Origin of the sequence: Streptomyces sp. NBC_00083 (assembly GCF_026343295.1) — a bacterium.
Lineage (GTDB): Bacteria > Actinomycetota > Actinomycetes > Streptomycetales > Streptomycetaceae > Streptomyces.
Window position 1 is genome coordinate 857538 of the sequence record NZ_JAPELY010000001.1, and the last position, 230686, is coordinate 1088223.

Below are 230686 nucleotides of genomic sequence, written 5' to 3' on the forward strand. Positions count from 1 at the left end.
GATCCGCAGGGGCCGCACACCTGGCCCCTGCGGGGTGCGCCGTTCAGCCCCGGCGCACGGTGATCGTCGTCCAGGCGCCCACGTGCACCCGGTCGCCGTCCTGGAGCGGCACCGGCACATAGGGCTGGATCGGCTCGCTCGCGCCGTTGACCGTGGTGCCGTTGGTCGAGTTCTGGTCGACCACCGCCCACGTGCCGTCCGGCTGCTGCACGAGCACCGCGTGCTGGTGCGAGACGCCCGGGTCCTCCGGCGGCACCGACAGATCGATGTCGGGCGCCTCACCGGTGGAGTGCCGGCGACGGCCGATGGTGATCTGGTTGCCGGACAGCGGACGCTGCTGCTCGGGCGAGTACGCGGGCAGATTGAGCCCGGACGCCTCGGGGCCGCTGCGCTGCATCATCGCCAGGAAGTACTCCCGGTCCGGGCCGATCGTGATCGACCAGCCGGCCGGTGCGGGCGGCGGCACGGCCTGCGGCCAGTCGTCCCCTGCCCGCTCGGGAGCACCTCGCTCGGGAGCACCCTGCGGGGCCCCCTGGGGCGCGGCCTGCGGCCAGTCGTCGCCCGCCCGCTCGGCACCCCGTTCGGGGGCACTCTGCGGCGCGGCCTGCGGAGCCGCCTGCTGTGCGGCGTGCGGCCAGTCGTCGGCGCCCCGTTCGGGCGCGGCGGGCGGCGTGGCCCGGGGCCAGTCGTCGGCGCCGCGCTCGGGCGTGGGCTGCGGCCAGTCGTCGCCGCGGTCGGAGCCGGGCTGCTGACGCGATCCCGGCACGGCCGACGACGGGGGAGGCAGCATCCAGTCGTCGTCGCCCTGCGGCTGCTGCGCCTGCGGCGGCGCGGGCGGCCCCTGCTGCTGGAAGGACGGCGGCGGCGGAGGCCCGCCCTGCGGACCGCCGAAGGGCTGCTGCTGGGGCCCGCCCTGCGGGCCGCCGAACGGCTGCGGCGGCGCGGGCGGTCCCTGCTGGAACGCGTTGGGCGGCAGCTGCTGCCCGGGGTGCTGCGGGGGCTCGGCGGCCAGCGGCTCGGCCGGCCGGTTCACCTGCGAGGGCCGCGAGCGCTGGTACTCGTACGGGTCGCGCGGCGCGGGCGGCGGACCCTGCTGGAAGGCGGGCGGCAGGTTCAGACCCGGGCCGGGGCCGGGCGCCGCACCGGGGCCGGGACCATGGCCGGGGCCGGCGGAGGGGCCGGGCGCGGGCACGGGGTGCTGCGGGGCGAGCGGGGTGTACGAGGTCGCCGTGTTGGTGAGGAAGTTCCAGCGGCACTCCTCGCAGAAGGGCGCACCGGCCTCGCGCGGCGTGCGGCACTGCGGGCAGAGCTCGGCCTGCGCGGTGGCGTTCGGGTCGCCGGGACCCGGGTAGCCGTACGCGGGCGGCGGCGGGGGAGGCGGCGGCACGGCGCCCATGCGATGGCCGCAGATCTCGCACCAGTCGTCGGAACCCGACTGATGTCCGTTCGGGCAGGTCGGCATGGAGTCGCTTCCCCCTCTCCTCGTCCGGCCCGGTGGGCCGCTGCATCACGGTGGTTCTCGGTACCGGCCACGCCGTTGACTCGCACGTGACCGACTACTTCGTGTTCACTTCTGATTACGTCGTGCTACTTCTTGACGCGAACGGTCTTGGTGGAGCGCGTTTCGAGGGTCATCTCGTCCGCTTCCGCGACCTTCGCCTTCAGTCGCACAGTACCGTTCGCTTCGTCGACGACGTCCACCACCTTCGCGAGCAGTTTGGCGGTATCGGAGTTCCCCGACGCCGCGGCCAGCTGCACCGCGCGGCCGAGCTTCGCCGTCGCGCCGTCCACATCGCCCGACTTGCGCGCATCCAGCCCCTGCTGGATGACTTGGGCCAGTTCGGCCTGACCTGTGTAGTGGGCGACCTGGGGGTTGATCGACGTGGAGGCCGCCATGTCGTCGGTCCACACCGCACGCACCAGACCCTGCGACAGGACCTGCGGCGCACCGCCCTCGCGGTCGGGCACGATGAGCGAGACGCGGGCGGCGAGCATCTCCTGGCCCACATTGGCCTGCGGCACCTGCACGCACACGTGGTAGTCGCGGGACTCGTCGCCCCAGGAGCCCGTCGGATAGTCCCCGGCGCGCGGTCCCGCCTCGGTGCGCCGGCCCGTCAACTCGGCGACGGTGGGCGCCACTTGCTTGACGAACTTGATCTCCACGCCGACCGGGGTCCACAGCCGCAGCGCCACGTCCGCGACCTCCTTGCCCATCGCGTTCTCCATCATCTGCGTGAAGTCCGCGGCCAGATGGGACGGATCGGCCACGATGTCCGCGGTGCCGAGCAGCGCGGAGGAGATCGAGGTGACCTCCTTGACCTCCCAGTCGGTCCCCACGCCGCGGGCGTCGCACGTGAACCGCCCTGCGCACGCCGTGAGGGCCGAGCGCAGGTCCTCCGGCGACTCGTGCTCGTTGCGCCCGTCGGTCAGCAGGATGCCGTGCCGGATCGGCACGTCCGCGGCCCCGAGCAGCCGGTCGGCCAGGCGCAGCCAGGTGCCGATCGCGGTGCCGCCGCCCGCGCTCAGCTTGCGCAGCGCCTCCTTGGCCTGCGTACGGGTCTGGCGGTCGGCGGTGGCGAGCCGGCCGTTGCCCGGGTAGACCTCGCGGGCGATGTGCGTGCCGGCGACCACCGCGAAGGCCACGCCGTCGCGCAGGGTGTCGATGGCGGCGGCCGTCGCGTCACGGGCGTTGCGCATCTTGGTCGGCGGATAGTCCATGGAGCCCGAACAGTCCACCATGATCACCACGGCGGCGGAGGGCGCCTGCCCGGGTATGTGCGAGGGCGCCGCGGTGGCCGTCGTGAAGGGAGCCCCGCCCAGGGTGCCGCCGCCCGTGGAGGCCACCGTGACGATCGCGTTGACCTCCCGGCCGCCCTCCGGAAGGAACTCGTTCTGGTACACCTCGACGGAGAACTGCGGCACGTTGGACTTCGAGAAGTTGGCCATCGACAAGGCTCCTTGAGGCTCCATGGACCTGAAGTGAAAAGGTGGGGACGAGGGGCGGGGGCGACGGCGGCGCCGAAGCGGCGCGCCGCGGGCGGGGCCTACGGGTAGGCGGATCCTGCCCCCTGCTGCGCCACCGCGAACGGCAGCACGGCCACTGTTACGTTGTCGTGCCCCCCGCCGTCCAGGGCGTGCCCGACCAGCACCTGCGCGCTCTGCAACGGCCGCTGCGCCGCGTCCGCGGGGATGACGCGGGCCATCTCCTGCGCGCCCTCCGCGTAGTTCCACAGGCCGTCCGTGCAGACCACCACCACGCCGGAGCGGTCCGGCTTGAACGACGCGGTGTGCGGGTCGAGTTCGTACGCGTCCGCGCCCAGCCACCCCGTGATGGCGTGGGCCCGCTCGTCGGCGTAGGCGTCGGCCTCGCTCATCAGGCGGGCCGCCACCATCTGCGCGGCCCACGAGTCGTCCTCGGTGAGCCGGGCCGGGGCGGCCGTACGGTCGTCGGGCACCCAGTACGCGCGGCTGTCGCCGACCCAGCCGACCACGAGGAGCCCGGACGCCGAGACGGCGCCCACCAGCGTGCAGGCCGGCGCGTTCTGGTGCCGGTGCGCCTCCTGCGGCGGCACCTGAGCGGGCTCCGCGGCAAGGGAGTTGACCGCTTCGGCGGCGGCCAGGATCGCGTCGTGCATCGCCTGCTGCGGGTGGGTGCCCTGCGGCAGGGCCACGAGCAGCGACTCGTTGGCGGCGGCGGCCGCGGCGGCGGACGCCTCGTCGGGGCGGGTCGCCGACGACACCCCGTCGCAGACGATCGCCACGACCGCGGGCGAGCCGTCGGGCAGCGCGGTCGAGGACAGCGCGAAGGAATCCTCGTTGCGGTGGTGGCGCAGCCCGCGGTCGCTCACCGCGCAGACCCCGCCGAGCTCCTGCTCCATGTGGTCGCGTTCGCGCGGCTGGGCGTGCCCGCAGTTCTCGCAGTACCCGTCGCCGTCGACCCGGCCGGCCCGGCAGGCCACACACACCGCGGCGCCGGGCGCGGGCGGTCGCGCCACATGGGTGTCGGGATCGGGCTCGGCGGCCCGCGGGTCGGGCGCGGCCAGCGCGTACTCCGCCGGCTCCGCGACCGCGTCCGGCGCGGGCGGCGGCGCCGCGGCCGGCTCGTCCGTCCGTACGGGGTACGGGAGTTGGGGATCCTGCGCCGCGGCGGCCGGGGAGGCCATCTCGATCGTCGGATGGTCGAGCGGCGGCTCGGGCACGGCCGACAGGTCGTACCCGCAGGCCCCGCAGAACAGGTCGCCCGTCTCCAGCGGCTCTTCGCAGCCGGGGCAGGCGGCGAGCTGATGCGTCTGCGACATCGTCACACCCAGGTCCGGGGGCGGAATCGGTTGGCCCGTTCCACCAGGTCGATCCTTTCCTCGCCGCGCTGTGCCAGCCGGGCGAGCATCCGGTACGAACGTTCCAGACCGAAGCGCAGGCCCCGCTCATCGACGTCGTTGCCGAGCAGAACGGTTTTTCCTCGCTGCCCGGCGCCGGTGCTCCCCGACAGTACCCAGTCCAGGGCGGTGCCCAGGACCTCGGTCGCCAGCTGTTCACGTCGCACCGCGTCGAGACCGAACGCGTCGAGCGCCTCGACCTGGGCCGAGGCCGCCACCAGGTCGTCGAGCAGCGGGTCGTGCGGGGACCGGCTGCGCAGCCGCGCCCGGACCGCCGCGACCCGCGCCGCCGTGTAGTGGATGGAGGCCTCGGGCACGGACTCCAGGCTCCGTACGGCGCCGGTGCGGTCGCCCGCGGCCAGCTGCACCCGGGCCAGCCCGAACGCGGCACTGACGTAACTCGGGTCGGTCGTCCACACCAGCCGGTAGTACTCCGCGGCGTTGTCGAGCTGGCCGAGCACCTCGGCGCACACGCCGAGCGCCAGCTTGGGGGCGGGCTCGCCCGGGAACGCGTCGTAGATCGCGTCGAAGGACAGCGCCGCGTTCTCGTTGTCGCCGGCGGCGAGCGAGGCGAGCCCCCGGTACCAGACCACCCGCCAGTCGTCCGGGTAGTCGGCCTCCAGGGAGTCGAGCGCCTTGCCGGCGGAGACCCGCTCGTCCATGTCGAGCCGGGCCCGCAGCTCGCGCAGCCTGCGCTCGATGGAGTGGGCCGGGGCCGAGCGCAGCGCCGTGATCAGCTCGGCGGGAGCGGCGGCCATCAGACCGGCGAGGAAACCCGCGTTGGGGTCGCCCGGGTCCACGTGCGGCACCGGCAGCGCGAGGGTGGTGCCCCGCGGGTCGAGCGCCTTGAGCAGCGGGGCGGCGTACGGGCCGCCACCCGTGGCGCCCTCGGCGCGCGGCGCCGGGACGGCGCCCGCGGGCACCGGCTGCGGCAGGCCCGGGGTGTTCGGCGCGAGCGCCGGCACCGGCGGGGCGCCCGCCGGGACGGCGGCGAGGGCCGCGGCCGGAACCGCCGCCTGCGCGAGCGCCTTGCGGGCGCGCCTGCCCACCGGCGCCACCCGCGCTCCGAGGCGCGAGACGTCACCGTCGGTCTCGGCGAACAACGTGGCGTCCGTGACCCGCAGTTCGGCCCCGAACAATGTCGAGAGGGCGGGCCTCGGCCGCCCCGTCTGGAGCGCCACGACCTCGCGCAGCACACCCGTCAGCTGCTCCGCCATCTCCTGCGCGGAGGCGAACCGGCGCGCCGGATCGGGGTCGGTGGCGCGCACCAGGAACCGGTAGAACGACTCGTACGCACGGAAGACGTCGATGGTGTCCGGGTCCGGAAGGCTGTCCGCGTAGACGTTGGTGTAGCCCTGGAAGTCGAAGGTCAGCACCGCCAGGGTGCGCGCCACCGTGTACAGGTCGGAGGCGACCGAGGGGCCGGCCTCGGCGACCTCGGGCGCCTGGTAGCCGACCGTGCCGTAGATCGCCGACTCGTCGTCGTCCATGCGGCGCACCGCGCCCATGTCGATCAGCTTCAGCTGGTCCTCGGTCTGGATCGCGTTGTCGACCTTGAAGTCGCAGTACAGCAGGTTGCGGCTGTGCAGATGGCCGAGCGCCTCCAGGGCCTCGATGCCGAACGCGCAGGCCTGCTCCACGGGGAGCGGGTCGCGCCTGCCGTCCACCGTGCGCCGCTCGTTGGCGATCTCCTTCAGGGACTTGCCGCCGACGTACTCCATCACGATGTAGCCGTCGAGCGACCCGGTGCGCTGGTCGAGGTGCTCCACGAAGTTGTAGATCCGCACGATGTTGGAGTGCTCGATCTCCGCGAGGAAGCGCCGCTCGGAGATGGCCGCCGCCATCGCGTCCTGGTCGCCGGTGTCGAGCAGGCCCTTGAGGACGACCCAGCGGTCGGAGACCGCGCGGTCCACGGCGAGGTAGACCCAGCCGAGCCCGCCGTGCGCCAGACAGCCCACGACCTCGTACTGGCCGTGCACGATGTCACCGGTGTGCAGCTTCGGCACGAAGGAGTACGGGTGGCCGCACTTGGTGCAGAAGCCCTCGGTGCGCCCGGCCCGCTCCCCGCGCGAACGGCCCACCTGCGCCCCGCAGTCCGAACGCGAACAGAACCGCTTCCGCTCGGGGACCTCCGGGTGCTCCATCACCGCGGAGCGCGGGTCCGGACGCGGCACCCCGGGCACCGACACCAGGCCCGCGCCGAGCCGGCTGCGCGCCGACGAACTCGCCGCGGCGCCCGAACTGCGCACCGACACCGAACGCGCGGTGGTGGTGCCGGTCAGCGACGACAGGCGCCCCGAGACCGAGCGCCGGGAGGTCGAGGACCGGGCCGACGAGCGGGCGGAGGCGCGCGAGGAGGACCGCGACGACTGGGAGGCCGAGCGGTGGCCGCCGCCGGTGATCCCGGTCGGCGGTGACGACACCATGCCCGTGGGCGACACGACGGGCGCGAGCCCGCAGGTGTCGCAGTACAGCTCGCCGCCGCCCATGTCCTCGTACGTACCGGCGCAACCGGGGCGCTGGCACTGGGTGTTCTCGCTCACGAATCCCCCCTCACGTCTTCGGGCCCGGACTGTCTCGGGACCAGTACCTCCGCCGCCGCCCGCTGGTAGCGCAGCACCGCCTCCTCGGCGACGCGCAGGTCGCAGGGCGCGGACCACAGCATGCGGCGGGCCGCGTCGTACCGCTCGATCAGGAGCGGGTCCTCGGCCATGCCGTGCCGGGCGACCTTCGCCTTGTACGCGTCGAGCCGCCCGCGCAGCTCGGCGCGGACCGCGAGCGGCGCGGTGACCGCCGTCAACGACTCGCGGGCGCGCAGCAGTTCGTCCTCGGCCTCGCGTTCGAGGGACTCCAGGAGCGGCGAGAGCCGGTGCCACTGCGCGTGTCTGCGGTACTCCGCGGCGGCGGCCAGCTGTTCCTGGAGCACGATGGAAGGGCCGCTCACCGCGGGCACCTCGCTCGCGGCGATCTTCGCGAGCACCTCGCCGCGCGCCGAGCGGGCCTCGGCCAGGGTGCGGTCGGCCCGCGACAGCACGTCCCGCAGGCGCGCGAGGCGCTGCTCGGCATCCTGACGCACCGTCAGAACGGCGTCGATCTCACGGCGTACGTCTTCGAGGGCGCGCGCCGCCCGGTCGTAGCGCCCGGTGTCGGGGCGCCCGCCGCCCGGCGCCGAGCTGCCCTGCGTGGGCACCCAGAACGCGAGCGGGTCGGAGATCACCTGGGTGCGCAGCTCGGCCAGCTCCGCCGTGATCTCCTCCAGGTCGTCGCCCGAGGGGTGCTCCCCGGGGCGCACGCCCACCGAGTGGGCGAGGCTCCGGGTGCGGTGCAGCTCGGCGGCGAGCAGGTCTATCCGGGCCGGCAGCGCCGACCACACCGCGTCGGCGGCCACGACCACGTCGAGCGAGCGCGCGTACAGCTCGTTCATCCGGTGCACGAGGTCGGCGAGCGAGAAGCGCTCGGTGAGCCGGGCCGGACCGCCGGCCAGGGTCGGCGCGCCGTGCAGGGCGGCCCCGGACAGCGTCACGGACGCGCCGCGCAGCCGGTCGGTCAGCTCCACCAGGTCGTCCCGGTTGGGCCAGCGCCGCCGGGCGCGCAGCTCACGCGCGGACTCCAGGGCCGCCGAGTAGGCGTCGAAGTACGACCACAGCAGGGAGATCGACTGCTCGGTGGCGGCCCAGCGCTCCTTGGTGACACCGGTGAGCCCGGCCCCTTCGAGGAGCCGGCGCCCGGCATGGTCCTGGAGGGCGAGCAGCGAGGTCTCGACGGCCTCGTGCTCGGCGTCGAGGCGTGCCAGCGCACGGTCCGCCTCGTCCCGGTCCATGACCGGCCCCGGGGGTCCCCCGGTGGAGCTGGGGGAGGATCCCGCGCCCATCGATCACCTCTCCGCTCTGTGGTACGAAGCCGCCGTCAACGCGCTCAACCCGCCCGGTACTTGGGTGCCGGGGGGCTCTTTATGCCGGGCAGGTCGGCGGCCAGCCACTGCCGGTACGCCCTCATCCAGGGGCTGTTGTCCCCGCCGCTGCGGTAGTCCACGAGGACCTGGTTGATCCGCCGCACCAGGTCGGTGTTGCCGAGCTTGACGGCGACACCGTAGTACTCGGTGGTGAACGGGCTGCCCTTCAGCTGGACCGCCGGGTCCTGGGCGGCCTGGCCCGCGGCGAGCGCGTTGTCGGTGACGACCGCGTCCACCAGGTTCTGCTGGAGGCGCACCAGGCAGTCCAGCTGGTTGGGGACCGTGAAGTCCTGGTAGTCCGCGCCGTGCGGATCGGTCTTGAGCGCGTCGAACGCGGTGGAGCCCGCCGCCACGCAGACCCGCTTGCCCTTCAGCGAGTCGTCGAAGCCGGTGATGGCGGAGGACTTGGGGGCGAGCACCTGCTGGCCCGCCTCGAAGTAGGCGGTCGAGAAGGAGGCCTGCTTGATGCGGCCGCAGTTGACGGTCATGGTCCGCACGACCACGTCGACCGTCCCGTTCTGCAGGGCGGGGATGCGCTGGCTGGTCGGGATGGCGCGGTAGATCACGGCGTTCTCGTCGCCCAGGATGTTCTTCGCGATCGCCTTCACCAGGTCGATGTCGAAGCCTTCGAGGGTGCGCGTCGCCGGATTGCGGTAGCCCCAGCGGAAGCTGTTCTGGTCGACTCCCGCGATCAGTTTGCCGCGCCGCTTGATGGCGTCGATGGTCGGCCCGTCCGCCGACGACGGGGACAGGCTCGCCTCGGGGTCCGTGCAGTCGTCGGCCTTGGCCTGCACGCCGTGCGCGGTGCCGGGGCCCGCGACGCCCACCGCGGCGGCGCTCTCACCGCCGTGCCGGGTCAGCGGGATCAGGGTGCCCGCCGCGACCGCGAGCGCGAGGGCCATCCCGGCCACCCCGCCCCAGCCGCGCAGCCGCCCGGCCCGGCGCCGCTCGGTGCGCCGGGCGCGGCCCGGCGTGTCGGTGCCCGGGGCGGCCGGGTGGACCGGATCCGCCGAACCGTTCGCGCCGCTCATCGCGACCCCTCTCGCCCATCCGCCGCTGCTCGCACGGCCGTTGCCGCTGTCCATGGCGCTCACCTGTACTCCGCGAGCCGGCGGCTGACGCCGACGCCCGCACCGGCCGCCGCGAGCACCGCGAGGACCGCCGCGCCCACCGGGAGGCCCGTCAGGGCGCCCCGGCCGTCGGACGCGGCGCTCGTGAACTGGCGCTGCTCATGGGCGATGGCCGCGTCGAGCTGCTCGTCCACCTTGTCGAAGCACTCGCCCGTGGAGCCCTTCGCGGCGAGGACCTGGGTCAGCGCGCCGTCGTAGTCACCGCTGTCGTCCGTCTTGCGGGCCGCCGTGTGGCGCTGCTGCCAGGCGTCCATGTCGGCCTTGGCCTGCGTCACCGGGGTCCTGCCCGCGGCGTCGTCGGCGAGGTTCCTCGCGGTGCCCAGCTTGTCGTTGAGCGTCGTCATGTCCTGGGCGAACTGCGCCTCGTACTGGTCCTTGCCGTCCGATGTGAGCACCGCGCCCCGGGCGACCAGGGTGAGGTTCTCGTTGGCGCGGGCCTGGAGCGAGCTGATCCGGGCGTCGTTGAGGACCTTCAGGGACTCCTGGCCGTGGGCGCGCGAGGCCGACAGGTCGGACGAGGCCACCGCGTGGCCCACCACCAGCCACAGCATCACCACCGTGGAGGCGGCCGTCGCGGCGAGGAGACCGTGGTTGAACACCCGGTTGGTGCGCAGGTAGTTGCGGCGCTGCACCCACACCAGGCCGCCGAGCGCCACCAGGCCGAGCACGGTCGCCGCGTACGGCCAGGTGTCCGCCTGGTCGTAGTCGTCGTAGAGCCGCCCCGTCTCCGCCTCGTACAGCTTCTGCGCGGCGGGCAGCAGGCTGGCGCTCATCTTCTGGTTGGCGAAGCGCAGATAGGCGCCGCCGACGGGGAAGCCCTGCCGGTTGTTGGCCCGCGCCTGCTCGATCAGACCGTTGTAGAGCGGGAGCTGCTCGTTGAGCGTGGCTATCTGCTGGGCCGACTCCGCCGAACCCGTCGTGTTGGCGGCGGCCTTCACCAGCAGCCGGGACGCCGTCGTGATGTCCGTGTCGTACCGCTTGCGCACGTCGAGCGGCTCCTGGCCGCCGGCGAGGAACCCGCTCGCCGCCGCCGTGTCGGCGTCGGCGAGCGAACGGTAGATGGACGCGGCGTCGGCGCTCAGCGGCTGGCTGCGGTTGACGACGTCGTCGGCGGCGGCGGCGCGGTCCGAGACCTCCCAGGCGGTGACGGCGCCGAACGCCACCACGAGCACCGCCACGACCGTACCGATGATCCACAGACGGCCGGGCTCGGTGGTCGCCGCGGCGCGCAGCCGCTCGCGGGCCCCTGCCCAGCCCCGGTGCGCGCCCGGTCGCGGCTGCGCCGCGGACCCGGCCGCGGACTCCCGCGTCTCCGGTTCGCGCACGTTCGGCGACATCGCCACCTGACCTCCCCCTCGGTCGCTGCCTAGGCAGTATGGCCGCAGGGACCGACAACCATCCAGGGTTGTCTGGATCTTGTTACCTGCCGCTTCACGCCCGCGCCCCCGCGCCCCCTGCCTCACGTTCCCCTCATGTATACGCGGAGGCGGTCCGTTCGGTTCCCCGGGGGCCCGGTCCGGCTACACGTACTGGGCGCGCAGCCGCGCGTACGCCGCATCGGGCGCCGCCACCCGGTCGAGGCCGAGCAGCCCCGCGCCGAGCACGGGCGACGCCGTGACCACCAGCGGCACCGCCTTCGGCGCCCTGGCCGCGAGCAGTTCGCGTACGGCGTCGTCCAGTTGGGGATGGCGGGCCGCGAGCACACTCCCGCCGAGCAGCACCGGCGTCGGCGTTCCCAGCAGCCCGAGCCGGCCGAGGGCGACCGCCGCGAGCGCCACGATCTCCTCGGCCTGGCGCCGCACGAGGGCGCCCGCGACCGCGTCCCCGGCCGCCGCGACCTCGAAGAGCACCGGGCTCAGCTCGTGCCGGCGCACCACCGGGATCTTCTCCAGGTGCAGCGCCTCGATCAGCTCGTACATCGAGGAGAGCCCGAAGTGGGCGGGGAGCGCGCCCGCGAGCGCGGTCGCCTCGCCCCGGCCGTCCTCGGCGCGCGCCGCGAAGAACAGGGCCTCCTCGGCCAGGCCCCCGCCGCCGCCCCAGTCGCCGGAGATCTTCCCGATGGCGGGGAAGCGGGCGGTCCGCCCGTCCGGGGTCATGCCCACGCAGTTGATGCCCGCGCCGCACACCACGGCGACGCCGCACGGCTCGGCGCCGCTGGGGAGCCCGGCGCGCAGGATCGCGAAGGTGTCGTTGTGGACCCGGACCGAATCCCCCCAGCCGCGGGCTTCTAGCGCCGCCGTCAACTCCCGCTCCTCGACGGGCAGATCGGCGTTGGCCAGGCACGCCGAGACGTGTGCGACCCGCAGCGGCCCGGGGCTGCGGGAGGCGAGGTGGGCCTCCTCGACCGTGGTGGCCAGCATGTGCATGGCCACCTCGACCCCCACCGACGGCGGCCGGAAGCCGCCGCCCCGCGCGGTGCCGAGCACCGTGCCGTCCGCGCCGATCAGCGCCACATCGGTCTTGCTGTTGCCGGCGTCGATCGCCAGCACACTCATGCCCACGAAAGGTGCTCCCGGTTGTGCGCGATCAGCCGGTCGGTGAGCCCGTCGGCGTGGTCGTACTGCCCGACCAGCGGGTGGGCGAGCAGCGCCCGGAACACCCGGTCGCGCCCGCCGCGCAGGGCGGCTTCCAGCGCGAGGTCCTCGTACGCGGTGACGTGGGCGATCAACCCGGCGTACAGCGGGTCGAGTTCGGGCACCGCGAGCGGCACCGCGCCGCCGTGGCCGACGCGGGCCGGCACCTCGATGACGGCGTCGTCGGCGAGGAAGGGCAGCGTGCCGTTGTTGTACGTGTTGACGACCTGCACGGGGCTTCCCCCGTTGCCGAGCAGGGAGGCGGCGAGGTCGACCGCGGCCTCCGAGTAGAAGGCGCCGCCGCGCTTGGCGAGCAGTTCGGGCTTCTCGTCCAGCGCCGGATCGCCGTACATGGCCAGCAACTCGCGCTCCATCCCCGCGACTTCGGCCGCCCGCGACGGCTTGGTGCCGAGCTCGCGCACCACCTCGTCGTGGGCGTAGAAGTAGCGCAGGTAGTACGAGGGCACCACGCCGAGCCGGTCGAGGACCTGGCGGGGCAGGCGCAGGTCGTCGGCGATGGCGTCGCCGTGCTCGGCGAGCAGCTTCGGCAGCACGTTGTCGCCGTCCGGCCCGCCCAGGCGCACCCCCAGCTCCCAGGTGAGGTGGTTGAGGCCGACGTGGTCGAGGTGGACCTCGCCGGGCGTGACCTGGAGCAGCGCCGCGAACTTGCGCTGGAGCCCGATGGCCACGTTGCACAGGCCGACCGCCTTGTGCCCGGCCTGGAGCAGGGCCCGGGTCACGATGCCCACCGGGTTGGTGAAGTCGATGATCCAGGCGTCCGGGTTGGTGCGGCGCACGCGCTCGGCGATGTCCAGCACCACCGGCACCGTGCGCAGCGCCTTGGCGAGGCCGCCCGCGCCGGTCGTCTCCTGGCCCACGCAGCCGCATTCGAGGGGCCACGTCTCGTCCTGCTGCCGGGCGGCCTGCCCGCCGACGCGCAGCTGGAGCAGGACCGCGTCCGCGCCCTCGACGCCCGCGTCCAGGTCGGAGGTGGTGACGATGGTGCCCGGGTGGTCCTGCTTGGCGAAGATGCGCCGGGCGAGCCCGCCCACAAGCTCCAGGCGGTCGGCGGCCGGGTCGATCAGGACGAGCTCACTGACGGGCAGCGTGTCCCGCAACCGGGCGAAGCCGTCGATGAGTTCGGGGGTGTAGGTGGAGCCGCCCCCCACTACTGCGAGCTTCATTGATTAGCCCTTCACTCCGGTCAGTGTGACGCCCTCGACGAAAGCCTTCTGCGCGAAGAAGAAGACGAGGATCACGGGGGCCATGACCAGAACGGTCGCGGCCATGGTCAGGTTCCAGTCGGTATGGTGCGCGCCCTTGAAGGACTCCAGGCCGTAGCTCAGCGTCCACGACGCCGGCGTGTCGGACGCGTAGATCTGCGGCCCGAAGTAGTCGTTCCAGGCGTAGAAGAACTGGAAGAGCGCGACGGCGGCGATGCCGGGGCGGGCCATCGGGAGCACCACCCTGATCAGGGTGCGCAGCTCACCGCAGCCGTCGACCTTCGCCGCGTCCAGGTACTCGTTCGGGATGGTCAGCAGGAACTGGCGCAGCAGGAAGATGCTGAACGCGTCGCCGAACGCCAGCGGGACGATCAGCGGCCACAGCGTGCCCGACAGGTCGAGCTGCTTCGCCCAGAACAGGTACATCGGGATGATGACGACCTGCGGCGGCAGCATCATCATCGAGATGACCAGCATCAGCGAGAGATTGCGGCCGCGGAAGCGGAACTTGGCGAGCGCGTACGCCACCGGCAGGGACGACACCACGCTGAGCACGGTGCCGAGGCCGGCGTAGAGCAGGGTGTTCCGCCACCACGTCAAGAACCCCGGAGTGTCGAACACCTTGCGGTAGTTGGACCACGCCCAGTGGTGCGGGATCAGGTCGCGGGTGAGGGTCTGGTGGTCGTCCATGAGCGAGGTGAGCAGCAGGAAGACGAAGGGCAGCACGAAGAACAGCGCGGCGGCCACGCCGAGCGCGTGCACGGCGATCCACTGGAGCAGGGCCTTGCGGCGGGCCACCTTGGCCGCCGGGGTCGCCAACGGCGCGTCGAGGGCGTACGTCACGTCACTCACCTGCCTGGATCAGGCCGCCGCGGCGCTTCATGAGGAGCGCGGTGAAGGCCATGGAGAGGGCGAACAGGACGAGGGCGACGACACACGCGGAGCCGTAGTCGAAGCGCTGGAAGCCCAGGTTGTAGACGAGCTGGGGCAGGGTCAGCGTCGACTTGTCGGGGTAGCCGGGCTCGAACTGCTGGCCCGAGTTGCCGATGTGGCCGGAGGCGACCTTGCCCGCCACCAGCGGCTGGGTGTAGCTCTGCATCGCCTGGATGACGCCGGTGACGACGGCGAACATCACGATCGGCGAGATGTTCGGCAGGGTCACGAAGCGGAACCGCTGCCAGGGCGAGGCGCCGTCCAGCTCGGCGGCCTCGTACTGCTCCTTCGGCACGTCGAGCAGCGCCGCCATGAAGATGACCATGAGGTCGCCGACGCCCCACACCGCGAGCAGGGTGAGCGCGGGCTTGGACCAGGACGGGTCGGTGAACCAGTTGGGCGCCGGGATGCCGAGGTCGCCCAGGAGCGAGTTGACCGGCCCGGTCCCGGGGTTGAGCAGGAACACGAAGCCGAGGGTGGCCGCGACCGGCGGGGCGAGGTAGGGCAGGTAGAACAGGGTGCGGAAGATGCCCACACCCGTCTTGATCTTGGTGATCAGCATGCCGACGCCGAGCCCGAACACCACCCGGCAGGCGACCATGACGACCACCAGCCACAGGGTGTTGCGCAGTGCCGGCCAGAACAGCGGGTAGTCGTTGAAGACGTACGACCAGTTCTTCAGGCCGTCGAAGGTGGCCGCGCCGAAACCGTCGTAGTGCGTGAAGGAGAAGTAGACCGTGGAGAGCAGCGGGTAGGCGAAGAAGACGCCGAACCCGATCAGCCAGGGCGACAGGAACGCCAGGGTGCGCAGCGCCGAGCGGCGGTGCTTGGCACGCAGTGTGTACGGGGTGCTCATGACCGGGCTACTTCGCCTGCGCGATCGCGGCGTCGATCTCCCGGGCGGTCGTGGCGAGCCCCGCCTTGATGTCGCCCTGCTTGCCGCTCTCGACGTCGTAGCCGAGGTTCTGGAGCGACACGAGGTACTGGCCGCCGTTGACGGAGGCCGGGGTCGTGGTGGAGTTCGGGTTCTGCGCGATGTCGAGGAAGGTCTTGAAGCGCGGGTCGGCCTGGAGCTTCGGCGACTTGAGCGCCTCCAGGGTGGAGGGCACGTTGTGGATGGCGTTGGCGAAGTTCACCACCGCGTCGGTGTCGGTGGTCAGGAACTTGACCAGCTCCCACGCGGCGTTCTGCTTCTTCGACGTCGAGGCGATGCCCGCGATGGTGCCGGTCAGATAGCCCTTGCCGTGCGTGGCCCGCTGGTCGTCGGGCACCGGCAGCGGCGCCACCCCGATGTCGAACTTCGGCTTGGCGGCGAGCGCCATGCCGAGCCGCCACTCACCGTCCATCGCCATCGCGACCTGCCCGGTGTTGAACGGGTTGGTGTTGCCGTACTCCTCGCCGAAGGACGAGCGGTACTTTTCCAGCTTGCCGAAGCCGCCCAGGTCGTCGACGAGCTGCTTCTGGAAGGCGAGGCCCTTCTCGAACGCCGGGTCCTTGGCGATGTTCGACGTGCCGCTGGTGTCGAAGTACGTCGGCGACCACTGCGCGAGGTAGTGCTCGGTCGTCGTCTCGTAGGCGTGGTAGTTCGGCATGAAGCCGAGCTGCTCGTACGAGTCGCCCTTCGGCTTGGTCAGCAGCTTGGCGTCCGCCTCGAACTCCGACCAGGTGGTCGGCGGACCGTCGATCCCGGCCGCCTTGAAGGCGTCCTTGTTGTAGTACAGCGCGTAGGCGTCGCCGAGCAGCGGAAGCGCGCAGCGCCTGCCCTCGAACTGGGTGTACTCGTTCATGGTCTTCGGGAACGTCTTCGCCGGGTCGATGCCGTCCTTCTTCAGGAACGGCGCGAGGTCGGCGAGGGCGTTGGACGAGCAGAACTTGCCGACGTTGTTGGTGGTGAAGGACGACACCACGTCGGGGGCGGTGGAGCCGCCCGCGCGCAACGCCTGGTTGATCTTGTCGTCGTTGATGTCGCCGACGACCTTGACGTGGATGTTGGGGTGCGCCTTCTGGAAGGCGTCCACGTCGGCCTGGATGGCCGCGACCTCGTTGGGGGCGCTCCACCCGTGCCAGAAGGTGATCGTCGTGTCCTTGGACGCGTCGTCCTTCGCGCTCGTGTTGCTCTGGCCCGTACAGGCGGTGGCGAACAGGGCTATGGAGGCGGTCGCGGCCAGTGCGACGGCGGACGTCCGGCGGGTGGTGGGCATGGCGGTGTCTCCCGGGGAGGGGTGGGGGTGGCGGGGGTGGGGCGGGGACGGCGGTGCGGGGCGGTGCGGTTCAGCGTGCGGTGTCGAAGACCTCGTCACGCGTGGCGGCGAGAGCGGACTCCAACGCGCCGCGCAGTACCGGCAGTTGGGAGATCTCTCCAATGACGAGCCGGGGGCGGGAGGCCGAGAGCTCGCCCAGTTCGCGCCGGACGAGCTCGCGCAGCGGCTCGCCCCCGGCGGTGATCAGGGCGCCGGACAGTACGACGAGCTCCGGGTCGAGGACGGCGACCATGGAGGCGAGGCCGGTCGCGAGCCCGGTGGCGAAGGCGCCGAGGAGCTCGTGCTCGGGCCCCCGGCCGGCCGCGGCGCCGCGCGCGATCAGGGCGGCGGCGACCTCGACGGTGGTCCCGGACGGCAGGTCGGTGACACCGAGTTCACGGGCGAGCCGGGGCAGCGCCTGGCCGCCGGCCAGCTCCTGGAAGCCGCCGGAGTTGGCCTTGGTGACATGGCGCACGAGCGGCGCGCCCGGCACCGGCAGGAAGCCGACCTCGCCGGCGCCGCCGGTGAAGCCGCGGTGCAGCCGCCCGCCGATGACGAGGGCGGCGCCGAGGCCGCCCTCGTTCCAGAGCAGGACGAAGTCGTCGTGGCCGCGGGCCGCGCCCAGGCGCTGCTCGGCGATGGCGGCGAGGTTGACGTCGTTCTCGTACTCGACCGGCATCGGCAGCGCCGCGGCCAGCTCGTCGAGGAGGGCGGGGGAGTGCCAGCCCGGCAGGTGCGAGGCGTAGCGCAGCCGCCCGGTGCCGGGGTCGAAGGCGCCCGGGGTGCCGATGACGACCCGGTGCAGATCGCCCCGGACGAGCCCGGCGGCCTTGACGGCGCCGTCGATCGCGCCGGTGACCTGCCGCACCACGGACTCGGCGCGCCGCGCGGGGGTGGCCACCTCGAACTCCCCGACGACGCCGCCCGTCACATCGGCGACGGCGGCGCGGATCCGCTCGGGGGTCACATCGAGCCCGGCGACGTGGGCGGCGGTCGCGTTGACGGCGTACAGCTGGGCGTTGGGCCCGGGGCGCCCCTCGGTCGTCCCGGTGGCGACGACGAGCCCGGCCGCCTCCAGACGCGCGAGCAGCTGCGAGGCGGTGGGCTTGGAGAGCCCGGTGAGCTTGCCGATCCGGGTCCGCGAGAGGGGCCCGTGCTCCAGCAGCAGATCGAGCGCGGCACGGTCGTTCATCGCGCGGAGTACGCGCGGCGTTCCCGGGGTAGTACCGGCCACGACGAATCCACCTCCCCCTGCTCGACTCACTGTTAGGAAAGTTTCCTATCCGTTAAGAGGAACGTAGGGCGCGGCTCGACGGCCCGTCAATGGGGCGGGACGGGGAGGCAACCAAAGCGTTACCTCGCGGGGGCGGGGCGGGGGGCGCGGCGGTGCGGGACGCGAGAGGCCGCCGATGTCAGAGCAGCGCCGTGATGCCGTCCCGGTGCTCGGGCAGGCCGGCCGCGCGGAACCACGCGCTGTTCCCCGCGATGCCGTGCGTCGACGCGTCGGTGGCCACGAAGGCCCGCAGCAGGGCGTGTTGTGCCGGGGTGAGCGACCGGGCCGGGTCGTAGCCGCCGGGGAACGCCCGGAACAGGATCGGCCCGCGTTCGTGGTCGGCCATGGACGTGCCGCCGGACGTCACGATGGCGAGGGCCACGGGTGCGATCTCCTCGAACGATTCGGCCAGGAAGAGCGCGGCCCGCAGCACGGTGAACCGGAACCACCCGGCGATGCCGGGCAGCGGCTGACGGAACCAGCCGTCCGTCGCCCGCGGGGACCGCAGCGCGTCGAGGAGGACGGCGAGGGCGCGGGGCCGGTCGGTGGGGGCGGGGCCGAGCGCGGCGCAGACCCGCACGGCCGGATCGGGGTCGGCGAGCAGGTCGGAGGTGTCCGCGCGCCACACGCCGAGCGCCCGCGCCAGGCCGGCTCGCTCCCGCCGGGTCTGCGCGCCGTTCGACCGGGAGCGCAGCAGGGCCGCGACCCGTGGAATCCGGTCGGCGAGTTCCGGGGCGGAGAGGAGCGGCACCGCGGCGCCGAGCGCGGCCTCGCGGACGTGGGGGTCGGGGGAGGAGAGGAAGGGCTCAACGGCGTCGGCGAGAGCGGGGCGTATGCCCCGGCACGCGTGGAGCGCGGCGCGCTCGTCCGGGGTGCTCTCGCGCGCCGTCTCCTCGTGCCACGGTTCCCACTGCCAGTCGAGCCGGTCCCGCACCGGATCCTCCCCGTACGAGGCCGACTCGGCCACCAGCCCCAACCAGGCGAGCAGGTCGGCCCGCAGGGTGCGGGGCGGGCCTTCGTCCCACGGGAAGTACCCCTCGTGCTCGGCGAGACCGGCCGGATGGTCGAGGATCGCGGCGGCGAACAGCGCGGCGGGCGCGGTCACGGTGTACAGGGAGCCCTGGTGCAGCACGGCCGCGTCCAGCATCCCCAACGCCTCGGCACGCACTTGGGGTTGCTCGTCCACGAGCGCGCACAGGGTGGCGGGTATGTCCGTGCCGGGGCCGTAGGCGTGACGGAGGGAGCCCCAGTCCGTCGTGGCCAACAGCTCCTTCGCCGCCGCCGGCAGCCCGCTGAGGATCCGTGCCAGGCGGGCCCGCTGTTCATCCGTCATGCCGACACCCTGCCAGCCCCGACTGACATCGACGCCTCGGCGGCGCCCGGCCAGGGAGCTCGCGGAGCGGCGAGGCTTCGGTGCTCTGCCGGCCGGGAGGCCGCCCGTTACCCCTGGTGCCGGCCGGAGCGGATCCCGCAGACCGCGGTTACGGCACCCATGAGCGCACAGCCGCACGCAATGAAGACGACGGTCGCATCGGTGCTGGTGGCGAAGAGCGCGGTGCCCTTCTCTTCGCCACCCTCTCGGCGATGGGTGAACTCCCACCCACGGCGGAGACCGGAAACGGGTGACGTCGCCCGAGAGCGATCAGTGTGAGATCAAGACGTCGAGGAGGAAGAGGAGAATTCCGATACACCCCAGAGCGATCCCGATCCACACCAGCCGTGCGGACATATGCATCTTCCCGTCCCTCGTCGTGGAGTTGAGGGTTCTCGCTGGTTGGCGGGTCAATGCTGAGGATGTTCGGTCCTTACCCGCGCAAGATCGACCCGGAGCATCAAGAGATAGCGTGGTGCACGACATGGCACTTTGCGCGGTGTCACGCCCCGCACCCACGCGCCCCACGGGCGCCTCCTGCCGGCACGGTCGGGCCGCGGGGCGAAGTTGCTGAACCCGGCAGGCATGTGAAAGGTGATCGCGTGACTCCCAGGCACCCCCACGGCGAACCGGCCCGCAAGGCCGACGGCGCACTGCGGGCGCCCGCCCGGCAGTCCGCCGAGTCGGAGCGGCAGGGCCCGTCCGCCGGGCTGCTCGGGATGCAGGCAACGGCGGGCAACGCCGCGGTGGTTCAGATGCTGCGCCAGACCGGCCACGCCTTCGTGCAGGAGAAGCACCAGCACGGCGCCGGCTGCGGGCATCAGCAGGCCGAGCAGCCGCAGGTGCAGCGGTCCGCCGTCCACGACGTCCTGCGCACTCCCGGGCGGCCCCTGGACGACGCCACGCGCACCGACATGGAGAGCCGGCTCGGCGCCGACTTCTCCGATGTGCGCATCCACAACGACGGCGCCGCCAAGGCGTCCGCCGCCGAGGTCGGGGCGCACGCGTACACCTCCGGCAACCACGTCGTCGTGGGCGAGAGCGGCGGGGACAAGCACACCCTGGCCCACGAACTCACCCACGTCATCCAGCAGCGCCAGGGCCCGGTCGCCGGCACCGACAACGGCAGCGGGCTGAAGGTCTCCGACCCCTCCGACCGCTTCGAACGCGAGGCGGAGGCCAACGCCACGCGCGTCATGCGGTCGGCCGTGCGGACCACGGCCGGGGCCGACTCCGCGCACGGACAGGACTCCGCGCGGACGACGGCGGGCGAGAGCGCGCCCATGGTGCAGCGGTACGCGGAGGAGAAGGTCGGCTCGGTCACCTGGCGCATCTCGCAGACCGGCAAGTACGCGCTGCGCGGCGCGAAGGGCAGCGACCAGTACGAGCTGTACGTACGCAGCGACGTCCCCGCGCCCCGCTACTGCGAGGAGGCCACGGGGAGGCGGAAGGCGACCATCGGCGACGCCCAGTACGTTCCGTACGCGCCGCTGAAGTCCTTCCTGGAGGACTGCTCGCACTCCGCCGAGGAGGTCATGCACGCCCAGGCGCTGGAGATGGGCCAGGACGCCAGCGCGTTCAAGGGCGGCGGGATGTTCGGCGAGAGCGACAAGAAGAACATCGACCGGGCCCGCGAGTACGCCAAGAACCGGGCCGGCGGGGACCACGACGAGGCCCCGGAGGCGGGAGAGGCCTACTCCATCATCGAGACGCAGTGGTCGGGCAAGACCCCGAGCAACACCTCCCGCTGGCCCTACCACGTCGCCGGCGTCGTCGCGCAGGACGGCAGTGACCGCATCACCGTCGAGCAGACCGCCGGCTCCACGGACGCGGACCCGACCGTGGGTGTCGCCGGCATCTTCGACATCTACCAGAACGCCTCCGACATCGGTAAGGAGCTCCCGGAGAGCTTCCACGGCCGCCACGGCAAGTCCTTCTCCAAGGGCGCCATCACCGTGACGCTCGTGCCGATCAACGTGGGCGGGCTCAACGCGGACATGGACCGCACCTCGGGCAACGACGCGCGCGCCAACCGCTGACGGAGGTCAGGGAGTGCGGGTGCTCGCTTTGCGGGCCAGCAGGTGGACCTCCTTGAACGGGCGCCGGTCCGTGGGCAGGGGCTCGCGGATCATGCGGGCCACCTCCACGAGGCCCGCCGCGCTCAGTAGCGCGGAGAGGTGGTCGGGCCACCAGCGGTAGGCCGGCGCGACCGCGTGGTCGAAGACCTGGGTGGGTTCGGCCGCGCCGTCACTCGCCGAGAAGCCGAGCAGGAGGTGGCCGCCGGGGGCGAGTACGCGCGTGAACTCCGCGATGACCGCGGGGAGTTCGGGCGGCGGGGTGTGAATGATCGACCAGCGCGACAGCACGCCCGCCAGGGATCCGTCGGCGATGATGAGACCGGTCATCGAGCCCACCGCGAACTGAAGCTCCGGGTAGGCCTGGTGAGCCAGCGCGATCATCGCCGGGGACGCGTCGACGCCGAACACATCGTCCGTACGCATCCCCGACCCGGCCAGATACGCCGTGACGTGCCCGGGACCACACCCGAGGTCCGCGACCCGGCCGCCCCCGCCCACCCGCACCGCCTCGGCGAACACCCCCAGCATGGCCCGGTCCAGGGGGCTGTCCCGCAGCGAGTCACGGAACAGCCGGGCATAGGCATCGGCCGCACCGTCGTAGGCCTCGCGGGTGGCGGCCAGGGAGCCGGGCGGGGAATCCTCGGGAGAGGCGTCTCGGGGCATGCGCCCGACCGTACAAGAGGCACCGGACCGCCGGACTGCGCCCCGACGGCGGCCCCCTCGGCGCCCCTCGGGCGCCGGGCGTACGACAGGAGCGCTACCAGCGGCGCTACTTCGACAGGTTCGACGTGTTCGGGTTGGGGATCGGGGCTGTTGCCAGGGACTGGGGGGAGGTCGGGTTGTTCAGGGCGGACGGGGCGGCGACCGACGCCGAGGGGTCGGCCGCGGCCGGCTCCTCCGCCAGCGGGAGGCCGCCGACGATGCGGATGCCCGCCGCGTCCAGGGCGACCTTGATCCGCCAGCGCAGCTCCCGCTCCACGCTCAGCGACTTGCCCGGCATGGTCTTCGCGGAGACCCGGACCACCATCGAGTCCAGCAGCACCTCGTCGAGGCCGAGGATCTCCACCGGGCCCCACAGGCGCTCGTTCCACGGCTCTTCCTTCGCCATGGACTCCGTCGCCTCGTTGATCACCGTACGCAGCCGTTCCAGGTCCTCGCTCGCGCGGACCCGTACGTCCACCCCGGCCGTCGCCCAGCCTTGCGACAGGTTGCCGATGCGCTTGATCTCGCCGTTGCGCACGTACCAGATCTCGCCGTCCGCGCCGCGCAGCTTCGTCACGCGGAGCCCGACCTCGATCACCTCGCCGGAGGCGACCCCCGCGTCGATGGAGTCGCCGACGCCGTACTGGTCCTCCAGGATCATGAACACGCCGGACAGGAAGTCGGTCACCAGGTTGCGCGCGCCGAAGCCGATCGCCACGCCCGCCACACCGGCCGACGCCAGCAGCGGGGCCAGGTCGATGTTGAGGACACCGAGCACCATGAGCGCGGCCGTGCCCATGATCAGGAAGGACGCCACCGAGCGCAGGACCGAGCCGATGGCCTCCGAGCGCTGACGGCGCCGCTCCGCGTTGACGAGGAGCCCGCCGAGCGCGGTGCCCTCGACCGCCTGCGCGCTGCGGTTCATCCGCTCGATCAGCTTGGTCAGGGCCCGGCGCACCAGCACTCTCAGGACCGAGGCGATGACGATGATGAGGAGGATGCGGAATCCGACGTACAGCCAGGTCGACCAGTTCTGCTCCACCCAGCCCGCGGCCTCGGTGGCCGACTTCTGGGCGTCGTCGAGCGTCGCGGGCCTGGGCGACGGCGATCCGTCGGCCAGGACGGCGGACCAGTTCACGGCAGGAACCTCCAGCGTTGCGGTGCCGGCGAAGGGCGGCGGCAGACCCACCACACTAACGGGGCAAGAGCTGTGCTCCGTTGACGTGTTCGGGGGAGAGGGCCCTTCCACCTGGGAAAGAAGGGGATGTGGTCGAAAACACTTCGGGCCCGTTACCCGGACGTGGTGGCGCTTCGACCAGGCATGAGGAGAAACTGGAGAGCAGATCGTCCCGGCGCGAGCCACGCGTCGCCGGCGTAATAGGAGGCACCCGTGCCGCACGTCCTGGTCCTCAACGCGTCGTACGAGCCCCTCGGCGTCGTACCGCTCCGCCGCGCGCTCGTCCTCGTCCTGGAAAACAAGGCCGTCAGCCTTGAGGAGTCCGGCGCCTTCATGCACAGCGCGACCCGTGCCGTCGCTGCCCCCAGCGTCGTACGGCTCAAAAGGTTCGTGCGGGTCCCGTACCGGGGGCCCGTTCCGCTGACCCGGCGGGCCCTGTTCGCCCGGGACGGCGGCCGCTGCATGTACTGCGGTGGCGTCGCAACCAGCGTCGATCACGTCATCCCGCGCAGCCGCGGTGGCCAGCACGCCTGGGAGAACGTCGTCGCCGCCTGCCGGCGGTGCAACCACGTCAAGGCGGACCGCCACCTCTTGGAGCTCGGTTGGCGCCTGCGCCACCAGCCCGCCCCGCCCAGCGGCCTCGCTTGGCGGATCATCGGCACCGGCCACCGCGACCCGCGCTGGCTGCCCTACCTGCAGCCCTTCGGCGCGGACGACGCCCTGGCCCGGATCGACGGCATCTCCGCCTGAGACGCCGGCGAGACGCCGGTCGGCCGCCGGTGGGTGGTGGGCCGGGCGGGCCGGTGGTGCGTGCCGGCCCCGGCGCCGGGAGACGGGTGTGCTGCCGCTGCCGAGGTGCCGTCAGACGTGCCATGCCGCGCCGTGAGAGGGGGCGACGCCCACGCCCCCTCACCCCCGGACGGCGTACGCCTCCACCGACCACAGCGAACACGGCCCCGCCTCGCCGGCCTGGATCCGCAGGAAACGGACACCCCGGGCATCCACCCGGATCCGCTCGCGCCCGCCCCCGGCTCCCGCCCCGCCTCCGCTCCCGCCCGCGTCTACCGTCGCCGCCGTACGCCAGCTACGACCGTCGGACGACACCCGCACCGCAGGGTGCGCGGGTCGGGCGCCCTGCCACTGGAGGACCACGAGGCCGACCCGGGCCGGCCCGGCCAGTTCGGCCTGCCACCAGGGGCCGCCGTCCTCGGGCGGCGCGGACCAGCGGGTCGCCGGGCGGCCGTCGGAGGCGGCGCGGGCCGGGGAGCCGGGGCCCGCGTCGCCCGACGAGGTCGCCATCGCGCCGGCGATCAGGTCGGGGCCGCCGGTGCGAGGGCGGGCCCGGACGGTGAGGGTGACCTCCTGGTCGCCGAAGGACAGCGGCACCCGGTAGTCGCCCGACGGGGTGCCCGGGGCCACGTCCACCTCGACCGGCACGTCCCTGCGGGTGCCGCGCGCGACCGCCACCTCGCGCGGGAGCCGCACCGTGATCCCGCGCGGCGCCCGCGCCGAGAGCGCGCCCTGTACCGCCGCGGGCCCCATCGCCGCGACCGAGGCCGTGACCCGCAGCGGGGCCCCGCCCGTCTCGGCGTCCGCCGTGGCCGGCCCGACCGCCAGATGGGCCGGCGGCTCGTCCGCGAACCAGGGCACGAGGCGCCGCACCCCGCCCGCCTCGCCCGTCACCCGCACCGCGGCGGCCCGTGCGCCGTGCGCCGCGACCTGGGTCCAGCCGGCGGGGTCCAGCGCGCCCAGCGTGCGCCACTCCCCGCCCGGGGCGCGCGCCTGGACCTCGCCGGTGGTGCCGGGCCCGGCCAGCACGGTGAGCGCCTCGACCGGGCGGGCCGGGACGAGGGCGACGGTGAAGGCGTCCGCGGACGTGGTGACGTTCACCGCCGGGTGGTCCGCGCCCGTCCAGGCGTCGGCCTCCCGTGCCGCCCGGTCCAGGAACGCGTCCAGTACGCCCGCGCCCACGGTGACCGGCGCGTCCTTGAGCGCCGAGCGCAGCGGGTCGAGGGCGAGCGAGGCCCGCCAGGCCGCCGCGCCGTCCCCGGCCGACTGGGCCTGGAGCAGATCGACGGCGAGCTCACCGGCCCGCCCGTAACGCGCCAACTGGTCGAGCCACGGCGCCAGTTCGGCCGCGAGCGCGGTGCGGGCGAGGCGCTGCGGGGTCTCGCGGAGCACCGTGAACGCGGCCCTCAGCGCCCTGGCCGCATCCTCGCGGACCGGCGCCGCTTCGGGGGCCGTACGGGCGCTCCAGAAGGCGGCCGCAGGCGGACGCAGGTACGCCGACTCCGGGCCGCCCAGGACGGAGGAGGCGTCGTTGGCGGCCACCGCCGTGAGCGCCTCGCCCACCCGCGCGTCGCCGCCCGCCAAGTCGTCGACCGCCGCCCGCCAGGACTCCCGGGGCCGGTAGCCGCCCGGGTTCCAGGCGAAGTCGGCGGCCGTGAACAGCGGGATGCGGGAGGCCACGGGCTGCCGCATCGCGTTGGCGAGCAGGGCCGCCGAGCCCGACGCGACGGCCGGATCGCGTCCGGTGACGGGGCCGAGGAAGATCCGGCGCGGCGCGTAGTCGTTGACCGGATAGTTGTCCATCGTGACGAGCGCATGGCCCAACACGGCTTTTGCGCGCGCCAGTTGGGGACCCGTGATGGTGCGCGGCACGACACCCACCCCGGTCCAGGCGACCTGGACGTCCGGGGCGAGGGCGTCCGCGAGTGCGCCGCGGTAGGCGGTGTAGCCGTCCTCGAAGTACTCCGTCGGCAGCAGCGACAGCGGCTCGGCGCCCGGGTGCGCCGCGGCGAGGTGCGCGGCGACCGCGTTGGCGACCCGGGCGTGCGCCCGCGCGGCGGCCACCGGTCCCGAGCCGAACGTCTCCGCGTCCGCCGCGCAGTGCCACTCGCTGTAGGAGACGTCCTGGAACTGCACCTGGAACGCCCGCATCCCGAGCGCCCACATCGCGTCGAACTTGGCGTTCAGCTCCGCGATGTCGGCGTCCGACGACAGGCAGAGCTCCTGGCCGGGCGCCACCGCCCAGCCCGGCGTCACATGATCGCGGGCGGCCCGGTCGGCGAGCGCCCTGAACTCCGCGCGCTGCCCGGCCGGGTACGGCTCGCGCCAGCGGGCCTGGCGGTACGGGTCGTCGCCCGCCGCGTACAGATAGCGGTTCTGTTTGGTACGGGCCATGAAGTCGAGCTGATCCAGGCGCTGTCGGAGGCTCCAGGACTCGCCGTAGAAGCCCTCCGTGACGCCGCGCACCGGCGTCGCGGGCCAGTCGCGTCCGACGACCCCGGGGACGCGGGCGCGCCCCCGCTCGTCCTTGCCGATCAGCTGCCGCAGCGTCTGGACGGCGTGGAAGAGGCCGTCCGCCCCCGTCCCGTCGAGCGCCACCGTGTCCCGGCCGGCGATCCGGCCCACCCCGATGCGGTAGCCGCCGGCGGGCAGGCCGCCGGGGCCGGGCACCCCGAGCGCGCGCAGCGCGTCGCCGGCGCCGGGCCCGCCGAGCCGGACCACGGGTCCGGTCCCGGGCAGGCGCCGCTGCGGGGCGCGCACCCCGGCCGCCCTCAGGACGTCCTCGACGGCCCGCACGGCGTACGGGTCGGCGCCGGGGGCCGCGAGCAGCACCGCGGCACCGGCGAACTCCACCGGCACCCCGGTGGACCGCAGCGACCGCGGACGGGGCCACACCTCGACGGGGGCGACGGCGTCCGGGGTGGTGGAACCCGGGGCGGCGCGGACGGTGGCCGCCGCGCCGCACGCGCCGCACGACGCGGCGTCGACCATCCCACCGACCACGACGGACGCCAGCACGACTGCGATCGCCGCGACCACCGAAGCCGTCGCACCCGCCACGGCCCGGCCCCTCCGCGTCCGGTCCCTCCCCGCCCCGTTCCTGGCCCGCCCCTCCCTCCCCGCCGCGCTCAGACCTCTCCCGCGAGCCATCCGCACGACCCCCGACCCCCTCATCTGACTGTCCGTAAGCGATACTTGACACTGTGTGAGGAGCGAGCCCATCACCCGTCTGCCGCGCGTGTCAACGCGAGCGGTCGGTGTGCGGGGTCCACGGGTCTGATATGTCTGATCCGATGGACTCGGTACAAGCTTGTGTGCGACGGCACGTCTGGGGCGCCGCCTGCTGGGTAGGGCACTCTCTGTCCCTGCCGCCCACCCCTCTGGAGGCCCCCGTGGTCGCCCCTGCTCCCGAGCCGCCGCTGACCAGTGAGCCGCCCATGGCCGATGCCGAACCCCTGATCAGCGAGCCCCCCATGGCCGAGGTCACCCCGCTGACCAGCGAGCCCACCCCGGTGGCCGCCCTCGCCGCGGCCGCGGGATTCTGAGGCCGTGACCCTGGCCCGGCTGGCCGCCCGGCATGGCGTGGCCACGTCGTACTCCCCGTCGCCGGACGTCACCGTAGAGGTGCCGGACGCCACGGTGGTCGCCGTCCTCGCCGCGCTCGGCGTCGACGCCTCGACCCCGGCCGCCCTGAGCCGGGCCCTCGCCGACGCCGAGGCCGCCGAGGCGGACCGGCTGCTGCCCCCCACGCTGGTGCGGTGGGGCGGGGCGCCCGGCCCCGACCTGCCCGCCGATCTGACGGTCGTCGGCGTACCCATCGATCAACTCCCGCTCGGCGTGCACCAGTTGGACGTACGGCACCGGGACGGACGGACCGCGTCCGCGACGCTCGTCGTCGCGCCGGCCGGAGTGCCGCAGCCCCCGGAGCGCGTCCACGGCCTCCTCGTGCAGCTGTACTCACTGCTCTCCACCCGGTCGTGGGGCATGGGCGACCTCGGTGACCTCGCCGAGCTCGCCGCTTGGTCGGGTCGCGCCATCGGATCGGGATTCGTGCAGGTCAACCCGTTGCACGCGGCCGTGCACGGCACCCCCACCGACCCCTCCCCCTACCGCCCCTCCTCGCGCCGCTTCCCCGACCCGGTCCATCTGCGGGTCGAGGACGTCCCCGAGTACGCGTACGCCACCGACCGGGCCGCGCTCGACGCACTGGCCGGGCGTGCCGCCACCCTGCGCGAACAGGTCCTCGCCAAGGGCGAGTTGATCGACCGCGACGCCGTGTGGCAGCTGAAGCGCGAGGCCCTCACGCTGCTGTACCGGGTGCCCCTCGCACCCGGCCGGCGGGCCGCCTACTGCGACTTCCTCGCCGCACAGGGCCAGGCCCTCGAAGACCACGCCACGTGGTGCGCGCTGGCCGAGCGGTACGGTCCCGAGTGGCGCCGCTGGCCCGAGGGGCTGCGCGACCCGGCGTCCGCCGCGACCGCCCGCGCCCGGCGCGAACTCATCGACCGCGTCGACTTCCACTCCTGGCTCGCCTGGCTGACCGACACCCAGCTCGCCGCGGCCCAGCGCGCCGCCCGCGACGCGGGCATGCCGGTCGGCCTCGTCCACGACCTCGCCGTCGGAGTCCACCCCGACGGCGCCGACGCCTGGGCCCAGCAGGACGCCTTCGCGCCCGGCATGTCCGTCGGGGCGCCGCCCGACGCCTTCAACGCGCTGGGCCAGGACTGGGGGCTGCCGCCCTGGCGCCCCGATGTCCTCGCCGCCCGCGGCTACGCCCCCTACCGCGGCCTGCTCCAGGGCCTGCTGCGGCACGCGGGCGCCCTGCGCATCGACCATGTGATGGGCCTGTTCCGGCTGTGGTGGGTGCCCGAGGGCCACCCGCCCACCGACGGGACGTACGTCCACTACGACGCCGAGGCGATGCTCGCCGTCCTCGCCCTCGAGGCGCACCGCGCGGGTGCCGTCGTGGTGGGGGAGGACCTCGGCACGGTGGAACCCGGCGTGCGCGAGGCCCTCGCCGCGCGCGGGGTGCTCGGCACGTCCGTCCTCTGGTTCGAGCGCGACTGGGCGGGGGACGGCCGCCCGCTCGCCCCCGAATCCTGGCGGCCCGGCTGCATGGCCACCGCCACCACCCACGACCTGCCCTCCACCGCGGCCCGCCTCACCGGCGAGCACGTCCAGCTCCGCCACAGCCTGGGTCTGCTCACGGCCCCGCTGGCCCAGGAGCAGAGCGCCGCGCGCGCCGAGGTGGCGGACTGGCTCGGCCACCTCGAACGCCTCGGCCTGCTCCCCGACGCGCCCGGCGACGAAGAGGCCGAGGTCAGGGCGGTCTACCGGTTCCTGCTGCGTACCCCGGCGCGGATGGTCGGAGTGTGGCTGCCCGACGCGGTCGGCGACCGAAGACCGCAGAACCTGCCCGGCACGTGGGACCAGTACCCCAACTGGCGCCTCCCGGTGGCCGGCCCCGACGCCCGCCCCCTGACCCTGGAACAACTCACCGCCTCGCCGCGGCTGCACGCGCTGATGCGGATCTTCCCGCGCGAAGGCCCGGAGGCCACGGGCTGACCCGCCCCTCCGGGTGCCCCGCCCGGGTGCCGCCCGGCGCCCTCCCCGGCACCCCCTCCCAAGTGCGCCGGGCCCCGTACGGCACCCCCGGGCGCGCGGTGCTCCCGGGCGTTCGCTACGTTTGCACCGTGGACAAGAAGAACGCCCTGCGCGCCGGCGCCGTAGCAGCCGGTACGACGCTGATGATGCTGCTCATGTCGTCCCCCGCGCTTGCGCTCACGCGCGACGACGGTGACGACCCGGGTTCCGGCCTGAGCGTGATGGACACGATCGGTCTGTTCGTGCTCGCGCCCATCGCGCTGTTCGCGATCATCGCCGGCCTGGTGATGGTCCTGGACAAGTCCCGCAAGGCCCCGAACAAGGCGTAACCGCCAACCGCTTCACCTCTCCCACCCGCCCGCCCGTTCCCGCTCCCTATGAGGGCGGGGATGCCGGGCGGGCTTCGGGCTTTCCCCACCCGCTTCCCCCGCCCGTCGGCGCAGCCGCACGCAGGTGCTGAGCCCGGAGCCGGCCCCGGGGTGGCGCCGGGTGCGGCGGCCTCAGTGCGCCGCCAGCAACTTCCTCAGCAGCGACGAGAGTTGGGCCGCCTCGTCCTCGTCCAGGGCGGAGCCCAGCACCTCCCGCTGCGCCGCGAGCCCCGCCGTCACCGACTCGTCCACCAGTTTCAGGCCCCGCTCCGTGAGCGTCACCCGCAGGCCGCGCCGGTCCGTCGGGTCGGGGCTGCGCACCAGCAGGCCCGCCTTCTCCAGCTTGTCGAGGCGCCCCGTCATCCCGCCCGTCGTGAGCATCAGCGTCCCCGAGAGCTGGCGCGGCGAGAGCGTGTACGGCTCGCCCGAGCGCCGCAGGGTCGCGATGACGTCGAACTCGCCCCGCCCGATGCCGAAGCGCGCGTACTCCTTGTCCATCCGGTCGCCCATCGCCCGCGCGATCCGGTAGATCCGCCCGTACACCGCCATCGGCACCGTTTCCAGGTCCGGCCGGACCTCGGCCCACTGTGTGGTGATCGCGTCCACCGCGTCCGGAAGGGCGGATGCCGCTTCGGCGGACGGGGAGGCGGGGCTCGTGGTTGCAGTCATGGGACCAGTCATGGGACCAGTATCCGAGCACGATCAGTCGTACGCAAGAAAGTTGCTTGACGGAAAGTAGCTTACGAGTAAGCTACTTTCAGCTAAGCCACTTGTTCCGCCGGAGACGGAGTCCCCATGCGTACGTTCCGCAGTCGTACCCGCACCCCCCGCATAGCCGGGGAACGCCGGATGCTCGTCGCCATGGCGGTCGACGCGACCGGCTCCGGGATGTACGTGCCGTTCAGCCTGGTCTTCTTCCACCACGTCACCGGGCTCCCGTTCGCCACCGTCGGCCTCGTGCTCACCGTCGTCGGACTGCTCGGGCTCGGCGCGCTGCCGCTCGCCGGGTCGGCCGTCGACCGGTACGGCGCCCGGCGCGTCCAGCTCCTCCTGTACGGGGTGCGCGGCACGGGCTTCCTCCTCTACCCCTTCGCCCACTCCCTGCCGGCCTTCGCGGCCGTCGCGCTCGCCACCGCCTTCGGGGACCGAGCCTTCCCCGCCGTACAGCAGTCCCTGCTGGGCGAGGTCGCCCAGGGCGCGGACCGCGACCGCCTCCAGGCCTCCTCCCGCGCCCTGCGCAACGGCGGGCTCGGCGCCGGCTCCCTGCTCGCCTCGCTCGTCGTCGGGTTCGGCGGGAACGCCGGATTCACCGCCGCGGCCTGGCTCAACGCGGGCAGCTTCGCCCTCGCCGCGTTCCTGATGAGCGGCGTACGGCCGCAGCGCCGGGCCGCCGTCGCGCCCGGGGCGGAGGCGTCCGACGTCAGGGGCGCCGCGGCCCGCCGGCCCGCGGGCTACCGGCAGGTCTTCGCCGACCGGCCGTTCCTCGGGCTCACCGCCGTCAACTTCCTCAACGCGCTGGGCTACTCGGCCCTCTCGGTGCTCTTCCCGCTGTACATCACGACCTGGCTGCGCGGACCCCAGGCCCTCACCGGCACCGCGTTCACGCTCAACACCGTGATGTGCGCGGCGGGCGGGGTCGTGGTCGGCGCCCGGATCCGGTCCCGGGGAGCCCGGCGCACCCGTTCCGCCGCGCTCGGCTCGCTCCTGTTCGCCGCAGCGTTCGCCGCGCAGATCGTGCTCGGTACGTTCCGGCCGGGCTCGGGGATCGTCCTCGGCGGGGCGCTGCTGATCATCGTCGTGCTGTACACGCTGGGCGAACTCGTCCACAGCCCCGCGGCCGGCGCCCTGTCGGTGGCCGCCGCGCCGGAGGCCCTGCGCGGGCGGTACCTGGCGGCGTACCAGCTGTCCTGGTCGCTGGCGGCAGCGGTCGCACCGTCGCTGTTCACCGCGCTGATGGCCGTGGACGGGCGGATGCCGTGGGCGGTCCTGGTGCTCACCTCGCTGGTGGCGGCGGGGGTCGTGGTCCGGCTGGAGCGGGGGCTGCCGGGCGGCGCGGTCCGCGTGGCCCTCGCGTAACCGTTGCTGCCTCGCGGTGCGCATGGCCATCGGGTGACCTTCGCCGCCCCCGCACCCACCCCGCCCCACGCTCTCCGCGGACCCCGAGAGGAACCGACCCCATGAACCACAACCGCCTCACCACCGTCGCGCTCACCGCCCTCGCCCCCGTCTCCTGGGGCTCCACCTACGTCGTCACCACTCAATTCCTCCCCGCCGACCGCCCGTTGTTCACCGGCATGATGCGCGCCCTGCCCGCCGGGCTCGCTCTCCTGGCGCTCACCGGACGGCTGCCGCGCGGCGCCTGGTGGTGGAAGTCCGCGGTGCTCGGCGCGCTCAACATCGGCGCGTTCTTCCCCCTGCTCTTCCTCTCCGCCTACCGTCTCCCCGGCGGCATGGCCGCCGTGATCGGGTCCGTCGGGCCGCTCTGGGTGGCCGGGCTCGCCGCCCTGTTCCTGGGCGAGCGGCCCACCCGGCGGACCCTGCTCACCGGCATCGCCGCGGCCCTCGGGGTCAGCCTCGTCGTCCTGAAGGCGACCGGGGCGTTCGACGCGATCGGGGTGATCGCCGCGCTCGGCTCCTCCGCCTCGATGTCCGCGGGCACGGTGTTCACCAAGCGGTGGGGGCGGCCCGAGGGAGTGGGACCGCTGGCCCTGACCGGCTGGCAGCTCACCGCGGGCGGGCTGCTCATCGCGCCCGTCGCCTTCCTCGTCGAGGGCGCCCCGCCCGCGCTCGACGGGCGCAACCTCGCCGGATACCTCTACCTCGCCCTGGTGAACACGGCCGTCGCGTACTGGCTCTGGTTCCGCGGCATCGGCCGCATGACCGCGACCTCCGTCACCTTCCTCGGCCCGCTCTCCCCGCTCACCGCCGCCGTCATCGGCTGGGCCGCCCTCGGCCAGGCCCTCGGCCCCGTCCAGCTCGTCGGCATGGCGATCGCCTTCGGCGCCACCGTCGCCGGGCAGATCGGCACCGGCCCCGGAGGAACCGGCGCGAAGCGGTTGGGGGACGCGGTCACCTCCGCCGAACCGTTCAGTTCTCCTGAAGGTAATGCAGCGAAACTTTCGATGGACGTAACGGTTGGTGCGGTGCGACCGTAAGGGCACGCCGCGCCTCGCCAGGCCCGGCGAACCCCGGCGCGGCACGTCCCGCCGAACCCGAAACGGAGCCCTCGTGACCGTCCTGGACCACGTCCGCAGCACACCGCGCACCACCGCGGCCCGGAAGGTGGGCGGCGCCTCAGGGCTCGGGCTCGCGCTCGCGGCCGTCGCGACGGTCGTCTGGTCCGGGAGCTTCGTCGCGAGCCGCGCCCTGCACGCCTCGGTGCCGCCCGTACAGGACGCCTCCTGGCGCTGGCTGATCGCCATCGCCGCCGTCGCGCCGTTCGCCGTCCGCGAGACCTGGCGCCAACGCGCCCTGATCCGAAGCCACTTGGGCTATCTGACCGTCGCCTCGCTGCTCGGCATCACCGTGTACAACACCCTCGTCAATCAGGCCGGGACCTCCACCCCGGCCGGCAACATGGGCATGATCATGGCCGCCTCGCCGGTCCTGATGGCCGTCCACGAGCGCCTCACCGGCGGCCGGCTCGGCGCGCGGCGCACCGTCGGACTGCTGGTCGCCGTCGCCGGCGTCCTGCTCCTGGTCAGCAAGGGCTCACTCGATCTGAAGCTCGCGCCCGGCGATCTCTGGATGGTCGCGGCCGCCCTCAGCTTCGGCTCGTACAGCGTGCTGCTGCGGCGCCGTCCGGCCGAACTCGGCTCCCTCGCCTTCCTGTTCACCACGTTCGTGCTCGGCGCGCTCATGCTGGCCCCCGCCTACGGCGTCAGCCTCGCCGTGCAGGGCGGCTTCGCCGCGACGCCCGGCACCGTCGGCCCGCTCCTCTACGTCGGGGTGCTCTCGTCGGCCGTCGCCTTCTTCGCCTGGAACAAGGCGATCTCCTTGATCGGCGCCGCCCGCGCCGGCGTCGTCTACTACCTCCAGCCGGTCTGCGTGGCCCTGCTCTCCTACCCCCTGCTCGGCGAGTCCACGGGCCCCGCGCAGCTGGTGTCCATGGCGCTCATCCTCGGCGGCGTCGTCCTGGGAAGCCGCAGGTGAGCCCGGCCGGGGCGGCGCCGGTATGTTGCGTCCCATGAGCGAGTGGGACATCAAGAAACTCCACATCCTGCGGACCCTGCGCGAGCAGGGCACCGTGACCGCGACCGCCGAGGTGCTGCTCATGACGCCCTCGGCGGTCTCGCAGCAGCTGTCCAACCTCGCCAAGCAGCTCGGAGTGACCCTGCTCGAAGCGCACGGCCGCCGGGTCCGCCTCACCGACGCCGCCCACCTCGTGCTGCGTCACGCCGAGGCCGTCTTCGCCCAACTGGAACGCGCGGACGCCGAGTTGGCGGGCTACTTGCAGGGGGAGGCGGGCGAGGTGCGGGTCGGGGCGTTCTCCACCGCCGTGCCCGCCCTCGTCGTCCCGGCCGTGCAGCAGCTGCGCCGCAGCCATCCCGCGCTCGAAGTACGCGTACGGGAGGCCGAGGCGGCCGAGGCGTACGAGCTGCTCTCGGCCGGGTCGGTGGACCTCGCCCTCTCCCTGGCCGCCCACGCGCCGAGCGCCCGCGACCCGAAGTTCGCCCTGCTCCCGCTGCTCACCGACCCCCTGGACGTGGCGCTGCCCGCCGGGCACCCGCTCGCCGCCGAACCTGGGTTGCGCCTCGCCGACCTCGCCCACGAGGCATGGATCTTCGGCGGCAGCGGGCCCTGGTCGGAGATCACCACGGCGGCGTGCGAGGCCGCCGGGTTCGTACCGGAACAGGCGCACAGTGCGGCCGGCTGGACCGCGATCCTGGCCATGGTGGAGGCCGGCATGGGGGTGGCGCTCGTGCCCCGCATGGCGGCGGCCGACCGCCGGGCCGGCGTCGTCATGCGGGTTCTCAGTGCGGACCAGCCGCGCCGTCATGTCGTGGCGGCGGTACGGCGGGGCGCGGAGGAGGGCCCGGCCGTGGCCCGCGTCCTCGCGGCGCTGCGCGAGGTGGCCAACGTGAGGCCGGCCGGTTAGCGGGCCGGACGGACGGCCGGGCCGGCCGGTCAGGCGCTCGCGCCGGGCGGGGTCGCGCTCAGGCGGGCCATCTCGGCGTCCGTGAGGCGCAGGGCGCCCGCCGCGACGTTGTCGACGAGGTGGGCCGGGTCGCCTGTGCCGGGGATGGCCAGGACGTGCGGGCCCCGGTGCAGCGTCCAGGCCAGCCGGACCTGCGCCACGCTCACCCCGCGCTCGCGCGCGACCGCCGCGACCTCGTCGCCCGCCGCGTTCTCTGCGCTCTCTGCGCCCGCCGCGCCGCCCGTACCCGTACCCGCACCCGTACCCGCACCCGCACTCGTACCCGTATCTGCGCCCGCGCCCGCCTCGCGCCCGGCGCCCGCGATCGCGTAGAACGGCACGAACGCGATGCCCCGCTCACCGCAGAGCCGCAGCATCTCCTCCTGCTCCTCGGAAGCGCCGACGCCGTACGGGTTCTGCACACACACCACGGGTGCGATGGCGAGCGCCTCGTCCAGGTGGGCCGGGCGCACGTTGGACAGGCCCAGATGGCGGATGAGCCCCGCCTCGCGCAGCTCGGCCAGCGCGCCGAAGCGTTCGGCCACCGAGTCGGCGCCCGGGGAGATCCGCAGGTTCACCACGTCCAGGTGGTCGCGGCCGAGCTGGCGCAGGTTCTCCTCGACCTGCCCGCGCAGCGCCTCGGGCGTCCTGGCGTGCTCGCCCCACTCTCCCGAGGGGAGCCGGGCGGGACCGACCTTGGTGGTGATGACGAGGTCGTCGGCGTACGGGGCGAGCGCGCTGTTGATCAGCTCGTTCGCGGAGCGCAGCGGCGAGAAGTAGAACGCGGCCGTGTCCAGGTGGTTCACGCCGAGCTCAACCGCCTTGCGCAGTACGGCGATCGCCTCGTCGCGGTCCCTCGGTTCGGCGTCGGCGCGCAGGGCCGCGCCCCGCTGGGGGAGCCGCATCGTGCCGAAGCCGATCCGGTTCACGTCCAGGTCGCCGAGTTTCCAGCTGCCGGCTGCCGCCGCGGTGATCGTCTCTGCATTCATGCCGGGAGTATGGCAACGGGCGGGGCGACGACCGGGAGTTGGCCACAAGTGGCCAGCAGCCGGCGCGCACGGGACCAACCCTCCAGCTCCTCCTCCCCCCCAATCATTCAGCAACTCTAAAAGGACTGTGCGAAAACTTTCGATGGACGCGAGCGGTCGGGTGCCCGAGAGTCAGGGCATGACTTCCGCCACCGAGAACCTCGACCACGCATCCGCAGCGGACCCGCACGCCAACGACGCCGCGCCCTACGGCGGCGGCGACCCGTACGCCGACTACCGCTCGGGGGAGTTCCCCTTCACCGAGCTCGTCGACCTCGCGGACCGCAGGCTCGGCGCCGGAGTCATCGCGGCCAACGACGAGTTCTTCGCCGAGCGCGAGAACCTTCTCGTGCGCGAGCGGGCCGTCTTCGACCCGGAGCACTTCGGGCACAAGGGCAAGATCATGGACGGCTGGGAGACCCGCCGTCGCCGCGGGGCCGACGCCGACCACGTCTTCCCCGCGCCCGAGGACCACGACTGGGCCCTCGTACGCCTGGGCGCGCCCGGCGTGATCAAGGGCGTCGTCGTCGACACGGCGCACTTCCGCGGCAACTACCCGCAGCGGATATCCCTCCAGGCGACGGCGGTCGAGGGCTCGCCCAGCCCCGAACAGCTCCTCGCCGACGACGTGAAGTGGGACGAGATCGTCCCGCCGACGCCGGTCCGCGGCCACGCCGAGAACGGCTTCGAGATCACGACCGGCCGCCGCTACACCCACGTACGGCTCTGCCAGCACCCCGACGGCGGCGTCGCCCGCCTGCGCGTGCACGGCGAGGTCGTACCGGACCCGGAGTGGCTCGACACGCTCGGCACGATCGACCTCGTGGCGGTCGTCAACGGCGGCTCCTACGAGGACGCGTCCGACAAGTTCTACTCCTCGCCGACGCAGATCATCCTGCCCGGCACCTCGCGCAAGATGGACGACGGCTGGGAGAACCGGCGTCGCCGCGTCCGCGACACCAATGACTGGGTGCGCTTCCGGCTGGTCGCACAGGGGGCGATCAGGGCGGTCGAGATCGACACGGCGTACCTGAAGGGCAACTCGGCGGGCTGGATCGCGCTGAGCGGGCGCGACGGCGCGACGGGCGAGTGGTTCGAGATCATCCCGCGTACGCGTCTGCAGCCCGACACGCTGCACCGCTTCCGCCTGTCGGCCCAGGCGGTGGCGACCCACGTCCGCCTGGACGCGTTCCCCGACGGCGGGGTGGCGCGGATGCGCCTGCACGGCGCCCTCACGGCCGAGGGCGCGGCCGAACTGCGCCGCCGCCACACGGAGTTGACGGGCTGACCCCGTCCACTCCCTCTCTCCACCGCCCGGCGGAACGGTTGCGCATCGACGCCCGTCCGTCGGGCGGCTTTCATGGGGGCGGGACGCCGTCTCCGACCGCTGATTGAACGCGTTCAAAAGGCATGGCAGTATGACACTCGTCGTCGAGGCCGGCAGGCCACTGGTGGAACGGTGTTGGTTCGCCGTACCGCGAGGGGGGCTCGCACAGTGGAGCAAGGGGGAGGGGCCCAAGGGCCGCTCACTGCCGGCCTCGACGGCGATGGTGACGGTGGAGGGGGCACTGACACGTGTCGCCCGCGCGGTGATCGACGCAACCCGGGAGTCGCGGCGTCCGCCATGGGAATCCTAGGGGAGGGTGACCCGGGGGCACCTGTGCGCGTCGGCCGTCGCGTCGAGGAAGTTCTGGAACGTGGCGTTCTTGGCCTGCGTGTAGGCGGCAGCGGAGTGGCTGACGCTGTCGAGCAGAGCGCCTTCGTAGGTGCTGCTCCAGTGGGCGGCGAAGTAGGTGTCCCCGCCGCCACAGTGCAGGACGGCCTGGTCCGGTCCGGCAACGCCGTGGTGGTCAGGCAGGTTCCGCATGGTCCCGGTGCCGCTCGTCGCCGCCTGGACGATGCTCGTGTCCGATGTCGCGGCGAAGGAGACGGACGCCTTGGCCGGTCCCGCCATGTGCAGGTCGCACGCCCAGGTGCGCGGACTGCCGTGGTTCACCTGCTCCGTGTCGGGCTCGGCCCGGCCGACGAGGATGACACTCTTCGGCAATGCAAGGCCGGGCACACCGCACACGTTCCGGACATCGGTCGTGTGTGCCGCCGAAGGAGCGGCGAGAGCGGGGGCGGCCGCGAGCGCCGGGGTGGCGCAGCCGGCCTTCTCGGCGACCTGACGGGCGGCGCGGGTCAGCAGCCGGGCGAGCCCTGGCTGGTCGGCCGAGCCCTTCTCGACGGTGGCCGTCACGGCCGCCACCCCGCCGTCCCCGGCCCGTACGACCTGACTGCCCTGCAGGCCGCCGACCTTGCTCCAGCACGCCTTGGGTAGAACGACGTACCCACCGCCGGGCGAGACGGCGCCCGTCACCCCGGACGTGAAGTAGGAACGGGACCCAGGGTCCTTCCAGACACTGGTGGTGAAGGGGAACGCGCCCTGCTCGTCGGCCGTCCCCAGGGTCACCCGCTGCTCGTCGCCGCCGATGAAGCGACTGGTGCGCTGAAGGGTGCACGCGAACTCGGCATGCTGCGCGTCTCCTTGCACGCGCACCTGCGACAGTCGTCCCGCGGAGTCCAGAGCGGCCTGCGCATCCCCACGGTCCAGCCGCCCACCGCAGAACGATTCCGCACCGAGAAGGTCCGTGTTCCACCAGCAATACCCGGATGCGAACAGCGCGAGCACGACCAGAGAGGCCGCGGCTATGAGTGCGGGCTTCTTCTTCGGTACGGGGACGGTCATGGCGCGGCGCTCACACATTCCTTGAATCCAGGAAGCCAAAACGGCCGGGGCAGGGGAACGAAGTCCCTGCCCCGGTCGGGGTGTTACGCGGACTGGGCGTCGGCCGTGCGGGCGCGGAGGGCTCGGTCGATGCCTGCGCGGGATTCCGAGATCAGGCGGCGCAGGGACGCGTTCGGCTGGGCCGTGGTCAGCCAGGTGTCCGTGGCGTCCAGGGTCTCCTGGGAGACCAGGAGCGCCGGGTAGAGGCCCACCGCGATCTGCTGGGCGATCTCGTGCGAGCGGGACTCCCACACGCCCTTGACCGCCTCGAAGAACTTCGGCGAGAACGGGGCGAGGAGCTCGCGCTGGTCGGTCTGGACGAAGCCGGCGATGACCGCTTCCTGGACCGCGTTCGGGAGAGTGTCACCCTCCACGACCGCCGCCCACGCCTCGGCCTTGGCCTCCGGCGTCGGCCGCGCGGCCTTCGCCGTCGCCGCGTGGCGCTCGCCCGCCGCCGTCTTGTCGAGCTCCAGCTCCGCCGAGATCTCCGCCTCGTCGAAGACGCCGGTCGCGGCGAGCCGCTCCACGAACGCCCAGCGCAGCTCGGTGTCGACGGCCAGGCCCTCGATGACCTCCGCGCCCGTCAACAGGGCCTGCAGCAGGTCGAGTTGCTGCGGGGTGCGGGCCGTCGCCGCGAACGCGCGGGCCCACGCCAGCTGGTGGTCGCTGCCCGGCTCCGCGGTCCGCAGGTGCGCCAGCGTCGCCTCGGTCCACTGGGTCAGACCCGTGTCGCGCCACTCGGGCGCCGCGTACAGGTCGATGGCCAGCTTCACCTGGCGGTGCAGGGACTGCACCACGCCGATGTCGGACTCCTTGGCGATGCCCGAGAGGACCAGCGCCAGGTAGTCGCGCGTGGGCAGTTCGCCGTCGCGCGTCATGTCCCACGCCGACGCCCAGCACAGGGCGCGCGGCAGGGACTCCGTGAAGTCGCCCAGGTGCTCGGTGACGACGCGCAGGGACTCCTCGTCGAGGCGGACCTTCGCGTACGACAGGTCGTCGTCGTTGAGCAGCACGACCGCCGGACGGGCCTTGCCCACCAGGGCGTCCACGGCGGTGCGCGCGCCGTCGATGTCCAGCTCGATGCGGTCGGTGCGCACCAGCTTGCCGGCGCCGTCGAGGTCGTACAGGCCGATCGCGATGCGGTGCGGACGCAGCGTCGGCTCGCCCTTCGCGCCGGCGGGCAGCGCGGGGGCCTCCTGGCGTACGGCGAAGGACGTGACGACGCCGGAGTCGTCCACCTCGATCTCGGGACGCAGGACGTTGATGCCGGCCGTCTCCAGCCACGCCTTCGACCAGGTCTTCAGGTCGCGGCCGGAGGTCTTCTCCAGCGCGCCGAGCAGGTCGGACAGGCGCGTGTTGCCGAAGGCGTGGGCCTTGAAGTACGCCTGCACGCCCTGGAAGAACTCGTCCATGCCGACGTAGGCGACGAGCTGCTTGAGGACCGAGGCACCCTTGGCGTAGGTGATCCCGTCGAAGTTGACCAGGACGTCGTCCAGGTCATTGATCTCGGCCATGATCGGGTGCGTGGACGGCAGCTGGTCCTGGCGGTAGGCCCAGGTCTTCTCGGAGTTGGCGAACGTGGTCCACGCGCCCGGCCAGCGCGAGCCCGGCCCGTGGGCCTGGCAGGCGACCGAGGTGTAGGTGGCGAACGACTCGTTCAGCCACAGGTCGTTCCACCACTCCATCGTGACGAGGTCGCCGAACCACATGTGGGCCAGCTCGTGCAGGATGGTCTCGGCGCGGCGCTCGTACGCGGCGTCCGTCACCTTGGAGCGGAACACGTACTGGTCGCGGATGGTGACCGCGCCCGCGTTCTCCATCGCGCCCGCGTTGAACTCCGGCACGAAGAGCTGGTCGTACTTGGCGAACGGGTACGCGTAGTCGAACTTCTCCTGGAACCAGTCGAAGCCCTTGCGGGTGACGTCGAAGATGTCGTCCGCGTCGAGGAACTCGGCCAGCGAGGGACGGCAGTAGATGCCGAGCGGCACGGTCTGCCCGTGCGGGCCCTCGTAGGAGGAGTGCACCGCGTGGTACGGGCCCACGATCAGCGCGGTGATGTACGAGGAGATGCGCGGCGTCGGCTCGAAGACCCAGACGTCGTCCTTGGGCTCCGGGGTCGGCGAGTTGGAGATCACCGTCCAGCCGGCCGGGGCCTTCACGGTGAACTGGAAGGTCGCCTTCAGGTCGGGCTGCTCGAACGAGGCGAAGACGCGGCGGGCGTCCGGGACCTCGAACTGCGTGTACAGATAAGCCTGTTGGTCCACCGGGTCCACGAAGCGGTGCAGGCCCTCGCCGGTGTTGGTGTAGGCGCAGTCGGCCACCACCGTGAGTTCGTTGCGGCCCGCCGCGAGCCCGGTCAGGGCGATGCGCGAGTCGGCGAACACGGCTGCCGCGTCCAGGGCGGTGCCGTTCAGGACGACCTCGTGCACGGTCGGTGCGACGAGGTCGATGAAGGTGTCCGCCCCGGCCTCGGCGGCATCGAAGCGCACGGTGGTGGCGGAGCGGTACGTGCCGCCCTCCTGCGCGCCGCTCAGGTCGAGCTCGATCTCGTACGAGTCGACGGTGAGCAGGGCCGCGCGCCGCTGCGCCTCTTCACGGGTCAGATTCGTGCCAGGCACCCGGTCATCTCCTTCAGATACTTCAGTTCCATCAGATCGTGACGTTCCGGCCATCCTTGCATGCAGGATGCGGGCAGCGCGATGGCCATTTCCCGGGGGTGAAGGGGGTGCGGGGCCCTGGCGGGGCGACCGGCGCCCGGGGCGGGGTCCGGGCCCACCCGCGCAGTTCCCCGCGCCCCTGGGTGGGCTGCCCTTGGCAGGGTGCTTGGCATCGGCATCCCTCACCCTTGGCAGGGTGGCAGGCACCGGCATCCCTCACCCTTGGCAGGGTGCTTGGTCGCGGCCTCTTCAGCCCGTCCGGCGTTTGAGGACGAGCGCCTTTCGGGCGCGAACGGGGTCTGGGGCAGAGCCCCAGGCTCTTGGACCTCAGCCCGTCTCTCACCCCCGGAGGGTTTAGGGAAGGGGCGGGGTGGGGGCATCCTCCCGGCCCCCGGCCGTCGACTGCGGACCGTGCTGGGTCACCCGCGCAGTTCCCCGCGCCCCTGTAGGTGACCCGGAGTCGACCGGTCGCGCCCACCGCGGCGGAGCCGCGCCAAAGACACAGCCCTGCGCCCCTGTAGGGCCCCGGCGTCGACCGGTCGTGCCCACTGCGGCCGAGCCGCGCACATGGCGATGCCCCGCGCCCCTGTAGGGCACCCGGAGTCGAGGCCGCCCCCGCGCTCACTGCGGCGGAGCCGCGCAAAAGACACAGCCCCGCGCCCCTGTAGGGCACCCGGCGTCGCACCCACCCCCGGCGGGATCGGTGCCGGGTGGCGTTCGAGGCGCCGGGAGGGGCGCGGGGGACTGCGCTGAAGGGGAGGTCAGGCGGTCAGTTCGGCTGCTACCAGTTCCGCGATCTGGACGGCGTTCAGCGCAGCGCCCTTGCGGAGGTTGTCGTTGGAGAGGAAGAGCGCGAGACCGTTCTCCACGGTCTCGTCGACCCGGATGCGCCCCACGAACGACGCGTCCTTGCCCGCGGCCTGCAGCGGCGTCGGGATCTCGGAGAGCTCGACGCCGGGGGCGTCCTTGAGGAGCTCGTACGCGCGCTCCACGCTCAGCGGACGCGCGAAGCGCAGATTGACCTGGAGCGAGTGCCCCGAGAAGACCGGCACGCGGACACACGTGCCGGACACCTTCAGCTCCGGGATCTCCAGGATCTTGCGGGACTCGTTGCGGAGCTTCTGCTCCTCGTCCGTCTCGAAGGAGCCGTCGTCCACGATGCTGCCCGCGAGCGGCAGGACGTTGAAGGCGATGGGGCGCTTGTAGACGGCGGGCTCGGGGAACTCCACCGCGTCGCCGTCGAAGGTCAGCCGGTCGGCCTCGGCCGCTACCTTCTGCGCCTGGGTGTAGAGCTCGGCCACGCCCGCCAGGCCCGAGCCGGAGACGGCCTGGTAGGTGGTGGCGACCAGCGCGGTGAGGCCGGCCTCGGCGTGCAGCGGGCGGAGCACCGGCATCGCGGCCATGGTCGTGCAGTTCGGGTTGGCGATGATGCCCTTGGGGCGGTTCTTCACCGCGTGCGGGTTGACCTCGGAGACCACGAGGGGCACCTCGGGGTGACCGCGCCAGGCGGAGGAGTTGTCGATCACGACGGGGCCCTGGGAGGCAACCTTCTCGGCGAGGGCGCGCGAGGTGGCGCCGCCCGCGGAGAACAGCACGATGTCCAGGCCCGAGTAGTCGGCGGTGGACGCGTCCTCGACCGTCACACCGTCCAGGACCGTGCCCGCGGAGCGCGCGGAGGCGAAGAGCCGCAGCTCGTCGAGGGGGAACTTCCGCTCGACGAGGATCCTGCGCATGACTGAGCCGACCTGCCCGGTGGCTCCGACGATTCCGACCCTCACGGTGACTCCTTTGGTGCTCACGTGCAGCTCACGTGGGTTACGAACGACTCCGGCGCACCCATGATGCGTCGGCGCCCGGCGGACTTGTCCAATCCATTGTCCGGGGTGTGGGACACCTGCCCACTTGTGACAAGTCCATGGCATCCGTGTTGCATCCGCCCCGAAATGCCCCACGGGGCCGTTTTTGCTGGCTACGGTCCTGACAGGCCGGTCGATCACCGGCGACACCGCACCGCATTCCGGAGGATTTCCCGTGCCCGTATCCCGTCGCAGCCGGGCCATAGCCGCCCTCACGGCCGCCCCGGTGATCCTTTCCCTGGCGACCCCCGCCGTCGCCCACGGGACCCGTGACCCGCGCCTCGCGAGGAAGCTGGTCAAGGAGGCGTCGGGCCAGAGCGCCTACCGCCACCTGGAGGCGTTCCAGAAGATCGCCGACGCCCATGGCGGCAACCGCGCCGCCGGCACCCCCGGCTACGACGCGTCGGCCGCGTACGTGTACGGGCAGCTGAAGCGCGCCGGGTACGACGTCTCGTACCAGGACTTCACCTTCTACGAGTCGAGGACGCTGCGCGAGAAGGTGACCCTTGACGGCCCCGGCGGGCGCCAACTGCCCGCCCTGGCCTTCCTGTTCAGCAAGGCGACGCCCGCGGGCGGGCTCACCGCCGAGGTGCGGGCGGCCCGCGTCGACGACACCCCGGGCTGCTCGCTCGACGACTACGCGTCCGGCTCCTTCGCGGGGAAGATCGCGCTCGTCAAGCGCGGCAGCTGCACCTTCAAGGAGAAGGAGGCCGTCGCCGCGCAGGCGGGCGCGGCCGGTGTCGTCCTCTACAACCACTCCGGGACCGACCCCGTGCGCGGCACGGTCGAGGCGCCGGCCGGCGCGCACATCCCGGCCGCCGGGATCTCGCTGGCCGACGGCGAGGCGCTCGCCGCCCGGGTCGCCGAGGGGCCGGTGAAGATCACTCTGGACGTGGCCACCGAATCCGTCGCCAAGAAGACCCGCAACGTGATCGCCGAGACCCGCACCGGCAGCCCCGACGACGTGGTCGCGCTCGGCAGCCACCTCGACTCGGTGCCCGCCGGCCCCGGCATCAACGACAACGGCTCCGGCTCGGCGGGCCTGCTCGAAGTCGCGCTCAAGCTGGCCGACGAGACCAAGCAGACCAGGAAGCACCCCAAGAAGCTGCCCCACAAGGTGCGCTTCGCCTGGTGGTCGGGGGAGGAGCTCGGGCTGCTCGGCTCGGACCACTATGTGAAGAGCCTCACCGAGGAGCAGAAGAAGCAGATCAAGCTGTATCTGAACTTCGACATGATCGGCTCGCCCAACGCCGCGCAGCTCGTCTACGACGGCGACGACTCGGACAAGAAGGGCGCGGGCCCGGGGCCGGCCGGATCGGCCGGGATCGAGCACCTGATCAACACCTACCTCGACCGGCGCGGCGTCCCGCACGAGGGCTACGACTTCGACGGCCGCTCCGACTACGGCCCCTTCATCGAGGTCGGCATCCCCGCCGGCGGCACCTACACCGGCGCCGAGGAGATCAAGACGCCCGAGCAGGCCGAGAAGTGGGGCGGCCGGGCCGGGGAGGCCTTCGACCCCAACTACCACGCCAAGGGCGACACGTTGGAGAACATCGACAAGAAGTACTTCGACCTCAACATCGACGTCATCGCGTACGCGGTCGGCACGTACGCCTACGACCTGGGCTCGGTCGAGGACTGACCCGGGTACGGCGAAAGGCGGGGCGGGTGCTCGTGAAGAGCGCCCGCCCCGCCGTCGTTCAGGCCGTACCGGCGGCCGTTACTGCGTGACCTTCCCGATGATCACGCTGCCGGTGCCCGCCGCGGTGCCGCGCTCGTTGACCAGCTGCACGGTGCCGAAGAACTGGCGTCCCTCGGGAGCCGCGCCCGCCGCGACGACATCCGCCGTCACCTGCGCCGAAGCGCCGCTCGCGAGCTTGACGGTCTTGCTCTCGTCGACCTTCACGGTGCCGAGCGACGGAGCGAAGTACACGTCCTTGTAGGCGTACGTCGTCGACCCGGCCGGAACCGAGTAGCCGGCGACCTGGATCGTGTACGTGCCCGCGGCCGGCTTGGCCAGGCTGACCGCCTCGTCGGCGCTGCTCGTCGCCGCCTGCGCGACGACCTTGCCGCTCTGGTCGAGGACGTACAGGTCGAGGTCGGCGCTCGCGTCCGAGGTGCCGCCGATGGAGACGTCCAGGTGCTCGACGCCCGCGCCGATGGTGACCGTGCTGGTCTGCGTCTCACCGGTCTTGATGGTGGGGGTCGCGACCTTCGCGGAACCGAGCGAGCCGCCCTTCAGCTTGCCGTCCAGAGCGGCGAAGTTGTTGGTGACCTTCCACTGCACGGGGGCCGCGGTGCCGGCCTTCGCCTCGGGCACCGTCTGGGTGGCCGGGTCGAAGGTGACGCCGAGCGCCGAGACGTCCAGCTTGAAGGAGTTGTCCAGGTACGGCGACGTACGGCGCGCCTCGACCTCGATCTCCCAGACGCCGGCCTGCGGGTTGGCGTACGACCGCAGGTCGGGGCGGCAGGTGTTGGCCGGGTTGTCGTAGTTCGGGTAGCAGTTCGGCGTCGACGTCGTGTCCAGGGCCACACCGTAGGGGTGGATGGAGATGAAGCGGGTCTGGCTGCCCGAGCGCAGCGCGCCCATCCGGACCTCCAGGTTCTTCGCGCCCGCCGGGACGGTCACGAAGTACGACTTGGTCGAGTTGCGCTGCACCGTCGAGGAGGCCGAGAAGGTGTAGCCCGGTCCCGCGACCGGGGTCGCGACGACGACCGTGGCCATGATCTGCTGGTCGACGCCGACCGTCTTGGCGTCGTCGACCTGGAGGATCGCGCTGTGCACGCCGCCGGACTTCGGCTGCGCCTGCACCTTGACGGTGACGGGCTTGCCGAGCGGCAGGCCCACCTCCTTGGAGCCGAGCACCTTGAACGTGCCGTCGTCGTTCTTCAGCGACAGCTTGTGCTTGACGTCGGCGTCCGGTCCCGTGGTGCGGACGACCGTGACGTCGTACGTCTTCTTCTGGCCGGCCTTCAGGCCGCTCTCGCGGTCGTAGATGCCGGTGCCGACGTTCGGGGTCTTCAGGGCGAAGCCGAGCGCGCTGGAGACCGGTGCGGCGACGGTGAACTCGTGGGCCGGGGCGTGCTTCTTCGCGGTCTGCTTGATCGCGTCCCAGGCGCCCACGATGTTGATGAGGCCGGCGCCCTCGGCGTACGACTGGGTGCCCTTGATGTGCTTGGCCGTCGAGGTCAGCGCGGTGCGCAGGTCGGCCGGCGGCAGGTCGATGCCCTGCTGCTTGGCGGCCGAGATGAGCAGCGCGGATGCGCCGGTGGCCTGCGGGGAGGCCATCGAGGTGCCCTGGAGCATCGAGTAGCCGGCCGGCAGGCTGTAGCCCGCCTCCTTGACCGGGCTGCCGGGCAGCCAGGTCTCGGTGGAGTTGATGGCCGCGCCCGGGGCGGTCAGCGTCGGCGTGAAGCCGCCGTCCTCACGCGGGCCGCGCGAGGAGAACGGCATCATCTGGTACTCGGTGGAGACGCCGGAGCCGTAGTTGGCGGCCCAGGTGTCCTTGGAGATGCTCGCGCCCACCGAGATGACGTGGTCGGCGAGGCCGGGGTCGCCGATGGTGTTGACGCCTGGGCCGTCGTTGCCGGCCGAGATGACCAGCTGGACGCCGTAGGTGTCGATGAGGCGCTTGTAGAGCTCGGCGCGCGCGTTGTTGCCGTCGTTGAGCGCCGGCAGGCCGCCGATCGACATGTTGACGATGTCGACGTGGCGGTTGGTGACGAGGTCGATCATGCCCTCGGTCAGCGCGATGTTGGTGCAGCCGCCGTCCCAGTTGCAGGCGCGCGACGAGACGATCTTCGCGCCGGGCGCGGCACCGCTCATCTTGCCGCCGAACAGGCCGTTCGCGGCGGTGATGCCCGCGACGTGGGTGCCGTGCTCGGACTCGATGACGCCGATGTTGACGTAGTCCGAGGTGTGCCCGGCCGCGTCGTAGACGACGTTCTTGCGGATCTCGACGGTGAACGGGACCCGCTCGACGACGTCGGTCGCCGGGTTGTCGGTACCGAAGTAGCCGACCTGGTTGCCGTCCTTGTACGGCTTCATCGGAGCGTCGTCCGAGAAGTCGTTGTTGTTGTTCAGGTCGACGCGGACCGTGCCGGCGGCCGGGTCGTAGAGCACGCCCCAGCTGTCGGTGGTGTCGCCGTCGCGGTTCAGGTCGCCGGCCGCGTCGCCGCCCTTGGTGACCTTCTCGGCGAAGGTGGAGAAGTCGTACGAGCCGGCCGGGGCCTTGTACGTCTTGCCGCCCGCGGTGAACGTCGGGCCGGACACAGCGGTGTTGGCGCGCAGCCAGGTGCCGTCGTTGTCCTGCACCGGGTCGGTCGCGGTGACCCAGTCGACGATCTTGCGCTCGCCGGTGGTGGTCTTCTGGAGCGCGGGGTGACCGAGGTCGACACCCGAGTCCAGGACGCCGATGGTGACCCCGCGGCCGTCCGCCTGGGGGTGCTGCTTCACGAAGTCGACCGCACCCGTCTCGAAGTTCGGGTTGTACGGGTTCTTCGCGGGGGTGTTCTTGTCCGGCGCGGGGTAGCTGTTCGAGGTCCGCAGCTGCTTGGCGGCCTTCGTGGTGTCGCCCGACGGGGTCGGGTCGTCCAGCTGGATGTCCTGCTTGAGGTCGATGCCGTGCACCGAGGGCAGCTTGGCCGCGGCCTTCAGGGCGGCCTCGGCCTTCGCCATCGGCAGGGTCGCGCGGACGTAGCCGAGCTTGTCGTCCTGCTTGCCCACGGTCGCCCCCGCGACCGCGTGCAGCTGTCCGGCGACGGCGGAGGTGCCACCCGGGGCGGTCGCCACCATGACGGTGACGCTCTTCTCACCCTTGGCCTGCGCCTCGGCGAGACGCTGCTCGTCGGCCTTGCCGAGCTTGTCCTCGGCGGTCTTGGCCGGAGCGGTCTTCACCGGGGGCGCGGTCGGGCCGTCGCCGCCGGTGGTGGCGAAGGCCGGTGCGGCACCCGCCGTGACGAGCGCGGCCACCAGGCCGGCCGCCGCCGCTATTCGGGCCGTGCGTCTCGCCCCGGGTATGGGGCGCGGGGATTCAGTGGTCATCAGCATCCCTGTGAAGTGGGTAAGGACCCGGCTTGTGAAAAACGGTTCGTATTTCGGTGCCGGATGACCGCTGAGCATTGCCTATAGGACTGTTGTTTGTGGAGAGTTGACCGTTACGTGATGTGCACATGGCACATTTCCGCCAGGGTGCGCCCCCCGCCACGACGCCCCGGCGGACCCGTCGTGCCCAAGACCGCCGCCCGCGCGCACCGACCCGTAATCTCACCCAATGAACACGGAGTTGCGGGTGGCGGCCTACGCCATATGCGTACGGGAAACGGACGGGGTCCAGGAGCTCCTGCTCGCGCGTTGGGTGGCCCGGGACGGCACCAAGCGGTGGACGCTGCCGGGCGGCGGCATGGACCACGGCGAGGACCCCCTGGAGACCGTGGTGCGCGAGCTCGACGAGGAGACCGGCTACGCCGTCGAACCCGTCCGGCTGCTCGGCATCGACTCCATCAACCGGCGCTATCCGCGCAAGCTCGGCAGGTTCGCCGACTTCCAGGGGCTGCGCATCGTGTACGAGGGCCGGATCACCGGGGGCGAGCTGCGCCACGAGACCGACGGGTCCACCGACCTCGCGGCCTGGCACCCCCTGGAGCGCGTGACCGATCTGGAGCGGGTCGAACTCGTCGACGTGGGACTTGAGTTGTGGCGCACCCGGCCGGCCACGGGCAAGGCGCAGCGCAGCGCCGCGGACTGAGCGGCGCTTCCGGTCGCGGACGGCGGGCCGTTCCCCTCCGAAGGGCCCGCCGCCCACGGCCGGCGTCAGCGCGGGAGGACCACCACATAGGCGGCGGGCTCCCGCTCGGCGGAGGCCATCAGGGCGGTGCGCACCACGGCGGCCTGCTGTTCGAGGCTGTCGCGGAGCTTCTTCGGCGTGATGTGCACGACGGTGATCCCGAGCCGCTCCAGGGCCTCGCGCTTGCGGCTGCACTCCGACCACAGCGCGGCCTCCTCCTCGTGGCCCTGCCGCGGCGCCCGGGTGTCCAGCTCCACCGCCACGCCCTGCTCGGGCCAGTAGGCGTCGAGGCCGCCCAGGTGCGGGCCGCCGGGGAGGCGCAGGTCCACGTTCCACAGCGGGGCGGGCAGACCGAACCCGCTCACCATCGCGTACAGACGGTCCTCGGCGATGGAGCGGCCCTCGGCGAGCAGCGCGTCCACCGCGTCCACGACATGGGCCCGGGTCAGCAGCCGCGCCTGGGTCAACTCCCTCACCACCGCGGCCGGTTCGGTGTGCCCGCAGCGCACCGCCTCGGTGAGCAGCCGGCGTACGGCCTCGGCGTCGTCCAGGACCGCGACGGCGTCGGCGAGCGCGCGCGGCACCGGCGCCACCGGCACCCCCGCGATCATCTCCGCGCCGGGCATCACCTGCGCCCGCACCAGCTGGGCGCAGCCCGTCGAGCGCAGCCGCCGGGTGCGCGGCACCAGGATGTCGATCCGGTCGAGCGAGAGCAGCGGGGGAGCGGAGGAGAACCGGTGCAGCGCCAGCGCCGCGAGCCCGGTCACGACGGCCGCCGGCGGCTCGGTGTGCACCTGGCCCTGCGCCGGGACGGACTTGGCGCGGCCGGCGGCCGGCCACCCCGCGTACAACAGCGCCGCGTGCAGCCGCTCCTCGCTGGTGGCCGGGCCCGGGTGGAGCACGTACACGCCCGGCAGGAGCTGCTGCCAGGGGCCGCCGGGCCGGCACTGGGCGGTGGTGCGTGCGGCCGAAACGCCGTGGGCGCGCAGCTGGTTGGCGGAGAGCACGCGCCGCTGTACGTCGGTGAGGTGGCTCAGGGGGCGGGGGGAGAGCGGGGTGTTGTGGTTCATGCCGCAGGGTTTTCCGCAGCCGGACCGCCCGCTAACCGCTGTTACAAGCCCGTCGACAAACCCGGACAACCCCGTCCTAAAGTACGGGCGTTCGAGTGCCGATCAGGGGGCCCGGCGAACCGGGCCCCCGAACGGGTGGCGACGGGGGGCCGTCAGCCGGCGCTGGCCGCCGCGTCACAGGCCTGGCCGCGCAGGGTGCGCGCCAGGTCGTCGCGGGCTTCGAGGACGAGCCGGCGCAGGGCCGGAGCCGCGCCCTCGTGCGCGGCGAGCCACGCGTCGGTCGCCTTCAGCGTCGCCTCGTCGTCCTGGAGCCCCGGGAAGAGGCCCTTCACGACGTCCATCCCGATCTGGATCGAACGCTCGGCCCAGACCCGCTCGATCGCCTCGAAGTACTTCGCGGCGTACGGCGCGGTCAGCTCGCGCTGCGAGGGCTGGCCGAACCCCGAAATCGTCGCCTCCACCAGGGCGTTGGACAGCTGGTCCGACTCCACGACCTGCGCCCAGGCCTGCGCCTTGACCGCCGCCGAGGGGCGCGCCGCCAGGCATCGCACATGGTGGCGCTTGCCGGACGCGGTGTCGTCGCGCGCCAGTTCCGCGTCGATCGCGCTCTCGTCGGCGATGCCGTGCGCCGCCAGCGGTTCCAGCAGCGCCCAGCGCAGCTCCTGGTCGACGTCGAGACCGTCGATCTTCGCCGAACCCGCGAGCAGCCCCTGAAGGAGCTGGAAGTCGGAGCCGGACGAGGCGGTCGACGCGAAGAAGCGGGCCCAGGTGAGCTGGTGCTCGCTGCCCGGCTCCGCGAGGCGCAGCTCGCGCAGGGCGCCCGCGGAGAGCAGCGGCCCGCCCTCGGCGCGCCAGGCCGGCGCCGCGTAGTGCACGAGCGCCGACTGCGTCCAGGCGTGCAGCATCTGGAGCACGCCGATGTCCGACTCGCGGCCCGCGTGCGCGAGCACCAGCGCGATGAAGTCACGGGCCGGCATGAGCCCGTCCCGCGTCAGGTTCCACAGCGCCGACCAGCACAGGGCGCGTGCCAGCGGGTCGGTGATGTCACCGAGGCGGGCGCGGAGCGTGGTGAGCGAGCCCTCGTCGAAGCGGATCTTGCAGTAGGTCAGGTCGTCGTCGTTGACCAGGATCAGATCGGGCCGCTCGGCACCGGTCAGCTCGGCGATCACGGTGCGGGGGCCGTCGACGTCGACCTCGGCGCGGGCGTAACGCACCAGGGCGCCCGACTCGTTGCGGTACAGGCCGACCGCGACCCGGTGCGGACGCAGCTCGGGGTGCGAGGCCGCGGCCTCCTGAACCACGGCGAGCTCGGTGATCCGGTCGCCCGCGTCGTAGGTCGCGACCGGCGTCAGGGAGTTGACGCCCGCCGTCTGGAGCCAGGAACGCGACCAGGTGGCCAGGTCGCGCCCGGAGACCTCTTCGAGTACGGAGAGCAGATCGCCGAGGCGGGTGTTGCCGTAGGCGTGCCGCTTGAAGTAGCGCCGGGCGCCCTCCAGGAAGTCGTCCCGGCCGACGTACGCCACGAGCTGCTTGAGCACCGAGGCGCCCTTCGCGTACGTGATGCCGTCGAAGTTGAGCTTGGCGTCCTCCAGGTCACGGATGTCGGCCGTGATCGGGTGCGTGGAGGGCAGCTGGTCGGCGCGGTAGGCCCACGCCTTGCGGCCGTTGGCGAACGTCACCCAGCTGTTGGTGAAGCGCGTCGCCTCGGCCAGCGAGAACGAGCCCATGAAGTCGGCGAAGGACTCCTTCAGCCACAGGTCGTCCCACCACACCATGGTGACGAGGTCGCCGAACCACATGTGCGCCATCTCGTGCAGGATGACGTTGGCCCGGCGCTCGTAGGCGGCCCGGGTCACCTTGCCGCGGTAGATGTACTCCTCGCGGAACGTCACCAGGCCCGGGTTCTCCATCGCGCCCAGGTTGTACTCCGGCACGAACGCCTGGTCGTACTTCCCGAACGGGTACGGGAAGTCGAAGTTGTCGTGGAAGAAGTCCAGGCCCTGCTTGGTGACGAGGAAGACGTCGTCGGCGTCGAAGTGCTTGGCGAGGCCCTTGCGGCACATCGCGCCGAGCGGGATCTCCAGGGTGCGGCCGTCGTCGAGGCTCCGCGTGTAGGAGTCGGTGACGTAGTGGTACGGGCCCGCCACCACGCAGGTGATGTACGTGGAGATCGGCTCGGTCGCGGCGAAGCGCCACACCCCGTCGCCCTCCTGGCCGCCCGCGCCGTTGGACCACACCGTCCAGCCGTCGGGGGCCTGCGCCTCGAAGACGAAGGGGGCCTTGAGGTCGGGCTGTTCGAAGGTGGCGAACACCCGGCGCGAGTCGGCCGGCTCGTACTGCGTGTACAGGTAGACCTCGCCGTCCTCCGGGTCGACGAAGCGGTGCATGCCCTCGCCGGTCCGGCTGTAGGCGCACTGCGCGTCGACCACCAGGACGTTCTCGGCGGCCAGGTCGTCCAGGGCGATCCGCTTGCCGTCGAACACCGCGGCCACGTCCAGGGCGCGGCCGTTGAGCGTCACCGAGGTCACCGACGGGGCGATGAGGTCGGCGAAGGTCGAGGCGCCGGGGCGGGCCGAACGGAAGCGGACGGTCGTCAGCGACCGGAAGGTGCGGGGCCCGTCCGGGGCGTCCCCGACGGCGGACCGCAGGTCGAGAGAGACGTCGTAGCCCTCGACGGACAGCAGCTCGGCCCGCTCGCGGGCCTCGTCGCGGGACAGATTCTCACCGGGCACGGGCACTCCTTTGTGTCTCGTTCGAACAGCTTCGATCCTCCCATGCCCGGCAGGTGGCGGCCGAGCGGAAAGAAGATCGGCCACCTGCGCCTGGGGGCGGAATGCTTTCGGCGGGTGCCGGTGTTTGCCCGTAGAGAGGTCTGTTGGCCCGCCCCTGCCCGAAGTTGCCCGAGGAGAGACATGTCCGAGAACGCCAAGACGCCCGTCGACTTCTGGTTCGACCCGCTGTGCCCCTGGGCCTGGATGACCTCGCGCTGGATGCTGGAGGTCGAGAAGGTCCGCGACGTCGAGGTGCACTGGCACGTGATGAGCCTCGCCGTCCTCAACGAGGACCGCCTCGACGAGCTGCCCGAGGAGTACGCCGAGAACATGCGGCCCGGCGGCAAGGCGTGGGGCCCGGTGCGCGTCGTCATCGCGGCGCGCGAGCTGCACGGCGAGGAGGTCGTCGGCGAGCTCTACACCGCGCTCGGCACCCGCATCCACAACGAGGGCGCCGGTGTGACCCGCGAGGCCGTCGCCGCCGCGCTCAAGGACGTGGACCTGCCCGCGGACCTGATCGACTACATCGACCGGGACACCTACGACACCGAGCTGCGTGCCTCGCACAAGAAGGGCATCGAGATGGTCGGCCAGGACGTCGGCACCCCGGTCATCGCCGTGCCGGGCGCCGACGGCGAGCAGATCGCCTTCTTCGGCCCGGTCGTCACCCCCGCCCCCCAGGGTGAGGCCGCGGCCAAGCTGTGGGACGGCACGCTGCTGGTCGCCGCGACGCCCGGCTTCTACGAGATCAAGCGCAGCCGCACGGTGGGCCCGGACTTCAGCAACCTCTGACCCACGTCCACTGAGCATGCCGCCCAGACCGACCCCGCTGGAGCTCCGCCCCAGCCCCCGTCCGCGCCTTGAGGGCGCTCGTCCTCAAACGCCGGACGGGCTGGGGTTGCCGATGCTGGGCATGCTGCCAAGGCCGGCCCACCTGGGGGCGCGGGGAACTGCGCGAGACGCGGGCACGGTCCGCAGTCGAAGGCCGGGGTGTCCTGGGGCTCCGCCCCAGACTCCGTGTCGCGCCCGAGAGGCGCTTGTCCTCAATCGCCGGTCGGGCTGAGGCGGCCCGCATGGGCCGGGGTCGAGCAGCCGGACGGGCTGGGTGTGCCCACGCTGGGCGCTCTGCCAAGGCGGCCCGCCCAGGGGCGCGGGGACTGCGCGAGCGGCCCCCGCGAGTCATGTCCTCGCGGGGGCCGTTCGTTTCATCCGCCCGCACGTGAAGGGTGAGAAGACGATCACGAGCAGGACGCCGGGGCGCGCCGGGAGCGGCGCGGGGTGTTACGGGGCCAGGATCAGGTTGTTGCCGGCCTGCTTGGCGGCGACGTAACGCCGCGCCACGTCCTGCCAGTTGACGACCCGCCACATGGCCTCGATGAAGTCGACCTTCTGGTTCTTGTACTGAAGGTAGAACGCGTGCTCCCACGCGTCGAAGACCAGAACCGGCGTCGAGCCCTGGCCCACGTTGCCCTGGTGGTCGTAGATCTGCTCGACCACGAGGCGGCCGCTGATGGGCTCGTAGGCGAGGACGCCCCAGCCCGATCCCTGCGTCGTCGCCGCGGCCTTGGTCAGCTGGGCCTTGAACTTGGCGAAGGAGCCGAAGGACTCGGCGATGGCGTCGGCCAGCTCGCCGGTGCCGTCCTTCTCCAGCGGCTCGCCGCCGCCGTCGCCCGTCATGTTGTGCCAGTAGATCGAGTGCAGGATGTGGCCGGAGAGGTGGAACGCGAGGTTCTTCTCCAGGCCGTTGATCGAGCCCCAGGCGTCCTTGTCGCGCGCCTCCGCGAGCTGCTCGAGGGTGTCGTTCGCGCCCTTCACGTACGCCGCGTGGTGCTTGTCGTGGTGCAGCTCGATGATCTCCGGGCTGATGACGGGTTCGAGCGCCGCGTAGTCGTACGGAAGTTCAGGAAGCGTGTAAATGGCCATGTCCGAGCCCTCCGACTGCTCACTGCAAATGCTTATTGCAATTGATGTGCAAGTGCACGCTACCAGCAGCAATGCGCCCGCGCAGGTAAGGGTGACCTCATGTGGGCTCAGCAAAAAGTCCTGCGTCCCGGGGCGTAGGGCCCGGGAACGCAGGACAGTTGGGGCGGGGAGCGGCGCTCCGTCAGGCGTCGATCGGGGCCGCGGTCGAGGTGCGCTGGCGGATGTAGCCGACGATCGCGAGGACCAGGGTGAGCCCGCCCGTGTAGTAGAGCTGGACGCGGGTGCCGTCCTCGCGGGCCATCAGGACGAAGACGACGGCCATGGCGAGCAGCGCGACCCAGGTCAGCCACGGGTACAGCCACATCTTCACGACGAGCTTCTCCGGGGCCTCGCGCTCGGTGCGGCGGCGCAGCAGCAGCTGCGACGCGGCGATGAAGAACCAGACGACCAGGATGATCGCGCCGATGGTGTTCAGGAGCCACTGGAAGATGTCGTCGGGACGCCAGTAGCTGAGCAGCACGCACACGAAACCGAAGGCGGACGAGGTGAGGACCGCGACGCGGGGCACCCCGCCGGAGACCTTGCCGAGCACCTTGGGGCCCTGGCCGCGCGAGACGAGCGAGCCGGCCATGCGGGAGGCGCCGTAGATGTTGGCGTTCATCGCGGAGAGCAGGGCGACCAGGATCACGACGTTCATGATGTGGCTCGCGGCCGGGATGCCGAGGTAGTCGAGGGTCGCGACGTAGGGGCCCTTGGCGACGATGTCCTTGCCGGTCCACGGCAGCAGTGTCACCACGACCGCCATCGAGCCGACGTAGAAGATCGCGATCCGCCACATCGCGGTGCGCACGGCCTTCGCGACGCCCTGGACGGGGTGTTCGGACTCGGCCGCCGCGATGGTGACCGTCTCCAGGCCGCCGTACGCGAAGACGGAGGCGAGCAGTCCGACGATGAGGCCCTCGCTGCCGTTGGGCATGAAGCCGCCGTGGCCGGTGAGGTTGGTCAGGCCCGGGGCGCTCGTGTCCGGCAGGACGCCGGTGATCGCGAGGACGCCGATGGCCAGGAAGAGGACGATCGCGCCGATCTTCAGCGCGGCGAACCAGAACTCGAACTCGCCGAAGTTCTTCACGGCCGCCAGGTTGGTGCCGCAGAAGACCAGCATGAACACGGCGACCAGGGCCCACTCCGGCACGCCCGGCAGCCAGCCGTGCACGATGCCCGCGGCGCCGATGCCCTCCAGGCCGACGGCCACGCACAGCAGGAACCAGAAGGCCCAGCCCGCGGTGAACCCGGCCCACGGCCCCATCGCCCGCTCGGCGTGGACCGAGAAGGACCCGGACGCGGGGTTGGCGGCCGACATCTCGCCCAGCATGCGCATGACGAGCATGACCAGGGCGCCGGATATCGCGTAGGCGAGGATGATCGAGGGTCCGGCCGCGGCGATCGCGGTGCCGGAGCCGACGAACAGGCCCGCGCCGATGACGCCGCCGAGGGCGATCATCGACAGGTGGCGCTGCTTGAGACCGTGCGTGAGCGGAGAGTCGGCCTGCTGCCGGCTGTCGTCCTGCACGGGCGCGGTTGTCCGAGACATGGGCATGCCCTGTTCAGTAGCTGATCCACCGGGGCGGCGGCACGGGCCCACAGTCTTAGGGCGGCCCCGCTCAGAGGGAACACCCGCCCGCTATGCGGACACTCGACTCACACAGAGTGAAGGCTCCCGTGCGTTTTGTTTACGCGACCTTCACACGCGGCGCGTGCGCAACTCCCGTACCCCTGCCACCGCGAGGACCACCGCGGTCGCCCCCGCCGACCACAGCACCTGCGGCCGGGCCGAGGAGTCGAACAGCATCAGCACGAGCACCGCGCCCATCGCGGCGAGCGCCGCCCAGGTGAGATACGGGAACGCCCACATCTTCAGCGTCAGCGTCTCGGGCGCCTCGCGCTCGATGCGACGGCGCAGCCGCAGCTGCGACAGGGCGATCAGCGCCCATACGAACAGGAGCACCGCGCCCACCGCGTTGAGCATGTAGAGGAACACCGAGTCCGGCCACTTCAGGTTCAGCAGGACCGAGACGAACCCGAACGCCACCGAGGCGAGCACCGCCCGGCGCGGCACCCCGCCGCCCGCGGTCCTCAGCAGGCCCCGCGGCGCCTCGCCCCGCTCGGCGAGCGAGAAGATCATGCGCGAGGAGCCGTACAGATTGGCGTTGAGGGCGGAGAGCAGTGCCACGAACACGACGATGTTCATGATCTGCCCGGCCGACGGGATGCCGATCGAGTCGAGCACCGCGACATACGGGCTCTGGCCCGGCTTCATCGACGTCCACGGCAGCAGCGTGACGATGACCAGCATCGAGCCCACGTAGAAGAAGAGGATGCGCCACACCGCGCTGCGCACCGCGCGCCCGACCGCCCGCACCGGGTCGTCGGACTCGGCGGCGGCGATCGTGACGACTTCCAGGCCGCCGAACGCGAAGATCACCGCGAGCACCCCGGAGACCACCCCGCTCACCCCGGCCGGCAGGAAGCCGCCCTGCCCGGTCAGGTTGGACAGGCCCACCGCCGAGGTGTCGGGCAGCACCCCGAAGACCGCGAGCAGGCCCAGCACCAGGAACGCGAGGATCGCGAAGATCTTCAGGGCGGCGAACCAGAACTCGAACTCGCCGAAGTTCTTCACCGAGGCCAGGTTGGCGGCCGTGAACACCACCATGAAGATCAGCACCCAGGCCCACTGCGGCACCCCCGGCGCCCAGCCGTTGGCGATCTTCGCGGCGCCGGTCGCCTCCACGGCGAGCACCACGACCAGCAGGAACCAGTAGAGCCAGCCCACGCTGAACCCCGCCCACCGGCCGAGCGCCCGCTCCGCGTGGACCGAGAACGAGCCCGACGCCGGCATCGCCGCCGACATCTCGCCCAGCATCCGCATCACCAGCATCGCGATGGCGCCCGCGATCAGATACGACACGACGATGCCGGGCCCCGCCACCGCGATCCCGGCACCCGACCCCACGAAGAGCCCCGCACCGATCACCCCGCCGAGGCCGAGCATGGTCAGATGGCGCTGCTTCAGCCCGTGCGAGAGGGGTTCGGCGGGCAAGGGCTCGTGCATGGTGCTCGTATCGTTCGGTTTATGGGGAACCTACAGTCTCGCCCAGCCGCGCCCCCGGGCGCAAAAGGGGCAGCCGAGCACATCGGCGTAGTGACGGGGGTCACGCCGGCCGGCGCCTTAACCCCGGTCCTTTGTCCGGACCCCACCAAGGCTCCAACACCCGCTTTGTGGGCGGCTGCTGGTGATCCAGCGAGATTCCGTGGGCTAACGTCACGGTGTCCCCACCACGTTCCGCCCCACCACCTGCCGGAGTCCCGATGAGCACTGCGTCCGCCGCCCCCCGTACCGGATCGGTCCTCGCCGACCTGCTGCCCGCCTCCCGTACCCGGGACATCGCGCTCGTCGTCGGCGGCGCCGCGCTGACCGGGATCGCCGCGCAGATCGCCGTGCCGGTCCCCGGCTCGCCCGTCCCGGTCACCGGCCAGACCTTCGCGGCCCTGCTCGTCGGCGCGGGCCTCGGCGCCGGCCGCGGCTTCCTCTCGCTCGCCCTGTACGCCCTCGTCGGCATGGCCGGCATGCCGTGGTTCGCGAGCGGCACCTCCGGCGCGGGCGGCGCCTCGTTCGGCTACGTCCTCGGCATGCTGCTCGCCTCCACCGTCGTCGGCGCCCTCGCCCGCCGCGGCGCCGACCGCTCGGTCCTGCGCACCGCGGGCACGATGGTGCTCGGCTCGGCGATCATCTACGCGGTGGGCGTGCCCTACCTCGCCGCCTCGACCGGCATGTCCCTGACCGCCGCGGTAGCGGCCGGCCTCACGCCGTTCCTCATCGGCGACGCGTTGAAGGCCGCCCTCGCGATGGGTCTCCTCCCCGCCGCGTGGAAGCTGGTCGGCCGCAAGGGCTGACCCTCCGGCACCCGTACACGGCAGAAGGGCCCGGCATCCGCCGGGCCCTTCGTCGTCGCGCCCTCCGGGCACCTGCCGAGGCCGCGCGCCGCCGTGCCGGGGGATGATGTGGGTCCGGTCATCGTGGGCCGGATCCTGCAACGGAGGCGAATGTGCTGATCACTGTCGCGGACGTCGAAGCCGCGGCCGAGCGGATCGCCGGGCATGTCGTCCGGACCCCGACGGTGCCGAGTCCCGGGCTGTCCGCGCTCCTCGGCGCGCCCGTCACGGCGAAGCTGGAGCTCCTGCAGCGCACCGGCTCGTTCAAAGTGCGCGGCGCGGCGGCGAAACTGCTCGGGCTCGGCCGGGTCGAACGGGCCGCCGGGGTCGTGGCGGTGAGCGGTGGCAACCACGGCATCGCGGTGGCGGTCATGGCCGGCGCCCTGGACATCGAGGCGACCGTCGTCATGCCCCGGTCCGCACCGAGCCGCGCCGTGGACATCGCGGAGGCCGCCGGGGCGAGCGTCGTTCTCGCCGACACCATGGACGGCGCGTTCGCCCTCGTCGACGAGTTCACCACCAAGGGGCTCACCCTGGTCCACCCCTTCGACGACCCCGTCGTCATCGCCGCCCAGGGCACGGTCGGACTCGAATTCGCGCAGGACGCCGGGGAGCTCACGGACGTACTGGTCAGCATCGGCGGCGGGGGACTGATCTCCGGCGTCGCCACCGCACTGCACGCGCGCCGCCCCGGCGTACGGATCTGGGGTGTGGAGACCGAGGGGGCGCGAGCCATGTCGGAGGCCCTGGCCGCCGGAGGGCCGGTACCGGTCGAACTGTCCTCGGTGGTCTCGACGTTGAGTGCTCCCAGCGCCTCACCGCTCACATACGAGCATGTCGCGGCCCTGGTCACCGAGGTCCTCACGGTGACGGACGCCGAGGCCGTACAGGGCACCCTCGATCTGGCCGAGCACGCCAAGGTCTGGGCCGAGCCCGCCGCGGGCTGCCTGCTGCCCGCGGCACGCCGGGTGCGGGAGCGCGTCGGCCAGGACGCGCGGCTCGGCCTGGTGGTCTGCGGCGGCAACGCGGCACCTGCCGATGTGAACGCCTGGGCCGAGAGCTTCGGCCTGCGCTGACCGGGCCGGCCCGGATGGTACGGCTCGGCCCGGCGGGGGAATCCCCCGCCGGGCCGGCTGCTTTCGGCGGCTAGGCCGCCGAGACGTCGTCCCGCACCTCGGCGGGGGAGGCCGCGCGGCCCGCGAGGACCTTCTGCTTCACCACCGCGATGACGATGACGATCGCCGCGACGAGCAGGGAGAGGAGCACCTGCTCGCGGCCCGACTTGTCGAACAGCATGTAGACGAGGACGAAGGAGATCATCCCGATGGTCAGCCAGGTGAGGTAGGGGAAGCCCCACATCTTCACCGTCAGCTTCTCCGGCTGCTCGCGCAGGATGATCCCGCGCATCCGCAGCTGGGTGCAGCAGATGACCAGCCACACGAACAGGGCCACCGCGCCCGAGGAGTTGAGCAGGAACGCGAAGACGGTGTCCGGCCACTTGTAGTTGAAGAAGACCGCCACGAAGCCGAAGACGACCGAGGACAGGATCGCGATCTGCGGCACGCCCCGCTTGTTGGTGCGGGCGAAGGCCTTCGGCGCGTCGCCGCGCTCACCGAGCGAGAACGCCATGCGGGAAGCGGTGTACAGGCCGGAGTTGAGGCAGGACAGGACCGCCGTCAGGACGATCACGTTCATGATCTGGTCGGCGTGCGGGATGCCGATCGTCTTCAGGGCCGCCACGTAGGAGCCGTCCGCGACGATCGAGGGGTCGCTCCACTTCAGGAGCGTCAGCACCACGAAGATCGAACCGAGGTAGAAGACCGCGATCCGCCAGATCACGCTGTTGGTCGCCTTCGTCACCGCGCGGCGCGGGTCCTCCGACTCGCCGGCCGCCAGGGTGACGATCTCGGAGCCCATGAAGGAGAACACGACCATCAGGACGCCGGTGAGGATCGCGCCGTACCCCTTGGGGAAGAAGCCGCCCGAGTCCGTGAGGTGGGCGAAGCCCGCGCCGGGGTTGTCCGAGCCGGGCAGCACGCCGAAGACGGCGAGCAGACCGATGATCACGAAGGCGCCGATCGCGACGACCTTGATCCCGGCGAACCAGAACTCGAACTCGCCGTACGAGGAGACCGAGGCCAGATTGCTCGCGGTCAGGACCAGCATCACTATGAGCGCCCAGCCCCACTGCGGGACCCCCGGCACCCAGTCGTGCAGGATCTTCGCGCCGGCCGTGCCCTCGACCGCGAGCACCACGACCCAGAAGAACCAGTAGAGCCAGCCGATCGAGAATCCGGCCCAGCGGCCGAGCGCGCGGTCCGCGTACGCCGAGAACGAGCCCGACGAGGGGCGCGCGGCGGCCATCTCGCCCAGCATCCGCATCACGAACACCACCATCACGCCGACGAGGGCGTACGACAGCAGGATGGCCGGGCCGGCCGCGGCGATGCCGGAGCCGGAGCCCACGAACAGGCCGGCGCCGATCACGCCACCGATGGCGATCATGGACAGATGGCGGTTCTTGAGACCGGCCTTGAGGCCGCTGTCGGGCACCTGCGCATCACCGGGTTCACCGGGCACGCGGTCTTCCTTCGCAAGGGACGGCTGCGAGGTCATGAACGCTTCCTTACGTCTTCGGAGCACTCGGGTCACGAGCCCGGGTATTCAAACCTGGTCCGCTTCGGGACGGAAGGCCTGAATCCGGATCGTTAGACGGGACGGAAGTCCCGAGCCGCCGGGACCATGGACTCCACCCCGCTCAGCCCTGCCCAGCGTCGCGCATGCCACACTCGGTACATGCGCGTGTACCTCGGCTCCGACCATGCCGGCTTCGAACTCAAGAACCACCTCGTCGAGTGGCTCACCGCCCACGGGCACGAGCCCGTGGACTGCGGTCCGCACATCTACGACGCCCAGGACGACTACCCGCCGTTCTGTCTGCGGGCCGCCGAGAAGACGGCCGCGGACCCGGAGGCGCTCGGCATCGTGATCGGCGGCTCCGGCAACGGCGAGCAGATCGCCGCCAACAAGGTCAAGGGCGTCCGCGCGGCGCTGGCCTGGAGCGAGCAGACCGCGGCCCTCGGCCGTGAGCACAACAACGCCAACGTGATCTCCGTCGGCGGCCGGATGCACACCGAGGAAGAGGCGACCAAGTTCGTCGAGATCTTCCTGAACACCCCGTACTCGGGCGAGGAGCGCCACACCCGCCGCATCGAGATGCTCACCGCGTACGAGACCACCGGCAAGCTCCCCGAGATCCCGGCCCACCACCCCCAGCAGGGCTGATCAGGGCCCATGCCCGAGGGCCACACCATCCACCGCCTGGCCGCCGACCACGACCTCGGGTTCGGCGGCCGGCCGCTGCGCGCGTCCAGCCCCCAGGGCAAGTTCTCGGACGGCGCGGCCCTGGTCGACGGCCAGGTCCTGGAAGGCGCCGAGGCCCACGGCAAGCACCTCTTCCTCGGCTTCGGGCCCTCGGGCTGGATCCACATCCACCTCGGCCTCTTCGGCAAGTACGGCTTCGGTGACGCCCCGGCCCCGCCGCCCACCGACACGGTGCGGCTGCGGCTGGTGAACGAGACCGCGTACGCCGATCTGCGCGGGCCCACGACGTGCGCGCTGATCACCGACGGCGAGAAGCAGGCGATACACGACCGGCTCGGCCCCGACCCGCTGCGGGCCGACGACACCGGCGAGAAGGCCTGGCAGCGGATCTCCCGCAGCCGCACCACCATCGCCGCCCTGCTCATGGACCAGAAGATCGTCGCGGGCGTCGGCAACGTCTACCGCGCCGAGGTCCTCTTCCGGCACGGCATCGACCCCTACCGGCCCGGCAAGGACCTGACCCGCGCCGCGTGGGACGCCATCTGGGACGACCTGGTGGAGCTGATGCGCGAGGGCGTCCGCCTCAACCGCATCGACACCGTCCGCCCCGAGCACACCCCCGAGGCGATGGGCCGCCCGCCGCGCGTGGACGACCACGGCGGCGAGGTGTACGTCTACCGACGGGCGCACCTGCCCTGCCACATCTGCGGCGACGAGATCCGCACCGCGGACCTCGCCGCCCGCAACCTGTTCTGGTGCCCCCGCTGTCAGAAGCCGTGAGGCAGCCACGGGGCGCTGTCGCTGCCGAACGCCGTCGAGGCCTCGGCCAGTGCCCCTGCGCGCAGCTCCCGCACCCGGCCCGCGCCGGCCAGTGAGGCGAGCGTGACCCCACCGAGGTAGGCGGCGCCCAACTCCCTTACGGACAGCGCCAGTTCGGCCGGGTCCTCGGTGCGTACGCAGGACGCGCCCTTCGCGTCGCCGGTCAGCCGCCAGCGGCCCGCGTTCCACGGACAGAACGCGTCCTCGACCTCGAAGACCACGTCGACGGGCGCCGCGTACGTCCGCGCCTCCAGCGCCGCGCCCACCTCCACCAGGCGCAGATGCAGGCGGTCCTGGAGCCGCATCCCGCACCGGCGGACATCGGAGACGAGGTGCTGGACCGGGTCGTCCACCGGACGGTCCTGCACCTTGACGACCTGGGTCAGGTCGATGCCGAACAGATAGCGCCACAGCGCCGCGGACGCCGCCGGATCCACCGCGTCCAGATCGCTCAGCGACACCGAGCCGTCCACGCCCGTCGCCCCCGACTTCATGGAGACCCGGTACCGCGCGTACCCCACGAGCTCCCCGTCCCGCTCGGCGAGGACGCACTGGAGCGGTGAGGCGCCGTCCCGGTAGGACTCCGGGTCGGCGGTGACGAACCGGTCCCAGCCGGGCTGCCGGGCCAGCATCCCCGGGCGGTGCGGCACCAGGCGCGCGTACAGCTCCTCGCACGCCGCGAGGGAGTCCTTCACCGTCACGTACCGCAGCCGTACGTCGTCGGTGCCCGGCGGCACGTCGAGCCGCACCCGCGCCGTGTCGATCTCCGCGGACAGCGCCATCGTGGCGATGCCATACCCGAACCGCCCGTAGATGGCCGGCTCCGAGGCGGTCAGGACGGCCAGCGGCATGCCCTGCTCCCGCAGGCCGTCGAGCTGGCGCCGCATCATCGACGTGAGGATGCCGCGGCGGCGGTGGGTGCCCAGCACTCCCACGCCGGTCACGCCCGCGGCCGGCACGACGGCGCCGCCGGGCACGCTCAGACGGAACGCGAACGTGCTGGTGGCCGCGACGCACCGCGCGCCGTCCCACCCCGCGATCGAGCGCCCGGGATCGATGAGCTCGCGCCACAGCTCCACCTCCTCGGGGGCGTCCGGAATGCCCCCGAAGGCGACCACGAGGGTGCCGTACCACTCGTCCCACTCGGCCGGATCCAGAGCGCGCAGTTCGATCGTCATATGCCATGACTAGCAGGGAGCACACCGCGCGGGCGAACGGATTTCCGGCGGCCCGTCCGGGTCCGGCGTCAGGGGCCACCTGCGCGCGGCGCCACCGGCTGGATAGGGTCCTCGGCAATGGCACGTGCGATGAGAGCGGACTCGTTCAGCGCCCGGTGGCGCAAGGCGCTGCACCGGGTCCGCACCGCGGTGCGCAGATCCGGCGTCGACTACTTCCGCGGCGACGGCTCCGACTGGATCGCCCTGGCCGGCCTGCTCCTCACCGTCCCGGCCATCACCTGCGCCACCCTGTTCGCCCCCGTGTGGTGCGCCCCCTCCGCGCTGGTCCTGCCGATCGTGGCGGGCGGCCTGCTGCTGCGCCCCGCCAACCTGCTCGGCCTGTACGCGGCGGCCGCGGCCGCCCTGATCGTGGAGTCGGTCCGGCTCGGCCCGTACACCGCGGGGCCCTCCCGGGTCACCCCGGGAATCGTCCTCGTGGTGGCGGCGTGCGGCCTCTTCGGGCTGCTCATCGCCCAGTTCAGGGCGCGGGTCGGGGTGCCCTGGCGGCGCGGCGGGACCATGCTCTTCGACCTGCGCGAACGCATCCGCGTCCAGAGCGCGCTGCCCCAGCTCCCCAAGGGCTGGCACCGCGAGATGGCGCTGCGGCCCGCGGGCGGCCAGTCCTTCTCCGGCGACTTCGTCGTCGCCGCGCGCACCGGCGGCGGTCGCACCCTGGAGGTCGTCCTCACCGACGTCTCCGGCAAGGGAATGGACGCGGGCTCGCGCGCCCTGCTGCTCTCCGGCGCCTTCGGCGGCCTCCTCGGCTCGCTGCCCCCGCACGCCTTCCTGCCCGCCGCCAACGGCTACCTGCTCCGCCAGGACTGGGACGAGGGCTTCGCCACCGCGATCCACCTCGTACTCGACCTCGACTCCGGCGACTACGAACTCCTCTCCGCAGGCCACCCCCCGGCGCTCCAGCTCCACGCCGGGTCCGGCCGCTGGCAGGAACAGGCCGCCGAGGGGCCCCTGCTCGGCGTGTACGACGGCGCGGAGTTCCACCCCTCCAAGGGCTCCCTCGCCCCCGGCGATGTCCTCATGCTCTTCACCGACGGACTCGTGGAGACCTCCGAACGCGACATCAGCGAAGGCATCGACCGGCTCACCGGCGAGGCCGACCGCTACGTCTCGACGGGCTTCGGCGGCGCGGCCTGGCACCTGATCGAGGCGGTGGCCAAGGACGTGAACGACGACCGCGCGCTGCTGCTGATCCGGCGCGACGCCTGACCGACGACGAGCGCCGGGGTGGGGGCGGCCGAGCCGGGGTGGGGGCAGCCCCACCCTTGATCCACCAGGTTCCGCCATGGCCCCCGCCCCGCCCCGATCCGTAGGTTCGAAGGGTCGGCGCGAGCGCGCCGGCCACGAACCAGCGGAAGGCAGGGGCCATGGCACTGCGACGGTCCAGGAACAGCCGGCGGGCGAACGCGGATGCGGCGCCCGGCCACGACTGGGCCGTCGAACTGCGCGGGGTACGCCGCCAGTACGGGCGCGGCGCCTCCGCCGTGCACGCCCTGCGCGGCATCGACCTCGCGCTGCCCCGCGGCAGCTTCACCGCAGTGATGGGCCCGTCCGGCTCCGGCAAGTCGACGTTTCTGCAGTGCGCGGCGGGGCTCGACCGGCCCACGGAGGGGTCGGTACGGCTCGGCGGCACGGAGATCACCGGCATGAGCGAGAACAAGCTCACCGAGCTGCGCCGCTCCCGCCTCGGCTTCGTCTTCCAGGCGTTCAACCTGCTGCCCTCCCTGACCGTCGAGCAGAACGTCCTCCTGCCGATGCGGCTCGCCGGTGACCGGCCCGACCGGCGGCGCGCGGCCCAGCTCCTCGCCCGGGTCGGCCTGGACGGCAAGGGCGCGCGGCGCCCCGGCGAACTCTCGGGCGGCCAGCAGCAGCGGGTCGCGATCGCGCGGGCGCTCGTCACCGAGCCGGACGTGATCTTCGCGGACGAGCCGACGGGGGCGCTCGACACGACCACGGCGGGGGAGGTGCTCGCGCTGCTCCGCGGGGCGGTGGACTCCCTCGGCGCGACGGTGGTGATGGTCACCCACGACCCGGTGGCGGCGGCCCATGCGGACCGGGTGCTGTTCCTGGCGGACGGGGCGGTGGTGGACGCGGTGCCGGGCGGGGCGGCGGGGCGGATCGCCGAGCGCATGGCCGCGCTGTCCCCGCGGGGCTCTTTGAGGGCGGCAGCTTAGCCGCACGCCGCGAGGCCGCCGCTCTGCGCGGTGCCCCGCGCCCCTGGGTGGGCACCCCCTTGGCAGGGCGCTCAGCCCCGGCCTCTTCAGCCGGTCCGGCGTTTGAGGACGAGCGCCTTTCGGGCGCGAACGGGGTCTGGGGCGGAGCCCCAGGGGTTTGGACCTCAGCCCGTTTCCTAACCCCCGGAGGGTTTCGGGAAGGGGCGGGGTGGGGCATCCCCCGGGGTCTGGGGCGGAGCCCCAGCAACCCCGGCCCGGCTTTCGTCTGCGGACCGTGCTGGGGCACCCGCGCAGTTCCCCGCGCCCCTAGTAGGGCACCCGGCGTCGACGCCCGCGACCCGCGCCCACCGCGGCGGAGCCGCGCAAAGACTGCAGCCCCGCGCCCCTAGTAGGGCACCCGGCGTCGACGCCCGCGACCCGCGCCCACCGCGGCGGAGCCGCGCAAAGACTGCAGCCCCGCGCCCCTAAATACGTAGGGCACCCGGCGTCGACGCCCGCGACCCGCGCCCACCGCGGCGGAGCCGCGCAAAGACTGCAGCCCCGCGCCCCTAAATACGTAGGGCACCCGGAGCCGCAGCCCGCGACCCGCGCCCACCGCGGCGGAGCCGCGCAAACGGCACAGCCCCGCGCCCCCAAAGACATGGGGCACCCGGCACCGAACGGCCCGGGGTGTGCCCCGAACCCCGTCCGTCCCATCACCCTCCGTAGGAGCCCCGTGTACGTCCCCAACGGCCTCGCCCGCGCAGCGATCCGGTTCAGGCCCTCCGCGTTCGGCGGGACCTTCGTCGCGCTGGCCATGGCCGCGATGATCGTCTCCGCCTGTGGGCTGCTGCTCGCGACCGGGATCACCGCATCCGTCCCGCCGCAGCGCTACGCCGGCGCCCCCGTCGTGGTCGCCGCCGATCAGAACCTGCGGTACACCATCGGGTCGGGTGAGGACCGGGACGACGAGGCGCTCGCCCTGCCCGACCGGGCCCGCGTCGACGGCTCCCTGGTCGCCCAGGTCGCCGCCGCACCCGGCGCCGCCGCGGCCATCGCCGATCTCGGCATCCCCGTGCGCACGGGCGAGGGACGCGCGCCCGTCACCGCGTACACCTGGGCCTCCACCGCCTTCACCGGCACCGAGCCCAGCTCCGGCGCCGCGCCCCGCCCCGGCGAGATCGTCACCGCGCGCGGCACCGTGGGGGAGCGGATCACCCTCGAAACCCCGGGCGGCACACGGGAGTTCAGGATCTCCGGCACCGCCGGCGCCCCCGGCACCGACGCCGTCTGGCTGAACGACGCCGACGCCCGCGCCCTGTCCGGCCACCCCGGCAGGATCGACGCGATCGCCGTGCTCCCGCGGCCCGGCACCTCCACCGACGCCCTGGCCGCCCAGGTACGGCACGCCCTCGCGGGGCGGGCACTCGTGCACACCGGCGACGACCGGGCCACCGTCGAGGACAGGAGCCTCGCCGAGGCGAAGGAGGGGCTCATCGGGATCGGCGGCTCGTTCGGCGGCGTCGCCACGATGGTCGCCGTGTTCACCGCCGCCGGCACCGTCGCGCTCTCCGTCGGCCAGCGCCGCCGCGAGTACGCCCTGCTGCGCGCCATCGGCGCCACCCCGCGGCAGATCCGCCGCACCATCGCCACCGAGGCCCTGCTCGTCGCGCCGCTCGCCGGGGTGCTCGGCTGTCTGCCCGGAGTCGCCCTCGCCACCTGGTGGTTCGGCCAGCTCCGCGACAAGGGCGCGATCCCGCCGGCCGTGGACCTCTCGATCACCCCGCTGCCCCTGCTCATCGCCGTCGCGGCCACCGTCCTGACCGCCCTGTGCGCCGGGGCCGCCGCGGCCCGCCGCCCCTCGAAGATCAAGCCGGGCCAGGCGCTCGCCGAGTCCGCGGCGGAACGGCTGCGCCCCGGCTGGATCCGTACGCCGCTCGGCGTCCTCGCCGCCATCGGCGGCTGCGCGTGTGCGGGGCTCGCCGCATCCGAGACCGGGGAGAACGCCGCCAACGCGGCGCTCGGCATCGTCATGCTCTTCATGGTCGCGGTCGGCCTGCTCGGACCGCTGATCGCCCGCGGCTGCGCCGCCCTCCTCGGGCTTCCGCTGCGCGCGGCGGGCGCCCCCGGCTCACTGGCCGCCGCCAACACCCGTACCAACGCCCGCAGGCTGGCCTCGGCGATCACTCCGATCGTGCTCGCCATGGCCTTCTCGTCCGTCCTCGTCTTCATGCACACCAGCGAGGACCGGGCCGTCGAGGATCAGCAGCGGGCCGGCATCATCGCGGACCAGGTCGTCACCGACCCGGCGGGCCTGCCCTTCGACGCGGTCGCCCGCGCCGCCGCCACCCCCGGTGTCAAGAAGGCCGTCGGCCTCACCCGCAGCTCCGTCCTCGTCCCGAAGGCCGGCTCCGGCGACACCCCGCAGGAGGTCTCCGCGCAGGGCGTCACCGGCACCGGCGCCGACCTCGCCGAGGTCCAGGACCTGGGCCTGCGCGCCGGATCCCTGACCGCGCTCGTCCCGGGCACGGTCGCCGTCGACACCGCCCTCGCCACCGCGGCACACGTACGCCCCGGAGACCGCCTCGCGCTCGTCCTGCCCGACGGCGCCAAGGCCGCCCCGAAGGTCGTGGCCACCTACGACCGCGGTCTCGGCCTCGCCCGAACGACCTTCCCCCAGGCCGACTTGACGACCCACCTGAGCGCCCCGAACCCCACCACCCTGCTCACCCGGGCCGCCCCCGCCGCCGCCGGCCCCCTCGCAGCCTTCGGCCGGGTCACCGACGCCGCCGGCTACGCCACCGCGCAGAGCACGGAACGCGAGGTCAACGCCTGGGCCAACACCGTCATGGCCGCGGTGCTCGGCGGCTTCGCGGCCGTCGCCGCCGTCAACACCCTGGTGATGACGGTCCTCGACCGCCGCCGCGAACTCGGCACCCTGCGCCTGATCGGCACCACCCGCCGCCAAGTCCTCGGCATGATCCGCTGGGAGGCGCTCCTGGTGGTCGCGGCCGGCGTCGTCATCGGCAGCGCCATCGCCCTGGCCACCCTCGTTCCCATGGTGAACGGCCTGACCGGCCGCGACCCCTACATACCGCCGCTCCTGTACGGCTCGTTCGCGGGCGCCGTCCTCGTCCTGGGCCTCGTCGCGACCTCCCTCCCGGCCAGGGCGGCGCTGAAATGAGCCCGGGGCCCGCCGTAGAGTCGCGGACATGTCCCACGCGAAGCCGATGATGACCCTCGCCGAGGTCGAGACCGCAGCTCGGGCCGCCCACGCGGGCCAGCGCGACAAGGCCGGCCGTCCCTACACCGAACACCTCGCCGCCGTGGCCGAGGGAGTCCGGGCCAGGGGCGGCTCCGAGGACCAGATCAAGGCGGCCTGGCTGCACGACGCGATCGAGGACGACGCGCTCTCCCTGCAGTGGCTGGAATCCGCCGAACTCCCCGCGCGCGTCAAGGAGTTGGTGCTCGCCATGACCAAACTCCCAGGCGAGCCACTGGAGTCGTACGCCCGGCGCATCCGTTCCACCGAGGGCGCCCTGCTCATCAAGGAGTCGGACCTCGCACACAACACCGACCCGGCCCGCCTCGCCGTCCTCGACGCGGCGACCCGGGCCCGCCTGACGGCCAAGTACGCCGAGGTGCGCCGCCTGCTGGGCCTCGCCGAGCCCGGGTAGGGTGCGGACCGGTTGGCCTGATTCGCCTGATCGTTGGCGTTGGCGATGCGTCACCGGGGAACAACCACAGGGGTGTTGGTGGCACGATAGTCACCGTGGGGGTGTGGGCGGCATGCTCCCGGGCCGGCAAGGCGGACCGACCAAGGGTGTGTGATCAGTTGTGGCCATCTCACTGTCAGTGGTGCTGTTGTTGGCGGTCGTCCTCGTGGTGCTGATCCGAGGCGGCTCCATGAAGGCCGGACCGGCCATCGTCGCCATACTGTTCGGCTTCTTCCTGGCCTCGACGGGCATGGCCCCCTCGATCCAGCACTTCCTCGACTCAATAGCTCAGTCGATCAACCAGATCAAGTTCTGACCGCGGCCCCGGCCCGGCCCGGCATACAGGAAGAGCCGGTCGCCGCGTGACGCGGCTACCGGCTCCGACCTGCTCATCAACTGCTTGTTCCCGCTTGGAGCGGGCGACGGGAATCGAACCCGCGTAACTAGTTTGGAAGACTAGCGCTCTACCATTGAGCTACGCCCGCAAGCACCGCGCCGCAGGTCATGGCGACCGCGACACGTAGAGCATCGTAGCGGGTCACCCCCCGCCCGCGCACACCGCGCCCCGACGCGGTCGCGCGTGCGGAGTCGGGGACCGCTCGGCCGGTGGCGCGAATGCCACGGGTGGCGTCGGCGACGGAGCGGCCGACGTGCTCGCCGCGGGCATGTACCCTACGTCTCGCACCGACGGGGTGTGGCGCAGCTTGGTAGCGCGTCCGCTTTGGGAGCGGAAGGCCGTGGGTTCAAATCCCGCCACCCCGACCACGTCACCGGCGTCGATCTCCACGTAGCAAGATCACATTGTGGGTGGCATCCCGCTTGCGGTTACTATGCAAGCTGCGTGCCCGTGTGTCTGATGAATCCGATGTACCGGGCCCCATCCGCTCCAGACCGTCGGTCTGCGGCAGAACCCCAAGAAGTCAGCCACAAGGAGACCGAACCGTGAAGAGCGCCGTGGAGACCCTGAACCCGACTCGGGTTCGGCTCACTGTCGAGGTGCCCTTCGAGGAGCTCAAGGACAGCCTCGACGCGGCGTACAAGAAGATCAACCAGCAGGTCACGGTCAAGGGCTTCCGTAAGGGCAAGATCCCGGCCCGAGTGATCGACCAGCGGTTCGGTCGTGGCGCCGTGCTCGAAGAGGCCGTCAATGACGCGCTTCCGAAGTTCTACACCGAGGCGATCAACGAGGCGGAGCTCAACCCGCTGGGTCAGCCCGAGGTCGACATCACCGAGCTGAAGGACGGCGAGACGCTGAACTTCACCGCGGAGGTCGACATCCGCCCGACCATCGAGATCCCGGACTACTCCGGCATCGAGGTCACCGTTGACGCCGTCGAGGTCAGCGACGAGGACGTCGAGAAGTCCGTGGAGCAGCTCCGCGAGCGCTTCGCCTCGACCTCCCCCGTCGAGCGTGCCGCCGAGGACGGCGACGTCGTCACGATCGACCTGCAGGCCAAGGTCGACGGCGAGGTCCTGGAGGACGGCGTGGCCGAGGGTGTCTCGTACACCATCGGTTCCGGCGAGCTCCTCGAAGGCATCGACGAGGCCGTGAAGGGCCTGGAGGCCGGTGGCGAGGCCACCTTCACCTCCGAGCTCAAGGGCGGCTCGGCCGAGGGCAAGGAGGCCGAGGTCACCGTCAAGGTCACCCAGGTCGCCGCCCGTGAACTGCCCGCCCTGGACGACGACTTCGCGCAGCTCGCGTCGGAGTTCGACACCCTGGACGAGCTCAAGGCCGACAGCCGCAAGCGCCTCGAGAACATGAAGCAGTACGACCAGGCCACCCAGGCCCAGGAGCGCGTCCTCGACGAGCTCCTGAAGCTGGCCGAGGTCCCGATCCCCGAGAAGCTCCTCGCGGACGAGATCCAGACCCGCAAGCACAACCTCGAGCACCACCAGCTCGGCCAGATGGGCATCGACCTCGCCAAGTACCTGGAGATCCAGGGCAAGACCGAGGAAGAGTTCACCGCCGAGACCGAGGAGCAGGCGGTCAAGGGCATCAAGACGCAGTTCATCCTGGACGAGCTCGTCAACAAGGAGAAGCTGAACGTCAACCAGGAGGAGCTCACCGAGCACCTCATGCGGCGTGCGCAGTCCTCCGGCATGAGCCCCGACCAGTTCGCCCAGGCCGTCGTCGAGGGTGGCCAGGTGCCGATGCTCGTCGGCGAGGTCGCCCGCGGCAAGGCGCTCGCCGTCGTCGTCGAGGCCGCCAAGGTGACCGACACCAACGGTGAGGTCGTCGACCTGGAGGACGACGCCGAGGACGAGACCGCCGAGACGGTCGCCGCCGACGCCGAGCCCGCCGAGGCCGAGGCCGCGGAGAAGACCGAGGCCTGAGCCTCGCCATGACCCGCCCAAGGGCCCGTACGCAGCCGCGTACGGGCCCTTGTCCGTAGCCGATTCCCCTTCAACCACCTTGCGCTCCGAGCGAACAGTTCGGGAACCGGGATGGCGTTGTCCCACCTGCGCGTTAGGGTCCATGAATACGAGGGTGGTGGAGTCTGGCGAGCCGGAGTCCGCGCCCCCGGAACGAAGACGCTGAGACGGCCGAAGCCGTCAGAGACGAGCAGGTGGATACGTGACGAATCTGATGCCTTACGCCGCCGGTGAGCCGTCCCTCGGTGGTGGCCTCGGTGACCAGGTCTACAGCCGACTGCTCAACGACCGCATCATCTTCCTCGGCCAGCAGGTCGACGACGAGATCGCCAACAAGATCACCGCCCAGATGCTCCTCCTGGCCGCTGCCGACCAGGACAAGGACATCTACCTCTACATCAACAGCCCCGGTGGCTCGGTGACGGCCGGCATGGCCGTCTACGACACCATGCAGTACATCCAGAACGACGTGGTCACCATCGGCATGGGCATGGCCGCCTCGATGGGCCAGTTCCTGCTGACCGGTGGCGCCGCGGGCAAGCGCTTCGCGCTCCCCAACACCGACATCCTGATGCACCAGGGCTCCGCCGGCATCGGCGGCACCGCCTCCGACATCAAGATCCAGGCCGAGTACCTGATCCGTACGAAGAAGCGCATGGCGGAGATCACTGCCGCGCACTCCGGCCAGACCGTCGAGACGATCATCCGCGACGGCGACCGCGACCGCTGGTACACGGCGGAGGAGGCCAAGGAGTACGGCCTCATCGACGAGATCATCTCCGCTGCCTCGGGCGTTCCGGGCGGCGGCGGCACCGGGGTCTGATCCCCCGACGCGCACCGCTACCCCTGCCCACTTGAACGCCACCAGGATGGTGAACACCCCCATGAGCAACTTCAACTCGGCCCCCGCGAACGGCCTCTACACCGGTCCGCAGGTCGACAACCGCTACATCGTCCCGCGCTTCGTCGAGCGCACCTCGCAGGGCGTGCGCGAGTACGACCCGTACGCGAAGCTCTTCGAGGAGCGCGTGATCTTCCTCGGCGTGCAGATCGACGACGCGTCCGCCAACGACGTGATGGCGCAGCTCCTGTGCCTGGAGTCGATGGACCCGGACCGCGACATCTCGATCTACATCAACAGCCCGGGTGGTTCCTTCACCGCCCTCACGGCGATCTACGACACGATGCAGTTCGTGAAGCCCGACATCCAGACGGTCTGCATGGGCCAGGCGGCCTCCGCCGCCGCCGTCCTGCTCGCCGCCGGCACGCCGGGCAAGCGCATGGCGCTGCCCAACGCGCGCGTCCTGATCCACCAGCCCTCGGGCGGCACCGGCCGTGAGCAGCTCTCCGACCTGGAGATCGCGGCCAACGAGATCCTCCGGATGCGTACGCAGCTGGAGGACATGCTGGCCAAGCACTCGACGACGCCGATCGAGAAGATCCGCGACGACATCGAGCGCGACAAGATCCTCACGGCCGAGGACGCGCTGTCCTACGGCCTGGTGGACCAGATCGTTTCCACCCGCAAGACGACGACCTCCGCGGCCGCCTGAGCCGCTTCGGCGACCTTGGCGCGGTCCACGCACAAGTGAACCGCGCCAAGGGGGGCCCGAACGAGGGGCTCGGCAAGGTACCGTCGGTAGGGGGTCTGGGGGCGTCCCCCCGGACAACGCAGTAGGCACCAGGAGGCGGCGCACATGGCGTCTCCCAGGCGAAGGGGAAGCACCTCGTGGCACGCATCGGTGACGGCGGCGACCTGCTCAAGTGCTCGTTCTGCGGAAAGAGCCAGAAGCAGGTGAAGAAGCTCATCGCAGGCCCCGGTGTGTACATCTGCGACGAGTGCATCGACCTCTGCAACGAGATCATCGAGGAGGAGCTCGCCGAGTCCTCCGAGGTGCGGTGGGAGGAACTCCCCAAGCCGCGCGAGATCTACGAGTTCCTCGAGGGGTACGTCGTCGGGCAGGAGCCCGCGAAGAAGGCCCTCTCGGTGGCGGTCTACAACCACTACAAGCGCGTACAGGCCGGCGAGAACGGCGGCGGCACGGGCCGCGACGACGCGATCGAGCTCGCGAAGTCCAACATCCTGCTCCTCGGCCCCACAGGCTCCGGCAAGACGCTGCTCGCGCAGACCCTGGCGCGCATGCTCAACGTGCCGTTCGCCATCGCCGACGCCACCGCGCTCACCGAGGCGGGCTACGTCGGCGAGGACGTCGAGAACATCCTGCTGAAGCTGATCCAGGCCGCGGACTACGACGTCAAGAAGGCCGAGACCGGGATCATCTACATCGACGAGATCGACAAGGTCGCCCGCAAGAGCGAGAACCCGTCGATCACCCGCGATGTGAGCGGCGAGGGCGTCCAGCAGGCCCTGCTGAAGATCCTGGAGGGCACCACCGCCTCCGTCCCGCCGCAGGGCGGACGCAAGCACCCGCACCAGGAGTTCATCCAGATCGACACGACGAACGTCCTGTTCATCGTGGGCGGTGCCTTCGCGGGCCTTGAGAAGATCATCGAGTCGCGGGCCGGCGCCAAGGGCATCGGCTTCGGCGCGACGATCCGCTCCAAGCGGGAGATCGAGGCGAGCGACCAGTTCCAGGAGGTCATGCCGGAGGACCTGGTGAAGTTCGGGATGATCCCCGAGTTCATCGGCCGGCTCCCCGTTCTGACCTCGGTCCACAACCTCGACCGCGAAGCGCTCCTGCAGATCCTGGTCGAGCCGCGCAACGCGCTCGTCAAGCAGTACCAGCGCCTGTTCGAACTCGACGGCGTGGAGCTGGACTTCGACCGCCCGGCCCTCGAAGCCATCGCCGACCAGGCCATCCTGCGCGGCACCGGAGCCCGTGGTCTGCGCGCGATCATGGAGGAAGTCCTCCAGTCGGTGATGTACGAGGTGCCGTCCCGCAAGGACGTCGCCCGGGTCGTCATCACCGCGGACGTGGTCCGCAACAACGTCAACCCGACGCTGGTCCCGCGCGAGCCGCGCATCGTGAAGAACGACGGGCGGCACGAGAAGAGCGCGTAGCGCCTCGGTTGGTCGTGCACGACAGAGGGCCCGCCCGGTCGACTTCCTTGACCGGGCGGGCCCTCTGATGCGCTCCGGGCGCTCCTAGGCCTTCTGGCGAGCCGTGTTGTAGAGCGTGGCGGTCTCCTTGGCCACGTCATCCATGGACGGGCCGCCACCGGTCAGGGCCTTGCCCATGTCCACCATGGTCACCACGCCGTACGTGCTGTAGTCGGCCCACACGCACGCGGGCACCAGGAACTCCTTCGGCGCCTTCGACGACCCGCTGGTGTCGGAGTTCTTGAACTTGAAGTTCTGGCACTTCATCAGCGCGCCCGAGAACCCGGCCGGCTTGAAGGCCTTGGCGTCGCCCACCGTCTGGATGCTGACGCTGGGGTCCTTGCTGTCCTTGATGTTCTGGAACGACGAGTCGACGACCTTCGCCGGGTCGTCGATCTGGCCCCAGACACCCTGGAAGTTGATGGCCTTGCCGGCCAGCGGGTTGCTCGTGTCGCTCAGCGCGTAGTTCGCGACGACCTGCTGCGGGTTCTTCACGCCGGCCGCCTCGGCCTTCGACTTCTCGTCAGCCGACAGCGGCGTCGACTTGTCGGCGCCGTTCTTCTTGAACTCGTCGACCGCCGCCGGCGGGACGATCTTGTAGCCCTTGGTGCTCGCCGACACGTCGCTGTTGCTCGCGCCGCCGCCCTTGGTGAGGAACCACACGCCGCCGCCTATCACCGCGACCGCCACGACGGCCGCCGTGATGATCAGGCCCGTCTTCTTCTTCGGGGCCGGGGGCACGGGCTGCATCGGGGCGCCGTACGGGGGCTGCTGGCCGTACGGGGGCTGCTGGGGCGGCTGGCCGTACGGGCCGGGCTGCTGCTGCGGGTAGCCGTAGGGCTGCTGCGGGGGCTGCTGGCCGTAGGGGCCCGGCTGCTGCGGCGGAACGCCCTGAGGGGCCTGCTGCGGGTAGCCGTAGCCGGGCTGCGGCTGACCGGGCTGGGGCTGGCCGGGCTGCCCGTAAGGCTGCTGCGGGGGCTGCTGGCCGTACGGGCCGGGCTGCTGGGGCTGGCCGCCGTACGGGCCCGGCTGGTTGTGACTCATTGCTGGGTTCCCCCTAGGAATGCTTATCCGATCCGGACATCCTCACCGAAGAGTCGCCGACGTGGTGCATCGGGGGGCTCACCGTTACCAAAGATTCCCGTTTCAGTACGGGCCGGTGACACCTCTAAACTGGCCCGGTGACCGAGAACACTCAGCAGCAGAATCCAGCGCCCACCACCGAACTGCCGACCCAGTACGCGCCGGCCGAGGTAGAGGGGAAGCTGTATGAGCGCTGGGTAGAGCGCGGGTACTTCGAGGTGGACGCGAAGAGCGAGAAGCCCGCGTACACCATCGTCATCCCCCCGCCGAACGTCACCGGCTCCCTCCACCTGGGCCACGCCTTCGAGCACACGCTGATCGACGCCCTGACCCGCCGTAAGCGCATGCAGGGCTTCGAGACGCTGTGGCAGCCCGGCATGGACCACGCGGGCATCGCCACGCAGAACGTCGTCGAGCGCGAGCTCGCCAAGGAAGGCAAGTCCCGGCACGACCTGGGCCGCGAGGACTTCGTCGAGCGGGTCTGGCAGTGGAAGGCCGAGTCCGGCGGTCAGATCGCCGGGCAGATGCGGCGCCTGGGCGAGGGCCTGGCGTGGAGCCGGGACCGGTTCACCATGGACGAGGGGCTCTCGCGCGCCGTCCAGACCGTCTTCAAGAAGATGTTCGACGACGGCCTGATCTACCGCGCCGAGCGCATCATCAACTGGTGCCCGCGCTGTCTGACGGCCATCTCGGACATCGAGGTCGACTACCAGGACGACGACGGCGAGCTCGTCTCCATGAAGTACGGCGAGGGTGACGACTCCATCGTCGTCGCCACGACTCGCGCGGAGACGATGCTCGGCGACACCGCCGTCGCCGTCCACCCCGATGACGAGCGCTACGCCCACCTCATCGGCAAGCAGATCAAGCTGCCGCTGACCGACCGTACGATCCCCGTCGTCGCGGACACGCACGTCGACCCGGAGTTCGGTACCGGCGCCGTCAAGGTGACCCCGGCGCACGACCCGAACGACTTCGCGATCGGCCAGCGCCACGACCTCGAATCCATCGAAGTCCTCGACGAGCGCGGTGTGATCACCGTGCACGGGCCCTTCGCGGGCCTGGACCGCTTCGAGGCGCGGTCGGCGATCGTCGCCGCGCTGCGGGCCGAGGGCCGGATCGTCGCCGAGAAGCGCCCCTACGTCCACTCGGTGGGCCACTGCTCGCGCTGCAAGACGACGCTGGAACCGCGCCTGTCGATGCAGTGGTGGGTCAAGGTCGAGACGCTCGCCAAGGCCGCCGGTGACGCGGTCCGTGACGGCCGGGTCGACATCCACCCGGCGGACATGTCGCAGCGCTACTTCGACTGGGTCGACAACCTCAACGACTGGTGCATCTCGCGCCAGCTGTGGTGGGGCCACCGGATCCCGGTCTGGCACGGCCCGGACGGCGAGCTGGTCTGCGTCGGTCCCGACGAGGAGCCGCCCACGGCTGAGGGCTGGACGCAGGACACCGACGTCCTCGACACGTGGTTCTCGTCCGGTCTGTGGCCGTTCTCCACGCTCGGCTGGCCCGAGCAGACGCCGGACCTGGAGAAGTTCTATCCGAACTCCGTCCTGGTCACCGGCTACGACCTGATGTTCTTCTGGGTCGCCCGGATGATGATGTTCGGTCTGTACGCGATGGACGGTCAGCCGCCGTTCCGCACGATCGCGTTCCACGGCATGGTCCGCGACGAGTTCGGCAAGAAGATGTCGAAGTCGTTCGGCAACACGGTCAACCCGCTGGACTGGATGGACAAGTACGGCTCCGACGCGCTGCGCTTCACCCTGGCACGCGGGGCCAACCCCGGCGTCGACGTGCCGATCGGCGAGGACTGGGTCCAGGCGTCCCGCAACTTCGCCAACAAGATCTGGAACGCCACGCGCTTCGCGCTGATGAACGGTGCGACCATCGAGGGCGAACTCCCGCCCGTGGAGCGGCTGTCGGCGACCGACCGCTGGATCCTGTCGCGGCTCAACAAGACCGTGGCCGAGGTCGACGCGTACTACGAGGACTACCAGTTCGCCAAGCTCAGCGAGGCGCTCTACCACTTCGCGTGGGACGAGGTCTTCGACTGGTACGTCGAGCTGTCGAAGACGACGTTCTTCGCGGGCGGCGAGCAGGCGAAGGTCTCGGGCCGGGTCCTCGGCGAGGTGCTCGACGTGATGCTGCGCGTCCTGCACCCGATCGTCCCGTTCGTCACCGACACCCTGTGGACGACGCTGACCGGCGGCGAGTCCCTCGTGATCGCGGACTGGCCCAAGGACAGTGGCTTCCGCGACGAGGCCGCCGAGCGCGAGATCGAACTCGTCCAGCAGGTCGTCACCGAGGTGCGCCGCTTCCGTTCCGACCAGGGTCTCCAGCCCGGCCAGAAGGTCCCGGCCGAGCTGACCCTGACCGGCACCGCGCTCGCCCCGCACGAGGCGGCCATCCGTCAGCTGCTGCGGCTCCAGCCGGCCGGCGAGGGCTTCCACGCCACCGCCTCGCTGCCGGTCGCGGGCGCCACGGTCGCGCTCGACCTGTCGGGCACCATCGACGTCGAGGCCGAGCGCAAGCGCCTCACCAAGGACCTCGGGGCGGCCGAGAAGGAGAAGGCGGACGCCAACAAGAAGCTCGGCAACGAGGCGTTCCTCGCGAAGGCCCCGGACAACGTGGTCGACAAGATCCGCGCCCGGCTCGCCAAGGCCGAGGCCGACATCGAGCGGATCGGCAACCAGATCGCGGGTCTGCCGCAGGGCTGACAGAGCGCGGCACAGAGCACGGCGAGGGCCCCCGGAGCATTCCGCTCCGGGGGCCCTTTCCGCGTACGTCGGCTCCGTACCGCCCCGTCGCTCAGAACAGCCGGTCGCCGAGCTCCGCCCACACCAGGGCCGCCACGACCGCGTAGATCGTCAGCGGCACCAGCCAGTGCGGCCGTACCCGGCGCACCCAGGAGCGGGGCCGGGCCGTGTGCCGGGTGACGTACCAGAACAGCGGGATCATCACCGCCCACACCAGCAGGCACCACGGGCACAGGGCCCCGATGACGTACAGGCACTGGCCGATCAGCCACACCGTGAGGGCGAAGCCCGCCGTGACGCCGGCCCGGATGCCGAGCCACAGCCACCGGGGGAACTCCGCGCCCGAGAGCAGCGCGAGCCCCAGCGCCGCGAGGGCGGCGAACGCGCCGATCCCGAGCAGCATGTTGGGGAAGCCGAGGAGGTTGCCCTGCCAGGTGTCCATCACGTCGCCGCAGCTGAGCACCGCGTTGATGTTGCAGCCGGGGGAGAAGGCCGGGTTCTCCAGGGTGTGGACGCGGTCGGCGGTCAGGACGGCCGATGCGAGGGTGCCGAGCAGCCCGCCGATCAGGAGGAGCAGGGCGGTGCCGCGCGCCGGGCGGCGGGAGGAGGGGGCGGGCATGGTTCCACGCTAGGGATCCGCCGGGCCGTCGGGGGAGGGCCGAAAGGACGGGAGGAGCGTGCGACATATCACTAAATTTAGGCCGTTCGGCTTAAGCGTCCGGGCCCAAAGACCTTGGATGATGGAGGGCATGCACTCCCCGCCCTCCCCCTCCGCGCCCCAGCGCGCGCTGGCGAAGGCGCGCGCCGTGAGCGCGCGCTGGGTGGGCGAGGAGCGTGCGATGGACGTGCTGATCGCGCTGAGCTGCTTCGGCCTGATGATCCTCGACGTGCCGGGCCTCGCCCGCGACGACAACTCCCTCAACAGCTACACCGCGCCCCCCGTCCTCGCGCTCGGCGCGGCGACCCTGCTCCTGCGGCGCCGCTGGCCGTGGCTGCCGTACCTCGTGGCGCTCGGCTATCTGGGCTGGCTGCACCAGCTGAACCTGGTGCAGTTCGCGCTCTACTCGCTGGGCCGCTTCCGGGGGCGGCGCGCGGGCATCGTCGCGACCTGCGGGTACATCGCGGTGGCGTACGTCCTGTTCAACCTGCCGGGCTGGCCCGACATCCGGGGCGAGACGCTCAGTTCGTTCCTGGCGATCGTGGTGCCGGTGGGGGTGCTCGCCTCCGGCGTCGGGATCTCCGCCTACCGGCACGACCTCGTCCGCGAGCTGGAGGTGCAGCGCGCCGAGAGCGCGGCGCTGCACGCCGTGCAGGCCGAGCGGGTCTCGGTGGCCCGGGACGTGCACGACATGGTGGGCCGGGAGCTGACGATGCTCGCGGTGCGCTCGGAGGTGCTCTCGGTGCGGGCCAGGAACGAGCCGCACCACAAGGACTTCGAGGAGCTCGCCGACAGCGCGCGCCGGGCCCACCTCATGCTGAACGAGATCATCGTGCGGCGCGCCGACGAGCGCACCGCCACGCCGGGCCTCGACGGGCTGCCGGCGCTCGCCGAGGAGAGCCGCCTCGCGGGCACCCCGGTGGGGCTCGACATCGAGGCGGCCGCACACCGGCTCTCCCCGCTGCGGCAGGCCGCGGTGTACCGGGTGGTGCAGGAGTGCCTGACCAACTCGGTCAAGCACGCCCAGGGCGAGCCGGTCGCGGTGACGATCCGGCTGGCCGCGGGGGACCTCGTGGTCACCGTGCAGAACCCGCTGCCGCGCTCGGCGCCGGTGAAGGCGCCGGTCTCCACGGGGACGGGCACGTTCTCGATGCGGGAGCGGGTGGAGAGCATGGGCGGCTCGCTCGCGACGACCCGTACGGACACCACGTACGAGGTGCGGGCGACGCTCCCGGCAGGCGCGGTGACCTGACCGGCCCGGCCCGGCCCGGCCGGTCGGGCCGGCTCCGACCCGGCCGCTTCCGACCCGGCCGCCCCGCGGGCCCTACGTGCCGACGAGCAGCTTCTGCAGCTGGTCGAAGTCCTCCACGCACTTGCCCGCGCCCAGCGCCACACAGTCCAGCGGGTCGTCCGCCACGAAGACCGGGATGCCGGTCGCCGACGCGATGCGCAGGTCGAGGCCCGGCAGGAGCGCGCCGCCGCCGGTCAGCACGATGCCGTGCTCCATCACGTCGCCGGCCAGCTCCGGCGGGCACTCCTCCAGGGTGACCCGCACCGCCGCGATGATCGCCTCGACGGGCTCGTCGAGGGCGGCCCGCACCTCGCGCGCGCCGAGCGAGAGCGTCTTGGGGAGCCCGCGCACCTTCTCGCGGCCCCGCACGGTGAAGGTCCGCTCCTCCAGCTCCTCCTGGCCCGGCACCGGCCACGCCGACCCGATCGCGCACTTGACGTCCTCGGCGGTGCGCTCGCCTATGAGCAGCGAGTGCTCCTTGCGTACGTAGTCGGTGATCGCGGTGTCCAGGCGGTCGCCGCCCACCCGCAGGGACTGCGAGGTCACGATGCCGCCGAGCGAGATCACGGCGACCTCGGTGGTGCCGCCGCCGATGTCCACCACCATGGAGCCGCGCGGGTCCGCGACCGGCAGGCCCGCCCCGATCGCCGCCGCCATCGGCTCCTCGATGATGTGCACGGCCTTCGCGCCGGCCCGCTGGGAGGCGTGCACGATGGCGCGCCGCTCCACCGGGGTCACCCCACTCGGCACGCACACCACCATGCGGGTGCGCGGGCGGCGCCCCGGCACGGCCTTCTTCACGAAGTGGCGGATCATCTCCTCGGCCGCTTCGTAGTCGCTGATCACGCCGTCCCGCAGCGGCCGGATCGCGGTGATCGAACCGGGCGTGCGGCCGATGGTCTCCTTGGCCTCCGTGCCGACGGCGAGCGCCGCCCGGCCGCCCTCCTTCATCGCCACCACGGACGGCTCGTTGAGCACGATGCCCTGCCCCCGGGCGTAGAGGAGCGTGTTGGCGGTGCCGAGGTCGATCCCTATGTCCATGATCGCCAAGTTTGCCCGGAGCGCCCCGGGGACCCGGGGGCCGAAGGTCCCGAAAGGGGCGGGTCCAAGGTCCTGTCGGTACCCCTCCGTAGACTGGTCCCGTGACCGAGCAGCCCGACCCCAGTGAAGCCGACGACTTCGACGAGATCGTCGAGGCCGAGACGACCCGAGACCCCGACCTGGCGGTGATCGAGGCCGGCAGCCGCACCCTGCGCACGCACGGCGGAGCGCCCCAGGGCGATGCCGCGCCGGGCCGCCCCGCCGACCCCGAGGTCGACGCGGCGCTGCGCGCGGTCGAGACCGAGCTGGCCGACCGCTGGGGCGAGACCAAGCTGGAGCCGTCGGTCCGCCGGATCGCCGCGCTGATGGACGTCCTCGGCGAGCCGCAGCGCGCCTACCCGACGATCCACATCACGGGCACCAACGGCAAGACCTCCACCGCCCGGATGATCGAGGCCCTGCTCGGCGCCTTCGAGCTGCGCACGGGGCGCTACACCTCGCCCCACGTCCAGTCGATCACCGAGCGCATCAGCCTGGACGGCCTGCCGATCCCCGCCGAGCGCTTCGTCGAGGCGTACGAGGACATCAAGCCGTACGTCGAGATGGTCGACGCCCGCGAGGAGTTCCGGCTCTCCTTCTTCGAGGTCGTCACCGGGATGGCGTACGCGGCCTTCGCGGACGCGCCGGTCGACGTGGCGGTCGTCGAGGTCGGCATGGGCGGCACCTGGGACGCGACGAACGTGATCGACGCGGGCGTCGCCGTCGTCACCCCCATCGACCTCGACCACACCGACCGGCTCGGCAACACCACGGGCGAGATCGCCACGGAGAAGTCCGGGATCATCAAGCAGGACGCCACGGTGATCCTGGCCCAGCAGCCCGTCAACGCGGCGCAGGTCATGCTGAAGAAGGCCGTCGAGACGGACGCCACGGTGGCCCGCGAGGGCATGGAGTTCGGCATCGTCGCGCGCGAGGTGGCCGTCGGCGGCCAGCTCCTGACGCTGCGGGGCCTGGGCGGGGAGTACGAGGAGATCTTCCTGCCGCTGTACGGGGCCCACCAGGCGCACAACGCGGTGGTGGCGCTCGCCGCGGTCGAGGCGTTCTTCGGCGTCGGCTCGCAGCAGCCCGGCCCGCTCGACATCGACACCGTCCGCAAGGCGTTCGCCTCCGTCGTCTCGCCGGGCCGCCTCGAAGTCGTACGCCGCTCGCCCACCGTGGTCCTGGACGCCGCGCACAACCCGGCCGGCGCCCGCGCCACCGCGGACGGCCTGACCGAGGCGTTCGGCTTCTCCCGCCTGATCGGCGTGGTCGCGGCCAGCGCCGACAAGGACGTCAAGGGGTTGCTCGAAGCGTTCGAGCCGGTCTTCGCGGAGATCGTCGTCACCGCCAACACCTCCCAGCGCACCATGGACGTCGACGACCTGGCGGCGCTCGCCGTCGAGGTGTTCGGCGACGAGCGCGTGGTGGTCGAGCCGCGCCTGGACGACGCGATCGAGGCCGCCATCACCCTGGCCGAAGAGGAGGACGAGTACGCGGGAGCGGGCGTCCTCATCACCGGCTCCCTGTACACGGTCGGCGACGCCCGGCTCATGCTGAAGAGGGGCTGACCCGATGCGTACGCTCTGCGCGTCCACCCTGATCGGTGAATTCTTCGTGATCGCCTTCGCGGGCCTGGTCGCGATGAAGGACCCCGACCTCACCACCGCCACCGTGTGGACGGTGTGCGGCATCGGCATGGTGCTCTCGGTGCTGCTCTGCGGGATGCTCGGCCGGCGCGGCGGCGTCGAGCTCGGCTGGGCCCTGCAGATCGCCCTGATCGCGAGCGGGTTCGCCGTCCCGCTGATGTTCTTCATGGGCGTCCTGTTCGGCGCCCTGTGGTGGGCCTCGGTGCACTACGGGCGGAAGATCGACGAAGCGAAGGCACGGTTCGCGGCGGCGGCCGAGGCGCAGGCCGCCGCGCAGCCGACCGCCTAGCCGGGGGTGGCGGGACCGGGTGACGGGGCCTCGGCTACACCCGGTAATCTCGGCGGACCGCACACGTTTGCCAAGGAGCCGCACACCATGACGCAGCGCACCCTCGTCCTCCTCAAGCCGGACGCCGTCCGCCGCTCACTGGTCGGGGAGATCATCGGCCGCATCGAGCGCAAGGCGGGCTGGCAGATCACCGCCCTGGAACTGCGCACGCTGGACCAGGACACGCTGGAGCAGCACTACGGCGAGCACAAGGGCAAGCCCTTCTACGAGCCGCTGGTCGAGTTCATGTCCTCCGGCCCGGTCGTCGCTCTGGTGGCCGAAGGCGAGCGTGTGATCGAGGGCGTACGCCAATTGGCGGGTCCCACCGACCCGATCGCGGCGGCCCCCGGTTCGATCCGCGGCGATTTCGGCACCATCGTCCGGGAAAACCTCATCCACGCCTCGGATTCCGAGGAGTCGGCCGAGCGGGAACTGAAGATCTTCTTCCCGGGCCGCAGCTGATCGCATACTGACGCGATGTCAGCCATATAGCGCTCATGACCTGGGGCGACCGAAGGAATTTCGGTCGCCCTTGGGCATATGCGGGCCGACTTCGGGAACGCATCGCCCCGACACGACGTCACCCATACTGAGGTGGACCACCGCGCCGTGTCCGCGCAGGCCGGACTACGATGGGGCCTCACGCTCAACGCACCCACCTCGCCGACCTGAGAAGCCGTCAACGCTCGAATAGGGAAGGCCGGACGCATCCTCATGGGGAGCAACAAAATGTCGTTCATCGGCCGTGACATGGCTGTCGACCTCGGGACCGCCAACACGCTGGTGTACGTCAGGGGCCGCGGAATCGTCCTGAACGAGCCGTCCGTCGTCGCCATCAACACCAACACCGGCGGCATCCTCGCGGTCGGCGCGGAAGCCAAGAAGATGATCGGCCGTACGCCGGGCAACATCGTTGCCGTACGACCGCTGAAGGACGGCGTGATCGCCGACTTCGAGATCACCGAGCGGATGCTCCGCTACTTCATCCTGAAGATCCACAAGCGCCGGTACCTGGCCCGCCCGCGCGTCGTGGTCTGCGTGCCCTCGGGCATCACAGGAGTCGAGCGCCGCGCCGTCATCGAGGCCTCCACCCAGGCGGGTGCCCGCCAGGTGCACATCATCGAGGAGCCCATGGCCGCGGCCATCGGCTCGGGTCTGCCGGTCCATGAGGCCACCGGCAACATGGTGGTGGACATCGGCGGCGGCACCACCGAGGTCGCCGTGATCTCGCTCGGAGGAATCGTCACGGCGCAGTCGATCCGCGTCGCGGGCGACGAGCTGGACAACGCGATCATCCAGCACATCAAGAAGGAGTACTCCCTCCTTCTCGGCGAGCGCACCGCGGAACAGATCAAGATCACGATCGGTTCGGCGTACGACCTCGACAAGGACGAGCACACCGAGATCCGCGGCCGTGACCTCGTCTCCGGGCTGCCCAAGACCGTGGTGATCTCCGCGGCCGAGGTGCGCAAGGCGATCGAGGAACCCGTCAACGCGATCGTCGACGCCGTGAAGACGACCCTCGACAAGTGCCCGCCGGAGCTCTCCGGCGACATCATGGACCGCGGCATCGTGCTGACCGGTGGCGGCGCCCTGCTGCGCGGCCTCGACGAGCGGCTGCGCCGCGAGACGGGCATGCCGATCCACATCGCCGAGGACCCGCTGGACTCCGTCGCCCTGGGCTCGGGCAAGTGCGTGGAGGAGTTCGAGGCGCTCCAGCAGGTGCTCGACGCGCAGCCCCGCAGGTAGCTCCGGACCCTGCCGTCCGCCGTATGGGTCACTGCCAACCCGTACGGCGGATCGTTGATATACAGATCGAAGAGATCTTGTAGATCACCCACATTCCTATGAGGAAGGCACGGCCGCCGCACGTGAGGGACACACGAGAGAGCCGGCTGCTCCTGGTGCTGCTGATCGCCGTAGCGTTCGCGCTGATCACGGTCGACATCAGAGGCGGGGCGAATTCACCGGTGGACGGCGCCCGGCAGGCCGCCGCCGCGGTCTTCGGACCGGTGGAGAACGGGGTCGCGGCCGCCGTCGACCCGGTCGGCAACGCGATCGGCGCGGTACGCGACTCCGGCAAGCGCCACGACAGGATCTCCGCACTCCAGGCCGAGAACGAGGCGCTCAAGCAGCGGCTCGGCAGCGACGCCCGCAACCGCAGCCGTCTCAATCAGCTCGACTCGATGCTGAAGACGGCGGGCGAGGGCCAGTACGGCATCAAGGCCGCCCAGGTCGTCGCCATAGGAGCGGCCCAGGGCTTCTCCTGGACGGTCACCATCGACGCCGGGTCCAACGACGGCATCCAGCGCGACATGACGGTGCTCAACGGCGACGGGCTGGTCGGGCGGGTCACCACCGTCGGGCCCTCCACCTCCACCGTCCTGCTCGCCAACGACCCCGACTTCACGGTCGGCACCCGGATGGAGAAGAGCGACGAGCTCGGCTTCGCCACCGGCCACGGCGACCGGCCGCTGTCGGTCCAGCTCCTCAACGGCAAGGCCAAGGTCAGCCCAGGCGACCGCCTGGTGACCTTCGGATCGCAGGCCGACAAGCCGTTCGTGCCCGGCGTCCCGGTCGGCGAGGTCGTCAAGGTCGACCCCTCGGGCGGCGACCTCACGCGCACCATCTACGTACGCCCCTATGTCGGCTTCACCAAGCTCGACATCGTCGGCGTCGTCGTCCAGGCCCCGCGCACCGACCCGCGCGACCAGGTGCTGCCCGCCAAACCGAAGCCCACCCCGACGCCCACGGTCACCGTCACGGCCACCCCGTCCGGCAACCCGACCCCCAACGGCCAGGGCAACACGGACATCGCCAACCAGAACGCGATCCCCGACCCCAACGCCGACCCGGCCAAGCCCGACCCGCAGGCGGGCAACGCCAACCCGCCGGCCGGCAACGCCAACCCGCCGGCCGGACAGAACGGGAACGCCAATCCGAATCCGCCCAACCCCAACGGCGATCCGAACGGCCAAGCCAACGCCGACGGCGAGCAGTAGGAGCTGATCCAGATGCGTGTCAACAGGGTCATCCTCTCCTCCGCCCTGATCGTCGTCGCCCTCGTCATCCAGGTGAGCGTCCTCGCCCGCCTCCAACTCCCCGGCGCCGTACCGGACTTGGTGCTGCTGACCGTGCTCGGTCTCGCCCTGGTCTACGGCCACCTCGGCGGCGCCTTCGTCGGCTTCGGCGCGGGGCTGCTCGCCGATCTCGCGCCCCCCGCCGACCACGCCGCCGGGCGGTACGCCCTCGTGCTCTGCGTGATCGGCTATCTCGCCGGCCTCGCCAAGCCCGACCACGGCCGGCTGCGCAGCGCGGCCGGGCCGATGCTGGTGGTGGTCGGCGCGGCCATCGGCTCGACGCTGCTCTACGCCACGGTCGGCGCCCTGGTGGGGGACACCGCGGCCCGCCATGTCGGCCTGCCCAGCCTGCTGTTCACGGCCACGCTCTACGACCTGCTGCTCGCGCCGTTCACCGTGCCCCTGATCATGGCGATCGCCCGGCGCGCCGAGAACGATCCGCTCGCGGACACCGGCGGCGGCAGCCCCAAGAACAACATCGCCTCCGGCTGGCTCTCCGGCGGCACCGGCCTGCGCATCGGCGGCCAGCGCGGCGGCCTGCGCGTCAAGGCCGCCAGGAACAGGGCGGCCCGCGCCGGCCGCATCAAGGGCGTCAAGCGACTGTGAACCAGGGGGTCGGCACAGCATGAGCAACATCCCCGAGACGGGCCGCACCCCCCGGGTGCAGATCCGGCTCATCATCATCCAGGTCCTGGTCTTCTCGCTCCTGCTCACGCTGGGCGGACGCCTGTGGTACCTCCAGATCCGCAACGGCCAGCAGTACGAGGACGAGGCGAAGAACAACCACGTCCAGCAGGTGGTCCAGCCCGCGGTGCGCGGTTCGATCCTCGACGCCCGCGGTGTGCCGCTCGCCGACAACGAGACCCGTCTCGTGGTCTCCGCCTCGCGCACCGACCTGTCGAAGATGCCCGACCGCGGCAAGGCCGTCCTGACCCGGCTCGCCGGGGTGCTCGGCATGAAGCCGCAGGACGTCATGGACAAGGTCAGGCTCTGCGACGCCAAGACCCCCAAGCCCTGCTGGAACGGCTCCCCGTACCAGCCGATCCCCGTCACCGACAAGGCGACCACCCAGCAGGCGCTCCAGATCCGCGAGCGCTCCGAGGACTTCCCCGGCATCACCGCCGACCCGACCGCCGTGCGCCGCTATCCCGCGCCCGGCAAGTCCAACACCTCCCAGGTCCTCGGCTACCTCTCGCCCGTCACCGACGACGAGATCACCAAGGCGAAGGACACCGACTCGCCGTATCTGCGCTCCGACCAGGTGGGCCGCTCGGGACTTGAGCGCACCTACGACAAGCAGCTGCGCGGCAAGGCGGGCGTGACGCGGTACGAGGTCGACAACCTCGGGCGGGTCATCGGCCAGGCCGAGAGCGACAAGGCGCAGCCCGGCGCGAACGTCGTCACGTCGATAGACGCACGGGTGCAGGCGGTGGCCGAGTACGAGCTGAACAACGCGATGGTCGAGGCCCGCCAGCAGTACGACAAGATCACCAACGAGAACTACAAGGCGGACTCCGGCGCGGTGGTCGTCATGGAGGCCAAGACCGGGCGGATCGTCGCCATGGCCTCGGCGCCCTCCTACGACCCGAACGTCTGGGTCGGCGGCATCTCCGGCAAGGACTACCAGGCGCTGACCGGCAAGGACAGCGACTACCCGCTCCTGAACCGGGCCATACAGGGTCAGGCCGCGCCCGGTTCGACGTTCAAGGTGGTCTCCACGGCCGCCGCGGTCGAGGCCGGCTACAAGTGGGACGGCGGCTACCCCTGCACCAGCTCGTACTCCGTGGGCGGCCAGGTCTTCAAGAACTTCGAGGGTGAGAACTTCGGCCCCATCTCGCTGGGCCGCGCCCTGGAGGTCTCCTGCGACACCGTCTTCTACGGACTCGCCGACAACGAGTGGAAGAAGGACGGCGGGATCAACCCGAAGAAGGGCCAGCCCAAGGACTACTTCTACAAGGCGGCCCACCAGTTCGGCCTCGGCAAGGTCACCGGAGTGGACCTGCCCAATGAGGTCACCGGCCGCGTCCCCGACCGCCAGTGGAAGTCCGACTACTGGACGGCCAACAAGGACGGCTGGTGCAAGACGGGCAAGAAGGACGGCAGTTACGTCGAGAAGATCGCGTACGAGAACTGCCTCGAAGGCAACAAGATGCGCGAGGGCGACTCGATCAACTACTCCATCGGCCAGGGCGACACCCTCGTCACGCCGATCCAGGAGGCCATGATCTACGGGGCGATCGCCAACGGCGGCACCATGCACGCCCCGACCATCGGCAAGGCGATCATCAGCGCCGACGGCAAGTCGGTCCAGGAGATCAAGCCGAGGGTCAATGGCAGGCTCCCCGTCACCCAGGCCACCATCGACGGCTTCAACAAGGCCCTCGCGGGCGTCGTCACCAGCGGTACCGCCGCCTGGAAGTTCCAGGGCTGGCCGCAGGACAAGGTCGAACTGCACGCCAAGACCGGCACCGCCGAGGTCTACGGCAAGCAGACCACCTCATGGCTGGCCACCTACTCCAAGGACTACACGGTCGTCATGACGATCGCCCAGGCCGGTACGGGTTCCGGCGCCTCCGGTGAGGCCGTCCGCAAGATCTACGAGGCGATGTACGGCATCGACGACGCCGGCAAGCAGGACCTCAAGCGCGCCCTGCTCCCGCAGCCCGAGCAGGCCCTGCCCAAGATCCAGGCCGACGGCTCCATCGACGCGCCCACCGTCGCCGCGTACGACCCGAACGCAGGCAAGACCAAGGACAAGGCGGACAAGGCCGACGCGGCCGACAAGACCAACGGCACCAAGCAGCCCGACGGCCAGCCGCAGCAGCCCGCCAACCCTCCGGCGGACACCGTCGACAACCGCAACCCGCGAAGGGACTAGCGCCATGGCAGGCTTCTCCGTACCGCGCTACGCCCCCAAGGAGCGCGGCGCCTTCGCCAAGCTGACCGCACGCGACTCAGTGGTGCGCAGGCTCGACTGGCCGCTGCTCCTGTCGGCCGTCGCGCTCTGCCTCATCGGCTCGCTCCTCGTGTGGTCGGCGACCCGTAACCGCACCGCCATCAACCAGGGCGACCCGTACTTCTTCCTGATCCGGCACATCATGAACGCGGGCATCGGGCTCTGCCTGATGATCGGCACCATCTGGCTCGGCCACCGCACCCTGCGCGGCGCGGTGCCGATCCTGTACGGGCTGTCCATCCTGCTGCTGCTCGCGGTGCTCTCGCCGCTCGGCGCCACCGTCAACGGCGCGCACTCCTGGATCGTGCTCGGCGGCGGCTTCTCCCTTCAGCCCTCCGAGTTCGCGAAGATCGCGATCATCCTGTGCATGGCGATGCTGCTGGCCGCCCGGGTGGACGCGGGCGATCAGGTGCACCCCGACCACCGCACGGTGGTCAAGGCGCTCGCACTCGCCATGGTGCCGATCGGCTGCATCATGCTCATGCCCGACCTCGGCTCCACCATGGTCATCGTCGTGATCATCCTCGGCGTGCTGCTCGCCTCCGGGGCGTCCAACCGGTGGATCGTCGGACTCCTCGGCGCCGGCGTGCTCGGTGCGGTCCTCGTGGCCGCGCTCGGGATACTGGACAAGTACCAGATCAACCGCTTCGCCGCGTTCGCCAACCCCAACCTCGACCCCGCCGGCGTCGGCTACAACACCGGCCAGGCCAGGATCGCGATCGGCTCCGGCGGGCTCACCGGCACCGGGCTCTTCAAGGGCTCCCAGACCACCGGGCAGTTCGTCCCCGAACAGCAGACGGACTTCGTCTTCACCGTCGCGGGCGAGGAACTCGGCTTCGTCGGCGCAGGGTTGATCATCGTTCTGATCGGCGTCATCCTCTGGCGCGCCTGCCGCATCGCCCGCGAGACGACCGAGCTGTACGGCACGATCGTCGCGGCCGGCATCATCGCCTGGTTCGCCTTCCAGTCGTTCGAGAACATCGGCATGACGCTGGGCATCATGCCCGTCGCGGGCATCCCGCTGCCCTTCGTCTCCTACGGAGGGTCCTCGATGTTCGCGGTGTGGGTGGCCATAGGGCTCCTCCAGTCGATCCGGGTGCAGCGGCCGATAACGGCGTAGCCCGCCCCGGCGGCACGACGGACAAGGGCGCCGGACCGGCCATCGCGGGCCCGGCGCCCTGCCGTTCGGCGCGAAACGCGCCTAGATTCGGTTCATGGCGGACACGAAGCGCGAGATCGAGCGGAAATTCGAGTTCCCCGCATCGCACGGGGACCGGCCCCGGCTCCCCGAATTGACCCGGGTGCCCGGCATCGCCGGCGTGGTCGACCAAGGCGTCGTCGACCTCGACGCGGTCTACTACGACACCCCCGACCTGCGCCTCGACGCCGGCTCCCTCACCCTACGCCGCAGGACCGGCGGCGCCGACGCCGGCTGGCACCTGAAGCTCCCCGTCTCCGAGGGCGTCCGCGACGAGGTGCGCGCCCCGCTCTGCGACGAGCCGCCGCCGGAGCTGACCGCCCTGGTGCGCGCCCGGGTCCGCGCCGGCCGGCTCGTCCCCGTCGTACGCCTGCTCTCCTCACGGGAGGTGCGCCACCTCCTGGCCGACGACGGCACCCTGCTCGCCGAGCTGAGCATCGACACCGTCCGCGCCGAGGGGCTCACCGAGGGCGCCTCCAGCACCGCCTGGACCGAGATCGAGGTCGAACTCGCCGACGGGGTCCACGACGAGAGCATCCTGGACGGTGTGGAGAAGCAGCTGCGCAAGGCGGGCATCCGGCCCTCGACGAGCGCCTCCAAGGTGGCCCGCGCCCTGCGCGAGACGGCGCCGCCGCAGGCGCGCGAGGACAGCCGTGCCCGTGCGGACGGCGCGTCCGGCGGAACCGGCGACGCGTCCGGCGCGAGCGGCGAGGACCGCGCCTGCGGCCGCGCCGCCGAGCCCGCCGACGGCACCGCCGGCGCCGAAGTGCTGCGCTACCTGCGCCGCCAGCGCGACGTCCTCGTCGCCCACGACCCGGCCGTCCGGCGCGACCTGCCCGACGCCGTCCACCGGATGCGGGTCGCCACCCGCCGGCTGCGCAGCGCGTTCCGGTCGTACGCCAAGGTCGTCGACCGGGCCGTCACCGACCCCCTGGGCGACGAACTGAAATGGCTCGCGGGCGAGCTGGGGGCCGACCGCGACCGCGAAGTCCTCACCCAGCGCCTGCGCGCCCACCTCAAGGCAGTGCCCCGCACCCTGCGGCTCGGCCCGGTCCGCGCCCGGCTCCGCGTCTGGAGCGCCGCCCGGTCCGCCGGCACCCGGCGCCGGACGCTCGCCGTGCTCGACGGCGAGCGCTACCTCGCCCTCCTCGACGCCCTCGACGCGCTGCTCGCCGCCCCACCGCTGCGCCCCGCCGCCGCCAGGCCCGCCGCCGAGGTCCTGGCCAAGGCCGTGCTCAAGGACCACCGGCGCCTCGCGGGCCGCATCGACACCGCCCTCGCCCTCGCCCCCGGCCGCCGGCGCGACATCGCCCTGCACGAGGCCCGCAAGGCCGCCAAGCGCGCCCGGTACGCCGCCGAGGCCGCGAAGCCCCTGCTCGGGGGCCCCGCGAAGAAGGCCGCCCGGCGCGTCAAGGCCGTGCAGGGCCTGCTCGGCGACCACCAGGACAGCGTCGTCGCCCGCGAGACCCTGCGGCTGCTGGCCGCGCAGGCCCACGCCGCGGGGGAGTCCGCGTTCACCTGGGGACTGCTGTACGGGCGCGAGGAGGCGGCGGCCGCGCTGGCCGAGCGCGAGCTGCCCGCGGTGTGGGCGCGGGCAGCGAAACCGAAGCTCCGCAGGCGCCTGCGGGCCGCCGGCTCCTGAGCGCCGGGGGAGGGGTGACCTCGTCGTGCGAGGGGGCGACCCGGCTCGCGTTACGCTAGAGAGTCGCCCCCTGCCAGCCCACGAAGGTCGAGATGTCTGCCGAGTCCGTCTTCCCACAGCTCGAAGCGCTGCTCCCGCATGTGCAGAAGCCGATCCAGTACGTCGGCGGTGAGCTCAACTCCACCGTCAAGGCCTGGGACGAGTGTGACGTCCGCTGGGCGCTCATGTACCCGGACGCGTACGAGGTCGGGCTGCCCAACCAGGGCGTCATGATCCTCTACGAGGTACTGAACGAGCGCGAGGGTGTCCTCGCCGAGCGCACGTACAGCGTGTGGCCGGACATGGAAGAGCTGATGCGCGAGCACAAGGTGCCGCAGTTCACCGTGGACTCGCACCGCCCGCTGAAGGCGTTCGACGTCTTCGGCCTCAGCTTCTCCACCGAGCTGGGCTACACCAACATGCTCACGGCCCTGGACCTCGCGGGCATCCCGCTGGAGTCCAAGGACCGCACCATCGACGACCCGATCGTCCTCGCGGGCGGCCACGCGGCCTTCAACCCCGAGCCGATCGCGGACTTCATCGACTGCGCGATCATCGGCGACGGCGAGCAGGCCGTGCTCGACATGACGGAGATCGTCCGCGCGTGGAAGGCCGAGGGATGCCCCGGCGGCCGCGAGGAGGTCCTGTTCCGCCTGTCGCGTACGGGCAGCGTCTACGTGCCCGCGTTCTACGACGTCGAGTACCTCCCCGACGGCCGGATCGCCCGGGTCGTGCCGAACCGGTCGGGCGTGCCGTGGCGGGTCTCCAAGCACACCGTCATGGACCTCGACGAGTGGCCCTACCCCAAGCAGCCCCTGGTCCCGCTCGCCGAGACCGTCCACGAGCGCATGTCCGTGGAGATCTTCCGCGGCTGCACCCGCGGCTGCCGCTTCTGCCAGGCCGGCATGATCACGCGCCCCGTGCGGGAGCGAAGCATCACCGGCATCGGCGAGATGGTGGAGAAGGGCCTCAAGGCGACCGGCTTCGAAGAGGTGGGCCTGCTCTCCCTCTCCTCCGCCGACCACACCGAGATCGGGGACATCGCCAAGGGCCTCGCGGACCGCTACACGGACGACAAGATCGGCCTGTCGCTGCCCTCGACCCGGGTGGACGCGTTCAACGTCGACCTCGCCAACGAGCTGACCCGCAACGGCCGCCGCTCGGGCCTCACCTTCGCCCCCGAGGGCGGCTCCGAGCGCATGCGCAAGGTCATCAACAAGATGGTCTCCGAAGAGGACCTCATCCGGACCGTCGCGACCGCGTACGGCAACGGCTGGCGCCAGGTGAAGCTGTACTTCATGTGCGGCCTGCCCACCGAGACCGACGACGACGTCCTGCAGATCGGCGACATGGCGGTCAACGTCATCGCCAAGGGCCGCGAGGTCTCCGGCCAGAACGACATCCGCTGCACCGTCTCCATCGGCGGGTTCGTGCCCAAGCCGCACACCCCGTTCCAGTGGGCCCCGCAGCTCAGCGCCGAGGACACCGACGCGCGCCTCACCAAGCTGCGCGACAAGATCCGCGGCGACAAGAAGTACGGCCGCTCCATCGGCTTCCGCTACCACGACGGCAAGCCCGGCATCGTCGAGGGCCTGCTCTCCCGCGGCGACCGCCGCGTGGGCGCCGTCATCCGCGCCGTCTACGAGGACGGCGGCCGCTTCGACGGCTGGCGCGAGCACTTCAGCTACGACCGCTGGATGGCCTGCGCCGACAAGACGCTGCCCGCCTTCGGCGTGGACGTCGACTGGTACACCACCCGCGAGCGCACCTACGAGGAGGTCCTCCCCTGGGACCACCTCGACTCGGGCCTCGACAAGGACTGGCTGTGGGAGGACTGGCAGGACTCGCTCGACGAGACCGAGGTCGAGGACTGCCGCTGGACCCCGTGCTTCGACTGCGGCGTGTGCCCGCAGATGGACACGAGCATCCAGATCGGCCCCACGGGCAAGAAGCTGCTGCCGCTGACGGTCGTCAAGTAACCGGCTGATCACGAAGGGCCCCCGGTCGCAACGGCCGGGGGCCCTTCGTGCGTCCTTGGGCGTATGGAGAACCATCCGGCCCCGCGGGGTTCCGAAGGCTGCCTCACCGTCGCCGTCCGACTGCCCGTGCGGGTCGTCGTGTCCGTGCTCGTCGTTCCGGTGCGGATGGTCTGGGATCTGCTCGTGGCCGGGGCGAAGGCGCTGCGGCGGGTGGTGCTCGCGCCGGTGTGGCGGGTGCTGGTGGTGATCCCGTTCGGGTGGTTGTACCGGGCCGTGCTGACGCCGGCGGGGCATGCGGTCGCCTGGCTGGGCAGCGCGGTCGGGGCCGGGCTCGGCGCGGTCGCCCGGGGTCTGGGAACGGCGCTGGTGTGGGGCGTGGGGACGCTCCTCGTCGCGCCCCTGGCGTGGGTGTACCGGGTGGTCCTCACGCCGGCCGGGCGGGCCGTCGGGGCCGGGGTCGCGCGGCTGGCGCGGGGCGTGGGGGCCGTGCTCGGGTGGGTGGCGCGGGCGGTGTTCGTGTGGCCCTGGGCCGCGCTCTGGCGCTGGGTCCTCGCGCCGGTGCTGCGGTACGGGCTGCTGGTGCCGGCGGGATTCCTGTACCGGTACCTGCTCACCCCGGCCGGGCACGGGATCGCCCGGGTCGTCGCGCTCGCGGGGGCCGGGCTCGCCGCGCTCGGCGTGGTGCTGGTCGTGATCCCCGCCCGGTGGCTGTACCGCACGGTCCTGACGCCGCTCGGGCGAGCGGTGCTCGTCGTCGTCCGCGAGACCGGCGCGGCGATCGGGTTCGGCTGGCGGGCCGCCGGCTTCGTGTCGCGGGCCGTGGGGCGCGGGCTCGCCTGGCTCGCCCGCACCCTCGTCGGGCGGCCGGCGCGCTGGGTGTACGAGGTGCTGCTCACACCCGTCGGGCACTGGGTGCGCGACGCCGTGCTCCGGCCGGTCCGGCGCGCCCTGCGCGAGGCGGGCCGGGCTGCGCGCGCGGCGCTGGCGTCGGCCCGCGAGACCGTGCGCACCGCCCGGCGTGACGCGTGGCGGGCACTGGTCGGCGGGCCGCCGCGGGAACTACCGGAGCACCGGGCGCGTACTCTGGGTAGTACAACTACTGCCTCCGGCGCGGTGCCCGCCCCCGAGATCTCCCTCAGCAAAGCGGAGGGATGAGCCGGGCGGCGCACGGGCCGTGACCGGAGGGGCCCCCACAGGACGGTGGGCGGCGCTCACCGCGCCCGCCCCGCACCGAGGAGAAGAACCACTGGGCAAGCGACAGCCCGAAGGCCCGCCGCCCGCACCCGCGGTGCAGCGCATCCGCCTGCGCTACACCAAGCGCGGCCGCCTCCGGTTCACCAGCCACCGTGACTTCCAGCGCGCCTTCGAGCGCGCGCTTCGCCGCGCCGAGGTGCCCATGGCGTACTCGGCGGGCTTCACCCCCCACCCCAAGGTGTCGTACGCCAACGCCGCACCCACCGGCGTCGGCTCCGAGGCCGAATACCTGGAGATCGCGCTCACCGCACAGCGCGATCCCGAGGAACTGCGCGCCCTGCTCGACGAGTCGCTGCCCACCGGGCTCGACGTGATCGACGCGGTCGAGGCCCGCACCTCCGGCCTCGCCGACCGGCTGACCGCCTCCATCTGGGAGCTGCGGCTCGACGGCGTCACCGTGGACGCGGCGGCCAAGGCCGTCGAGGCGTTCCTCGCCGCCGAGACCGTCGAGGTCCAGCGCAAGACCAAGAACGGCATGCGCACCTTCGACACCCGGGGTGCGGTCGCCGAGCTCCAGGCGCTTTCTCCGCAGGCCGATAGGCCTCTCGACGACGCCTGTGCGATACTGCGGCTGGTAGTGCGGCACCTGACACCTGCCGTACGACCCGACGACGTCCTGTCCGGTCTCCGAGCTGTGGCCGACCTGGCGCCGCCGGTCCCCGCAGCGGTGACCAGGCTGGCGCAGGGGCTCTTCGACGAGGAGTCCGGCACGGTGACCGACCCGCTCGCGCCCGACCGCGAGGCAGCCCCGGCCGCTCCACAAACGGCCGCCGGGACCGTCTCTGCGACGGCGCCGGAAGGTCCCGCCGCGTAAGGGCGGTCGTTGTAGCGCAGCCCTGGCACTCGGGAGCCACCTGGGTCGGGCCGCGCACTGACCTAAAAGACTTTCGCCAGGCCGTGCGTATACCGCGCAGGGAACCGGCGAGCCAGACATATCAGCTCCCGTGCGGCGCCCGCGCCCCGGACGGCGGCACCCGCGCACATCACGCGGTACGTGCCGCCGGACCGGAACAGGCGCGGCGCCCGGGAGCGTGACGGGAGCTACGCCCGCATGCTTGAGCAGAACGAACCCGGTACGGCCGGGGACACCACCCACAACGACCAGAACAGCCCCAGCGACACGCTGCCGCCGCGCCGCAGGCGCCGCGCGGCGTCGCGGCCCGCCGGCCCCCCGGCCGGCGCGCAGGGCACCGAGCCCGCGGCATCCGCCGCGGAGCAGAACCCCGCAGCGCGGAACGCGGAGCAGAACACCGCGCAGGCCGCACCGGCCGCCGACGAGGCCGCCGCCCCGGCGCCGCGCACCCGTCGCCGCGCCACCCGCACCGCGACCGCGCCCGCCGCGACACAGGCCGCCGAGCCCGCGCAGACGGCGCAGGCGCCCGCCTCCGTCGACACGCCGGCCGCCCCCGCCGAGACCGAGGCGCCCGCGCCGCGCACCCGTCGCCGCGCGACCCGTAAGGCCACCGCGCCCGCCGGAACGCCGCAGGGTGCGGAGGAGATCGTCGAGGCCGCGCCCGCGCCGGCTGCAGCCGAGGCCGCCGACGAGAGTGCCGAGGCGCCCGCGCCCCGTACACGTCGCCGCGCGACCCGTAAGGCCACCGCGCCCGCCGGTGCGCCGCAGGCCGCCGAGGAGGTCGTCGAGGTGGTCGAGGCCCCGGTCGTCGCCGCGGCGCCCGAGAGCGTCGTCGAGGACGAGCCGGCCGAGGCGCCCGCGCCCCGTACGCGTCGCCGGGCCACCCGCAAGGCGACCGCCCCGCAGACCACGGTCGCGGCCCCGGCCGTCGCCGACATCGTCGCCGCCGAGGAGCTCGACGAGGACGAGACGGAGGAGGCCGAGGAGGCCGCCGCCGTCGCCCCCGCCGAGACCGAGGCGCCCGCGCCGCGCACCCGTCGCCGTGCGACCCGTAAGGCCACCGCGCCCGCCGGGTCCCCGCAGGCCGCCACCGAGCAGCCCGCGTCCGCGCAGCCCGCCGAGGCTCCGGCCGTCGCGGAGACGCAGGCCGCCGCGGAGACCCCGGCCGAGGACGAGGCGCCGCGTGGCCGAGGCCGCCGTCGCGCCGCCCGGCCCGCGTCCACCCCGCAGTTCACCCCGGTGGCCGAGCCGGAGCCGCAGGCCGCGCCGCAGCAGGAGGAGCCCACCGGCCGGTCCCGCCGCCGCGCCACCCGCCCCGCCGTCGCCGTGTTCCAGGCGCCGGTCTTCACCGAGCCCATGTTCCAGACGCCGGAGACGGCCGCGGCCGCCGCTGCCGCCGCCCGCGTCGAGGAGCCCGAGCCGGCCGAGGACGAGGAGACGGTCGTCGAGACCGCCGCCGAAGCCGCCGCCGAGCCGCAGGGCCGCTCGCGCCGTCGCCGCCGCCGCGGCGAGAGCGCCGAGCCGGTCCAGGAGAAGCCCGCCGCCGAGCCGGTCGAGGAGCAGGCCGAAGAGCCCGCCGAGGCCGAGGCGGAGGCCGACGCGGACTCCGACGAGGGCGACGACGACCGCCCCTCGCGCCGCCGTCGCCGTGGCGGCCGTCGCCGTCGCCGCGGCGAGGCCCCCGAGGCCGAGGACGCCGCGGAGGAGCAGTCGTACGAGCCGGCCGAGCAGGGCGACGGCAACGACGCCCCCGCCGAGTCCGACGAAGAGGACGACGAGGACGAGGACGGCACCCCGTCCGCGGCCGGCACCAGCAGCAGCCGTCGCCGGCGCCGCCGCCGTCGCCGCTCGGGCGACGCGGGCCCCGAGTCCGAGCAGGGCGCCGACGACCCGGAGCGCACCGTCGTCAAGGTCCGCGAGCCCCGCACGACCCGCGAGCGCATCGAGGCCGCCTCCGGCTCCACCTCCTCCGACGAGGTCCAGTCCATCAAGGGCTCGACGCGTCTGGAGGCGAAGAAGCAGCGCCGCCGCGAGGGCCGCGAGCAGGGCCGCCGCCGCGTCCCGATCATCACCGAGGCCGAGTTCCTGGCCCGCCGCGAGGCCGTCGAGCGCGTCATGGTCGTCCGCCAGAGCGGCGAGCGCACCCAGATCGGCGTCCTCGAAGACGACGTGCTCGTCGAGCACTACGTCAACAAGGAGCAGGCCACCTCGTACGTCGGCAACGTCTACCTGGGCAAGGTCCAGAACGTGCTGCCGTCGATGGAGGCCGCGTTCGTCGACATCGGCAAGGGCCGCAACGCCGTCCTGTACGCCGGTGAGGTCAACTTCGAGTCGCTCGGCATGGGCAACGGCCCGCGCCGCATCGAGGCCGCCCTCAAGTCCGGCCAGTCGGTGCTCGTCCAGGTCACCAAGGACCCGATCGGCCACAAGGGCGCCCGCCTGACCAGCCAGGTCTCGCTGCCCGGCCGCTACCTGGTGTACGTGCCCGAGGGCTCGATGACCGGCATCAGCCGCAAGCTGCCCGACACCGAGCGCGCGCGTCTGAAGACCATCCTCAAGAAGATCGTCCCCGAGGACGCGGGCGTCATCGTGCGCACCGCCGCCGAGGGCGCCAGCGAGGACGAGCTGCGCCGTGACGTCGAGCGCCTCCAGGCGCAGTGGACCGACATCCAGAAGAAGGCCGGCCAGATCTCGACGTCCTCGCCGTCGCTGCTCTACGGCGAGCCGGACATGACCGTCCGCGTCGTCCGCGACATCTTCAACGAGGACTTCACCAAGGTCATCGTCAGCGGTGACGAGGCGTGGGACACCATCCACGGCTACGTCGCGCACGTCGCCCCGGACCTCACCGAGCGCCTGTCGCGCTGGACCAGCGAGGTCGACGTCTTCGCGACGTACCGGATCGACGAGCAGCTCGCCAAGGCGCTCGACCGCAAGGTCTGGCTGCCCTCGGGCGGCTCGCTGGTGATCGACAAGACCGAGGCGATGATCGTCGTCGACGTCAACACCGGCAAGTTCACCGGCCAGGGCGGCAACCTCGAAGAGACCGTGACGAGGAACAACCTCGAAGCGGCCGAGGAGATCGTGCGCCAGTTGCGCCTGCGCGACCTGGGCGGCATCGTCGTCATCGACTTCATCGACATGGTCCTGGAGTCCAACCGCGACCTCGTCCTGCGCCGGCTGCTCGAATGCCTGGGCCGGGACCGCACCAAGCACCAGGTGGCCGAGGTCACCTCGCTCGGCCTGGTCCAGATGACCCGCAAGCGGGTCGGCCAGGGCCTGCTCGAGTCGTTCTCGGAGACCTGCGTCCACTGCAACGGGCGCGGTGTGATCGTGCACATGGAGCAGCCCGCAGTCTCCGGCGGCGCCGGCAAGCGTGCCAAGAAGCGCGGCCGCGGCGGCGCCGAGCACGACCAGCACACGCACGACCACGAGACCCACGAGGTCACGGAGGCCGAGGACATCGAGGCCGTCGAGTCCGAGGCGGAGGTCGCCGCGGAGGTCGCGGCGCCGGTCGCGCTCGCCGAGCCCGAGTTCGTGCCCGACGAGGAGCTGTACAGCAGCGTCGCCGAGGCGGAGTCCGCGGCCCGCGGCGGCAGGTCCCGCCGTCGCGCCACCCGCAAGGCGTCGGCCCCGGCCGGTGCGCCGCGCGCGGCGGCCGTCGAGACCCCGGCCGCCCCGGCCGCCGCGGTCGAGGAGCCCGTGGCCCAGCAGGCTCCGGCCGCGGTGACCGTCGCCTCGTTCATCGAGGACGACGCGCCGCGCGGCCGGACCCGTCGCCGTGCCACCCGCAAGGCGACCGCCCCGGCGGGCGCGCCGGCCTCGGCCGCCGCGGAGCCGGTCGTGGTCGTCACGGAGCCCGAGCACAAGGCCGAGGAGCCGGTGGCGGAGCCCGCCGTGTCCGTGGCCGGACCGGCCGCGGCCGTCGAGGAGTCCGTCGTCGAGGAGGCGCCCGTCGCCGCCCCGCCGAAGGCGCGCCGCCGGGCGACCCGCAAGGCCACCGCCCCGGCCGGTTCGCCGTCGGGTGCCGAGGACGCCGCGGTCGTCGTGGTGGTCGCCGCTCCGGCCGCCGAGGAGTCGGCTCCGGCCGAGCCCGCGGAAGCCGCTGAGGAGTCCGCTCCGGCCAAGAAGGCGGCCCGCAAGACGGCGAAGAAGGCCACCGCGAAGAAGGCCGCCACCAAGAAGACGGCGGCCAAGAAGACCGTGGCGAAGAAGACGACCGCCAAGAAGGCCGCCACCAAGAAGACGGCGGCGGCCGAGCAGCAGCAGTCGTCGGTGTCGGCCTCCACGGAGGACTGACGGCGCGGCCGCCCACCGGTGCACCGGACCGGATGCCGTCACCCGACGGCATCCGACAGCTGACGGACAGCCTCCGCTCAGCCGGCGTACACCGAGCGGTAGTTGGCTGATGCGAGGCCCAGGAGCCCGCCCCCGGAACCCCGGGGGCGGGCTTCGTCGTACGAAGGAGAGTCCGCGCCCCGCATGAGTGCGATCAGCAGAGCCGCGATCAGCAAAGCCGTCATCCCCGCCGCCGGGCTCGGCACCCGCTTCCTGCCGGCCACCAAGGCGACGCCCAAGGAGATGCTGCCGGTGGTGGACAAGCCGGCCATCCAGTACGTGGTGGAGGAGGCGGTCGCGGCGGGCCTGTGGGACGTCCTCATGGTCACCGGACGCAACAAGCGGGCCCTTGAGGACCACTTCGACCGCAACCACGAGCTGGAGTCCGCGCTGGTCCGCAAGGGAGACGCCGACCGGCTCGCCAAGGTGCGCGAGTCCAGCGACCTGGCCACGGTCCACTACGTACGCCAGGGCGACCCCAAGGGGCTCGGCCACGCGGTGCTGTGCGCCGCCCCGCACGTGGGGGACGAGCCCTTCGCGGTGCTGCTCGGCGACGACCTGATCGATGCCCGCGACCCGCTCCTCGCCCGCATGGTGGAGGTCCAGGAACGCGAGGGCGGCAGCGTGGTCGCGCTGATGGAGGTGGCGCCCGAGCAGATCCACCTGTACGGCTGCGCGGCCGTACAGGCGACCGGCGAGGAGGACGTGGTCCGGGTGACGGGCCTGGTGGAGAAGCCCGACCGGGACGCGGCGCCCTCGAACCTCGCGGTGATCGGCCGCTACGTCCTCGACCCGGCCGTCTTCGACGTGCTGCGCACCACCGGGCCCGGCCGGGGCGGCGAGATCCAGCTCACCGACGCGCTCAACCGGCTCGACACCGTGCACGGCGTGGTCTTCACCGGGCGCCGGTACGACACGGGGGACCGGGCGGAGTACCTGCGGGCCATCGTGCGCCTGGCCGGCGAGCGGGCGGATCTCGGCCCGGACTTCCGGGCGTGGCTGCGTGGTTTCGTCGCCGAGGAGTGCGGGTAATGACGCTGGTTTGACCCACCACGCCCGGCCCCGTAGCCTTGACCCTCGGCGTGTTTGTCTACGCGCCCGCCCCTGAGCACCTCACCTCCCGGTCCGCCGGGGGAGGCCGCCTGCGTTTCCGCGGGACGGCTGGCTTCAAGGGTTCCGTATCGAGCGAGAGAGAGATCCGCGTGTACGCCATCGTGCGCAGCGGTGGTCGCCAGCACAAGGTTGCTGTCGGCGACATCGTTGAGGTTGACAAGATTTCCACTGCCAAGGTTGGCGACACGGTCGAGCTCTCGACCCTGCTCGTTGTCGACGGCGACGCCGTGACGAGCGACCCGTGGGTTCTCGACGGCATCAAGGTCACCGCCGAGATCGTGGACCACCACAAGGGTGCCAAGATCGACATCCTTCGGTACAAGAACAAGACCGGTTACCGCCGTCGCCAGGGCCACCGCCAGCAGTACACGGCGATCAAGGTCACCGGCATCCCCACGGCTGCGAAGTAAGGGACTGAGGAGACATGGCACACAAGAAGGGCGCATCGTCCACTCGGAACGGTCGCGACTCCAACGCTCAGCGGCTCGGCGTCAAGCGCTTCGGCGGCCAGACCGTCAACGCCGGTGAGATCCTGGTCCGCCAGCGCGGCACCCACTTCCACCCGGGTGCGGGCGTCGGTCGCGGTGGCGACGACACCCTGTTCGCGCTGCAGGCCGGTGCGGTGCAGTTCGGCACCCACCGTGGCCGCAAGGTCGTGAACATCGTTCCGGCTGCCTGATCACTTAGGCATCTGTAGAGCGATTTCAGCGGAGGCGGACCTCACTTCCCTTTCGGGAAGCGGGTCCGCCTTTCGCGTGTTACAGAATAGACATCCCCGTATCTTCCCCCTGGCCTCCGGCTCGGGGGCCTCAGGAGGCACATCCCATGACCACCTTCGTGGACCGCGTCGAGCTGCACGTCGCCGCGGGTAACGGAGGCCACGGCTGTGCCTCCGTCCACCGTGAGAAGTTCAAGCCGCTCGGCGGCCCGGACGGCGGCAACGGCGGCCGTGGCGGCGATGTCACGCTGGTCGTCGACCAGTCCGTGACGACGCTCCTCGACTACCACCACTCGCCGCACCGCAAGGCCACCAACGGCCAGCCCGGTGCCGGTGACAACCGCTCCGGCAAGGACGGCCAGGACCTCGTCCTGCCCGTGCCCGACGGCACCGTCGTCCTCGACAAGCAGGGCAACGTGCTCGCCGACCTGGTCGGCGAGGGCACCACGTACGTCGCGGGCCAGGGCGGCCGCGGCGGCCTGGGCAACGCGGCGCTCGCCTCCGCGCGCCGCAAGGCCCCCGGCTTCGCGCTGCTCGGCGTGCCGGGCGAGTCCGCGGACATCGTCCTGGAGCTCAAGACCGTCGCCGATGTGGCGCTGGTGGGCTACCCGAGCGCCGGCAAGTCCTCGCTGATCTCCGTCCTCTCGGCGGCCAAGCCCAAGATCGCGGACTACCCGTTCACGACCCTCGTCCCCAACCTGGGCGTGGTGACGGCCGGTTCGACCGTCTACACCATCGCCGACGTCCCCGGTCTGATCCCCGGCGCCAGCCAGGGCAAGGGCCTCGGCCTCGAATTCCTGCGGCACGTCGAGCGCTGCTCGGTGCTCGTGCACGTCCTGGACACCGCGACGCTCGAATCCGACCGCGACCCGGTCTCCGACCTCGACATCATCGAGGAGGAGCTCAAGCAGTACGGCGGGCTCGACGACCGGCCGCGCATCGTCGTCCTCAACAAGATCGACATCCCGGACGGGCAGGACCTCGCGGACATGATCCGGCCGGAGCTCGAAGAGCGCGGCTACCGGGTCTTCGAGGCGTCCGCCGTCGCCCGTACGGGCCTGAAGGAGCTGTCCTTCGCGCTCGCCGGGATCGTGGCCGAGTCGCGTGCGGCGAAGCCGAAGGAAGAGGCGACGCGCATCGTCATCCGGCCCAAGGCCGTCGACGACGCGGGCTTCACCGTCACCTTCGACGAGACGAACGAGGTCTACCGGGTGCGCGGCGAGAAGCCGGAGCGCTGGATCCGCCAGACCGACTTCAACAACGACGAGGCCGTCGGCTACCTCGCCGACCGCCTCAACCGTCTCGGCGTCGAGGACGCGCTGATGAAGGCGGGCGCTCGCTCCGGCGACGGCGTGGCCATCGGGCCCGAGGAGAACGCGGTCGTCTTCGACTGGGAGCCGACGATGATGGCCGGCGCGGAGATGCTGGGCCGTCGTGGCGAGGACCACCGCATGGAGGCGCCGCGGCCTGCGGCCCAGCGTCGCCGTGACCGGGAGGCGGAGCGGGACGAGGCGGACCAGGAATTCAAGGAGTTCGGTCCCTTCTGACCGGCCCCGGGCCGCCGCACCCCGCCGGCCGCTGCACCCCGCGAGGTGCGGCGCCCCCCGGCGGGGTTCCCCTTGGCAGGGCGCCCTGCACCGGCGTCTTCAGCCTGTCCGGCGTTTGAGGACGAGCGCCTTTCAGGCGCGATCGGGGTCTGGGGCGGAGCCCCAGGGACCTCGGCTGCGGACCGTGCTGGGTCGCCCGCGCAGTTCCCCGCGCCCCTGGTAGGGCACCCGGTGCCGACCGGTCGCGCTCGTCGTGGCGGAGCCGCGTAGACGGCACAGTCCCGCGCCCCGGCGGGGTTCCCTTGGCAGGGCGCCCTGCACCGGCGTCTTCAGCCTGTCCGGCGTTTGAGGACGAGCGCCCTTAAGGCGCGAACGGGGTCTGGGGCGGAGCCCCAGGGGCCAGGCTTTCGGCTGCGGACCGTGCTGGGTCGCCCGCGCAGTTCCCCGCGCCCCCGTAGGGCACCCGGTGCCGAGCGGTGTGGGGAAGTCCGGCTCACGTAGGATTCTGCGGGTGAGTCCGCGCGCTACCTCCCCGAACGGCGACAGCCCCCTCGGCGTCGGCGTCGTCGTCATCGCCTACAACGACGCCGCCCTCGTCACCGCCGCCGTACGCTCCGCGCTCGCGCAGGGCTCCGCCGTCACCGAGGTCGTGGCCGTCGACGACTGTTCGAGCGACGGCACGGCCGCCGTCCTCGACCAGCTGGCCACCACCGAGCCCCGGCTGCGCGTGGTGCGCCGTACGGAGAACAGCGGAGGCTGCGGAACACCCCGCAACGACGGGATCGCCGCCGCCACCGCCCCGTACGTGATGTTCCTCGACAGTGACGACGTGCTGCCCCCCGGCGCCGTCCCCGCGCTGCTCGCCGCCGCCGAGGAGCACCGCGCCGAGGTCACCGTCGGCCGGGCCGTCCGCCGTGAGCTGCCCGCCGGGCGGGACGTGCGCTGGCAGCCCGGTCTGTACCGCGAGGCCGCCGTGTACGCGTCGCCCGAGGATGAGCCGCGCCTGCTCCACGACACCCTCTGCGTCAACAAGCTCTACCGCCGCGACTTCCTGACTGACCGTCAACTCCGGTTCCCGGAAGGGAAGTTCACCTACGAGGACTTCGTCTTCGCGGCCCGGGTGTACGCCGCCGCCCCCCGCGTCGCGGTCGTCCCCGAGCTGGTCTACGTCTGGCACGTGCGCCGCGCCGCCGCCCAGGTGTCGATCTCGCTGGCCCGCGCCGACGTGGCCAACTGGCAGGCCCGCATCGCCGCCCACACCGAGGCCGTCGAGGCGTTCGCCGCCGCCGGCCGCAAGGAGCTCGCGGCCGCCTGCCGCACCAAGTTCGTCGACTACGACCTGTGTCTGTACCTGCGCGAGCTGCGCGTGCGCGACGCCGCCTACCGGGCCGACTGGTGGCGCCTGACCCGCGACCACCTCGCCGGCTTCGCCCCCGCCGACCTCGCCGCGGCCACCGCGCCGGCCCGCTGGCTCGCCCAGGTGGTGCTCGTCGCCGACGGGCCCCGCGACCTGGACCGGCTCTCCCAGCTCGCCGCCGACCCGCCCCGCCTGCTGCCGCCGTACGCCACCGCCGACGGCGGGCCCGTATGGGCCGAGGACCTCGCCGGCGTACCGCTGGACGGGCTCGACGCGCTGCCCGCCGAGCGGCTCCCCGTCACCGTCGACGCGACGCTGCTCGCCGGCCGGCGCGGCGTCCTCAAGCTGCGCGTGCACGAGCTGTACGGCCGGCTCGCGGCGGCCGGGGCGCCCACCGCCGCCGACGTGGAGTTCGTGCCGCGGGACGGCGGCGAGAGCGCCCTGACCGTCACGGCACCGCTGCGGACCGCCGACGGCGGCTGGAGCGGCCAGGTGTCCGTGCCCCTGGCCGGCCTCGCCGCCGCGGGCGGCCGCGGCACCCAGATCTGGGACCTGCGGGTCCGTCTGGACACCCCGGCGGGACCCGGCCCGCGCACCACCGTGCGGGCCCTGGCGGGCGGTCTGCGGCGCACGGCCGTTCCCGGCAGCCGGTACGGTGTTCTGCTGGTGCAGCCGTACCGCACGTCGAGCGGATCGCTCGCGGTGCGGCTCGCGCCCGGAGTGCAGGGGGCCTTCGGGGTGGTCGGCGGGAAGCTGCGCAGACTGGCCCGGACGGCTCGATCGAAGCGACGATGAGGACGTGGACGCGCATATGACTTTTCTGATCACCGGCGGCGCCGGATACATCGGTTCCCACGTCGTGAGGGCCATGACGGCGGCGGGCGAGAACGTGGTCGTCCTCGACGACCTCTCCACCGGTGACAAGGGCCGGGTGCCGCAGGACGTTCCGCTGGTCGTCGGCTCCGTCCTGGACCGCGAGCTCCTCGACCGCACCTTCGCCGAGCACGCGATCACCGGTGTGGTGCACCTCGCGGGCAAGAAGCAGGTCGGGGAGTCCGTCGAGATCCCGCTGCACTACTACCGCGAGAACGTCTTCGGCCTGACCGTCCTCCTGGAGGCGGTCGCCGCCGCGGGCGTGCGCACCTTCCTGTTCTCCTCCTCCGCCTCCGTGTACGGCATGCCGGACGTCGACCTCGTCACCGAGGACACCCCGTGCCTGCCGATGAGCCCGTACGGCGAGACCAAGCTGGCCGGCGAGTGGCTGGTGCGCGCCGCCGGAAAGGCGCACGGCATCTCCACGGGCTGCCTGCGCTACTTCAACGTGGCGGGTGCCGCCACCCCCGAGCTCGCCGACACCGGCGTCTTCAACCTCGTTCCGATGGTGTTCGAGAAGCTGGAGGAGGGGCAGCCGCCGCGCATCTTCGGCGACGACTACGCGACCCCCGACGGCACCTGCGTGCGCGACTACATCCACGTCGAGGACCTCGCCGACGCCCACCTGGCCGCCGCCCGCAAGCTCGCCGAGACCGCGGAGGCCGGCGAGTACCGCGACCTGACGGTCAACATCGGCCGCGGCGAAGGCGTTTCGGTGCGCGAGATGGCCGACCTGATCAACGAGATCAGCGGCCGTGGCATCACCCCCGAGGTCCACCCGCGCCGCGCGGGCGACCCGGCGCGCGTCGTCGCGTCCGCCGACCGCATCGCCGCCGAGCTGGGCTGGAAGGCGCACCACGACGTGCGCTCGATGATCTCCTCGGCGTGGAACGGCTGGCGCCACCACCGCGACGGCTGACCCGCCCCGCACATTCCGTACGCGCAGACGCGAAAGGCCCCGCCGAGCGGCGGGGCCTTTCGCGTCGTACCGGGCGGTCACACCTCGCGGATCACCGCTGAAGGAACGAGAAGAGGTCCTCCCAGCGCCGGACGATCTCGTCCGTCCGGTAGCGCTGGATGTTCTCGCGGGCCGCGTCTCCGAACCGGTCGCGCAGGTCCTGGTCGGCGAGGAGCGTCTCCAGGCGGCGCGCGAAGAGCAGGGTGTCGCCGGGCGGCGCGAGCAGGCCGTCCTCGCCGTCCCGGATGATCTCCCGGATGCCGGGGGCGACGTCGAAGGCCACACACGGCACACCCGTGGCCATGGCCTCCAGGAGCGAGAGCGGGAAGCCCTCACCGCGCGAGGCGAGCGTGAAGACCGCGCCGTCGCGCAGCGCGCCCGCCGGGTCGTCGGTCCGGCCCATCCACTCCACCGAGCCGTCCAGACCCAGCGCGGTGCACTGGCGGCGCAGCGTCTCCTCGTCCGAGCCCGAACCGTAGATCCGCAGCGTCCAGCCCGGGTGCAGCGGAGCCACTCCGGCCCAGGCGTCCAGGAGCAGGTCGGTGCCCTTCTCCTCGTGGAGCCGGCCGATGCTCACCACGTGCTTGGAGGTGCGCGGCGACGGCGTCTCGGGGAAGAACGGCAGCGGGTTGGGCATGAAGTCGACGTTGTCGAGCCTCTGCTGGGCCCACAGGTCGGCGTCCTCGCGGGTCAGCGCGAGCAGCCGGTCGACGTCCTTGTAGAAGCGCTTGACCCGCCCGAACCGGGAGGACCTGCGGCAGGTCTCGAACGACTCGTGCGTCATGCCGATGACGGTGACGGTGGAGGTGTCGGCGAGCGCCACCCACTCCATCGCCCACACCTGCGTGACGATGACGACCGCGCCGGGCCGGGCCTTGCGGAACATCCGGGTGAGCTTGGCGGCCTGCTCGTGCATCCCCGCGGTGCGGGCGGCGCGACGGCGGTGCTCGGCCAGGTTCAGCTTGCCCTTGATGCCGCGCGGGCCCGGCACCGACGGCGGATGGGCGTCGTACAGCGTGGTCGTGCCGTACGGCAGGTCCGCGGCCAGCTCGAAGGCGTGGGTGGGCGGGGTGATGCCGACCATGTGGACCAGGTTGCCGCGGGCCGCGAACAGCTGGGCCATCTGGTGCGACCAGGTCGCCACGCCGCCGAGCTCGTTGACGGCGTTGGAGACGATGAAGATGTCACGGCCGCCGTCCTTGGCGGTCTGCTCGGTCACTTGCCGCTCCCGGAGGTGAAGAACTTGTCGACGATCTGCTGGGCGGCGGTGCCCCGGTCGTACTCGCCGAACTCGGCGGCGAAACGCTCCCGCGCCCCGGTGTACTCGGTGTCCGCCGACTTGAGCTCCTCCACCGCCGCGAACAGCGCGGCCTCGGTGTCCACCATCGGCCCCGGCGCCTTCTCCCGGAGGTCGAAGTAGGTGCCCCGGGCCTCGCCCGCGTACTCCTCGTAGTCGTACGTGAAGAAGATCATCGGGCGGTCGAGCAGGGTGTAGTCGAACATCAGCGACGAATAGTCGGTGATCAGGGCGTCGGAGAGGACGAGCAGCGGCGAGATGTCGTAGCCGCTGGAGACGTCGATCACCCGGTCGCGCACCGACGGCGGCAGCACGACCTGGTTGAGGTAGTGCGAGCGGATCAGCAGCGTGTACTCGTCGCCGAAGCGCTTCGCGAAGGCCTCGACGTCGAAGGGCAGCTCGAAACGGCGCACCGCGCCCTTCGGCGTGGTCCGGAACGTCGGCGCGTACAGCAGGACCTTCTTGGCCGGGTCGATCTTCAGCTCGGCGGCGATGGCACCGCGCTCGCGCACACCGCTCGCGCTCTCCTGCTCGCGCGCCCGCACCAGCTCGTCGTTGCGCGGGTAGCCCACGCGCAGCAGCCGGTCGTCGCGCAGCCGGAACGCCTCGGCGAGGGTGCGTACGTCGTGCTCGGAGCGGACCAGGAAGTGGTCGAAGCGGTCCAGGGCCTGCTGGAGGCGCTCGCGGTCGGGACGGGCGAGCACCTTCATCTGCGGCAGGTCGAAGCCCATCCGCTTCAGGGCGCTGCCGTGCCAGGTCTGGATGTACGTGGTGCCGGCCCGCTTGGTCAGCGTCTTGGGGAAGCCCTGGTTGTCGATCCAGAACTCGGCCTGCGCCAGGGCCCGCAGGTAGGGGTAGCTCCAGCGTCTGACCAGCGTGGCGTCCTTGGGGAAGCCGGTGGGCTTGGCGCCCTCGTAGGCCCAGACGGCCTCGAACTCGACGCCCTGGCGGCGCATCTCGTCGTAGATCGCCTTCGGGCTGTCGCTGAACTGCTTGCCCATGTGGCTCTCGAAGACCACCAGGCCCTTGCGGAGCGGCAGCTTGGAGAACACGTCGTGGTAGACGCGGACCTTGGTCTCGCCCGAGCTGAGGTCCTTCTTCACCCGGCGGGCCTTGCGCAGGCCCTGCTTGGCGACCCCGGCGGCCTTGCTCCGCAGGGCCTCCTCGATCAGGCCCTGGGTGCGGACGGTCGCGGCGCCCGAGGCGGTCAGGACGTAGCTCAGGTTGCCCTTCTTGGAGACCGACGGCTCGATGCGGTCGGAGACCAGACGGGTCAGACGGGGACGGACGCGCAGCGCGTGGCCCGCGTTCACGTCGATCCCGCCGGCCGAGACACGGGTGGTGACGGTCTCGCCGTCGATCACCAGGTTCATCCGGACGTCCCACACCACGTCGATGATGCCGAGCGGGCGCAGCTTGTGGCCGAGGTCGGCCTCGGCCTCCCAGTCCAGCGTGGTGCCCGCGTGGGTCACCGAGGCCAGCGGGAAGCGGAAGGACTGCAGGCTGGTGCGGCGGGCCCGGAACTCCAGGGTGCCGCTCAGCTTCGCGCCGGGCTTGATCCGGCCCAGCGGATTGACCACCGAGCCGCTGAGGCGCACCTTGTCGCGGCCGTCGTCGGAGTAGGAGGTGAGGCGGTTGCCGAGGGAGAGCTTGTTCAGCGGACGGATGTGGTGGCCGGCGTCCGTGACGTCGAGGATGCGGGCGCCGTCCGGGTCGTCCAGGTGCTCGGCGCACCAGTAGACGCGCCCGTCCTGCTCCACCAGGGGCACGGTGAGCTTGCCGGGCGTGTTGAGGGCGTCGGCCGCGGGCAGCAGGTTCTTCCAGTCCTCCTTGCCCAGGAGGTAGGCGCAGATCGCCTGGATGGGCTGGACCTCGGCGTAGGCGAGCGGAGAGATCGTCGCCAGGTAGCTGTTGGCCAGCTCGGCGAACTCGTGCCGGTACGCGGTGTCCAGGAGCGGAAGATCGCGCAGATGGAGCACAAGGTCGTGCTTGAGGAACTTGACGTCCTTGCGGAACTTGAGGTCCTCGTAGCCCTTCTCCTCCAGCAGCTCGTCGATGCGCTGGTGGATCTCCATGCGGTGCACGAAGTTGGCGATCTCGTGGCGCCGGTTGCTGATCGACTTCTCCGCGGAGTTCTCCACGACGTTCCACGAGTACACGCGGTTGGGGATCAGGGCGATGCGCCGGGCCGCGACATACGCCTGCGCCGAGAACAGCAGGTCCTCGTAGTGAATGCCGACCGGGAAGGACAGATTCTGTTCGAGCAGGAACTCACGCCGGTAGCACTTGTTGGTGGAGAGGGTGTCGAAGACCAGCAGGTCGGGCAGCTCGGTGATCGACTCCAGGGTGCGGCTCGTCGCGTACAGCCACGGGTACCACTCGGTGGTCTTGCCGTGCCGGCTGTCCACGAAGACCCGCACGCACAGGCCGGAGACGAGATCGGCGCCGGTGCGCTCGGCCGCGCCGACCATGTTCCGGCAGGCGTTCTCCTCCAGGACGTCGTCGCTGTCGAGGAATATTACGTACGTGCCAAGAGCCTCGGAGATGCCGTGGTTACGGGGTGCCCCGCAGCCACCGCTGTTCTGCGGCAGCTGGAATGCCCGCACCCGTCCCGGGTTGGCGGCCTGGAGCTCCTGGGCTACCTCGTAGGAGCGGTCCTTGCTGCAGTCGTCGACGATCAGGACCTCGACGCTCTTGTGCGTCTGGTCCAGAGCAGACTGGACGGCCGTCGGCAGTCGATCGGCATCGTTGTAGACGATGACGATCACAGAGACGTCAGGCACTGGCACCTCAATCTATTTGTGCTAATGGCATGCGGTTCAACGCTACCTGGTATCCATCGCCCTCCCGGCAGCCGCCCGGGGCGGGCGTCGCCCGTGGCCGGTACGGACGCATCGAGCCTCCCGGTGGTTCGTTACTCAACTGTGAAAGAAGAGCGGGCAACCAATGGGGTCCGCGAGCCATCTTTCGAAGAGGCGGTGGCAGGAGCGCACGCCCGTCGGGAACGTCATACTTCTCCCTGGACCCTGTCCATGGCCATCAAGCCGGGTCATCGCGGGCGAAGCGGACACAGAGCGAGTGAACGAGAAGGCACGGTGCTGAAGACCTCCCCCGCGGAACAGGCGGCGACGACCGAACGGAGCAGTCGGCCCCGCCCGAAGATCCTCGGAGCGCAGACGATCGCCGCGACCCTGTCGGCAGTGATCTCCATGGGTGCCTACTGCCTCGCGATGGCCGTCCACGGCACATACCCGTTCGGGTCGCGTTCACGCGCGGTCAACGACCTGGGCAACCAGTTCGTGCCCTTCCACGCGCACCTGTGGGACCTCCTGCGCGGGGACGCCTCGGGAGACCTGTTCTTCAACTGGAACAGCGGCTTCGGCGTCCCCTTCCTCGGGGACTTCTTCACCTATCTGATGAACCCCTTCTCCTGGCTCGTCCCGCTGTTCCCGCGCGACCAGGTCGAAATACCGGTCTTCCTGGTCACCGTGGTCAGCGCCGGCCTCGCCGCGTTCCTCATGACCGTCCTGCTCGGACGCCTGCACCCCGGCTCGCCCTGGCTGCGCGGCCTGCTCTCGGTCGGCTACGCCGTCAGCGCGTGGATGATCTCGGACGGCTTCTCCGACCCCATGTGGATGTGGGGCATGGCCGCCTTCCCGCTCCTCGGCATCGCCTCCGACTGGTGCCTGCGCGGCCGGCACTGGATCCTCGGCACCCTCCTCGTCTTCGCCGCGTGGGCCGGCAACTTCTACATCGCCGCCATGGCCACCATCGGCATGGGCCTCGTCTTCGTCGTCCGCCTGCTCCTGGAGGACACCCCCGCGCGGCAGCGGCTGAACGCCCTGCTGCGGGCCGGCGCGATGACCGCGACCGGGATCCTGCTCGCCGCCCCCGTCCTGACCGTCGGCCTCAAGGCGAGCAAGCTCTCGCAGCCCGCGCCCGACGCCACCTACCAGGGCCCGCCCGGCTACGCCGACTACCTGGCGCACCTGCTCCCCGGCGGACTGCTCGCCCCCGCGCCGCAGGTCTCCGTCGGCATCCTGCCGCTGCTCCTCGTCTTCACCCTGCCGTTCGTGCGGCGGGTGCCGGGCAAGGAGCGGATCGCCTGGTGCGTGCTGCTCGTCCTGGTCGCGCTCTCCTACGTCTGGACGCCGACGATCCTGCTCTGGCACGGCCTGGCCATGCCGAACGGCAGCCCGTACCGCGCCTCCATCGCGCTGACCGCGATGCTCGTGATCGTCGCCTGGATGGCGCTGGCCCGCCGCCCGCACCCCAAGGAGCTCCTGTACGGAGCCGTCGTGACCGCCGTCGTGGTGGCGCTCGGCGCCCGCAGCATCTACATGGTGCGCGCGGCCTGGATCCTCACCATCGGCGGCGGCGTGCTCGTCCTCGCGCTGCTCGTGCTCCTGTACCGCCACCGCGGCGACCGGGGCCCCCGCATCGCCCTGACCGGCCTCCTCGCCTGCACCGTGTTCCTGTCCACGGCGTACACCGTCTTCTCGGTCACCTCGATCCGTGACGCCAAGTCCTGGTGGGCGCCGAAGCGGACCCTGGACGCCCACTCGCTCGCCGCCCGCGCCGCGGTCCGGGCCCACGACGACTGGCCCGCCACGCGCAGCGACCCCGGCCCGCACGAGTACGCCAACAACGACCCGATGCTGCTCGGCGGCGAGGGCGGCTCGTACTACAGCAGCTACGTTCCGGCGAAGACCGCCGAGGCGCTGCAGTCCCTCGGCGCCGGCTGGTACATCCAGGGCCGGCACACCCTCAGCTTCACCGACCCCGTCGGCCGCGCGATCATGGGCGTCAGCAGCTATCTGGACTGGGCCAAGAACCCCGACGGGTTCGTCCAGCACTCCGTCGCCGCGCCGCCCGTGGTCACCCTGCGGCCCGGCCGGACCACCGACACCGGAGCCCACGACGCCTCGGTCTACGCCCGCCAGGAGCGGGTGCTCGGGGCCACCGTCTACGACGTGCCCGCCCTCGCCCCCGCCGGCGGCCCGCCGGCCACCCCCGGGCCGAGCGGCGAGCTGCATCTGCCCGGCACCACCACGGGCTCCAAGTGGACCTCGTTCACCGCCAGTTGCACCCCCGGCGCCGAGGCGTACTGGTACGCGCCCTGGTACGCGGGCAGCGTCCAGGCGCTCGGCAGGACCCAGGAGCAGCACGGCCGCGCCACCATGACCAGCAACACCCTGCTCCCGCTCGGCACCGTCCCGGCCACGGGCAAGTTCACCGTCGCGTTGGGCACGCACAAGGCGCAGGACATCCCGCGGTTCCCGGTCGGGTGCCTGAACCCTGCGAAGCTCAAGGCCGCCGTCCAGGAACTCAAGGCCACGGCCCCGCTGAAGGTGACGGCCGGGGGACACTCGATCGCCGCCACCTTCCGCAAGGGCACCACCGGCACCGCCGTCATCTCCACGCCCGCCGTCACCGGCTGGCAGTGCTCGGTCGACGGGGGCGCCGCACGGGCCCCCGGTACGCTGGGCGGGTTGATGGCCGTGGATCTCGGCGACGGCGGATCCCGGGTCTCGTGTTCCTTCCAGACTCCCGGGCTCAAGCCCGGACTCCTGGCGAGCGGCCTGGCTCTGCTGGTGCTGCTCGCCGTGGGGGTCGGCGCGGTGCTCCGCGTCCGGTCGTCCCGTACCTCCCCCCTCTCTTCTTCCCACGGAAAGCGCTGATGATGAAGCTGTCGGTCGTTGTCCCCTGCTACAACGAAGACGCGGTCATTGACCAGTTCGACGCCAAGACGCGCAGCGTGCTCGACACCCTGGGGGTGGAGTACGAGATCTGTTACGTCGACGACGGCAGCCGCGACAAGACGCTCCTGCACCTGCGGGACCTGGCCGAAAAGCACCCCGACGCCACCCGCTACGTCTCCTTCAGCCGCAACTTCGGCAAGGAGGCCGGCATGCTCGCCGGGCTGCGCGAGGCCACCGGCGACGCCGTGGTCATCATGGACGCCGACCTCCAGCACCCGCCGGAGCTCATCGGGCGGATGATCGACCTCTACCAGCTCGGCCACGACCAGATCATCGCCCGCCGCACCCGCGAGGGCGACAAGAAGGTCCGCTCGGCGCTGAGCAGCATCTACTACCGCGCGGTCAACAAGTGGGTCGACGTCGAACTCACCGACGGCGTGGGCGACTTCCGCATGCTGTCGCGTCCCGCCGTGGACGCGCTGCTGTCGCTGGGCGAGTACAACCGCTTCTCCAAGGGCCTGTTCTCCTGGATCGGCTTCGACACCGTCACCTTCGACTACCAGAACGCCCAGCGCGAGGCCGGCGAGACCAAGTGGAAGTTCGGCTCCCTGCTGAACTACGGCATGGACGGCCTGATCTCCTTCAACAACCGTCCGCTGCGCCTGGCGATCTGGCTCGGCGTCCTGCTCGCCGGCGTCGGCGCGGCCTACGCCCTGTGGATCACCGTCGCCGCCATCGCCTACGGCGTGAGCACCCCGGGTTACGTCACCCTCGTCGCGATCATCGTGGGCCTCGGCGGCGTCCAGATGATGATGCTGGGCCTGATCGGCGAGTACATCGGCCGCATCTACTACGAGACCAAGCGCCGCCCGCACTTCCTGGTCAAGGAGGCGCACGGCTTCCCGGGCAAGCCGGAGGGCGTCCAGCGGCGCGCCCCGCTGCGCGACGAGCAGACGCACAAGGTGGTCTGATGCCCAGTCAGCTCGGGCAGGTGATCCGCTTCGGCTTCGTCGGCGGCGTCAACACCTGTACTTTCTACGCGTTCTACTGGCCCCTGCTCCACTGGGCGGGCCTGCCGTACTTCCTCGCGTACACCATCGCCTTCCTGCTGAGCATGGTCGGCTCGTTCTTCCTCAACACCTACTTCACCTACCGCACCAAGCCGAGCTGGAAGAAGTTCCTGCTCTTCCCGCTCACCAACGTCACCAACTTCGCGGTGCAGAGCGCCGGGCTCTTCGCGCTGGTGCACTGGGTCGGCATGAACAAGACGATCGCCCCGCTGGTCGCCGCCGTGGTCGCGATCCCGTTCACCTATGTGCTGTCCCGTCGCATTCTGGTGCCCCGCGGGCAGGACACCGACGAGCCCGAGACGGCGGCGCCCAGGATCCCGGTGAAGTAGCGGGCGCACCGCACCCCGGACGTGCGCGGCCGTACCGCACCCCGGACGCACGAAGGGGCGGACACCATCGCGGTGTCCGCCCCTTCGCACGTGCGCGTCCTACACGCGGCTCCCGGCGCCCTCTTTCACCGCCGCGCCCCACTCGCCGAACCCGGCGCCCGGCCTGCTCTGACGGGTGGCGTACAACCGGCCGTCCGTGCCGAGCACCACGAGCACGCCCCGGCCCGCCGAGTCCTGCGCCACGCCCGGTATCCCCACGAACTGCATGCCGGGCTCCTCCCAGCCGTCCGGCTTCGCCGAGTCGTGCGAGGAGGGGACCACCCGGCCCTGGTCGTCCCTGGCCGCCAGCACCATGGGGGAGCCGGTCCCGGTGAGCCGGGTCACCGCGACCCGCCCGTACCCGCCCATCGGCGTTCGCCGCCCCACCTTCCACGGCCCCGTCGGACCGGCCGGGGAGGCGACGGCCACCTGCGCGGTGCCGGCCTGGCGGTAGACCGCGCAGACGCCGCCCTTGCCGTCCGCGGCCAGACTCACCGCGCTGCCCGAAGGCGTCAGACCCGTCGGCGCGGACAGCCGGGGCACATCACCGGGGGCCGGCGCCATCCAGTGCAGCACCGTCTTGGCGATCGGCGCCACCACGTGGAGCCGGCCCGCGCGGTCGACCAGCGCGTCGATCCCCTCCACCACCAGCGGGTGCACCGGCGGCTTGCCCTCCGGGTGGTCCAGGAGCCGCCACGGGCTCCAGCCCTTGCCGCCGCGCCCGCTGCGCAGCGCGACGTCGCCCGCCCAGTTGCGCGCCACGACGTGCACCGTGCCGTCCGGGCCGACCGCGGTCGCCGGAAAGCCCGTCTCCAGCGTCTTCTCGGCGACCGTGTCGGGCGCCCCGAGCGAGCTCCACGCGCCGAACTTCGGCACCCCGTCGGCGCCGATCCCGATCTGTGCGACACAGACCAGCTCCTTGTGGTGCTTCTGCCCGCGGAACGGCAGCACCGTACGCACGGCGAACAGCTGAAGCGTTCCGTCCGGGTGGCGCGCGACCTCCACCTGCGGGTCGAGCGGGCCGCCCGCGCTGCCCACCGCGTCGAACGGCCCGACCCACGGGCCCTTGCCCGCCGCCTGCTCGACCCAGCAGCGCACCGCGCCGTTGAGCACCGCGAACGCCGCGAGCCGGCCGTCCTTGAGCGGCGCGACCCAGCGCGAGGTGCCCGGGGCGCGGGTGCGGGTGCCGCGCGCCCAGCCGGCGCCGCCGCCCTTGAGGCCGTTGGGGCCCACCTTCAGGTCGCCGCAGCCCGCCGGGTCTCCGCAGTCGCGGTGGTCCACCCAGCCGTAGGCGTTGAGGAGCTGGGAGTTGCGCCGGGTCGCCGCCGCGTCGAGGGACGGCGGCGTGTAATTGGTGGGGTAGCCGACGTAGTTGGACACCGAGGCCGCGCGGCCCTTGCCGCGGCCCCAGTAGCGCTCCATCGCGGCCTGCATGAACTGCGCCGACGACGTGTGGTCCTGATGGTCCAGATAGCTCAAGCCGCGCAGTATCGTCGGCGCGCTCATCATCGCCACCGTCTCGCGCGGCGCGTGCATGGGCGTCGGGTCCAGGGTCCGTATCACCGTCGGATTGACCCGGGCGATCGTCGCCGCCAGGGCGTCGATGATCTGGTCGCGCGTGTAGGCGCGCGGCATCCGCACCGTGCTGCCCGTGCCCGGCAGGGTGGGCAACTCCTTGATGGCGCCCAGCCACAGACCCCGCAGGCTGACCGGGCGCGGCACGCTCACATAGCGCGCCTCGCACAGCCCCATGTAGATCAGCTGGACGTGCGGCGCCGCCTGGAGGTAGTGCAGCTCGGAGCGGAACCCGGGCAGCAGCTCGACCGGCTCCACCGTCCACGGGCTGTTGTCGTCGCCCGTCGCCATCAGGGCGTTGGCGGCGCGCAGCCCGTTGATCCGGGCCCGCGCGAACCCCGGCCGGTCGGTGCGCATCGTCTTGAACTGGGGGGACTTGCCCGGCGCGTTGCGTCCGTCCGACTCGCCGCTGGTCATGCACACCGTCACCGAGAGGGAGCCGCTGCGTATCGACTGCTCCAGGTCCGGGTTCATGAAGTAGATGCTGTCGTCGGCGTGCGCGATCACATGCAGATACGCCTGATCGGCCGAGTCGGAGGCGGGCTTTCCGGTCGTGGTGCCGGTGGACGAGGCCGAGTCACCGGAGCCGCCGCGTGGCGCGAGCCACTGCCATCCGCCGTAGGCGAGAGGCGCCGCCACGAGGCCGCCCCCGGCGACCTGCAGCAGACGTCGGCGAGGTGGTGACGACGGCATCGGGCACGCTCCTTGTTGCATCCATGCGCCCCGATTCCCCCGGGAGCCCGCCATGGAGTTGTTCGATCAGTCATCAGAAGGGAGGGGGTAGCGGCGCAGGAGGTTTCACTTCCGACCTGAAATTTGCCTCGTCGGTACAAAGCCGCACGCTATGGCCATGTGGGCTTCAACACCCCAGCGGCCCACAGCTTCCCCAGTTTTCATACTTTTTCGATCTTAATGACTCTCCGTCCGGTCCCGTTGAGGCTGTCCGCCGGCTGGGACTTCCAAGCGCCGCGCCGCCGTCCTGGCATAGATTTCACCGTGTGACAGTGGCAAGGCAGCAGGTGGCTCAGGCCCGCCGCATCGTAGTCAAGATCGGGTCGTCCTCACTCACCACGGCGTCCGGCGGCCTCGACGCGGACCGCGTGGACGCCCTCGTCGACGTGCTCGCCAAGGCGCGCGGCGGCGGCGAGAAGGACATCGTCCTCGTGTCGTCCGGCGCCATCGCCGCCGGCCTCGCCCCCCTTGGCCTGCGCCGCCGCCCCAAGGACCTCGCCCGCCAACAGGCCGCCGCCAGCGTCGGCCAGGGCCTCCTCGTCGCCCGCTACACCGCCTCCTTCGCCCGCTACGGCGTGCGCGTCGGACAGGTGCTGCTCACCACCGACGACACCAGCCGCCGCGCCCACTACCGCAACGCCTACCGCACCCTCGACCAGCTCCTGGCCATGGGCGCGCTCCCCGTCGTCAACGAGAACGACACGGTCGCCACCGACGAGATCCGCTTCGGCGACAACGACCGCCTCGCCGCGCTCGTCGCCCACCTGGTCCGCGCCGACCTGCTCGTCCTCCTCTCCGACGTCGACGGCCTCTACGACGGCGACCCGTCGAAGCCCGGCACCTCCCGCATAGACGAAGTGCGCGGACCCGAGGACATCGCCCACGTCCAGATCGGCAGCGCGGGCAAGGCCGGCGTCGGCACCGGCGGCATGGTCACCAAGGTCGAGGCCGCCCGCATCGCCGCCGCCGCGGGCATCCCCGTCGTCCTCACCTCCGCGAGCCAGGCCGCCGACGCGCTCGCCGGGCGCGCCACCGGCACCCACTTCCACCGCACCGGACGCCGCTCGGCCGACCGGCTCCTGTGGCTGGCCCACGCCTCCACCCCGCAGGGCGCCCTCGTCCTCGACGACGGAGCCGTACGGGCCGTCGTCGAAGGCCACAAGTCGCTGCTCCCCGCCGGGATCGCCGCCGTCGAGGGCGATTTCGCCGCGGGCGATCCGGTCGAACTGCGCGACCTCCAGGGCCGGCCCGTCGCCCGCGGCCTGGTCACCTTCGACGCCAAGGAGATCCCCCAGCTGCTCGGCCGCTCCACCCACGACCTCGCGCGCGAGCTCGGCCCCGGCTACGAGCGCGAAGTCGTACACAGGGACGATCTGGTCGTCCTGCACCCCTGAAACGGCTGAAAGTCCAGCCTCAGGACAGACACCTTCAGGAAAACCGCCCCGCGCCCGGCCTCGGGCTGGTCAACTTTGAGGCGGGGGTACGCGCGGACCGGCGATCCGCGCAGTACCGCACCGCATCGCACACATCAGCACAGGAGGCCGCCGGTGAGACGAGCGCGCCCGGGAGCGGCGCCCCGAGGGACGACGGCTGAGCGGACCCTGACCAGCGTGGGGACGGGGGCCGACGTCGAACGCGGAGCAGCACCCGACGAGCCCGGGGACCTCCCCAGGCTGTGGCACATCACGCTCAGCGTCTCGGGGGCCGAGGCGCCGCTGAAGGAGGTCCGCCGCGGCCTCGAACAGCTCGCCCACGACCACCCGTTCCTGCTGACCAGCCGTTACGCCAACGACCACGCCGAGATCCGCTACTGGGAAGAGGCCCGCGACCTGCACGACGCGGCCGCCGTCGCCCTGCGCCTGTGGGGCGAGCACCGCTCCACCGCCAGGCTCCCGCCCTGGGAGATCGTCGGCCTCGAAGTGATCGACCGCGGCACCTACCACCAGCGGCTCGCCGAGGGATACGGCCCGCCACCGGCCGCGCCCGTCGGCGTCCACCCCTTCTGACCCTTCTGACCCTTCTGATCCTTGTCGCCCCGCTCACCCTGCTGACCCACCGCGCCCGCCTCCCGGCCCCGTCCCCTCCGGCCGGCCCGGCCGGCCCCGCTTCCGCCCCCGTCTCGGGAAGTGGAACCGGGGCGAAACGCCCGGCCGTCGCCCATTACCCTGCGGACATGGCTTCGCACACCTCGCCCTCCCCGGCCTCCTCGTCCGACTCCACGCCCCCGGTGTCCCCGGTTGTGCTGACCGCCCGCCGGGCGCGCGCCGCGGCCGCCGAGATCGCGCCACTTCCGCGCGCGGTCAAGGACGACGTGCTGCTCGCCATCGCGGACGCCCTCGAAGCGCGGACCGCCGAGATCGTCGAGGCCAACGCGGCGGACGTCGCCAAGGCCCGCGAGGCCGGCACCAGCGAGACCGTCATCGACCGGCTCACCCTGACACCCGAGCGGATCGCCGCCATCGCCGGTGACGTACGCCACGTGGCGGCCCTGCCCGACCCCGTCGGCGAGGTCGTCCGCGGCTCGACCCTGCCCAACGGCATCGACCTGCGCCAGGTCCGCGTCCCGCTCGGCGTCGTCGGCATCATCTACGAGGCCCGGCCCAACGTGACCGTGGACGCCGCCGCCCTCTGCCTCAAGTCCGGCAACGCGGTCCTGCTGCGCGGCTCGTCCTCCGCGTACGCCTCCAACACCGCCCTGGTCGCCGTCGTGCGCGACGCCGTCGCCGGCAAGGGCCTGCCCGCCGACGCGGTCCAGCTGGTGCCCGGCGAATCCCGCGACTCCGTAAGGGAGTTGATGCGCGCCCGGGGCCTGGTCGACGTCCTCATCCCGCGCGGCGGCGCCTCCCTGATCCGCACCGTGGTCGAGCAGTCCACCGTCCCCGTCATCGAGACCGGCACCGGCAACTGCCACGTCTACGTCGACGCGCAGGCCGACCTCGACATGGCCGTCTCCATCCTGATCAACTCCAAGGCCCAGCGCCCCTCGGTCTGCAACTCCGCCGAGACCCTCCTCGTCCACCAGGACATCGCCGACGCCTTCCTGCCGCGCGCCCTCGACGCCCTCGCCGACGCCGGCGTCACCGTCCACGCCGACGAGCGGGTGCGGAGCCGCGCGGGCGGCTCCAAGGCCACCGTCGTCGCGGCCACGGCCGAGGACTGGGAGACCGAGTACCTGTCGTACGACATCGCGGCCGCCGTCGTCGACTCCCTCGACGCGGCCGTCGCCCACATCCGGCAGTGGACCTCGGGCCACACCGAGGCCATCGTCACCACCTCGCAGGCCGCCGCCCGGCGCTTCACCCAGCTCGTGGACTCCACGACGGTCGCCGTCAACGCCTCCACCCGCTTCACCGACGGCGGCCAGTTCGGATTCGGCGCCGAGATCGGCATCTCCACCCAGAAACTCCACGCCCGCGGCCCCATGGGGCTGCCCGAGCTGACCTCGACGAAGTACATCGTGACCGGCGACGGCCACATCCGGTAGGCCACCGCCGCGGCCGGACCGATGGCGACAACTCGCCCCCGCGGTGGCCGAGTTCGGCCACCGGCTGCCCAAACCGACCGGGCGGGGCTACCCTGAACGCGTGCCGGACGACGCAGGGGGCGGGCCGTTCCCGGACGGCTGGGAGCCCGACGACGACCGCGGGGGCGCGGACGATGACTTCGCCTCCGTGGTGTTCGACGAGGACTTCGTACGGGCCGCGGCCATCCACGAACCCACGGCCGTCGAGCGCCTGCTCGCCGCCGCACAGGCCCGCGCCGACGCCGAGGCGGCCCGCGCCCGAGCCGGCGGCGGAGCCACCGACGACGAGTCCTACGACGACGGCTACGACCCCTACCGCTCCGGCCGCAACCCGGACGACCTCGGCGGGCCCGGCCTGTCCGGCGGAGCCGAGGCGGGCCCCTACGGCCGTTTCGGCGGCGTGCTGCGCCCGTACCGCAGCAGCGCCCGCTGGCACCGGCCCATCGCCTGGCTGATGGCCGTGATCATGGGGATCGGCATGGTCGCCCTCGCCTTCTCCGCCGTCTACCGGGGCGCCTCCTCCGACCACGAGGACAAGGCCCCGCCGCCGGCCACCAGCAACGTGGACAACCCCACCAACGCCGCGGGGCCGGGCGCCGCGGTGGCCCCGGGTGCCGGCGCCACCCCGATCCCCGGCGGGCTCCCCGCGCCGGGCGCCGGCGGCCTGCCCCTGCCGCCCCCGGCCGCCGCACCCGCACCGGCCTCCGCACCCGTGGTCTCCGGCGCATCGCCGGCCCCCTGAGCAGCAGCGGAACCAGCGCGCGGGAACTCGTCGGAACTTGTCGCGCACCAGCGCGTTTACCATCCCCCCGACAGACCTACCCTGAAGGTATGGCAGGGCGTGGAGTGCCACCCGAGGGGACACCTGAGGGCCTCCCCGGCGGAGGTGACGACGAGTATCGGTCCGTCGTCTTCGACGAATCGTTCGTCCGCGCTGCCCGCCTCCAGGAGCTCTCCGCCCAGGAGCGCCTGCGCGACCACGCGCAGGCCGTGCGCTCCCGGCCCGGCTGGTCGCTCAGAGCTTCCTCCAAACCGGCGATCGCGCTGGTGCTGCTGCTCCTGATCGCCTTCAGCACCGCCATCTACATGGGCGTACGCCACCCCTACGTGCCCCCGGCCACCAGCCACCCCGACGCGACGCAACTGACCGTGGTGCCGCTGGCCCCGCAGGGCCCGGTGCCCGGCGGCGACGCGGAGCAGCTGTTCGCCCACAGCCCGGCCGCCGCGTACCGCACGGGCGGCGCCGGGATCAGCCTGCCCCCGGCCACCAAGACCGCGCACTTCTCCGAGGCGCAGGTCATGGACGCCCTCCTGATCGCCAAGGACTACCTGATCAAGTCCTCCCTCGATCCGGACGTGCTGGCCGGCGGCCCGGTCCGGCAGATCCGGGTGCTGCTCGACCCCGATCTGATGGGCCAGTTCGACCGGAGCATGGCCGCCCCGGCCGACGACGGCAGGCACGCCGCCACCGGCTGGCTGGTGCGCTTCGACCCGGCCAAGGTGGCCCTCGCCGACCCCCAGATCCGCGTCCAGGGCGCGATGACGTACTCCGAGGTCGGCTCCGACGCACTGGACGTCAGCACCGACTACGTCTTCGTCTACGCCCTGCGCCCGGCCGGCGACGGGCCGCACACGACGGACGCCTCCCTCTTCATGGTCCGCCGCGAGGTCCACTTCCGGCTCGACAGCGAGGATCTGCGGCTCGACCGCGCCGAGGTGCAGGCCAGCGCGGTGGAGGCCGGGCCGCAGGCGTGCTCGGCCGACGTGGCCGGACAGCTGCGGCCGCTCCTCGCGGGGGAGCGGGCGAGCGCCCGGGGCCCGGTGGCCACCGATCCGTACGCGACCGGCCCCGCCCCCCAGGGCCTCTGCGCCACCCTGGCCACCGGGGCCCAGCCCACACCGTCAGCCGGCTGACGGCCCCGGCTCGTCCTTCGGCGCCGACCCGTCCGGGCCGGACGGCTTGTCCGAGGGACGCCCGCCCGCCCCGGTGAACTTGTCGCGCAGCTTGCCGCCCAGGTCCGCCGTGCCGCCCGCGATGTCGCCGACCAGCTTCATCAGCGGGTCCTTGCTGCTCTTGACCGCGTCGGCGTAGGAGGCCGCGGACTCCCGGAAGGAGTCGGTCACCGAGGTGTCCTTGTCCTCGTCGCGGCGCGGGTAGTGGCCGTCCATGATCCGCTGGTGGTCGCGGCTCTCCGCCCACTTCTTCAGCTCGGCGGCGCGCACCGTGGTGAAGGGGTGGGAGCGGGGCAGCACGTTGAGGATCTTCAGCACGGAGTCGCGCAGATCGCCCCCGGACTCGTACTCCTCGGCCTGCGCGAGGAACGCGTCCACGTTCATCTCGTGCAGGTGGTTGCCGCCCGCTATCTTCATCAGCCCCCGCATCGAGGCCCGCAGGTCCTGGCCCACCAGCAGCCCCGCCCGGTCCGCGGACAGCTCCGACTTGCGGAACCATTCGCGCAGCGCCGTCACGATCGCCATGATCGCGACGTTGCCCAGCGGGATCCAGGCGACCTTCAGGGCGAGGTTGGTGAGGAAGAGCAGGATCGTGCGGTAGACGGCGTGGCCGGAGAGGGCGTGGCCGACCTCGTGGCCGACGACCGCGCGCATCTCCTCCTCGTCGAGCAGCTCCACCAGGCCCGTCGTCACCACGATGATCGGCTCGTCGAGACCGATGCACATTGCGTTGGGCTGCGGGTTCTGCGTGACGTACATCGGGGGGACCTTCTCCAGGTCCAGGATGTAACAGGCGTCCCGCAGCATGGAGTTGAGGTGGGCGAACTGGGCGTCGCTCACCCGCACCGAGTCCGAGAGGAACAGCAGTCTCAGGCTGCGCTCGGGCAGCAGCCCGCTCAGCGCCTTGAAGACGGTGTCGAAGCCGGTCAGCTTGCGCAGCGCGACCAGCGCCGAGCGGTCCGCGGGGTGTTCGTAGGCCCGGGAGGAGATCCCGGGGAACCTGCGCCGCTGCCTGCTCGGCACGGTGTCGTTGATGTCCTCGGTCATGGGTGGCCCCCTGTCGTTCGAGTGTCTGCTCGTCCCCCTGACGACATCCACATTAGGCGGTGGCGATACCGTGGCCCGGGGGCCTGTGGATAACTTCGAGGAGACCTGTCATGCCCGACGCCATGCCGGACGTCGTCACCGCTCTCGCCGCCGCCTCCGGCCAGGGGCCGGGTGCCCTGCTGCGGATCCTGCTCCTCGCCTCCATGGTCGGAGCGGCCCTGCTGGCCTGGTTCCTGCTGCGCGGATACCGCTCGAACAGCGGCGAGGACGACAACAACGACACCAACGACTGAGTCGGCGTGAGCGTGCCCGGACCGCCCGCATACGATGTGGTCGAAGTCTCCGCCCCGACTCCCGGATAGGTCCTGCCGAAGATGAGCCTCCACAGCACCGCCGCCAACCTGGTCTCGCTCGCCGAAGGCGCCGAGCACGGTGGCAACCACAACAGCCTGGAGCCCTGGATGACGGGTGGCGGCGCGCTGCTCGCCCTTCTTCTGCTGCTCTGGATCACCACTCGCTTCAACCGCGACCGCTGATCCGGGGCCGAAAGCCGGGCCAGTAGGCTCTGCACGCATGGGAGAGCAGGAAGTGCCTACCGGTCCGGTGAAGCGACGCATCGGTGTGATGGGCGGAACGTTCGATCCGATCCATCACGGACACCTCGTGGCCGCCAGTGAGGTGGCCTCGCAGTTCCATCTGGACGAGGTCGTCTTCGTGCCGACGGGACAGCCCTGGCAGAAGAGCCACAAGCTGGTGTCCCCGGCCGAGGACCGCTATCTGATGACGGTCATCGCCACCGCCTCCAACCCGCAGTTCTCGGTCAGCCGCATCGACATCGACCGCGGCGGGGCGACGTACACCATCGACACCCTGCGGGACCTGCGCGAGCGCAACAGCGACGCGGACCTGTTCTTCATCACCGGCGCCGACGCGCTGGCCCAGATCCTCACCTGGCGCGACGCCGAGGAGCTGTTCTCGCTGGCCCACTTCATCGGTGTGACCCGCCCCGGCCACGTGCTGACGGACGACGGGCTGCCCGAGGGCGGGGTCTCCCTGATCGAGGTGCCGGCCCTGGCGATCTCCTCGACGGGATGCCGGGGAAGGGTCGCGCAGGGCGAACCGGTCTGGTATCTGGTTCCGGACGGTGTGGTCCGCTACATCGACAAGCGCCAGCTGTACCGCGGCGAGTGAGACCAGCTGTAGCGCCTGTACGTCGGCGAGTGAGAGAAGGCCACCGGTGAACGACCGCCAGTACGACCCGCAGGCGCCCCAGGTGCAGTTGGTCGGGTACGACGAGTACGGCCGGCCGGTGTACCAGCAGGTCCAGCCGCAGCAGCAGGCGTACGACGCCTATGCGCAGCCTCAGGAGCCCCAGCAGCAACAGGGGTACGGCTACGACCAGGCGTACGTCCCGCAGCAGCAGGCCTATGACCCCTACGCTCCGCAACAGCCGCAGCAGCCCCAGGAGTTCCCCGGAACCCAGCAGTTCCCGCAGCAGGCGTACCCGCCCCCCGCCGCCCAGGAGCCGGCGCCGGGGCCCGCGCCCGAGCCGCACCCCGCGCCCGTCGTGCCCCAGCAGCGCAGGGACGAAGGCGGCGAGAAGGGCGAACGCGACGACGGCGCCGAGCAGTTCTCCTTCATCGAGGAGCCCGACGAGGACTCCGAAGACGTCATCGACTGGCTGAAGTTCACCGAGAGCCGCAGCGAGCGCCGCGAGGAGGCCAAGCGGCGCGGCCGCAACCGCGTCGTCGCACTCGTCGTCGCGCTCGCCCTGGTGATGGCCGGCGGCGTCGGCTACCTCTGGTTCGCCGGCAAGCTGCCCGGTCTGTCGTCCTCGTCGGACTCGAAGTCGGGCGCCACCACGGCCGGCGCGCAGAAGCGCGACGTGATCGTGGTCCATCTGCACAACACCCAGGCGGGCGGCACCTCCACGGCCCTCCTCGTCAACAACGCGACCACCAAACAGGGCACCACGGTGCTGCTGCCCAACTCGCTGGCCATCACCGACGACGACGGCAACCGCACCACGCTGGGCAAGTCCGTCGACGCGGACGGCTCGCAGGGCACCCGCGAATCGCTCTCCACCCTCCTCGGCGCCAAGATCACGGGCACCTGGCGCCTGGACACCCCGTACCTGGAGAACCTCGTCGACCTCGTCGGCAACATCGACATCACCACGGACACCGACGTTCCCGCCGCCAAGAAGGGCGGCGACCCGGTGGTGAAGAAGGGCGAGGACCAGACGCTCAGCGGGCCCATGGCCGTCGCCTACGCCACCTACCGCGGCCCCGGCGAGGCCGAGGCCAAGCAGCTCCAGCGGTTCGGCGCGGTGATGTACGGCGTGCTCCGCAAGATCTCCGACGATCCGAAGGCGGCCACCGTCACCGTCCAGACCCTCGCGCAGATCCTCGACCCCTCGCTCCCCGACAGCGACCTCGGCGCCTCGCTGGCCAAGCTCGCCGAGCACGCCAAGGTCGGCTCGTACAAGACGGCGGTGCTCCCGGTGCAGCCCGACGGCACGCTCAGTCGGCAGGCCAGTGACAGCGTCGTCAAGGACGTGCTCGGCGGCAAGCTCGGCGGAGGGGCCGACCAGGGCTCCGCCGTACGGGTCGGCGTCAAGAACGCCAGCGGCAACAGCAAGGCGGCGGGCTCCGTCCAGATCACCCTCGTCAACGGCGGCTACGCGTTCATCGACGCGGGGAGCGCCGGCGCCCAGGCCGCGTCGCAGGTCCTGTACGGCGACGCGGCACAGAAGGAGAACGCCGTCCAGGTCGCCAAGACGCTGGGCCTGCCGGACAGCGCGGTCAAGCAGGGCGGCGCGGCCGCCAACGCCGATGTGTCGGTCGTGATCGGCAAGGACTACAAGGTGCCGAAGTAGGGGCCGCGAGGCACCCGAGAGGGGGCCCGGAGGCAATCCATACGGGGCTGTCGGCGGTCCGTGAGATCCTGGAATTCGATCTGATCCGATCTGACCGCCGACGAAAGCCTGCTTGTGACCGCCACGGACCGTTCCATCGAGCTCATCACCGCCGCCGCTCAGGCGGCTGCCGACCGGCTCGCGCACGACATCATCGCGTACGACGTCAGCGATGTGCTGTCGATCACCGACGCCTTCCTGCTCGCCTCCGCACCCAACGACCGCCAGGTCAAGTCGATCGTCGACGAGATCGAGGAGCGGCTCAACAAGGAGCTCGGCGCCAAGCCGGTGCGCCGCGAGGGCGACCGCGACGCCCGCTGGATCCTGCTCGACTACGTCGACATCGTCGTGCACGTCCAGCACAGCGAGGAGCGCGTCTTCTACGCCCTCGAGCGCCTCTGGAAGGACTGCCCCGAGCTGCCCCTTCCGGACGACGCCATGAAGACCCGGGGCAAGGCGGCCGAGCACGCCGCGCTCACCGGCGCCGACGAAACGGACGGTGAGCTGAGCTGAACGGCACCCCCACGCACAGCCGGGGCCGCCGGCTGGTCCTGTGGCGGCACGGCCAGACGGCGTGGAACCTGGAGCGCCGCTTCCAGGGCTCCACGGACATCGAGCTGACCGAGACCGGAGTCGGCCAGGCCCACCGGGCCGCGCGCCTGCTCGCCGCCCTGAAGCCGGACGCGATCATCGCCTCCGACCTCAAGCGGGCCGCCGCCACGGCCGCCGAGCTCGCGGCCGTCACCGGCCTGCCCGTCGACCACGACGCCGCCCTCCGGGAGACGTACGCGGGCGCCTGGCAGGGCCTCACGCACGAGGAGATCGTCTCCACGTACGGCGAGCAGTACGCGGCGTGGAAGCGCGGCGAGCCGGTGCGCCGGGGCGGTGGCGAGCTGGAGACCGAGGTCGCCGACCGCGCCGCCCCGGTCGTGCTGCGCCATGCCGACAAGCTGCCCGACGGCGGCACCCTCGTCGTCGTCAGCCACGGCGGCACCATCCGCACCACCATCGGCCGTCTGCTCGGGCTCGAGGCGCACCACTGGGAGGGCCTTGGCGGGCTCACCAACTGCTGCTGGTCCGTTCTCGGCGAGGGCGCGCGGGGCTGGCGTCTGCTGGAGCACAACGCCGGCACACTCCCCGAGCCGGTCCTCGGCGACGACGACTAACCGCTGCTCAGGGGCGGTGAGGGCCGGATTTCACTTTCCGGCAGATCACAGGCTAGAGTTCTTCTTGTTCGCAGCGCGGGACCGCCGAAGAAGCGGAAACAAGGCGAACAGCGGGGCTATAGCTCAGTTGGTAGAGCGCCTGCATGGCATGCAGGAGGTCAGGAGTTCAATTCTCCTTAGCTCCACAATCGGATCCCGTCCCCTCGTGGGGCGGGATCTTCTTGTTGTCCCGGTTGTCGCCCCGGATTGTCGTCCGGACCGCCCCGGCCCACCGGGGCCCGGCGCCGGTTCGGTGCCGGCCGTGGCGGCCCGGCCGGTCTCGTATCCCGACAGCACTGACCCTCTTGCGAGGACATGGCAGAATCGGGACGGCCGGAGGGGGACGACGGACCGAACGGGAGGGAGTGCGCGATGCCCGCGAGTCGCGAAGAATTCCCGGAACCGCCCGGCGGCCCGACCGTGCCGGTGCCCGGCGCCCGCCTGAACTGCCCCTCCTGCGGCTCCTCCCACGTCGCCCAGATGCTCGGCGACAACGGAGGGGTGTCCTACGTGTGCACGGCCTGCGGCCACAGCTGGAGCTGAACATGGGTGCACACAGGCGGAAATGCGACTGGTGCGGCAGTGGTACGCCCATCGTCAGGGACATGGATCCGGTCAACACCGACTACCAGTACTGGTGCGAGGAATGCGCGCGGGCGCTGATCATAAAGGGCGATCCGATCGAGACGTACCGGGAACTCGAAGGGGAGCCGATCTACGGCCGCCTCCTTGAGGCCCACTGCACGCTGAAGCGCTTCTACTCCTTCGCCACGGCCTGAGCGCCGCGAGGACCAGGAAGCCGGCCCCGGCCAGCGGATAGAGCGCCGAGAGCGCCATCTGGCCACCGCCCTGGGCGAGTTCGGGCCGGCTCGTGCCGTGCGGGACCCACCACAGCGCGTACGTGGCGAAGACGCAGCCGAGCAGCGCCCAGCGGGACCGCTCGGCGCCGAGCAGCACCACCACCGGCACGCACCACACCCAGTGGTGCGACCAGGAGACCGGGCTCACGAGCAGCCCCGTGACGGCACAGGACATCGCGGCCCAGGCCCGCTCGCCGCGCAGCTCGGCGCGGACCGCGACCGCCAGGCCCAGGGCGGCCGTGACGGCCGCGGCGGCCGGCCACCAGAGCCCCGGGTCGCCGGTCTGCAGCAGCCGGGCCAGCACCCCGCGCAGCGACTGGTTGGCGGTGTCCTCGGCATGACCGACGCGGCCCGCCTCGAAGACCATGGACGTCCAGAAGCGCAGCGAGTCGTGCGGGAGCGCCACCGCGGCCGCCCCCGTGGCCGCGCAGAACACCGCGGCCGCCCTGATGACGACGGCGAGCGGAAAGTTCCCGCCGCCGCCCCTCATCCGGGTGACCGCGGTGAGCAACAGGTACAGGCCGAACAGGGCGGGTGTGAGCTTCAGCGCGGCCGCGAGCCCGATGCCGGCCCCCGCCCAGCGGTGACCCCGGGCCCGGGTGAGGTCCCAGAGCACGACGACGGCCAGCAGCAGGTTGACCTGGCCGTAGCGCAGCGTGGTCCACACCGGCTCGCACCACACGGCGAGCGCGGCGATCCACAGGGCGGCACCCGGCCGCCGCGGCCCCGCCAGCCGCAGCGACAGATGGGCGAGGGCGAGCAGCAGCCCGAGGTTGGCCGCGGTCGCGAGGGCGCGCAGCACCGGGACCCCGACCAGGGTGAGCGGCGTGAACAGCAGGGCAGCGAACGGCGGGTAGGTGGTGGGCAGCCGCGCCTCGGTCGCCCGCATCGCGTACAGGTCGGCGCCGGCCCGTACGGTCTGCCCCTCGGCGCGGTAGACCAGCAAGTCGATCATCGAGACCCCGGCGGCCCGCTGGGCGGCCCAGAACACCGCGAACGAGAGCAGGCAGACGGCGGCGGGGAGGGCAAGGGGGTGCCGGTCGGAGGGGAGTCGGGCAGCGCTCGGCGCGAGTACCTTCACGGTCACGAAGCTGGACGTTACCGTCCTTCTTCGTACAGAACGGAAACCGATTTGGTGAAGCACCGGGGTGACCGTGTAATGTTCTCGATGTCGCCGGGGGAAACCGGGCGGCGCCAGAACAAGGGGCTATAGCTCAGTTGGTAGAGCGCCTGCATGGCATGCAGGAGGTCAGGAGTTCAATTCTCCTTAGCTCCACAGTGAAGAAGGCGGGTCATCCGAATCGGATGGCCCGCCTTCTTGTTTGTGTCCCGTTCCTGGGGCGTCCCGCCTGTGGTGGGCGCCTGGAGGGGAACGTGTTCCCCTCCAGGCGCCCGTAATGATCAGAAGTGGTCAACTACGGCCGCTGCCCAGGGCTTTGCGGCTGACCTGGGGGAGCGCGGCCGGAGCCGTCCGCTCGATCCGTAGCGCGAGCGCGGGACAGCGGCGCACGGCCCGCTGTGCGCGCCCCCGCAGATGGGCGGGCACGGCGGCGTCCGCGACCAGGGGGTAGCCGTCGGGGCCCAGCCGGATCAGCTCCGGCACGATGTCCGCGCAGAGCCCGTGGCCCTCGCACAGCGTCCAGTCGACGACCACCTTCTCGCCGCTCGGCACCCCCTCGTCCTGGTAGCCGGGGGCGGGCAGCGGAAGCACACCCATGGTCGGACGCCCGCACCCCCCGCCCAGGACGTGGGCCGCCAGGTCGTCCGTGAACGCCGCCAGGGTCGAGGCGAGGAAGCGGGCCGAGCCGTCCGGATGCTTGCAGGCGCCACGGCCCTTCACCGCCCCCGTCACCTCGCGCAACGCTTCGAGGGCGGCCGGACCGCCGCCGCCCAGGACGTCGGCGAGCCCGGCCGCGGCGGCGGGCAGCCCGAGTCTGCAGGGCCCGCACTGGCCGGCCGTCTCGGCGGCGAGCCATCGCGCGACCCTCAATGCCTCACCGAGCGCACACGTTCCCGCTCCGATGGGCAGGATGGCACCCGCGCCCAGGGCGCCGCCGAGCGCCGACAAGGAGGCCCGCGAGAGCGCCGCGTCATGCGCGGCCACCGCGTTCAGCCAACTGCCGTGGTAGCCGCCGGTCAGGACGCCCTGCGGCATCGACGGGGCTCCGGCCATCTGCAGGACGTAGCGCAGGGGCACCCCGGTCGGCGCCTCCACCACCATCGGCCGGGCGACCGCGCCGGAGACCGTCAGGAGCACGGTGCCGGGCTCACTGGAGTCGCCGGTGTTGCCGAACCGGTGCGGGCCGAGCCGCGCGGCCACCGCGAGCTGGGCGAACGTCTCGGCGTTGGAGAGCAGCGTCGGGGCGCCCCCGACGCCGGACTCGGCGGCCCGCTCGCGCCGGCCAGGCGGCAGCGCGGGCCCGCCGTCCACCGCCCGGATCACCGCCGACGCCTCGCCGGACACCATGCGCTCGGGGGTGCGCACGACACGGGCGCGCAGCGGGGAGTTCCGCTTGTCGGTGAGGCCGCGCTCGTCGAGGGCGGCGCGCACGGACGCCTCCGTGGAGTCCCGGGTGACGGCGACCACCAGGGTGCGGGCACCGAGCGCCTCGGCGGCCAGCAGGGCGCCGTCCAGGACGAGATGGGGGGCCCGGCACACCAGGACCGTGTCCTTGCGGCAGGCGGGCTCGCCCTCGCTCGCGTTGACGACGACGACCGGGCGTATCCCGCGCCGGATCGCGGCGGAGGCGACCGCGCGCAGCTTGCGGCTGAAGGGGAATCCCGCGCCGCCGCGGCCGTTGAGGGCGACGTCGTCGGCGAGTTGGGCCAGGCGCTCACCGTTGATCGGGTCCAGCGCGCCGTGCACCTTGAGGTGCATGGGCAGCGCCAGGCGCTCGACGAGGTCGAAGCCCGCGGTCACGTGGGGCAGCCCCACGACGCGGACCTCGGGAACATCGGGGAGGGGGCTGTTCATGGTCGTACTCCTGCTGTCGCGGGCTCCGTCACGGGCGTTCTCCTGCGACGGAGCCCGGCGGGGAGTGCCAGGGCTCGCCGGCGGCCGGCGGCTGGTAGGGCGTGGCCGGCGCGGAGGCGGGCAGCGGCTCGGGAGGGCGCGGCGAGGGCGCGGGCCAGCGGGCGGCGGGCGGCGCGGCCGGGGGAGCGGGCGGCGCGGGGGGCGGCGCGAGGGAGACCGCGTGGTAGGCGGCCGAGATGCCCGTGCCCGCGTCGAGGCGGGGCTGCGCGGCGGCGGGCCGGTAGTGGGGCGGCGCCTCGTGCGGGGGCTCGTAGAAGGCGTACGTCGCCTCGAACTGCCGTGTCGTATCGAGGGCTTCGTAGGGGGCCTCGAAGGGGGGCGCGCCCGCGCGCAAGGACTGCGTGGGCTCCGCCTCATAAGAGGGCGGCGCCACGGGCCGCGGGGGGACGGCCCCCGAGGCCGGCGCCGCGGGCTCGCTCTCCCGGCCCTGCCGCAACGGGGCGAACCGTGCGGAGATGCGGCGCTTCACCGGACGGGGCAGCGCGCGTACGGCCAGCGCGCCGGCCACGCCGACAAGGCTCAGCCCGTACATCGTGACGACCCACACGGCCGGCGGGCGCCCCGCGAACAGGCCGTGCACCAGGGCGAAGCACCAGGTGGGGTAGGCGAGCATGTGGACCGCGCGCCAGCGGCCCGCGGTGCGGCTCGGCGTGGCGAAGGCGCTGCGCATCGCGCCCGTGACGGCCGTGAGGACCATCAGGATCGCGGCGAGCGAACCGAACCCGATCAGCCCGGACGCGCCGGTGACGCCGAGCCCGAACGGTACGACGGCGCCCAGGAGCCCGACATGGCCGAGCGCGATCTTGACGGTGACGTGCAGGAGGAGGAAGCCGATCGAGGCGATGGCGGTGGCGCGGTGGACGGCTTGCGCCAGGAGGCGGTCACGCGGGGTGAGGAACAGCCGGTCGGTGGCGAGCAGGCCCCAGGCGACGGACGCGGTGAGCGAGACGAGCGAGAGGACACCGGCGGTGAAGTCCAGGGCGGCCCGCAGGCCGTCGGACGAGAGGAGCGCCAGCGGCGGTATGAGCAGGGCGACGACGCCGAGTGCGGCGGCCGAGAGCCCGCCCCTGCGGGCCGGACGGCCCCGTGCGGGGTTCTGACGAACACGGTGCGGGTTGAGCGGATGGCGAGGTTTCATGGTGGGGCGACTCCGAATGGTTCGGCAAAGCGGTCCCGTGGCGGCATGCTAGGTCGCCCCATACCGGCCGGTACGGGGTTTGAGCGGTTGCCCCAGAAGAAGGGGGTACGCGGGGTAACCTCGCCCCGGCCCCTTGTGGACGCGCCCCCGACACCCCCCACGGGTACGCCTCGCGCGCCCCCACGGGCGCGCCCGCTCACACCCCCCGTGGGTACTCCGTGCGGGGTCTGCGAGGCCTGCGGTACCCTGACGCCATGCGTGCCGTACGCCTTCTGCTTAGCGAGCCGCGCTGAACACTCCCGACCGATGAACAGATCCGGTCGGACTCGGCGCGGCGCCCCCTCCTGTGCGAGGGGTTTTTTCGTTTGGCGATCCGATCACGGATCGATGAGCGAACGCTCGTAACCGCCGGCAGAGACGATCGATGGAGCTTTGAGGACATGAGCGAGACGAACACCGCTGCCGCCGCAGAGACGGCCGCGCCGCACCGCTACACGGCGGCCATGGCCGCCGACATCGAGGCACGCTGGCAGGACTTCTGGGACGCCGACGGCACCTACGCGGCGCCGAACCCGACGGGCGACCTGGCCGGTGACCCGCAGGTCGCCGCGCGGCCCAAGAAGTTCATCATGGACATGTTCCCCTACCCGTCCGGCGCGGGCCTGCACGTCGGTCACCCGCTGGGCTACATCGCCACCGACGTCTACGCCCGCCACCAGCGCATGACCGGGCACAACGTGCTGCACACGCTGGGCTTCGACGCCTTCGGCCTGCCCGCCGAGCAGTACGCCGTGCAGACCGGCACGCACCCGCGGATCTCCACCGAGTCCAACATGGAGAACATGAAGGCGCAGCTGCGCCGGCTGGGCCTGGGGCACGACAAGCGCCGCTCCTTCGCGACGATCGACCCCGAGTACTACAAGTGGACCCAGTGGATCTTCCTGCAGATCTTCAACTCCTGGTACGACACCGACGCGCACCGGGCCCGCCCGATCGCCGAGCTGGTCGCCGCGTTCGAGGACGGCAGCCGCGAGGTGCCCGGCGGCCGTGAGTGGACGGCGCTGAGCGCCTTCGAGCGCGCCGAGGTCCTGGGCCAGTACCGCCTGGCCTACGCGTCCGACGCCCCCGTCAACTGGTGTCCCGGCCTGGGCACCGTCCTGGCCAACGAGGAGGTCACCGCCGACGGCCGTTCCGAGCGCGGCAACTTCCCCGTCTTCAAGGCCAAGCTGCGCCAGTGGAACATGCGCATCACGGCCTACGCGGACCGTCTTCTGGACGACCTGGACGGCCTGGACTGGCCCGAGGCCATCAAGCTGCAGCAGCGCAACTGGATCGGCCGCTCCGAGGGCGCCCGCGTCGACTTCAAGGTCACCGACACCGACGCCATCACGGTCTTCACCACCCGCCAGGACACCCTGTTCGGCGCCACCTACATGGTGCTCGCGCCCGAGCACGAGCTGGTCGACACCATCGTCCCGGCCGCCTGGCCCGAGGGCACCCACTCCGTGTGGACCGGCGGCCACGCCACCCCGGCCGAGGCCGTCGCCAAGTACCGCGCGTTCGCCGCAGCCAAGTCGGACGTCGAGCGCCAGGCCGACGCCAAGGAGAAGACCGGCGTCTTCACCGGCGCGTTCGCCACCAACCCCGTCAGCGGCGAAAAGGTTCCCGTCTTCATCGCCGACTACGTGCTGATGGGCTACGGCACCGGCGCGATCATGGCCGTCCCGGCGCACGACACCCGTGACTTCGCCTTCGCCCGCGCCTTCGAGCTGCCCATGCGCTGCGTCGTCCAGCCCGACGACGACCGCGGCACCGACCCCTCGACGTGGGACGAGGCGTTCGCCTCCTACGAGGCGAAGCTGGTCAACTCCGCCAATGACGAGATCTCGCTGGACGGCCTGGGCGTCGTCGAGGCCAAGGCCAGGATGACCGACTGGCTGACCGAGCGCGGCATCGGCGAGGGCACCGTCAACTTCCGGCTGCGCGACTGGCTGTTCAGCCGCCAGCGCTACTGGGGCGAGCCCTTCCCGATCGTCTACGACGAGGACGGCGTCGCCCACTCGCTGCCCGAGTCGATGCTGCCCCTGGAGCTGCCGGAGGTCGACGACTACTCGCCGCGCACCTTCGACTCCGACGACGCCGACACCTCGCCGGAGACCCCGCTGTCCCGCAACGAGGACTGGGTCAACGTCGAACTGGACCTGGGCGACGGCGTCAAGAAGTACCGCCGCGAGACCAACACCATGCCCAACTGGGCCGGTTCCTGCTGGTACGAGCTGCGCTACCTGGACCCGCACAACAGCGACAAGCTGGTCGACCCGGCCATCGAGCAGTACTGGATGGGCCCGCGCGAAGGCATGCCGACCGGCGGCGTCGACCTGTACGTCGGCGGCGCCGAGCACGCCGTGCTGCACCTGCTGTACGCGCGCTTCTGGTCCAAGGTCCTGTTCGACCTGGGCCACATCTCCTCGGCCGAGCCGTTCCACAAGCTGTACAACCAGGGCATGATCCAGGCGTTCGTCTACCGCGACAGCCGCGGCTTCCCGGTGCCGGCCACCGAGGTCGAGGAGCGCGACGGGAAGTTCTTCTTCGAGGGCGAGCCCGTCAAGCGCGAGCTGGGCAAGATGGGCAAGTCCCTGAAGAACGCCGTCACTCCGGACGAGATCTGCACCGAGTACGGCGCCGACACCCTGCGCCTGTACGAGATGGCGATGGGCCCCCTGGACGTCTCGCGCCCCTGGGACACCCGCGCCGTCGTCGGCCAGTACCGGCTGCTGCAGCGCCTGTGGCGCAACATCGTCGACGAGGCGACCGGCGAGGTCACCGTCACCGACACCGAGCCCGACGAGGCGACCCTGCGCGCCCTGCACAAGGCGATCGACGGTGCCGGCGGCGACCTGGCGGGGCTGCGCTTCAACACGGCCATCGCCAAGATCACCGAGCTGAACAACCACCTCACCAAGACCGGCGGCCCGCTGTCGCGCATCGTCGCCGAACAGCTGGTCCTGCTGATCGCGCCGCTGGCCCCGCACATCGCCGAGGAGCTGTGGCGCAAGCTGGGCCACAGCGGATCCGTGGTGCACCGCGACTTCCCCGTCGCCGACCCCGCGTACGTCGTGGACGAGGCCGTGACCTGCGTCGTGCAGATCAAGGGCAAGGTCAAGGCGCGCCTGGAGGTGCCGCCGGGCATCTCCGACGACGAGCTGGAGAAGCTGGCCCTGGCCGACGAGGCCGTCGTCGCGGCGCTCGCCGGTGCGGGCATCCGCAAGGTCATCGTGCGGGCCCCGAAGCTGGTGAACATCGTTCCCGCGTAAGGCCCGAAACGGCACTGGGGGCTTCCCCCTACGGGCAGGTTGGGGGTTCCGCGGGAACCCACGGCCTGCCCGTTCCGTTTACGGTGGAGGGGACGACACCGACCGAGGGGACGTTCATGGAAGCCGCGATCCTGATCCTGGCACTGCTGTTCGTCGCCTTCGTGGGGCTCGGCGTGTACGTGACGGTCAAGGTGGTCGGCGCCGCCAAGCGGGGCGTGGAGCGCACGGTCACGCAGGCCCGCAGGACCGTCGAGGACACCACCTTGCGGGCCAAGAGCGTGGGGCAGCCCGGGGTCGCGGGCCAGCTCGCCCAGCTGCGGCTCGCCCTGCGCACCTCGATGCGCTCCACCCAGGAAGCGCTGCACGCGCGGCTGGCCGAGGACGAGTCCCTGAAGGAGTCCCTCGCCCTGTTCGAGCGGCTCAGCGGCCACGGCCACGAACTGGACGACGAGCTCAGGCGTCTCGAACGGGAGCCGGACAAGCGCAGGATCGCGGACCGCATGCCGGAGCTCCGCGAGCGCACCGAGCGGATCACGCACTCCGCGGACTCGCTGCGCTGGGCCGCCCGGGACCGGGCCCGCCAGTTCGCCGACGACGAGCTCGCCTCGCTCAGCGAGCAGATCGAGATGGAGTCGGGCGCCCTGCGGGACTGGTCGGTCAAGGCGCCCGCCGCCGGCGGATCCGCGTCCTGGAGTGACCTTTCGGACAACCCCGCCGCGGCGCCCGCCGACGCGTCCGTGGACCCGCGGCGCGGCGCGCCGACCCGTGAGGAGCCCTCCGCCGGGGCGCCGCACGCGATAGGCGCCGCCCAGCCGCAGGTGACGTATCCGTGGCAGAAGTCGCCCCGCCCCGAAGCCACGGGCTGAACCGGCGGACACCGGCCCGAGCAGTGGGAACAGGGCAGCCGCCACCGACCCGAACCGATCATTCCACCAGGCCGGACTGCCACGCGGCGCCCCCGGCGGGTAACCTCCCGCTCATGTCCCGCCATGTCGCGATCGTCACCGATTCCACGGCCTATCTGCCGCCCCAGACGATGGAGCGGCACAGCATCACCGCCGTGCCGCTGACCGTCGTCCTGGGGGACCGGGCGCTGGAGGAGGGCACGGAGATCTCGGCCCGGTCGCTCGCGCTCGCCCTGCAGAAACGACGCCCCGTCACCACGTCACGGCCCAGCCCCGCGATGTTCGCCGAGACCTACGGCAAGATCGCCAAGGCGGGCGCGACCGGGATCGTCTCGCTGCACCTGTCGGCCGACTTCTCGGGCACCTACGACGCCGCCGTGCTCGCCGCCAAGGACGCCCCCGTGCCGGTACGCGTGGTCGACACCGGCATGGTCGCGATGGCCCTCGGATTCTGCGCGCTGGCCGCGGCCCAGGTCACCGAGGCGGGCGGCACCCTGGACGAGGCGGTGGCCGCGGCCGAGAAGCGGGCCGGCGCGACCTCCGCGTTCTTCTACGTCGACACGCTCGACTATCTGCGGCGGGGCGGCCGCATCGGCGCCGCACAGGCCCTGCTGGGCTCGGCCCTCGCCGTCAAGCCGCTGCTCCAGCTCGACGACGGCCGGATCGAGATGCTGGAGAAGGTGCGCACCGCCTCCAAAGCCATCGCCCGGCTCGAGGAGATCGTCGCCGACCGCGCGGGAAGCAGCCCGGTCGACATCGCGGTGCACCATCTCGCGGCGCCCGAGCGCGCCGCCGCCCTCGCCGACCGGCTGCGGGCGCGCGTGCCGGGCCTGGTCGACCTCTATACCAGCGAGGTCGGTGCGGTGATCGGAGCGCACACGGGGCCGGGGCTGCTCGGCGCCATCGTCTCGCCGCGCTGAATCCACGAGGCCGCGGGAGGCGCGGGAGCCGCGCAAGGAGCGGGATTCGCGTGCCGCGCGATGGATGCGGATTCCCTCGACCGAGTGGCCGACTTATCCACAACTGGCTTGTTGTCCACCGGAATTGGGCGTGCTCAGCGGATTTCTGCCGAGGTGCCTAGCGTTTCGTGGCATGGCAATCCGATCACCACGCACCGCCACGAGCGGACCCGGCCGGGCCTCCGGCTCCGACGGCCGAACCCGGTCGGGGCACGGCCCCCGCGACCGTAGCCGCGCCGCCCGGACCCCGGTCGCGGTCCAGGCCGCGCGCAGACGCGCGGACGCGCTCTTCCTTCCTCCGCCACCGGGCACGGCGGCCCCGCCGCACGACCCCGTGGCGCCGACCGCCCGAGGTCTGGGGCGGTCCGCCCTCGCACCCCCGCGGGCGGCAGAGCGGGAGCCCGCCGGGGCCGCCGCACGAGAGTCCGCTGCGGGAGGGGCAGCGCCAGGGGTGGCCGCTCCATGGACGGCCGCTCCGCGGGCCGGGGCGCGGGCGTGGGCGGCGGTGCGCGAGCGACTGCCGTTGTGGGCGCAGTCCAGGCTCGGCCTGGCTCCGCGCAGTCTGGCGGCGCTGTGCGTGGTCCTCCTCGTCGCGGCCGGCTTCGCGGTGCAGCACTTCTGGTCCGGCCGCCCGCAGTCCGTCCGCGCCCCCGACCTGGTCGACGGTCCCGCCCCGCCCGTGCCCGCGGCGAAAGCCGCGGGCAACGGCTCTCCGCGCGGGCCGGGGGGCGGGGCGAGAGGAGCGACGAGCGGCACGGCGGGCGCCGCCGCGACGCCCGGACCGGTGGCGAACGCGGTGCCCTCGCCGGCCGGGGTGCTGGTCGTGGACGTCGGCGGCAAGGTGCAGCGGCCCGGTGTCTACCGGCTGCCCGCCGGATCACGGGTAGCCGACGCGCTGACCGCCGCGGGAGGCGTGCGCGGCGGAGCGGATCTGACCGGGCTCAACCGCGCGAGGCTGCTCACCGACGGGGAGCAGGTGCTGGCCGGAGTGCCGGGCACGGCCCTTGCCGGTCCGGGCGGGGGCACCCTTTCGAGCGGCGGCGCAGGGAGCGGGCCGGGTGGTCCGGGCGGTACGAGCGGTCCGGTCAGCCTCAACTCCGCCTCGGCGGAACAACTGGACACGCTGCCCGGAGTCGGCCCCGTGCTCGCCCGGCACATCGTCGACTACCGCGCTCAGCACGGCGGGTTCCGCTCGGTCGATGAACTGCGCGAGGTGAAGGGGATCGGTGAGGGGAAGTTCAACGACCTCCAGGCCCTGGTGCGGCTGTGAGCCGCATCGAGGTCCACGCCGAGTCGGGCCATCGGCTGGGTGTGGCCAACCCGTACCGGGAGGGGCCGGCGGACCTGCGTCTGGTCGGCCCGGCCCTGGGAGCCTGGGCGGGAACGGCCGCTTCCGTCAACTCCGCTCTCATCAAGGTGAGTTGGTGCGCCGTACTGTGCCTGGCTGTCGCAGGCGTACTGGTCGCGCCGACCGCTCGGCGTGCGCTGCGGCGACGGGCCGCGGGCGGGAGGGCCGTGGCGACCGAGCGGGGTGACGGGGTCTGGAGATATCGGGGCGCGGTCGCGGGGGTGCTGGCCTGTGCCGCAGCCGGGATCATGGCCGGCGGACTGCATGCGGAGGAGGCGCGCAGGGGCCCGCTGCCGGGCCTGGCGCGGGAGTTCCGGCAGGTCACGGTGGAGCTGGTGGTCGGCGCCGACCCCCGGCCGACCCGGGCCGCCGGCTGGGGCGGTGCTTCGGTGGCCGTGGACGCGGAGGTCGAGCGCGTCCTCGGAGCGGACGGGGGAGGGCGGCGCGTGCGTACGCCGGTCCTCGTCCTGGCACCCGCCGACTGGCAGGGGTTGCTGCCCTCCACCCGGGTGCGGGTGACGGCGAGGCTCGCGCCGGGCGACGGGAGGATCGCCGCCGTACTCAGGGCGCCGAACGGGCCGCCCCACGTCACGGGCGCGCCAACTGCCCTGCAGCGCATGGCCGGTGAGCTGCGGGGCGGGCTGCGGTCGGCGTCCCAAGGGCTCGCGCCGGACGCGCGGGCGCTGCTGCCCGGCCTGGTCGTCGGCGACACCTCCCGGGTCACGCCCGAACTGCGCGCCGCCTTCCGGGCGACCGACCTCACCCACCTCATGGCGGTGTCGGGCAGCAACCTGATGATCGTTCTCGCTCTGCTGATCGGCCCACCGGGACGGGCGCTGCTGGCCGAACGGGGCGGCCTCGCACCCCGGCTCGGGATCTCCCTGCGGACGACCGCCGTGCTCGGCGGAGCGCTCACGCTCGCCTTCGTCGTGGTGTGCCGGCCGGAGCCGAGCGTGGTGCGTGCCGCGGCATGCGGCCTGGTCGCCCTGCTCGCCATCGGCACGGGCCGGCGCCGGTCCCTGATCCCGGCGCTCGCCGCCGTCGTGCTGCTCCTGGTGCTGTACGCGCCCGAACTGGCCCGCAGTTACGGGTTCCTGCTCTCCGTCCTCGCCACCGGGGCACTGCTCACCATCGCGCCGGGGTGGAGCGCGGCGCTGCGCCGGCGCGGGGTGCCGGCCCGGCTCGCCGAGGTGCTGGCCGCGGCAGCGGCGGCGCAGGCGGTGTGCGCGCCGGTGGTGGCGGTCTTCGCGGCGCGCGTCAGCCTGGTCGCGGTGCCCTGCAACCTGCTGGCCGAACCGGCGGTGGCGCTGGCGACGGTGGCGGGGTTCGCCGCGCTGGCGGCGGCGCCGATCGCGATGCCGGCCGCCGAGTCCCTTGCCTGGTGCGCGAGTTGGCCCACGCGGTGGATCGCTTCGGTGGCGCGGACCGGTGCCGCGCTGCCCGGCGCCGAGTGGGGGTGGCCGGGCGGCCGGCGCGGGGGAGCGCTGCTCGCGGCCCTCACGGCGGTGCTGGTGCTCGTCGCGCGCAGGCTGCCCCGCTGTCCCTGGGTGGCCGCGGCCCTCGCCCTCGTGCTGCTGCTCGCCGTGGTGCGGCCCGCCCCGCTCACCAGGATCGTCACCGGCTGGCCGCCGCCGGGGTGGGCGTACGCCGTGTGCGACGTCGGCCAGGGTGATGCCACGGTGCTGGCGGCCGGGGCGGGGTCCGCCGTGGTGATCGATGCCGGGCCCGAGGCCCTGCCCGTCGACCGGTGTCTCCATGAACTGGGCGTCACCCGGATCCCGTTGCTCCTGCTCACCCACTTCCACGCGGACCACGTGGGGGGCCTCACCGGGGTGTTGCGAGGACGGTCGGTCGGGGTCATCGAGACGACGGGCTTCGCCGAGCCGCCCGACCAGGTGGCGTTCGTACGGCGTACGGCGGCGGCGCGCGGGGTGGCCGTGACGACGGCCGCCTACGGGGAACGGCGTGCGCTGGGCGGGCTCTCGTGGGAGGTGCTGTGGCCGCCGCCGGAGCCGGGCCCGGTGGCGGACGGGCCGAACGACGCGAGCGTCACCCTGCTCGTCCACACCGCCGCCGGGCTGAGCCTGCTGCTGCCCGGCGACCTCGAACCACCGGCCCAGCGGCGGCTGTTGCGACGGAACCCGGCGCTGGGCCGCGTGGATGTCCTGAAGGTCGCCCACCATGGTTCGGCACATCAGGACCCGGGGCTGCTGCGCTTGCTGCGTCCGAGGCTGGCGCTCATCTCCGTCGGCCTCGGCAACCGGTACGGCCACCCCGCGCCCGGCACGATCGCCGTGCTGCGCACAGGGGGCGCCGCGGTCCTGCGGACCGACACGGACGGGGCGATCGCGATCACCGGGGTGGGCGACGGATTGCGGGCCGTGCCCCGCGGACATGACGCGGCGGAGGCGGGAGCGGCGCTTCGGGGACGTGATCCCTGAGACGGCCGCGCGGGAGGAGTTCCGATGCGGGATACCAGCGGAGGGAGGGCCGCGAGTGCCGGATAAGCGGAATGACCAATTCGGGCCTCTGGTGACAGGTGCCTCAACTGTACGCAGGCGCCGCGTTTGCCTCGAACGGCACATCAGTGATCGAATGCGTCTTCGTCAAGGGGGCCGGGGACCTGCTGTGGCGAGGACGGACGAGGATGTCCCCTCCTGCGCGGCCCGACAGATACTTCTTCGCGCGGGGGTGCGTGCACAGTGTTCAGCCGCTGGTTCGGCAAGAGCTCGACCAGTTCTCCGCTTCGTACCGGGCCGCTGGCAGGCCTGTCCGTCCCGTCGACCGCGGGCGTGCTCAGCTGCCGGGTGCTCGATCCGGTCAACGAGCCAGTACAGCGGGCCGAGTTCGTGGTCAGCGACACCTCGGGGCGCCGGGTCGTCGGCGGGGAGACCGACCCGTTCGGCACGGTGGTCACCACGGTGCCGGCGGGCGAGTACCGGCTGGCCGTCACGGCCGAGGGGTACACGCCCTTCCACGGCAACGCGACCGTCACCGCGAGCGGGCTCGCCGCGCTCGGCGACATCACGCTCCAGGTCGCCGCCCCGGTGGCGCTGCCGGAGCCGGGCGAGTGGGAGCTCGATCCGACGCACTCCCAGATCGGCTTCACCGCGAGCCACATCGGACTGGCCCGGATCCACGGGCGGTTCAACACGTTCGCCGGCGCCATCCGGATAGGTGAGCGCATGGAGGGTTCGGCGATGCACGTCATCATCGACACCGCCTCCATCGACACCGGGGTCCAGATGCGCGACGACCACCTGCGGTCGGGCGACTTCCTGGACGTGGGGAACTATCCGACGATGGAGTTCTACAGCGACCGCTTCGTGCACCGGGGCGGCAGCCGGTGGGCGATCATCGGAGGGCTCACGCTGCACGGTGTGAGCCGCACGGTGACGCTCGACACGCAGTACCTGGGCCTCGGGACGGGGCTCGGCGGCGAGACCCGGGGCGCCTGCCGCGCCACCACCGAGCTGCACCGCGAGGACTTCACGCTCACCTGGCAGACCATGCTGGCCCGGGGCATCGCGGCGATCGGGTCGTCGATCTCCATCGACCTCGACATCCAGGTCGTACCGAAGGCGGCCTGACCGGCCCCTGACCCCGGCTCCACCCGGCAGCGGGGGCCGGGATCAGGGGGATTCCAGCCAGCCGTCGTGGTCCGCGGCCAGGGTGTCCAGGGCCTTCGGGTCCAGTCGGGCGTCGGGGTCCTCCACCACGACGAGCCACTGGGCGTCCTCGGCGTCGTCCTCGCCGGCGAGGGCGTCGCGGACCAGCTGGGGCTCCTCGGCGAGGCCGAACAGGTCGGTCAGCTCGGTGGCCACGTCCTCGGCGGCGTCGCGGTCGGGAAGCACCAGTACATGGCGGGTCACATCGTTCACCTGGACATTCTGCTGCATGGCGCCGGCCCGCACCGGCGCGTCCCCCGCCTGTCAGTGGGCCGTGGGATGCTGGACGGCGATGGCCACCAGGAAGAATTCCACCGACGATCCGCTCGCCCCCGTCACGCTCGCCGTGGGCCAGGAGGACCTGCTGCTCGACCGCGCCGTGCAGCAGGTGGTGGCGGCCGCACGGGCCGCCGACGCCGACACCGATGTGCGTGACCTCACCTCCGACCAGCTGCAGCCCGGCACGCTCGCCGAGCTGACCAGCCCGTCGCTCTTCGCCGAGCGCAAGGTCGTGGTCGTGCGCAATGCGCACGACCTGTCGGCGGACACGGTCAAGGACGTGAAGGCGTACCTCGACGCGCCCGCCGAGGAGATCACCCTGGTGCTGCTCCACGCGGGCGGCGCCAAGGGCAAGGGACTGCTCGACGCGGCGCGCAAGGCGGGGGCGCGGGAGGTCGCGTGCCCCAAGACCACGAAGCCGGCCGAGCGGCTCACGTTCGTACGGCAGGAGTTCCGGGCGCTGGGGCGTTCGGCCACGCCGGAGGCGTGCCAGGCGCTGGTCGACTCCATCGGCAGCGATCTGCGCGAGCTGGCGTCCGCGACGTCGCAGCTGTGCGCGGACGTGGAGGGCACGATCGACGAGGAGGTCGTCGGGCGGTACTACACGGGCCGGGCGGAGGCCTCCAGCTTCACCGTCGCCGACCGGGCGGTGGAGGGACGGGCCGCGGAGGCGCTGGAGGCGCTGAGGTGGTCGCTGTCGACGGGGGTCGCGCCGGTGCTCATCACCAGTGCGCTCGCGCAGGGGGTGCGGGCGATCGGCAAGCTGTCCTCCGCGCGGGGAGGCCGGCCGGCGGATCTCGCGCGGGAGTTGGGGATGCCGCCGTGGAAGATCGACCGGGTGCGGCAGCAGATGCGGGGGTGGACGCCGGAGGGGGTTTCCCTGGCCCTGCGGGCCGTGGCTGAGGCGGATGCGGGGGTGAAGGGCGGGGGAGATGATCCCGAGTACGCCCTGGAGAAGGCGGTGGTCGCCATCGCGCGGGCGGCTCGCGCGGGGCGGTAGCGACCCACCGGCCGCCACCGTCCACCCTCCGGGGCTCCGGCCCCGGCTCCCCCGCCGGTCAGGTACGCCCCGAGCACGCCCGCCCGCCCGCGCAGTTCCGCGCGCCCCTCAAAGCGTCGGTCGTCTGCGGACCGTGGTCGCTTCTCGCGCAGTTCCCCGTGCCCCTGGACGGGCTGCCCTTGCCAGGGTGCCAAGGCAGCCCACCTCAGCCCGTCCGGCGCTTGGGGACGAGCGCCCTCAATGCGCGAACGGGGTCTGGGGCGGAGCCCCGGGGCGGGCTCGGTCAGGCTGCCCGGCGCCAGCTCACCGGGGGCTCGTACGGGTGGCGGCGCCAGGCCGCGAGGGGGATCACCGGGGCCAGGGCGGCGGCCGGCTCTCCTGAAAGCGAGAGGAGGACCACCGCCAGAGCGGCCAGCTCCGCCTCGGTCGGGGCGCCCTTCAGGACGCGGAACAGTGGCTCGGGGGATTCGTTCGGCACGCTCGCTCCTTGCTCCGGGATCACTGCGGGGGGTTGCCGTGCTTGCGGGACGGCAGATCGGCATGCTTGGTGCGGAGCATCGCCAGGGCGGCGGCCAGCACCGCCCTCGTCTCGGCCGGGTCGATCACGTCGTCCACCAGGCCGCGCTCGGCGGCGTAGTACGGGTGCATCAGCTCCGACTTGTACGCCGCGATCTTCTCGGCGCGCACCGCCTCCGGGTCGGCCGAACTCGCGATCTCCCGGCGGAAGATGACGTTGGCCGCGCCCTCCGCGCCCATCACGGCGATCTCGTTGGTGGGCCACGCGTAGGTGAGGTCAGCGCCGATGGACTGCGAGTCCATGACGATGTACGCGCCGCCGTACGCCTTGCGCAGGATCAGCGAGATCCGCGGCACCGTCGCGTTGCAGTACGCGTACAACAGCTTCGCGCCGTGCCGGATGATGCCGCCGTGCTCCTGCGATACACCCGGCAGGAAGCCCGGGACGTCGACCAGGGTCAGCAGCGGGATGTTGAACGCGTCGCAGAGCTGGACGAACCGGGCCGCCTTCTCGCTCGCCTCGATGTCGAGGACACCCGCCAGGAACTGGGGCTGGTTGGCCAGGATGCCCACCACCCGCCCGTCGATCCGGGCCAGCGCGCAGATGATGTTGCGGGCCCAGTGCTCGTGGACTTCGAGCAGGTCGCCGTGGTCGACGATCTCCTCCAGGACCTTGCGCATGTCGTACGGGCGGTTGCCGTCGGCCGGCACCAGGTCGAGCAGCACGTCGTTGCGCCGGTCCGCCGGGTCGTCGCCGGGCGGCAGCGGCGGCGGCATCTCGCGGTTGTTCGACGGCAGCATCGAGATCAGGTAGCGGACCTCCGCCAGGCACGTCTCCTCGTCGTCGTGGACGAAGTGGGCCACACCCGACACCCCGGCGTGCACGTCCGCGCCGCCGAGTCCGTTCTGCGTGATCTCCTCGCCCGTCACCGCCTGCACCACGTCCGGTCCCGTGATGAACATCTGGGACGTCACACGGACCATGAACACGAAGTCGGTCAGGGCGGGGGAGTAGGCCGCGCCGCCCGCGCAGGGGCCGAGCATCACGCTGATCTGCGGGATGACACCGGACGCCTTGGTGTTGCGCTGGAAGATGCCGCCGTATCCGGCGAGCGCGGAGACGCCCTCCTGGATACGGGCGCCCGCACCGTCGTTCAGCGACACCAGCGGAGCGCCGGCCGCGATGGCCATGTCCATGATCTTGTGGATCTTCGTGGCATGGGCTTCGCCGAGCGCGCCGCCGAAGATCCGGAAGTCGTGGGCGTACACGAAGACCGTGCGGCCCTCCACCGTCCCCCACCCGGTGACGACACCGTCGGTGTACGGCTTCTTCGCCTCCAGGCCGAAGCCCACCGCCCGGTGGCGGCGCAGCTGCTCGACCTCCTGGAAGGTACCCGGGTCGAGGAGCAGGTCGATGCGTTCGCGGGCGGTGAGCTTGCCCTTGGCGCGCTGGGCCTCGGTGGCCTTCTCGCTCGGCCCGAGCCTCGCCTGCTCGCGCAGGACGTGCAGTTCGGCGACGCGCACCGCCGCGGTCCCCGGCGTCGGCTGCTCAGTCACGGTCACGGTCGGTCCCTTCCTCATCCGAAGTCGAAATAGAACGCGGCGCCCACGCGTGCGTCGCCCGCGCACGGACCGCGTCCAGCAGGCTCGCCTGCTCCAGGCACTCCCCGGCGTCCGGCGACTCGACGGCGCCCGAGCGCACCGCGCCGACGAACGCCCGTACGGTGGCGGCGACTTGGTCGTGCGGTGCCAGCGTCAGCTCGCGCGGGCCGTGCGCGTCCGTGATCCACACCGCCGGCTTGTGGTCGGCGGGCGGAGTGAACGCCGGCTCGACGCGGATCCGCCCCTCGCTGCCCCACAGCTCGTACGCCGAGCGGTACGCGTGCTCCATGCCGAACGCCAGCTGCCCGAGCACCCCGGCGGGGGAGCGGACCAGCACCGCGCCCGATGTCTCCACCGCCGAGCCTTCCGCACTCTCCAGGGCGGCCCCGACGATCTCCAGGCCGGCGCCCAGGAAGTACAGCGCGGCCCGCACCGGGTAGTAGCCGACGTCCAGGAGGGCGCCGCCGCCCAGTTCGGGGCGGTGCCTGATGTTCCCGGCCGGCAGCGCCGGGATCGCGAACGCCGCGCTGAACGCCCGCAGTTGCCCGATGGCCCCGCTCGTCACCAGCTCCCGCACCACCGAGTGCTGGGGATGATGGACGAACATGACGTTCTCCATCAGGACCAGGCCCGAGGCGCGCGCCAGGGCGAGCAGTGCCTCGGTGGTGGCCCGGTCCGCGGTGAGCGGCTTCTCCGCCAGGACGTGCTTGCCCGCGCGCAGCGCCCGGCCCGCCCACTCGGCGTGCAGGGAGATCGGCAGCGGCACGTACACCGCGTCGACGTCGTCCCGGGTCAGGACCGCGTCGTAGCTCTCGACCGCGGCGCAGCCGAACTGGGCCGCGACCTCCCGAGCGCGGCCGCCGTCCCGGCTCGCCACCGCGGTCAGCTCGATGTCCGGGTCGGCCGCCATGGCGGGCAGCACCCGGCGGCGGGCGATGTCGGCGGTGCCGAGGACGGCGATGCGCAGGGGTCGTTCAGTCATGCGTCAGATGTCCCATGGCGTTGAGGCAGGCGAGGAGCGTCCTGGCCTGCACATTGACATAGTGGCCGTGCTTGATCAGCGCAGTCAGCTGACTGATCGTCACCCACTGGTACCCCGTGGGCGGTTCGATCGGTGCCTCCTGCTCGTCCGCCTCGATGACCAGGTAGCGGTTCTCGGCGTACAGGAACCGGCCGCCCTCCTCGGAGTGGATGGCGTCGTAGCGGATCCGCTCGGGCGCCGCCTCCAGGACCAGGTCCAGGAAGGGCGGGCGGACCTGGAGGCCCTCGAAGTTGTCCGGGGAGCACTGCACGGTGGGGGCCAGCTCGACCGTGTCGAGGAAACCGCCCTCGACCTTCGCGTTGGCCAGGACGTGCAGCACCCCGTCGAACGAGCGGGTCAGGAAGGCCGCGATGCCCCGGCTGCACGGCTCGATCAGCGGCTGGGTCCAGCTGGTCACCTCGCGGTTGCCGGCCTGCACCTCGACGGCGACCACATTGAACCAGCGCCCGTCGTCCTTGCCGATGCGCGCCTCGTCCCGGGTCCAGCCCGGCACGTCGTCCAGCGGTATCCGGTCCGCCTGCACGTCGTAGCGCGAACGCTCCGCGGTGAACCAGGACAGCAGGTCGACGTCGGTGAGCAGCGCGCCGGCCCGCGGGTCGCGCGAACGGGACAGGGCGTGGCTGAAGGCGTCGCCGCGGGCCGGACCCGCGCTGTAGGCGGGCAGACAGGCCAGGACCGTGCGCGAGTCCATGTTCACCAGGTTGTCCTGGTGCAGGAGCTCGGAGATCTGGCCCAGGGTCAGCCAGCAGAAGTCCTCGTCGAGCGGGACGTCGCCGTCCACCTCGACGATCATGTTGCGGTTGCTCTTGTGGTAGAACCACGAGCCGTGCTCGGACTGGAGCACATCGGCGAGGATGCGGCCCCGCCCACTGCCCGTGAAGTACTCGATGTACTTCACGTCCGTGCCCTGGTGGACCTTGGTGTAGTTGCTGCGCGTGGCCTGCACCGTGGGGGAGAGCTGGAGCAGATTGCGGTTGCCCGGCTCCATCTTCGCCTGCATCAGGAAGTGCAGGACGCCGTCGAACTCCTTGACCAGGATGCCGAGGATGCCGACCTCGGGCTGCTTGATGATCGGCTGGTACCACTCCTTGTGCGGGCCGTCGTCGGTGGTGACGTGCAGCCCCTCGACGCTGAAGAAGCGGCCGCTGGAGTGCACCAGGTTCCCGGTGTCCGGCTCGAAGGACCAGCCGCGCAGCTTGGAGAACGGGATGCGCTCGATGTGGAAGCGCCCCGCCTTCCTGCGCTCGGCGAACCAGTGGTGGAACTCCCCGGTGGTCAGGAGTCCGCCGGTGATGGCCGCGGACGCCGCGATCCGGTCGGCGACCGACACCGGCTCACGGGGCTGGACCACCGGCTGAAGCTCAGTCAGCTCCGCAAGTGTCGACGACATGTACGCTCTCTCCTCGTCAAGGGTGCTGGGGTTGAGGGGTGTCGGGGGACGTCACCAGCCGGCGACGAAGTCCCGGATCGAGGCCGTCATGAAGTCGGTGTGCTCGTCGGTGAGGCCGGGGTAGACGCCGATCCAGAAGGTCTGCTCGGTGATGATGTCGGAGTTGGTCAGGTCGCCCACGATGCGGTGCGGGGCGTCCACGTAGGCGGGCTGGCGGGTCAGGTTGCCGGCGAACAGGTTGCGCGTGCCGATCTTCCGCTCCTCCAGGAAGTTCACCAACTCCTTGCGCTTGAACGGCGCGTCGGGGTCGACCGTGATGACGAACCCGAACCAGCTGGGCTCGCTGCCGAGGGTGGCCTCCGGCAGGATCAGGTGCGGCACACCTTCGAGACCCTCGCGCAGGCGCTGCCAGTTGCGGCGGCGCGCCGCGGTGAAGGCGTCGACCTTGTCGAGCTGGGTCAGCCCGAGCGCGGCCTGGAGGTCGGTGGCCTTCAGGTTGTAGCCGATGTGGGAGTAGATGTACTTGTGGTCGTAGCCGGCCGGCAGGGTGCCCAGCTGGTACTGGAAGCGCTTGAAGCAGCGGTCGCTCTCGCCCGGCTCGCACCAGCAGTCCCGGCCCCAGTCGCGCAGCGACTCCACGATACGGGCCAGCGCCAGGTTCGAGGTGAGCACGCAGCCGCCCTCGCCCATCGTCAGGTGGTGCGCCGGGTAGAAGCTCACCGTCGTCAAGTCACCGAAGGTACCGGTGAGTTGACCGCTGTAGAGCGAGCCGACCGCGTCGCAGTTGTCCTCGATGAGGAAGAGGTCGTTCTCCTCGGCGATCTGCGCGACCTCGGCGACCTCGAAGGGGTTGCCCAGCGCGTGCGCGACCATGATGGCGCGGGTCTTGGGGCCGACGGCGGCCTTGATGCGCTCGGCGGTCGTGTTGTACGTCTTCAGCTCGACGTCGACGAAGACCGGGATGAGCCCGTTCTGCAGGATCGGGTTGACGGTGGTCGGGAAGCCCGCGGCCACCGTGATGACCTCGTCGCCCGGCTTGAGGGCGCGCTCCTCCAGGTGCGGCGAGGTGAGCGCCGACATGGCCAGCAGGTTGGCCGACGAACCGGAGTTCACCAGGTGCGCCTTGCGCCGCTTCATGTAGCGCGCGAAGCGGGACTCGAACTTGCGGGAGCTGGTGCCGGCGGCTATCCGCATGTCGAGCGCCGCCTCGACCAGGGCCACCCGGTCCGCCGGTTCGAGGACCGCGCCGGAGGGCCAGATCTCGCTGACGCCCGGCACGAACTCGCCGGACGGCTCCTTCTCCAGGTGGTACTCCCGCACCTGTTCGAGAATCCGTGCCTTGGTGTCACTCATTTTGGCTGCCTCCATGGTCGTCAGTTCGGCACGAAGCCCTCAGCGGTGATCCGACACGGCCATAGTTGTGGGGACGACTTGAAGGGCACTGGACAACGGCTCGCGATGACCGCCGGCCCCGGCCCGCGCGTGCGCCAGCAGGTCGCGCAGCGAATCGTCCAGGCTGCGCCGCGGCGACCAGCCGAGCAGTCGCCGCGCCCGCCGGATGTCCATGCGCTGCCACTCGGCCTCCGGAGGCCGGCCGCCGGCGCTCGGCGTCTCCACGATCTCGGCGGCGGCGCCCGCGAGCTCGGTCAGACGCACCACCAGGCTGCGCACCGAAGTCGCCTGCCCGCCACCGATGTTGAACACCTGCCCGCTCACATCGGAGCGGGCCGCGGCGAGCGCCGCGTCCGCCACGTCCCGTACGTCCACGAAATCGCGGTGGGCAAGGAGCGGGGCGAGCCGCAACGGCTCCGGGGCGGAGGTCGCGAGATGGTGGGCGACCATGCCGAGCAGGCTCGCCCGGTGGGTGCCCGGACCCGACACGTTCGACACCCGCAACACCAGACCCTCCGCCCGGCCCGCCGCCACCGCGTCGAGCAGCGCCCGCGCCCCGGCCAGCTTGGAACGGCCGTACGGGGTGACCGGCGCGGTCGGCGTGGACTCGGTGATGCCGGTGCGCGGCACCGGGCCGTACTCGTGCACCGAGCCGAGCTGGATCAGCCGGGGCCGCGCTGCGAGGGGGGCGGTCGCGGCTACCAGGCGCTCCACGAGAGCGGTGTTGGCGCGCGTCATGTCGTCCTCGGTGGCCTGCCACACCGCGCCCGCCGCGTTCACCACCGCCGCCGCGCCCCGTTCGGCGAGCAGCGCCGCGATCCGGTCCGGTTCCGCACTCACCACATCAACGGGCAGTACGTCGTACGGAGTTGCGGGGCCGTGAACGCTGCGGGCGACACCCGTCACCGTCCAGCCCGCCGCGTCGAACACCTCGCAGACGTGCCGGCCCACGAACCCCGTGGCGCCCAGCACCACCACCGATCCGGCCGCGCCGCCCCTGCCGCCTGCTCTTCGGTCGTTCACCGACACCGTGACTACCTCCTGTATGCGCGGTTTGAGCGGCACTGTGGCGCGTGGCGCTCGGGGGCCGCTGGACAGGTGGTCATGCGGCGCTACCGGAACTTGAGTACGGGCGCCTACCGTCCGCCACCATGAGGATCGAAGAGACCGCCGTACCGGACGCGTACCGCATCATGCCGAAGCTGCTGACGGACCCCCGCGGCAGTTTCCACGAGTCATACCGCTACGACCTGCTCGCCGCCGAGACCGGGCACGAGTTCGTGCCGCGCCAGGTCAACTACTCGGCCTCCTCGCGCAACACGGTGCGCGGGCTGCACGGCGTGACCATCCCGCCGGGCCAGGCCAAGCTGGTCAGCTGCGTGCGTGGGGCGCTCCTCGACGTGGTCGTCGACGTCCGCGTGGGCTCGCCCACGTTCGGCGAGCACGTGACGACGGTGCTCGACGCGCGGGACGGGCGGGCGATGTTCGTGGCGGAGGGGCTCGCGCACGGGTTCGTGGCGCTGACCGACGACACGTGCATCAGCTACCTGTGCTCCACCGAGTACGTGCCCGGTACGCAGCTCGACCTGCGGGCGTTCGACCCCGAGCTCGGGCTGCCGTGGGCCCGTTGGCTCACGGGGGACGCGGTGCTGTCCGAGAAGGATGCGGCGGCACCTACGGTGGGTGAGGCGGGAGAGCGCGGGTTGCTGCCCACGTATGCGCAGTGTCTCTCCCTGTACGGGAGGGGTCTGGAGCGGGCGCGGGGTGCGGCGGCCTAGCGGGACGAATTCTTCAGCGCCCCTGCGCACTCGATGCCGGGCGGTGTCGGCATAGCCGGCCGGTCCGGCGTTTGAGGACGAGCGCCCTTCAGGCGCGAACGGGGTCTGGGGCGGAGCCCCAGGAGTCTGTACCTGAGCCCCTCCGGACCCGGGGGTGTCCCCCCAGCTCCCTTCCCACCCCCGGAGGGTTTCGGGAAGGGGCGGGGTGGGGCGTCCCGGGGCCTGGGGCGAAGCCCCAGCGACCCCGGCCGCCGTTCGTCCGCGGACCGTGCTGGGGCACCCGCGCAGTTCCCCGCGCCCCCAAGACTAGGTAGGGAACCCGGCGTGCCAAGGCCGCCCGCGTCCCCAGAACAACGTAGGGCACCCTGCGTGCCCAGCCGTTTGGGCCCGCTTCCGGAGTGATCCGGGGGCGGGCCCAAGGCGTTGGGTCAGTGGGTCAGTTGGGGGGAAGGGGCGGGGCTGAGGCCCAGGGAGGCGAGTGCGGTCGACGGGGACTCCTTTGCTGTGCCCCTCGCGGACAGGTAGCCGTCGGGGCGGATCAGGAGCCAGGTGCCCTCGGGGGCGCCCAGGGCGGTGGACAGATGGCCCGCCGGGTCGGACAGGGCGTCCGGGCCGGAGGCGTTGACCGTGCGGACGCGTACCGAGGGGCCGAAGTGGTCCTCGGGCGCGGCGCCGAAGGTGAGCAACAGCCATTCGGGCCGCTGGAGTTCGGCGACCATCTCCTGCCAGCCGGGGCTGGTCGCCAGGAGCGGTGCGGTGACCCGGGCGACCCGCTCGCCGGGGCGCACCCCGGGTGACGGGGCGGAGGCGTGGGCCAGGGGGCCGGCCGCGTAGCCGAGGCCGAGCGCCGACATGCCGCCCATGATCTTGCGCTGGATGCGGCCCTTGACCGGGGGCAGCGAGCGCAGCACCGTGAACGCGGCGCGCAGCGCGGCCGCCGCCCTGCGGCTCTTGAGCTGGACCAGCATCGTCGCCATCTTGGTGGTGCGCAGCAACTCCGCTCCCACCGGCACCCGTTCGTCGCTGTAGCTGTTCATGAGCGACTCCGGGGCCTCGCCGCGCAGCACCGCGGCGAGCTTCCAGGACAGGTTGACCGCGTCCTGGACACCGGTGTTCATGCCCTGCCCGGAGGCCGGGCTGTGGACGTGGGCGGCGTCGCCGGCGAGCAGCACCCGGCCGTGGCGCATCTGGGCGATCATCCGCTGCTGGATGGTGAACACCGAGACCCAGGAGGGCGATTCGACCACGGCCGGCTTGCCCGTACCCGTGGCGATCTTCGCCGAGAAGCGCCGGGCCACCATCGCGTCGTCGCCGCCGTAGGACGTCTCCGCGGTGTCGAGCAGGCGCCACTTGCCGGGCTCGGGGAACGGCACCATCATCACGGTGCCGGTGGGCGTGCGCATCCAGTGGATGCTGTCCTTCGGCAGGTCGCAGTGGACGGTCGCGTCCGCGATCAGCCACGTCTCGCTCGACTCGCCCTCCAGCTTGAGGCCGAGCTGCTTGCGGATGGTGCTGTGGCCGCCGTCGGTGCCGACCAGCCAGTCGGCCGTCACGGTCTCGGCCGTGCCGTCGGTGTGGACGAGGGAGGCCCGTACGCCGTCGGCGCCGAGGTCCTCGAACTCGGTGAGGCGCACGCCCCATTCGACCTCCACGCCCCGGCGGGCCGCCGCGGTGCGCAGCACCTCCTCGGTGATGACCTGGTCGACCATCAGCGTGAACGGGAAGCGGGTGGGCAGCCGGCTGTAGTCGGTGTCGAAGCGGATCAGGCGGCGGCCGTTCTGGTGCAGCGTGAAGTGCTCCACCCGCTGGCCGCGCGGCAGCAGCTCGTCCAGGATGCCCATCTGGTCGTACGTCTCAAGGGTGCGGGCGTGCGTGGCGAGCGCCCGGCTGGTGGTGGCGGGGCCGGCCGCCGCGTCCACGAGCCGGACCCGGACGCCGTGCCGGGCCAGCTCGTGGGCGGCGCTCAGCCCGACCGGCCCGGCGCCCACGACCAGCACCTGGGGTGCGGGCGCCGTCTCGTTGAGCAGTGTCACTTCTGACCCTCCTGCGGCGCGTGCTTGACCGCCTTCCACCAGCCCGGGTTGTCGCGGTACCAGGCGGCGGTCTCGGCGAGGCCGTCCTCGAAGGAGATCCGCGGCGCGTAGCCGAGCTCCTCGGCGATCTTCGCCTCGCTCAGCGAGTACCGCAGGTCGTGGCCCTTGCGGTCGGCGACCCGGACCACCTTCGACCAGTCGTTGCCGGTCAGCTCCAGGAGGCGCTCGGTGATCTGGCGGTTGGTCTGCTCGTTTCCGCCACCCACGTTGTAGATCTCTCCCGCGCGGCCCCGGGTGAGCACCAGCTGGATGGCGCGGCAGTGGTCGTCGACGTGCAGCCACTCGCGGATGTTGGCGCCCTCGCCGTACAGCGGGACCGTCTCGCCTTCGAGCAGGTTGGTCACGAAGCGCGGGATGAGCTTCTCGGGGTGCTGGTAGGGCCCGTAGTTGTTGGAGCAGCGGGTGATCGACACGTTCAGGCCGTGGGTGCGCCAGTAGGCGCGGGTGATGAGGTCCGAGCCGGCCTTGGACGCGGCGTACGGGGAGTTGGGAAGGAGCGGCCACTCCTCGGTCCAGGAGCCCTCGTCGATGGAGCCGTACACCTCGTCGGTGGAGACGTGCACCACGCGGCGCACCCCGGAGCGCAGCGCGGCCTCCATCACGTTCTGGGTGCCGCCGACGTTGGTGGCGATGAACTCGGCGGCCGACTCCAGGGAGCGGTCCACGTGGGACTCCGCCGCGAAGTGGACGACCGCGTCGTGGCCCGGAAACAGCTCCAGGAGCAGCGGAAGGTCGCAGATGTCGCCCTCGACGAAGGTCAGCCGTGGGTCCTCGGCCGGCAGGTTCTCCCGGTTGCCGGCGTAGGTGAGCTTGTCGAGGACGGTCACCTCGGCGTTCTCGTACCCCTCGTAGCCGCCCGCGAGGAGCGTGCGCACGTAGTGCGAGCCGATGAAGCCGGCGCCGCCGGTGACCAGGATCTTGTTCATGCCGTCCTTCTCCGTACCGCTCTGCTCCGTGCCGTCCTGCTGGGTGCCGGTGTTCGTCATGCCGCGACCTCCACGCGGGTGTGGTCGCCGACCACCAGACGGTGGTGGCGGCTGGCCAGGTCGATGCCCGTGACCGCGGCGCCCCTGCCGAGCAGGGAGCCGTGCAGGCCCCGCACCGCGGAGATCGTCGCACCGTCGAGGGCGATCGAGTAGTCGAGATGGGTGCCGGACAGGACGCAGTCCCGGCCGATGGACGTGTGCGGTCCGACGTGGCTGTCCTCCAGGACGGTGCCCGCGCCGATCACGACGGGGCCCTCCACGAACGACCGGGTGATCTTCGCGCCGGGCTCCACGACGACCGCGCCGATCAGCACGCTCTGGTCGTCGACGTCGCCCTCCACACGGCGCGTGATGCCGTCGAGGAGCATCTGGTTGCACTCCAGGACGTCCTCGACGCGGCCGGTGTCCTTCCAGTACCCGGAGTACTCCTGGGCCCGGACGGTCGCGCCGCTGGTCACCAGCCACTGGATGGCGTCGGTGATCTCCAGCTCGCCGCGCGCGCTCGGCACGATCGAGTCGACGGCCTCGTGGATGGCCGGGGTGAAGAAGTAGACGCCGATGAGCGCCAGGTTGGAGCGCGGCACCGGGGGCTTCTCGACGAGCCGCTCCACCACACCGGTCGCGTCGACCTCGGCGACGCCGAAGGCGCGCGGGTCCTCGACCTGGGCGACGAGCACCTGCGCGGCGGGGCGCAGCGCGTGGAACTCGGCGGCCGCCTCGGCGATGCCGTCGGGCAGCATGTTGTCGCCGAGGTACATCACGAAGTCGTCGTCGCCGAGGAAGTCCTGGGCGAGCTGCACGCACTGGGCGAGGCCCTTGGGGCTCTCCTGCGGGATGTACGTGATCTCGACGCCGAGCCGGGACCCGTCGCCGAGCGCCTCGGCGATCTCCTCGACGTGGTTGCCGACGATGATGCCGATCTCGGTGACACCGAGGTCACGGATGTTGTCGAGCACCCGCTCAAGGACGGGCTTGTTGGCGATCGGGATGAGCTGCTTGGGCATGGAGTAGCTGAACGGGCGCAGTCGGCTTCCCGTACCGCCGCTCAGAACCAGAGCCTTCATGGGGTCCTCTTCTGTGGTGGTTACGTCGTGTTCGACACATCAACAGGCACATGAATAGGGGATGTTGAGGAGCGCGGGATGGTCCCGTGGCCGCGGGTCAGGCGGCGGACACCAGCCGGACGGCCGGGGCGGTGGCCCCGGTGACGCCGTCGGCGGTGCTCTCGGTGAGGCTCTCCACCAGGTCGGCGAAGGTGTCGGTGGCCTCGTGCAGCAGGGCCTCGGTCTCGGGCTCCAGGCCGGCGAAACCGCACGGGCCCTTGCGGATGCCGCCCGCGTGCACGAAGAAGCTCTCCGAGATGGCCCGGGGCTTCATCGACATCAGCACCGGGCGCAGCCCGTAGTCGAGGGCGAGCACATGGGCGAGCGAGCCGCCGGTGGCCAGCGGCAGCACCACCTTGCCCGCGAGGCCGAACTGCGGAAGGACGTCGAGGAAGGACTTGAGCAGCCCCGAGCAGCCCGCCTTGTAGACCGGGGTGGCCAGGACCACGGCGTCGGCCGCCGCGAACAGGGCCGCCGCGTCGGCGAGCCGGGGGTTGCTGAGGTCGGCCCGCAGGAGTTCGGCCGCGGGCAGGGTGCGCACGGCGAGCGACTCCACCCGGTGCCCGCGGGCCGCGAGCCGTTCCGCGGCGAGGGTGAGGACCTGGTGGGTGCTGGAGACCGGCGACGGACTGCCGGAGACGGCGAGGATCGTCGGCATGGACAACCTCCTGGGATAAGAAGGGAGTTGCTCGTGGTCAAGTCTGGGCACCGGGCGGCGGTGCCGCCCGGCCGGTGTCAGGCGACGAGGGCGGGCTCGGCCGCCGCGGCCGCCTCGCGGCGCACCGCGGCGAGGCGCGCGAGGGAGGCGAGCACGAGCTCCGGGTCGGCGACGAAGTCCACCAGGCAGGCGATCTCGTCGACGCCGGCCGCCCGCACCCGGCGCGCCGTCTCGGTGCACTCCTCGACCGAGCCGATCAGCGAGTTGCCGGACAGGTAGCGGTTGAGTCCGAGCTCGGCGAGCTTGCGCTGCGCCTTCACCGCGGACAGCACCTCGCGGCCCTGCTTGTTGCCGCTCATCCGGCCGCCGGCCTCGACCGCGAGGGCCTCCAGGTCGATGGCGGAGAGCAGATAGTCGCGCAGGCTGCCGCCGCCGACCCGGCGGGCCTCGTCGGCGTCGTCGGCGACATAGGTGTGCATCATCACGGTGATCGTGCCGGGGCCCTCCCAGCCGGCCTCGGCGCGCGCCGTCCGGTACAGGGCGATCTTGTCGCCGAGCGACTCGACGTCCTGGTTCTCCAGGTGGGTCAGGATGTTGCAGCCCAGCCGGCCCGCCTCGCGGAACGTGCCCTCGCTGCGCGACGCGGTCACCCACACCGACAGCTCGTCCTGGACCGGACGCGGGAAGACGGGCAACGTGGTCTCGACACCCAGCGGGTTCGGGCCGGTCCAGTGCCCGGTGCGCCAGGCGGTCCTGATGTCACCGACATCCTTGATCATCTGCTCGCGCCGGGTCTCGTACTTGTCCGGCGCGATCACGAAGTCGTTGACGTTCCAGCCCGAGCCCACCGAGATCGCGACCCGGCCGCCCGATATGCCGTCCACCATCGCGAAGTCCTCGACGATGCGGGCGGCCGGGTGCAGCGGCGTCACGACGCTGCCGGCCCGGATCTGGATGCGGCTGGTCACCGCGGCGATCGCCGCCGAGGTCACCGCGGGGTTCGGGAAGGCTCCGCCGAACCGGTGGAAGTGGCGCTCGGGCGTCGATACGAAACCGAAGCCGAGCTCGTCGGCGCGGCGGGCCGCGTCGAGCATCAGACGGTAGGTCTCCTGAGCCCGGTCGCCGACCGCGGCGAAGAAGAAGACACCGAAGTCCAGCGGCTGCTCACCTGCCGAGCCGTCCGCACCCTGGCTGCCGGTCTGCCGGGAATCCGCGTTCATTTAGCGCTGCCTCCTTCCCCGTCGGACCGAGTCGCGGCGGGGTCGTCACCATGGGGGCTTGCTGCCCGGCGACACCATGGGGCGACCTCCTCGCACCGGACTTGAGCCCCGCGCAGGCCCCGATCGCTCCAGCACGGCTCAAGTGCCGCACGAGTACGGCCCGTTGTGATGGATTCGAGCGAGATCCGAGGGAGGCTCCACGGAACCCGGCCCCGGGGGCCGGCGTCCACCGCCGCTCGATCCGGGGTCGAGGCAACCCCGCCACGCTCAGGGTGACCGACTTCCGCTCCGATGACCACGAGGTTGCTGGATGACGACTCAGACGCTGGTTGCCGCGGACACCGGCACCGGCACCGACACCGTCCACGGGCTGCTCGCCGCGGCCGTGGCCACCCGTCCCGACGCCCCCGCGGTGCGCGACGCCTCCGGCGTGTGGACCTACGCGGAACTGGACGCCTGGTCACGGGCGTACGCCGACTGGCTCACCGCCCAGGGTGTGGGGCACGCGGACCGGATCCTCGTCCGCGTCGGCAACACCCGCGAATTCACCGCCCTGATGTTCGGCGCGCTGCGCCGCGGCATCGCGTTCGTGCCGGTCAACCCGGCGATGAAGCGCTTCCACCTGAACACCGTCGTCCCGGACTGCGACCCGGTCCTCGTGATCGGACAGGACACCGACGACACCGCGGTCCTGCGGGAGTTGACCGACAGCCCGGTCTTCGAGCTCGACGCGGTGCGCCGCGGCGCCGAGGCGCTGTACGACGCCGCGCCCGCCGCGCCCGACGAGACGCCCGTCGCCCCCGACGACCTCGGTCTGCTCATCTACACCTCGGGCTCGACCTCCGCGCCCAAGGCCGTGGTCAGCACCCACGCCCCCATCGTCTTCGCCGCCCGCGCCATCCAGGCCCGCCTGGACTACCGCGAGGACGACGTCGTCCTCGTCGCGGTGCCGGTCTCCTTCGACTACGGGCTCTACCAGATCCTGCTCTCCGTCATCGCCGGCGCCCAGGTACTGCTCACCTCGCCGGACCGGCACGTACGCCTCCTGGGCACCCTGCACGAGCACCGGGTCACCGTCGTTCCGCTGGTGCCCTCGCTCGGCGAGATGCTGCTCACGCTCGCGAAGCGGGACCGCCGCGAGGCGCCCCCGGTGCGGCTGTTCACCAACACCGGCGCGGCCCTCACCGGGCCCGTCATCGCCCAGCTGCGCGCGGCCTTCCCGCACGCCCGGGTCTCCCCGATGTTCGGCACCACCGAGTGCAAGCGCATCACTGTCCTCGAACCCGACGGCGACATCGCCCGCCCCGGCTCGGTCGGCCGAGCCCTGGACGGCACCGAGGTGCTGATCCTGGACGACGACGGACGGCTCCTGCCGCCCGGCACCGTCGGCGAGATCTGCGTCCGCGGACCGCACATCATGACCGGCTACTGGCAGGCCCCGGAGCAGACCGCGCTGCGGTTCCGCCCCGACCCCGTCACCGGCGAGACCACCCTGCACACCGGCGACTACGGACACCTCGACGCCGACGGACACCTCTACTTCGAGGGCCGCCGAGACGACCTGTTCAAGCGCAAGGGCGTCCGCATGGGCACCCTGGAGATCGAGACGGCCGCGCTCGACATCGAGGGCGTCACGGCCGCCGCCGCCCTGGCCCCGGCCGAGGGCCACGACCTCACGCTGTACGCCGTCACCGATCTGACGCCCGACGAGGTGCTCGCGCAGCTCACCGAGCGCCTGGAGGCCGCCAAGATCCCCGCCGCCTGCCATCTGCTCGACGCGCTCCCGCTCACCCCGAACGGCAAGACCGACAAGCAGCGCCTGCGCCGCGCACAGAAGTGACCGACTCCCCGAGTCGTCAACCCCGTAAGGAGATTGAGCCATGACCACCACTGACGTCGCGTGGGACGCCGGCTTCACCGAGCTGCTGACCTCGGTCCTGCCCCGGGTCACCGCCCCGCTGGACCCCGCGCTCGACCTCAAGGCCGTCGGCCTGGACTCGATGGCCACCATCGAGCTCCTGGTCCGCCTGGAGGACCAGTACGACGTGGAGATCCCCGAGGACAAGCTCACGGGCGCGACCTTCGCGACCCCGGGCGCGCTGTGGGCGGTCCTCGCCGCGCAGCGCACCGCCGCGCACGCCTGATCGCCACCCCAAGTTTCCGCCGCACCACCCAACCCCCCACCCCTACACGTCCTTTGGAGGACACCACCATGAGCCACCTCATCATCGGTCTCGCCGTCACCGTCGTCGTCTGCCTCGTCGTGAAGTTCGGCGGCGACGCCCTGAAGAAGCGCCGCGGCTGACCTTCCTCGCCGCACCCCGGAGGGGCCCGCCGACCACCCCGGTCGCCGGGCCCCTCCCGCATGCGCCGGGTGCCCTACGTATCTTGGGGGCGCGGGGAACTGCGCGGGTGCCCCAGCACGGTCCGCAGACGAAGACCGGGGTTGCTGGGGCTCCGCCCCAGACCCCGTTCGCGCCTTGAGGGCGCTCGTCCTCAAACGCCGGACGGGCTGAGGACGCTGGGGATCGGCACCCTGCCAAGGGCAGCCCCGATAGGGGCGCGGGGAACTGCGCGAGACGCGGGCACGGTCCGCAGACGAGAGCGGGGGTGCCTGGGATCGGCACCCCGCCAAGGGCAGCCCCGATAGGGGCGCGGGGAACTGCGCGAGACGCGGGCACGGTCCGCAGACGAGAGCGGGGGTGCCTGGGATCGGCACCCTGCCAAGGGCAACCCACCCAGGGGCGCGGGGTGAACAGCGAGGGGCCCCGCCGCATTCGGCGGGGCCCCTCGGTGCGGCGGCGGCGCTACGCGGCGAGGCGTTCCAGGTCCTCGACGACCCGCGCCGGGCTCGGCATCTCCGCCATGTCGGCCCGCAGCTCCTGCGCACACTTCATGTACCGCGGATCGTCCAGGACGTCCCGGATCGCCTCGCGCACCTGGCCGGGGTCGTTCTGCGGGGCCGCCTCCCCGAGCACCCGGGCGGCGCCGGCCGCGGCGAGCAGCTCCGCCGACGCGAACTGGTCGACGATCTGCGGAAGCACCACCTGCGGCAGGCCGAACGAGCACGACGTCAGGGTCGTGTTGGCGCCACCGTGGTGGATGACGGCGTCGCAGTCGCGCAGGAACAGGTTGAGCGGGACCGGCTCGACCACCCGGACGTTGTCCGGCACCGCACCGAAGCCCTCGTGGAAGGCGGCGTCGGCCGTCACCACCGCCTCGACGTCCTCCAGGCCGTCGAAGGCCGCGATGATCGAGCGGTACAGGCCGGTCCCGTTGAGGACCAGGGTCTGGCGGCCCAGGCACACCACGACCCGGCGCACACCCTCCGCGGCCGGCCGGTGCAGCCAGTCGGGCACGGTGCCGGTGCCGTTGAAGGGGACGTAACCGATGGGCGCGCCCGGTGCCGCGCTCGGGTGGCGAAGGGCCGGCGGGCACGGGTCGAGCAGGAGGGTCGGATCGGGCAGTCCGTGGAGGCCGAGGCGCTCGGCGGTCCCGTACAGGAAGTTGCGGGCCGACGCGCGCGAGGGGCCGCTCAGCGGGTCGACGCCCCAGCGGTGCTGCACGGAGGGGATGCCGAGCACGCCGGCCACGAGCTGCCCGGCCAGCTCCATCTGCTCGGAGACGATGAGGTCGGGCCCCCACTCGCGGGCGAACTCCAGGTAGGAGCTGACCAGATAGCGGGCGTGGGTCTCCCACAGCTTGGTGGCGCCCGCCATCTTCTCCGGCGGGGTCGGGCCCATCAGTTCCAACGGGCGTACACCGGGCGGGAGATGGCGCTGGAGTACGTCCAGGCCGTGGAAGCGGTCGCCGATGTCGACGGCCGAGATTCCGGCGGCGCGGGCCGCGTCGGTGACGTCAGGCTGCGCGGCGACCATCACCTCGTGGCCCGCTCCCCTCAGCGCCCAGGCCAGCGGCACCATGGGGGTGAAGTGGGTGGGGAAGGGGGTGCTCAGCATCAGTACGCGCATCGTCGTCGTCCTCCTCGGACTGTGGGGCGGCCTCTTCGGCGGGTTCGGGGGCGGCGGCGTCGGAGCCCTCCGCGGTGGTGGCGTCGGCGAGTGCGTTCACGTCGACGTCCTTCATGAGCAGGGCGGTGACCAGGGCGAACAGCAGGAGTCCCGCGGCCGTCAGGAGCAGCGTGGACGTGGCGTGCGCGAAGGCGTCGGTCACCAGGTGGCGGCGGACGGCGTCGAGTCCGGCGAGCTGGGCCGCCGCGGCGTCCGGGTCCTTGATGCCGGAGGCGCCGGCGGCCGAGGCGAAGCGGGCGCTGAGCACCGCGCCGAGCACGGTGCCGCCGATGGTGGTGCCGAGCATCGTGGCGAACCGCGAGGTGGTGGTGACCACGCCCAACTGGTCGGGGGTGGCCGCCGACTGGGTCATGAACAGGGCGATCTGGGTGACGCCGCCGAGGCCCACGCCGAGCAGCAGGAGCAGCAGGTCGAGCTGCCAGACGGGCGCGTCGGTCACGGTGAGGCCGAGCCCGCCGACCGCGGCGGTCGCCGTCGCCGTGGTGGCCACCAGGACCGCCTTGCACTTGCCGGTACGGGTGATGATCTTGCCCCAGCCGAGGAAGACCAGGACCACGCCGACGGCGAGCGGGATCAGATGCAGACCGACCGCGTCGAGCGAGACGCCCCGCACGATGTTCAGGTAGTTGATGAGGAACACCGGCAGCGAGAGCAGCGCGAAGCCGCCCACGAACTGCAGGACCGCGGCGGGCCTGAACACCTTGTCCTTGAACAGGGTGAGCGGCATCAGCGGGTCGGCCGCCTTCAGCTGCCGGGCCACGAAGCCGCCGGCCATCAGGAAGCCGCCGTAGAAGTAGGGCAGGACGGGACCGGAGAACGAGTCGTGCTCGCCGTACGCCTTCACGCCGAGCAGCAGCGCGCAGGTGGCGGCGGCGATGAGCACCGAGCCGAGGACGTCGACCTTCTGCCGGGTGCCCTTCACCGGGAGCCGCAGCGCCCAGGCCACGCCGGCGAGCGCGAGGCCCGCGAGCGGCACGTTGAGCAGGAAGATCCAGCGCCACGACAGGTTCTCGCTGAGCGGCCCGCCGATCATGGGCCCGGCGATGATGCCGGCCGCGATGAGCGCGCCGCCCGCGTTGGAGCGTCCCGCCCGGGACTTGGGCGGGTACAGGGTGGCGATCACGATGAGCGTCATGCTCATCAGGCCGCCGCCGCCGAGCCCCTGGACGGCGCGGAAGACGATCAGCTGGGTGAGGGAGTGGGCGGTGGCGCACAGCGCGGAGCCCGCGAGGAACGTGCCGAGCGCGCCGAGGTAGACGCGGCGCGGCCCGAAGCTGTCGCTGAGCCTGCCGTACAGCGGCTGCGCCGCGGTCGCGGCGAGCAGGTACGCGGTGATCAGCCAGGGGAAGCGGTCGATCCCGTGGGCCGGGTCGAGGTCGCGCACGATGGGCAGGACGGCCGAGGAGATGATCGAGCCGTCGAGCAGGGCCAGCGTCATGGTGGCCATCGCGCAGACGATGAAGACCAGGACCTGGATGTCGCTCATGCCGTGCGGATTGGGCTTCTTCTCCTTGGCCGGGTCCTGGGGGGCCGCGTCGTCCGCGGCGGTTTCGGCGGTCACGTCGGTGCTCACGCCAGTACCTCCTGACGTGTCGTCAGCTGTTCGAGCAGGGGGACCGTGTCGGCGGCGCTCGGCATGGCGCGCACCTCGTCGCGCAGCCGTCCGGCGGCGGCACGGAAGGCCGGGGCGGTAAGCAACTCGCTTATCGCGGCGGCGAGTTCGGCATCGCTGTTCTGGAGTTCGGCGCTGTCCAGAGTGATTCCGGCGCCCGCCGCGGCGACCTTGTCACCCGCCAGGAACGTCTCGTCGAGCTGCGGGAGCACCAGCTGGGGGACGCCGAGCGCGGCCGCGGCGAGCGTGGAGCCCGGCCCGCCGTGGTGGATCACGAGATCGGCGCCGGGGAAGAGCAGTCCGGGCGCGGTCTCCTCGGTGTACGTCATGCCCTCGGGCAGCGCGCCGATCGCCGCCCGGTGGCCGGGCGCGGCGGAGACGACCGCTTCCACACCACCGGTGGCGGCCAGGGCGTCGAGGACCCGGCGCAGCAGCGGGGCGCCGTCCAGGTCGAGGGTGTAGCCCCCGAGCGCCACCGCGACCCGGCGGCCGGGCCCGGCCGCGTACGTCCAGGGCGTGCCGGTGCCGGTGTGCGGCTCGGGGCGGACCGGACGGGCGGGCGGCGCCTCGGTGCTCGCGAGGGCGGGCGGCGCCGGGTCGAGGATCAGGTCCGGCTCCGGTACGGAGTCGAGGCCGAGGCGCTCGCACAGCGGGCCGAGCCACATCCGGGTGAGGCCGAGCATGAACGTGCTGGTGGGCGCCGTGCCCCAGCGGTGCCAGACGCTCGGTACGCCGAGCACCTCGGCGACGACGGGCCCCGCGAACTCCATGTGGTCGCTGATGACCAGGTCGGCCCGCCACTCGCGGGCCAGCTCCAGGTAGTCGTACAGGAAGTACGGGGCGTGGTTGCGCCACATCTGGGCGGCGCCGTCGATCTGCTGGGCGGGCGGGCGGCCCACCACCTCGATGGGGCGCAGGCCCTCGGGGCGCCGGCCCCGGCGCAGGTCGCTGTAGTGGAAGGCCTCGCCGAACGTGGCGGTCGCGAGGCCCGCGGCCGCGGCCGGCCCGGTCACGTCGGGCTGCCCCGCGACGAGCACCTCGTGGCCCGCGTCGGTGAGCGCGCGGACCAGCGGCAGCATGGGCAGGAAGTGGGTGTCGACGGGGGTGCTGATGATCAGTGCGCGCATCGGAGGTTCTCCAGGTCACGGACGACGGCGGCAGGGCTCGGCATGGCGGCCATGGTGTCGGCGAGGACGCCGGCGCCCTTGGCGAACCGCTCCTCGGCGAGCAGGGTGCGCACGGCCCCGGCCACCTGGGCCGGGTCGTTCTGCGCCTCGGCGGTGCGCAGGGTGAGACCGGCGTCGGCGGCGGCCAGCAGATCGCCGCCCTCGAACTGGTCGACCAGCTGCGGCATGATCAGCTGCGGCACACCGAAACTCGCCACGGCGAGCAGGGTGTTGGCGCCGCCGTGGGTGACGACCGCGTCCGTCTTGTCGAGGAAGCCGTTGAGCGGGGTCGGCGGGATGATGGTGACGTTCGACGGGATGGTGCCGAGCTCGTCGACGAACTCCTCCTGCACCGTCATCACCGCGTCGGTCTCCGGCAGGTCGCCGAAGGCCTCGACGATGCCCCGGAACATCGGCAGCCCGCCGAGCGAGATGGTCTGGCGGCCCATGGTCACGCAGACCCGCGGCTTGTCGCCCCGGTGACGCAGCCAACCCGGCACGGAACCGGTGCCGTTGAACGGGATGTGCCGGATCGGCGCGCCGGCCGGCGCGCCCTTCACCAGGAGCTGCGGCGGCGCCGGGTCGAGCAGCAGATCGGGCTCGGGCAGGCCGCCCTCGATGCCGAGCCGCTCACAGGTGCCCTGGAGCAGGTCCTCGGCGGTGGCCCGCATCAGGTGGCTCATCGGGTCGACGCCCCAGCGGTGCGAGACCACCGGGATGTTGTGGACACCGCCGACGAGGCAGGCCACCCAGTCGAAGATCTCCGAGATCACCAGGTCCGGCTTGAACGCCTCGGCGACTTCGAGGTACTGGGGCGCCATGTACCGGGTGTGGAGCACCCACACCCGGGAGCCGATCATGGTCATCTTCGGGGTGAGCGGGCCCACGATCTCGATGGGCCGCTTGTCGGGCGGCAGCGGCGGGCTCAGCAGGTCCTTGCCGAAGAACTGCCGGCCCACGGTGACGGTGTTGAGGCCCGCCGAACGGGCCATCGGGATGATGTCGGGCTGCCCGGCGACCAGGACCTCGTGCCCGGCGCCGCGCAGCGCCCAGGCCAGCGGCACCATGCAGGTGAAGTGGGTGGACTCGGGGCTGCTCAGGATCAGTACACGCATGAGGTGTCCTTGGAGGTGAGGGGTGCGGCGGGGGCTTCGGCCCGCGCGGCGGGGCCGCGGCGCAGTCGGCCGGTGTAGTCGGTCACCACCCGGTCCGCGATCTCGGCCGGGATCCGGTCGGTGCGTACCGACGCGGTGATCAGGGCGCCGTCCGGGGTGATGCGGACGTCGAGCTCCAGCTCGGTGAACATGGTGGGCGCGCCGATCCGCGACAACTCGGCCGTGCAGAGCGGCAGTTCCAGCCGCGGGTCCGGATCGTCCTGCATCAGGAAGCTCGGCATCGGGCGCAGCGACTCGCCGCCGCCGGTGAGGACCACCGTGCGGGCGAGCTGGGCGCCGCCCGTCTCCTGGGCGGCCAGCGCCTCGTCGACATGGGCGGCGGCCTGCTCCAAGAGCCCGGCGCCGCTGTCCTTGTGCGGCGGCCAGAAACGCAGGAACAGCAGGTCCACCCGGCAGGTGACGGCGGAGGCGAGCACCTCGCTGCCCCTGCGGGCCACCGGCACCTTGACGGCGATGTCGTCCTGGCCCGTCAACTCCCGCAGCACCAGGCCGAATTGGGCGGCCAGCAGCGCGAAGCGGGTGGTGCCGAGCTCGCGGGCCCGCTCGTCCCAGCGGGCCAGCTCGGTGTGGGTCACGGTCAGCGTGGGGGAGTAGCCGGGGCCCGCGTTGAGGTCGTTGTCGGCGCGGCCCGGCAGCTCCAGGGGTTCCTGGAGCTCCAGGTGGTCCTCCCAGTACTCGGCCTGCGCCGCCAGGTCGACCCGCGCCATCACCCTGCGGTGGTCGGCGGAGACCTCGGCGAGCGTCGCGGCCGGCGCCGGGAAGGCGGGGGCGCGGCCCGCGAGCCGGGCGGTGTAGGCGAGCGAGAGGTCCGCGGCGAGGACCGTCTCGGACGCCCCGTCGAACGCCGCGTGGTGGGCGACCAGGCCGAACAGGGTGCGCCCGGTCTCGTCCGCGCGTACGGCGGCGCACCGCCACACCCGGGCGTCGCGCACCCGCAGCGGGGTGAGGGCGGCGGCCAGCCAGGCGGTGGCCGCGGCCCGCTCGTCGGGGGCGTCGGCGAGCCGGATCATCTCGGCGTCGGCCGGGCGCTCCGGCACCACCGCGTACCCGATCTCGTTGTTGCGGATCAAATACCGTGCGTGCAGGGCCTGGTGGCGCAGGTGCACGTCACCGACCGCGCGGGTCAGCGCGTCGAGGTCGAGCGGCCCCTCGATCCACCACGTCATCCGGCAGAGCCCGCCGAGCCCGTCCTTGTCGTGGGCGGCGGCGAACAGGAAGCCGGACTGCTCGGGCGGCAGCAGGATCTCGCCGGGTTCGAGCCCCGGCACCGGGGCGTCGGCCGCCTCGGCCGAGCGGGCCGTGGCGTCCAGCCACGCGGCGAGCCGGCGCACCGTCGGGGTGCGGAAGATCTGCGAGGGCTGCACGGCCGCGCCGAGCACCGCGTCCAGGTGCTGGCACAGCCGGGCCGCCTCCAGGGAGCTGCCGCCGAGCTCGAAGAACGAGACGTCGCCCGGCACCCGGTCGGTGTCGAGCACCGTCCGGAACCCGTCGGCGACCAGCGCCGCGGTGCCCTCGAACGACTCGGCGGGCCCGGCCGGGTGCTCCCGCTCGGGGCGGACCCGCGCGGCGAGATCACGCCGGTCGACCTTGCCGTTGGCGAGCTGCGGGAACCGGTCGACGAGCTGGATCCTGCGGGGCACCAGATACTCCGGCAGCAGCTCGGCGAGGCGCCGGCGCAGCTCGTCCGGGCCGGCCCCCGCGGCGGCGCGCGTGTAGAACAGCGCGAGCCCGTGGTACGAGCCGTCCGGCTTGGGCACCGGCACGACCGCGGCACCGGTCACCGTGGCCACCCGCTCCACGGTCCGCTCCACCTCGGCGGGCTCGATCCGGTGGCCCCGGATCTTGATCTGGCGGTCGCCGCGCCCGGTGTAGTGGAACACGCCCTCGGCCGACCGGTTGCCCAAGTCGCCCGTCCGGTAGAGGCGTTGGAGCCGCCCGTCGATCTCGACCTCGACGAAGACCTCCCGGGTCAGCGCCGGGTTGCCGAGGTAGCCGAGCGCCAGGCCCGGACCGCCCAGGCACAGCTCGCCGGTCTCGCCCGGCGCGCACACCCGGGTACCGTCCAGGACGTACACATCGGTGTGGGCGAGCGCGCGGCCGAGCGGGATGCCGGCCGGGTCGTCGCAGTCCTCGGCGCGCACCACGTGCCCGGTGACCACGGCCCCGCACTCGACGGGCCCGTACACGTTGAGCAGCGGGATCCCGGGGTGCTCGGCGAGGAAGGCGCGCACCCGTGGCGGGGCGGCCCGCTCGCCGCCGATGGACAGCCACTTCATCCCGGCGAACGCGCCCACGTCGGTGGTGACCAGCATGTTGAACAGCTGCGTCGTCATGAACGCGGCGTTCACGCCCTCCTCGGCGATCAACGCCCGCAGGGTGCGCGGCACGAGGACCGTCTCGTCGAGCAGCACGGTGCGCCCGCCGGTCAGGAGCATGCTCCAGCAGTCCAGGGCGAAGCCGTCCCAGGTCGGCGGAGCGGTCTGCGGCATCACGGTGCCGGGACCCAGCTCCGCGTAGAACGCGCCGTCGAAGAGGCGCACCACGTTCTCGTGGCTCGACACCACGCCCTTGGGGATGCCGGTGGAGCCCGAGGTGAAGAACACCGAGCAGGCGTCGGAGCCGCGCACCGCGACCGGCGCGGGGGTCAGCCCGCGCGCCGCGGTCAGCGCCAACTCCTCGGCGGGCGGCGCCCACACGGGCACGGACCACGCGCCGTCCCTGGTGGTCACCAGGAGCGGCGCGCCCAGCTGGCCGATCACTGCCTCGAGCCGGTCGACGGGCCAGCGGGCGTCCAGGAAGGAATAGGCGGCCCCGCACTTGAACAGGGCGAGCAGCACCGCGATCAGCGGGGTGCCGCGCTCCATGAGCACCGGCACCAGATGCCCGCGCCGCACGCCGTGGGCCTGGAGGAGCGCCGCGTAGGCGTCGGACGCGGCGTCCAGCTCGCGGTAGGAGACGCCGGCGCCCCGGTGGCGTACGGCGACCGCCTCGGGAAAGCGGCGGGCCGCGTCCTGGAACAGGCCGTGCATGGTCTCGCCCCGCACGAAGCGGCTCTTCGTGCCCGTCGTGGGCTCAAGGAGTACGGTCATCGTCTTCCTGTCTCCTCAGGTGTGGGAACGTCCGTGCGGCCGGCTCTCACGCACTCCTCCAGGAAGCCCACGAGCCGGTCGGGGGTGGGCATCCGGTCGTTCTCCGCCCGCAGCGCCTCGGACCGCTCCCGGTAGGAGGGGCGGCGCAGCAGGTCCTGGACGGCCGTGCCCACCGCGCCCTCCTCGGCGTCGGCCGGCAGCGCGGTGCCGGCGCCGGAGGCGCGCACCAGATCGGACCAGTGCTCCTGGAAGGCGTTGCGCGGCAGCAGCAGCTGCGGCAGGCCGTGGGTGACGGCGATGAGGCCGCTGCCGACGCCCCCGTGGTGGACCAGTGCGTCGCAGTGCGCGAGCAGCACGTCCAGCGGGAAGGACTCCACCATCCGTACGCCGTCGGGGAGTCGGCCGGTGTTGGCCGCCTGCTCGGGGGTGACGGCGAGGACGACGTCGGTGTCCAGGTCGAGCAGCGAGCGCACCACGTGGTCGCGGACCTCGTCGAGGGCGGAGGTGGTGACACCGCCGGTGACACACACGAGCGGGCGGCCCGAGGGGCGCTCCGAGCGCAGCCAGTCCGGCAGCGCTGCGGGGCCCGCGAACGGGATGTAGCGCATGTTGGCGCGGCGCACCCCGTGCGGCGGGCGGAGCCCCGGCGGGCACGGGTCGATCCACACCGAGGGGCCGACCACCGGGTCGACGCCGAACCGCTCGAAGAGCGCGGCGTACGAGGGGCGCAGCTCGGCCTCGCTCTCGCAGTGCACGCCGAGCGAGACGCCCCAGGTGTGGCCGACGGCGGGGACCTTGACCGCGGCGGCGGCCACCAGGCCGGCCGCCGCTGCCGTGTCGTGCACCACGATGTCGGGGCGCCACAAGCGCGCGAAGTCGACGAGGTCGTCGGTGAGGGTGTCGGCGACGGCGATCATCTTCTCGATCAGTGCCTCGCTCAGATCGGCGTCGAGCACCGCGACCGATGCGGACGCCGCCTTCAACCGGCCGGGACCGAGGCCCAGTTGGCGGGCCGCGACCTCGGCGGTCGCGGCCTCGTCGCCGACGGGCACGGCCACCAGACCGGCCCGGGTGACGGGGGCCACGCACTGGGGCCGCACCGCCACCCGCACCTCGTGGCCCGCAAGGCGGCAGGCCCAGGCGAGCGGGATGATCCAGGGGACATGGGCCGGGCCGTGCCCCACGAACAACACGCGCATTCAGTTGCCTCACTCCATCGCGTACGGTCAGTGGCAGGGCAAGGGTGGGGGCACCCGCTCGAATGCGACTCGCGTCCGCTACGAACACGAAAGTGCCCGCGGGGGGAGTCCCCGCGGGCACTTCGGTGGAGCTGACGGATCAGGCGCGACGGCCGCCCCTGCGGTAGGCGAAGGCGGCGAAGGCCGCGAGCAGCGCCGTCCACAGGGCGAGCACCCCGAGCCCGGTGCCGCTCGGCGCGGAGTTGGCCGCCGCGTCCCACGAGAGCTGGGCGTAGCGGTAGACCGGGGTCTCCTTCGACAGCGGCTGCAACCAGCTGGGCAGCGTGTCCGTCGGCATCATCAGACCGCCGAGCAGCGTCAGCGTCAGGTACGAGACCGTGCCGGCGATCTGGGCGAGCTGCGCCTTGAAGAGGTAGCCGATGCCGATGCCGAGCATCGCGAGCGGGGCGATGCCGACCCACAGCAGCAGGAAGATCTCCAGCCAGGTACCGGGCGACAGGTCGACGCCCCGGTAGAACTTGCCGATCAGGCCGATGACGACGATCGGCAGGATGCCGAGGCAGGTGGCGACGGCGCCACGGGCGATGACGACCTGCACCGGCGACAGCGGGGTGAGGCGCAGCTGGCGCAGCCAGCCGAGCGCCCGGTCCTCGGCGATGCCGGTGCCGTTGGTGATGACCACGCCGAGCGCGCCGAACGCCGCGGCGCCCACCATCGCCCGCACCAGGGACTCCTGGTCGGGGCCGCCGCCCGCGAGGGTGACGTACAGGCCGACCGGCATGATGAGGCTCATCATGAGGTAGCCGCCGTTGCGGACGAGCCGCAGGATTTCGAGGCGGATGTAACCGAGCATCAGGTGGTCCGTCCTTCCGGAGCGGCCGCGTGGCGGGACTGGTGGGTGAGCGCGATGAAGGCCTCCTCCAGGCCGACGCCCGAGACCTCCAGGTCGCTGAAGGCGTCGGCGCGCGACAGGGCGTGCACCGTGGAGTCGGAGTCGCTGGTGCGCAGGTGGACCCGGCCGCCGCGGTGCTCCACGGAGGAGACGCCCGGCAGCAGGTCGAAGCCGTTGTGGTTGCCGCGCGGCACGAAGCTGACCGTGCGGCCCTCGATCATGGACTTGATCTGCGAGGTGGTGCCGTCCGCGACCACCCGGCCCGAGGCGATGACGACGACGCGGTCGGCGCTGTCGTCGGCCTCTTCGAGGTAGTGCGTGGAGAACAGGACGGTGTTGCCGCGCTCGGCGTACCGCTGCATCGCGGCCCACAGCTCGCGCCGCGACTCGACGTCGAGGGCGGCGGTCGGCTCGTCGAGCACGACCAGGTCCGGGTCGCCGGCGAGCGCGAGGGCGAAGCGCACCCGCTGGGCCTGACCGCCGGAGAGGCGGTCCACGTTCCGGTTCGCGATCTTGGAGAGCTCGGCGAGGTCCAGGATCTCCTGGAGCGGCAGCGGCTTGCGGTAGGTCTGGCGCACGAAGTCGACCAGCTCGCGCACCGACACCCGGGGAATCATCTTCCCCTCCTGGAGCATGGCGCCCAAGTGCCCCGCCCGCATGGCGAGTTCGGGCTTCTTGCCGAAGACCTCGATGGTTCCCTGGTCCGGCGGGAAGAGCCCGAGGAGCATGTTGATGGTGGTGGACTTGCCGGCGCCGTTGGGCCCGAGCAGGGCGACCGTCTCACCGCGGCCGATCGTCAGATCGATCCCGTCGACGGCACGGACACTGCCGTACTCCTTGACGACACCCTTGAAAACGACCGCGGGCGGGCCGTGCTGTTCTGCCATGGGGGGTGGCACCTGTTCCCTTTCCTGTGTGAGTGAGCGCATGTCAGATCAGCCCTTCCAAGGTGTGGACCAGTTCCGTGGGGCCTGGCAGGCATTCGATCTCCGCGCGAACGTCCTGCGCGGCCTTGCGGTGGCGCTCGTCCTCCAGGAGCCCGGCGAGGGCCTCCCGGACGAGCGAGGGGTCGTGCTGCTCGGCCTCGGTGGCGAGGCTGATCCCGGAACCGGACTCCTGGACGAGCCGGCCGGTGGTCTGGAGGAACGGCTTGTCACCGGGGAGCACCAGCTGCGGGACGGCCGAGGCGAACGAGGTCATGCTGGTGCCGCTGCCGCCGTGGTGGACGGCGACGGCCGTGTGGCGCATCACCGGTCCGATCGGGAAGCGGTCGACCACCTTGACCGAGGACGGGATCCCGGCGAGCGCCGCGTGGTACTGCGCGTCGATCGGGAAGAGCACGTCGAGCCCCTGCTCGGTGCAGGCGTCCAGGACGTGCCGGAAGCCCAGCGGCAGCTCGCCCGTCTCGGCGAGCACCCGCCCGTGCCACATGCCCAGGCACAGCAGCGCCCGGGGCCGCTCGGGCCTGGTGACCGCCCAGTCGGGCAGCTCGGCGGTGCCGCAGTACGGCACGTACCGCGAGAGCAGGCCGGGGGTGTTGTCGCCCTCGGGCAGCAGCGACGCCGGGCTCGGGTCGATGATCAGCGCCGGATCGGGGAAACCGTCCGCACCGAACTCGACGCACAGGTCGTGGAGTTGGAGCTTGGCCTGGCGCAGCAGCGGGCTGGTGAAGTCGTCCGGGCCCCAGCGGTGGATGACGCCGGGCACGCCCAGCGCGCCGGCGACGACCAGGCCGCCGAACTCCACCGGGTCCGTCATCACCAGGTCGGCCTCCCAGTCGCGGCCGAGCTCCACCAGCTCGTCGATGTAGCCGCCGAGCCGGGTGCGCCAGCGCTCGCCGGCCGCGTCCCACTCCGAGTCCGCGCGGCGGTCCATGCCGGCCCGGTCGGGCATCGCCACGGCGCCGGGCCGGGTCAGGCGCTGACGGGTCTCGCCGCCGCCGACCAGCCGGGTGTCGAGGCCGGCCGCCGACGCGAACGTCACCAGCTCGGCGTCGCCCGCCACCACCACCTGGTGCCCGGCCGCGCGCAGCGCCCAGGTCAGCGGCACCATCGGCACGATGTGGCTGGGGACCAGAGCGGTCACTAGGACACGCATGTCTTCTCCTGAACGGTCGCGGCGGTCCCGTCGGGCGACGTCGTCCCGGCGGTACGGGAGGGACGGGCGGCGGAGGCCACCAGCGCTTCGAGGTCGGTGACGAGCTGCTCCACCGGCGGGCAGGCGAGCACCGAGCGGCGCACGGCCGACGCGCGCAGCCGGAAGGAGGGCTCGGTGAGCAGCCGCTCCAGCGCCTCGGTGACGGTCTCGCCGGTGACCCAGTAGGCCGGCAGGTTGATGCCGCTGCCGACATCGGCCACGTGCTCGGCGGAGTTGGGCTGGTCGTCGTACATCGGCGTCACCAGCATCGGCGTACCGCTGCGCAGCCCCTCGCGGATGCTGCTGTGGCCGCCGTGCGTGATGAAGACGTCCGCCGCTTCGAGCAGCACGTCCTGCGGCACCCACTCGGTGAGCAGCCGCACGTGCCCCGGCACCTCGCCGAACTCCTCCGGGTCGCGGCCCACGCCGATCGAGACGAGCGCGGTGCACTCCAGGCCGGAGACGGCCTCGATCACCGCGTGCAGCACCTCGTCGGACTTCCACGGCATGGACGGCGCCATCGTGCCGATCGAGGCGTACACGACCGGTCGGTCGTCGGGCAGGTGGGCGAGCCAGGGCAGGGCCCTGTCGTCGCTGCGGTAGGGCGCGGTCTGGCGGTAGTGGCGCAGGGTGCGCGGGTCCAGGTCGTCGCCGGTGCACTCGGCGGGCAGCCAGCTGATCAGGCCGTGCCGGTAGACGGAGTTGTCGTCGGCGTCCTGCGGCAGACCCAGCTCGGCGCGCAGCCGGTTCAGCGGCTCGTGCGTGACAGCGGGCGGCAGCAGGTGCGTCGAGCCGCCGGCCACCGCGATGTGCGGGATGCCGAGCGATTCGGCGGCGAGCAGGCCGCCCATCTCCTCGCCCTCACGGACGATCACATCGGGCTTCCAGTCGGCGGCGATCGCCAGGATGTCGCGGGCCGCGGCCAGGGCGGGCGGCCCGAGCACACACTCCACGAGCCCGTCCTCGTACGCCTCCTGGTCGCCCCGGAAGAGCGGGAGCGCGATCGCCTCGATGCAGAAGGGGTCCTTGGCCCAGTCGAACCCGGCGGGGAAGAACGTGAGCCCGTAGCTCACGCTCTCCTCGCGCATGGACTCGTCGTCGGCCACGGCGACGGTGTGCCCGGCCCGGACGGCGGCCTGGGCCAGAGGGATCAGCAGACGCAGATGCGACTTGCCCGCATGGGCGGTGAACAGGATGCGCACGGCGGGTCTCCGATGGGGGTGGGAGCGGCCTTTGGGGGACCGCCCGTCGGTCATGCCCAAGAGCGTGACCCGCCCCGCTCGAATGCCACTTGAGCCGTCCTCGGCCGGAGGCTCCCCGGCCGCACTCAAGTCCGATTCGAGAGGCGGTGGCGACCTTGGGCGCATGCCGTATGCCCGAAGGATCCGACCGAACCGCCGAACAGGGGAGTAGCTGGATGCGTTGGAACGAGATCTATGTCGCCTCGCTCGGCACCTGGCTGCCCGAGCCCGTCCCGGTGGCCGAGGCCGTCGCGGCAGGGGAGTGCGGCCAGGAGTGGATCGACGACTTCGGGTACGAGTCCGTGCGGATCGCCCGCGAGAGCGAGGCCGAGGGCTGGACCGCGCCGCCGGACATGGCCGTCGCCGCCGGCCGCACCGCCCACCAGCGCTCCGGCCTCGGCAAGTCGGCGTACTCCCTGCTCCTGCACGGCAGCACCTGGTTCCAGGGCCTCGACATCTGGCCCGCCGCGTCCTACATCGCCAAGCGGACCGTCGGCGCCACCGTGCCCGGCCTCGACGTGCAGCAGCGCTGCAACATCGGCATCAGCGGGCTCGACCTGGCCGCCGCCCACCTCACCGCCGGCTACGGCAAGGGCAGCGCGGTCATGCTCACCACCGCCGACCGCTTCGGCGGCCCCGGCGCCAACCGCTGGCAGCTGCGGCACGGCAACGCCTACGCCGACGGCGCGACCGCGACGGTCCTCTCCACCGAAGGCGGCTTCGCGCGCCTGGTGGCCACCGCGACCGTCGCCGACAACTCCCTGGAGCCGATGGCCCGCGGCGACGAGGAGTTCGGCCCCGTCTCGCGCGCCGCCGAGCGGCAGATCGACCTCACCGCACGCGGCGACGCCCAGAAGGCCGTCAGCGACGAGACGATGACCAACATCCGCTTCGGCAAGGTCATGCAGGAGGCCAAGCAGGCCGTCCTCGACGACTCCGGCCTGGAGATGGACGACATCGCGTACGTCATCATCCCCTCCACCGGCCGGATCAAGGGCCCCTTCCAGATCCACCACCTGCTCGGCGTCGACGAGTCCGAGACCACGTGGGAGTTCGCCCGCCGCAGCGGCCACATCGGCGCGGGCGACTGGGCCGCCGGCCTCGAAAACCTGCTGACGACCGGCCAGTTGAAGCCCGGCGACCACGTGATGCTCTACGGCGGCGGCGCGGGCTACACCATCACCACCGCCGTCCTGGAAATCCTGGAGATCCCGGCCTGGGCCGCATCCGCCGCGGCCTGAACGAGCCGCCCGTCACAAGGAGTTGGCACACCCCATGGAGATAGTCGGCAGGGGCTTCCTGGCCGGACACCTGGCAGGCATCGCCGAACACCACCCCGACGTGGTGGCGCTGGCCGCCGGGGTATCGGCCGCCGGTGACATTCCGCCGGAGCAGTACACCCGGGAGTCCAAGCGCCTGTACGAGGTGCTGCGGCACTGCGAGAAGACCGCCAAGCGCCTGGTGTTCTTCTCCACCGCGTCCGCCGGGATGTACTCGGTGCCCGACGCCTCGCCCGGCCGCGAGGACGGCCCCGTCTACCCCGCGACCCCCTACGGCCGCCACAAGCTCTCCCTCGAAGCGGTCGTCAAGTCCTCGGACGTCGAGTACCTGATCCTGCGCCTGTCGCACGTCGTCGGCTTCAACCAGCCGGCCCACCAGCTGCTGCCCGCCCTGGTGCGGCAGCTGGTCGGCGGCAGCATCCAGGTCTACCGCGGCGCGCAGCGCGACCTGATCGACGTCGAGGACGTCATCAAGATCGTCCACACGCTGCTCGTCGACGGCCGCACCCGTGACGTCGTCAACGTCGCGTCGGGCCACGCCCCGCGCATCGAGGACGTCGTCACGCACATGGAGCACCTGCTCGGCGTCCGCGCCGACAAGTCCTACGTGGAGGCGTCGGGCGCCCAGCCCGTCTCCATCGACAAGCTCTGCCGCCTCGTGCCGCCGGTGTACGGGCTCGGCTTCGGACCGGAGTACTACCGCACGGTCCTCGACAAGTACGTCCACGCCTATGCGCAGCTGCCGGTCACCGCTTAACCCACCCGCCCGAAGAACCCGAAGAACCCGAAGAATCGAAAGGTTCACCCCATGAGCGAGAACAGCCCCGTCGTCGCGGTCGCCCACTTCGTCCTCAAGGACAAGCACAAGGCGAAGGGCGCCGAGTTCGAGAAGGCCTACCTCAAGTACAAGGAGGCCGTCGCCGCCAAGGACGGTCTGCTGCGTACTGCGCTGCTGCGCGGCATCAAGGAGCCCGACAACTTCGTCATCCTCACCTGGTGGCGGGACGCGGACGCGCACCGCACCGTCGTCGGCGACTGGCAGTTCTTCACCGCCGTCAGCAGCCGCTTCGTCTACCTCGCCGCCATCACCAGCGTGCACGGCCCGGTCCTGGCCGGCGAGAACGCGGCCGACGGGCTCGGCACGCTCGCCGTGCCGTCCGCGGACGCCGCCGTCGCGCTCACCACGTTCACCCTGCGCGAGGGCGCCGACCAGCAGGCCTTCGAGGGCTCCTTCCTCGGCCACCTCTCCTTCGTCAAGGGCCACGAGGGCTTCCTCGGTCACCAGCTGGTGCACTCCAACCGCGAGACCGGCGCCTACGTCAACATCGGCTGGTGGAGCGGCCCCCAGGCCTACCTGCCGGTCGTGCAGAGCCCCGAGATGGCCGCCGACGCCAAGATCATGGCCGTGCACGCCGAGGTGAAGGGCGGCCTGTACAAGGCGGTCGTCGACTCGGCCCGCACCGAGGTCGCGGCCGTCTGAGCCACCACCGTGCCACCGCATACGCAAGGCGGGCCGGGTCCTTGAGGACCCGGCCCGCCTTGCGTATGCGGTGGCCGATTCAGCGAGCGGTGAAGAGCCCCTCGGCCACCTCGATCGACGGATTGCCGAACGCGATGGTGCGCAGCACCTTGCGGTAGACCGGGGTGTGCTTGACCACGGCCGCGAGCTTCGGGCGCACCCGCGTAGCGAACGTGCCGGTCGACAGCATCGCCTTGGACTGCATGCCCTGGAGCCGCATCATCGTCGCGATGTCCGGCGCCCTGCGCTCCTCGAACCGCGAGAGGAACGCCGCGCTCGCGTCCCCGCGCCCGACCGACTCGACGAGCAGCGGGTGCAGCACGACCGCGTCCTGCACCGACAGGTTGATGCCCTGCGCGCCGATCGGGCTGTGCGTGTGCGCGGCGTCGCCCATCAGGACGAGCCCGTCGGCGGCCCACCGCTCGGCGCGCCCGGAGAACACGTCGAGCAGGCTCAGGTCGCGCAGCGAGGTGATCTGCGCGTCGATCAGGTCCGCGTACGCCGGCACCGCCTTGGCGAGCTGCTCCTTGACGTGGCCGAGGCCCTGCGCGACGACGTTCTTGTAGCCGCCGTGCGGCAGCGTCCAGCCGACCTGGATCCGGTCCGGCCAGGACCCGTACGCGAGCACGGGGCTGGTGCCGGCGCTCCTGAACACCCGGACGTCATGGCTGACTTCGGGCCGGTCCTTGGTCAGCTTGAACCACAGCACGTCCTGGTCGAAGGCCTCGCTGCGGCCCGCCTCGATCCCGGCGAGCCTGCGCACCTTGGAGAACCGCCCGTCGGCGCCGACCACGACCTTGCTGTGGAAGACGTGCCCGTCGGCGGCGGCCCCGGTGACCCGGCCCCGCTCGTCGCGCAGCAGCGCGTTGACCCGGCAGCCGTCCACGTACTCGAAGTCCGCGAACTCGGCGCAGTGCAGAAGGAGTTCGGTCAGCAGATGGGACTGCGGGATGGACAGGAGGTGGTCGTACGGGGCCGGCAGCGCGCGGTAGTCGATGTCGAGCAGCACCCGGTCCTGCTCCACGAGCCGGAACCGGTCGTGCTCGTGGCAGCCGCGGGCGCGGGCGCCGTCGAGCACCCCGAGCCGGTCGAGGACGGTCATCGCGCCCGGCTGGAGGATCTCGCCGCGGAACTCCCGCTGGTGCGAGCGCGACCGCTCCACCACGCTCACCCGCACCCCGGACTTGAGCAGCAGCAGCGCGAGGGTCAGACCGGCGGGGCCCGCCCCGACGATGCACACGTCACTGCGGTGCTCCTCGTCGGCGCGGGCCCCGGCGCGGACCTCCTCGGCGGCCGCCGTCATCGCTGCCCGGCCAGGGCGAGCGCGGAGCGCACGTCCGTGGTGGCCAGTGCGAGCACCCGGTCGCGGCCCGTGGAGGCCAGGGCCAGCACATCGGCCCGGACCAGGACACCGTCGGGCGCCTGCGTCAGACGCCAGCGGCGCCGGTACAGCTCGGCGGGGCCGGGCGGTGTCAGCGGCTTCTGGACGAGGGTGTGTCCGCCGTGCTCGATCTGCACCGTCGGCACGCCGTCCCGGCTGCCGAACCAGGCGCTCTCCTCGCCCCCCTCGTGCGGCGGCAGCGCCGCCAGGAGCCGGGCGTGCACCTCGGCCACCGGGCCGGGAACCAGTGTCCGGTCCTCGACCCGGAGCACGTCCGAGGTGAGCGCGCCGGGCTGCTCCGTCTTCGACTTGAGGGTGCGCATCTGGAGCCCGCCGTGCCGGTCGAGCTCGCCCGCGGTGTCCTGCGGGTCGGCGTCGGTGGTGAACCAGTGCCCGGACACCACCTGGCAGCCGCCGTCGGGGCGGGGCAGGAAGTCCCAGGTGCCGCCCAGCTCCTTGATCGGGCCCACCGAGCCCTGCTGAGCGAAGTCCATGCGCAGCGCCACCGGGTCGAGGGTCCGCCGGGAGGTCCAGACGCGCAGCCCGCCCTCGGGGCCCGGCCGCACCGCCCAGAACTTCACCTCGTCGTCCTGCCCGTCCTGGGCGATGACCTCGGTGTGCGCGATCCAGGGGTAGAGCAGCGGCCAGTCGGCCACGTGCGTCAGCGCCCGGTAGACGGTGTCGGCGGACGCGTCGATCTCGATCCCGGCGCGGGTCCGGTGGATCTCCCTGTCGGTCGTGGAAGTGGTCACAGCGGTACCTCTCAAAGGGTGGCGGGGGAGGGAGTGGCGGCGGCCCTGGCGCGGAGCATGCGGCTCAGGGTCAGACCGGGGTCGGTGACCGGGACGGGCCCGAGCGCCGCGTCGACGCGGGCCAGCAGCTCCGGGTCGAGCACGGCGTCGGCCGCCGCCAGGTTGCGGCCGATCTGCTCGGGCGCCGAAGCCCCGATGACGGCCGTCGCGACGGCCGTGTTCTGCAGCACCCAGGCCAGCGCGAGCTGAGCCATCGTCAGGCCGGCCTCCTCGGCCAGCCCGGCGACCCGGCCGACCGCGGTGAGGACCTCGTCCGACAGGAAGCGGTAGCGCTGGATGGAGACCTCGCCGCCCTTGGCGGCCACCGCACGCGACCCGGCGGGCGCCTGGAGGCCCGGCCGGTACTTTCCGGTCAGCACGCCGCCGGCCAGCGGCGACCAGACCATCTGCCCGATGCCGAGCGGCGCACAGGCCGGCACGACCTCGGCTTCGATGACCCGCCACAGCATCGAGTACTGCGGCTGGTTGGAGACCAGCTCGATGCCCAGCTCACGGGCGAGCGCGGCGGCCCGCTCGATCTCGTCGGCGGCCCACTCCGACACACCGACGTAGCGGACCTTGCCCGCGGCGACGGCGTCCGCGAACGCGCCCATGGTCTCTTCGAGCGGCGTCGAGTCGTCGTACAGGTGGGCCTGGTAGAGGTCGATGTGCCCGGTGCCGAGCCGGCGCAGCGAGGCGTCGAGGGACGCGGCGATCCTGGTGCGCGACAGCGCGCCGGGGCCGGGCCCGCCGCCCCTGCCGACCTTGGTGCAGATCACGACGGCGTCCCGGTCGACGCCCGCGAGGGCCCGGCCGAGGTGCTCCTCCGCCCGGCCCTCGGCGTACGCGTCGGCGGTGTCGAACGTGGTGATGCCCGCGTCGAGCGCGGCCCGCACGCAGGCGGAGGCGGCCCGGTCGTCCAACTGGTTGCCCGCGGTCAGCGAGTTCCCGAACGCGACCCGGCTGACCACCGGTCCCGAGGCGCCGAGACGGCGGTACTCCATGGTGAATCCCTTCTCTTTCTGGGCTCTCTGCGGGCAGGACCCCGCCTCCCGGACCGTCAGGCGCCGACCGGGGCCGGCTCGGCGCGGTTGCCCGCGACGGCGACGGCGGGCACGGTGCGCACCTCGGCGAGCGGGGCGAGCGCCGCGTACTCGGGCAGGACGGTCGCCGCCAGCGCGGCCTCCGCGGTGCGCCAGCGGGTCAGCGCGGTGAACCCGCCGGGCCGCGCGAACAGCGACTTGGCGAGGTCGGCGGCGACGAAGCCGTCGAGCGCCGCCGCGGCCGCCGCGTGGGCGCGGAAGGCCCCGACGAACGCGCCCGGGTCCCCCTCGACGGTGAAGGAGTCCACGAGCAGCACATCGCCCGGCTCACCCGGGGCGCCGTCGAAGCACGCGATCCCCATCGACGGGTCGGCCTCCACGGAGACGATCCGGTGGAACTCCTCGGCGTGCTCCTGGAACGTGGCGCTCGCCAGGACCTCCTTGAAGTCCTCGGGCCGCTCCCACCAGCCGAGGTTGATGTACACATCGGGCCGGTCGGTGGAGCGGACCGCCTGGTGGGCGACGAAGCCGGGCTGCGCCCGCATCCACTCCACATGGGTCAGGAAGCGTGCCTCGAACTCCTCGGCGCCCGCCGGGTCGAGCAGCGTGAACGTGTTGATGACGGTGAAGGACATGCGGGGCCTCCCGGGCTCAGCTCGCGACGGGCTGACGGCTCGTCAACCGCTCGGCGAGCACACGGCGTTGGATTTTTCCGTTGCCCGAACGCGGGATCGCGTCGAGCGTCATGGCGTCACGGACGTGCTGGTAGTACGGCAGGGCGTCATTGGCCCGCGCGACCACTTCCGCGAGGACGGCGTCGGCGGTGTCGTGCAGCGGGAGCGCCGCGAGCACCACGAGGGCTCCGGCGACCGCGCCGTGCCCGGCGTCCGCGAGCTCGACCACGACGACGTCCGCGACCCGCGGGTCGCGGCGCAGGACACGCTCCACGTCCGACGGCGCGACCAGGAAGTTGTCGCACTTGAAGACGTCCTTGAGGCGGTCCACCAGGAACAGCCGGCCGTCCTCGTCGATGCGGCCGACGTCGCCGGTGGTCAGCCAGCCGTCGGGCTCCAGGCCCGTGCCGTCGGGGCCGCCCACGTACCCCAGCATCACCTGCGGGCCGCGCAGCTGCACCTCGCCGACGCCGCCGGCCGCGAGGACCGCGCGCGACTCGATGTCGACGACACGGCACTCGGTCCCGGCGACGGGGGTGCCGACCGAGCCGTGCACCGGGTGGTCCGGGTCGTCGCTGTGGGTCAGCGGGGACGTCTCGGCGAGCCCGTACCCCTGGAAGACCGGCACCCCGAACCGCTTGGACAGCCTGCGCGCGGCCGGCACCGGAAGGCCCGAGCCGCCCGACGCGATGCGCTGGACCGTCGGCATCGACACGGAGTCCAGATCGGGATCGGCCGCGAGCCGGGCCAGGCGCACCGGCAGGCTGTACAGGATCGTCGCCCCGTGCCGGTTGGCGGTCATCAGCGCGCTGTACGGCTCGGGGGAGGCGCACAGCACCTGTGTGGCGCCCGCCGCGATCGCCGAGTTGAGGTGCATCGGGTGGTACGTCGGCAGGTGGTTGAGGGTGACCGACGCGCCGTCGAGCCGGTGCGCCCCCGCGATCTGCGCCGCGTTGACGGTCACGTTGCGGTGGCTGAGCCGGACCGCCTTGGGCCGGCCGGTGGTGCCGCTGGTGAACTGGAGCGCGGCGGTGTCGCCGGGCCCCTCGGCGTGCGCGGCGAGCGGTACGTCGGAGGCGAGGGTGTCCACCCCGTCCGTGCCGGCGCCGATCAGCACGACCTCGCGCAGCGCGGGCAGCCGGTCGCGGACCTTCTCAAGACGTGCGTTCAGACCCGCGTCGAGCAGGACCACCCGGGCGCCGGCCAGCCCGAGCACATGCGCCAGGTCGTCCTCGCGCAGCAGCGGGTTGACCACGGCCACGGTGTGCCCGGCCCGCACCGCCGCGTAGTACGCGACCGCGACGTCCGGGTGCAGCACCGTACCGACGGCCACGACCGACGGCTCCGGCGCCAGCGCCTGGAGTCCGGCGGCCACGGCCGTCACACGGGCGTCGAAGGCGGCGTAGTCCATCGTGAAGTCGTCGGTGACGACGGCGGGCCGCGCCGGGTGCGCGGCGGCCGCCCGGGACAGCAGCTGGTCGAGCCGGTCCGGCACCTCGGGCAGCGTGTCAGCCACGGAGCGCCTCCGCGTAAGTACGGGCCAGCTTCAGGGTGTTGGTCGAGTTGGTGGACAGCGCGCGGTGCACATAGGCACGGGCGTCGGCGACCGTCTTGCCCTCGCCGAGGTACCTCTCGATGGTGTCGGTGCGCAGCGTGACGGTGTGCCGCGACGTGACGTCGACGCCGCCCTCGGTCTCGACGATCGTCCAGCGGCCGGTGTGCGCGGTCATGAGCCCCGGCACGGTGGTCTGCTTGTAGACGATGCGGTCGGGCGCGAACACCACGCGGATCGACTCGGTGGTGTGCACCGAACCGTCGGCCGTGCTGGTGTCCATCGCCATGACCTGCACGCCCGGCTCGTCCTCGGTCAGGTCCAGGCGCGCCACGTGCGGCAGCCGCTCGGGCCACAGGTCGGCCCGGTTCAGGAAGTCGAAGACGTCGGCGGCGTCGGCCTTCATGTGGACGGTGTCGTCGAAGGCGAAGACCAGTTCGTCCAACTGGGCGTGCTGCTCGGCGAGTTCCTTGATGTTGTTCAGCTCGGCGCCGCTGTTGCGGTCCACCGCGGCGCGGATCCACTCCACCGAGGCCGGGACGTCGTCGACGGCCTCGAAGTCGTGGTGGAGTTCGAGCAGCGACGTCTCGGCGTCCACGGGCGAGACCACCCAGGCGCCGCCCATGCCGGCCACCGGCGGCGCGGAGACCTCCTGCCGGAAGTCGACCCGCAGCCGCTCCGGGTCGAAGGTGCGGCGCGAGATCCAGTTCTTGACGGCGCCGTTGGCGGTCGCCCAGATGTGGATGCGCTCCGCGCGGTCGTCCTGCTCCAGGTGCTCGACGTGCACATTGGGGCCGAAGTACTGCGGCCACTTGGTGACGTCGGCGACGATCCCGTACACGACCTCGGCGGGGGCGGCGACGGCGACGCTGTGGAGGGTGTGGTGCTTCGTTCCGGTCACGGACACGGGTGAATTCCTTTGCTGCTGGGCGGAGTTGGGGAAGCCGTCGGGCTCGGTGGTCCGGTCTTGCGGCCCTCGGCCGGTCAGAAGTTGCCGAGGCCGCCGCAGACGTTGAGGGCCTGCGCGGTGATGGAGGCGGCGGTGTCCGTGGCCAGGTAGCCGACCAGGCCGGCGACCTCCTCCGGGGTGGAGTAGCGGCCGAGCGGGATCTTCGAGGTGAACTTGGCGAGGATCGCGTCCTCGGAGGTGTCGTACGCCTCGGCGTAGCCCTGCCGCACGCGATGCGCCATCGGCGTCTCGACGTAACCGGGGCAGACCGCGTTCACGGTGATGCCGGTCGGGGCGAGCTCGTTGCCGAGCGCCTTGGTGAAGCCGACCACGCCGTGCTTGGAGGCGGAGTAGGGGGCGCCGAGCACCACGCCCTGCTTGCCCGCGGTCGAGGCGATGTTGATGATGCGTCCCCAGCCGCGCTCGCGCATGCCGCCCGCGTTGAGCGCCTCACGCGTCACCCGGAACACGCTGTTCAGGTTGGTGTCGATGACGTCGTCCCACAGCTCGTCCGACACGTCGGCGGTCACACCGCCACCGCTGCGGCCGGCGTTGTTGACCACGACGTCGACCCGGCCGTACGCCGTGACCGCGGCGGCCACGAGCTCCTTGACGGACTCGGCGCTGCGGACGTCGGCGGGCGCGCCCGACACCTCAAGGCCCTCCTCGCGGAGCTCCTTCACGGTGAGCTGCACCGTCTCGGCGTTGCGCGCGCAGATGAACACCGCGAGACCGGCCCCGCCCAGCGCGCGTGCCGACGCCAGACCGATCCCGCTGGTCGCCCCGGTGATGAGCGCGACCCGGCGCTCGCTGGTGACCTTGGGCTGAGTCATACGAATCTCCTCGGATGAGTTGGTGTACGCGGCCAAAAATGCGCCGGGCCACTCGAACCGGTGTCGAGCCGGACTGGACCCCGGCGGGAGCCGCCGCCCCCACCGGGGCACCAGTGCGGGTCGAGCGGGCGCCCCGATGCTCAGGGGGCAGGAAGATCCAGGAGGAGAGGACCCCCATGAGCGTCACCGAGCTGCCGCAGACCACCACGGCCGGGCTGTACACGGAGATCCAGCAGTTCTACGCGCAGCAGATGCATCTGCTCGACGACGGCCGGGTCGAGGAGTGGGCCCAGACCTTCACCACGGACGGCGTGTTCGCCGCCAACGCGCAGCCGGTGCCGGCGGTCGGCCGCGAGGCCATCACCGCGGCGGCCGCCGCCGCGACCGAGGCGTACGCCAAGGCCGGCGTCCAGCGCCGCCACTGGCTGGGCATGGTCTCGGTCGAGGGCGTCGACGGCGACGTCGTGACGGCCCGCTGCTACGCGCTGGTTATCGAGACCCCGCGCGGCGGGCGGCCGGAGATCAAGGCGAGCACGCTGTGTGTGGACCGGGTGCTGCGGGTCGAGGGGGCCTGGCAGATCCAGGACCGCCAGATCACCCGCGACGACCTGATCTGACCCCGCGCCGTCCCCCGGCGCCCCAGAGCAAGTGCCCGCACGCGATTCCCCCGGCGTGCGGGCACTTCTGCGCGTGCGCGGCGGGCAGGGTGTCTCCATACAGCGCCCTGCACCTGTGACCCGGGGCCTGCGCAGTTCCCCGCGCCCCCGACCCCGCTTTCGTCTGCGGATCGTGCCCGCGTCTCGCGCAGTTCCCCGCGCCCCCGACCCCGCTTTCGTCTGCGGATCGTGCCCGCGTCTCGCGCAGTTCCCCGCGCCCCTGGCTACTCGGTGCCGGGCGTCATGCACATCCTCAGCCCGTCCGGCGTTTGAGGACGAGCGCCCTTCAGGCGCGAACCGGGGTCTGGGGCGGAGCCCCGGGGCATGCGGGTGGGCCGCCGCACCCCGGGTGGGGTGGGGCGGCCCGGGGTGCGGCCGAAGAGCTACGCCGCGGCGGTCGCAGACGTCAGGCACTCGTTGATGAACTCCAGCAGCACCCGCGGCGTCGACGCCTCGGCCACCGTGTCGTCGGAGAGCTGGATCTGGTAGTCCCGCTCAATGACCCCGGTTACCTGAAGGATCGCCAGGGAGTCGTACCCCAGGTCGTCGAACGGCACGTCCAGCACGTCCCCGTCGAGGTCGATCCCCTCGCCGACACCCGCGCACTCGCGCAGCAGCGTGGTCAGTTCCTTGAGATTCATGAAGGTCCCCTTGTCTCAATTCTTCTCAAATGACAGCAGGTGGAGTTCAGCGGGCCGCGGTGACGACGGCCGCCGCGTTGAAGCCGCCGGTCCCGCGGGCCAGGACGAGCGCGGTGCGCACGGGCCCGCGCCGGGCCTCGGTGACCAGGTCGAGCGTGTCGGCCGCGACCGGGTCAGTGACGTTCACGGTCGGCGGGATCACCGCGTCCCGGATGGAGAGCAGCGCCGCCGCCAGGTCCAGCGAGGCGCCGCCGGCCGACAGGCGGCCCGTCATGGTCTTGGGCGCCGTGACCGGCACCCCGCGCGGCCCGAAGAGGGCGGTCAGCGCCGCCTCCTCCTGACGGTCGAGCTCGGGCACCCCGGACGCGTCCGCGAAGACGACGTCCACGTCGGACGCGCTCAACCCGGCCTCGGCGAGCGCCAGTTCGGCCGCCCGGCGCAGCCCCGGCTCGCCCGCGCGGCCCGGCCCCGGGTCGAAGGTCGCGGCGTACCCCGAGAGCTGTCCGTAGATCCGCGCGCCGCGCTCGCGGGCCGCCTCCGCGTCCTCCAGGACGAGGATCGCGCCGCCCTCACCGGCGACGTAACCGCCGGCCTCGCGGTCGAACGGCAGGAACGCGCGCGCCGGGTCGGCGACGGAACTCATCCGGCCGCCCGCGAGCTGCGCCGTCCAGCCCCAGGGGCAGACCGCGCCGTCGACACCGCCGGTGACGATGAGCTTGCTGCCCTTGCGCAGCTGGCGCCGGGCCTGGGCGACCGCGTCGAGCCCGCCCGCCTGCTCGGTGACGAGCACGCCGCTGGGCCCGCGAAGGCCGTGCCGGATGGAGATCTGGCCGGTGTTGACGGCGTAGAACCAGGCGTACGACTGGTACGCGGAGACGTACTGGCCGCCCTTGCTCCACAGCGCCTGGAGCTCGCGCTGGCCGAATTCGAAGCCGCCCGCGGAGGCCGCGGTGACCGCGCCCGCCGAGTACGGCGGCATCTCGGCCGGGTCGGCGCCGGAGTCCTCCAGGGCCTCCTTCGCCGCGGTCAGGGCGAGCCGGGTCATGTGGTCGGTCTGCGGGAGCAGCCGGCTCGGGATGTGCTCGGTGGCGTCGAAGCCGGGGACCTCGCCGGCGAGCGTCGCCGGATAGCCGGAGGCGTCGAAGCGGGTGACCGGGCGGATGCCGCTCTCGCCGGCCACCGTCGCCTCCCACCAGGCCCGCGTACCGAGGCCGTTGGGGGCGGTGACACCGATCCCGGTGAACACCGCGGTGGCGGAGCGCACCGCCGTACGTTCGAGCAGCTCGCTCGTCATGCCGTCTTCCTCCGCTCGGGCTTGGTGAGCACGATCGCGCTCTGGAATCCGCCGAAGCCGCTGCCCACACTGAGCACGGTGTTGATGTCGCGCTCACGGGCGTGGACCGGCGTGTAGTCGAGGTCGCACTTGGGGTCGGCCTCGTGCAGGTTCGCGGTGGGCGGCACCATGCCGTGCTCGATGGCGAGCGCGGACGCGGCGATCTCCAGGGAGCCGATCGCACCGAGCGAGTGCCCGATCATCGACTTGATGGAGGAGACGGGCGTCGCGTACGCGTGGTCGCCGAGGCTCTTCTTGAACGCGGCGGTCTCGTGCCGGTCGTTCTGCAGGGTGCCCGAGCCGTGCGCGTTGATGTAGTCGATGTCGGTGCCGGGGATGCCGGCCTCTTCGAGTGCGGCGCCGATGGCCTCGGCCATCTCCGCGCCGTCGGCCCGCAGACCCGTCATGTTGTACGCGTTGGAGCGCGAGGCGAACCCGGCGATCTCGGCGTAGATGTGCGCGCCGCGCGCCACGGCCTGCTCGTGCTCCTCCAGGACGAACACCGCGCTGCCCTCACCGAGGACGAAGCCGTTGCGGGACTTGTCGAAGGGCCGCGAGGCGGTCTCCGGCTCGTCGTTGCGGTTGGAGGTGGCCTTGATGGCGTCGAAGCAGGCGACCGAGATCGGCGAGATGGGCGCCTCGGTGGCGCCGGCGATCATGACGTCGGCGCTGCCCTCGCGGATCAGCTCGACGGCGTGGCCGACCGAGTCGAGACCCGAGGTGCAGCCGGTCGAGACGACCGCCGTGGGGCCCTGCGCGCCGAACTCCCAGGCAACCTCGGCCGCGAACGAGCTCGGCACGAAGTAGTCGTACAGGTGCGGCACGGCCCGCTCGTGGTCGACGAGCCACTCGGCGCCGTTGTTGCTGACCGCCGCGTACTCGTAGTCGAGCCCGGTGGTCGCGCCGACCGCGCTGCCGATGGTGACGCCGGTGCGGAACGGGTCGATGCCCTTCATGTCCAGGCCGCTGTCCGACACCGCCTCACGGGCGCCGACGAGGGCGAACTGGGCGGCCCTGTCGAGCCGCCCGGCCTGCTCCTCGGTCAGCCCCTGGGCGACCGGGTCGAAGTCGACCTCCGCGGCGATCTTCGACCGGAAGGCCGAAGCGTCGAAGAGCGTGACGGCCCTGGTCGCGGTGCGCCCCGCGGTCAGCAGGGACCAGTACTCCTTGGTGCCGACGCCTCCGGGGGCGACCACACCGATTCCGGTGATGACTACGCGTCGGCTCACCTGTCCCCCTCGTTGGGCTGGGCCTGGGGGTGCGCCCCGGGAATGTGCAGCACGGCTGCGTCACCTCTCTGATAGATCCGCTGTCAGATCCGCTGTCGGAAGGAGTCTCGTCCCGCCCTCTTGACGCCCGCTCGACTCGCCGCCGTACTTCCCCTTGAGCGACTCCCGCAGCTCAAGGGCCACCTCGCGCAGCAGCTCGGGCACCACGCGCTCGCGTACGAAGAAGTGGTCGCCCGGCATCGTCTGGAGCCGGAAATGGGTCACCGAGTAGTCCGCCCACTCGGCCACCTCCCACAGCGGCGCGATCGGGTCGTCCCGGCCGGCGAGCGCCGTCAGCGGGGTGCCCACCGCCTTGTCGGCGTTGACCTGGCAGAGCGCTTCGCCGAGCCGCAGATCGTCGCGGAGCGCCGGGATCACATGGCGCTGCCACAGCGACCGGTCCCGTCCGCCGGCCTCCGGCGGCGCCGCCTCCAGGTCGACCAGGAGGTCGATGAGTTCGTGGTCGGGGAGGCGGGCACCGCGCAGCAGGGTGTTGCGCAGATGCGGGGGAGGCACGGCGCCGATCACCAGCCGGGCCGGCGGCAGCAGGCCGTCGTCCTCCAGGGTCCGGGTCAGCGCGTGCGCCACCAGACCGCCGAGGCTGTGCCCGTACAGGAGATAGGGCCGGTCGAGCAGCGGAGTGATCAACTCCCGCAGCTCGTTCATGAGTTCCGTGGCGTCGGTGATCCTTGCTTCCTTGGCGCGCGGGCCGCGGCCCGGAAGGAGCACCGGCACCACCTCGGCCGTATCGCCCAGGATCTTCTGCCACCTGGCGAACGAGGAGATCCCGGCGCCCGCGTGGTGGAAGCAGAACAGCCACGGCATCACGGTCTCCTCGCGGGTGGCGCTCGCGGGTCTCATTCGTCGATCAGGGCGACGGCCCGGGTCCAGCCCGCCCCCGCTCCGGCGATCTTCACGGGGAAGCAGGACACCCGGAAGCCGTGCGTGGGCAGGGTGTCGAGGTGGGCGAGCCGCTCGACCTGGCAGTACTCGCGGCGCCTGCCCGCGAAGTGGGCCGGCCACAGGACCGACTTGTCGCCGGTCTCCTGGAAGGTGCGGATCATGTGCCCGAAGGGCGCGTCCAGGCTCCAGGCGTCGGTGCCGATGACGCGGACGCCCAGGTCGAGCAGATAGTCGGTGGCGGGACCGTCGAGCCCCGCGAAGTCGGTGAAGTACCGCGGTGTGCCCGCGTGTTGAGAAGCGCCGGTGTGCAGCATGACGATGTCGAGCGGCTGCGGCGTGTATCCGGTCTCGGCGATCTGCTTCTCGATGCGCTCGACACCGATGGCGCCGATGCCGACATCGCTCACGTCGAGCACGACGGCCGGACGCAGGAACCAGTCGAGCGGCATCTCGTCGATGTGCCGGGGCCGCCCGTAGTCGCCGACCGAGCCGTAGTGCGAGGGCGCGTCCACGTGGGTGCCGGTGTGGCTCGTCAGGGTGAGCGTGTCCAGGGAGAGGAGTTCGCCCCCGGGCAGGTCCGCCGGGTCGAAGTCGAGCCCGAAGTGCTCCTTCATCTCCGCCGCCATGTGCGCGGCGCCCTCGGCGGGCGTCATGATCTCGTGGACGATCGGGTCCGGTTCCCAGCCGGCCGCGTCCACGGGCGACGACAGATCGATGACTCGCAAGGTAACCCCCAGTGTCGTTGGCGACGTTCGGGGGGCACTGTGCGTCCGCCCCCTAGAGGCGGGATCGAGCCACGCACGCGTCGGACCCCGCCCTGTGGGGGGAGAGGGCGGGGTCCGGACGCGTTGCTGCCGGACGGTCGGGCCGTCCGTGCGCCGCTCAGGCGGCGAAGAGGTCGAGCACCGGACGGCGTCCGGCCAGGTGCGAGTCGAGCGCCGGGTCGCCGGCGAGCACCGCGCGGTGCAGCTGCTGCAGCCGCGCCGACGGGTCGAGGCCCAGCTCCTCGGCGAGCCCGCGCCGCAGGTTCTGGAACACGTCCAGCGCCTGCCACTGCCGCCCCGAGCGGTAGAGCGCCACCATGCACTGGGCGTGCAGGCCCTCGTGCAGCGGGTGACGAGCCGTCAGGGAGGTAAGTTCGGCGAGGAGTTGCATATGGCGGCCGAGCCGCAGATCGGAGTCGATCCGCTGCTCCAGCACACCGAGCCGGCTCTCCTCCAGGCGTACGAGCTCGATTTCGAGCAGCGGCCCGAGGCGCACGTCGACCAGGGCCGGCCCGCGCCACATGCCGAGCGCGTCGCGGTACAGGGCCGCCGCGCTCTCGTCGTCGCCGCGCTCGGCGGCGCCGCGCCCGGTCGCCACCAGTCGGTCGTACTCGTGCACGTCCACGGCGCCCGGCGTCACTTCGAGGAGGTAGCCGCCGTGCCGCGTGGCGAGCACCTCACGTGCGGTGTACGGGCTGTCCGGGCCGAGCGCCCCTGCGATCAGCCGGCGCAGCTGAAGGATGTACGTCTGCAGGGTGGTGAGGGCGCTGCGGGGCATGTCGGCCCCCCAGATCTCCTCCATCAGCGTCGGAACGGGCATGACCTGGTTGGCGTACACCGAGAGCAGCGCCAGTATCTGCCGGGGCTTGCCGGCGCTCGGGACGACCGACGTGCCGCCCGATTCGGCCATGAGCGGACCGAGAACCTTGATCTCCATGGGATTCCTCCGGGTTCGGATCTGCCGGATGACCCGATGGTTTGCGCCACCCGGCTCCAAGCACCCTCAAAAGCTGTCACCCGGGGCCGAGTTGTGGCAGTGCCGGGCTCCTGAACCCGGCATGTGAGTGTCCTGGGAACGGGTATGAAAGTTTCATGTGCATCCCGTGAGCGCGGCACTGGGGCGGATCAGGCCGACCCGGCAGAGTTCTGGACGTCGGGCCGACCAGGAGTCGAGTACCGGCGGCTAGGGGGACGGGTTCCCCCGGGTCTTCGTCAGATGTCTGCCAGGGGGAAAACCATGAACGCGAACGTCGGTCTCACAGTCTCCGTATCCGTCGCCGATGACCTGGTGATCGAGGAGTTCGGACGGAATCTGTCGATGGCTTCGGCGCCGTACTCATGCATCGGCACCCACATCGCCCCGGCTCCGCTCGCCGTCGCAGACGTCGCCTGATGGGGGCCGCCCGGACCGCCGCTCCGCTCCTGGGGTTCAAACCGCACCTGCGGGTCGAGCAGGTGCCCGGTGAAGCGGTGTACCTCATCTCCGACCAGCGGGTCACCGCACTGCACGGCGAGCAGATCGCCCGGCTCGCCCCCTTCCTCGACGGGACCCGCCCCCTGGAGCGCATCACCCAGGACACCGCGGGCGCCCTCCCCACCGGGCAGGCCGCCCGGCTGGTGTCGCGACTGACCGGAGCCGGGCTGCTGTGCGGCCGCGAGCGCCAGATGTCGCCGCGGGAGGCCGCGGAGCAGGCGTACTGGGAAGCGGCCGGTCTGGACGGCAGCAGGGCGGCCACCGCCCTGGCCCGCGGCGCGGTTCGCGTCGCGTCGGTCGGCAGCACGGACGCGGACGAGCTGTCCGCGAGCCTCGTCGCCGCGGGCCTCACGCCCACCGAGGAGGCCGCGGAGCTCACCCTCGTCCTGTGCGACGACTACCTCGACCCCGAACTCGCCGTCGTCGACGCCGAGTTCCGGGCGAGGGGGCAGCGCTGGCTGCCCGTGAAGACCGAGGGCACCGACGTGTGGATCGGCCCCTTCTTCGGCGACCTGGACGGGCCCTGCTGGTCCTGCCTCGCCGAACGGCTGTGGCGCACCCGCCCGGTGGAGGCGCACGTCCAGCGGATGCTGGGCCGCTCGGGCCCCGTGCCCCGGCCCTCGTGCACCCTGCCCGCCGCCCGGCTCGCCGCGCTCCAGCTGGCGAGCCTGGAGGCCGCCAAATGGCTGGCCGGCTACCGCGACGCGAGCCAGCAGGCGCTGCGCACCCTCGACGGACTCACCCTCGCCGGTGAACTCCACCCCGTCGTGCGCCGCCCGCAGTGCCCGAGCTGCGGCGAACCCGCCATGACCACCGCCCAGGTACAGGCGCCCGTCGTGCTGCGCTCACGCATCAAGAGGGACACCGGCGGCAACGGCCACCGCAGCCTCACGCCCCAGCAACTCCTGGACCGGTACAGCCACTTGGTCGATCCGGTCACCGGGCTCGTCCGCGACATCGTGCGTAACGAGTGCGGACCCGACTTCTTCAACTCCTTCTCCGCGGGACTCAACCCGGCTGCCGGCACCCAGGGCCTCGGCGCGATCCGAGGTGGCCTGCGCGCCTCCTGCGGCGGCAAGGGCGCCACCGAGCTCCAGGCCAGGGTCAGCGCGCTCGCCGAGTCCCTCGAACGCCACTCCGGCCACTACGAGGGGGGTGAGGCCACCGTCCGCGCCGCCTACCGCGACCTCGCCGACGACGCCGTCCACCCCGACGAGATACAGCTCTACGACGAGCGGCAGTACGCGGAACGCGCCGAGTGGAACGAGAACCACGGCCCCTTCCAGCACGTCGCCGACCCCTTCGACGAGTCCGCGCCCACCGACTGGACACCGCTGTGGTCGGTGACCGAACAGCGCCACAAGCTGCTGCCGACCGCGCTGCTCTACTACGGAGTACCGCAGCCGCCCGGCGCCTTCTCCTGCCTGGCCACCTCCAACGGCACCGCCGCCGGGGGGACCATCGAGGACGCCGTGCTGCAGGGCTTCCTCGAACTCGTCGAACGCGACGCGCTGGCCCTGTGGTGGTACAACCGCACCCGGCAGCCCGCCGTGGACCTGGACGCCTTCGACGACCCGTGGATCAGCGAACTCAAGCGCACGCACGCGGCGCTCGGCCGCGACGTGTGGGTCCTCGACCTCACCGCCGACCTGGGCATACCCGTGATGGCTGCCCTGTCGAGGATTGCCGGGGCCGAACCCGGGCAGCGGCAGGACATCATGTTCGGTTTCGGCGCGCACTTCGACCCCGCGATCGCACTGCGCCGCGCGCTGACCGAACTCAACCAGATGATGCCGCACGTGGTGGCGCCCGACGGCAGCGTCTCGCGGGCCGTCGCCGAGGACCTCGACGTCCGCACCTGGCTGCAGACGGCAGCCGTCGAGGACCACCCCTACCTGCTTCCCGCCGACTGTGCGCCGACCGGGCCGGGCACCCACGCCTGGACCGTGCGGGACGACCTGTTCGACGACATCGAGGCCGTGGTGGAACTCCTGCGGGACAAGGGCATGGAGCTGCTCGTCCTCGACCAGACCAGACCCGACGTCGGCCTCCCCGTGGTCAAGGTGGTGGTGCCGGGACTCAGACCCCACTGGGCCCGCTACGCCCCGGGAAGACTTTTCGACATCCCGGTGCAGCTCGGCAGAGTGGCCGCGCCGACGCCGTACGAGGACCTCAACCCGGTCCCGCTTTTCCTCTGAATCCGCACGTCGCACGCGAACCACGCCCTGCCGGTGGAAGGACCCCCTCTCATGCGTATCGACCGCCTCGCGGCCCGGGAACTCGGCGAGTTCTGGTCGCTGCGTGAGGACGTCGTGGTCCTGTTCGGTCAGAACACCGTGCTGCGCACGCCCTGGGGGGAGCTGCGTCTGGAGCGGCCGGGGCAGCTGTTGCGCGAGGCGCTGCGCCGGATGCAGCTCGGTCCGGTGTCGCTCGCCAACGTGGTGCCCGGCTTTCCCGGTTACGACGTGCCGGAGAGCGAGTGGAACGCGGCCTCGCGGGAGCTGCTCGACGCCCTGGCCCCGTTGCAGCACGTCATCGTGCGGCATCTCGCGATCGGCGCCTCCCCGCTCCTGAGCGTGATTCCCCTCTCCCCGCACGCCACTTTCCACCCGCCGATGGACCCGCCCGGAGGCGACTCGCACACGCTGAAGCAGGCGGAGTCGCAGCGGACGGGACGCGATCCGGTGCTCGCGTACGAGGGGCGCGACCACCGCGTGGAACTGCACGGGCCGGATGCTGCGAAGCTGCTTTTCCATCTGCGGGGCGGCGATGACGCTTTTCGGTCACCTCCGGACGCGCAGTTGCCGGGATCCGTCGTCCGTGCGGCCCGCGCCTACGCGGTCGCCGCCGGAATGCTTTCCCCGGTGGATCTCAAAGGTGCCGCCCGTCTGTGAGAACCGGTCGAGCACTACAGATTCGGCCCCCGGATTACCTATGATCCGGACCGGAGACGTGCTCCTGACCCGGCACGGTGAACCATGGGGGACAGTTGAAAGTAGAAATAGGCGATCAGGCGGAGGCGTACTCCGCCGACGTGGGCAGTAAGGTGCTGCCACCACGAAAAGCCATAGCCATCACGGCCGTGGTGCTGCTGGGATTCTTCGTGATCGACGGCTCTTTCGTCTGGGTGGAGCACCCACCGGTCTGGGAACGTGTCGGGGCCGTGTTCGGCTTCCTCGCGATCCTGCTTCTCCAACTCAGCCATTCCTTCCCGGACTTCCTTTCGCGACTGCGCCGGTACCGTTACGCGACCTGGGTATTCCAGGGACTGCTCACGTATGTCCCCATGTTGCTGGTCGGGGACGCGTGGGGTGGCATGCAGGCGTTCCTCGCCGCCTCAGCCGTGCTGGTGTATCCGGCGGCGCTCGGCTGGTCGCTCTTCGCCGCGGTGAACCTCGCCACCGTCACGGTCCTCGTACGGATCGGGGACGACGCGGTCACCGTTCTCTACAGCACTCTCGACGCCCTCCTGATCGCTCTGATCGTGGTCGGCCTCTCCCGGATGTCGGACCTGATCGTGAAGTTGCACCGCTCACGCACGGAGCTGTCACGGCTCGCGGTGGCGGGGGAGCGGCTGCGGTTCGCCCGCGACCTCCACGACGTCCTCGGGTTCAGCCTGTCGGCCATCACCCTGAAGTGCGAACTGGCCTACCGGCTGTTCACGGACGCACCCGCGAAGGCGCAGGAGGAGCTGGGGCAGATCCTGCGAACGTCGCGCAAGGCGCTCGCGGATGTGCGTTCGGTCAGCCGGGGATACCGTGAGATGTCCCTGCGCGGCGAGGCGGAAGCCGCGGTGTCGATGCTGGAGGCGGCCGGCATCCGGACCACGTTGCGCTTCGACGCGGCACCACCGCCCGGCCCGGTCGACACGGTGCTGGCTACGGTGCTCCGCGAGGGACTGACGAACTTGCTGCGGCACAGCAAGGCCGAACAGTGCGAGATCACCGCCGAGCGGCGCGACGGCGCCCTGCTGCTGACGCTCTCCAACGACGGCTCGGGGCGCTCGGTACGGCAGGCGAAGGCGGGCACTGACGGCGGTCTCGCGGCCCTCGACGAACGGGTCCGCGCGCTCGGCGGTGTCCTCAGCCATGGCCCGGCCGAGGCCGGCGGCTTCCGGCTCACGGCCTCCGTACCGGTCCACGAGGGCCCCGATGCGGGCGCCGAAACCGCCTCGCCGCCGAGCCGGGCCATCCACGACCAGCCGTCGGACCCGGTGTCCCAGGGACCCGGCGGCGGCCTCGCCGCCGTGGCTCCCCGTGCGGCGAGCGGGATCACTGTGGCGGTCATGGTCGGCTATATGCTCGCCAACTCCGTCATCGTCCAGTCCTTCCAGCTGCCGCTCGGCCGGGCGATCGGTGCCGAACTGTGCATGCTGGCCCTGCTCGGGCTGCAACTCGTGGTGTCCTTCAACCGGCGGTTCGACGAGGTGTCCCGGCGTACCCGTGCGCTCAGGTACGGCACGCTGAGTGCGATGCTGGCACTCCAGTTGCTGCCCTACCTGTTCGTGCCCGACGCCTGGCTCGGGCTCCCGGGATTCGTGGCAGGGTCGGCCCTGCTCCTCCTCCCGGCCCCGGCAGCGTGGCCCACCGTCGCCCTCATGACCGCGGTGACCACCGAAGCCTGGTACGCGGCGGGCAACGCGCCCCTCGAGGTGATCTATGAGGCGGCGTACACACCGATCTGCGCACTCGTCGTCTTCGGCCTCTCCCGCATGGCCCAGCTCGCCTCCGAGCTCCACCGGTCCCGTGCTGAGATCGCGCGTCTCGCGGTGACGACGGAGCGGCTTCGTTTCGCGCGTGATCTGCATGATCTGCTCGGGTTCAGCTTGTCCGCGATCACGCTCAAGTGTGAGTTGGTGCGCCGTCTCGCACCGACCAGGCCCGTGCAGGCGCAGGCCGAGCTGACCGAGGTGCTGCAGATCGCGCGGCAGGCGCTCGCCGATGTGCGGACGGTGGCCGAGGGCAGGCAGCGGATGAGCCTGACCGAGGAGGCCGAGAACGCCACCGCGATGCTCGCCGGGGTGGGGATCCGCGCGACCGTCGACACGGACTGCGGTGAGCTGCCCTGTGAAGTCGAAACCGTACTCGCGACGACATTGCGCGAGGGCCTGACCAACATGTTGCGGCACAGCAAGGCGGCGCATTGCCGGATCACGGTGGAGCGCACCACGGCCGGGGTCTGCCTGGTCCTCGTCAACGACGGCGTAGCGGGGTGCGCGGACGCCGGACTCGACACCAAGGTCAACGGCGGCAGCGGCATCGGTAACCTGACGACCAGGGTGAACGCGGTGAACGGCCGGCTTGAGGCAGGGGCCCGAGCGGACGGCTGGTTCGAGTTGAAGGCAGAGGTCGAACTCCTCGCCGCCGCCGCGTGAGCGACCGTCGGACGCGGCGCCCACCACGGAAGAAACGCAGGCTCATGGGGGAGAGTTGGGGACCGATGCGGACCGCCGCACGGAAGGGGAGCCGACCGACGGGGCGGAGCGTGCGCTGCCACGACGCGCGGCCGTCGTCATCACCGCGGGGGTGCTGTTCGGCTTCTGCGTGATCGACGGCTCGTACGTGTGGTTCGAGTATCCGCCGCTGTGGGAGTGGGCCGCCGTCGTCCTCGGCTTCGCGGCCCTCCTGGGGCTGCAGCTCGCCCACTCGTTCCCGGGCCTCGCGCCCTGGCCCGCCCGCTACCGCCGTGCGACGTGGGTGCTCCAGGGACTGCTGGCCTATCTCCCGGTGCTCCGGTACGGCGTCGCCTGGGGCGGCATGTCGGCGTTCTTCACCGCGTCCGCCGTCCTGGTGTTCCCGGCGACGACCGGATGGTGCCTCTTCGGCCTCGGATACCTCGGCGAGTTCCTGGTCTTCTACCACTTCCGCACGGGGTGGGACTCCGTCGCGTACGCGGCGGTCGAATCGGCCCTGATCCCGTTGACGGTCATCGCGCTGTCACGGATGTCGGACATGGTCGTGAAGCTGCACCGCTCGCGTGAGGAACTCGCGCGTCTGGCCGTCGCCGCCGAACGGCTGCGCTTCGCCCGCGACCTGCACGACGTCCTCGGGTTCAGCCTGTCCGCGATCTCCCTCCGGTGCGAACTCGCCTACCGGCTGCTCGCGGACAACGCCGCCAAGGCGAGGGCCGAGGTCGGGGAGGTGCTGGTCACCTCGCGCAAGGCGCTGGCCGACGTGCGAGCGGTCAGCGTCGGATACCGGGAAATGTCCCTGTCGGGCGAGGCGCACGCGGCGGTCTCCCTGCTCGGCGGGGCCGGCATCCGCACCACGCTGGAATTCGACGCCATGGAGCTGCCGCACGCGGTGGACGCGGCACTCGCCACCGTGCTGCGCGAGGGCCTGACGAACCTGCTGCGACACAGCAAGGCCGAGCGGTGCGAGCTCCGCGCCGAACACCGGTCGGGCGCGGTGGTCTTGGTGCTGAGCAACGACGGAGCGGGACGCGGCCGGGCGGCCGTGGCGGGAACCGACGGCACCCTGGCGGCGCTCGCGGAGCGTCTCACCGCGCTCGGCGGCACTCTGACCCACGGGCCGGACGGGCCGGGCCGGTTCGGCCTGCGGGCCGTCGTCCCCGTCCCCGTCCCCGACAGCGCCGGACGGCGGGACGACACGGGCCCGGCACGCGCCGCTGTGGGCGACGACGCCGAGCGGTCGGCGGCGCGGCCCCCTGGCCTGGGCCACCGGGACGGCGACGACGCCGAGCAGCCGGCGGTGCAGCCCCATGGCCTGGGCCACCGGGACCTCCCGCCGCGAGCGGCCTCCGCGTTCAACACCGTTGTGCTCGTGGGCTACTTCCTGGCGTACTCGATCCTGTCGATCTCCTTCGATCCCTCCCCGGGACGCGTGGCCGTCGTCGAGGCGTGCCTGTCGGCCATGACGCTGGTGCAACTCGCGGTCTCCTTCCCGCAGCGGGTCGCGCGGATGGACCGCCTGCCGCGGCCGGCGCGTCAGGCGGTCCTGGGTGCGGCACTGGTCCTGCTCCAGTTCGCGCCGCTCCTCGTCGTCGGGCCGACCTACCTGGGCATGCCGGGATTCCTCGCGGGAACCGCGCTGCTGGCCCTGCCGGCCCGAGCGGCCTGGCCGGTGTGCGCCGCGGTCCTCGCCAGCGCCGAGATCACGCTCTGCTTCGTCGACCCGGTCATCAAGGACTACATCTACTTCGGCGCCTACACGCCGATCTGTGCCGTCGTGGTCTTCGGCCTGTCCCGCATGGCCCAGCTCGCCTCTGAGCTTCACCGGTCCCGTGCTGAGATCGCGCGCCTCGCGGTGACTACGGAACGGCTTCGTTTCGCGCGTGATCTGCATGATCTGCTCGGGTTCAGCTTGTCCGCGATCACGCTCAAGTGCGAGTTGGTGCGCCGTCTGGCGCCGAGTCGGCCCGTGCAGGCGCAGGCCGAGCTGACCGAGGTGCTGCAGATCGCGCGGCAGGCGCTCGCCGACGTACGGACGGTGGCCGAGGGCAGGCAGCGGATGAGCCTGACCGAGGAGGCCGAGAACGCCACCGCGATGCTCGCCGGGGTGGGGATCCGCGCGACCGTGGCTACCGACTGCGGCGATCTCCCGGACGACATCGACACGGTGCTGGCCACCACGCTGCGCGAAGGCCTGACCAACATGCTGCGGCACAGCAGGGCCACACACTGCGAGATCCGTGCCGAGCGCACCCCCGCCGGGGTCCGGCTGACTCTGGTCAACGACGGCTTACACGCGTGCGCGGTGCCGGGACTGGACTCCAAGGCCGACGGCGGCAGCGGGCTCGGCAACCTGACCACGCGCGTCGAGGCGGTCAACGGTCGTCTGTTCGCTGGCGCCCGCCCGGACGGCTGGTTCGAGCTGAAGGCCGAGGTCGAGCTCGCGATGGTGTGAGGGGCCGGGGAAGAGCAGGCCCCGCCCCGCGCACCCCCCTGCCCCGCCGATGCCAACCACCTGTCCCGCGCACCCCCTCCACCCCGCTCCGTGCTCACCGGCAGCGCCCCAGGAGGAACGATTCCCCCGGTGCTGCCGCCGGCGGTGAAGAGCGTGGCGGGCGGGCGGGCTCAGACCGAATGCAGCCACCCCGCCTCGCGGGCGATTCGGATGGCATCGACCCGGTTACGCGCGTTGAGTTTGCTGACGGCCGACGTCAGATAGTTGCGCACCGTGCCGGAGGAGAGGTGCAGGCGGGACGCGATCTGGCCGGCCTCCATGCCCTCCGAGGCGAGCTGCAGCACCTCGCGCTCGCGGTCGGTCAGCGGGGACGGGCCCGAGTCCAGCGTGGCCAGGGCCAGCTGCGGGTCGATGACGCGTTCGCCCGCCGCCACCTGGCGGATCGCGGCGCAGAGGCTGTCGGGGTCGGAGTCCTTGGGGAGGAAGCCGGAGACGTGCGCGGCGAGCGCGCGTCTGAGGTTCCCCGGTCTGCCCAGGCTGGTCAGGATGAGCGTGCGGCACTCCGGTACCGAGGTGTGCAGGCCGGCGGCGGCGGTGATCCCGTCGGTGCCGGGAAGATCGATGTCGAGAACGGCGACATCCGGCCGCATCGCCATCGCGGTCGGCACGATGTCCGTGCCCGATGACAGCTCGGCGACCACTTCCAGATCGGACTCCAGTTCAATGAGTGACACCAATGCCTTGCGCAGCATATGCATGTCTTCGGCAATCAGAACGCGCACCATGGTGCCCCCCGTTGTGCTGGATCATGGGTCGGTCCTAGCGATTATGCAGTAGGCGACGTGGCGTGGCCCGGGGCTGAGACTAATCCGGAACACGCCGGTTCAGGTCCGGTACGAGCGGATCCGCACCCGCACCTTTCAGCCAGAACCCGACCGCGGCTCAAGTGTCCGGTCCCATCCTCCCTCCACCCAGGCGCCGTCCGGCGGCCAGGGGGAAGGGAGAGGTGACGTGAACATGAACGGACACCCCAGCTCGGAAGGTGTTCTCTGACATGGCCCGCGGGAAGAACCCGGACGTTCCGGGCGGAGCCGAAGGCTCCGACGGCCGCCGTCCCAAGGGGTCGTGGCGCCGCCTCATCGGCCGTTGCCTGCGCCCCGTGGGCGAAGCCCTCATGGTGCACGGCGGAGTCGACATGTATCTGACCGCAGCGGACGGCAACAGGGCCCGGCTCCACTCGCTCGACAGCGGGTTCCGGCTGATGCTGCGCACCGACGCCGACGGCCCGCCGCCCGGCCACCCCGAACGGCTGCGCCCCGACGTCCCGCTCACCCGCCAGGAGCTCACGCTGCTGCAGGACTTGCTGAACGAGGTGCCCGGACACAGAAGGTGAGCGGCTGGACCGCCCGAACACAGTTGATCTTCAAGTACCCGTCCAGTGGCGACGCGCAGAGTAGGAGGAGCCAACCATCCGTCCGAGCATCAGGGAGCAGAGGATGACCCCAGCGAAGAGCTTCACCCAGGCACTGGCGGCACGGTTCGCCGACCGGGCCGCAGGGACCGCTCTGCTCTGCCTGGACGGTGAGGGTGACGCCGAGACGCGCACCTACCGCGAACTCGACGCACGGGCCAGGACCGTCGCGGCCGCGCTGGTGCGCCGCCGCGCGGCCGGCCGGCCCGTCCTCATCTCCATGGACGGCGGCCCGCACACCGTCGCCGCCCTCGTCGGCTGCCTGTACGCGGGCGCCGTCGCCGTACCCGTACCACCGCCGGACGCCTCGCGGGCCGCCGCCGAGCGGACCGCGGCGATCGCCGCCGAGACCGACGCGGCCGTCATGCTCACCGGCTCCGCGCACGCCCCCGAACTCTCCCGGCGCCTCGCACGGGCCGGGCGCTCCTCGGTGGTGTGCCTGGCCGTCGACTGCCTGCCCGACGGCGGCGACGACTGGCAGCCGCCCGCGCTCGACGGCGCCGACACCGCCCTGCTCCAGTACACCTCCGGCTCCACCGCCGCCCCCCGCGGCGTCCAGGTCACCCACGCCAACCTCCTCGCCACCATGGAGAGCCTGCGCACCGCGCTCGGCACCGACGAGGACTCCCGCATCGGCGGCTGGCTCCCGCTCCACCACGACCTGGGCCTCATCGGCCAGCTCCTGCACCCGCTGTGGCTCGGCGCCACCGCCGTCCTGATGTCCCAACACCGTTACGCAGCAGACCCGTTGAGCTGGCTGCGCGAGGTGGCCCGGCACCGCGTCACCGTCACCGCGGCCCCCGACTCCGCGTACGCGCGCTGCCTGGCCGCCGTCACCGACGAGGACCTCGCAGCACTCGACCTCGGCGCCCTGAGGACCGCCGTCAACGCCTCCGAACCGGTCTCCGCGGTCACCCTCACCGCGTTCGCCCACCGCTTCGCCGCGGCCGGGCTGCGACCGGGCACGCTCGCCGCCGGATACGGCCTCGCCGAGGCCACCCTCCTGGTCACCCTCGCCGACCGGCTGCCGCCCGCGCCCGCCATCGTCTCCGCCGAAGCACTGGAGCGCGGCGAACTGACACCGCCCCAGCCGGGCCACCCGGTACGCGCCCTCGCGGGCTGCGGCTCCGCGCGCGACGTGACCGTACGCATCGTCGACCCGGCCAGCTCCGCCGTCCTGCCCGACGGGTCGGTCGGCGAGATCTGGGTGCGCGGCGAGGCCGTCGCCGACGGCTACTGGCACCGCCCGCTGGAGACCTCCGCCACCTTCGGCCACACCACCGCCGCCGGCGAGCACGGCTTCCTGCGCACCGGCGACCTCGGCGCGCTGCGCGACGGCGAGCTGTATCTGACCGGCCGCATCAAGGACGCCCTCCTCGTCGACGGCCGCACCCTGCACCCCCAGGAGGCCGAGCGCCAACTCGCCCAGTCCGGCGCCCCGTTCGGCTCCGCCGTAGTGCTCTCCGCGCCCGCCGACCGCGAACAGATCGTGGCCATCCAGGAGATCCGCGGCGCCGGCTGGAGCCACGGCCAGCTCGCCGACCTCGCCGAGCGGGTCCGCGGCTGCCTGCACGAGGAGTTCGGCGCCTCGCTCGGCGGCGTCGTCCTGGTCCGCCCCGGCACCGTCCGCCGCACCACCAGCGGCAAGGTCCGCCGCTCGCTGATGCGCGAGCTGTACCTGCGCGGCGAACTGCGCCCGCTGTACGCGTCCGCGCCGCCCTACGCCGCCGAAGGAGGCTGAGCCCATGCCCGACACCATCGTCCGGGCCACCGACCCGGACACGCCCGGCCCCGGCGCACGCCCGGCCCCCCACCCCGACGCCCGACTGCGCGCCGAGCGGCTCGAATTCCGCTTCGGCGACCCCTGCGACCCCGCCAACCCGCTGGGCTTCCGTGCGCTGCTCGCCGCCGACGGGAACAGTGAACTCCTCGGCGCGGCAGAGGAGTTGCTCGACGAAGTGGGATTCGGCGCCGAGCTGGTGCCGCTCTCGCTCGGCGGCCGGCTGCGCGACGCCGACCAGCTGATGCGAATGCTGCGCCCGGTCTTCCGCCGCGATGTCGCCCTCGCCTTCGGCTACGGCATCACCTCGCTGTTCGCGGCCGCCCCCGTCTTCGCCGCGGGCACGCCCGGACAGCGCGAGAGCGTCGCGAAGCTCCTGGTGGGGGGCGGCCGCGCGGCGATCGTGCACCGCTCGCTCGCCCACGGCACCGCGATGCTGCGCGGCGAACTCACCGCCATGCAGTACTCGGGCGGCTTCGTCCTGGACGGCCGCAAGGACGTCGTCATCAACGCCGAACGCGCGGGCGCCGTCGTCGCCCACATCCGCACCGACCCCGCGCCGGGCCCCGCATCCCACTCGGTGTTCCTGCTCGACCCGGCCCAACTGCCGCCCGACAGCGTCCAGTTGCTCAAGCGCAAACCCACCACCGGCATGCGCGGCTGCCGCTTCGCCGGGTACGCGTTCGACGAGTGCGAGGTGCCCGACGGCGCCCTCGTCGGCGAACTCGGCGCGGGCGTACGGCTCGCCCTGCGCACCTTCCAGCTCAACCGCACGCTGATCACCGGGGCCGTCATCGCCTCCGTCGACACCGTACTGCGCGCCGCCGTGCGGGCCGCGCTCGCCGGGGAGAGCCTCGGACGGCGCCAACGCGGCGTCCTGGCCGGGGTGTTCGCCGATCTGCTCGCGGGCGACGCCATGGCCACCGCCGTGCTGCGCGCCCTGTCCCTGCTGCCCGGCGCGGCCCACCTGGCCGCGGCCGAACTCAAGTACCTCGTACCGGATCTGCTCAGGGACGACCTGGAGGAACTCGCCACCGTCCTCGGCGCCGGCGGCTACAGCCGCGACACCGACCAGGGCATGCTCACCAAGCTCCTGCGCGACCTGCCCGCCGCCGGGCTCGGCCACGCCGGAACCGCCTCCTGCCAGGCCGTGGTCATCCCCCAACTCCCCGTCCTGGCCCGGCACTCCTGGGGGAGCGAGCCCGAACCCCCGGCCGCCCTGTTCCGCACCACCGAACCCGTGCCCCACCTCGACATCGGCGGCCTCGAAGTCGCGGGCGGCGGCGACTTCCTCTCCGCGTCGCTCACCGCGTCCGCGGCCCGCCTCGCCGGCTCCGCGCCCGACGGGCCGTACGGCGAGGTGCTCCGCACGATGGCCGCCGCCTTCCACGCCGACCTCCTCGCCGTGCGCGAGGCGTGCCTGCTCATCGAACCCGGCGACCGGGCCGCGCTCGCGAGCCCCGCCACCGCCGCCCTCGCCGACCGGCACTCCGTGCTGTCCGCGGCCGGCGCCGCCCTCGCGGTGTGGGAGCACCACCGGGCCACCCCCGGATTCCTCGCCGACCCCGCCTGGCTGGTGCTCGCGCTGCACCGCTACGGACGCAGGCTCGGCCTCACCCTTCCTCCGCCGCCACCGGACTGCGTCGACCGGGTGGCGGAGGAGCTGCTGGCGCGGTTCCGGGCCGGCCGCAGTTTCGATCTTCACGACGCGCCTCTGGCGGAAGCAGGTACCCCATGAGCCCCCTCACAAGGACGGGCATCGCCGAACCCCTTCTGATGCCGGGACCCGACAGCCCATGGAGCCGGGTGCGGCAGTCCATGGCGTGGCACGGCCACGTCGTGGTGCACGCGAACTGGCGGGACTGGCTGCCCGCGGCCATCGCCGACCCCCAGCTGCGGCCCCTGCTCGGCCCCCGCGACTGGCAGCGCCTCAACAACCTCCCCGACCCCGAGGCCCGCGACCGATTCGCCGCGTCCCGCCTCCTGGTGAAGTACACCGCGGGCGCCGCCCTGCAGACCCCGCCCGAGACGGTGGAGCTCGCCTCCAAGGCGGGCGGGCGCCCCTATCTGCGCGGCTGCGACCAGATCGAGGTCAGCCTCAGCCACACCAGGGACCTGCTCGTGGTGGGCCTCAACCGGCGCGGCCGGGTCGGCGTCGACACCGAGCTGGCCGACCGCCGCATCCAGTACTCCGCCGTCCAGCGCCATCTGTGCACCCCCGCCGAGCGGCGCTGGCTCTCCGGTCTCGACGAGGCCGAGCAGCAGCGCGGCCTGGTGCGGACCTGGACCCTGAAGGAGGCGTACACCAAGGCGCTCGGGCAGGGCATGCGGATGGGCTTCACCCAGTTCGGCTTCGACGAGGAGGCCACCACGCTCCTCACCCCACAGGGCGAACCCGCCTCGCACGGAGAGTGGGCCTTCGACACCTTCACGCTCGACGGCGGCTATCTGGTGGGGGTGGCCTGCCACGACGCGGGGCTGCGCGACGAGGGCGACACGGCCGTGTCCACCATGCTCGACGAGGGTTTCCTCGGCGAGGTCGTCGACCTGGTCGGCCGCGTACCGCACTGAGCGGGCCGCACCGGGCGCACGCCGCGTCCGCACCACGACAGCACGAAGGCCCCGTCGCCTCCTGGGGAAGGAGGCGACGGGGCCTTCGCGTTGCTTTTCACTAGCACCGCGCCCGCGTGGCGAACGCGTCCGCGCGCGGCACTGGGGTGCCGTCGGGGAGCGGTAGAGGGGCCGCTTGATCCCGTCGGGCGGGTCGATCAGATGAAGCGGGGTGCGTCAGCCCTGGAGGCCGGCCACCTTGTGCGCCAGCGCCGACTTCTTGTTGGCGGCGGCGTTCTTGTGGATGACACCCTTCGAGACAGCCTTGTCCAGCTGACGCGAAGCGGCGCGGGTCGCAGCCGTGGCCTTCTCGACGTCGCCGGCGACGACAGCCTCGTTGGCCTTGCGGATGAAGGTGCGCAGGGAGGACTTGACGGACTTGTTGCGCAGGCGCGCCTTCTCGTTCGTCTTGTTCCGCTTGATCTGGGACTTGATGTTCGCCACGAAAGAGCCTTTGCAGGTTCGATGATTCGATCTTCGGTCGTGTCCTGCCGCCACAAGGGTGACGAGACACAGCTGTCCACGGTATCAGCCGCCCCCCGACCAGCCCAAACCGAGCACAGGCCCGCAGGCGTGGGACCATAGAGGCTGCTACTTACGTATTGAACCGTCGTCGACCCGAGACGAGGCGCCGCGATCAGACCCGCGGGCCTCAAGAATCAGGACCCTGCGTGCCCGCGACTCCTCCCAACGTGCCCGAGCCGAGCCGTACCGACCCGGCGCTGATCCGCAACTTCTGCATCATCGCCCACATCGACCACGGCAAGTCGACCCTTGCCGACCGGATGCTCCAGCTGACCGGCGTGGTCGACCAGCGGCAGATGCGCTCGCAGTACCTCGACCGCATGGACATCGAGCGCGAGCGCGGCATCACGATCAAGTCCCAGGCGGTCCGTCTGCCGTGGGCCCCCTCCGAGGGCCCCGACCAGGGCCGGGCCCACATCCTGAACATGATCGACACCCCGGGTCACGTGGACTTCACGTACGAGGTGTCGCGTTCGCTCGCCGCGTGCGAGGGCACCGTCCTGCTGGTGGACGCCGCCCAGGGCATCGAGGCGCAGACGCTGGCCAACCTGTACCTGGCCATGGAGAACGACCTCACCATCGTTCCCGTCCTCAACAAGATCGACCTGCCGGCCGCCCAGCCCGAGAAGTTCTCCGAGGAGCTCGCCAACCTCATCGGCTGCCAGCCCGAGGACGTGCTCAAGGTCTCGGCGAAGACCGGCGTCGGCGTGGACGCGCTCCTGAACCGCGTGGTGCGTGACGTGCCCGCCCCGGTCGGCGTGGCCGACGCGCCCGCCCGCGCGATGATCTTCGACTCGGTGTACGACTCCTACCGCGGCGTCGTCACCTATGTCCGGGTGGTCGACGGCCAGCTCAACAAGCGCGAGCGCATCCGCATGATGTCGACCGGCGCCACCCACGAGCTCCTGGAGATCGGCGTCTCGTCCCCGGAGATGACTCCGGCCGACGGCATCGGCGTCGGCGAGGTGGGCTACATCATCACCGGCGTGAAGGACGTCCGTCAGTCCAAGGTCGGTGACACCATCACCAGCCTGCACAACGGCGCGACCGACGCCCTCGGCGGCTACAAGGACCCGAAGCCGATGGTCTTCTCCGGTCTGTATCCGCTGGACGGCTCGGACTACCCGGACCTGCGCGAGGCCCTCGACAAGCTCCAGCTCAACGACGCCGCCCTGGTGTACGAGCCGGAGACCTCCGCCGCCCTCGGCTTCGGCTTCCGCGTCGGCTTCCTCGGCCTGCTCCACCTCGACGTGATCCGCGAGCGACTGGAGCGCGAGTTCAACCTCGACCTCATCGCCACCGCGCCCAACGTGGTGTACCGGGTCGTCCTGGAGGACGGCAAGGAGGTCACCGTCACCAACCCGAGCGAGTTCCCCGAGGGCAAGATCTCGGACGTGTACGAGCCGGTCGTGCGGGCCACCATCCTCGCCCCGTCGGAGTTCATCGGCTCGATCATGGAGCTGTGCCAGACCCGGCGCGGCACCCTGCTCGGCATGGACTACCTCTCCGAGGACCGCGTCGAGATCCGTTACACGCTGCCCCTCGCGGAGATCGTCTTCGACTTCTTCGACCAGCTGAAGTCCAAGACGCGCGGTTACGCCTCGCTCGACTACGAGCCCACCGGCGAGCAGGCCGCGAGCCTGGTCAAGGTCGACATCCTGCTCCACGGCGACAAGGTCGACGCCTTCTCGGCGGTCTGCCACAAGGACGCGGCCTACGCGTACGGCGTGCGCCTGGTCGCCAAGCTGCGCGAGCTGATCCCGCGCCAGGCCTTCGAGGTGCCCGTCCAGGCCGCGATCGGCTCCCGGGTCATCGCCCGCGAGACGATCCGCGCCATCCGCAAGGACGTCCTCGCCAAGTGCTACGGCGGCGACATCTCCCGCAAGCGCAAGCTGCTGGAGAAGCAGAAGGAAGGCAAGAAGCGCATGAAGATGGTGGGCTCCGTCGAGGTGCCCCAGGAGGCCTTCATCGCCGTGCTCTCCAGCGACGACTCGGGCGGCAAGAAGAAGTAGTACGCCCGGAGCACGCCCCTGATCACGGGCTCTTCGCACCATCGTCACAACGGACCCCCGGGCTTTCGCACGGGGGTCCGTTCGTTATGAAACCACTCTCCGTTGCCCCTTACGCGCCGGGCGACGGCGCTCTACTCTGATCACGCCCGATGGTTACTCGCCAGTTAAACAAGCGTCGGACACCAGCCACACTCGGACAACCAGCCAGTCGCGCAGCCTTGCCGCAGGCCAGCCCGGAGGACGTCGTGAGCGACACACAGACCTTGATCGAGAACCGGCCGCCGTCCGTGGCGACCCTCTTCGTCCAGCGCGTGGACGCGACGCCTGACGCGGAGGCCTACCGCTATCCGGTACCGGGTGCGGGCACCACCCCCGACGAGTGGAAGTCGCTGAGCTGGGCCCAGGCCGCCGAGCGGGTCTACGCCATCGCCGCGGGCCTGGCAGACCTCGGCGTCGGGGCCGAGGAGCGGGTCGCCCTCGCCTCCTCCACCCGCGTCGAGTGGATCCTGGCCGACCTCGGCGTGATGTGCGCCGGCGCCGCCACGACCACGATCTACCCCTCCACCAACGCCGAGGAGTCGGCGTTCATCCTGGCTGACTCCGAGAGCCGGGTCCTGATCGCGGAGGACGCCGCCCAGCTGGCCAAGGCCCGCGAGCGCCGCGCCGAGCTGCCGAACCTCCGCCACGTCGTGGTGATCGACCCGGCCGGTGCCGAGCCCGCCGACGGCGACCCCGAGGGCTGGGTGCTGAGCCTCGCCGACCTGGAGGCGCGCGGCGCCGCCCACCTGGAGAAGAACCCCGGCACGGTCAAGGAGCGGATCGCGGCCATCACCGCCGACCGCCTCGCCACCCTCATCTACACCTCCGGCACCACGGGCCGCCCCAAGGGCGTCCGGCTGCCGCACGACAACTGGTCCTACATGGCCAAGGCGATCGCGTCGACCGGCCTCATCACCGGCGAGGACGTCCAGTACCTCTGGCTGCCGCTCGCCCACGTCTTCGGCAAGGTGCTGACCTCCGGACAGATCGAGGTCGGTCACGTCACCGCGGTCGACGGCCGCATCGACAAGATCATCACCAATCTGCCGGTGGTCCAGCCCACCTACATGGCCGCCGTGCCGCGCATCTTCGAGAAGGTCTACAACGGCATCGCGGGCAAGGCCCGGGAGGGCGGCGGCGCCAAGTACAAGATCTTCCAGTGGGCGGCCGAGGTGGCCCGCGAGTACGCCAAGGTCAGCCAGGACAACTACCGCCGCACCGGCCGCTCCGGCGCGCCCTTCGCGCTCGCCGCCAAGCACAAGGTCGCCGACGCGCTGGTCTACAGCAAGATCCGCGAGGCGTTCGGCGGCCGGCTGAGGGCCTGCATCTCCGGCTCCGCCGCGCTCGCTCCGGACATCGGCTTCTTCTTCGCCGGCGCCGGCATCCACATCCTGGAGGGCTACGGCCTCACCGAGTCGTCCGCCGCGTCCTTCGTCAACCCGGGCGAGTCCTACCGCACCGGCACCGTCGGCAAGCCGCTGCCCGGCACAGAGGTGCGCATCGCGGACGACGGCGAGATCCTGCTGCGCGGCCCCGGCATCATGGAGGGCTACCACCAGCTGCCCGAGAAGACCGCCGAGGTCCTGGAGTCCGACGGCTGGTTCCACACCGGCGACATCGGCGAGCTGTCCGCCGACGGCTACCTGCGGATCACCGACCGCAAGAAGGACCTCATCAAGACCTCCGGCGGCAAGTACATCGCGCCGGCCGAGGTCGAGGGCCAGTTCAAGGCGGTCTGCCCGTTCGTCTCCAACATCCTGGTGCACGGCGCCGACCGGAACTTCTGCACCGCGCTCATCTCCCTCGACGAGCCCACCATCCTCGGCTGGGCCAAGGAGCAGGGCATCACCGGCTCGTACGCCGACGTGGTGGCGGCGCCGCAGACGGTGGAGATGGTCGAGGGCTATGTGAAGCGCCTCAACGAGGGGCTCCAGCGCTGGCAGACGATCAAGAAGTTCCGGCTGCTCCCGCGCGACCTCGACGTCGAGCACGGCGAGCTGACCCCCAGCCTCAAGCTGAAGCGGCCGGTGGTGGAGCGCGAGTACCGGGCGCTGATCGACGAGATGTACGCGGGGTCCCGGGAGGCCTGAGCGGGTGGAGGCGGGGCGGGCTCCCTCCGGGGGCCCGGCCGCTTCCGGCGTGCCGGACAATGGGGGCATGCCTTCCGTACTGCCCGATGGTGAGCCCATGCCCGAGGACGGGTCGCTGCCCCGCCACGCCCTGGAGGGCGCCGGGGAGCGGCCGCTCGGGTTCTATCTGCACGTGCCGTACTGCGCGACGCGCTGCGGCTACTGCGACTTCAACACGTACACGGCGAGCGAACTCGTCGGCAAGGGCGGTGTGCTGGCCTCCCGCGACAACTACGCGGACATGGTCGTCGAGGAGATCCGCCTCGCCCGCAAGGTGCTCGACGGTGACCCGCGCCCGGTGCGGACGGTGTTCGTCGGCGGCGGCACCCCGACCCTGCTCGCGGCGTCCGACCTCGTACGGATGCTGGCGGCGGTACGCGACGAATTCGGCCTCGCCGACGACGCGGAGGTGACGACCGAGGCGAACCCCGAGTCGGTGGACCCCGCGTACCTGGCGGAGCTGCGGGCCGGCGGGTTCAACCGGGTCTCCTTCGGCATGCAGAGCGCCCGGCAGCACGTCCTGAAGGTCCTCGACCGTACGCACACGCCGGGCCGCCCCGAGGCGTGCGTCGCCGAGGCGCGCGCGGCGGGGTTCGACCACGTCAACCTGGACCTCATCTACGGCACGCCGGGCGAGAGCGACGACGACTGGCGGGCCTCGCTGACCGCCGCCGTCGGCGCCGGGCCCGACCACATCAGCGCGTACGCCCTCATCGTCGAGGAGGGCACCCAGCTGGCCCGCCGTATCCGGCGGGGCGAGGTCCCGATGACGGACGACGACGAGCACGCGGACCGCTACCTCATCGCGGACGAGGTGCTGGGGGCGGCGGGCTACTCCTGGTACGAGGTCTCCAACTGGGCGACCACGGAGGCCGGCCGCTGCCTGCACAACGAGCTGTACTGGCGCGGGGCGGACTGGTGGGGGGCCGGGCCGGGCGCCCACAGCCACGTGGGCGGGGTGCGGTGGTGGAACGTGAAGCACCCGGGTGCGTATGCCGCCGCGCTGGCGGGTGGCCGCTCGCCCGGTGCCGGGCGGGAGCTGCTGTCCGCGGAGGACCGCCGGGTGGAGCGCATCCTCCTGGAGCTGCGGCTCCGCGAGGGGTGCCCGCTGAGCCTGCTGCGGCCGGCGGGGCTGTCCGCGGCGCGGGGCGCGGTGGGGGCCGGGCTGCTGTCGGAGTCCGCCTTCGCGGCGGGGCGGGCGGTTCTGACTCTGCGGGGGCGGCTGCTTGCCGATGCGGTCGTCCGGGACCTGGTCGACTGAGCGAACGGTGCGGCTTCCGGGTACGCCCGCGCAGTTCCCCGCGCCCCTGGGTGGGCTGCCCCTTGGCAGGGTGGCCCGCCTCGGCATCCCTCACCCTTTGGCAGGGCGCCCGGCATCGGCATTCCTCACCCTTGGCAGGGCGCCCGGCATCGGCATCCCTCCCCCTTGGCAGGGTGCCCGGTCTAGGCATCTTCAGCCGGTCCGGCGTTTGAGGACGAGCGCCCTTAAGGCGCGAACGGGGTCTGGGGCGGAGCCCCAGGAATCTGTACCTCAGCCGATTCCTAACCCCCGGAGGGTTTCGGGAAGGGGTGGGGTGGGGCATCCCCCGGGGCCTGGGGCGGAGCCCCAGCAACCCCGCCTTACGTCTGCGGACCGTGCTGGGGCACCCGCGCAGTTCCCCGCGCCCCTAAAGACGTAGGCACCCGGCGTCGAGCGGTCGCGCTCTGTAGGGCACCCGGCGTCGAGCGGTCGCGCGTGGTCGGTCAGGGGGCGGTGACGAAGTCGATCAGGTGCTCCACGGAGCCGAGCAGGGACGGGTCCAGGTCGCGATAGGACCGCACGCCCGACAGGATCCGCTGCCACGCCGCCCCCGTGTTCTCGGGCCACCCCAGCGCCCGGCACACCCCCGTCTTCCAGTCCTGCCCCCGCGGCACCACCGGCCACCCCGCGATCCCCACCGACGCCGGCTTCACCGCCTCCCACACGTCGATGTAGGGGTGCCCGACGACCAGCACGTCCGGATGGTTCACGGACGCGGCGATGCGGGACTCCTTCGAGCCCGGCACCAGGTGGTCCACCAGGACACCGAGCCGCGCGTCCGGCCCGGGGGCGAACTCGGCGACGATCGCCGGAAGGTCGTCGATGCCCTCCAGGTACTCCACGACGACGCCCTCGATCCGCAGGTCGTCGCCCCACACCCGCTCCACGAGCTCCGCGTCGTGCCGGCCCTCGACGTAGATCCGGCCGGCACGGGCGACCCGCGCCCGCGCCCCGGGCACGGCCACCGAGCCGGACGCGGTGCGGGAGGGGCGTACCGGCGCGGGCGCGGCGGCCGAGGGGCGTACCAGCGTGACGACCCGGCCTTCGAGCAGGAAGCCGCGCGGCTCCATCGGGAAGACCCGGTGTTTGCCGAAGCGGTCCTCCAGGGTGACCGTCGGCCCCTGCGCCGTCTTCTCGCAGCGGATCACCGCCCCGCAGAACCCCGTGGACACCTCCTCGACCACGAGATCGGTCTCGGCGGCCACCTCCGGAGCGGGCGCCTGCTTCTTCTTCCACGGCGGGGTGAGATCGGGGCTGTAGCTGCGCATGCGTCAGACGATACGGGCGGCCGCCGCTACGACACGCCGAATCTGACGGCGAGTTGGTCACGCTGGGCGCGTACGAAGGCGGCGTCCACCACGGCCCCGTGACCCGGCACGTACAGCGCCTGCTCGCCGCCCAGCGCGAGCAGCCGGTCGAGGGCGTCGGGCCAGCGCGCGGGCACCGCGTCGGGGCCGGCCTGCGGTTCGCCCGACTCCTCCACCAGGTCGCCGCAGAAGACGATCTCCCGCGACCCCGGGCCCGCGGGGACGAGCGCCACCAGATCGTGCCCGCTGTGCCCCGGCCCCACATTGGCGAGCAGCACTTGGCGGCCGCCCAGGTCGAGCGTCCATTCGCCGGACACCGCGTGGTGCGGAAGCACCAGAAGGTCCGCCGCCTCGGCCGCGTCCCGCTCGGACACCCCCTCCCGCACCGCGTCCGCACGGATCTCGTCGCGGGCGAGGGCACGCTCGATGCCGACGGCCCCGTACACCTCGGCCCCGGAGAAGGCCGCCGTGCCGAGGACGTGGTCGAAATGGGGATGGCTGAGCGCGATATGGGTCACACGGCGGCCGAAGAGCGCCTCGGCCTGCGCCCGCAGTTCGGCGCCCTCGCGCAGCGTCGCGCCGGTGTCGTAGAGGAAAAGCGAGTCCTCTCCGGCGATCAGTCCGGCCGTCGCGTCCCAGCCCGGCAGGCGTCTGCGCCCGACCCCGGCACCGAGCCGCTCCCAGCCGAACCCTTCCCAACTGACGTCCATGACGCGACGCTATCCGCAATCGAGGGGCGACGCGCACGGTAGCGTGGTCGGCCGCCCTTGCTAGGGGTGCACCGGTCGGCCGTACACTGACCGGGGGATTGCTGGCACTCGAACACAGTGAGTGCCAAACGGACGGCAACTGGAGGTGTGCGCGATGCTCAGTGAACGCAGGCTCGAGGTGCTGCGCGCCATCGTCCAGGACTACGTCGGCACCGAGGAGCCGGTGGGCTCCAAGGCCCTGACCGAGCGGCACGCGCTCGGCGTCTCCCCGGCGACCGTGCGCAACGACATGGCCGTCCTGGAGGAGGAGGGCTTCATCGCCCAGCCCCACACCAGCGCCGGCCGCATCCCGACCGACAAGGGCTACCGGCTCTTCGTCGACCGGCTCGCGGGCGTCAAGCCCCTGTCGTCGCCGGAGCGCCGCGCCATCCAGAACTTCCTGGACAGCGCGGTCGACCTGGACGACGTCGTGGCCCGCACGGTACGGCTGCTCGCGCAGCTGACCCGGCAGGTGGCGGTCGTCCAGTACCCGTCGCTGACCCGGTCCACCGTGCGGCACGTGGAGCTCCTCTCGCTCGCGGCGGCCCGGCTGATGCTGGTGCTGATCACGGACACCGGCCGGGTCGAGCAGCGCATGGTCGACTGCCCGGCGCCGTTCGGCGAGACCGCGCTCGCGGACCTGCGGGCCCGGCTCAACGCACGGGTGGTGGGGCGCCGCTTCGCGGACGTGCCGCAGCTCGTGCAGGACCTGCCGGAGTCCTTTGAACCGGAGGACCGGGGAACCGTCACGACGGTCCTCGCCACCCTCCTCGAAACCCTGGTCGAAGAGACCGAGGAGCGGCTGATGATCGGCGGCACCGCCAATCTCACCCGCTTCGGACACGACTTCCCGCTGACCATCAGGCCGGTGCTGGAAGCACTTGAGGAGCAGGTCGTGCTCCTCAAGCTGCTCGGCGAGGCCAAGGAATCGGGCATGACCGTACGCATCGGGCACGAGAACAACGCCCATGAAGGACTGAACTCCACGTCCGTCGTCTCGGTCGGCTACGGTTCCGGCGGCGAGGCGGTCGCCAAACTCGGCGTGGTCGGACCGACCCGCATGGATTACCCCGGAACGATGGGAGCGGTACGCGCAGTGGCACGTTACGTCGGACAGATCCTGGCGGAGTCGTAAGTGGCCACGGACTACTACGCCGTACTCGGCGTGCGCCGCGACGCATCACAGGACGAGATCAAGAAGGCGTTCCGGCGCCTCGCACGCGAACTCCACCCGGATGTGAATCCGGATCCGAAGACGCAGGAGCGCTTCAAGGAGATCAACGCCGCGTACGAGGTCCTGTCGGACCCGCAGAAGAAGCAGGTCTACGACCTCGGCGGGGACCCGCTGTCGTCGTCGGGCGGCGGCGGAGCCGGCGGCTTCGGCGCGGGCGGCTTCGGCAACTTCTCGGACATCATGGACGCCTTCTTCGGCACGGCATCGCAGCGCGGACCGCGCTCGCGGACCCGCCGCGGCCAGGACGCCATGATCCGCCTGGAGATCGACCTCAACGAGGCGGCCTTCGGCACCACCAAGGAGATCCAGGTCGACACCGCCGTGGTGTGCACGACCTGTTCGGGCGAGGGCGCGGCCCCCGGCACCTCCGCGCAGACCTGTGACATGTGTCGCGGTCGCGGCGAGGTGTCCCAGGTCACCCGCTCCTTCCTCGGTCAGGTCATGACCTCGCGGCCCTGCCCCCAGTGTCAGGGCTTCGGCACCGTCGTCCCCACCCCGTGCCCGGAGTGCGCCGGCGACGGCCGCATCCGCTCGCGGCGCACCCTCACCGTGAAGATCCCGGCCGGTGTCGACAACGGCACCCGGATCCAGCTCGCGGGCGAGGGCGAGGTCGGCCCGGGTGGCGGCCCCGCGGGCGACCTGTACGTGGAGATCCACGAGCTGCCGCACGACGTGTTCCAGCGCCGTGGCGACGACCTGCACTGCACGGTCACCATCCCCATGACGGCGGCGTCGCTCGGCACCAAGGTGCCGCTCCAGACGCTCGACGGCATGGAGGACGTGGACATCCGTCCGGGCAGCCAGTCCGGCCAGTCCATCCCGCTGCACGGCCGCGGCATCACGCATCTGCGCGGCGGCGGGCGCGGCGACCTCATCGTGCACGTCGAGGTCCTGACGCCGAGCAAGCTCGACCCGCAGCAGGAGGACCTCCTGCGCCAGCTGGCGAAGCTGCGCGGCGAGGAACGGCCCACGGGCCAGTTCCAGCCGGGCCAGCAGGGCCTGTTCTCCCGTCTGAAGGACGCGTTCAACGGGCGCTGAAACGGACGCTGAGCCGCGACAAGGGGGCTACGGGGGGCGACCCCCGGGGCCCCCTTTCCCGCTCCGGCGGCCCGGGTCGCCCACCCCGGCAGGGGAGGGCGATTCGGCGCGGGAGCAACACCGTGGCACGATGCGAGCATGGCTTTGACCGATCTCTGCCGGTATCCGATCGTGCAGGCGCCCATGGCGGGCGGCGCCTCCGGTCCGGCGCTGGCCGCGGCCGTCTCCGAGGCCGGAGGGCTCGGATTCCTGGCCGCCGGGTACAAGACCGCCGACGGCATGTACCAGGAGATCAAGCAGGTGCGCGGCCTCACCGGCCAGCCCTTCGGTGTCAACCTGTTCATGCCGCAGGAGCCGCACACGGACCCGGCCGCGATCGAGGTCTACCGCCACCAGCTCGCGGGCGAGTCGACCTGGTACGACACCCCGCTCGGCGACCCCGACACCGGGGGCGACGACAACTACGAGGCCAAGCTCGCCATTCTGCGCGAGGACCCGGTGCCGGTCGTCTCGTTCACCTTCGGCTGCCCCGAGCGCTCCGTCATCGACGCGTTCGCGAAGGTCGGCACGTACACGATCGTCACGGTGACGACGCCGCAGGAGGCGCAGGCCGCGCAGTGGGCGGGCGCGGACGCGGTGTGTGTGCAGGGCATCGAGGCGGGCGGCCACCAGGGCACCTACCGCGACGACCCCCAGACCGGCGGAGCGGGCCTCGGACTGCTCTCGCTGATCACTCTCGTACGCGAGAGCGTCCAGCTCCCGATCGTCGCGGCGGGCGGCCTGATGCGCGGCGCCCAGATCGCGGCGGTGCTCGCGGCGGGCGCGGACGCGGCGCAGCTGGGCACGGCGTTCCTCGCGTGCCCCGAGTCCGGCGCGAACGTCCTGCACAAGCAGGCCCTGACCAACCCGCTCTTCGTGCGTACGGAGGTGACGCGGGCGTTCTCCGGGCGGCCCGCCCGGGGCCTGGTGAACCGCTTCATGCGCGAGCACGGCCCGTACGCCCCCGCCGCCTACCCCCAGGTGCACCAGATCACCTCGGGCCTGCGCAAGGCCGCCGCCGCGGCCGGCGACCCCCAGGGCATGGCGCTCTGGGCGGGCCAGGGCCACCGGCTGGCCCGCGAGCTCCCGGCGGCCCGGCTCGTGGAGGTCCTGGCCCTGGAACTCGACGACGCGGCGGCCGAGTTGACCGCGAACCTGCAGCAGCTGAAGAACAAGAGGAGCACGTCATGACCGCCCCGGTCTTCGTCGTCGATTCGGTGCCGGGCGGCGGCGAGTACGTCCTGGACGGCGCGGAGGGCCGGCACGCGGTCTCCGTCAAGCGGCTGCGCCCCGACGAGGAGGTCACCCTCACCGACGGCGCCGGGAACTGGGCGGACGCGGTCGTCGTGGCCGCCGAGGGCAAGGACCGCCTGACCGTACGGGTCACCGCGTGCGCGAGCGAGGCCCAGCCCGCGGTACGGATCACCGTGGTGCAGGCGCTGCCCAAGGGCGACCGGGGGGAGGTCGCCGTGGAGACGATGACCGAGACCGGTGTCGACGTGATCGTGCCGTGGCAGGCGGGGCGCTGCATCACCCAGTGGAAGGGCGAGCGCGGCGCCAAGTCCCTGGCGAAATGGCGCAGTACGGCCCGCGAGGCCGGGAAGCAGTCACGCCGCGTCCGCTTCCCGGACGTGCGGGACGCCCTGACCACGAAGCAGGTCGCGGCCCTGCTGGCCGAGGCGGACCTGGCGGTCGTCCTGCACGAGGACCGCGACGTGGCGTCGGCCGCGCTGGCCACGGCGGACCTCCCCGCGACCGGAGAGATCGTCCTGGTGGTGGGCCCCGAGGGCGGGGTCTCCCCGGACGAACTGTCCGCCTTCGCCGCGGCGGGCGCGAAGCCGCACCGCCTGGGCGGGAGCGTGCTCCGCACGTCGACGGCGGGCACGGTGGCGGCGGCGCTCCTGATGACCCGAACAGGCCGCTGGTCCTGACCCCGGGGCTCTGCCCCAGACCCCGGTTCGCGCGTCGACCCACCGGTCCGCAGGCGAAGGCGGGGTTTGCTGGGGCTCCGCCCCAGACCCCGTTCGCGCCTGAAGGGCGCTCGTCCTCAATCGCCGGACGGGCTGGGTATGCCGATGCTGGGCATGCTGCCAAGGCCAACCCCGATAGGGGCGCGGGGAACTGCGCGAACGGTCGTCCGCGGCCCGCAGGGGGCAATGCTGCAGGGGCGGAGCCCGGGGTTCGGGTGGGTGGGATGGCCGCAAGAGGGCTTCCGCACCCGGCACCGCGGTGGCACCCTGACGGCCATGGGGGCCAAGAGGTCACACCGCATCCCGCGCCGCACCGCACTCGTGCCGGCCGCACTCGTACCCGCGCTCGCCCTCGCCGTCGCGGGCCTCACCGCCTGTGACCCCGTCGGCGGGCTCAACTCCGCCGCCGTCGCGCTCACCACGGAGCAGGCCGCCACCACCGAGCTGGAGCACCACCACGTCGACATCAAGTGGCTGACCTGTCACGCCGACCTCAACCGCGGTGCGAGCGCGACGCCTTCGGCCGCCGCCACCACGAAGGACGTCGCCGACGTGGACTGCCAGGGCGAGACCAAGGACGGCAGGGCGATCACCGTCAAGGGAAAGGTCACCCAGGAGGTCGAGGGCCGCTGCGTGAAGGGCGACCTGACGGCCAAGGTGGCCGGGAAGACCGTCTTCCGCTCCTCCGTCCTGGGCGACTGCGACGCACCCGCCCCCACCACGCCCGGCCGCACGACCTCCCACCCGGGCGGCGGCCCCACGGCCGCGGTCACGGTCACGGTGACGGCCACCGTGACCGTCACCGAGTCCTTCCGCGGCAAATAGGCCGCCCCCGCCCCGCCCGCGACCCGCCCCGGCCGGAACCGGAGCCGCCCTCCCGAACGCGTTGAGTAGCATGCGGTTACCTGATCAACGCGACCAAGGAGGACCGGACCGTGGCCGGAGAGCCGCAGGCCGACTGCCTGTTCTGCAAAATCGTCTCGGGCGACGTCCCGGCGACCGTCGTGCGCGAGACCGGGACGACGGTGGCGTTCCGGGACATCAACCCCCAGGCCCCCACCCACGTCCTGGTCATCCCCAAGGTCCACCACCCGGACGCCGCCTCGCTCGCTGCCGCCGAGCCGGCGATCCTCGCGGACGTCGTACGGGAGGCCGGCGAGGTCGCCCGGCAGGAGGGCGCCGACCAAAGCGGCTACCGGCTCGTGTTCAACACCGGCAGCGGCGCGGGCCAGACCGTCTTCCACGCGCACGTGCACGTGCTGGGCGGCCGCGGCCTCCAGTGGCCCCCCGGATAACGACCCGTACCGCCCCGCAGCGCCACCCCCGCATCCCGCACAGCAAGGCAACTCACCGTGTCCGTACGTGAATTGGTGGTGCTCGGCACCGCGAGCCAGGTGCCCACCCGGCACCGCAACCACAACGGCTACCTGCTGCGCTGGGACGGCGAGGGCATCCTCTTCGACCCCGGCGAGGGCACGCAGCGCCAGATGCTGCGGGCCGGGGTCGCCGCGCACGACATCAACCGGATCTGCGTCACGCACTTCCACGGCGACCACTCGCTCGGCCTGGCCGGGGTGATCCAGCGGATCAACCTCGACCGGGTCCCGCACCCCGTCACCGCGCACTACCCGCTCAGCGGCGAGCACTTCTTCGAGCGGCTGCGGTACGCCACCGCCTACCGCGAGTCCGTCCGGCTGGGCCAGGAGCCGGTCGCGGGCGACGGGGCGGTGCTGGCCGCGACGGCCTCGTACACCCTGGACGCCCGCCGTCTCTCGCACCCCGTCGAGTCGTACGGCTACCGGCTGGTCGAGCCCGACGGCCGCCGCATACTGCCCGAACTGCTCGCCGAGCGCGGCATCGCGGGCCCCGACGTGGGGCGCCTCCAGCGCGAGGGCGAGCTGAACGGTGTCACCCTTGACGACGTCAGCGAGGTCCGGCGCGGTCAGCGGTTCGCGTTCGTCATGGACACCCGTCTGTGCGCGGGCGTCAACGAACTCGCGCAGGGCTGCGACATGCTGGTCATCGAGTCGACGTTCCTGGACGGGGACATCCAACTCGCCACCGATCACGGCCACTTGACGGCAGGCCAGGCCGCCGCGGTGGCCCGTGACGCGGGCGTGCGCCATCTGGTCCTCACCCACTTCTCGCAGCGGTACGCGGATCCCGAGGAGTTCGAGCGGCAGGCCCGTGCCGCCGGGTACGAGGGCGAGCTGACCGTCGCCGCCGACCTGATCCGGGTCCCGCTGCCCAAACGCGCGGCGTAGGCCCGCCGGGCCGGCACCACCACCCCACCGCACGCCCTTCACGCACCACCGCAAGGAATCCCCCCATGCCCATCCCCAAGGCCGAACTCCACCTCCACATCGAAGGCACCCTCGAACCCGAGCTGGCCTTCGAACTCGCCGCGCGCAACGGCGTCGAGCTGCCGTACGCCGACACCGAGGAGCTGCGCGAGGCGTACAGCTTCGACGACCTCCAGTCCTTCCTGAACCTGTACTACTCGCTGATGCGGGTCCTGCGCACCGAGGACGACTTCGCGGCGCTCGCCGACGCGTATCTGGCGCGGGCCGCCGCGCAGGGCGTGCGGCACGCCGAGATCTTCTTCGACCCGCAGGCGCACATCGCGCGGGGCGTCCCGATGGGCACGGTGGTGGAGGGCCTGGGGCGGGCCCTGGCCACGAGCGAGGAGCGCCACGGGGTGTCGACCCGGCTCATCATGTGTTTCCTGCGCGACGAGTCGGCGGAGTCGGCGCTGCTCACGCTGGAGGCGGCGCGGCCCTACCTGGACCGGATCACGGGCATCGGGCTCGATTCGGCGGAGGTCGGCCATCCGCCGGCCAAGTTCCGCGCGGTGTACGAGGCGGCGGCCGCCCTCGGGCTGCGCAGGGTCGCGCACGCGGGCGAGGAGGGGCCGCCGGCGTACATCACCGAGGCGCTCGACGTGCTCGGTGTGGAGCGGATCGACCACGGCCTGCGCGCCTTGGAGGACCCGGCGCTGGTGGCCCGCCTGGTCCGGGACCGCGTCCCGCTGACGCTGTGCCCGCTGTCGAACGTACGGCTGCGTGCGGTCGAGGCGCTGGAGGACCATCCGCTGCGGGCGATGATGGACGCGGGGCTGGTGTGCACGGTCAACTCCGACGATCCGGCGTATTTCGGGGGGTACGCCGACGATACGTTGCTCGCGGTGCGGGGGGCGTTGGGGCTTGAGCGGGAGCGGGTGCGGGAGTTGGCGCGGAACTCGTTCGTGGCGTCGTTCCTCGAGGACGACGAGCCGCGCCGGGCGCGGTACCTGAGCGAGGTCGACGCGTACACCTTCCCGGAGTCGTAACCCCGCCGGGGCTTGTCCGCGCAGTTCCCCGCGTCCCTGAACTGCTCGACCCCGGCCCATGCGGGCCACCCAGCCGGTTCGGCGTTTGAGGACGAGCGCCCTTCAGGCGCGGACGGGGTCTGGGGCGGAGCCCCAGGGGCCCGGCTGCGGACCGTGCCCGCTTCCCGCGCAGTTCCCCGCGCCCCTGGCGGTACCGGTGCCGGGCGGCGTGGACAGCAGCAGCCCCCGCGCCCCTGGCGGTACCGGTGCCGGGCGGCGTGGACAGCAGCAGCCCCCGCGCCCCTGGCGGTACCGGTGCCGGGCGGCATGGACAGCCTCAGCCCACGCCGCCCCGCCCCCCGGAGGGGAGGGGCGGGGCGGGGAGAGGGGGCTACGACGCCAGGACCTTGCGGCGGCGTCTCGCGCGGGAGGCGATCGGGATCTCCGCGACCTCCTGCTCCGGCACCCCGATCTGCGGGAGCAGCGCCGCGGACGCCCCGGCCCGGCCCGCGACGACCGCCGCCGGCGTACCACCGCGGCGCCGGATCGACCCCGGCACCAGCGGCCGCCCGGACGTGTGCACCGCCACCGCGCTGAGCGGCGCCGCGATGAGCAGCAGCAGCGCGCACAGCACGTACCCCATGCCGCTGTACCCCGCGTACTGCGAGAGCAGGCTGCCCGTGAGTGGCCCGCAGGCCACCCCGAGCGAGGACGCCGACCCGGCGAGGACCGCCCAGCGGCCGTGCGGGTCGAGCGAGGCGGAGAGTCCGATGAGGTAGGACAGGACCACCGGGTAGAAGACATTCCACAGGATCTCGCCGCTCGCGAAGGAGAGGAGGCCCCGCGCGGACGAACTCGCCACGATGCACGCCGCGATGACCGCCGTGCCCGCCCCGATCGGCACCGCCCGCCCGAGCCGCGCGCCGAGCGCACCCGCGCCGAGCACGCCGAGCAGCCCCGCGCCGAGCCCGGCCGCGAAGACCATGCCGACGGTGACCTCGCTGAGGCCGGCCTGGGTGAGGCCGATCCGCCCGCTGACGCCCCACAGCGCGTTCTGCGCCAGTGACCAGCAGAGCATCGTCGCGGCGAGGACCGTGCCGGAGCGCCGGTGAGGAAGCCGGACGCCGGGCGCGGCGCCGGCGCTCTCCACCGGCCTGCCCGACCCGTACGCGCCCGGAAGGAACCGCGTGGTGGGCCACACGAGCGCCGCGACGACCGCGATCGCGGCGAGCGGGGTGGCGTGGCCGCCGCCGAGATGAGGGATGGTCAGGTAGAGCGCGCCGGCCGTCGCGGAGACCGAGAGCAGGCCGAGCGTGGAGGCGCGGTGCGGATCGCGCTGGGCGGCGATGCCGGCCGCCGCGACCGCCGTGGCGGTGCCGGAGCCGAGCCCGCCGACGACCGCGCCGGCCACGACGAGCGGGATCAGGGTGGTGAGCGCGGCGGCTCCGTACCCGGTGACCGCGAGGAGCAGCCCCAGTCTGGCGAGCCGGCGCGGTCCGTGCCGCTCGACCCGCGAGGCGAGCGTGAAACCGGCGGTCGCCGAGCTCAACAGGAGGGTGGAGCCGACGAGTCCGGCTTCGGCGGGGGAGAGTCCGAGGCCGGCCGAGAGACGGCCGACGACGGTGGGAAGGAGGTACGCGGCGAGGTAACCGGCGGTGAAGACGGCGACCAGAGGCCAGGCGGCACGAGGGCGTGCGGACATGGGCGTTCCAAGGAACAGTGCCCGTGGGGCAGGGAGGTCAAAGAGGGGGGAGGCGCCCGGTGTTGTACGGGAACGCGGGCCCAATTTGTATCAAGCGCCCGGAGCGCGCGAAAAGCCGGAACGACGTGATCTGGGTCACGTTTCGTTTGGCCGGGGAACGGGCGGGTAAACGGGCGAATTCCGTTCGGGGAGGGGCGGGTTGGGGGCGCTCGGCGGCGCGTGGATCCTTGACGCCCTCTCGTTCACATATCTAGTCTCTATTTGCATTGATGGACGGCATTGGTGGACGGGCTACTGCGAAGAAGGTTGGGCCGTGCAGGGATCAGAGGGATCGCAGGAATCAGAGGGATCGCAGGGCGCGCACGGAGCGCGCGGGGCGCGGACGCGGCGGATCGCCGAGGTGCGGCTCACCCCCGTTCTGGTCGCCGACCCCCCGCTGCTCAACGTCCAGGGCGTGCACCAGCCGTACACGCCCCGCCTGATCGTCGAGGTCGTCACGGCCGGCGGCGTCGTCGGGATCGGCGAGACGTACGGCGACACGAAATACCTCGAACTCGCCCGGCCCTACGCCGCCGCCCTGACCGGCCACGACGTCGCCGACCTCAACGGACTGTTCACGTTGATGAACGGCATCGCGGTCGACGACTCCCGGATCGACCACGCGGTCGACGTCGGCGGGCTGCGCGGCGCCCAGACCGCCGACAAGCTGCGCCTGTCCGTCGTCTCCGCCTTCGAGGTCGCCTGCCTCGACGCGCTCGGCACGATCCGGGACGTACCGGTCCACACCCTGCTCGGCGGCAAGGTCCGCGACTCCGTCGAGTACAGCGCCTATCTCTTCTACCGCTGGGCCGAACACCCGGGCGGCGCGGGCGAGAAGGACGAGTGGGGCGCGGCCCTCGACCCCGCCGGGATCGTGGCGCAGGCCCGCCGCTTCGTGGACGCGTACGGCTTCCGCTCCTTCAAGCTCAAGGGCGGTGTCCTCCCGCCCGAGCAGGAGGTCGCCGCGGTCCGGGCCCTCGCCGCCGCCTTCCCCGGCCACCCGCTCCGGCTCGACCCCAACGGCGGCTGGACCCCGGCGACCTCGCTGCGCGTCGCCGCCGAACTCGGTGACGTACTGGAGTACCTGGAGGACCCGGCGCCGGGCACCGCCGCGATGGCCGAGGTCTCCCGGGGCACGGCGGTACCGCTCGCCACCAACATGTGCGTGACGACGTTCCCCGAGATCCGCGAGGCGTTCCTGAGCGACGCCGTCCAGGTCGTCCTGTCCGACCACCACTACTGGGGCGGGCTGCGCAACACCCGTGAACTCGCCGCGATCTGCCGGACGTTCGGCGTCGGCCTCTCCATGCACTCCAACACGCACCTGGGGATCAGCCTCGCCGCGATGACGCACGTCGCCGCGACCGTCCCCAACCTCGACTACGCCTGCGACAGCCACTACCCGTGGCAGACCGAGGACGTGATCACCGCCCGGCACGAGTTCCACGCGGGGCGCCTGACCGTGTCGGACGCGCCCGGCCTCGGCGTGCGGCTCGACCGCGCCGAACTGGCCCGGCTGCACCGGCGCTGGCTGGAGGACGACGGCGCCCTGCGCGACCGCGACGACGCGGCCGCGATGCGGCGGGCACCGGGGCACGAGGGGTGGACGACGCCGGCGCTGCCGCGCTGGTAGCGGGGCTCCTCGCGTCCATCGGGCAGACTTGCCGGATCAGTACGCGAACGGAGCCCACCGTGACGACACCACCCAGCAGAGAGCAGCCGCCGCACCCCGAGCACCACGAGCCCCAGCGGCCCTGTCCGGACGGCTCGCCCGACCCCGCCGAGCGCAACCCCCGGCGCCACACCTCCGGCGCCGAGCCGCGCCCCTCCGCCCGGCTCGACCCGCTCGACGGGCTCCGCGACCCCCGCGACCCGCCCTGCGACGTCTTCCTCACCGGCACGGTCTTCCTCGACATCATCTTCACCGGCCTCGACTCGGCGCCGGTGCGCGGCACCGAGTCCTGGGCGCGCGGCATGGGGTCGAGCCCGGGTGGCGTCGCCAACATGGCCACCGCGCTCGCCCGCCTCGGCCTGCACACCTCCCTCGCGGCGGCGTTCGGCGACGACCACTACGGCGACTACTGCTGGGACGCGCTGGAACAGGGCGAGGGCATCGACCTGTCGCCGTCGCACACCGTGCCCGGCTGGCACTCCCCGGTCACCGTCTCCATGGCGTACGAGGGCGAACGCACCATGGTCACCCACGGCCACGACGCGCCCCACGAACTGTCCGCGCCCAACTGCCCGCCCCGGGCCCGTGCCGCAGTCGCCTCCCTCGTGCCGGGGCGGCGCGAGGGCTGGATCGCGGACGCGGCGCGCTCCGGCGCGCGCATCTTCGCCGACGTCGGCTGGGACGACACGGGCCGCTGGGACCTGGCCGGGCTCGAAGAGCTCGAACACTGCGAGGCGTTCCTGCCCAACGCGGCCGAGGCGATGCGCTACACCCGCACCGACTGCCCCCGCGCCGCGGCCCGCGCGCTCGCCGAGAAGGTGCCGCTCGCGGTGGTGACGCTGGGCCCGGAGGGGGCGTACGCGGTGGACGGCGCGACCGGGGAGACCGCGGACGTCCCGGCCATCGAGGTGGAGGCCCTCGACCCCACCGGGGCGGGCGACGTCTTCGTGGCGGGCTTCGTCACCGGCACCCTCGCCGGCTGGCCGCTCGCCGACCGCCTCGCCTTCGCGGGGCTCACCGCCGCCCTGTCGGTCCAGGAGTTCGGCGGGTCCCTCTCGGCGCCGGGGTGGGCGGAGATCGCGAGCTGGTGGGAGCGGGTGCGCACCCTGGAGAACCAGGACCCGGCGGCCCTGCGCCGCTACGCCTTCCTCTCCGACCTGCTGCCCGGTGCCGCCCGGACCTGGCCGCTGCGCCGGGCCCTGCCCACCCTGGGCTTCCGGCCCCCGGCCTGACCCGGGGCCGGAAGGCCGCGGTGGCCGGGGCCGGGGGCGCACCAGGGGCGGAAAACCTCTCGGCGGCATGCGCGCCACGTCGTACGCTTGATATCCCAGAGGCTCTCGAACAGCGGGGGCCCTGCAACGGGAGGTATGTGCAGGCCACCCGGCCGGCCCATGACGCAGACACCCACACACCCGCAGGCGCACGCCCAGATCACCATCCCGGCCAAGCACCCCATGGTGACCGTCCTGGGTTCGAGCGACTCCCTGCTGCGCGTGATCGAGAAGGCCTTCCCGTCGGCCGACATCCACGTACGGGGCAATGAGATCAGCGCCGTGGGAGACGCGACGGAAGTCGCCCTCGTTCAGCGACTGTTCGACGAGATGTTGCTGGTGCCCCGCACCGGACAGCCGATGACGGAGGACGCAGTGGAACGCTCGGTCGCCATGCTCCGCGCGAGCAACGGAACCAACGGGGACGTGCAGGGCGAGACACCCGCCGAGGTGCTCACCCAGAACATCCTCTCCAACCGCGGCCGCACCATCCGCCCCAAGACCCTCAACCAGAAGCGGTACGTCGACGCGATCGACAAGCACACGATCGTCTTCGGCATCGGCCCCGCAGGCACCGGCAAGACGTACCTCGCCATGGCCAAGGCGGTCCAGGCCCTGCAGTCCAAGCAGGTCACCCGGATCATCCTGACCCGGCCCGCCGTCGAGGCCGGCGAGCGCCTCGGCTTCCTGCCCGGCACGCTCTACGAGAAGATCGACCCGTACCTGCGCCCGCTCTACGACGCCCTGCACGACATGCTCGACCCCGAGTCGATCCCGCGTCTGATGGCGGCCGGCACCATCGAGGTCGCCCCCCTGGCGTACATGCGCGGCCGCACCCTCAACGACGCGTTCATCATCCTCGACGAGGCGCAGAACACCAGCGCCGAACAGATGAAGATGTTCCTCACCCGGCTCGGCTTCGACTCGAAGATCGTCATCACCGGTGACGTCACCCAGGTCGACCTGCCGGGCGGCACCAAGAGCGGTCTGCGCCAGGTCCAGGACATCCTGGACGGCGTCGAGGACGTGCACTTCTCCCGGCTCACCTCGCAGGATGTCGTCCGGCACAAGCTCGTCGGCCGTATCGTCGACGCGTACGAGCAGTACGACAGCCGCCAGGACCAGACCCAGACGGGTCGGCGCGGCCGAAACGGGAAGTAGAGCAGAGCGCACCATGTCGATCGACGTCAACAACGAGTCCGGAACCGAGGTCGACGAGCAGGCGATCCTCGACATCGCCCGCTACGCCCTCACACGGATGCGGATCCACCCGCTCTCCGAGCTCTCGGTGATCGTCGTGGACGACGAGGCCATGGAGCAGCTGCACATCCAGTGGATGGACCTGCCGGGCCCCACCGACGTCATGTCCTTCCCGATGGACGAGCTGCGGCCGCCGGCCAAGGACGACGAGGCGGCGGAGCCCCCGCAGGGGCTCCTCGGCGACATCGTGCTCTGCCCCGAGGTCGCCAAGAGGCAGGGCGAGGAAGCCGAGACGCAGCACTCCATGGACGAGGAGCTCCAGCTCCTCACCGTCCACGGGGTGCTGCACCTGCTCGGCTACGACCACGAGGAGCCGGACGAGAAGGCCGAGATGTTCGGCCTCCAGGCGGCCATCGTCGACGGCTGGCGCGCGGAGAAGGGCCTCACCGGTCCCTCCCCGGCGCCGACCGTCTCATGACCGGGCAGCTCATCGCCGGTGCCGTCGCGCTGGTCGTCGTCGCCTGGCTCGCCGCCTGCGCCGAGGCCGGCCTCGCCCGCGTCTCCTCCTTCCGCGCCGCCGAGGCGGTCCGCACCGGCCGGCGCGGCAGCGCCAGACTCGCGCAGATCGCCGCCGACCCCACGCGCTACCTGAACGTGGCGCTGCTCGTCCGCGTCGCCTGCGAGATGGCGGCCGGCGTCCTCGTCACCTACGTCTGCCTCGACGAGTTCGGCGAGACGTGGGCGGCGCTGCTCGTCGCCATCGCGGTGATGGTGCTCGTCTCCTACGTCGCCGTCGGCGTCTCGCCGCGCACCATCGGCCGCCAGCACCCCCTGAACACCGCGACGGCCGCCGCGTACGTCCTGCTGCCGCTCGCCAGGATCATGGGGCCGATCCCGCAGCTCCTGATCCTCCTCGGCAACGCGCTCACGCCCGGAAAGGGCTTCCGCAAGGGGCCGTTCGCCTCCGAGGCCGAACTGCGCGCGATGGTCGACCTCGCCGAGGCGGAGTCCCTCATCGAGGACGACGAGCGCCGCATGGTCCACTCGGTGTTCGAGCTCGGCGACACCCTGGTGCGCGAAGTCATGGTGCCGCGCACCGACCTCGTCTGCATCGAGCGCTACAAGACGATCCGCCAGGCCCTCACCCTCGCCCTGCGCTCCGGTTTCTCCCGGATCCCGGTGACCGGCGAGAACGAGGACGACATCGTCGGGATCGTCTATCTGAAGGACCTGGTCCGCAAGACGCACATCAACCGGGACTCCGAGGCCGACCTCGTCTCCACCGCGATGCGGCCCGCCGCGTTCGTGCCCGACACCAAGAACGCCGGCGACCTGCTGCGCGAGATGCAGCAGCAGCGCAGCCACGTCGCGGTCGTCATCGACGAGTACGGCGGCACCGCCGGCATCGTCACCATCGAGGACATCCTGGAGGAGATCGTCGGCGAGATCACCGACGAGTACGACCGTGAACTGCCGCCCGTCACCGAGCTGGAGGACGGCTGCTTCCGGGTCACCGCCCGGCTCGACATCGGCGACCTGGGCGAACTGTTCGGGTTCGACGAGTTCGACGACGAGGACGTCGAGACGGTGGGCGGACTGCTCGCCAAGTCGCTCGGCCGGGTCCCGATCGCGGGCGCCTCCGCCGTCGTGGAACTGCCCGACGCGCGCCGGCTGCGGCTCACCGCCGAATCCCCGGCCGGCCGCCGCAACAAGATCGTCACCGTGCTCGTGGAGCCGTCCAAGGACGACGGGGACGAGGAGGGAGCGGCATGAATCCGAAGCAACTGCGCGCGTTCTGCCTGGAGTTCAACGCGGCGACCGAGGAGTTCCCGTTCAACCCGGAGACCTCCGTCTTCAAGGTGCTCGGCAAGGTCTTCGCGCTCACCGCGCTCGATTCCGAGCCGCTCACCGTCAACCTCAAGTGCGACCCCGACGAGGCGGT

The 230686-nt window shown here is 72.2% G+C and carries 183 protein-coding genes, 4 tRNA genes and 1 pseudogene (2 of these 188 only partly in view); 107 read left to right on the forward strand and 81 right to left on the reverse strand.

From position 1 onward, the window contains the following. Positions 1 to 63, forward strand: partial view of a methyltransferase domain-containing protein gene (locus OOJ98_RS03700; RefSeq protein ID WP_267053163.1) — the end only. It extends 912 nt beyond the left edge of the window; only the last 63 of its 975 coding nucleotides appear in the window; the start codon falls outside the window, past its left edge; its stop codon occupies positions 61 to 63. Here the strand turns inward: OOJ98_RS03700 and OOJ98_RS03705 are convergent. The 14 genes from OOJ98_RS03705 to OOJ98_RS03770 all read right to left on the reverse strand — a co-directional run bounded on the left by OOJ98_RS03705 (position 44) and on the right by OOJ98_RS03770 (position 19033). Beyond that, positions 44 to 1462, reverse strand: coding sequence for an FHA domain-containing protein (locus tag OOJ98_RS03705; protein WP_267053164.1), 1419 nt, complete (start codon positions 1460 to 1462; stop codon positions 44 to 46). The genes OOJ98_RS03700 and OOJ98_RS03705 overlap by 20 nt on opposite strands. 125 nt (positions 1463 to 1587) lie before the next feature. Continuing rightward, entirely contained in the window at positions 1588 to 2946 is a 1359-nt protein-coding gene (locus OOJ98_RS03710; RefSeq protein ID WP_267053165.1) for a VWA domain-containing protein, read from the reverse strand. A gap of 98 nt (positions 2947 to 3044) precedes the next feature. Further along, positions 3045 to 4304, reverse strand: coding sequence for a PP2C family serine/threonine-protein phosphatase (locus OOJ98_RS03715; RefSeq protein ID WP_267053166.1), 1260 nt, complete (start codon positions 4302 to 4304; stop codon positions 3045 to 3047). After that, the gene (locus OOJ98_RS03720) at positions 4301 to 6865 is read right to left on the reverse strand and encodes a serine/threonine-protein kinase (RefSeq protein ID WP_267055497.1); all 2565 of its coding nucleotides are present in this window, start codon (positions 6863 to 6865) and stop codon (positions 4301 to 4303) included. The genes OOJ98_RS03715 and OOJ98_RS03720 overlap by 4 nt, the downstream gene beginning before the upstream one ends. A 50-nt stretch (positions 6866 to 6915) precedes the next feature. Further along, positions 6916 to 8247: a hypothetical protein gene (locus OOJ98_RS03725; protein WP_267053167.1), complete on the reverse strand. Its 1332-nt coding sequence runs from the start codon at positions 8245 to 8247 to the stop codon at positions 6916 to 6918. Between the two features lie 44 nt (positions 8248 to 8291). Beyond that, positions 8292 to 9230, reverse strand: coding sequence for a glutamate ABC transporter substrate-binding protein (locus OOJ98_RS03730; protein WP_267055498.1), 939 nt, complete (start codon positions 9228 to 9230; stop codon positions 8292 to 8294). Positions 9231 to 9418: 188 nt separating this feature from the next. Next, positions 9419 to 10795: a hypothetical protein gene (locus tag OOJ98_RS03735; protein ID WP_267053168.1), complete on the reverse strand. Its 1377-nt coding sequence runs from the start codon at positions 10793 to 10795 to the stop codon at positions 9419 to 9421. A gap of 183 nt (positions 10796 to 10978) precedes the next feature. After that, positions 10979 to 11953, reverse strand: a complete 975-nt coding sequence (locus OOJ98_RS03740) for an N-acetylglucosamine kinase (RefSeq protein ID WP_267053169.1) — start codon at positions 11951 to 11953, stop codon at positions 10979 to 10981. Further along, on the reverse strand, positions 11950 to 13215 hold the full coding sequence (locus OOJ98_RS03745; protein ID WP_267053170.1) for a 6-phospho-beta-glucosidase: 1266 nt from the start codon (positions 13213 to 13215) through the stop codon (positions 11950 to 11952). Before OOJ98_RS03745 ends, OOJ98_RS03740 begins: the two co-directional genes overlap by 4 nt. A gap of 3 nt (positions 13216 to 13218) precedes the next feature. Next, positions 13219 to 14097 (reverse strand): carbohydrate ABC transporter permease, encoded by an 879-nt coding sequence (locus tag OOJ98_RS03750; protein ID WP_267053171.1) that lies wholly within the window; start codon positions 14095 to 14097, stop codon positions 13219 to 13221. Position 14098: 1 nt separating this feature from the next. After that, a complete protein-coding gene (locus OOJ98_RS03755; protein WP_267053172.1) occupies positions 14099 to 15043 on the reverse strand; it encodes a carbohydrate ABC transporter permease in 945 nt (314 codons plus the stop codon). A 7-nt stretch (positions 15044 to 15050) separates the two neighbouring features. Beyond that, positions 15051 to 16388 carry an ABC transporter substrate-binding protein gene (locus OOJ98_RS03760; RefSeq protein ID WP_267053173.1) on the reverse strand — a complete coding sequence of 446 codons (1338 nt, stop codon included), beginning with the start codon at positions 16386 to 16388 and terminating at the stop codon, positions 15051 to 15053. 70 nt (positions 16389 to 16458) lie between these two features. Continuing rightward, the gene (locus tag OOJ98_RS03765; RefSeq protein ID WP_267053174.1) at positions 16459 to 17661 is read right to left on the reverse strand and encodes an ROK family transcriptional regulator; all 1203 of its coding nucleotides are present in this window, start codon (positions 17659 to 17661) and stop codon (positions 16459 to 16461) included. 178 nt (positions 17662 to 17839) lie between these two features. Beyond that, on the reverse strand, positions 17840 to 19033 hold the full coding sequence (locus tag OOJ98_RS03770; protein ID WP_267053175.1) for a hypothetical protein: 1194 nt from the start codon (positions 19031 to 19033) through the stop codon (positions 17840 to 17842). 692 nt (positions 19034 to 19725) lie between these two features. Here OOJ98_RS03770 and OOJ98_RS03775 point away from each other — a divergent pair. After that, complete coding sequence (locus OOJ98_RS03775) at positions 19726 to 21111, forward strand: DUF4157 domain-containing protein (RefSeq protein WP_267055499.1); 1386 nt, start codon at positions 19726 to 19728, stop codon at positions 21109 to 21111. 6 nt (positions 21112 to 21117) lie between these two features. On the opposite strand, the gene OOJ98_RS03780 is transcribed toward OOJ98_RS03775, so the two are convergent. Then, positions 21118 to 21813: a class I SAM-dependent methyltransferase gene (locus OOJ98_RS03780; protein WP_267053176.1), complete on the reverse strand. Its 696-nt coding sequence runs from the start codon at positions 21811 to 21813 to the stop codon at positions 21118 to 21120. 106 nt (positions 21814 to 21919) lie between these two features. After that, on the reverse strand, positions 21920 to 22990 hold the full coding sequence (locus tag OOJ98_RS03785) for a mechanosensitive ion channel family protein (RefSeq protein ID WP_267053177.1): 1071 nt from the start codon (positions 22988 to 22990) through the stop codon (positions 21920 to 21922). Between the two features lie 252 nt (positions 22991 to 23242). On the opposite strand from OOJ98_RS03785, the gene OOJ98_RS03790 reads away from it, so the two are divergent. Next, positions 23243 to 23779 carry an HNH endonuclease gene (locus tag OOJ98_RS03790; protein ID WP_267053178.1) on the forward strand — a complete coding sequence of 179 codons (537 nt, stop codon included), beginning with the start codon at positions 23243 to 23245 and terminating at the stop codon, positions 23777 to 23779. A gap of 159 nt (positions 23780 to 23938) precedes the next feature. Here OOJ98_RS03790 and OOJ98_RS03795 read toward each other — a convergent pair whose 3' ends face one another. After that, positions 23939 to 26809, reverse strand: a complete 2871-nt coding sequence (locus tag OOJ98_RS03795) for a beta-N-acetylglucosaminidase domain-containing protein (protein WP_267055500.1) — start codon at positions 26807 to 26809, stop codon at positions 23939 to 23941. A 401-nt stretch (positions 26810 to 27210) separates the two neighbouring features. On the opposite strand from OOJ98_RS03795, the gene OOJ98_RS03800 reads away from it, so the two are divergent. The 3 genes from OOJ98_RS03800 to OOJ98_RS03810 all read left to right on the forward strand — a co-directional run bounded on the left by OOJ98_RS03800 (position 27211) and on the right by OOJ98_RS03810 (position 29751). Further along, entirely contained in the window at positions 27211 to 27363 is a 153-nt protein-coding gene (locus tag OOJ98_RS03800; protein WP_267053179.1) for a hypothetical protein, read from the forward strand. A gap of 4 nt (positions 27364 to 27367) precedes the next feature. Next, a complete protein-coding gene (gene malQ / locus OOJ98_RS03805) occupies positions 27368 to 29383 on the forward strand; it encodes a 4-alpha-glucanotransferase (protein WP_267053180.1) in 2016 nt (671 codons plus the stop codon). A gap of 128 nt (positions 29384 to 29511) precedes the next feature. Further along, positions 29512 to 29751 (forward strand): hypothetical protein, encoded by a 240-nt coding sequence (locus tag OOJ98_RS03810; protein ID WP_267053181.1) that lies wholly within the window; start codon positions 29512 to 29514, stop codon positions 29749 to 29751. 171 nt (positions 29752 to 29922) lie between these two features. On the opposite strand, the gene OOJ98_RS03815 is transcribed toward OOJ98_RS03810, so the two are convergent. Then, on the reverse strand, positions 29923 to 30459 hold the full coding sequence (locus OOJ98_RS03815) for a MarR family winged helix-turn-helix transcriptional regulator (RefSeq protein WP_267053182.1): 537 nt from the start codon (positions 30457 to 30459) through the stop codon (positions 29923 to 29925). 126 nt (positions 30460 to 30585) lie between these two features. Between OOJ98_RS03815 and OOJ98_RS03820 the strand changes: the two genes are divergently transcribed. The 4 genes from OOJ98_RS03820 (at position 30586) to OOJ98_RS03835 (ending at position 34888) form a co-directional block, all read left to right on the forward strand. Continuing rightward, the gene (locus OOJ98_RS03820) at positions 30586 to 31866 is read left to right on the forward strand and encodes an MFS transporter (RefSeq protein ID WP_267053183.1); all 1281 of its coding nucleotides are present in this window, start codon (positions 30586 to 30588) and stop codon (positions 31864 to 31866) included. A 101-nt stretch (positions 31867 to 31967) separates the two neighbouring features. Next, positions 31968 to 32945, forward strand: a complete 978-nt coding sequence (locus OOJ98_RS03825; RefSeq protein ID WP_267053184.1) for an EamA family transporter — start codon at positions 31968 to 31970, stop codon at positions 32943 to 32945. An 82-nt stretch (positions 32946 to 33027) separates the two neighbouring features. Next, positions 33028 to 33942, forward strand: coding sequence for a DMT family transporter (locus OOJ98_RS03830; protein WP_267055501.1), 915 nt, complete (start codon positions 33028 to 33030; stop codon positions 33940 to 33942). 34 nt (positions 33943 to 33976) lie between these two features. Continuing rightward, positions 33977 to 34888: a LysR substrate-binding domain-containing protein gene (locus tag OOJ98_RS03835; RefSeq protein WP_267053185.1), complete on the forward strand. Its 912-nt coding sequence runs from the start codon at positions 33977 to 33979 to the stop codon at positions 34886 to 34888. A 29-nt stretch (positions 34889 to 34917) separates the two neighbouring features. Here OOJ98_RS03835 and OOJ98_RS03840 read toward each other — a convergent pair whose 3' ends face one another. After that, positions 34918 to 35916 carry an aldo/keto reductase gene (locus OOJ98_RS03840; protein WP_267053186.1) on the reverse strand — a complete coding sequence of 333 codons (999 nt, stop codon included), beginning with the start codon at positions 35914 to 35916 and terminating at the stop codon, positions 34918 to 34920. Positions 35917 to 36094: 178 nt separating this feature from the next. Here OOJ98_RS03840 and alc point away from each other — a divergent pair, with 178 nt between their 5' ends. Then, a complete protein-coding gene (gene alc / locus OOJ98_RS03845) occupies positions 36095 to 37243 on the forward strand; it encodes an allantoicase (RefSeq protein ID WP_267053187.1) in 1149 nt (382 codons plus the stop codon). A gap of 345 nt (positions 37244 to 37588) precedes the next feature. Here the strand turns inward: alc and OOJ98_RS03850 are convergent, their stop codons facing one another. The 3 genes from OOJ98_RS03850 to OOJ98_RS03860 all read right to left on the reverse strand — a co-directional run bounded on the left by OOJ98_RS03850 (position 37589) and on the right by OOJ98_RS03860 (position 43157). Beyond that, positions 37589 to 38683, reverse strand: a complete 1095-nt coding sequence (locus OOJ98_RS03850; RefSeq protein ID WP_267053188.1) for a hypothetical protein — start codon at positions 38681 to 38683, stop codon at positions 37589 to 37591. 83 nt (positions 38684 to 38766) lie between these two features. Continuing rightward, positions 38767 to 41340, reverse strand: a complete 2574-nt coding sequence (gene pepN / locus OOJ98_RS03855; protein WP_267053189.1) for an aminopeptidase N — start codon at positions 41338 to 41340, stop codon at positions 38767 to 38769. 800 nt (positions 41341 to 42140) lie between these two features. Then, the gene (locus OOJ98_RS03860; RefSeq protein WP_267053190.1) at positions 42141 to 43157 is read right to left on the reverse strand and encodes an aspartate-semialdehyde dehydrogenase; all 1017 of its coding nucleotides are present in this window, start codon (positions 43155 to 43157) and stop codon (positions 42141 to 42143) included. Between the two features lie 253 nt (positions 43158 to 43410). On the opposite strand from OOJ98_RS03860, the gene OOJ98_RS03865 reads away from it, so the two are divergent. Continuing rightward, positions 43411 to 44880: a M28 family metallopeptidase gene (locus OOJ98_RS03865; protein WP_267053191.1), complete on the forward strand. Its 1470-nt coding sequence runs from the start codon at positions 43411 to 43413 to the stop codon at positions 44878 to 44880. A 78-nt stretch (positions 44881 to 44958) separates the two neighbouring features. Here the strand turns inward: OOJ98_RS03865 and OOJ98_RS03870 are convergent, their stop codons facing one another. Beyond that, positions 44959 to 48288 (reverse strand): S8 family serine peptidase, encoded by a 3330-nt coding sequence (locus OOJ98_RS03870; RefSeq protein ID WP_267053192.1) that lies wholly within the window; start codon positions 48286 to 48288, stop codon positions 44959 to 44961. 223 nt (positions 48289 to 48511) lie between these two features. Between OOJ98_RS03870 and OOJ98_RS03875 the strand changes: the two genes are divergently transcribed. Next, the gene (locus tag OOJ98_RS03875) at positions 48512 to 48985 is read left to right on the forward strand and encodes an NUDIX hydrolase (RefSeq protein WP_267053193.1); all 474 of its coding nucleotides are present in this window, start codon (positions 48512 to 48514) and stop codon (positions 48983 to 48985) included. 65 nt (positions 48986 to 49050) lie between these two features. Here OOJ98_RS03875 and OOJ98_RS03880 read toward each other — a convergent pair whose 3' ends face one another. Further along, positions 49051 to 50094, reverse strand: a complete 1044-nt coding sequence (locus tag OOJ98_RS03880) for a hypothetical protein (protein WP_267053194.1) — start codon at positions 50092 to 50094, stop codon at positions 49051 to 49053. A 152-nt stretch (positions 50095 to 50246) separates the two neighbouring features. Further along, positions 50247 to 52826 carry an aminopeptidase N gene (pepN, locus tag OOJ98_RS03885; RefSeq protein WP_267053195.1) on the reverse strand — a complete coding sequence of 860 codons (2580 nt, stop codon included), beginning with the start codon at positions 52824 to 52826 and terminating at the stop codon, positions 50247 to 50249. A 180-nt stretch (positions 52827 to 53006) separates the two neighbouring features. Between pepN (OOJ98_RS03885) and OOJ98_RS03890 the strand changes: the two genes are divergently transcribed. Next, positions 53007 to 53657, forward strand: coding sequence for a DsbA family protein (locus OOJ98_RS03890; protein ID WP_267053196.1), 651 nt, complete (start codon positions 53007 to 53009; stop codon positions 53655 to 53657). 489 nt (positions 53658 to 54146) lie between these two features. On the opposite strand, the gene OOJ98_RS03895 is transcribed toward OOJ98_RS03890, so the two are convergent. The 3 genes from OOJ98_RS03895 to OOJ98_RS03905 form a co-directional block, all read right to left on the reverse strand. Next, positions 54147 to 54788, reverse strand: coding sequence for a superoxide dismutase (locus tag OOJ98_RS03895; RefSeq protein WP_267053197.1), 642 nt, complete (start codon positions 54786 to 54788; stop codon positions 54147 to 54149). 181 nt (positions 54789 to 54969) lie between these two features. After that, a complete protein-coding gene (locus tag OOJ98_RS03900) occupies positions 54970 to 56379 on the reverse strand; it encodes an amino acid permease (RefSeq protein ID WP_267053198.1) in 1410 nt (469 codons plus the stop codon). A gap of 150 nt (positions 56380 to 56529) precedes the next feature. Further along, a complete protein-coding gene (locus OOJ98_RS03905; RefSeq protein ID WP_267053199.1) occupies positions 56530 to 57897 on the reverse strand; it encodes an amino acid permease in 1368 nt (455 codons plus the stop codon). Positions 57898 to 58154: 257 nt separating this feature from the next. Between OOJ98_RS03905 and OOJ98_RS03910 the strand changes: the two genes are divergently transcribed. Both OOJ98_RS03910 and OOJ98_RS03915 read left to right on the forward strand, forming a co-directional pair. Continuing rightward, a complete protein-coding gene (locus OOJ98_RS03910) occupies positions 58155 to 58739 on the forward strand; it encodes a biotin transporter BioY (RefSeq protein WP_267053200.1) in 585 nt (194 codons plus the stop codon). A 155-nt stretch (positions 58740 to 58894) separates the two neighbouring features. Further along, positions 58895 to 59854 (forward strand): threonine/serine dehydratase, encoded by a 960-nt coding sequence (locus OOJ98_RS03915; RefSeq protein WP_267055502.1) that lies wholly within the window; start codon positions 58895 to 58897, stop codon positions 59852 to 59854. A 70-nt stretch (positions 59855 to 59924) separates the two neighbouring features. On the opposite strand, the gene OOJ98_RS03920 is transcribed toward OOJ98_RS03915, so the two are convergent. Further along, the gene (locus tag OOJ98_RS03920; RefSeq protein WP_267053201.1) at positions 59925 to 61394 is read right to left on the reverse strand and encodes an amino acid permease; all 1470 of its coding nucleotides are present in this window, start codon (positions 61392 to 61394) and stop codon (positions 59925 to 59927) included. Positions 61395 to 61574: 180 nt separating this feature from the next. Here OOJ98_RS03920 and OOJ98_RS03925 point away from each other — a divergent pair, with 180 nt between their 5' ends. Together OOJ98_RS03925 and OOJ98_RS03930 are read left to right on the forward strand one after the other, a co-directional pair. Then, complete coding sequence (locus tag OOJ98_RS03925; RefSeq protein ID WP_267053202.1) at positions 61575 to 62063, forward strand: ribose-5-phosphate isomerase; 489 nt, start codon at positions 61575 to 61577, stop codon at positions 62061 to 62063. Positions 62064 to 62072: 9 nt separating this feature from the next. Then, a complete protein-coding gene (locus OOJ98_RS03930; protein WP_267053203.1) occupies positions 62073 to 62882 on the forward strand; it encodes an Fpg/Nei family DNA glycosylase in 810 nt (269 codons plus the stop codon). Here the strand turns inward: OOJ98_RS03930 and OOJ98_RS03935 are convergent. Beyond that, complete coding sequence (locus OOJ98_RS03935; protein ID WP_267053204.1) at positions 62870 to 64099, reverse strand: GNAT family N-acetyltransferase; 1230 nt, start codon at positions 64097 to 64099, stop codon at positions 62870 to 62872. The genes OOJ98_RS03930 and OOJ98_RS03935 overlap by 13 nt on opposite strands. Positions 64100 to 64216: 117 nt before the next feature. On the opposite strand from OOJ98_RS03935, the gene OOJ98_RS03940 reads away from it, so the two are divergent. The 5 genes from OOJ98_RS03940 to OOJ98_RS03960 all read left to right on the forward strand — a co-directional run bounded on the left by OOJ98_RS03940 (position 64217) and on the right by OOJ98_RS03960 (position 70338). Further along, positions 64217 to 65362 (forward strand): PP2C family protein-serine/threonine phosphatase, encoded by a 1146-nt coding sequence (locus tag OOJ98_RS03940; protein WP_267053205.1) that lies wholly within the window; start codon positions 64217 to 64219, stop codon positions 65360 to 65362. Positions 65363 to 65520: 158 nt separating this feature from the next. Beyond that, positions 65521 to 66327, forward strand: a complete 807-nt coding sequence (locus tag OOJ98_RS03945; RefSeq protein ID WP_267053206.1) for an ABC transporter ATP-binding protein — start codon at positions 65521 to 65523, stop codon at positions 66325 to 66327. A gap of 715 nt (positions 66328 to 67042) precedes the next feature. Beyond that, a complete protein-coding gene (locus OOJ98_RS03950) occupies positions 67043 to 69490 on the forward strand; it encodes an ABC transporter permease (RefSeq protein ID WP_267053207.1) in 2448 nt (815 codons plus the stop codon). 28 nt (positions 69491 to 69518) lie between these two features. Beyond that, positions 69519 to 69983, forward strand: a complete 465-nt coding sequence (locus OOJ98_RS03955) for an HD domain-containing protein (RefSeq protein WP_267053208.1) — start codon at positions 69519 to 69521, stop codon at positions 69981 to 69983. 160 nt (positions 69984 to 70143) lie between these two features. After that, positions 70144 to 70338, forward strand: coding sequence for a hypothetical protein (locus tag OOJ98_RS03960; RefSeq protein WP_267053209.1), 195 nt, complete (start codon positions 70144 to 70146; stop codon positions 70336 to 70338). A 95-nt stretch (positions 70339 to 70433) separates the two neighbouring features. Here the strand turns inward: OOJ98_RS03960 and OOJ98_RS03965 are convergent. Further along, a tRNA-Gly gene (locus OOJ98_RS03965) sits at positions 70434 to 70507 on the reverse strand. A 203-nt stretch (positions 70508 to 70710) separates the two neighbouring features. On the opposite strand from OOJ98_RS03965, the gene OOJ98_RS03970 reads away from it, so the two are divergent. The 5 genes from OOJ98_RS03970 (at position 70711) to clpX (ending at position 75417) form a co-directional block, all read left to right on the forward strand. Beyond that, positions 70711 to 70787, forward strand: a tRNA-Pro gene (locus tag OOJ98_RS03970). Between the two features lie 177 nt (positions 70788 to 70964). Further along, positions 70965 to 72356 (forward strand): trigger factor, encoded by a 1392-nt coding sequence (gene tig / locus OOJ98_RS03975; protein WP_267053210.1) that lies wholly within the window; start codon positions 70965 to 70967, stop codon positions 72354 to 72356. Between the two features lie 253 nt (positions 72357 to 72609). Beyond that, positions 72610 to 73218: an ATP-dependent Clp protease proteolytic subunit gene (locus OOJ98_RS03980; protein WP_267055503.1), complete on the forward strand. Its 609-nt coding sequence runs from the start codon at positions 72610 to 72612 to the stop codon at positions 73216 to 73218. 46 nt (positions 73219 to 73264) lie between these two features. After that, positions 73265 to 73948 carry an ATP-dependent Clp protease proteolytic subunit gene (locus OOJ98_RS03985; RefSeq protein WP_323177905.1) on the forward strand — a complete coding sequence of 228 codons (684 nt, stop codon included), beginning with the start codon at positions 73265 to 73267 and terminating at the stop codon, positions 73946 to 73948. A gap of 176 nt (positions 73949 to 74124) precedes the next feature. After that, positions 74125 to 75417 (forward strand): ATP-dependent Clp protease ATP-binding subunit ClpX, encoded by a 1293-nt coding sequence (clpX, locus tag OOJ98_RS03990; RefSeq protein WP_161254410.1) that lies wholly within the window; start codon positions 74125 to 74127, stop codon positions 75415 to 75417. Positions 75418 to 75501: 84 nt separating this feature from the next. On the opposite strand, the gene OOJ98_RS03995 is transcribed toward clpX, so the two are convergent. Next, positions 75502 to 76500: a hypothetical protein gene (locus OOJ98_RS03995; RefSeq protein ID WP_267053212.1), complete on the reverse strand. Its 999-nt coding sequence runs from the start codon at positions 76498 to 76500 to the stop codon at positions 75502 to 75504. Positions 76501 to 76637: 137 nt separating this feature from the next. Between OOJ98_RS03995 and OOJ98_RS04000 the strand changes: the two genes are divergently transcribed. Further along, positions 76638 to 79262, forward strand: a complete 2625-nt coding sequence (locus OOJ98_RS04000; RefSeq protein WP_267053213.1) for a valine--tRNA ligase — start codon at positions 76638 to 76640, stop codon at positions 79260 to 79262. Positions 79263 to 79353: 91 nt separating this feature from the next. Here the strand turns inward: OOJ98_RS04000 and OOJ98_RS04005 are convergent, their stop codons facing one another. Beyond that, positions 79354 to 79920, reverse strand: a complete 567-nt coding sequence (locus tag OOJ98_RS04005; protein ID WP_267053214.1) for a vitamin K epoxide reductase family protein — start codon at positions 79918 to 79920, stop codon at positions 79354 to 79356. 130 nt (positions 79921 to 80050) lie between these two features. Here OOJ98_RS04005 and OOJ98_RS04010 point away from each other — a divergent pair, with 130 nt between their 5' ends. Further along, a complete protein-coding gene (locus tag OOJ98_RS04010) occupies positions 80051 to 81211 on the forward strand; it encodes a sensor histidine kinase (RefSeq protein WP_267053215.1) in 1161 nt (386 codons plus the stop codon). Between the two features lie 72 nt (positions 81212 to 81283). On the opposite strand, the gene OOJ98_RS04015 is transcribed toward OOJ98_RS04010, so the two are convergent. Next, positions 81284 to 82291, reverse strand: a complete 1008-nt coding sequence (locus tag OOJ98_RS04015) for a rod shape-determining protein (RefSeq protein WP_267053216.1) — start codon at positions 82289 to 82291, stop codon at positions 81284 to 81286. 101 nt (positions 82292 to 82392) lie between these two features. Here OOJ98_RS04015 and OOJ98_RS04020 point away from each other — a divergent pair, with 101 nt between their 5' ends. The 19 genes from OOJ98_RS04020 to galE all read left to right on the forward strand — a co-directional run bounded on the left by OOJ98_RS04020 (position 82393) and on the right by galE (position 108170). Next, positions 82393 to 83898, forward strand: coding sequence for a folylpolyglutamate synthase/dihydrofolate synthase family protein (locus OOJ98_RS04020; RefSeq protein ID WP_267053217.1), 1506 nt, complete (start codon positions 82393 to 82395; stop codon positions 83896 to 83898). Positions 83899 to 83902: 4 nt separating this feature from the next. Then, complete coding sequence (locus tag OOJ98_RS04025) at positions 83903 to 84265, forward strand: DUF4233 domain-containing protein (RefSeq protein WP_267053218.1); 363 nt, start codon at positions 83903 to 83905, stop codon at positions 84263 to 84265. 87 nt (positions 84266 to 84352) lie between these two features. Then, positions 84353 to 84766: a nucleoside-diphosphate kinase gene (ndk, locus tag OOJ98_RS04030; RefSeq protein ID WP_267053219.1), complete on the forward strand. Its 414-nt coding sequence runs from the start codon at positions 84353 to 84355 to the stop codon at positions 84764 to 84766. Between the two features lie 267 nt (positions 84767 to 85033). Continuing rightward, positions 85034 to 86053 (forward strand): rod shape-determining protein, encoded by a 1020-nt coding sequence (locus tag OOJ98_RS04035; RefSeq protein ID WP_053727412.1) that lies wholly within the window; start codon positions 85034 to 85036, stop codon positions 86051 to 86053. A 122-nt stretch (positions 86054 to 86175) separates the two neighbouring features. After that, positions 86176 to 87306: a rod shape-determining protein MreC gene (gene mreC / locus OOJ98_RS04040; RefSeq protein WP_267053220.1), complete on the forward strand. Its 1131-nt coding sequence runs from the start codon at positions 86176 to 86178 to the stop codon at positions 87304 to 87306. 12 nt (positions 87307 to 87318) lie between these two features. Further along, entirely contained in the window at positions 87319 to 87990 is a 672-nt protein-coding gene (mreD, locus tag OOJ98_RS04045; RefSeq protein WP_267053221.1) for a rod shape-determining protein MreD, read from the forward strand. 19 nt (positions 87991 to 88009) lie between these two features. After that, entirely contained in the window at positions 88010 to 90262 is a 2253-nt protein-coding gene (mrdA, locus tag OOJ98_RS04050; protein WP_267053222.1) for a penicillin-binding protein 2, read from the forward strand. Between the two features lie 4 nt (positions 90263 to 90266). Next, on the forward strand, positions 90267 to 91460 hold the full coding sequence (gene rodA / locus OOJ98_RS04055) for a rod shape-determining protein RodA (RefSeq protein WP_267053223.1): 1194 nt from the start codon (positions 90267 to 90269) through the stop codon (positions 91458 to 91460). A 94-nt stretch (positions 91461 to 91554) separates the two neighbouring features. Continuing rightward, positions 91555 to 93180, forward strand: a complete 1626-nt coding sequence (locus OOJ98_RS04060) for a CYTH and CHAD domain-containing protein (RefSeq protein WP_267053224.1) — start codon at positions 91555 to 91557, stop codon at positions 93178 to 93180. A 92-nt stretch (positions 93181 to 93272) separates the two neighbouring features. Further along, positions 93273 to 95198: a TIGR03960 family B12-binding radical SAM protein gene (locus tag OOJ98_RS04065; RefSeq protein ID WP_267053225.1), complete on the forward strand. Its 1926-nt coding sequence runs from the start codon at positions 93273 to 93275 to the stop codon at positions 95196 to 95198. A 63-nt stretch (positions 95199 to 95261) separates the two neighbouring features. Beyond that, a complete protein-coding gene (locus OOJ98_RS04070) occupies positions 95262 to 96353 on the forward strand; it encodes a hypothetical protein (protein WP_267053226.1) in 1092 nt (363 codons plus the stop codon). Positions 96354 to 96486: 133 nt separating this feature from the next. Continuing rightward, positions 96487 to 97266, forward strand: coding sequence for a TIGR03936 family radical SAM-associated protein (locus tag OOJ98_RS04075; protein ID WP_267053227.1), 780 nt, complete (start codon positions 96487 to 96489; stop codon positions 97264 to 97266). Positions 97267 to 97503: 237 nt separating this feature from the next. Continuing rightward, entirely contained in the window at positions 97504 to 101604 is a 4101-nt protein-coding gene (locus tag OOJ98_RS04080) for a ribonuclease E/G (RefSeq protein ID WP_267053228.1), read from the forward strand. A 183-nt stretch (positions 101605 to 101787) separates the two neighbouring features. Beyond that, positions 101788 to 102675, forward strand: a complete 888-nt coding sequence (gene galU / locus OOJ98_RS04085; RefSeq protein ID WP_267053229.1) for a UTP--glucose-1-phosphate uridylyltransferase GalU — start codon at positions 101788 to 101790, stop codon at positions 102673 to 102675. Positions 102676 to 102845: 170 nt separating this feature from the next. Beyond that, entirely contained in the window at positions 102846 to 103166 is a 321-nt protein-coding gene (rplU, locus tag OOJ98_RS04090; protein WP_010062939.1) for a 50S ribosomal protein L21, read from the forward strand. A 14-nt stretch (positions 103167 to 103180) separates the two neighbouring features. Beyond that, positions 103181 to 103435, forward strand: a complete 255-nt coding sequence (gene rpmA / locus OOJ98_RS04095; protein WP_267053230.1) for a 50S ribosomal protein L27 — start codon at positions 103181 to 103183, stop codon at positions 103433 to 103435. A gap of 146 nt (positions 103436 to 103581) precedes the next feature. Beyond that, positions 103582 to 105021, forward strand: a complete 1440-nt coding sequence (gene obgE / locus OOJ98_RS04100) for a GTPase ObgE (protein ID WP_267053231.1) — start codon at positions 103582 to 103584, stop codon at positions 105019 to 105021. Between the two features lie 511 nt (positions 105022 to 105532). Continuing rightward, positions 105533 to 107173: a glycosyltransferase family 2 protein gene (locus tag OOJ98_RS04105; RefSeq protein ID WP_267053232.1), complete on the forward strand. Its 1641-nt coding sequence runs from the start codon at positions 105533 to 105535 to the stop codon at positions 107171 to 107173. Between the two features lie 16 nt (positions 107174 to 107189). Then, positions 107190 to 108170: a UDP-glucose 4-epimerase GalE gene (gene galE / locus OOJ98_RS04110; RefSeq protein WP_267053233.1), complete on the forward strand. Its 981-nt coding sequence runs from the start codon at positions 107190 to 107192 to the stop codon at positions 108168 to 108170. A gap of 91 nt (positions 108171 to 108261) precedes the next feature. Here the strand turns inward: galE and OOJ98_RS04115 are convergent, their stop codons facing one another. Then, positions 108262 to 109428 carry a glycosyltransferase gene (locus OOJ98_RS04115; protein WP_267053234.1) on the reverse strand — a complete coding sequence of 389 codons (1167 nt, stop codon included), beginning with the start codon at positions 109426 to 109428 and terminating at the stop codon, positions 108262 to 108264. Further along, positions 109425 to 112295, reverse strand: a complete 2871-nt coding sequence (locus tag OOJ98_RS04120; protein ID WP_267053235.1) for a CDP-glycerol glycerophosphotransferase family protein — start codon at positions 112293 to 112295, stop codon at positions 109425 to 109427. The genes OOJ98_RS04115 and OOJ98_RS04120 overlap by 4 nt, the downstream gene beginning before the upstream one ends. 306 nt (positions 112296 to 112601) lie before the next feature. Between OOJ98_RS04120 and OOJ98_RS04125 the strand changes: the two genes are divergently transcribed. From OOJ98_RS04125 to OOJ98_RS04135, 3 genes are read left to right on the forward strand one after another with little or no spacing between them, the layout of a single operon-like run. Beyond that, positions 112602 to 115187 carry a YfhO family protein gene (locus tag OOJ98_RS04125; RefSeq protein WP_267053236.1) on the forward strand — a complete coding sequence of 862 codons (2586 nt, stop codon included), beginning with the start codon at positions 112602 to 112604 and terminating at the stop codon, positions 115185 to 115187. Between the two features lie 2 nt (positions 115188 to 115189). Continuing rightward, complete coding sequence (locus OOJ98_RS04130; protein WP_267055504.1) at positions 115190 to 116179, forward strand: glycosyltransferase family 2 protein; 990 nt, start codon at positions 115190 to 115192, stop codon at positions 116177 to 116179. Next, on the forward strand, positions 116179 to 116607 hold the full coding sequence (locus OOJ98_RS04135) for a GtrA family protein (protein WP_267053237.1): 429 nt from the start codon (positions 116179 to 116181) through the stop codon (positions 116605 to 116607). Before OOJ98_RS04130 ends, OOJ98_RS04135 begins: the two co-directional genes overlap by 1 nt. Positions 116608 to 116706: 99 nt before the next feature. On the opposite strand, the gene OOJ98_RS04140 is transcribed toward OOJ98_RS04135, so the two are convergent. Next, entirely contained in the window at positions 116707 to 118914 is a 2208-nt protein-coding gene (locus OOJ98_RS04140) for a PIG-L family deacetylase (RefSeq protein ID WP_267053238.1), read from the reverse strand. A 305-nt stretch (positions 118915 to 119219) separates the two neighbouring features. Between OOJ98_RS04140 and proB the strand changes: the two genes are divergently transcribed. The 5 genes from proB (at position 119220) to OOJ98_RS04165 (ending at position 124390) form a co-directional block, all read left to right on the forward strand. Then, positions 119220 to 120347, forward strand: coding sequence for a glutamate 5-kinase (gene proB / locus OOJ98_RS04145; protein WP_267053239.1), 1128 nt, complete (start codon positions 119220 to 119222; stop codon positions 120345 to 120347). 153 nt (positions 120348 to 120500) lie between these two features. Further along, positions 120501 to 120959 carry a hypothetical protein gene (locus OOJ98_RS04150; RefSeq protein WP_267053240.1) on the forward strand — a complete coding sequence of 153 codons (459 nt, stop codon included), beginning with the start codon at positions 120501 to 120503 and terminating at the stop codon, positions 120957 to 120959. Between the two features lie 167 nt (positions 120960 to 121126). Then, the gene (locus OOJ98_RS04155) at positions 121127 to 122437 is read left to right on the forward strand and encodes a glutamate-5-semialdehyde dehydrogenase (protein ID WP_267053241.1); all 1311 of its coding nucleotides are present in this window, start codon (positions 121127 to 121129) and stop codon (positions 122435 to 122437) included. A 100-nt stretch (positions 122438 to 122537) separates the two neighbouring features. Further along, positions 122538 to 123218 carry a hypothetical protein gene (locus OOJ98_RS04160; RefSeq protein ID WP_267053242.1) on the forward strand — a complete coding sequence of 227 codons (681 nt, stop codon included), beginning with the start codon at positions 122538 to 122540 and terminating at the stop codon, positions 123216 to 123218. Between the two features lie 89 nt (positions 123219 to 123307). After that, on the forward strand, positions 123308 to 124390 hold the full coding sequence (locus tag OOJ98_RS04165; RefSeq protein ID WP_267053243.1) for a hypothetical protein: 1083 nt from the start codon (positions 123308 to 123310) through the stop codon (positions 124388 to 124390). Here OOJ98_RS04165 and OOJ98_RS04170 read toward each other — a convergent pair. Then, positions 124379 to 125476 carry a M48 family metallopeptidase gene (locus OOJ98_RS04170; protein WP_267053244.1) on the reverse strand — a complete coding sequence of 366 codons (1098 nt, stop codon included), beginning with the start codon at positions 125474 to 125476 and terminating at the stop codon, positions 124379 to 124381. The genes OOJ98_RS04165 and OOJ98_RS04170 overlap by 12 nt on opposite strands. Before the next feature lie 110 nt (positions 125477 to 125586). Between OOJ98_RS04170 and OOJ98_RS04175 the strand changes: the two genes are divergently transcribed. The 9 genes from OOJ98_RS04175 (at position 125587) to OOJ98_RS04215 (ending at position 130377) form a co-directional block, all read left to right on the forward strand. Continuing rightward, a complete protein-coding gene (locus OOJ98_RS04175; protein ID WP_267055656.1) occupies positions 125587 to 125769 on the forward strand; it encodes a hypothetical protein in 183 nt (60 codons plus the stop codon). An 81-nt stretch (positions 125770 to 125850) separates the two neighbouring features. Beyond that, positions 125851 to 126012 carry a hypothetical protein gene (locus tag OOJ98_RS04180; protein WP_267053245.1) on the forward strand — a complete coding sequence of 54 codons (162 nt, stop codon included), beginning with the start codon at positions 125851 to 125853 and terminating at the stop codon, positions 126010 to 126012. A gap of 37 nt (positions 126013 to 126049) precedes the next feature. Next, entirely contained in the window at positions 126050 to 126667 is a 618-nt protein-coding gene (gene nadD, locus OOJ98_RS04185) for a nicotinate-nucleotide adenylyltransferase (RefSeq protein ID WP_267053246.1), read from the forward strand. A 46-nt stretch (positions 126668 to 126713) separates the two neighbouring features. After that, positions 126714 to 128354, forward strand: a complete 1641-nt coding sequence (locus OOJ98_RS04190) for an LCP family protein (protein WP_267053247.1) — start codon at positions 126714 to 126716, stop codon at positions 128352 to 128354. Between the two features lie 114 nt (positions 128355 to 128468). Then, the gene (gene rsfS / locus OOJ98_RS04195; protein ID WP_100578254.1) at positions 128469 to 128906 is read left to right on the forward strand and encodes a ribosome silencing factor; all 438 of its coding nucleotides are present in this window, start codon (positions 128469 to 128471) and stop codon (positions 128904 to 128906) included. Beyond that, positions 128903 to 129559, forward strand: a complete 657-nt coding sequence (locus OOJ98_RS04200) for a histidine phosphatase family protein (RefSeq protein ID WP_267055505.1) — start codon at positions 128903 to 128905, stop codon at positions 129557 to 129559. The genes rsfS and OOJ98_RS04200 overlap by 4 nt, the downstream gene beginning before the upstream one ends. Positions 129560 to 129671: 112 nt before the next feature. Next, a tRNA-Ala gene (locus tag OOJ98_RS04205) sits at positions 129672 to 129744 on the forward strand. Positions 129745 to 129970: 226 nt separating this feature from the next. After that, complete coding sequence (locus OOJ98_RS04210) at positions 129971 to 130141, forward strand: hypothetical protein (protein ID WP_267055657.1); 171 nt, start codon at positions 129971 to 129973, stop codon at positions 130139 to 130141. A 2-nt stretch (positions 130142 to 130143) separates the two neighbouring features. Next, positions 130144 to 130377, forward strand: coding sequence for a hypothetical protein (locus tag OOJ98_RS04215; RefSeq protein WP_053726163.1), 234 nt, complete (start codon positions 130144 to 130146; stop codon positions 130375 to 130377). A 1-nt stretch (position 130378) separates the two neighbouring features. Here OOJ98_RS04215 and OOJ98_RS04220 read toward each other — a convergent pair. Further along, positions 130379 to 131545 (reverse strand): annotated as a pseudogene (locus tag OOJ98_RS04220) (glycosyltransferase 87 family protein); the annotation flags it as partial. A 116-nt stretch (positions 131546 to 131661) separates the two neighbouring features. On the opposite strand from OOJ98_RS04220, the gene OOJ98_RS04225 reads away from it, so the two are divergent. Then, positions 131662 to 131734: transfer RNA gene (locus OOJ98_RS04225), tRNA-Ala, on the forward strand. 135 nt (positions 131735 to 131869) lie between these two features. On the opposite strand, the gene OOJ98_RS04230 is transcribed toward OOJ98_RS04225, so the two are convergent. After that, positions 131870 to 133432: an NADH-quinone oxidoreductase subunit NuoF family protein gene (locus tag OOJ98_RS04230; RefSeq protein ID WP_267053248.1), complete on the reverse strand. Its 1563-nt coding sequence runs from the start codon at positions 133430 to 133432 to the stop codon at positions 131870 to 131872. A 28-nt stretch (positions 133433 to 133460) separates the two neighbouring features. Continuing rightward, positions 133461 to 134630, reverse strand: coding sequence for a hypothetical protein (locus OOJ98_RS04235; RefSeq protein WP_267053249.1), 1170 nt, complete (start codon positions 134628 to 134630; stop codon positions 133461 to 133463). 440 nt (positions 134631 to 135070) lie between these two features. Between OOJ98_RS04235 and leuS the strand changes: the two genes are divergently transcribed. The 6 genes from leuS (at position 135071) to OOJ98_RS04265 (ending at position 144746) form a co-directional block, all read left to right on the forward strand. Beyond that, complete coding sequence (gene leuS / locus OOJ98_RS04240; RefSeq protein ID WP_267053250.1) at positions 135071 to 137944, forward strand: leucine--tRNA ligase; 2874 nt, start codon at positions 135071 to 135073, stop codon at positions 137942 to 137944. A 116-nt stretch (positions 137945 to 138060) separates the two neighbouring features. Further along, the gene (locus OOJ98_RS04245) at positions 138061 to 138810 is read left to right on the forward strand and encodes a hypothetical protein (protein WP_267053251.1); all 750 of its coding nucleotides are present in this window, start codon (positions 138061 to 138063) and stop codon (positions 138808 to 138810) included. 113 nt (positions 138811 to 138923) lie between these two features. Then, positions 138924 to 139769 carry a DegV family protein gene (locus OOJ98_RS04250; protein WP_267053252.1) on the forward strand — a complete coding sequence of 282 codons (846 nt, stop codon included), beginning with the start codon at positions 138924 to 138926 and terminating at the stop codon, positions 139767 to 139769. A 490-nt stretch (positions 139770 to 140259) separates the two neighbouring features. Beyond that, positions 140260 to 141078, forward strand: coding sequence for a ComEA family DNA-binding protein (locus OOJ98_RS04255; RefSeq protein ID WP_323177877.1), 819 nt, complete (start codon positions 140260 to 140262; stop codon positions 141076 to 141078). Next, positions 141075 to 143597, forward strand: a complete 2523-nt coding sequence (locus OOJ98_RS04260; protein ID WP_267053254.1) for a ComEC/Rec2 family competence protein — start codon at positions 141075 to 141077, stop codon at positions 143595 to 143597. Before OOJ98_RS04255 ends, OOJ98_RS04260 begins: the two co-directional genes overlap by 4 nt. A gap of 318 nt (positions 143598 to 143915) precedes the next feature. Continuing rightward, positions 143916 to 144746 carry a YceI family protein gene (locus OOJ98_RS04265; RefSeq protein WP_267055506.1) on the forward strand — a complete coding sequence of 277 codons (831 nt, stop codon included), beginning with the start codon at positions 143916 to 143918 and terminating at the stop codon, positions 144744 to 144746. A gap of 42 nt (positions 144747 to 144788) precedes the next feature. On the opposite strand, the gene OOJ98_RS04270 is transcribed toward OOJ98_RS04265, so the two are convergent. Then, entirely contained in the window at positions 144789 to 145037 is a 249-nt protein-coding gene (locus tag OOJ98_RS04270; RefSeq protein ID WP_267053255.1) for a hypothetical protein, read from the reverse strand. Between the two features lie 79 nt (positions 145038 to 145116). Between OOJ98_RS04270 and holA the strand changes: the two genes are divergently transcribed. Beyond that, entirely contained in the window at positions 145117 to 146103 is a 987-nt protein-coding gene (holA, locus tag OOJ98_RS04275) for a DNA polymerase III subunit delta (RefSeq protein ID WP_267053256.1), read from the forward strand. 283 nt (positions 146104 to 146386) lie between these two features. Here the strand turns inward: holA and OOJ98_RS04280 are convergent, their stop codons facing one another. From OOJ98_RS04280 to OOJ98_RS04305, 6 genes are read right to left on the reverse strand one after another with little or no spacing between them, the layout of a single operon-like run. Next, positions 146387 to 146581, reverse strand: coding sequence for an acyl-CoA carboxylase subunit epsilon (locus OOJ98_RS04280; protein WP_267053257.1), 195 nt, complete (start codon positions 146579 to 146581; stop codon positions 146387 to 146389). A 20-nt stretch (positions 146582 to 146601) separates the two neighbouring features. Beyond that, positions 146602 to 148176: an acyl-CoA carboxylase subunit beta gene (locus OOJ98_RS04285; protein WP_267055507.1), complete on the reverse strand. Its 1575-nt coding sequence runs from the start codon at positions 148174 to 148176 to the stop codon at positions 146602 to 146604. Continuing rightward, positions 148169 to 149203, reverse strand: coding sequence for a Gfo/Idh/MocA family protein (locus OOJ98_RS04290; RefSeq protein ID WP_267053258.1), 1035 nt, complete (start codon positions 149201 to 149203; stop codon positions 148169 to 148171). The genes OOJ98_RS04285 and OOJ98_RS04290 overlap by 8 nt, the downstream gene beginning before the upstream one ends. Beyond that, the gene (locus OOJ98_RS04295; protein WP_267053259.1) at positions 149196 to 150653 is read right to left on the reverse strand and encodes an NDP-hexose 2,3-dehydratase family protein; all 1458 of its coding nucleotides are present in this window, start codon (positions 150651 to 150653) and stop codon (positions 149196 to 149198) included. Before OOJ98_RS04295 ends, OOJ98_RS04290 begins: the two co-directional genes overlap by 8 nt. Positions 150654 to 150704: 51 nt before the next feature. After that, positions 150705 to 152006, reverse strand: a complete 1302-nt coding sequence (gene rfbH / locus OOJ98_RS04300; protein WP_267053260.1) for a lipopolysaccharide biosynthesis protein RfbH — start codon at positions 152004 to 152006, stop codon at positions 150705 to 150707. A gap of 39 nt (positions 152007 to 152045) precedes the next feature. Continuing rightward, positions 152046 to 153074, reverse strand: a complete 1029-nt coding sequence (locus tag OOJ98_RS04305; RefSeq protein ID WP_267053261.1) for an NAD(P)-dependent oxidoreductase — start codon at positions 153072 to 153074, stop codon at positions 152046 to 152048. A 122-nt stretch (positions 153075 to 153196) separates the two neighbouring features. Between OOJ98_RS04305 and OOJ98_RS04310 the strand changes: the two genes are divergently transcribed. After that, positions 153197 to 153823: a dTDP-4-dehydrorhamnose 3,5-epimerase family protein gene (locus tag OOJ98_RS04310; RefSeq protein ID WP_267053262.1), complete on the forward strand. Its 627-nt coding sequence runs from the start codon at positions 153197 to 153199 to the stop codon at positions 153821 to 153823. 428 nt (positions 153824 to 154251) lie between these two features. Here OOJ98_RS04310 and OOJ98_RS04315 read toward each other — a convergent pair whose 3' ends face one another. The 5 genes from OOJ98_RS04315 to OOJ98_RS04335 form a co-directional block, all read right to left on the reverse strand. Further along, entirely contained in the window at positions 154252 to 155856 is a 1605-nt protein-coding gene (locus OOJ98_RS04315) for an FAD-dependent oxidoreductase (RefSeq protein WP_267053263.1), read from the reverse strand. Next, positions 155853 to 156842, reverse strand: a complete 990-nt coding sequence (gene rfbB / locus OOJ98_RS04320) for a dTDP-glucose 4,6-dehydratase (RefSeq protein WP_267055508.1) — start codon at positions 156840 to 156842, stop codon at positions 155853 to 155855. Before rfbB ends, OOJ98_RS04315 begins: the two co-directional genes overlap by 4 nt. 56 nt (positions 156843 to 156898) lie before the next feature. Beyond that, a complete protein-coding gene (locus OOJ98_RS04325) occupies positions 156899 to 157966 on the reverse strand; it encodes a glucose-1-phosphate thymidylyltransferase (protein ID WP_267053264.1) in 1068 nt (355 codons plus the stop codon). Between the two features lie 97 nt (positions 157967 to 158063). After that, on the reverse strand, positions 158064 to 158663 hold the full coding sequence (gene ssuE / locus OOJ98_RS04330; RefSeq protein WP_267053265.1) for an NADPH-dependent FMN reductase: 600 nt from the start codon (positions 158661 to 158663) through the stop codon (positions 158064 to 158066). Between the two features lie 77 nt (positions 158664 to 158740). Next, complete coding sequence (locus tag OOJ98_RS04335) at positions 158741 to 159883, reverse strand: MupA/Atu3671 family FMN-dependent luciferase-like monooxygenase (protein WP_267053266.1); 1143 nt, start codon at positions 159881 to 159883, stop codon at positions 158741 to 158743. 310 nt (positions 159884 to 160193) lie between these two features. Between OOJ98_RS04335 and OOJ98_RS04340 the strand changes: the two genes are divergently transcribed. Together OOJ98_RS04340 and OOJ98_RS04345 are read left to right on the forward strand one after the other, a co-directional pair. Beyond that, on the forward strand, positions 160194 to 161723 hold the full coding sequence (locus OOJ98_RS04340) for a class I adenylate-forming enzyme family protein (protein WP_267053267.1): 1530 nt from the start codon (positions 160194 to 160196) through the stop codon (positions 161721 to 161723). 40 nt (positions 161724 to 161763) lie between these two features. Continuing rightward, positions 161764 to 162027, forward strand: coding sequence for a phosphopantetheine-binding protein (locus OOJ98_RS04345; protein ID WP_267053268.1), 264 nt, complete (start codon positions 161764 to 161766; stop codon positions 162025 to 162027). A gap of 663 nt (positions 162028 to 162690) precedes the next feature. Here the strand turns inward: OOJ98_RS04345 and OOJ98_RS04350 are convergent. From OOJ98_RS04350 to OOJ98_RS04395, 10 genes are all read right to left on the reverse strand, one after another. Then, the gene (locus OOJ98_RS04350) at positions 162691 to 163854 is read right to left on the reverse strand and encodes a nucleotide disphospho-sugar-binding domain-containing protein (RefSeq protein WP_267053269.1); all 1164 of its coding nucleotides are present in this window, start codon (positions 163852 to 163854) and stop codon (positions 162691 to 162693) included. Further along, the gene (locus tag OOJ98_RS04355) at positions 163742 to 165487 is read right to left on the reverse strand and encodes an MFS transporter (RefSeq protein ID WP_267053270.1); all 1746 of its coding nucleotides are present in this window, start codon (positions 165485 to 165487) and stop codon (positions 163742 to 163744) included. The genes OOJ98_RS04350 and OOJ98_RS04355 overlap by 113 nt, the downstream gene beginning before the upstream one ends. Next, a complete protein-coding gene (locus OOJ98_RS04360; RefSeq protein WP_267053271.1) occupies positions 165484 to 166653 on the reverse strand; it encodes a glycosyltransferase in 1170 nt (389 codons plus the stop codon). Before OOJ98_RS04360 ends, OOJ98_RS04355 begins: the two co-directional genes overlap by 4 nt. Continuing rightward, complete coding sequence (locus OOJ98_RS04365; protein WP_267053272.1) at positions 166641 to 167807, reverse strand: nucleotide disphospho-sugar-binding domain-containing protein; 1167 nt, start codon at positions 167805 to 167807, stop codon at positions 166641 to 166643. Before OOJ98_RS04365 ends, OOJ98_RS04360 begins: the two co-directional genes overlap by 13 nt. Continuing rightward, positions 167795 to 170956 carry an AMP-binding protein gene (locus OOJ98_RS04370; protein ID WP_267053273.1) on the reverse strand — a complete coding sequence of 1054 codons (3162 nt, stop codon included), beginning with the start codon at positions 170954 to 170956 and terminating at the stop codon, positions 167795 to 167797. The genes OOJ98_RS04365 and OOJ98_RS04370 overlap by 13 nt, the downstream gene beginning before the upstream one ends. After that, the gene (locus OOJ98_RS04375) at positions 170953 to 172155 is read right to left on the reverse strand and encodes a nucleotide disphospho-sugar-binding domain-containing protein (protein WP_267053274.1); all 1203 of its coding nucleotides are present in this window, start codon (positions 172153 to 172155) and stop codon (positions 170953 to 170955) included. Before OOJ98_RS04375 ends, OOJ98_RS04370 begins: the two co-directional genes overlap by 4 nt. Before the next feature lie 139 nt (positions 172156 to 172294). Beyond that, a complete protein-coding gene (locus OOJ98_RS04380) occupies positions 172295 to 173008 on the reverse strand; it encodes an ABC transporter permease (RefSeq protein ID WP_161254873.1) in 714 nt (237 codons plus the stop codon). Further along, a complete protein-coding gene (locus OOJ98_RS04385; protein ID WP_267053275.1) occupies positions 173008 to 173934 on the reverse strand; it encodes an ABC transporter ATP-binding protein in 927 nt (308 codons plus the stop codon). Before OOJ98_RS04385 ends, OOJ98_RS04380 begins: the two co-directional genes overlap by 1 nt. Before the next feature lie 43 nt (positions 173935 to 173977). Further along, positions 173978 to 175144, reverse strand: coding sequence for a nucleotide disphospho-sugar-binding domain-containing protein (locus tag OOJ98_RS04390; protein WP_267053276.1), 1167 nt, complete (start codon positions 175142 to 175144; stop codon positions 173978 to 173980). After that, a complete protein-coding gene (locus OOJ98_RS04395) occupies positions 175132 to 176385 on the reverse strand; it encodes a glycosyltransferase (protein WP_267053277.1) in 1254 nt (417 codons plus the stop codon). Before OOJ98_RS04395 ends, OOJ98_RS04390 begins: the two co-directional genes overlap by 13 nt. Positions 176386 to 176600: 215 nt before the next feature. Here OOJ98_RS04395 and OOJ98_RS04400 point away from each other — a divergent pair, with 215 nt between their 5' ends. The 3 genes from OOJ98_RS04400 to OOJ98_RS04410 are packed head-to-tail and all read left to right on the forward strand — an operon-like array spanning position 176601 to position 179184. Further along, entirely contained in the window at positions 176601 to 177665 is a 1065-nt protein-coding gene (locus OOJ98_RS04400) for a ketoacyl-ACP synthase III family protein (protein ID WP_267053278.1), read from the forward strand. 34 nt (positions 177666 to 177699) lie between these two features. Continuing rightward, positions 177700 to 178461 (forward strand): NAD(P)-dependent oxidoreductase, encoded by a 762-nt coding sequence (locus OOJ98_RS04405; RefSeq protein ID WP_267053279.1) that lies wholly within the window; start codon positions 177700 to 177702, stop codon positions 178459 to 178461. A gap of 51 nt (positions 178462 to 178512) precedes the next feature. Continuing rightward, the gene (locus OOJ98_RS04410) at positions 178513 to 179184 is read left to right on the forward strand and encodes an antibiotic biosynthesis monooxygenase (protein ID WP_267053280.1); all 672 of its coding nucleotides are present in this window, start codon (positions 178513 to 178515) and stop codon (positions 179182 to 179184) included. Positions 179185 to 179263: 79 nt separating this feature from the next. Here the strand turns inward: OOJ98_RS04410 and OOJ98_RS04415 are convergent, their stop codons facing one another. The 7 genes from OOJ98_RS04415 to OOJ98_RS04445 form a co-directional block, all read right to left on the reverse strand. Next, the gene (locus OOJ98_RS04415) at positions 179264 to 180526 is read right to left on the reverse strand and encodes an FAD-dependent monooxygenase (RefSeq protein WP_267053281.1); all 1263 of its coding nucleotides are present in this window, start codon (positions 180524 to 180526) and stop codon (positions 179264 to 179266) included. Further along, entirely contained in the window at positions 180523 to 181356 is an 834-nt protein-coding gene (locus tag OOJ98_RS04420; protein ID WP_267053282.1) for an SRPBCC family protein, read from the reverse strand. The genes OOJ98_RS04415 and OOJ98_RS04420 overlap by 4 nt, the downstream gene beginning before the upstream one ends. A gap of 11 nt (positions 181357 to 181367) precedes the next feature. Next, positions 181368 to 182399: an aldo/keto reductase gene (locus tag OOJ98_RS04425; RefSeq protein WP_267053283.1), complete on the reverse strand. Its 1032-nt coding sequence runs from the start codon at positions 182397 to 182399 to the stop codon at positions 181368 to 181370. Between the two features lie 56 nt (positions 182400 to 182455). Further along, complete coding sequence (locus OOJ98_RS04430; protein WP_267053284.1) at positions 182456 to 183073, reverse strand: antibiotic biosynthesis monooxygenase; 618 nt, start codon at positions 183071 to 183073, stop codon at positions 182456 to 182458. A 16-nt stretch (positions 183074 to 183089) separates the two neighbouring features. After that, positions 183090 to 184628: a class I adenylate-forming enzyme family protein gene (locus tag OOJ98_RS04435; RefSeq protein ID WP_267053285.1), complete on the reverse strand. Its 1539-nt coding sequence runs from the start codon at positions 184626 to 184628 to the stop codon at positions 183090 to 183092. Then, the gene (locus tag OOJ98_RS04440; RefSeq protein ID WP_323177878.1) at positions 184621 to 185571 is read right to left on the reverse strand and encodes an aromatase/cyclase; all 951 of its coding nucleotides are present in this window, start codon (positions 185569 to 185571) and stop codon (positions 184621 to 184623) included. Before OOJ98_RS04440 ends, OOJ98_RS04435 begins: the two co-directional genes overlap by 8 nt. Positions 185572 to 185648: 77 nt before the next feature. Next, entirely contained in the window at positions 185649 to 186446 is a 798-nt protein-coding gene (locus OOJ98_RS04445; RefSeq protein WP_267053286.1) for an SDR family NAD(P)-dependent oxidoreductase, read from the reverse strand. A 176-nt stretch (positions 186447 to 186622) separates the two neighbouring features. Here OOJ98_RS04445 and OOJ98_RS04450 point away from each other — a divergent pair, with 176 nt between their 5' ends. Then, positions 186623 to 187063 (forward strand): nuclear transport factor 2 family protein, encoded by a 441-nt coding sequence (locus OOJ98_RS04450; RefSeq protein WP_267053287.1) that lies wholly within the window; start codon positions 186623 to 186625, stop codon positions 187061 to 187063. A 422-nt stretch (positions 187064 to 187485) separates the two neighbouring features. Here the strand turns inward: OOJ98_RS04450 and OOJ98_RS04455 are convergent, their stop codons facing one another. From OOJ98_RS04455 to OOJ98_RS04480, 6 genes are all read right to left on the reverse strand, one after another. Next, the gene (locus OOJ98_RS04455; protein WP_267053288.1) at positions 187486 to 187743 is read right to left on the reverse strand and encodes an acyl carrier protein; all 258 of its coding nucleotides are present in this window, start codon (positions 187741 to 187743) and stop codon (positions 187486 to 187488) included. Between the two features lie 46 nt (positions 187744 to 187789). Then, on the reverse strand, positions 187790 to 189037 hold the full coding sequence (locus tag OOJ98_RS04460; RefSeq protein ID WP_267053289.1) for a ketosynthase chain-length factor: 1248 nt from the start codon (positions 189035 to 189037) through the stop codon (positions 187790 to 187792). Continuing rightward, positions 189034 to 190305, reverse strand: coding sequence for a beta-ketoacyl synthase (locus OOJ98_RS04465; protein WP_267053290.1), 1272 nt, complete (start codon positions 190303 to 190305; stop codon positions 189034 to 189036). The genes OOJ98_RS04460 and OOJ98_RS04465 overlap by 4 nt, the downstream gene beginning before the upstream one ends. A gap of 60 nt (positions 190306 to 190365) precedes the next feature. Then, complete coding sequence (locus OOJ98_RS04470; protein WP_267053291.1) at positions 190366 to 191205, reverse strand: thioesterase II family protein; 840 nt, start codon at positions 191203 to 191205, stop codon at positions 190366 to 190368. Beyond that, a complete protein-coding gene (locus tag OOJ98_RS04475; RefSeq protein ID WP_267053292.1) occupies positions 191202 to 191972 on the reverse strand; it encodes a cyclase family protein in 771 nt (256 codons plus the stop codon). Before OOJ98_RS04475 ends, OOJ98_RS04470 begins: the two co-directional genes overlap by 4 nt. A gap of 157 nt (positions 191973 to 192129) precedes the next feature. Further along, the gene (locus tag OOJ98_RS04480) at positions 192130 to 192948 is read right to left on the reverse strand and encodes an AfsR/SARP family transcriptional regulator (RefSeq protein WP_267053293.1); all 819 of its coding nucleotides are present in this window, start codon (positions 192946 to 192948) and stop codon (positions 192130 to 192132) included. Positions 192949 to 193248: 300 nt separating this feature from the next. On the opposite strand from OOJ98_RS04480, the gene OOJ98_RS04485 reads away from it, so the two are divergent. From OOJ98_RS04485 to OOJ98_RS04505, 5 genes are all read left to right on the forward strand, one after another. Continuing rightward, positions 193249 to 193404: a hypothetical protein gene (locus OOJ98_RS04485; RefSeq protein ID WP_267053294.1), complete on the forward strand. Its 156-nt coding sequence runs from the start codon at positions 193249 to 193251 to the stop codon at positions 193402 to 193404. Then, positions 193404 to 195683 carry a TOMM precursor leader peptide-binding protein gene (locus tag OOJ98_RS04490; protein WP_267053295.1) on the forward strand — a complete coding sequence of 760 codons (2280 nt, stop codon included), beginning with the start codon at positions 193404 to 193406 and terminating at the stop codon, positions 195681 to 195683. The genes OOJ98_RS04485 and OOJ98_RS04490 overlap by 1 nt, the downstream gene beginning before the upstream one ends. A 51-nt stretch (positions 195684 to 195734) precedes the next feature. Then, complete coding sequence (locus tag OOJ98_RS04495; protein WP_267053296.1) at positions 195735 to 196379, forward strand: hypothetical protein; 645 nt, start codon at positions 195735 to 195737, stop codon at positions 196377 to 196379. 140 nt (positions 196380 to 196519) lie between these two features. Beyond that, a complete protein-coding gene (locus OOJ98_RS04500) occupies positions 196520 to 198859 on the forward strand; it encodes a sensor histidine kinase (RefSeq protein ID WP_267053297.1) in 2340 nt (779 codons plus the stop codon). Positions 198860 to 198914: 55 nt separating this feature from the next. After that, a complete protein-coding gene (locus OOJ98_RS04505; protein ID WP_267053298.1) occupies positions 198915 to 201350 on the forward strand; it encodes a sensor histidine kinase in 2436 nt (811 codons plus the stop codon). 170 nt (positions 201351 to 201520) lie between these two features. Here the strand turns inward: OOJ98_RS04505 and OOJ98_RS04510 are convergent, their stop codons facing one another. Continuing rightward, the gene (locus OOJ98_RS04510) at positions 201521 to 202135 is read right to left on the reverse strand and encodes a DNA-binding response regulator (protein WP_053726109.1); all 615 of its coding nucleotides are present in this window, start codon (positions 202133 to 202135) and stop codon (positions 201521 to 201523) included. Between the two features lie 269 nt (positions 202136 to 202404). Here OOJ98_RS04510 and OOJ98_RS04515 point away from each other — a divergent pair, with 269 nt between their 5' ends. The 4 genes from OOJ98_RS04515 (at position 202405) to OOJ98_RS04530 (ending at position 207172) form a co-directional block, all read left to right on the forward strand. Continuing rightward, entirely contained in the window at positions 202405 to 202743 is a 339-nt protein-coding gene (locus OOJ98_RS04515) for a DUF6059 family protein (RefSeq protein WP_267053299.1), read from the forward strand. A 103-nt stretch (positions 202744 to 202846) separates the two neighbouring features. Next, entirely contained in the window at positions 202847 to 204562 is a 1716-nt protein-coding gene (locus tag OOJ98_RS04520; RefSeq protein ID WP_267053300.1) for a fatty acyl-AMP ligase, read from the forward strand. Between the two features lie 4 nt (positions 204563 to 204566). After that, positions 204567 to 206339, forward strand: coding sequence for an acyl-CoA dehydrogenase (locus tag OOJ98_RS04525; RefSeq protein WP_267053301.1), 1773 nt, complete (start codon positions 204567 to 204569; stop codon positions 206337 to 206339). After that, the gene (locus OOJ98_RS04530; RefSeq protein ID WP_267053302.1) at positions 206336 to 207172 is read left to right on the forward strand and encodes a 4'-phosphopantetheinyl transferase superfamily protein; all 837 of its coding nucleotides are present in this window, start codon (positions 206336 to 206338) and stop codon (positions 207170 to 207172) included. The genes OOJ98_RS04525 and OOJ98_RS04530 overlap by 4 nt, the downstream gene beginning before the upstream one ends. Positions 207173 to 207388: 216 nt before the next feature. Here the strand turns inward: OOJ98_RS04530 and rpsT are convergent, their stop codons facing one another. Next, on the reverse strand, positions 207389 to 207655 hold the full coding sequence (rpsT, locus tag OOJ98_RS04535; RefSeq protein WP_267053303.1) for a 30S ribosomal protein S20: 267 nt from the start codon (positions 207653 to 207655) through the stop codon (positions 207389 to 207391). Between the two features lie 227 nt (positions 207656 to 207882). On the opposite strand from rpsT, the gene lepA reads away from it, so the two are divergent. The 3 genes from lepA (at position 207883) to hemW (ending at position 213177) form a co-directional block, all read left to right on the forward strand. Continuing rightward, positions 207883 to 209748, forward strand: a complete 1866-nt coding sequence (gene lepA / locus OOJ98_RS04540) for a translation elongation factor 4 (RefSeq protein ID WP_267053304.1) — start codon at positions 207883 to 207885, stop codon at positions 209746 to 209748. Between the two features lie 245 nt (positions 209749 to 209993). Beyond that, positions 209994 to 211877: a long-chain fatty acid--CoA ligase gene (locus tag OOJ98_RS04545; RefSeq protein WP_267053305.1), complete on the forward strand. Its 1884-nt coding sequence runs from the start codon at positions 209994 to 209996 to the stop codon at positions 211875 to 211877. Between the two features lie 67 nt (positions 211878 to 211944). After that, the gene (gene hemW, locus OOJ98_RS04550) at positions 211945 to 213177 is read left to right on the forward strand and encodes a radical SAM family heme chaperone HemW (protein WP_267053306.1); all 1233 of its coding nucleotides are present in this window, start codon (positions 211945 to 211947) and stop codon (positions 213175 to 213177) included. Between the two features lie 482 nt (positions 213178 to 213659). On the opposite strand, the gene OOJ98_RS04555 is transcribed toward hemW, so the two are convergent. Then, positions 213660 to 214484, reverse strand: a complete 825-nt coding sequence (locus tag OOJ98_RS04555) for a DUF3097 domain-containing protein (protein ID WP_267053307.1) — start codon at positions 214482 to 214484, stop codon at positions 213660 to 213662. A gap of 26 nt (positions 214485 to 214510) precedes the next feature. Beyond that, positions 214511 to 215233 carry an MBL fold metallo-hydrolase gene (locus tag OOJ98_RS04560; protein WP_267053308.1) on the reverse strand — a complete coding sequence of 241 codons (723 nt, stop codon included), beginning with the start codon at positions 215231 to 215233 and terminating at the stop codon, positions 214511 to 214513. A 154-nt stretch (positions 215234 to 215387) separates the two neighbouring features. On the opposite strand from OOJ98_RS04560, the gene hrcA reads away from it, so the two are divergent. The 8 genes from hrcA (at position 215388) to OOJ98_RS04600 (ending at position 222881) form a co-directional block, all read left to right on the forward strand. After that, entirely contained in the window at positions 215388 to 216407 is a 1020-nt protein-coding gene (gene hrcA, locus OOJ98_RS04565; protein ID WP_267053309.1) for a heat-inducible transcriptional repressor HrcA, read from the forward strand. Next, entirely contained in the window at positions 216408 to 217544 is a 1137-nt protein-coding gene (gene dnaJ, locus OOJ98_RS04570) for a molecular chaperone DnaJ (RefSeq protein WP_267053310.1), read from the forward strand. A gap of 138 nt (positions 217545 to 217682) precedes the next feature. Continuing rightward, positions 217683 to 218774, forward strand: a complete 1092-nt coding sequence (locus tag OOJ98_RS04575; RefSeq protein WP_267053311.1) for a nitronate monooxygenase — start codon at positions 217683 to 217685, stop codon at positions 218772 to 218774. Continuing rightward, the gene (locus tag OOJ98_RS04580) at positions 218771 to 219514 is read left to right on the forward strand and encodes a 16S rRNA (uracil(1498)-N(3))-methyltransferase (protein ID WP_267053312.1); all 744 of its coding nucleotides are present in this window, start codon (positions 218771 to 218773) and stop codon (positions 219512 to 219514) included. Before OOJ98_RS04575 ends, OOJ98_RS04580 begins: the two co-directional genes overlap by 4 nt. Before the next feature lie 315 nt (positions 219515 to 219829). Then, a complete protein-coding gene (locus OOJ98_RS04585) occupies positions 219830 to 220378 on the forward strand; it encodes a hypothetical protein (protein ID WP_267053313.1) in 549 nt (182 codons plus the stop codon). A 110-nt stretch (positions 220379 to 220488) separates the two neighbouring features. After that, positions 220489 to 220848 (forward strand): histidine triad nucleotide-binding protein, encoded by a 360-nt coding sequence (locus tag OOJ98_RS04590; RefSeq protein ID WP_267053314.1) that lies wholly within the window; start codon positions 220489 to 220491, stop codon positions 220846 to 220848. 57 nt (positions 220849 to 220905) lie between these two features. Next, complete coding sequence (locus tag OOJ98_RS04595) at positions 220906 to 221817, forward strand: ribonuclease Z (RefSeq protein WP_267053315.1); 912 nt, start codon at positions 220906 to 220908, stop codon at positions 221815 to 221817. A 65-nt stretch (positions 221818 to 221882) separates the two neighbouring features. Further along, complete coding sequence (locus tag OOJ98_RS04600; RefSeq protein ID WP_267053316.1) at positions 221883 to 222881, forward strand: adenosine deaminase; 999 nt, start codon at positions 221883 to 221885, stop codon at positions 222879 to 222881. A gap of 370 nt (positions 222882 to 223251) precedes the next feature. Here OOJ98_RS04600 and OOJ98_RS04605 read toward each other — a convergent pair whose 3' ends face one another. Then, on the reverse strand, positions 223252 to 224562 hold the full coding sequence (locus OOJ98_RS04605) for an MFS transporter (RefSeq protein WP_267053317.1): 1311 nt from the start codon (positions 224560 to 224562) through the stop codon (positions 223252 to 223254). Positions 224563 to 224953: 391 nt separating this feature from the next. Here OOJ98_RS04605 and OOJ98_RS04610 point away from each other — a divergent pair, with 391 nt between their 5' ends. The 6 genes from OOJ98_RS04610 to OOJ98_RS04635 all read left to right on the forward strand — a co-directional run. Next, positions 224954 to 226234, forward strand: a complete 1281-nt coding sequence (locus OOJ98_RS04610; RefSeq protein WP_267055510.1) for a glucarate dehydratase family protein — start codon at positions 224954 to 224956, stop codon at positions 226232 to 226234. Between the two features lie 59 nt (positions 226235 to 226293). Continuing rightward, on the forward strand, positions 226294 to 227505 hold the full coding sequence (locus OOJ98_RS04615; protein ID WP_267053318.1) for a carbohydrate kinase family protein: 1212 nt from the start codon (positions 226294 to 226296) through the stop codon (positions 227503 to 227505). Positions 227506 to 227664: 159 nt separating this feature from the next. Continuing rightward, positions 227665 to 228705 (forward strand): PhoH family protein, encoded by a 1041-nt coding sequence (locus OOJ98_RS04620; RefSeq protein ID WP_267053319.1) that lies wholly within the window; start codon positions 227665 to 227667, stop codon positions 228703 to 228705. Between the two features lie 13 nt (positions 228706 to 228718). Further along, on the forward strand, positions 228719 to 229222 hold the full coding sequence (gene ybeY, locus OOJ98_RS04625; protein ID WP_267053320.1) for an rRNA maturation RNase YbeY: 504 nt from the start codon (positions 228719 to 228721) through the stop codon (positions 229220 to 229222). Continuing rightward, positions 229219 to 230517, forward strand: coding sequence for a hemolysin family protein (locus OOJ98_RS04630; protein ID WP_267053321.1), 1299 nt, complete (start codon positions 229219 to 229221; stop codon positions 230515 to 230517). Before ybeY ends, OOJ98_RS04630 begins: the two co-directional genes overlap by 4 nt. Continuing rightward, positions 230514 to 230686, forward strand: partial view of an MmcQ/YjbR family DNA-binding protein gene (locus OOJ98_RS04635; RefSeq protein ID WP_267053322.1) — the beginning only. The gene runs 181 nt beyond the window's last position; 173 of the gene's 354 nt are visible here — the first part of the coding sequence; the start codon lies at positions 230514 to 230516; its stop codon lies off the right edge, out of view. Before OOJ98_RS04630 ends, OOJ98_RS04635 begins: the two co-directional genes overlap by 4 nt.

What these genes read in the sequence shown, in the direction of transcription:
- OOJ98_RS03705 (WP_267053164.1), bottom strand. Translation starts at nt 1,462, where the DNA reads ATGCCGACCTGCCCGAACGGACATCAGTCGGGTTCCGACGACTGGTGC.
- OOJ98_RS03710 (WP_267053165.1), bottom strand. Translation starts at nt 2,946, where the DNA reads ATGGCCAACTTCTCGAAGTCCAACGTGCCGCAGTTCTCCGTCGAGGTG.
- OOJ98_RS03720 (WP_267055497.1), bottom strand. Translation starts at nt 6,865, where the DNA reads ATGGGCGGCGGCGAGCTGTACTGCGACACCTGCGGGCTCGCGCCCGTC.
- OOJ98_RS03725 (WP_267053167.1), bottom strand. Translation starts at nt 8,247, where the DNA reads ATGGGCGCGGGATCCTCCCCCAGCTCCACCGGGGGACCCCCGGGGCCG.
- OOJ98_RS03730 (WP_267055498.1), bottom strand. Translation starts at nt 9,230, where the DNA reads ATGGCCCTCGCGCTCGCGGTCGCGGCGGGCACCCTGATCCCGCTGACC.
- OOJ98_RS03735 (WP_267053168.1), bottom strand. Translation starts at nt 10,795, where the DNA reads ATGTCGCCGAACGTGCGCGAACCGGAGACGCGGGAGTCCGCGGCCGGG.
- OOJ98_RS03740 (WP_267053169.1), bottom strand. Translation starts at nt 11,953, where the DNA reads ATGAGTGTGCTGGCGATCGACGCCGGCAACAGCAAGACCGATGTGGCG.
- OOJ98_RS03745 (WP_267053170.1), bottom strand. Translation starts at nt 13,215, where the DNA reads ATGAAGCTCGCAGTAGTGGGGGGCGGCTCCACCTACACCCCCGAACTC.
- OOJ98_RS03755 (WP_267053172.1), bottom strand. Translation starts at nt 15,043, where the DNA reads ATGAGCACCCCGTACACACTGCGTGCCAAGCACCGCCGCTCGGCGCTG.
- OOJ98_RS03760 (WP_267053173.1), bottom strand. Translation starts at nt 16,388, where the DNA reads ATGCCCACCACCCGCCGGACGTCCGCCGTCGCACTGGCCGCGACCGCC.
- OOJ98_RS03770 (WP_267053175.1), bottom strand. Translation starts at nt 19,033, where the DNA reads ATGACGGATGAACAGCGGGCCCGCCTGGCACGGATCCTCAGCGGGCTG.
- OOJ98_RS03780 (WP_267053176.1), bottom strand. Translation starts at nt 21,813, where the DNA reads ATGCCCCGAGACGCCTCTCCCGAGGATTCCCCGCCCGGCTCCCTGGCC.
- OOJ98_RS03795 (WP_267055500.1), bottom strand. Translation starts at nt 26,809, where the DNA reads ATGGTCGACGCCGCGTCGTGCGGCGCGTGCGGCGCGGCGGCCACCGTC.
- OOJ98_RS03815 (WP_267053182.1), bottom strand. Translation starts at nt 30,459, where the DNA reads ATGACTGCAACCACGAGCCCCGCCTCCCCGTCCGCCGAAGCGGCATCC.
- OOJ98_RS03820 (WP_267053183.1), top strand. Translation starts at nt 30,586, where the DNA reads ATGCGTACGTTCCGCAGTCGTACCCGCACCCCCCGCATAGCCGGGGAA.
- OOJ98_RS03825 (WP_267053184.1), top strand. Translation starts at nt 31,968, where the DNA reads ATGAACCACAACCGCCTCACCACCGTCGCGCTCACCGCCCTCGCCCCC.
- OOJ98_RS03835 (WP_267053185.1), top strand. Translation starts at nt 33,977, where the DNA reads ATGAGCGAGTGGGACATCAAGAAACTCCACATCCTGCGGACCCTGCGC.
- OOJ98_RS03840 (WP_267053186.1), bottom strand. Translation starts at nt 35,916, where the DNA reads ATGAATGCAGAGACGATCACCGCGGCGGCAGCCGGCAGCTGGAAACTC.
- alc (WP_267053187.1), top strand. Translation starts at nt 36,095, where the DNA reads ATGACTTCCGCCACCGAGAACCTCGACCACGCATCCGCAGCGGACCCG.
- OOJ98_RS03850 (WP_267053188.1), bottom strand. Translation starts at nt 38,683, where the DNA reads ATGACCGTCCCCGTACCGAAGAAGAAGCCCGCACTCATAGCCGCGGCC.
- OOJ98_RS03870 (WP_267053192.1), bottom strand. Translation starts at nt 48,288, where the DNA reads ATGCTGATGACCACTGAATCCCCGCGCCCCATACCCGGGGCGAGACGC.
- OOJ98_RS03875 (WP_267053193.1), top strand. Translation starts at nt 48,512, where the DNA reads ATGAACACGGAGTTGCGGGTGGCGGCCTACGCCATATGCGTACGGGAA.
- OOJ98_RS03880 (WP_267053194.1), bottom strand. Translation starts at nt 50,094, where the DNA reads ATGAACCACAACACCCCGCTCTCCCCCCGCCCCCTGAGCCACCTCACC.
- OOJ98_RS03890 (WP_267053196.1), top strand. Translation starts at nt 53,007, where the DNA reads ATGTCCGAGAACGCCAAGACGCCCGTCGACTTCTGGTTCGACCCGCTG.
- OOJ98_RS03895 (WP_267053197.1), bottom strand. Translation starts at nt 54,788, where the DNA reads ATGGCCATTTACACGCTTCCTGAACTTCCGTACGACTACGCGGCGCTC.
- OOJ98_RS03900 (WP_267053198.1), bottom strand. Translation starts at nt 56,379, where the DNA reads ATGTCTCGGACAACCGCGCCCGTGCAGGACGACAGCCGGCAGCAGGCC.
- OOJ98_RS03905 (WP_267053199.1), bottom strand. Translation starts at nt 57,897, where the DNA reads ATGCACGAGCCCTTGCCCGCCGAACCCCTCTCGCACGGGCTGAAGCAG.
- OOJ98_RS03910 (WP_267053200.1), top strand. Translation starts at nt 58,155, where the DNA reads ATGAGCACTGCGTCCGCCGCCCCCCGTACCGGATCGGTCCTCGCCGAC.
- OOJ98_RS03920 (WP_267053201.1), bottom strand. Translation starts at nt 61,394, where the DNA reads ATGACCTCGCAGCCGTCCCTTGCGAAGGAAGACCGCGTGCCCGGTGAA.
- OOJ98_RS03925 (WP_267053202.1), top strand. Translation starts at nt 61,575, where the DNA reads ATGCGCGTGTACCTCGGCTCCGACCATGCCGGCTTCGAACTCAAGAAC.
- OOJ98_RS03930 (WP_267053203.1), top strand. Translation starts at nt 62,073, where the DNA reads ATGCCCGAGGGCCACACCATCCACCGCCTGGCCGCCGACCACGACCTC.
- OOJ98_RS03935 (WP_267053204.1), bottom strand. Translation starts at nt 64,099, where the DNA reads ATGACGATCGAACTGCGCGCTCTGGATCCGGCCGAGTGGGACGAGTGG.
- OOJ98_RS03940 (WP_267053205.1), top strand. Translation starts at nt 64,217, where the DNA reads ATGGCACGTGCGATGAGAGCGGACTCGTTCAGCGCCCGGTGGCGCAAG.
- OOJ98_RS03945 (WP_267053206.1), top strand. Translation starts at nt 65,521, where the DNA reads ATGGCACTGCGACGGTCCAGGAACAGCCGGCGGGCGAACGCGGATGCG.
- OOJ98_RS03955 (WP_267053208.1), top strand. Translation starts at nt 69,519, where the DNA reads ATGTCCCACGCGAAGCCGATGATGACCCTCGCCGAGGTCGAGACCGCA.
- OOJ98_RS03980 (WP_267055503.1), top strand. Translation starts at nt 72,610, where the DNA reads ATGCCTTACGCCGCCGGTGAGCCGTCCCTCGGTGGTGGCCTCGGTGAC.
- OOJ98_RS03985 (WP_323177905.1), top strand. Translation starts at nt 73,265, where the DNA reads ATGGTGAACACCCCCATGAGCAACTTCAACTCGGCCCCCGCGAACGGC.
- OOJ98_RS03995 (WP_267053212.1), bottom strand. Translation starts at nt 76,500, where the DNA reads ATGAGTCACAACCAGCCGGGCCCGTACGGCGGCCAGCCCCAGCAGCCC.
- OOJ98_RS04005 (WP_267053214.1), bottom strand. Translation starts at nt 79,920, where the DNA reads ATGCCCGCCCCCTCCTCCCGCCGCCCGGCGCGCGGCACCGCCCTGCTC.
- OOJ98_RS04010 (WP_267053215.1), top strand. Translation starts at nt 80,051, where the DNA reads ATGCACTCCCCGCCCTCCCCCTCCGCGCCCCAGCGCGCGCTGGCGAAG.
- OOJ98_RS04015 (WP_267053216.1), bottom strand. Translation starts at nt 82,291, where the DNA reads ATGGACATAGGGATCGACCTCGGCACCGCCAACACGCTCCTCTACGCC.
- OOJ98_RS04025 (WP_267053218.1), top strand. Translation starts at nt 83,903, where the DNA reads ATGCGTACGCTCTGCGCGTCCACCCTGATCGGTGAATTCTTCGTGATC.
- ndk (WP_267053219.1), top strand. Translation starts at nt 84,353, where the DNA reads ATGACGCAGCGCACCCTCGTCCTCCTCAAGCCGGACGCCGTCCGCCGC.
- OOJ98_RS04035 (WP_053727412.1), top strand. Translation starts at nt 85,034, where the DNA reads ATGTCGTTCATCGGCCGTGACATGGCTGTCGACCTCGGGACCGCCAAC.
- mreD (WP_267053221.1), top strand. Translation starts at nt 87,319, where the DNA reads ATGCGTGTCAACAGGGTCATCCTCTCCTCCGCCCTGATCGTCGTCGCC.
- mrdA (WP_267053222.1), top strand. Translation starts at nt 88,010, where the DNA reads ATGAGCAACATCCCCGAGACGGGCCGCACCCCCCGGGTGCAGATCCGG.
- rodA (WP_267053223.1), top strand. Translation starts at nt 90,267, where the DNA reads ATGGCAGGCTTCTCCGTACCGCGCTACGCCCCCAAGGAGCGCGGCGCC.
- OOJ98_RS04060 (WP_267053224.1), top strand. Translation starts at nt 91,555, where the DNA reads ATGGCGGACACGAAGCGCGAGATCGAGCGGAAATTCGAGTTCCCCGCA.
- OOJ98_RS04065 (WP_267053225.1), top strand. Translation starts at nt 93,273, where the DNA reads ATGTCTGCCGAGTCCGTCTTCCCACAGCTCGAAGCGCTGCTCCCGCAT.
- OOJ98_RS04070 (WP_267053226.1), top strand. Translation starts at nt 95,262, where the DNA reads ATGGAGAACCATCCGGCCCCGCGGGGTTCCGAAGGCTGCCTCACCGTC.
- OOJ98_RS04080 (WP_267053228.1), top strand. Translation starts at nt 97,504, where the DNA reads ATGCTTGAGCAGAACGAACCCGGTACGGCCGGGGACACCACCCACAAC.
- galU (WP_267053229.1), top strand. Translation starts at nt 101,788, where the DNA reads ATGAGTGCGATCAGCAGAGCCGCGATCAGCAAAGCCGTCATCCCCGCC.
- rpmA (WP_267053230.1), top strand. Translation starts at nt 103,181, where the DNA reads ATGGCACACAAGAAGGGCGCATCGTCCACTCGGAACGGTCGCGACTCC.
- obgE (WP_267053231.1), top strand. Translation starts at nt 103,582, where the DNA reads ATGACCACCTTCGTGGACCGCGTCGAGCTGCACGTCGCCGCGGGTAAC.
- galE (WP_267053233.1), top strand. Translation starts at nt 107,190, where the DNA reads ATGACTTTTCTGATCACCGGCGGCGCCGGATACATCGGTTCCCACGTC.
- OOJ98_RS04130 (WP_267055504.1), top strand. Translation starts at nt 115,190, where the DNA reads ATGAAGCTGTCGGTCGTTGTCCCCTGCTACAACGAAGACGCGGTCATT.
- OOJ98_RS04135 (WP_267053237.1), top strand. Translation starts at nt 116,179, where the DNA reads ATGCCCAGTCAGCTCGGGCAGGTGATCCGCTTCGGCTTCGTCGGCGGC.
- OOJ98_RS04140 (WP_267053238.1), bottom strand. Translation starts at nt 118,914, where the DNA reads ATGCCGTCGTCACCACCTCGCCGACGTCTGCTGCAGGTCGCCGGGGGC.
- OOJ98_RS04155 (WP_267053241.1), top strand. Translation starts at nt 121,127, where the DNA reads ATGGCTTCGCACACCTCGCCCTCCCCGGCCTCCTCGTCCGACTCCACG.
- OOJ98_RS04165 (WP_267053243.1), top strand. Translation starts at nt 123,308, where the DNA reads ATGGCAGGGCGTGGAGTGCCACCCGAGGGGACACCTGAGGGCCTCCCC.
- OOJ98_RS04170 (WP_267053244.1), bottom strand. Translation starts at nt 125,476, where the DNA reads ATGACCGAGGACATCAACGACACCGTGCCGAGCAGGCAGCGGCGCAGG.
- OOJ98_RS04175 (WP_267055656.1), top strand. Translation starts at nt 125,587, where the DNA reads ATGCCCGACGCCATGCCGGACGTCGTCACCGCTCTCGCCGCCGCCTCC.
- OOJ98_RS04180 (WP_267053245.1), top strand. Translation starts at nt 125,851, where the DNA reads ATGAGCCTCCACAGCACCGCCGCCAACCTGGTCTCGCTCGCCGAAGGC.
- nadD (WP_267053246.1), top strand. Translation starts at nt 126,050, where the DNA reads ATGGGAGAGCAGGAAGTGCCTACCGGTCCGGTGAAGCGACGCATCGGT.
- OOJ98_RS04210 (WP_267055657.1), top strand. Translation starts at nt 129,971, where the DNA reads ATGCCCGCGAGTCGCGAAGAATTCCCGGAACCGCCCGGCGGCCCGACC.
- OOJ98_RS04215 (WP_053726163.1), top strand. Translation starts at nt 130,144, where the DNA reads ATGGGTGCACACAGGCGGAAATGCGACTGGTGCGGCAGTGGTACGCCC.
- OOJ98_RS04230 (WP_267053248.1), bottom strand. Translation starts at nt 133,432, where the DNA reads ATGAACAGCCCCCTCCCCGATGTTCCCGAGGTCCGCGTCGTGGGGCTG.
- OOJ98_RS04235 (WP_267053249.1), bottom strand. Translation starts at nt 134,630, where the DNA reads ATGAAACCTCGCCATCCGCTCAACCCGCACCGTGTTCGTCAGAACCCC.
- leuS (WP_267053250.1), top strand. Translation starts at nt 135,071, where the DNA reads ATGAGCGAGACGAACACCGCTGCCGCCGCAGAGACGGCCGCGCCGCAC.
- OOJ98_RS04245 (WP_267053251.1), top strand. Translation starts at nt 138,061, where the DNA reads ATGGAAGCCGCGATCCTGATCCTGGCACTGCTGTTCGTCGCCTTCGTG.
- OOJ98_RS04250 (WP_267053252.1), top strand. Translation starts at nt 138,924, where the DNA reads ATGTCCCGCCATGTCGCGATCGTCACCGATTCCACGGCCTATCTGCCG.
- holA (WP_267053256.1), top strand. Translation starts at nt 145,117, where the DNA reads ATGGCCACCAGGAAGAATTCCACCGACGATCCGCTCGCCCCCGTCACG.
- OOJ98_RS04290 (WP_267053258.1), bottom strand. Translation starts at nt 149,203, where the DNA reads ATGACTGAACGACCCCTGCGCATCGCCGTCCTCGGCACCGCCGACATC.
- OOJ98_RS04295 (WP_267053259.1), bottom strand. Translation starts at nt 150,653, where the DNA reads ATGTCGTCGACACTTGCGGAGCTGACTGAGCTTCAGCCGGTGGTCCAG.
- rfbH (WP_267053260.1), bottom strand. Translation starts at nt 152,006, where the DNA reads ATGAGTGACACCAAGGCACGGATTCTCGAACAGGTGCGGGAGTACCAC.
- OOJ98_RS04310 (WP_267053262.1), top strand. Translation starts at nt 153,197, where the DNA reads ATGAGGATCGAAGAGACCGCCGTACCGGACGCGTACCGCATCATGCCG.
- rfbB (WP_267055508.1), bottom strand. Translation starts at nt 156,842, where the DNA reads ATGAACAAGATCCTGGTCACCGGCGGCGCCGGCTTCATCGGCTCGCAC.
- OOJ98_RS04325 (WP_267053264.1), bottom strand. Translation starts at nt 157,966, where the DNA reads ATGAAGGCTCTGGTTCTGAGCGGCGGTACGGGAAGCCGACTGCGCCCG.
- ssuE (WP_267053265.1), bottom strand. Translation starts at nt 158,663, where the DNA reads ATGCCGACGATCCTCGCCGTCTCCGGCAGTCCGTCGCCGGTCTCCAGC.
- OOJ98_RS04335 (WP_267053266.1), bottom strand. Translation starts at nt 159,883, where the DNA reads ATGAACGCGGATTCCCGGCAGACCGGCAGCCAGGGTGCGGACGGCTCG.
- OOJ98_RS04340 (WP_267053267.1), top strand. Translation starts at nt 160,194, where the DNA reads ATGACGACTCAGACGCTGGTTGCCGCGGACACCGGCACCGGCACCGAC.
- OOJ98_RS04345 (WP_267053268.1), top strand. Translation starts at nt 161,764, where the DNA reads ATGACCACCACTGACGTCGCGTGGGACGCCGGCTTCACCGAGCTGCTG.
- OOJ98_RS04350 (WP_267053269.1), bottom strand. Translation starts at nt 163,854, where the DNA reads ATGCGCGTACTGATGCTGAGCACCCCCTTCCCCACCCACTTCACCCCC.
- OOJ98_RS04360 (WP_267053271.1), bottom strand. Translation starts at nt 166,653, where the DNA reads ATGCGCGCACTGATCATCAGCACCCCCGTCGACACCCACTTCCTGCCC.
- OOJ98_RS04365 (WP_267053272.1), bottom strand. Translation starts at nt 167,807, where the DNA reads ATGCGTGTACTGATCCTGAGCAGCCCCGAGTCCACCCACTTCACCTGC.
- OOJ98_RS04370 (WP_267053273.1), bottom strand. Translation starts at nt 170,956, where the DNA reads ATGACCGTACTCCTTGAGCCCACGACGGGCACGAAGAGCCGCTTCGTG.
- OOJ98_RS04375 (WP_267053274.1), bottom strand. Translation starts at nt 172,155, where the DNA reads ATGCGCGTGTTGTTCGTGGGGCACGGCCCGGCCCATGTCCCCTGGATC.
- OOJ98_RS04380 (WP_161254873.1), bottom strand. Translation starts at nt 173,008, where the DNA reads ATGCTCGGTTACATCCGCCTCGAAATCCTGCGGCTCGTCCGCAACGGC.
- OOJ98_RS04385 (WP_267053275.1), bottom strand. Translation starts at nt 173,934, where the DNA reads ATGGCAGAACAGCACGGCCCGCCCGCGGTCGTTTTCAAGGGTGTCGTC.
- OOJ98_RS04390 (WP_267053276.1), bottom strand. Translation starts at nt 175,144, where the DNA reads ATGCGTGTCCTAGTGACCGCTCTGGTCCCCAGCCACATCGTGCCGATG.
- OOJ98_RS04400 (WP_267053278.1), top strand. Translation starts at nt 176,601, where the DNA reads ATGCGTTGGAACGAGATCTATGTCGCCTCGCTCGGCACCTGGCTGCCC.
- OOJ98_RS04405 (WP_267053279.1), top strand. Translation starts at nt 177,700, where the DNA reads ATGGAGATAGTCGGCAGGGGCTTCCTGGCCGGACACCTGGCAGGCATC.
- OOJ98_RS04410 (WP_267053280.1), top strand. Translation starts at nt 178,513, where the DNA reads ATGAGCGAGAACAGCCCCGTCGTCGCGGTCGCCCACTTCGTCCTCAAG.
- OOJ98_RS04415 (WP_267053281.1), bottom strand. Translation starts at nt 180,526, where the DNA reads ATGACGGCGGCCGCCGAGGAGGTCCGCGCCGGGGCCCGCGCCGACGAG.
- OOJ98_RS04425 (WP_267053283.1), bottom strand. Translation starts at nt 182,399, where the DNA reads ATGGAGTACCGCCGTCTCGGCGCCTCGGGACCGGTGGTCAGCCGGGTC.
- OOJ98_RS04430 (WP_267053284.1), bottom strand. Translation starts at nt 183,073, where the DNA reads ATGTCCTTCACCGTCATCAACACGTTCACGCTGCTCGACCCGGCGGGC.
- OOJ98_RS04445 (WP_267053286.1), bottom strand. Translation starts at nt 186,446, where the DNA reads ATGACTCAGCCCAAGGTCACCAGCGAGCGCCGGGTCGCGCTCATCACC.
- OOJ98_RS04450 (WP_267053287.1), top strand. Translation starts at nt 186,623, where the DNA reads ATGAGCGTCACCGAGCTGCCGCAGACCACCACGGCCGGGCTGTACACG.
- OOJ98_RS04455 (WP_267053288.1), bottom strand. Translation starts at nt 187,743, where the DNA reads ATGAATCTCAAGGAACTGACCACGCTGCTGCGCGAGTGCGCGGGTGTC.
- OOJ98_RS04460 (WP_267053289.1), bottom strand. Translation starts at nt 189,037, where the DNA reads ATGACGAGCGAGCTGCTCGAACGTACGGCGGTGCGCTCCGCCACCGCG.
- OOJ98_RS04470 (WP_267053291.1), bottom strand. Translation starts at nt 191,205, where the DNA reads ATGAGACCCGCGAGCGCCACCCGCGAGGAGACCGTGATGCCGTGGCTG.
- OOJ98_RS04480 (WP_267053293.1), bottom strand. Translation starts at nt 192,948, where the DNA reads ATGGAGATCAAGGTTCTCGGTCCGCTCATGGCCGAATCGGGCGGCACG.
- OOJ98_RS04485 (WP_267053294.1), top strand. Translation starts at nt 193,249, where the DNA reads ATGAACGCGAACGTCGGTCTCACAGTCTCCGTATCCGTCGCCGATGAC.
- OOJ98_RS04490 (WP_267053295.1), top strand. Translation starts at nt 193,404, where the DNA reads ATGGGGGCCGCCCGGACCGCCGCTCCGCTCCTGGGGTTCAAACCGCAC.
- OOJ98_RS04495 (WP_267053296.1), top strand. Translation starts at nt 195,735, where the DNA reads ATGCGTATCGACCGCCTCGCGGCCCGGGAACTCGGCGAGTTCTGGTCG.
- OOJ98_RS04510 (WP_053726109.1), bottom strand. Translation starts at nt 202,135, where the DNA reads ATGGTGCGCGTTCTGATTGCCGAAGACATGCATATGCTGCGCAAGGCA.
- OOJ98_RS04515 (WP_267053299.1), top strand. Translation starts at nt 202,405, where the DNA reads ATGGCCCGCGGGAAGAACCCGGACGTTCCGGGCGGAGCCGAAGGCTCC.
- OOJ98_RS04520 (WP_267053300.1), top strand. Translation starts at nt 202,847, where the DNA reads ATGACCCCAGCGAAGAGCTTCACCCAGGCACTGGCGGCACGGTTCGCC.
- OOJ98_RS04525 (WP_267053301.1), top strand. Translation starts at nt 204,567, where the DNA reads ATGCCCGACACCATCGTCCGGGCCACCGACCCGGACACGCCCGGCCCC.
- OOJ98_RS04530 (WP_267053302.1), top strand. Translation starts at nt 206,336, where the DNA reads ATGAGCCCCCTCACAAGGACGGGCATCGCCGAACCCCTTCTGATGCCG.
- hemW (WP_267053306.1), top strand. Translation starts at nt 211,945, where the DNA reads ATGCCTTCCGTACTGCCCGATGGTGAGCCCATGCCCGAGGACGGGTCG.
- OOJ98_RS04555 (WP_267053307.1), bottom strand. Translation starts at nt 214,484, where the DNA reads ATGCGCAGCTACAGCCCCGATCTCACCCCGCCGTGGAAGAAGAAGCAG.
- OOJ98_RS04560 (WP_267053308.1), bottom strand. Translation starts at nt 215,233, where the DNA reads ATGGACGTCAGTTGGGAAGGGTTCGGCTGGGAGCGGCTCGGTGCCGGG.
- hrcA (WP_267053309.1), top strand. Translation starts at nt 215,388, where the DNA reads ATGCTCAGTGAACGCAGGCTCGAGGTGCTGCGCGCCATCGTCCAGGAC.
- OOJ98_RS04575 (WP_267053311.1), top strand. Translation starts at nt 217,683, where the DNA reads ATGGCTTTGACCGATCTCTGCCGGTATCCGATCGTGCAGGCGCCCATG.
- OOJ98_RS04580 (WP_267053312.1), top strand. Translation starts at nt 218,771, where the DNA reads ATGACCGCCCCGGTCTTCGTCGTCGATTCGGTGCCGGGCGGCGGCGAG.
- OOJ98_RS04585 (WP_267053313.1), top strand. Translation starts at nt 219,830, where the DNA reads ATGGGGGCCAAGAGGTCACACCGCATCCCGCGCCGCACCGCACTCGTG.
- OOJ98_RS04600 (WP_267053316.1), top strand. Translation starts at nt 221,883, where the DNA reads ATGCCCATCCCCAAGGCCGAACTCCACCTCCACATCGAAGGCACCCTC.
- OOJ98_RS04605 (WP_267053317.1), bottom strand. Translation starts at nt 224,562, where the DNA reads ATGTCCGCACGCCCTCGTGCCGCCTGGCCTCTGGTCGCCGTCTTCACC.
- OOJ98_RS04620 (WP_267053319.1), top strand. Translation starts at nt 227,665, where the DNA reads ATGACGCAGACACCCACACACCCGCAGGCGCACGCCCAGATCACCATC.
- ybeY (WP_267053320.1), top strand. Translation starts at nt 228,719, where the DNA reads ATGTCGATCGACGTCAACAACGAGTCCGGAACCGAGGTCGACGAGCAG.
- OOJ98_RS04630 (WP_267053321.1), top strand. Translation starts at nt 229,219, where the DNA reads ATGACCGGGCAGCTCATCGCCGGTGCCGTCGCGCTGGTCGTCGTCGCC.